Source organism: Sulfuriroseicoccus oceanibius, from assembly GCF_010681825.2.
Taxonomy (GTDB): domain Bacteria; phylum Verrucomicrobiota; class Verrucomicrobiia; order Verrucomicrobiales; family SLCJ01; genus Sulfuriroseicoccus; species Sulfuriroseicoccus oceanibius.
On record NZ_CP066776.1, the window covers coordinates 346,028 to 576,713 of the forward strand.

At 59.0% G+C, this 230,686-nt stretch carries 175 protein-coding genes and 2 tRNA genes (2 of these 177 cut by a window edge); 99 read left to right on the forward strand and 78 right to left on the reverse strand.

Features of this window, described 5'->3' with window-relative positions:
* Nucleotides 1-644, reverse strand: partial view of a dihydropteroate synthase gene (folP, locus tag G3M56_RS01385; protein ID WP_235203521.1) — the 5' portion only. 226 nt of this gene lie to the left of the window's left edge; 644 of the gene's 870 nt are visible here — the first part of the coding sequence; the start codon lies at nucleotides 642-644; its stop codon lies beyond the left edge, outside the window.
* Nucleotides 645-657: 13 nt separating this feature from the next.
* Nucleotides 658-1,473 (reverse strand): histidinol-phosphatase, encoded by an 816-nt coding sequence (locus G3M56_RS01390; RefSeq protein WP_235203522.1) that lies wholly within the window; start codon nucleotides 1,471-1,473, stop codon nucleotides 658-660.
* Between the two features lie 246 nt (nucleotides 1,474-1,719).
* On the opposite strand from G3M56_RS01390, the gene G3M56_RS01395 reads away from it, so the two are divergent.
* Entirely contained in the window at nucleotides 1,720-2,793 is a 1,074-nt protein-coding gene (locus G3M56_RS01395) for a phosphate acyltransferase (RefSeq protein ID WP_164363966.1), read from the forward strand.
* 109 nt (nucleotides 2,794-2,902) lie between these two features.
* On the opposite strand, the gene rnc is transcribed toward G3M56_RS01395, so the two are convergent.
* Nucleotides 2,903-3,619, reverse strand: a complete 717-nt coding sequence (gene rnc / locus G3M56_RS01400) for a ribonuclease III (RefSeq protein WP_164363964.1) — start codon at nucleotides 3,617-3,619, stop codon at nucleotides 2,903-2,905.
* A gap of 101 nt (nucleotides 3,620-3,720) precedes the next feature.
* Nucleotides 3,721-3,795, reverse strand: a tRNA-His gene (locus G3M56_RS01405).
* Between the two features lie 240 nt (nucleotides 3,796-4,035).
* On the opposite strand from G3M56_RS01405, the gene G3M56_RS01410 reads away from it, so the two are divergent.
* The gene (locus G3M56_RS01410; protein ID WP_164363962.1) at nucleotides 4,036-4,809 is read left to right on the forward strand and encodes a sensor histidine kinase; all 774 of its coding nucleotides are present in this window, start codon (nucleotides 4,036-4,038) and stop codon (nucleotides 4,807-4,809) included.
* A 90-nt stretch (nucleotides 4,810-4,899) separates the two neighbouring features.
* Here G3M56_RS01410 and hemL read toward each other — a convergent pair whose 3' ends face one another.
* Nucleotides 4,900-6,207, reverse strand: a complete 1,308-nt coding sequence (hemL, locus tag G3M56_RS01415; RefSeq protein ID WP_164363960.1) for a glutamate-1-semialdehyde 2,1-aminomutase — start codon at nucleotides 6,205-6,207, stop codon at nucleotides 4,900-4,902.
* Between the two features lie 37 nt (nucleotides 6,208-6,244).
* Between hemL and G3M56_RS01420 the strand changes: the two genes are divergently transcribed.
* The 3 genes from G3M56_RS01420 (at nucleotide 6,245) to G3M56_RS01430 (ending at nucleotide 7,352) form a co-directional block, all read left to right on the forward strand.
* Nucleotides 6,245-6,442: a hypothetical protein gene (locus G3M56_RS01420; protein ID WP_164363958.1), complete on the forward strand. Its 198-nt coding sequence runs from the start codon at nucleotides 6,245-6,247 to the stop codon at nucleotides 6,440-6,442.
* Between the two features lie 35 nt (nucleotides 6,443-6,477).
* Nucleotides 6,478-7,212, forward strand: a complete 735-nt coding sequence (locus G3M56_RS01425) for a hypothetical protein (protein ID WP_164363956.1) — start codon at nucleotides 6,478-6,480, stop codon at nucleotides 7,210-7,212.
* Between the two features lie 66 nt (nucleotides 7,213-7,278).
* Nucleotides 7,279-7,352, forward strand: a tRNA-Cys gene (locus G3M56_RS01430).
* Nucleotides 7,353-8,910: 1,558 nt separating this feature from the next.
* On the opposite strand, the gene G3M56_RS01435 is transcribed toward G3M56_RS01430, so the two are convergent.
* Nucleotides 8,911-9,333: a hypothetical protein gene (locus G3M56_RS01435; protein ID WP_164363954.1), complete on the reverse strand. Its 423-nt coding sequence runs from the start codon at nucleotides 9,331-9,333 to the stop codon at nucleotides 8,911-8,913.
* A gap of 258 nt (nucleotides 9,334-9,591) precedes the next feature.
* Complete coding sequence (locus tag G3M56_RS01440; RefSeq protein WP_164363952.1) at nucleotides 9,592-10,566, reverse strand: transposase; 975 nt, start codon at nucleotides 10,564-10,566, stop codon at nucleotides 9,592-9,594.
* A 343-nt stretch (nucleotides 10,567-10,909) separates the two neighbouring features.
* Here G3M56_RS01440 and G3M56_RS01445 point away from each other — a divergent pair, with 343 nt between their 5' ends.
* The 4 genes from G3M56_RS01445 to G3M56_RS01460 all read left to right on the forward strand — a co-directional run bounded on the left by G3M56_RS01445 (nucleotide 10,910) and on the right by G3M56_RS01460 (nucleotide 15,160).
* Nucleotides 10,910-11,575: a TetR/AcrR family transcriptional regulator gene (locus G3M56_RS01445; protein ID WP_164363950.1), complete on the forward strand. Its 666-nt coding sequence runs from the start codon at nucleotides 10,910-10,912 to the stop codon at nucleotides 11,573-11,575.
* A gap of 6 nt (nucleotides 11,576-11,581) precedes the next feature.
* Nucleotides 11,582-12,898 carry an ABC1 kinase family protein gene (locus G3M56_RS01450; protein WP_164363947.1) on the forward strand — a complete coding sequence of 439 codons (1,317 nt, stop codon included), beginning with the start codon at nucleotides 11,582-11,584 and terminating at the stop codon, nucleotides 12,896-12,898.
* A 36-nt stretch (nucleotides 12,899-12,934) separates the two neighbouring features.
* Nucleotides 12,935-13,615 (forward strand): SDR family NAD(P)-dependent oxidoreductase, encoded by a 681-nt coding sequence (locus G3M56_RS01455; protein ID WP_164363945.1) that lies wholly within the window; start codon nucleotides 12,935-12,937, stop codon nucleotides 13,613-13,615.
* A gap of 102 nt (nucleotides 13,616-13,717) precedes the next feature.
* Entirely contained in the window at nucleotides 13,718-15,160 is a 1,443-nt protein-coding gene (locus G3M56_RS01460) for an SLC13 family permease (RefSeq protein WP_235203523.1), read from the forward strand.
* A 24-nt stretch (nucleotides 15,161-15,184) separates the two neighbouring features.
* On the opposite strand, the gene G3M56_RS01465 is transcribed toward G3M56_RS01460, so the two are convergent.
* From G3M56_RS01465 to G3M56_RS01480, 4 genes are all read right to left on the reverse strand, one after another.
* Complete coding sequence (locus G3M56_RS01465) at nucleotides 15,185-15,418, reverse strand: YgdI/YgdR family lipoprotein (protein WP_164363943.1); 234 nt, start codon at nucleotides 15,416-15,418, stop codon at nucleotides 15,185-15,187.
* Between the two features lie 143 nt (nucleotides 15,419-15,561).
* On the reverse strand, nucleotides 15,562-15,891 hold the full coding sequence (locus tag G3M56_RS01470) for an HU family DNA-binding protein (protein WP_164363941.1): 330 nt from the start codon (nucleotides 15,889-15,891) through the stop codon (nucleotides 15,562-15,564).
* Between the two features lie 50 nt (nucleotides 15,892-15,941).
* Nucleotides 15,942-16,862, reverse strand: a complete 921-nt coding sequence (rnhC, locus tag G3M56_RS01475) for a ribonuclease HIII (RefSeq protein WP_164363939.1) — start codon at nucleotides 16,860-16,862, stop codon at nucleotides 15,942-15,944.
* A 53-nt stretch (nucleotides 16,863-16,915) separates the two neighbouring features.
* Nucleotides 16,916-19,147 (reverse strand): transglycosylase domain-containing protein, encoded by a 2,232-nt coding sequence (locus G3M56_RS01480; RefSeq protein ID WP_164363937.1) that lies wholly within the window; start codon nucleotides 19,145-19,147, stop codon nucleotides 16,916-16,918.
* Between the two features lie 196 nt (nucleotides 19,148-19,343).
* Between G3M56_RS01480 and nadC the strand changes: the two genes are divergently transcribed.
* The 3 genes from nadC to G3M56_RS01495 all read left to right on the forward strand — a co-directional run bounded on the left by nadC (nucleotide 19,344) and on the right by G3M56_RS01495 (nucleotide 21,714).
* Nucleotides 19,344-20,201, forward strand: a complete 858-nt coding sequence (nadC, locus tag G3M56_RS01485; protein WP_164363936.1) for a carboxylating nicotinate-nucleotide diphosphorylase — start codon at nucleotides 19,344-19,346, stop codon at nucleotides 20,199-20,201.
* A gap of 247 nt (nucleotides 20,202-20,448) precedes the next feature.
* Nucleotides 20,449-20,913, forward strand: a complete 465-nt coding sequence (locus tag G3M56_RS01490) for a SecDF P1 head subdomain-containing protein (RefSeq protein ID WP_164363934.1) — start codon at nucleotides 20,449-20,451, stop codon at nucleotides 20,911-20,913.
* Between the two features lie 33 nt (nucleotides 20,914-20,946).
* Complete coding sequence (locus tag G3M56_RS01495; protein WP_164363932.1) at nucleotides 20,947-21,714, forward strand: biotin--[acetyl-CoA-carboxylase] ligase; 768 nt, start codon at nucleotides 20,947-20,949, stop codon at nucleotides 21,712-21,714.
* 25 nt (nucleotides 21,715-21,739) lie between these two features.
* Here G3M56_RS01495 and G3M56_RS01500 read toward each other — a convergent pair whose 3' ends face one another.
* Nucleotides 21,740-22,687 (reverse strand): ion transporter, encoded by a 948-nt coding sequence (locus G3M56_RS01500; RefSeq protein ID WP_164363930.1) that lies wholly within the window; start codon nucleotides 22,685-22,687, stop codon nucleotides 21,740-21,742.
* Between the two features lie 62 nt (nucleotides 22,688-22,749).
* On the opposite strand from G3M56_RS01500, the gene G3M56_RS01505 reads away from it, so the two are divergent.
* The 4 genes from G3M56_RS01505 to G3M56_RS01520 all read left to right on the forward strand — a co-directional run bounded on the left by G3M56_RS01505 (nucleotide 22,750) and on the right by G3M56_RS01520 (nucleotide 30,195).
* A complete protein-coding gene (locus G3M56_RS01505; protein WP_164363928.1) occupies nucleotides 22,750-23,652 on the forward strand; it encodes an NAD-dependent epimerase/dehydratase family protein in 903 nt (300 codons plus the stop codon).
* A 53-nt stretch (nucleotides 23,653-23,705) separates the two neighbouring features.
* Complete coding sequence (locus G3M56_RS01510) at nucleotides 23,706-24,713, forward strand: hypothetical protein (protein WP_164363926.1); 1,008 nt, start codon at nucleotides 23,706-23,708, stop codon at nucleotides 24,711-24,713.
* Between the two features lie 77 nt (nucleotides 24,714-24,790).
* Nucleotides 24,791-26,515, forward strand: a complete 1,725-nt coding sequence (locus G3M56_RS01515; RefSeq protein WP_164363923.1) for an ABC transporter ATP-binding protein — start codon at nucleotides 24,791-24,793, stop codon at nucleotides 26,513-26,515.
* A 1,004-nt stretch (nucleotides 26,516-27,519) separates the two neighbouring features.
* Nucleotides 27,520-30,195: a DEAD/DEAH box helicase gene (locus tag G3M56_RS01520; protein WP_164363921.1), complete on the forward strand. Its 2,676-nt coding sequence runs from the start codon at nucleotides 27,520-27,522 to the stop codon at nucleotides 30,193-30,195.
* A gap of 41 nt (nucleotides 30,196-30,236) precedes the next feature.
* Here G3M56_RS01520 and rpe read toward each other — a convergent pair whose 3' ends face one another.
* Complete coding sequence (gene rpe, locus G3M56_RS01525) at nucleotides 30,237-30,917, reverse strand: ribulose-phosphate 3-epimerase (RefSeq protein ID WP_164363919.1); 681 nt, start codon at nucleotides 30,915-30,917, stop codon at nucleotides 30,237-30,239.
* Nucleotides 30,918-31,010: 93 nt separating this feature from the next.
* Here rpe and tadA point away from each other — a divergent pair, with 93 nt between their 5' ends.
* Nucleotides 31,011-31,571, forward strand: a complete 561-nt coding sequence (gene tadA, locus G3M56_RS01530; protein ID WP_164363917.1) for a tRNA adenosine(34) deaminase TadA — start codon at nucleotides 31,011-31,013, stop codon at nucleotides 31,569-31,571.
* A gap of 19 nt (nucleotides 31,572-31,590) precedes the next feature.
* Here tadA and G3M56_RS01535 read toward each other — a convergent pair whose 3' ends face one another.
* Both G3M56_RS01535 and G3M56_RS01540 read right to left on the reverse strand, forming a co-directional pair.
* Nucleotides 31,591-32,100 carry a bifunctional nuclease family protein gene (locus tag G3M56_RS01535; RefSeq protein WP_164363915.1) on the reverse strand — a complete coding sequence of 170 codons (510 nt, stop codon included), beginning with the start codon at nucleotides 32,098-32,100 and terminating at the stop codon, nucleotides 31,591-31,593.
* A gap of 9 nt (nucleotides 32,101-32,109) precedes the next feature.
* The gene (locus G3M56_RS01540) at nucleotides 32,110-32,619 is read right to left on the reverse strand and encodes a gamma carbonic anhydrase family protein (protein ID WP_164363913.1); all 510 of its coding nucleotides are present in this window, start codon (nucleotides 32,617-32,619) and stop codon (nucleotides 32,110-32,112) included.
* Nucleotides 32,620-32,724: 105 nt separating this feature from the next.
* On the opposite strand from G3M56_RS01540, the gene G3M56_RS01545 reads away from it, so the two are divergent.
* The 3 genes from G3M56_RS01545 (at nucleotide 32,725) to G3M56_RS01555 (ending at nucleotide 34,478) form a co-directional block, all read left to right on the forward strand.
* A complete protein-coding gene (locus tag G3M56_RS01545) occupies nucleotides 32,725-33,000 on the forward strand; it encodes an HU family DNA-binding protein (RefSeq protein WP_164363911.1) in 276 nt (91 codons plus the stop codon).
* 224 nt (nucleotides 33,001-33,224) lie between these two features.
* A complete protein-coding gene (locus G3M56_RS01550; RefSeq protein ID WP_164363909.1) occupies nucleotides 33,225-33,752 on the forward strand; it encodes a YbjN domain-containing protein in 528 nt (175 codons plus the stop codon).
* A gap of 69 nt (nucleotides 33,753-33,821) precedes the next feature.
* On the forward strand, nucleotides 33,822-34,478 hold the full coding sequence (locus tag G3M56_RS01555; protein ID WP_164363907.1) for a PH domain-containing protein: 657 nt from the start codon (nucleotides 33,822-33,824) through the stop codon (nucleotides 34,476-34,478).
* A 104-nt stretch (nucleotides 34,479-34,582) separates the two neighbouring features.
* Here the strand turns inward: G3M56_RS01555 and G3M56_RS01560 are convergent, their stop codons facing one another.
* The 16 genes from G3M56_RS01560 to G3M56_RS01635 form a co-directional block, all read right to left on the reverse strand.
* On the reverse strand, nucleotides 34,583-35,335 hold the full coding sequence (locus G3M56_RS01560) for an AraC family transcriptional regulator (RefSeq protein WP_164363905.1): 753 nt from the start codon (nucleotides 35,333-35,335) through the stop codon (nucleotides 34,583-34,585).
* Between the two features lie 475 nt (nucleotides 35,336-35,810).
* Nucleotides 35,811-36,572, reverse strand: a complete 762-nt coding sequence (locus G3M56_RS01565) for an HAD family hydrolase (RefSeq protein WP_164363903.1) — start codon at nucleotides 36,570-36,572, stop codon at nucleotides 35,811-35,813.
* Between the two features lie 161 nt (nucleotides 36,573-36,733).
* On the reverse strand, nucleotides 36,734-37,795 hold the full coding sequence (locus tag G3M56_RS01570) for a nucleoid-associated protein (RefSeq protein ID WP_164363901.1): 1,062 nt from the start codon (nucleotides 37,793-37,795) through the stop codon (nucleotides 36,734-36,736).
* 327 nt (nucleotides 37,796-38,122) lie between these two features.
* Nucleotides 38,123-39,313, reverse strand: coding sequence for an SHD1 domain-containing protein (locus G3M56_RS01575; protein WP_164363899.1), 1,191 nt, complete (start codon nucleotides 39,311-39,313; stop codon nucleotides 38,123-38,125).
* 144 nt (nucleotides 39,314-39,457) lie between these two features.
* The gene (locus G3M56_RS01580; protein ID WP_164363897.1) at nucleotides 39,458-41,260 is read right to left on the reverse strand and encodes a DUF3592 domain-containing protein; all 1,803 of its coding nucleotides are present in this window, start codon (nucleotides 41,258-41,260) and stop codon (nucleotides 39,458-39,460) included.
* A complete protein-coding gene (locus G3M56_RS01585; protein ID WP_164363895.1) occupies nucleotides 41,257-42,882 on the reverse strand; it encodes a metallophosphoesterase family protein in 1,626 nt (541 codons plus the stop codon). Before G3M56_RS01585 ends, G3M56_RS01580 begins: the two co-directional genes overlap by 4 nt.
* A gap of 39 nt (nucleotides 42,883-42,921) precedes the next feature.
* On the reverse strand, nucleotides 42,922-43,476 hold the full coding sequence (locus G3M56_RS01590; protein WP_164363893.1) for a cob(I)yrinic acid a,c-diamide adenosyltransferase: 555 nt from the start codon (nucleotides 43,474-43,476) through the stop codon (nucleotides 42,922-42,924).
* Between the two features lie 79 nt (nucleotides 43,477-43,555).
* On the reverse strand, nucleotides 43,556-44,122 hold the full coding sequence (gene frr, locus G3M56_RS01595) for a ribosome recycling factor (RefSeq protein WP_164363873.1): 567 nt from the start codon (nucleotides 44,120-44,122) through the stop codon (nucleotides 43,556-43,558).
* A gap of 60 nt (nucleotides 44,123-44,182) precedes the next feature.
* Nucleotides 44,183-44,932 carry a UMP kinase gene (gene pyrH / locus G3M56_RS01600; protein ID WP_164363871.1) on the reverse strand — a complete coding sequence of 250 codons (750 nt, stop codon included), beginning with the start codon at nucleotides 44,930-44,932 and terminating at the stop codon, nucleotides 44,183-44,185.
* A gap of 76 nt (nucleotides 44,933-45,008) precedes the next feature.
* Nucleotides 45,009-45,959 carry a methionyl-tRNA formyltransferase gene (gene fmt, locus G3M56_RS01605; RefSeq protein WP_164363869.1) on the reverse strand — a complete coding sequence of 317 codons (951 nt, stop codon included), beginning with the start codon at nucleotides 45,957-45,959 and terminating at the stop codon, nucleotides 45,009-45,011.
* A 69-nt stretch (nucleotides 45,960-46,028) separates the two neighbouring features.
* Nucleotides 46,029-48,188 carry a family 20 glycosylhydrolase gene (locus G3M56_RS01610; RefSeq protein WP_164363868.1) on the reverse strand — a complete coding sequence of 720 codons (2,160 nt, stop codon included), beginning with the start codon at nucleotides 48,186-48,188 and terminating at the stop codon, nucleotides 46,029-46,031.
* Between the two features lie 21 nt (nucleotides 48,189-48,209).
* Complete coding sequence (locus G3M56_RS01615) at nucleotides 48,210-49,658, reverse strand: GDSL-type esterase/lipase family protein (protein WP_164363866.1); 1,449 nt, start codon at nucleotides 49,656-49,658, stop codon at nucleotides 48,210-48,212.
* Nucleotides 49,659-49,685: 27 nt separating this feature from the next.
* Nucleotides 49,686-51,788, reverse strand: a complete 2,103-nt coding sequence (locus G3M56_RS01620; RefSeq protein ID WP_164363865.1) for a family 20 glycosylhydrolase — start codon at nucleotides 51,786-51,788, stop codon at nucleotides 49,686-49,688.
* Nucleotides 51,789-51,971: 183 nt separating this feature from the next.
* The gene (locus G3M56_RS01625) at nucleotides 51,972-53,471 is read right to left on the reverse strand and encodes a hypothetical protein (RefSeq protein WP_164363864.1); all 1,500 of its coding nucleotides are present in this window, start codon (nucleotides 53,469-53,471) and stop codon (nucleotides 51,972-51,974) included.
* A 201-nt stretch (nucleotides 53,472-53,672) separates the two neighbouring features.
* Nucleotides 53,673-55,790, reverse strand: coding sequence for a family 20 glycosylhydrolase (locus G3M56_RS01630; RefSeq protein ID WP_164363862.1), 2,118 nt, complete (start codon nucleotides 55,788-55,790; stop codon nucleotides 53,673-53,675).
* A gap of 135 nt (nucleotides 55,791-55,925) precedes the next feature.
* The gene (locus G3M56_RS01635) at nucleotides 55,926-57,632 is read right to left on the reverse strand and encodes a sialidase family protein (protein ID WP_164363861.1); all 1,707 of its coding nucleotides are present in this window, start codon (nucleotides 57,630-57,632) and stop codon (nucleotides 55,926-55,928) included.
* Between the two features lie 208 nt (nucleotides 57,633-57,840).
* On the opposite strand from G3M56_RS01635, the gene G3M56_RS01640 reads away from it, so the two are divergent.
* The 3 genes from G3M56_RS01640 (at nucleotide 57,841) to G3M56_RS01650 (ending at nucleotide 59,361) form a co-directional block, all read left to right on the forward strand.
* The gene (locus G3M56_RS01640) at nucleotides 57,841-58,311 is read left to right on the forward strand and encodes a CD225/dispanin family protein (protein ID WP_235203525.1); all 471 of its coding nucleotides are present in this window, start codon (nucleotides 57,841-57,843) and stop codon (nucleotides 58,309-58,311) included.
* A 78-nt stretch (nucleotides 58,312-58,389) separates the two neighbouring features.
* Entirely contained in the window at nucleotides 58,390-58,896 is a 507-nt protein-coding gene (locus G3M56_RS01645) for a CD225/dispanin family protein (protein ID WP_235203526.1), read from the forward strand.
* A gap of 75 nt (nucleotides 58,897-58,971) precedes the next feature.
* Nucleotides 58,972-59,361: a DUF2752 domain-containing protein gene (locus G3M56_RS01650; RefSeq protein WP_164363859.1), complete on the forward strand. Its 390-nt coding sequence runs from the start codon at nucleotides 58,972-58,974 to the stop codon at nucleotides 59,359-59,361.
* Nucleotides 59,362-59,426: 65 nt separating this feature from the next.
* Here the strand turns inward: G3M56_RS01650 and G3M56_RS01655 are convergent, their stop codons facing one another.
* The gene (locus G3M56_RS01655) at nucleotides 59,427-60,686 is read right to left on the reverse strand and encodes a S16 family serine protease (RefSeq protein ID WP_164363858.1); all 1,260 of its coding nucleotides are present in this window, start codon (nucleotides 60,684-60,686) and stop codon (nucleotides 59,427-59,429) included.
* A 133-nt stretch (nucleotides 60,687-60,819) separates the two neighbouring features.
* On the opposite strand from G3M56_RS01655, the gene G3M56_RS01660 reads away from it, so the two are divergent.
* From G3M56_RS01660 to G3M56_RS01675, 4 genes are all read left to right on the forward strand, one after another.
* Nucleotides 60,820-62,622: an ArnT family glycosyltransferase gene (locus G3M56_RS01660; RefSeq protein WP_164363856.1), complete on the forward strand. Its 1,803-nt coding sequence runs from the start codon at nucleotides 60,820-60,822 to the stop codon at nucleotides 62,620-62,622.
* Between the two features lie 114 nt (nucleotides 62,623-62,736).
* Entirely contained in the window at nucleotides 62,737-63,627 is an 891-nt protein-coding gene (rfbD, locus tag G3M56_RS01665; protein ID WP_164363855.1) for a dTDP-4-dehydrorhamnose reductase, read from the forward strand.
* Nucleotides 63,628-63,689: 62 nt separating this feature from the next.
* Nucleotides 63,690-64,028 carry a hypothetical protein gene (locus tag G3M56_RS01670; protein WP_164363853.1) on the forward strand — a complete coding sequence of 113 codons (339 nt, stop codon included), beginning with the start codon at nucleotides 63,690-63,692 and terminating at the stop codon, nucleotides 64,026-64,028.
* Nucleotides 64,029-64,326: 298 nt separating this feature from the next.
* Nucleotides 64,327-65,406 (forward strand): GYF domain-containing protein, encoded by a 1,080-nt coding sequence (locus G3M56_RS01675; RefSeq protein ID WP_164363852.1) that lies wholly within the window; start codon nucleotides 64,327-64,329, stop codon nucleotides 65,404-65,406.
* A 212-nt stretch (nucleotides 65,407-65,618) separates the two neighbouring features.
* On the opposite strand, the gene G3M56_RS01680 is transcribed toward G3M56_RS01675, so the two are convergent.
* Both G3M56_RS01680 and G3M56_RS01685 read right to left on the reverse strand, forming a co-directional pair.
* Nucleotides 65,619-67,019 (reverse strand): sigma-54-dependent transcriptional regulator, encoded by a 1,401-nt coding sequence (locus G3M56_RS01680; protein ID WP_164363851.1) that lies wholly within the window; start codon nucleotides 67,017-67,019, stop codon nucleotides 65,619-65,621.
* A 13-nt stretch (nucleotides 67,020-67,032) separates the two neighbouring features.
* Complete coding sequence (locus G3M56_RS01685) at nucleotides 67,033-68,277, reverse strand: two-component system sensor histidine kinase NtrB (protein WP_164363850.1); 1,245 nt, start codon at nucleotides 68,275-68,277, stop codon at nucleotides 67,033-67,035.
* Nucleotides 68,278-68,405: 128 nt separating this feature from the next.
* Here G3M56_RS01685 and cutA point away from each other — a divergent pair, with 128 nt between their 5' ends.
* Nucleotides 68,406-68,762 carry a divalent-cation tolerance protein CutA gene (cutA, locus tag G3M56_RS01690; protein WP_164363849.1) on the forward strand — a complete coding sequence of 119 codons (357 nt, stop codon included), beginning with the start codon at nucleotides 68,406-68,408 and terminating at the stop codon, nucleotides 68,760-68,762.
* Between the two features lie 22 nt (nucleotides 68,763-68,784).
* On the opposite strand, the gene G3M56_RS01695 is transcribed toward cutA, so the two are convergent.
* The 3 genes from G3M56_RS01695 to G3M56_RS01705 all read right to left on the reverse strand — a co-directional run bounded on the left by G3M56_RS01695 (nucleotide 68,785) and on the right by G3M56_RS01705 (nucleotide 72,099).
* Entirely contained in the window at nucleotides 68,785-69,156 is a 372-nt protein-coding gene (locus G3M56_RS01695; RefSeq protein ID WP_235203527.1) for an FKBP-type peptidyl-prolyl cis-trans isomerase, read from the reverse strand.
* A gap of 440 nt (nucleotides 69,157-69,596) precedes the next feature.
* Nucleotides 69,597-70,784 carry a S8 family serine peptidase gene (locus G3M56_RS01700; protein WP_164363847.1) on the reverse strand — a complete coding sequence of 396 codons (1,188 nt, stop codon included), beginning with the start codon at nucleotides 70,782-70,784 and terminating at the stop codon, nucleotides 69,597-69,599.
* A 157-nt stretch (nucleotides 70,785-70,941) separates the two neighbouring features.
* Nucleotides 70,942-72,099 (reverse strand): helix-turn-helix domain-containing protein, encoded by a 1,158-nt coding sequence (locus G3M56_RS01705; protein ID WP_164363846.1) that lies wholly within the window; start codon nucleotides 72,097-72,099, stop codon nucleotides 70,942-70,944.
* Between the two features lie 684 nt (nucleotides 72,100-72,783).
* Here G3M56_RS01705 and G3M56_RS01710 point away from each other — a divergent pair.
* The 3 genes from G3M56_RS01710 (at nucleotide 72,784) to G3M56_RS01720 (ending at nucleotide 78,724) form a co-directional block, all read left to right on the forward strand.
* The gene (locus tag G3M56_RS01710) at nucleotides 72,784-74,235 is read left to right on the forward strand and encodes an efflux transporter outer membrane subunit (protein ID WP_164363845.1); all 1,452 of its coding nucleotides are present in this window, start codon (nucleotides 72,784-72,786) and stop codon (nucleotides 74,233-74,235) included.
* Between the two features lie 102 nt (nucleotides 74,236-74,337).
* The gene (locus tag G3M56_RS01715) at nucleotides 74,338-75,567 is read left to right on the forward strand and encodes an efflux RND transporter periplasmic adaptor subunit (protein WP_164363844.1); all 1,230 of its coding nucleotides are present in this window, start codon (nucleotides 74,338-74,340) and stop codon (nucleotides 75,565-75,567) included.
* Between the two features lie 46 nt (nucleotides 75,568-75,613).
* Nucleotides 75,614-78,724, forward strand: a complete 3,111-nt coding sequence (locus tag G3M56_RS01720; protein ID WP_164363843.1) for an efflux RND transporter permease subunit — start codon at nucleotides 75,614-75,616, stop codon at nucleotides 78,722-78,724.
* A gap of 332 nt (nucleotides 78,725-79,056) precedes the next feature.
* Here G3M56_RS01720 and G3M56_RS01725 read toward each other — a convergent pair whose 3' ends face one another.
* On the reverse strand, nucleotides 79,057-79,971 hold the full coding sequence (locus tag G3M56_RS01725; protein WP_164363841.1) for a LysR family transcriptional regulator: 915 nt from the start codon (nucleotides 79,969-79,971) through the stop codon (nucleotides 79,057-79,059).
* A gap of 72 nt (nucleotides 79,972-80,043) precedes the next feature.
* On the opposite strand from G3M56_RS01725, the gene G3M56_RS01730 reads away from it, so the two are divergent.
* Together G3M56_RS01730 and G3M56_RS01735 are read left to right on the forward strand one after the other, a co-directional pair.
* Nucleotides 80,044-80,991, forward strand: coding sequence for a metallophosphoesterase (locus G3M56_RS01730; RefSeq protein WP_164363840.1), 948 nt, complete (start codon nucleotides 80,044-80,046; stop codon nucleotides 80,989-80,991).
* Nucleotides 80,988-81,905 carry a hypothetical protein gene (locus G3M56_RS01735; protein WP_235203528.1) on the forward strand — a complete coding sequence of 306 codons (918 nt, stop codon included), beginning with the start codon at nucleotides 80,988-80,990 and terminating at the stop codon, nucleotides 81,903-81,905. Before G3M56_RS01730 ends, G3M56_RS01735 begins: the two co-directional genes overlap by 4 nt.
* 61 nt (nucleotides 81,906-81,966) lie before the next feature.
* On the opposite strand, the gene ispF is transcribed toward G3M56_RS01735, so the two are convergent.
* From ispF to G3M56_RS01760, 5 genes are all read right to left on the reverse strand, one after another.
* Nucleotides 81,967-82,470, reverse strand: a complete 504-nt coding sequence (gene ispF, locus G3M56_RS01740; protein WP_164363837.1) for a 2-C-methyl-D-erythritol 2,4-cyclodiphosphate synthase — start codon at nucleotides 82,468-82,470, stop codon at nucleotides 81,967-81,969.
* A gap of 17 nt (nucleotides 82,471-82,487) precedes the next feature.
* The gene (locus G3M56_RS01745) at nucleotides 82,488-83,267 is read right to left on the reverse strand and encodes an inositol monophosphatase family protein (RefSeq protein WP_164363836.1); all 780 of its coding nucleotides are present in this window, start codon (nucleotides 83,265-83,267) and stop codon (nucleotides 82,488-82,490) included.
* A 95-nt stretch (nucleotides 83,268-83,362) separates the two neighbouring features.
* Complete coding sequence (locus G3M56_RS01750) at nucleotides 83,363-83,701, reverse strand: YceK/YidQ family lipoprotein (protein ID WP_164363835.1); 339 nt, start codon at nucleotides 83,699-83,701, stop codon at nucleotides 83,363-83,365.
* 507 nt (nucleotides 83,702-84,208) lie between these two features.
* A complete protein-coding gene (locus G3M56_RS01755) occupies nucleotides 84,209-84,583 on the reverse strand; it encodes an Hsp20/alpha crystallin family protein (protein WP_164363834.1) in 375 nt (124 codons plus the stop codon).
* Between the two features lie 77 nt (nucleotides 84,584-84,660).
* Nucleotides 84,661-85,047 (reverse strand): Hsp20/alpha crystallin family protein, encoded by a 387-nt coding sequence (locus G3M56_RS01760; RefSeq protein ID WP_164363833.1) that lies wholly within the window; start codon nucleotides 85,045-85,047, stop codon nucleotides 84,661-84,663.
* 349 nt (nucleotides 85,048-85,396) lie between these two features.
* Here G3M56_RS01760 and G3M56_RS01765 point away from each other — a divergent pair, with 349 nt between their 5' ends.
* Nucleotides 85,397-86,698 (forward strand): Glu/Leu/Phe/Val family dehydrogenase, encoded by a 1,302-nt coding sequence (locus G3M56_RS01765; protein WP_164363832.1) that lies wholly within the window; start codon nucleotides 85,397-85,399, stop codon nucleotides 86,696-86,698.
* 10 nt (nucleotides 86,699-86,708) lie between these two features.
* The gene (locus G3M56_RS01770; RefSeq protein ID WP_235203529.1) at nucleotides 86,709-87,917 is read left to right on the forward strand and encodes a cation:proton antiporter; all 1,209 of its coding nucleotides are present in this window, start codon (nucleotides 86,709-86,711) and stop codon (nucleotides 87,915-87,917) included.
* On the opposite strand, the gene G3M56_RS01775 is transcribed toward G3M56_RS01770, so the two are convergent.
* Both G3M56_RS01775 and G3M56_RS01780 read right to left on the reverse strand, forming a co-directional pair.
* A complete protein-coding gene (locus G3M56_RS01775) occupies nucleotides 87,908-88,432 on the reverse strand; it encodes a peroxiredoxin-like family protein (RefSeq protein WP_164363831.1) in 525 nt (174 codons plus the stop codon). The genes G3M56_RS01770 and G3M56_RS01775 overlap by 10 nt on opposite strands.
* Nucleotides 88,433-88,728: 296 nt before the next feature.
* Nucleotides 88,729-89,088, reverse strand: coding sequence for a hypothetical protein (locus G3M56_RS01780; protein WP_164363830.1), 360 nt, complete (start codon nucleotides 89,086-89,088; stop codon nucleotides 88,729-88,731).
* A 192-nt stretch (nucleotides 89,089-89,280) separates the two neighbouring features.
* Between G3M56_RS01780 and G3M56_RS01785 the strand changes: the two genes are divergently transcribed.
* The gene (locus G3M56_RS01785; RefSeq protein WP_164363829.1) at nucleotides 89,281-90,234 is read left to right on the forward strand and encodes a helix-turn-helix domain-containing protein; all 954 of its coding nucleotides are present in this window, start codon (nucleotides 89,281-89,283) and stop codon (nucleotides 90,232-90,234) included.
* Between the two features lie 868 nt (nucleotides 90,235-91,102).
* Here the strand turns inward: G3M56_RS01785 and G3M56_RS01790 are convergent.
* The 5 genes from G3M56_RS01790 to G3M56_RS01810 all read right to left on the reverse strand — a co-directional run bounded on the left by G3M56_RS01790 (nucleotide 91,103) and on the right by G3M56_RS01810 (nucleotide 96,369).
* The gene (locus G3M56_RS01790; protein ID WP_235203327.1) at nucleotides 91,103-92,311 is read right to left on the reverse strand and encodes an IS256 family transposase; all 1,209 of its coding nucleotides are present in this window, start codon (nucleotides 92,309-92,311) and stop codon (nucleotides 91,103-91,105) included.
* A gap of 232 nt (nucleotides 92,312-92,543) precedes the next feature.
* A complete protein-coding gene (tsaB, locus tag G3M56_RS01795; RefSeq protein ID WP_164365674.1) occupies nucleotides 92,544-93,185 on the reverse strand; it encodes a tRNA (adenosine(37)-N6)-threonylcarbamoyltransferase complex dimerization subunit type 1 TsaB in 642 nt (213 codons plus the stop codon).
* On the reverse strand, nucleotides 93,178-93,645 hold the full coding sequence (gene tsaE / locus G3M56_RS01800; RefSeq protein ID WP_164365673.1) for a tRNA (adenosine(37)-N6)-threonylcarbamoyltransferase complex ATPase subunit type 1 TsaE: 468 nt from the start codon (nucleotides 93,643-93,645) through the stop codon (nucleotides 93,178-93,180). The genes tsaB and tsaE overlap by 8 nt, the downstream gene beginning before the upstream one ends.
* A gap of 102 nt (nucleotides 93,646-93,747) precedes the next feature.
* Nucleotides 93,748-94,662 carry a thiamine-phosphate kinase gene (gene thiL, locus G3M56_RS01805; protein ID WP_164365672.1) on the reverse strand — a complete coding sequence of 305 codons (915 nt, stop codon included), beginning with the start codon at nucleotides 94,660-94,662 and terminating at the stop codon, nucleotides 93,748-93,750.
* A 3-nt stretch (nucleotides 94,663-94,665) separates the two neighbouring features.
* Nucleotides 94,666-96,369: a glutamine--tRNA ligase/YqeY domain fusion protein gene (locus G3M56_RS01810; RefSeq protein WP_164365671.1), complete on the reverse strand. Its 1,704-nt coding sequence runs from the start codon at nucleotides 96,367-96,369 to the stop codon at nucleotides 94,666-94,668.
* A 112-nt stretch (nucleotides 96,370-96,481) separates the two neighbouring features.
* On the opposite strand from G3M56_RS01810, the gene msrA reads away from it, so the two are divergent.
* Complete coding sequence (msrA, locus tag G3M56_RS01815; RefSeq protein ID WP_235203530.1) at nucleotides 96,482-97,129, forward strand: peptide-methionine (S)-S-oxide reductase MsrA; 648 nt, start codon at nucleotides 96,482-96,484, stop codon at nucleotides 97,127-97,129.
* Between the two features lie 114 nt (nucleotides 97,130-97,243).
* On the opposite strand, the gene G3M56_RS01820 is transcribed toward msrA, so the two are convergent.
* Nucleotides 97,244-100,390 carry an alpha-mannosidase gene (locus G3M56_RS01820; RefSeq protein ID WP_164365670.1) on the reverse strand — a complete coding sequence of 1,049 codons (3,147 nt, stop codon included), beginning with the start codon at nucleotides 100,388-100,390 and terminating at the stop codon, nucleotides 97,244-97,246.
* A gap of 135 nt (nucleotides 100,391-100,525) precedes the next feature.
* Between G3M56_RS01820 and G3M56_RS01825 the strand changes: the two genes are divergently transcribed.
* The 5 genes from G3M56_RS01825 (at nucleotide 100,526) to G3M56_RS01845 (ending at nucleotide 105,186) form a co-directional block, all read left to right on the forward strand.
* Nucleotides 100,526-101,029, forward strand: a complete 504-nt coding sequence (locus G3M56_RS01825) for a peptidylprolyl isomerase (protein WP_164365669.1) — start codon at nucleotides 100,526-100,528, stop codon at nucleotides 101,027-101,029.
* Nucleotides 101,030-101,221: 192 nt separating this feature from the next.
* Nucleotides 101,222-101,659, forward strand: a complete 438-nt coding sequence (locus tag G3M56_RS01830) for a hypothetical protein (protein ID WP_164365668.1) — start codon at nucleotides 101,222-101,224, stop codon at nucleotides 101,657-101,659.
* Nucleotides 101,660-101,719: 60 nt separating this feature from the next.
* Nucleotides 101,720-102,325: a nitroreductase family protein gene (locus tag G3M56_RS01835; protein WP_164365667.1), complete on the forward strand. Its 606-nt coding sequence runs from the start codon at nucleotides 101,720-101,722 to the stop codon at nucleotides 102,323-102,325.
* A gap of 870 nt (nucleotides 102,326-103,195) precedes the next feature.
* A complete protein-coding gene (locus G3M56_RS01840; protein ID WP_164365666.1) occupies nucleotides 103,196-103,507 on the forward strand; it encodes a DUF3817 domain-containing protein in 312 nt (103 codons plus the stop codon).
* A gap of 287 nt (nucleotides 103,508-103,794) precedes the next feature.
* Nucleotides 103,795-105,186, forward strand: a complete 1,392-nt coding sequence (locus G3M56_RS01845) for an ROK family protein (protein WP_164365665.1) — start codon at nucleotides 103,795-103,797, stop codon at nucleotides 105,184-105,186.
* A 397-nt stretch (nucleotides 105,187-105,583) separates the two neighbouring features.
* Here G3M56_RS01845 and G3M56_RS01850 read toward each other — a convergent pair whose 3' ends face one another.
* Nucleotides 105,584-106,759, reverse strand: coding sequence for an acyltransferase family protein (locus tag G3M56_RS01850; RefSeq protein ID WP_164365664.1), 1,176 nt, complete (start codon nucleotides 106,757-106,759; stop codon nucleotides 105,584-105,586).
* Nucleotides 106,760-107,151: 392 nt separating this feature from the next.
* On the opposite strand from G3M56_RS01850, the gene G3M56_RS01855 reads away from it, so the two are divergent.
* The 6 genes from G3M56_RS01855 to G3M56_RS01880 all read left to right on the forward strand — a co-directional run bounded on the left by G3M56_RS01855 (nucleotide 107,152) and on the right by G3M56_RS01880 (nucleotide 115,048).
* The gene (locus G3M56_RS01855; protein ID WP_164365663.1) at nucleotides 107,152-107,763 is read left to right on the forward strand and encodes a DUF6580 family putative transport protein; all 612 of its coding nucleotides are present in this window, start codon (nucleotides 107,152-107,154) and stop codon (nucleotides 107,761-107,763) included.
* 163 nt (nucleotides 107,764-107,926) lie between these two features.
* Nucleotides 107,927-109,036, forward strand: a complete 1,110-nt coding sequence (gene pdhA, locus G3M56_RS01860; protein WP_164365662.1) for a pyruvate dehydrogenase (acetyl-transferring) E1 component subunit alpha — start codon at nucleotides 107,927-107,929, stop codon at nucleotides 109,034-109,036.
* Between the two features lie 81 nt (nucleotides 109,037-109,117).
* Nucleotides 109,118-110,119 carry an alpha-ketoacid dehydrogenase subunit beta gene (locus tag G3M56_RS01865; RefSeq protein WP_164365661.1) on the forward strand — a complete coding sequence of 334 codons (1,002 nt, stop codon included), beginning with the start codon at nucleotides 109,118-109,120 and terminating at the stop codon, nucleotides 110,117-110,119.
* Between the two features lie 53 nt (nucleotides 110,120-110,172).
* Entirely contained in the window at nucleotides 110,173-111,495 is a 1,323-nt protein-coding gene (locus G3M56_RS01870) for a dihydrolipoamide acetyltransferase family protein (RefSeq protein WP_164365660.1), read from the forward strand.
* A 74-nt stretch (nucleotides 111,496-111,569) separates the two neighbouring features.
* Nucleotides 111,570-112,958, forward strand: coding sequence for a dihydrolipoyl dehydrogenase (gene lpdA / locus G3M56_RS01875; RefSeq protein ID WP_164365659.1), 1,389 nt, complete (start codon nucleotides 111,570-111,572; stop codon nucleotides 112,956-112,958).
* An 863-nt stretch (nucleotides 112,959-113,821) separates the two neighbouring features.
* Nucleotides 113,822-115,048: a hypothetical protein gene (locus G3M56_RS01880; protein WP_164365658.1), complete on the forward strand. Its 1,227-nt coding sequence runs from the start codon at nucleotides 113,822-113,824 to the stop codon at nucleotides 115,046-115,048.
* A gap of 249 nt (nucleotides 115,049-115,297) precedes the next feature.
* Here the strand turns inward: G3M56_RS01880 and G3M56_RS01885 are convergent, their stop codons facing one another.
* Nucleotides 115,298-116,134, reverse strand: coding sequence for an inositol monophosphatase family protein (locus tag G3M56_RS01885; protein WP_164365657.1), 837 nt, complete (start codon nucleotides 116,132-116,134; stop codon nucleotides 115,298-115,300).
* Between the two features lie 126 nt (nucleotides 116,135-116,260).
* The gene (locus tag G3M56_RS01890) at nucleotides 116,261-117,571 is read right to left on the reverse strand and encodes a DEAD/DEAH box helicase (RefSeq protein ID WP_164365656.1); all 1,311 of its coding nucleotides are present in this window, start codon (nucleotides 117,569-117,571) and stop codon (nucleotides 116,261-116,263) included.
* 1,870 nt (nucleotides 117,572-119,441) lie between these two features.
* On the opposite strand from G3M56_RS01890, the gene G3M56_RS01895 reads away from it, so the two are divergent.
* From G3M56_RS01895 to G3M56_RS01905, 3 genes are all read left to right on the forward strand, one after another.
* A complete protein-coding gene (locus G3M56_RS01895; RefSeq protein ID WP_164365655.1) occupies nucleotides 119,442-120,458 on the forward strand; it encodes an aminoglycoside phosphotransferase family protein in 1,017 nt (338 codons plus the stop codon).
* 208 nt (nucleotides 120,459-120,666) lie between these two features.
* Nucleotides 120,667-120,999, forward strand: coding sequence for a thioredoxin (gene trxA / locus G3M56_RS01900; protein ID WP_164365654.1), 333 nt, complete (start codon nucleotides 120,667-120,669; stop codon nucleotides 120,997-120,999).
* A 967-nt stretch (nucleotides 121,000-121,966) separates the two neighbouring features.
* Entirely contained in the window at nucleotides 121,967-123,175 is a 1,209-nt protein-coding gene (locus tag G3M56_RS01905) for an IS256 family transposase (protein WP_235203327.1), read from the forward strand.
* 600 nt (nucleotides 123,176-123,775) lie between these two features.
* On the opposite strand, the gene rfbB is transcribed toward G3M56_RS01905, so the two are convergent.
* Complete coding sequence (rfbB, locus tag G3M56_RS01910) at nucleotides 123,776-124,843, reverse strand: dTDP-glucose 4,6-dehydratase (protein WP_164365725.1); 1,068 nt, start codon at nucleotides 124,841-124,843, stop codon at nucleotides 123,776-123,778.
* 120 nt (nucleotides 124,844-124,963) lie between these two features.
* Here rfbB and G3M56_RS01915 point away from each other — a divergent pair, with 120 nt between their 5' ends.
* Together G3M56_RS01915 and carB are read left to right on the forward strand one after the other, a co-directional pair.
* Nucleotides 124,964-125,716: a sugar phosphate nucleotidyltransferase gene (locus tag G3M56_RS01915; RefSeq protein WP_164365726.1), complete on the forward strand. Its 753-nt coding sequence runs from the start codon at nucleotides 124,964-124,966 to the stop codon at nucleotides 125,714-125,716.
* Nucleotides 125,717-127,055: 1,339 nt separating this feature from the next.
* Complete coding sequence (gene carB, locus G3M56_RS01920) at nucleotides 127,056-130,256, forward strand: carbamoyl-phosphate synthase large subunit (RefSeq protein ID WP_164365727.1); 3,201 nt, start codon at nucleotides 127,056-127,058, stop codon at nucleotides 130,254-130,256.
* A gap of 455 nt (nucleotides 130,257-130,711) precedes the next feature.
* Here carB and G3M56_RS01925 read toward each other — a convergent pair whose 3' ends face one another.
* Complete coding sequence (locus G3M56_RS01925; RefSeq protein WP_235203327.1) at nucleotides 130,712-131,920, reverse strand: IS256 family transposase; 1,209 nt, start codon at nucleotides 131,918-131,920, stop codon at nucleotides 130,712-130,714.
* Between the two features lie 87 nt (nucleotides 131,921-132,007).
* On the opposite strand from G3M56_RS01925, the gene G3M56_RS01930 reads away from it, so the two are divergent.
* The 7 genes from G3M56_RS01930 (at nucleotide 132,008) to G3M56_RS01960 (ending at nucleotide 140,118) form a co-directional block, all read left to right on the forward strand.
* Nucleotides 132,008-132,319 carry a hypothetical protein gene (locus G3M56_RS01930; protein ID WP_235203531.1) on the forward strand — a complete coding sequence of 104 codons (312 nt, stop codon included), beginning with the start codon at nucleotides 132,008-132,010 and terminating at the stop codon, nucleotides 132,317-132,319.
* A 673-nt stretch (nucleotides 132,320-132,992) separates the two neighbouring features.
* Nucleotides 132,993-134,066: a transporter gene (locus tag G3M56_RS01935; protein WP_164365222.1), complete on the forward strand. Its 1,074-nt coding sequence runs from the start codon at nucleotides 132,993-132,995 to the stop codon at nucleotides 134,064-134,066.
* A gap of 810 nt (nucleotides 134,067-134,876) precedes the next feature.
* Nucleotides 134,877-137,966, forward strand: a complete 3,090-nt coding sequence (locus G3M56_RS01940; protein ID WP_164365221.1) for a DUF3427 domain-containing protein — start codon at nucleotides 134,877-134,879, stop codon at nucleotides 137,964-137,966.
* A gap of 207 nt (nucleotides 137,967-138,173) precedes the next feature.
* Complete coding sequence (locus G3M56_RS01945; protein WP_164365220.1) at nucleotides 138,174-138,662, forward strand: RDD family protein; 489 nt, start codon at nucleotides 138,174-138,176, stop codon at nucleotides 138,660-138,662.
* 30 nt (nucleotides 138,663-138,692) lie between these two features.
* Nucleotides 138,693-139,022 carry a TfoX/Sxy family protein gene (locus G3M56_RS01950; protein WP_164365219.1) on the forward strand — a complete coding sequence of 110 codons (330 nt, stop codon included), beginning with the start codon at nucleotides 138,693-138,695 and terminating at the stop codon, nucleotides 139,020-139,022.
* Nucleotides 139,022-139,639 (forward strand): LysE family translocator, encoded by a 618-nt coding sequence (locus G3M56_RS01955; protein WP_164365218.1) that lies wholly within the window; start codon nucleotides 139,022-139,024, stop codon nucleotides 139,637-139,639. Before G3M56_RS01950 ends, G3M56_RS01955 begins: the two co-directional genes overlap by 1 nt.
* A complete protein-coding gene (locus G3M56_RS01960) occupies nucleotides 139,636-140,118 on the forward strand; it encodes a hypothetical protein (RefSeq protein ID WP_235203532.1) in 483 nt (160 codons plus the stop codon). The genes G3M56_RS01955 and G3M56_RS01960 overlap by 4 nt, the downstream gene beginning before the upstream one ends.
* 914 nt (nucleotides 140,119-141,032) lie before the next feature.
* Here G3M56_RS01960 and mnmG read toward each other — a convergent pair.
* Nucleotides 141,033-142,904 carry a tRNA uridine-5-carboxymethylaminomethyl(34) synthesis enzyme MnmG gene (gene mnmG / locus G3M56_RS01965; RefSeq protein ID WP_164365217.1) on the reverse strand — a complete coding sequence of 624 codons (1,872 nt, stop codon included), beginning with the start codon at nucleotides 142,902-142,904 and terminating at the stop codon, nucleotides 141,033-141,035.
* Between the two features lie 316 nt (nucleotides 142,905-143,220).
* Here mnmG and cdaA point away from each other — a divergent pair, with 316 nt between their 5' ends.
* Both cdaA and bioD read left to right on the forward strand, forming a co-directional pair.
* Complete coding sequence (cdaA, locus tag G3M56_RS01970) at nucleotides 143,221-144,018, forward strand: diadenylate cyclase CdaA (RefSeq protein ID WP_164365216.1); 798 nt, start codon at nucleotides 143,221-143,223, stop codon at nucleotides 144,016-144,018.
* Between the two features lie 232 nt (nucleotides 144,019-144,250).
* A complete protein-coding gene (bioD, locus tag G3M56_RS01975; protein ID WP_235203533.1) occupies nucleotides 144,251-144,901 on the forward strand; it encodes a dethiobiotin synthase in 651 nt (216 codons plus the stop codon).
* A 597-nt stretch (nucleotides 144,902-145,498) separates the two neighbouring features.
* Here the strand turns inward: bioD and G3M56_RS01980 are convergent.
* The 3 genes from G3M56_RS01980 to G3M56_RS01990 all read right to left on the reverse strand — a co-directional run bounded on the left by G3M56_RS01980 (nucleotide 145,499) and on the right by G3M56_RS01990 (nucleotide 147,294).
* Nucleotides 145,499-145,744: a DNA-binding protein gene (locus tag G3M56_RS01980; RefSeq protein WP_164365215.1), complete on the reverse strand. Its 246-nt coding sequence runs from the start codon at nucleotides 145,742-145,744 to the stop codon at nucleotides 145,499-145,501.
* 160 nt (nucleotides 145,745-145,904) lie between these two features.
* Nucleotides 145,905-146,870, reverse strand: coding sequence for a tryptophan--tRNA ligase (trpS, locus tag G3M56_RS01985; protein WP_164365214.1), 966 nt, complete (start codon nucleotides 146,868-146,870; stop codon nucleotides 145,905-145,907).
* A 109-nt stretch (nucleotides 146,871-146,979) separates the two neighbouring features.
* Nucleotides 146,980-147,294: a hypothetical protein gene (locus tag G3M56_RS01990; protein WP_164365213.1), complete on the reverse strand. Its 315-nt coding sequence runs from the start codon at nucleotides 147,292-147,294 to the stop codon at nucleotides 146,980-146,982.
* A 219-nt stretch (nucleotides 147,295-147,513) separates the two neighbouring features.
* Here G3M56_RS01990 and mutS point away from each other — a divergent pair, with 219 nt between their 5' ends.
* The 5 genes from mutS (at nucleotide 147,514) to G3M56_RS02015 (ending at nucleotide 157,900) form a co-directional block, all read left to right on the forward strand.
* A complete protein-coding gene (mutS, locus tag G3M56_RS01995; protein ID WP_235203534.1) occupies nucleotides 147,514-149,991 on the forward strand; it encodes a DNA mismatch repair protein MutS in 2,478 nt (825 codons plus the stop codon).
* A gap of 1,924 nt (nucleotides 149,992-151,915) precedes the next feature.
* Entirely contained in the window at nucleotides 151,916-153,508 is a 1,593-nt protein-coding gene (locus tag G3M56_RS02000) for a carbohydrate porin (RefSeq protein ID WP_164365212.1), read from the forward strand.
* 934 nt (nucleotides 153,509-154,442) lie between these two features.
* Complete coding sequence (locus G3M56_RS02005) at nucleotides 154,443-155,366, forward strand: YceI family protein (protein WP_235203535.1); 924 nt, start codon at nucleotides 154,443-154,445, stop codon at nucleotides 155,364-155,366.
* A 20-nt stretch (nucleotides 155,367-155,386) separates the two neighbouring features.
* The gene (locus G3M56_RS02010) at nucleotides 155,387-155,986 is read left to right on the forward strand and encodes an NAD(P)H-dependent oxidoreductase (protein ID WP_164365210.1); all 600 of its coding nucleotides are present in this window, start codon (nucleotides 155,387-155,389) and stop codon (nucleotides 155,984-155,986) included.
* Between the two features lie 3 nt (nucleotides 155,987-155,989).
* The gene (locus G3M56_RS02015; protein ID WP_164365209.1) at nucleotides 155,990-157,900 is read left to right on the forward strand and encodes a monovalent cation:proton antiporter-2 (CPA2) family protein; all 1,911 of its coding nucleotides are present in this window, start codon (nucleotides 155,990-155,992) and stop codon (nucleotides 157,898-157,900) included.
* 964 nt (nucleotides 157,901-158,864) lie between these two features.
* On the opposite strand, the gene G3M56_RS02020 is transcribed toward G3M56_RS02015, so the two are convergent.
* The 3 genes from G3M56_RS02020 to G3M56_RS02030 all read right to left on the reverse strand — a co-directional run bounded on the left by G3M56_RS02020 (nucleotide 158,865) and on the right by G3M56_RS02030 (nucleotide 162,117).
* Entirely contained in the window at nucleotides 158,865-159,491 is a 627-nt protein-coding gene (locus G3M56_RS02020) for a PEP-CTERM sorting domain-containing protein (protein WP_164365208.1), read from the reverse strand.
* Between the two features lie 233 nt (nucleotides 159,492-159,724).
* On the reverse strand, nucleotides 159,725-161,047 hold the full coding sequence (locus tag G3M56_RS02025; RefSeq protein ID WP_164365207.1) for a 3-keto-disaccharide hydrolase: 1,323 nt from the start codon (nucleotides 161,045-161,047) through the stop codon (nucleotides 159,725-159,727).
* An 11-nt stretch (nucleotides 161,048-161,058) separates the two neighbouring features.
* A complete protein-coding gene (locus G3M56_RS02030) occupies nucleotides 161,059-162,117 on the reverse strand; it encodes a Gfo/Idh/MocA family protein (protein WP_164365206.1) in 1,059 nt (352 codons plus the stop codon).
* A gap of 298 nt (nucleotides 162,118-162,415) precedes the next feature.
* Between G3M56_RS02030 and G3M56_RS02035 the strand changes: the two genes are divergently transcribed.
* The 11 genes from G3M56_RS02035 (at nucleotide 162,416) to clpX (ending at nucleotide 175,817) form a co-directional block, all read left to right on the forward strand.
* Nucleotides 162,416-163,720 carry a Gfo/Idh/MocA family protein gene (locus G3M56_RS02035; RefSeq protein WP_164365205.1) on the forward strand — a complete coding sequence of 435 codons (1,305 nt, stop codon included), beginning with the start codon at nucleotides 162,416-162,418 and terminating at the stop codon, nucleotides 163,718-163,720.
* Nucleotides 163,721-163,725: 5 nt separating this feature from the next.
* Nucleotides 163,726-164,862, forward strand: coding sequence for a formylglycine-generating enzyme family protein (locus tag G3M56_RS02040; RefSeq protein ID WP_235203536.1), 1,137 nt, complete (start codon nucleotides 163,726-163,728; stop codon nucleotides 164,860-164,862).
* Nucleotides 164,863-164,888: 26 nt separating this feature from the next.
* Nucleotides 164,889-165,890, forward strand: a complete 1,002-nt coding sequence (locus tag G3M56_RS02045) for an FAD:protein FMN transferase (RefSeq protein ID WP_164365204.1) — start codon at nucleotides 164,889-164,891, stop codon at nucleotides 165,888-165,890.
* A 451-nt stretch (nucleotides 165,891-166,341) separates the two neighbouring features.
* Complete coding sequence (locus G3M56_RS02050) at nucleotides 166,342-167,454, forward strand: sulfotransferase family protein (RefSeq protein WP_164365203.1); 1,113 nt, start codon at nucleotides 166,342-166,344, stop codon at nucleotides 167,452-167,454.
* Nucleotides 167,451-168,791, forward strand: a complete 1,341-nt coding sequence (locus G3M56_RS02055; RefSeq protein WP_268840010.1) for a cytochrome P450 — start codon at nucleotides 167,451-167,453, stop codon at nucleotides 168,789-168,791. Before G3M56_RS02050 ends, G3M56_RS02055 begins: the two co-directional genes overlap by 4 nt.
* An 82-nt stretch (nucleotides 168,792-168,873) precedes the next feature.
* Complete coding sequence (locus G3M56_RS02060; protein ID WP_164365201.1) at nucleotides 168,874-169,446, forward strand: DUF1287 domain-containing protein; 573 nt, start codon at nucleotides 168,874-168,876, stop codon at nucleotides 169,444-169,446.
* 405 nt (nucleotides 169,447-169,851) lie between these two features.
* Nucleotides 169,852-170,223: a hypothetical protein gene (locus G3M56_RS02065; protein WP_164365200.1), complete on the forward strand. Its 372-nt coding sequence runs from the start codon at nucleotides 169,852-169,854 to the stop codon at nucleotides 170,221-170,223.
* A 2-nt stretch (nucleotides 170,224-170,225) separates the two neighbouring features.
* Nucleotides 170,226-171,254 (forward strand): tRNA lysidine(34) synthetase TilS, encoded by a 1,029-nt coding sequence (tilS, locus tag G3M56_RS02070; protein WP_235203537.1) that lies wholly within the window; start codon nucleotides 170,226-170,228, stop codon nucleotides 171,252-171,254.
* Nucleotides 171,255-172,017: 763 nt separating this feature from the next.
* Complete coding sequence (gene tig / locus G3M56_RS02075; protein WP_164365198.1) at nucleotides 172,018-173,346, forward strand: trigger factor; 1,329 nt, start codon at nucleotides 172,018-172,020, stop codon at nucleotides 173,344-173,346.
* 359 nt (nucleotides 173,347-173,705) lie between these two features.
* Complete coding sequence (locus tag G3M56_RS02080; protein ID WP_164365224.1) at nucleotides 173,706-174,335, forward strand: ATP-dependent Clp protease proteolytic subunit; 630 nt, start codon at nucleotides 173,706-173,708, stop codon at nucleotides 174,333-174,335.
* Between the two features lie 129 nt (nucleotides 174,336-174,464).
* Nucleotides 174,465-175,817 carry an ATP-dependent Clp protease ATP-binding subunit ClpX gene (gene clpX / locus G3M56_RS02085; protein ID WP_164365197.1) on the forward strand — a complete coding sequence of 451 codons (1,353 nt, stop codon included), beginning with the start codon at nucleotides 174,465-174,467 and terminating at the stop codon, nucleotides 175,815-175,817.
* 107 nt (nucleotides 175,818-175,924) lie between these two features.
* Here the strand turns inward: clpX and G3M56_RS02090 are convergent, their stop codons facing one another.
* Nucleotides 175,925-177,388 carry an SDR family oxidoreductase gene (locus G3M56_RS02090; RefSeq protein WP_164365196.1) on the reverse strand — a complete coding sequence of 488 codons (1,464 nt, stop codon included), beginning with the start codon at nucleotides 177,386-177,388 and terminating at the stop codon, nucleotides 175,925-175,927.
* A 354-nt stretch (nucleotides 177,389-177,742) separates the two neighbouring features.
* Here G3M56_RS02090 and dnaK point away from each other — a divergent pair, with 354 nt between their 5' ends.
* From dnaK to groL, 3 genes are all read left to right on the forward strand, one after another.
* Complete coding sequence (gene dnaK / locus G3M56_RS02095) at nucleotides 177,743-179,695, forward strand: molecular chaperone DnaK (RefSeq protein ID WP_164365195.1); 1,953 nt, start codon at nucleotides 177,743-177,745, stop codon at nucleotides 179,693-179,695.
* A gap of 116 nt (nucleotides 179,696-179,811) precedes the next feature.
* Nucleotides 179,812-180,105 (forward strand): co-chaperone GroES, encoded by a 294-nt coding sequence (locus G3M56_RS02100; RefSeq protein WP_164365194.1) that lies wholly within the window; start codon nucleotides 179,812-179,814, stop codon nucleotides 180,103-180,105.
* Nucleotides 180,106-180,249: 144 nt separating this feature from the next.
* Nucleotides 180,250-181,899 (forward strand): chaperonin GroEL, encoded by a 1,650-nt coding sequence (gene groL, locus G3M56_RS02105; RefSeq protein WP_164365193.1) that lies wholly within the window; start codon nucleotides 180,250-180,252, stop codon nucleotides 181,897-181,899.
* Nucleotides 181,900-183,429: 1,530 nt separating this feature from the next.
* Here groL and G3M56_RS02110 read toward each other — a convergent pair.
* The gene (locus G3M56_RS02110) at nucleotides 183,430-184,386 is read right to left on the reverse strand and encodes a PLP-dependent cysteine synthase family protein (RefSeq protein WP_164365192.1); all 957 of its coding nucleotides are present in this window, start codon (nucleotides 184,384-184,386) and stop codon (nucleotides 183,430-183,432) included.
* A gap of 201 nt (nucleotides 184,387-184,587) precedes the next feature.
* Here G3M56_RS02110 and G3M56_RS02115 point away from each other — a divergent pair, with 201 nt between their 5' ends.
* A complete protein-coding gene (locus G3M56_RS02115) occupies nucleotides 184,588-185,256 on the forward strand; it encodes a potassium channel family protein (protein WP_164365191.1) in 669 nt (222 codons plus the stop codon).
* Nucleotides 185,257-185,281: 25 nt separating this feature from the next.
* Here G3M56_RS02115 and G3M56_RS02120 read toward each other — a convergent pair whose 3' ends face one another.
* Both G3M56_RS02120 and G3M56_RS02125 read right to left on the reverse strand, forming a co-directional pair.
* Nucleotides 185,282-188,566, reverse strand: coding sequence for a matrixin family metalloprotease (locus G3M56_RS02120; RefSeq protein ID WP_164365190.1), 3,285 nt, complete (start codon nucleotides 188,564-188,566; stop codon nucleotides 185,282-185,284).
* A 219-nt stretch (nucleotides 188,567-188,785) separates the two neighbouring features.
* The gene (locus tag G3M56_RS02125) at nucleotides 188,786-189,427 is read right to left on the reverse strand and encodes a DUF4230 domain-containing protein (RefSeq protein WP_164365189.1); all 642 of its coding nucleotides are present in this window, start codon (nucleotides 189,425-189,427) and stop codon (nucleotides 188,786-188,788) included.
* Nucleotides 189,428-189,505: 78 nt separating this feature from the next.
* Between G3M56_RS02125 and G3M56_RS02130 the strand changes: the two genes are divergently transcribed.
* The 9 genes from G3M56_RS02130 to G3M56_RS02170 all read left to right on the forward strand — a co-directional run bounded on the left by G3M56_RS02130 (nucleotide 189,506) and on the right by G3M56_RS02170 (nucleotide 205,343).
* On the forward strand, nucleotides 189,506-192,181 hold the full coding sequence (locus tag G3M56_RS02130) for a DEAD/DEAH box helicase (protein WP_235203539.1): 2,676 nt from the start codon (nucleotides 189,506-189,508) through the stop codon (nucleotides 192,179-192,181).
* Between the two features lie 20 nt (nucleotides 192,182-192,201).
* Entirely contained in the window at nucleotides 192,202-192,933 is a 732-nt protein-coding gene (locus G3M56_RS02135) for an SWIM zinc finger family protein (RefSeq protein WP_164365187.1), read from the forward strand.
* Between the two features lie 562 nt (nucleotides 192,934-193,495).
* Entirely contained in the window at nucleotides 193,496-194,098 is a 603-nt protein-coding gene (locus tag G3M56_RS02140; RefSeq protein WP_164365186.1) for a transposase, read from the forward strand.
* A 158-nt stretch (nucleotides 194,099-194,256) separates the two neighbouring features.
* A complete protein-coding gene (xerA, locus tag G3M56_RS02145; protein WP_164365185.1) occupies nucleotides 194,257-195,147 on the forward strand; it encodes a site-specific tyrosine recombinase/integron integrase in 891 nt (296 codons plus the stop codon).
* Between the two features lie 359 nt (nucleotides 195,148-195,506).
* On the forward strand, nucleotides 195,507-196,343 hold the full coding sequence (locus G3M56_RS02150; RefSeq protein ID WP_164365184.1) for a type III pantothenate kinase: 837 nt from the start codon (nucleotides 195,507-195,509) through the stop codon (nucleotides 196,341-196,343).
* A gap of 10 nt (nucleotides 196,344-196,353) precedes the next feature.
* The gene (locus G3M56_RS02155; RefSeq protein ID WP_164365183.1) at nucleotides 196,354-197,313 is read left to right on the forward strand and encodes an ROK family protein; all 960 of its coding nucleotides are present in this window, start codon (nucleotides 196,354-196,356) and stop codon (nucleotides 197,311-197,313) included.
* A gap of 163 nt (nucleotides 197,314-197,476) precedes the next feature.
* Nucleotides 197,477-203,431: a DUF6288 domain-containing protein gene (locus G3M56_RS02160; RefSeq protein WP_164365182.1), complete on the forward strand. Its 5,955-nt coding sequence runs from the start codon at nucleotides 197,477-197,479 to the stop codon at nucleotides 203,429-203,431.
* Between the two features lie 106 nt (nucleotides 203,432-203,537).
* Nucleotides 203,538-204,554 (forward strand): class I SAM-dependent methyltransferase, encoded by a 1,017-nt coding sequence (locus G3M56_RS02165; protein ID WP_164365181.1) that lies wholly within the window; start codon nucleotides 203,538-203,540, stop codon nucleotides 204,552-204,554.
* Between the two features lie 81 nt (nucleotides 204,555-204,635).
* Nucleotides 204,636-205,343 (forward strand): pseudouridine synthase, encoded by a 708-nt coding sequence (locus G3M56_RS02170; RefSeq protein ID WP_164365180.1) that lies wholly within the window; start codon nucleotides 204,636-204,638, stop codon nucleotides 205,341-205,343.
* A 509-nt stretch (nucleotides 205,344-205,852) separates the two neighbouring features.
* On the opposite strand, the gene G3M56_RS02175 is transcribed toward G3M56_RS02170, so the two are convergent.
* Complete coding sequence (locus tag G3M56_RS02175; RefSeq protein ID WP_164365767.1) at nucleotides 205,853-206,803, reverse strand: IS110 family RNA-guided transposase; 951 nt, start codon at nucleotides 206,801-206,803, stop codon at nucleotides 205,853-205,855.
* Between the two features lie 216 nt (nucleotides 206,804-207,019).
* Here G3M56_RS02175 and G3M56_RS02180 point away from each other — a divergent pair, with 216 nt between their 5' ends.
* Nucleotides 207,020-207,757, forward strand: a complete 738-nt coding sequence (locus G3M56_RS02180; RefSeq protein WP_164365688.1) for a hypothetical protein — start codon at nucleotides 207,020-207,022, stop codon at nucleotides 207,755-207,757.
* 18 nt (nucleotides 207,758-207,775) lie between these two features.
* On the opposite strand, the gene G3M56_RS02185 is transcribed toward G3M56_RS02180, so the two are convergent.
* Together G3M56_RS02185 and G3M56_RS02190 are read right to left on the reverse strand one after the other, a co-directional pair.
* A complete protein-coding gene (locus G3M56_RS02185) occupies nucleotides 207,776-208,459 on the reverse strand; it encodes a type IV pilus assembly protein FimV (RefSeq protein WP_164365689.1) in 684 nt (227 codons plus the stop codon).
* 566 nt (nucleotides 208,460-209,025) lie between these two features.
* Complete coding sequence (locus tag G3M56_RS02190; RefSeq protein ID WP_164365690.1) at nucleotides 209,026-209,421, reverse strand: ACT domain-containing protein; 396 nt, start codon at nucleotides 209,419-209,421, stop codon at nucleotides 209,026-209,028.
* 174 nt (nucleotides 209,422-209,595) lie between these two features.
* Here G3M56_RS02190 and G3M56_RS02195 point away from each other — a divergent pair, with 174 nt between their 5' ends.
* Both G3M56_RS02195 and G3M56_RS02200 read left to right on the forward strand, forming a co-directional pair.
* The gene (locus G3M56_RS02195; protein ID WP_235203540.1) at nucleotides 209,596-210,702 is read left to right on the forward strand and encodes a carbohydrate-binding family 9-like protein; all 1,107 of its coding nucleotides are present in this window, start codon (nucleotides 209,596-209,598) and stop codon (nucleotides 210,700-210,702) included.
* A complete protein-coding gene (locus G3M56_RS02200) occupies nucleotides 210,702-212,732 on the forward strand; it encodes a sodium:solute symporter family protein (protein ID WP_164365691.1) in 2,031 nt (676 codons plus the stop codon). The genes G3M56_RS02195 and G3M56_RS02200 overlap by 1 nt, the downstream gene beginning before the upstream one ends.
* A gap of 865 nt (nucleotides 212,733-213,597) precedes the next feature.
* On the opposite strand, the gene G3M56_RS02205 is transcribed toward G3M56_RS02200, so the two are convergent.
* Entirely contained in the window at nucleotides 213,598-213,933 is a 336-nt protein-coding gene (locus tag G3M56_RS02205) for a putative signal transducing protein (RefSeq protein WP_164365692.1), read from the reverse strand.
* Nucleotides 213,934-214,034: 101 nt separating this feature from the next.
* Between G3M56_RS02205 and G3M56_RS02210 the strand changes: the two genes are divergently transcribed.
* Nucleotides 214,035-215,510, forward strand: a complete 1,476-nt coding sequence (locus G3M56_RS02210) for an aldehyde dehydrogenase (NADP(+)) (RefSeq protein WP_164365693.1) — start codon at nucleotides 214,035-214,037, stop codon at nucleotides 215,508-215,510.
* A 423-nt stretch (nucleotides 215,511-215,933) separates the two neighbouring features.
* Here the strand turns inward: G3M56_RS02210 and G3M56_RS02215 are convergent, their stop codons facing one another.
* Both G3M56_RS02215 and G3M56_RS02220 read right to left on the reverse strand, forming a co-directional pair.
* Nucleotides 215,934-216,455 carry a DUF456 domain-containing protein gene (locus G3M56_RS02215; protein WP_164365694.1) on the reverse strand — a complete coding sequence of 174 codons (522 nt, stop codon included), beginning with the start codon at nucleotides 216,453-216,455 and terminating at the stop codon, nucleotides 215,934-215,936.
* A 46-nt stretch (nucleotides 216,456-216,501) separates the two neighbouring features.
* Nucleotides 216,502-217,791 carry a valine--pyruvate transaminase gene (locus tag G3M56_RS02220; protein ID WP_235203542.1) on the reverse strand — a complete coding sequence of 430 codons (1,290 nt, stop codon included), beginning with the start codon at nucleotides 217,789-217,791 and terminating at the stop codon, nucleotides 216,502-216,504.
* 295 nt (nucleotides 217,792-218,086) lie between these two features.
* Between G3M56_RS02220 and G3M56_RS02225 the strand changes: the two genes are divergently transcribed.
* Nucleotides 218,087-218,584 (forward strand): redoxin domain-containing protein, encoded by a 498-nt coding sequence (locus tag G3M56_RS02225; RefSeq protein WP_164365695.1) that lies wholly within the window; start codon nucleotides 218,087-218,089, stop codon nucleotides 218,582-218,584.
* Between the two features lie 194 nt (nucleotides 218,585-218,778).
* On the opposite strand, the gene G3M56_RS02230 is transcribed toward G3M56_RS02225, so the two are convergent.
* From G3M56_RS02230 to G3M56_RS02250, 5 genes are all read right to left on the reverse strand, one after another.
* A complete protein-coding gene (locus G3M56_RS02230; RefSeq protein ID WP_164365696.1) occupies nucleotides 218,779-219,912 on the reverse strand; it encodes a HupE/UreJ family protein in 1,134 nt (377 codons plus the stop codon).
* 252 nt (nucleotides 219,913-220,164) lie between these two features.
* Nucleotides 220,165-221,115, reverse strand: a complete 951-nt coding sequence (locus G3M56_RS02235) for an IS110 family RNA-guided transposase (protein ID WP_164365767.1) — start codon at nucleotides 221,113-221,115, stop codon at nucleotides 220,165-220,167.
* A 284-nt stretch (nucleotides 221,116-221,399) separates the two neighbouring features.
* Nucleotides 221,400-222,230, reverse strand: a complete 831-nt coding sequence (truA, locus tag G3M56_RS02240) for a tRNA pseudouridine(38-40) synthase TruA (protein ID WP_164365543.1) — start codon at nucleotides 222,228-222,230, stop codon at nucleotides 221,400-221,402.
* Nucleotides 222,227-222,763, reverse strand: a complete 537-nt coding sequence (ruvX, locus tag G3M56_RS02245; protein ID WP_164365542.1) for a Holliday junction resolvase RuvX — start codon at nucleotides 222,761-222,763, stop codon at nucleotides 222,227-222,229. The genes truA and ruvX overlap by 4 nt, the downstream gene beginning before the upstream one ends.
* Before the next feature lie 30 nt (nucleotides 222,764-222,793).
* A complete protein-coding gene (locus G3M56_RS02250) occupies nucleotides 222,794-223,876 on the reverse strand; it encodes a mannose-1-phosphate guanylyltransferase (RefSeq protein WP_164365541.1) in 1,083 nt (360 codons plus the stop codon).
* A 142-nt stretch (nucleotides 223,877-224,018) separates the two neighbouring features.
* On the opposite strand from G3M56_RS02250, the gene G3M56_RS02255 reads away from it, so the two are divergent.
* The 3 genes from G3M56_RS02255 to G3M56_RS02265 all read left to right on the forward strand — a co-directional run.
* Nucleotides 224,019-224,327 (forward strand): hypothetical protein, encoded by a 309-nt coding sequence (locus G3M56_RS02255; protein ID WP_164365540.1) that lies wholly within the window; start codon nucleotides 224,019-224,021, stop codon nucleotides 224,325-224,327.
* 515 nt (nucleotides 224,328-224,842) lie between these two features.
* Nucleotides 224,843-226,102, forward strand: a complete 1,260-nt coding sequence (locus tag G3M56_RS02260) for an MFS transporter (protein WP_164365539.1) — start codon at nucleotides 224,843-224,845, stop codon at nucleotides 226,100-226,102.
* Between the two features lie 646 nt (nucleotides 226,103-226,748).
* Nucleotides 226,749-230,686 carry the 5' portion of a hypothetical protein gene (locus tag G3M56_RS02265; protein ID WP_164365538.1) on the forward strand. It continues 2,395 nt past the right edge of the window, so 3,938 of the gene's 6,333 nt are visible here — the first part of the coding sequence; it begins with the start codon at nucleotides 226,749-226,751; the stop codon falls past the right edge of the window.

The following is a 230,686-nucleotide window of genomic DNA, read 5'->3' on the forward strand; positions in this document are numbered from 1 at the left end:
AAGCGCTTGAGCAGTGTCAGGTTGTCCTCTCGCTGCTTGGCGAAATCGATCCCAGGGTCGAGCACGAGAGCACCGCGCGGCACTCCTGCCGCGACCGCCGACTCAATGCGCGCGGCAAAGAACGCATCCAGCGCTGCCATCACATCGTCGTACGCTCGATGGGTTTGGGCCACTTTCGGCGCCGCAGTGGTGTGCATGATGAGCAACGCCCGCCCGCCGGCTGCGCAAAGCCGCGCATTGGCATCGTCTTCCAGCCCACCGATATCGTTGAGCAAATCCCAGTCGAGATCGTTGATCGCCTCAACCACGTCTGGACGCCAGGTGTTGATCGCCACCAGCGGACGCTCGTCGACACCCATGGCAGCGGCAACCTCTTGCCACCGCACGAGGAACCCGCGCAGCCGCACGATCTCCTCCTCCACCGTGATGGGCTCGCGGTTGGTCCGGGCAGACTCCGCACCGACATCGATAATCCCCGCTCCATCAGCCACCATCCGCCGGGCCCGACGCACAGCCTCCTCGGGGTCGAGCGTCCCGTCGTTGCAGAACGAATCGTCGGTGACATTCAATATCCCCATCACCAACGGCCGCTCAAACGTGAGCTTACGGTCGCTGTGCGGAATGAGCAAAGAGGGAACAGACATCGCTCGGGATGGGTTAAGCAATTTCAATCAAGCTACGTTCACGTTTGGTGAACCGCGCCAAATGCCGGATCCCCGAACGTTTCGCCAACTCAAGTGCACGCTCAAAGTCGCGACCGATCTCGGACGGCGCATGGGCGTCTGATGAAATCACAATCGGCAACCCGGCCTCACCCGCGAGCTCGAGAAACCGCTGGTGCGGGTACTGCTCGGCGCACTCTTTGTGCCAACCCGCCGTATTGATCTCAAAACAGACATCGGCCTCGACCATCGCCTCGATCACCGGAACGAAGAACCGATCGAGATCACCGCCCGGCACATCGCCGAACTTTTTCACCAAATCCGGATGCCCCAGGATGTCGAAGCGCTTGCTGCGGATCATTGCCACATAGCAATCCCAGTACCGCTGCCACGTCTCCTCCGTCCCATTGGCGGAAATCCGGGACGCCAGACGCGGGTCGTCGATCGCCCATTCGCGGTCGATGTAATGCACGGAGCCTATCAGATAATCCCAGTCGGCATACGCGGCGAGCTGGTCGAGCCACGGTTCCTCACCCACGAGGAAGTCACATTCCATCCCGAGCTTCACCTTGAACTCAGCCGGAGCCACCTTCGCCACAGCATCCGCAGCCGCCCGAACCGACTCGATATAAAGGTCGAGTTTGTCCATCTCCATACGCCAGTCATCGTGGATCGTCGGCGACGGGTTGTGGTCGGAAGCTCCGTATTCCGCCAGCCCTCTCTCCACCGCCGCCAATGCGTAATCGGTTGGCGTACCTTCGGCGTGATGGCACAGGGTGTTGTGCGTGTGGTAGTCGGTGAGCTGCATCATGGATCGAACTTGCCCAACACCGCGCCCTCACGCAACCGCGGATCGCCTCACCTCCGCCCGGCGTCATCACCCCACCTCCGACGCGAATCCAACAATTACGTGCGATGAATCCAATTTTCAGCGTGGCAATCCCGTGCGAATCTGATTGAGTCTTTCTGCCTCACTTTGATAGTGACTCCGGCAAACCGAGTGGCACCCCTGCAATCCCCCCGCAAATTGGGGCCAAGCCATGACCGACTCACGACCATGACAGACTTCGCTTTTCCAAAGCCCAACCGATTCACCTCGCAGTTGTTCGACAAACTGAGCCGGCACCCGAAACGTGTCGTTTTCACCGAGGGCGAGGACATCCGTGTCATCCGCGTAGCTGCCGAATGTGTCCGTCGCGAGGTCATCGCACCCATTTTGCTCGGACGGATCTCCGAGATGAAGCGCATCGCCGATGAACACGGCGTCAGTCTGTCGATGGTCCGTTTGATCGAACCCGCCGAGTCCTCGGACTTCGGGCTTTTCTGCGACCGCTTCCGCCGCATGGAGCGCTACCGCAAAATTTACGCCTCGGAAAAAGACGCGTCCGGCTTCATGTCACGCCCGGCTTACTTCGGCGCCATGATGGTGCAATACGGTCAGGCAGACGCCCTGGTCGCAGGTAACCAGGTGGCTCCCATTTCGGTTTTCCGTCCGCTTTTGCAGATGATCAAACCGCTCGCCACCGTGCCAGCCGTCTACTCCACCATCGTCATGGTCGACGACCGCGAGTCCCTGCCAAAAGACCGCATTCTCTTCCTCTCCGACTGCGGGATCAACCCGGAGCCAACCGCGGAACATCTCGCCGCCATGTCCGTCGAGACCGCACGCCTTTGCCGCCACCTGGAAGGACGCAGCCCGCGCGTCGCCATGCTCAGCTACTCAAACAAAGGCTCCGCAGTCTCCACCAGCACCCGCAAAATGGAGGCTGCCACCGCATTGGCCCGCGAGCTCGCACGACGCGAATTGGTCGACCTTTCCATCGAAGGGGAAATCCAGGCCGATGTCGCATTGGTCCCAGCCGTGGCCGCCAATAAAGTCCCGAACTCCGTCCTCGGTGGCGCTGCCGATGTGCTCATCTTCCCGTCACTCGACGCCTCGCACATCGCCTACAAACTGCTGACACACTTTGCAGGGCTCAAACCCTACGGCCAAATCATCCAAGGCCTCACCCGCCCGGCCGCACAGGTTTCCCGCTCGGCCTCTGAGGAACAAATCCTCGGAACCGCAGCAGCCGTCGCCGTCGAGGCGATCGAATACCGCAAGCTCTATGGCGGTGACGACGAGGTTTGATTCTCACTCCAAACAAAGAAGGCGCCGTGCATCACGGCGCCTTTTTTTTGCTTTTGAGAGTGCTGGGTTCGTCGAAGTCCCCCGGAATCAATTACCCTATGAGCCGAGTCTAGCTGGCAGCTTCAGATGCCTGTTCCGACTCCCACACGCGCAGTTCGAGCGCGGATCTCGCGGCATCGGTCTCGGCAATCTTCTTGCTCGGCCCCTTGCCACTTCCCAGCGTCATGTCATTCCAACGCACTTCGGCTTCGAAGGTCTTGTCATGATCCGGGCCCGACTCCGCTACCGTCACATAGGAAGGCCCCGCGTTACCAATGCTTTGCAGCACCTCCTGCAGCTCCCCTTTCGGGTTGGTTTCCATCAATTGGTCTTCCTCATCGGAAATCGCATCCAACTCGGGGCGGCAAATGCTGACAATCACCTCGCGCACCGCATCCAGCGAGCTGTCGAGATAGACCGCTCCAATCAGAGCTTCGTAAGCATCCGCCAAAGTCGACGAGCGCTGACGGCCACCATTCGCTTCCTCACCTTTGCCCAACAACACAAAGTCACCGAGGGAAATACGATCGGCAAAAACACGCAATCCGGAACGCGATACCAGACGCGCTCGCAACTTGGTCAAACGCCCCTCGCGAAACTGCGGAAACCGACGATACAACTCCTCTGTCAGCACCAACTGAAGAACGGCGTCCCCCAAAAACTCCAGACGCTGGTTGTCGAAATGCGGCTTGATCGACTCATACGCAAGACTGGGATGCGTTAGAGCCTCTCCTAACAAGAGAGAGTTGCGGAACTTGTAGCCAAGTTGTTGTTCGAGCGTCTTCATTGTGTGGCAATCGTTGACTGCATTAACCCGACCAGGATCATCCTATCCAGAGAAAACTCTGAACATCCTGGGGGGCGAAGATCCACTCACCGGTAGAAAAATGGGGTGACTGACGGGGCTCGAACCCGCGACAACCGGAATCACAATCCGGGGCTCTACCACTGAGCTACAGTCACCATCGACATCAACACAACCAGAGCGGCCGGTCGAATCCGATTCAGGGAGTTGGAAAGTAGTCGTAGATTTAAGGATTTCCAGAAAAAAATGCAGCGTTTTCCACGCGCCACGCGAATGAAGAAATACAATCCCCCACCAATCCCTCATGATGAACAAGTTGCAAAAACGCACCGCGATCGAAAATTCGGCAAGGTTCAGCGCCCCCCAGCGTCCACGGCCAGCACCCGCCCCACCGCATCATGACCACCCTGACCGACACGTCGACTGAAACCTATATCCCTGCCCCCTCTCCGGCCCTGGGGACCGGCGAGGTACACGCCTACTATGAGTCGTTGCTCAAAGGACTGACCCAACGCGTCGACAACTATTCTTCATTGATCCAAGGCTACGGCAGTCTCGCATTGATGGACGACAACGTGGATCCCGAGCTCGCCACGAACATCGAGCGCATGAAGCAGGCCGGCGAGGAAACCTCCCGCCTCATGGGTCGCCTGCTCACCTTGGTCAATTGCCCCAGAGCAGTGCGCCAGGAAGTCCACCCCAATACCTTTTTCCCCACGCTGGAACGCGGCATCCGGCAACTAGGCGACAGCTACGGCACCGCAATCGCCATCTCAATCGCCCCCGGACTTCCGGCAATCAACGCGGACCCGTCCAGAATCTGGGAATGCCTCGCCGAATTGCTCCGCAACGCCTGCGAAGCATCCCAGGGAATGTCCGACAAAGCAGTCGCCTTCGACGTCGTCCAAGCGAAGGACTCGCGTGGGCGCCGCCTCGATGAAGTTCACGCCATCGTAACCAACTCGGGAGCGGACATCCCCGAGGACGTCATCAGAGACGTCTTCCTTCCCTTTCACTCGACCAAATCCTCGCAAGCGCCCGACCATTTCGGGTTGGGCTTGCCGGTTGCTGCAGCCTTGGCTCAAAGCATGGGCGGCCACATCGACTTGATGTCGGCGAACTCGACGACGAAAGCACGGCTCCGCCTGAAAACCTGCAGGCCGCACATGTAACGTGTGCGGATACCGCCTGGTTCCGCCAGGTTACCGCACCAGCCTCCCGGAATCCTCCGAGGAGGCTCATTTGCGTTTCCGCCGCTGGGACTACGAGAGTAGCGCCTTGCGCAGGCCCGCCTCCACGACTTCCAACGTGTGATCGATGTCCGCCTCGCTGTGGGCGCAGGAAATGAACCCGGTCTCGTACGCCGACGGAGCGAAGTACACCCCGTCCGCCAGAGTCGAATGGAAGAAGGTATTGAACACAGCCCCATCCGACGCCATGGAGTCCTGCAGGTTACGCACCGGCTTCTCGTTGAAGAACAAACAGAACATGGATCCGACACGGTGCAGCGTCAGCGGGCGACCGATGTCTGCAAGGATCCCGCGAAGCCCGGCTTCCAAACGCGCTCCGAGCTTCTCCAAGTGAGCGTAGCCATCGATACGCTCCATTTCGCGCAACTGGGCGAGCCCCGCGGCCATTGCCAATGGGTTTCCACTCAGTGTTCCCGCTTGGTAGACAGGCCCGAGAGGCGCGAGACAATCCATGATCTCAGCGCGCCCGCCGAAGGCACCAACCGGCAGCCCTCCACCGATCACCTTGCCCATCGCCGTCAGGTCCGGAGTGATACCGACCAACTCTTGCACACCACCCTTGGCGACGCGGAAGCCGGTCATCACCTCATCGAAAATCAACACCGTGCCGTTCTTGGTAGTCAGCTCACGCAGGAACGCGTGGAAGCCCTCGTCAGGCAGGATCAACCCCGCATTGGCAGGAATCGGCTCGAGGATCAGCGCTGCAATATCCTCTCCCTGCTCGGCAAAGACGCGCTCCAATGCTTCGCGATCGTTGAATGGGACGACGATCGTCTCGGCGGCAAAGCCCGCAGGCACGCCAGCAGAATCCGGAGTCCCCTGGGTCAGCGCACCCGATCCGGCCGCCACCAACAACGAATCAACATGCCCGTGGTAGCAGCCGTCGAACTTCACCACCTTCGAACGTCCGGTGTAGCCTCGGGCCAAGCGAATAGCCGACATCGTAGCTTCGGTGCCCGAATTCACCATGCGCACTTTTTCCACCGACGGCACCCAATCGCGGATCAGCTCGGCAATTTCGACCTCGTATGGGTTGGGAATCCCGAACGACACACCATTGGCAGCAGCCGTGCGCACGGCATCGACGACAACATCCGGAGCGTGACCAAGAATGGCAGGCCCCCAAGTGCCGACATAATCGAGCAATTCGCGTCCATCCACATCCCAAACGCGCGAGCCCTTGGCGCGATCAACAAAAAACGGGTTCCCTCCCACGCTGCGGAATGCACGCACAGGCGAGTTCACTCCGCCTGGGATCAGGGTCTTGGCTTGAGTGAACAAATCAGCGGACTTCGGGCCTTGGGTCGATGGCTGGGACATAATGAATAATCAGTAGGGTCTGCGTGTCGTATCCAACATGGCAAATTTCCGCGCAATTTCACCACCAATCCCGTACATCCACGGATTAATCCGCAACGGGAAGCCACGTCCGCGTCATCACAAGAAGATCCCGGCACGCCGGCTTGTCGAGCTCCCAGCCTTCACCATCCCACTGACCAACCGGGCGATCGCACGCCAACTCCAAGCATCTCCTCGCCGCCGCCGCTCGATTTGATAGGCTCACTCACAGCAACCACCCACCGCTCATCTATGAAGTTCGCCTCGTTTTTCCTCATCGCGCTCTCGCTGGCTCTCACCTTCTCCTCCAGCGCAAACGATCGCCGCTCAGACATCGAACGCTCGAAGCTAATGCGCGAACCCGGCGCCCTCTACCTCGAGGACCTCACGCCCAAGCCCAAGAACCGGATTGAGTTGATCATCCTCGAACCTGCCCAGGCCTACGGCGATACCAAGGCCCAACGCCAACTTGGCGTATTCCCCCGCAACCGTGTCGTCGAACTGATCGCGGTTTCCGAGTTCGCCTACAAAGTGCGCGGGCAAGCCCGCAACGGCCGCCTCGCCGGCTGGGTCTCGAAAAAGCTTGTCGGATCCAAGGACAAAGACCTGGAGACCAAACTTAATGCCGTGATCAAACGCCACCAACTGGTCGAAGAACTCATCGCCAAGCGCCAGATCGCCATCGGAATGACACCCGAGGAGGTCAGCCGCGTCCTCGGCACGCCGACCCGCAGGGAAAGCAAACTCACCACCAAGGGCCAGCAATCCGCCTGGGAATACATCACCTACGACACCATCACCCACTTCGAATACCTGCGCGATCCACGCACCGGCCAGACCTACAAACGGGCCGTCAGCACAGAGAAAGTGGAAACCGGCAAAGTCCGTGTCGAATTCACCGATGGCGTGGCCACCGCGATCTCCGAAACCGAGGACGACCCAGCCGCCGGCGGAGTCAAAATCATTCCCGTTCCATTTATCTGGTGATGAACCGTTGACATCCCGCATTTCGCGGTTATGTCTTTCTTCCCTGACCGGCAACACCCGGTCAACGGCGAGATAGCCAAGTGGTAAGGCACGGCTCTGCAAAAGCTGCATCGCGGGTTCGATTCCCGCTCTCGCCTCCAATTTTCTAACCCCCTGGTATCCAGGGGGTTATTTTGTTCCCAGAAACAACCAGACCGCCCCATGTCAGTCATATGTCAGTTGTTTCCGTCCACGCTCTGCAACGTTCGGTGAGGCCTGAGTAGATATTTTCCCTGTCGACATCCAACACACGGAGCACAGCGACCCACTGGACCACCGGATTGCACCCGGCAATCCCTCAGTCGCAGGACTACGCTGAAAGACCAGCCCCCGAAGAGCCGCGATCACTGCGCCCGGCTCCACCTGCAATCAAAAGCAGTGATTCTCACTGCACTCCAAGCATCCCACCACGGCCCACAGGCCTCCCATCGGCCGCCCACCGCTGGGCTGTCGACATCCACCACACGGAGCGCGGCGACCCACTGGACCACCGGATTGCACCCGGCAACCAAACCAAAGGAGCGCCGCGACCACTTCCCCCTAAAACATAACAACCTAAAACCATCCTCCCCCCCACTGCGCACGGAGTGATTCAGGACCCGCACAAATGCCACTGACTTTAGCCCCAGCGCCATCAAGCCCCCGCTGAAAGCGAGCCTCATAACAGCCTGGGGTCAGCGAGCCTAAGCGAGCGCCACCCCAGGTAGACCAGCGCCCCCAAACATCGGCCGAGCGTACGATTCCACCAAGGCGCAGCAGGCTCCCGATGGCCGCAGGAGAACACGACGACGCACCTCAAGTTAGTGCCATTCATGCCTGTCTTGGTTCTATCCTCAACACAGATACGCCCGCCGCACGCAGCGGCTGATGCAATGCCTCGCCGCGCAAGCGGCACCTTACCTCTGGTTTCCGGAGGAGGAAACCACACTAAGCATGCACGAAGTGGAGCGCAGTTAATGGTAGAACGTGTCCTCCTCCGGTCGGACGGTGAGGTTTCGAGCCGTCGTCATGTAAACGATAACGCCCGAAACCGCCCATCAGATCCCAGAAAATGCCTGTCCCGGTTTTATCGCTAACGCCGTGCTGCTGCAACCGCACTGGAGGCACAGCCAGCAACTCGAACCTGCCGAACCCATCGTAATCCCAGCGACCACAGCACACAGCTAACAGAAGAGAATCAACTACATCATAAATTTTGGTGAAACAGAGGACGGCTCTGCTGGGAAGCAACCGCTCCAAGGGATAGCCAGAACCAAGGGCGACAGACAAAAAGGTCGCTACACAAACCGGGGAGCACACCATCCGACTGCGGTCAGAGGGTGTGCTCCTATCTGCATCATAATCCAAAGCACACAGCACCGCGCAGCCGCGCACCTACTGTCTGGAGCCCTTGGGCATCCCTCAAAAAATCCACCCAAAACGCACCCAAGCCACCACTCAAATGGCCGCTCCCATCATAACCGCCATCCATCCCTACGATCAGAATGGAACCAAAACACGATCAGAGCATGGAAATTTCACGTGAATCGAACGACATCAATTAGGAAATACCGCTCGATATCAAAGTGGCGCGTAACACATACTTCCGAGCTTTTTCGCCGCTTTCATACCATCCGACACGCCGCCAACCGGCGAATCGGACTCACTTGACACCTGCAGTCAATTCTCTCTCCTTAAAGTTGCAGGTAAACGAAACTCCTGATCGTCCTCGGTCCCCTCTATCCCGTCCTCCCCCCTTGACAACACATTCACACCCGTCTCATTGACCGACACCTTAAGCGCCCTTCCCCAACCGTCTTCGATCAGTTCCTCCTTATTACCCAACCTTACGAAACGTACTCCCCCTTCGCACTGAATAGCAAGATACTCACCGGTCACCAGAACATCATTTGATTCCACGTATTTCGTTCGAACAATATTAGCACTCCCCCGGGTAGCCCCAATTGCCTTGTAGCGCTCCCGTTCTTGAGCCATCGCCTCTTGATGCCCAGCGTCGCCACAACTCGAGCCGACACAAACAACCACTCCCAAAAGAGCCCCTGCCAGCGCCAGCTTGCTATTCAAATACTGATTCAATTTCACAGCCAGCATACACTACATTATCTTCTTTCCCGTTTTCATCGCAACTGACACGACACTCCGAACCAATCGACTCTAGATGATTATTAACAATCGCCATATACTTTGAACAACTATGCAAAGTTCCTAGATGGGTCGAGATATTCTGGAAATCCCTCGCATTATACTGGCGACTCTTATTCGGGAAAATCCTCCTCGAGAATACAACACTTCCAAACTGAGCCGGCAAGTAAAACCGTAAAACCGGGACACGCATCATTTCTAACCGTCGCTGAAGTACATCAGCACCGCAGGGCGCCGGCCGCAGAACCATTTGCGCCCCACTCGCACAGCCGCTTTGGCCAGCAGACTCAAATTCGCGGCAACCAAATGCCACGCCCCGCCAAAGCGCTCGACGCTCGCCACCCAGTTCGCCGCATCCAGCTCCAGCCGCTCAAGGATTGGCGCAATTCCCGGGTCGATCGCTCCCCGTTTGTCGCTGCGGATCCGACGCCCGGTCACATCCACCAGCGCGAGATACTCCTCAAGGCTCACGCCCCACGTCCCGTGTTCGTGATCCAGCGCCACCGAACCGATCGGCGCCAGCCACTCCGCCCCGGCAATCGCCTGGCGCGCACAGTTCAACTCCGCCCGCTGCTCCTCGGTCGGCTGCTCCGCCCTGCCCGCGGCCGCCACCACCTCGCGGGCCACCTCGGCCTGAGCCCGCACCGCCACACTGGTGAACGCACTTTGCTCCGGAGTCGCCGCCACCCGCGCCCGGACCGGGTTCAAATCCACATACACCAAACAAGCCGCCACCGCCCCCTCGTCGTCGAGCCGCTGTGACTTGAAACGCCCCTGCCAGAACACACCGGTCACGCCATCTTCCTTGTTAGACGCGCGGGCAATCGGCTCCTTCACGTACTTCATCACCCACCCCAGATCCGACAACCGAGAACGCCACAGCGCCACCTTTTCCTTGTTAGACAAAATCCCGGCCAACTCCTCGTCACTCGGCCCGACCGCATCTCCGGCGTCGTTGCGGGTGTGCGGGTAAAGCCGCAACCAGCGGTCGACCACCTCGCGGTCCGTCCACTCCCTCGCCCGACTGACCTTGGTTTGCAGCACGACGTGGAAGTGGTTTTCCATCACCGCATAGCCGTAGACAGCGATGGCAAAGGAGTCAGCCGCCGCTTCCAACCGATCGACCACCCACTGCCGCCGGTGGCTGAAATCCTGCCCAGACGTGGCATCCACGCCGCACAGATACGCCCGCCGCACGCAGCGGCTGATGCAATGGTAGAACGTGTCCTCGTCCGGTCGGACGGTGAGGTTTCGAGCCGTCGTAATGTAACCGATAACGCCCGAAACCGCTCCTCAGATCCCAGAAGATGCCTGTCCTAGTTTACTTAATACTTAACAAGCGACTTCCGAGCTCATTCGGAAGTCGCTTTTTTTGTGTCCCTGCCCTGAGCCGCAGACAGGCAGATCCGTGTCGTCGCCCGCTCACCCAGACGTAATGGAATATCCCTCCGTCGTCCCGCCTCTCCATAATGGTGCATTGCGCCACCATAGGTTTCACCGACACCCCCACGACGTCATGAGCAAGACCACGAAAGCAAAAAAGGCAGCCAAGGATCCGAAGTCAGAGATCGACCATCAGTACTGGCACCTGCTGCTGACTGAAGGCAAACGCCCCGCCAGCGTCTATGCCTTCACCCAGCAAATCGGTATTGATGAGGCAGAGTTCTACAACCACGCAGCCAGCTTCGACGCGTTGGAGGCTGCCTATTGGGAACAACTGGTCACAGAAACCATCGACGTGCTCGAGTCCGACGAGGACTACGCCAGCTACGACAGCGAACAAAAACTGCTCGCGTTCTTCTACACGTTCTTCGCCCACGCCCAAAAGAACCGCTCGCGCCTCGTCAGCTTCTTCCCGCGGCCGGGAGCGAACAAAACCATCGCCCTCATGCGGCGTAAGTTCCTCGATTGGGCAAAGTCCGTGATCGAGCAGGGCGTCGAGGAAGGCAGCGTGGCCGACCGCAAGAAACTCACCGAGAAATACCCTCAGCTCTTGTTCGAGCAGTTCCGAGGCATCATCGAGTTCCATCGCAAGGACCAGTCCCACGAGTTCCAGGATACCGATGCCCTGATCGAGAAGAGCGTCCGCTTCGGCGCCGACGTCGCACGCGCCGGCACGCTCGACTCCGCCTTCGACCTCGGGCGCTTTTTGCTCCGCCGCTTCACTGTCCCTCGTTCTTAACCGGCCATGAAAGAACAAACCAAGATTCCCAAGAACAAGGTGAGCCGTGCGGGGAAGCTCGCACGCACCGGACTGCAGGTCGGCGTCAATTACCTCAAGCACAGGGCAAAAGAGTCCCTCACCGGCGACTCTGACAAATCCGCCTTCCACGAGACCACCGCCCGCCAAACCTACGAGACGTTCAGCGAACTCAAGGGCGGCCCGCTCAAGCTGGCGCAAATGCTCAGCCTCGACCGTAACCTCATCCCCGCAGCGTACGCCGATCAGTTCTCCCAAGCCCACTACAGCGCTCCACCGCTGACCTATCCGTTGGTGGTAAACACATTCGGCAAGGAGCTCGGGAAGCGGCCCAATGAACTCTTCGACACCTTCTCCAACAAGGCGATGTCCGGAGCATCCATTGGCCAGGTTCACAAAGCCGAACTCGACGGCAAGAGCTACGCAGTGAAAGTGCAATACCCAGGCGTGGCAGACAGCTTGAAGTCGGACCTCGCCATCGTGAAACCGATCGCGATGCGGCTCTTCCAGCTCGACTCCAAAGCGCTGGATCCCTACATCCGCGAAGTGCAGGAACGCCTGCTGGAGGAAACCAACTACGAACTCGAACTCGAGCGCTCGCAGGATCTTGCCGACCGCTCGGCCCATCTCGCGCATACCCGGTTCCCCGCCTATTTCCCAGACCTCAGCAGCCGACGCATCCTTACCATGGAATGGGTGGAGGGCGAACAACTCGACGTCTACGCCAAGTCCGCCGCTCCGCAGGAGGAAAAGCAGCGCATCGCCCAGGCCATGTGGGATTTCTACCACCATCAGATCCACGAGCTGCGTTTGTTCCACGCCGACCCACACCCTGGTAACTTCAAAGTCCACAACGGTGAGCTCTGGGTGCTCGACTTCGGTTGCACCAAGGCACTCGACGACACCTTCTACAGCGACTACTTCTCGCTGATGAACCCAGAGGTGTTAGGTGACGACGCGCTCTTCCGCGATGCGCTTCACAAGATCGGCCTGCTGCTCGACACCGACAAACCGGAAGACAAAGACAAGCTGACCGCCGTGTTCCGCGAATCCGTCGAGCTACTCTCGCGGCCGTTCATGAGCGATGCCTTCAACTTTGGAGACCAAAGCTACTTTGACGAGCTTGCGGCCTTCGGCGAGCGCACACGCCTCGACCAAGAGCTCAACAAATTGAGCACGTCCCGAGGAAATGCACACGCACTCTACCTCAACCGCACCTACTTCGGCCTCTACAACCTGATCGGCAGCCTCGGCTCCACCATCAAGGCCACGCTGCCGAACTATGCGCCAACCCGTGCCGCGTGATCGTACCACCATGGTAGACCACAACCTCTCCACCCCATGAGCAAAACCATTCTCATCGTCGGCGGGTCCCACGGCATCACCGAAGCCCTGTGCGATCAGTTGTCCGCTGCCGGCCACCACGTTCTCACCGCCAACCGCTCAGGCTCCGGCGACAACCACCAGAGCTACGACGCCACCAGTGGCGATTCGCTGGACGTGCCCGACCAACTGGACGGACTCGTTTACGCTCCGGGTTCGATTACGCTCAAGCCCTTCCACCGCCTGACCCAGGACGACATGCTCGACGAGTTCAAACTCAACGCACTCGGTGCGGCATCGGCCGTCCAGCAATGCCTGCCCGCACTGAAGAAGTCGCCGGCAGCCTCGGTCGTACTTTTCTCGACGGTCGCGGTTCAGACCGGGCTTCCGTTCCATGCGTCGATCGCCATGGCGAAAGGCGCTGTCGAAGGGCTTACCCGCTCACTAGCGGCGGAACTGGCTCCCAAGATCCGCGTCAATGCCATCGCCCCGTCCCTGACCGACACGCCATTGGCTGAAAACCTCGTGAACTCAGAGGCAAAGCGCAAGGCATCCGCCGAGCGCCACCCGCTTGCCGCCATCGGCAATCCGGAGGATGTCGCGGCACTCGCCAAACTCTTGCTCTCAGAGGAATCCAAATTCATCACAGGCCAAGTCCTTCACGTCGATGGCGGACTCGGACGACTGCGCCCGCTCTAGGGGAATCAACACGCGGAGCCACACCACCGCAAACCCTCTATCCCACTGAGGATCAGGCACAATTGCCGATCGTGCTTGTCTCATGGCGCCAGATTTGAGTGGATGGACCTTGCTATGGTCAAGGACACCGAGAGCGGAAGTCACAAGCAAGTTGCAGCCGGCGGCAGCCGTTGGCGCAGTGGCTGGTTCATCGCACTAGCCGTCATTTCGTTTCTCGTTCTACGCAGCGAACATGTGTTATCCGTTCCGGCAGATTTTGAGAACCCGGAGATGATACGCACCGGCCTGGCGATTTTGGCGGCAATCGCAGTTCTCTGGTTGAGCGAGGCGCTCCCTCTGGCAGCAACCGCTGTGATGGTCCCCGTACTGGCGGCACTCACAGGCGTGATGGATGTCGCCAGCGGCTTTGCCAACTTCGCCCACCCGCTCATTTTCCTCTTCCTCGGAGGATTCGCACTGGCCGCAGGTCTAGCCCGCCACTCGCTCGACCGCTGGCTCGCTCAAGGAGCCCTGAGGCTTGGCAAAGGGCACTTTTACCGCACCGCCGCGATCCTCTTCGGGATTGCCGCGGTGCTTTCCATGTGGATCTCCAATACCGCCGCCACCGCGATGTTGGTCCCCGTTGCCCTCGGCATCCGCGCCACGCTCATCGCCGCCGACGGCCAGGAAGCAGCCACGCGGACCACGCCGTTCCTGCTGCTGGGACTTGCGTATTCAGCCAGCATCGGCGGACTGGGCACGGTAATTGGCACCCCGCCGAACGCCATCGCCGCCGCCAAGCTCGGGCTCTCATTCACCGATTGGCTGGCGATCGGCCTGCCATGCGTCGCGTTGCTGCTCCCCGCCCTCTTTCTGATGCTTCTGGTGGTGCTCCATCCGGGAAAAGTCGGCGCCATCAAAATCGTCCACGAGAACCTGAAAATGACCGGCCAGGCGTGGGGCATGCTGGTACTGTTTGTCGCGGTCTTAACTTGTTGGTTGTTCAGCCGACAGCTCGCTGACTTCTTCGGCGTCACCAAGCATTTCGACTCCCTCATCGCTGTGGCCGCCATTGGTGCCATGGCCGCCACGCGTCTCGTCGGCTGGCGCGATATTGAAAAAACCACCGACTGGGGAGTGCTGTTGCTCTTCGGGGGCGGCCTCACATTGAGCAAAATCCTCTCCACCACCCAGGCCAGCCTCTACCTCGCCAACAGTGTCCGCGATGTGACCGCGGGCTGGCCATTAATTGCCTTTGTCGGAGTGCTCGTGTTGTTCGTCATCTTCCTCACCGAGCTCTCCAGCAACACCGCTACCACCGCGCTTTTGGCTCCGATCTTCGCCTCGGTGGCCATTGATATGGGCGTGGAACCCGCGCGTCTGGTTCTACCGCTGGCGGTCGCCTCATCCTGTGCGTTCATGCTTCCGGTAGCGACCCCACCAAATGCCATCGTCTTCTCCTCCGGACTGATTCAGCAGAAGCAAATGATGCGCGCCGGGGTCGTGCTCAACCTCGTCTTCGCCGCGCTGCTCACCCTGCTCAGCTCATGGCTCTTCGGCCGTTGAGCCACACCGAGCCCCACCTGTGGCTCAACGCGGGTAAAACCGCGCCACCTCCGAGGCATCCACCATCCGGTCCTTCTTCTCACCACAGCGGAAGCGGTAATAGCCCGTCTTCTCGTGCATCGTCGGCTCATCGATCGAGTACAACTCACGCCCGTCCTCAAGCACGATCACGTGCGGCGTGGATTGGCATGCGCACAGCCCCCACACAGCGCAGGTGAACAAAGAGAGCAGACAAAAGCGAATCAGACGAACGGACATGGGGCGCCGACCATAAGGAAGTCATCTCACCCGTGACAAGCCCGATTCTAGCATCAGCTCGAATTTCATCATGGATATAAAAAAGGCCGCCTCCAAGGATCTGAATCCCCGGAGGCGGCCTGAAATTTGTCAGCCTCAATGGCTTAGTCGATGACTGGCTGCGCCCCTTCGACGCGCTCTTTCATCTCCTTACCAGGCTTGAACTTCACCACCGAGCGCGGTGGGATCACCACATCGGTACCTGGCTGGTTCGGGTTACGGCCGATTTTCTTCTTCGTCCGGCGGACTTGGAAGGTGCCGAAATTGCGCATCACGACCTGATTGCCGAGCGCGAGATGATTGGTGATGTCATCCATGGTGTACTGGATCACATCGAAAACTTTCTGCTGGGTGAGACCGGTACGGTTAGCGATCTCGACGACCAAATCACGCTTGGTGATGGTCTTGGACTTGATGGAATTTTCGTCAGACATTCAGGTGAAATAAATGAATTCGATTGGCGCCCCTTCCTTACTCTCTGAGCTCAGTTCGTCAACTGAGAAGCCGTCCGAAAATGCAATTTCGCCACACTTTCAAGAATCTGAGAACCTTCACGCTCAACCAGTTGCCGACCAACCGTCAAAACCTTGGGACCGGCTCCACGAGGCATCATCACACGCTGATCCGTGCTCGCTCGATCCATCCATCGGACGAAATGATCGCGCGCCAGGATCGACGCAGCAGCCACAGCCACATCACTTTCCGCCTTCGTTTTCTGCTCCAATTCGATAGCAATCTTCTGTCTACCTAACGCCTGTTTAAGTACCCTTGGATTGGCAAACTGATCGGACAACGCACGCGGACAATCGGGACGCTTTTGATGCAAATTTGCGATCACCGTGGCGTGCCCCCAGGCGAGCATTTGGTTCAAATTGCCGAACTTCGCGTAGAGGCGGTTGTAGGTTTCCGGCCGCAGTTCCAGCACGTCGTATGCGATGCCTGGGGTTTCGCGGATCTTTTTCGCCAGATCGCGGATCTTGCGGTCGGACTTGATCGCTTTCGAGTCCTGCACCCCGGCGGCAATCAACCCGGCCGCCATCGATTCATCCGTATACACGCCAGCCACCACCAGCGGCCCGAAAAAGTCGCCTTTGCCCGACTCGTCGATGCCAAAATGCGGCGCGTTCATTTCCGGGTTGTGCACCGCTTCATAGCCGATCACCGCCTTGCCCGTGATCTCCGGCTCGAGCACGAACTCGAGGAATTCGCGCGTTCCCTTGCCTTGGATCAGCACCTTTGGCCCCTTCTCGTACACGGTCACATTCACATTCTCCGACTTCTTCGCCGCCGAATAGATCGAGTACGGCTTGGCGGAGAATGTGAAGCCCTTGCGCTCAAGGATCCCGCGGAGTTTCTCCGCCTGATCGAGCGTAAGCGGTTCGGTATGACTGGTCGGTCCTGACATGAGGGCAAGCCATAGCACATCCCACCGTCCCGCGCGAGGACGGCGGGCGCAGATTAGCGGCTGAATGTGCGCTCCAACCACGAGCGCTGGTTGTCATGCTTGTGACCGCACGCACGTGCCGGCTTCAAATCCTTTGGCATCCTCGTGTTGGTCTCGAGCCCCGCCTGGCGGCAGAACTTGGTCGCAAGCAGACCGCTCTCACGGCACAGCGACACACTCACAAGATCGCGGCCAAAGCCAAGTTCGCCCATCGGGTAACCATTCTTCTGAGCCGTCAGCATGACCTGGGTCCAAACCGGCAACGCCAAGCGCGATCCATAGCCCCCCCCGATCGTGCGCTGGTTCTGGTCGAGCCCGACCCACACCCCGGCAGTCAACGATTCGGTAAACCCAACAAACCACGCATCGCGGTAATCATTGGTCGTTCCGGTCTTGCCGCCCGCCGGCGCGCGGAAGCCCAAACTCCGCGCCCCAACTCCCGTACCACCTGCCATCATCGCCTTCTCCAGAACACGGCCGGTCAGCTGCGCCGCTCCGGGAGCAATCACCGACGATCCCATCACCCCGGAATTGTAGACAATCCGCCCATCGCGCGTGCGGATCTGGCTGATCACAAACGGCCGGTTCTTCATGCCTCCGTTCGGGAAAACCGTGTAGGCGCTGGTGATATCCTTGAGCGTCGATTCAAAACTACCAAGGAAGATGGACGGGCCATTCGGCAGGTCATAGCCAAGCCCCACCGCATCGGCGGTGTACTTCACATCTTTCAGCCCGGCATAGTTGCCTACGCGCACGGTCATTGTGTTGCGCGACTTGATCAACCCGACCTCCGCCGGCTGGATCCCCATGTACTTGCCATCCGAGTTCGACGGCCGCCACGATCGCGGTGCCCCCTGAATCTCGCCCGGACGGATCGGCCCGTCGTCCACCCGCTGATACTGAAGCATGCCTTTGCTGAAGGCAGTGGCATAAACCATCGGCTTGAAGATCGATCCGACCTGTCGCTTAGCTTGAATGGCGCGGTTGTACGAGCTGTCCCGCAAGTCCCGCCCACCGACGATGGCACGGATCCCTCCGGTTTTGTTGTCGATCACCACCACCGCACCTTGCAGGTAGCGCGGCGCGGTCCGCACACCATTGCGCACCGCGGAATGAAAGTCCGCCTTCTTCTGGTGACGATAGCCCGGCAACGCTTCGATGCTCTCCAAGTGACTATTAAGCGATGTCAGCGCAGCACTCTGCAGGTCCGTGTCCAACGTCGTGAAAATCTGCAATCCACCTTCCACAGCGAGCTCGTCGTCCAAGAGCAAATCGAGCTCACGCCGCACGATATCCAGCGCGTACGTGTCGTTGATGATCCGACGCTCCGGCGGGCGGATGTGGACCGGCGCCTTCTTCGCGGCCTCGGCTTCCGCCACAGTCAGCGCCCCCGTGTCGACCATGCGGTCCAACACCTGACGCATCTGGTCCTTCGCCGCGTCCAGATTGCGGAACGGCGAAAACGGCGTAGGCCCACGGATAATCCCAGCCAACATCGCAGCTTCCGACGTGGTCAAATCCCTGGCCGGCTTCTCAAAATAGACCTCACTCGCCCGCTGGATGCCGTAGATCCCACTGCCGTAGTAGATCAAATTCACGTACGCCTCGAGCAGCTGATCTTTGGAATACATCGCCTCAAGCCGCCGCGTAATCATCACCTCCAACAACTTGCGGTGGTAGGTCTTGTCCTTGAGCCCAAACCGGTTGCGCGCCAACTGCATCGACAAGGTGCTCGCCCCCTGGACGTTGCTCATCTCCTTCACGTTGCGGATCGCCGCACGTACGACGCCAAAGTAGTCCACCCCGCCGTGCTCGTAGAACCGACTGTCCTCCCGCGCCAACAGGGCATCGATGAACACAGGAGAAACCTCGCCAAGCGGGACGGTCTCGCGGTTCTCTCCATGCAGAGAGCCGATCTCACGCCCTTTGACATCGAGGATCCGAGAGCGCTCGGGCATCCTCGAAATGTCCGACAAGTCATAGGATGCAGCCATCCGGGCGTAGACGAACAACACCACCGCCAAGCCGAGAAAGCCCAGGATTCCGGAAAGCAGCGCAAGCCGCAGGAAGCGTTGTTTGAACGAGCCCTTTTTCCGGCGTGCGGCCGGGCGCTTGCGGCGCGCACGTTTGGCGGGAGCCTTACGTTTCGCTGCCTTCTTTTTGGCACCACCACGCGAACTGGCCGCCTTCTTCTTGGTGGTAGATTTTTTGCGCGTCGTGCGTTTGCGAGGTCCGGGGGCAGCCATGTCGCGCATAGGGAAGCGGATATGCGGGGTGCGGTCAATCGGATACCCGCTCGCGGAAAATTCGACGATGGGATTTTTGGCAATGAGAGAAAGTCGCACGCCCCCCACAGAGGCAGGGTTCCTATCCAGCCTATTTCTGCCAGTCCGCCATGCCAATGAGTTGATCACGCGTCAGGACGCGGCTTAAATTGCTCCCATGTCCGCCATTCCCAACCTCGAAGATCACGTGCGCGCCGCGCTGGAAGAAGACCTGGGCACGCCCGGTGACCTCACCGCCCAGTATTTCCTCGATCCGGAATGCGAAATGACCGTCGACCTCTGCGCCCGCGAACCCGGTGTACTCGCCGGCACGGAGCCCGCCGTGGAAGCACTACGCCAAGTCGACCCGTCGCTCAATGTGGAGCTGCTACTCAACGACGGCGCACCTCTCGAGCGCGGGTCAATCGTGATGCGGATATCCGGCAAAGCCGCCAGCATCGTCACCGCCGAGCGCACCGCCCTCAACTACCTGCAACGCCTCTCCGGCGTCGCCACCGCCACCAAGCGCTACGTCGATGCCGTAGCAGGGACCGGCGTGAAGATCCTCGACACCCGCAAAACCACCCCGGGCTGGCGCTACCTGGAAAAAGCCGCCGTCATCGCAGGCGGCGCGGTAAACCACCGCATGGGCCTCTACGACATGGTGATGGTCAAAGACAACCACATGCTCGCCCAACGCGGCATCGCCGCCATGCAGGAAGCCATCGACCGCCTCCACGCCGACCACCCGGCCGTCGCAGTGGAAATCGAAGTCGATACCCTCGAACAACTCGAAGAAGTTCTCCACCTCACCGACGTCCAACGCGTTCTACTCGACAACATGCCACCCAAGGTGCTGCGCCAGGCCGTCGCCATGCGCGAGGCCTCCGGGTCATCGGTCGAGTTCGAAGCCAGCGGCGGGATCACATTGGACACCATCCGCGCCGTCGCAGAAACCGGAGTCGATTTCATCTCCGTCGGTGCCCTCACCCATTCCGCCGTCTCCCTCGACCTCGGCCTGGACGGCAAAGGCTAACCTGCACCACACTCCCGCGAAGCGCTGGTGGGTCGGCATTCCAGCCGTCAGTTTGGCCCCAAAGGAGCGCAGCGACCTTGCCGATTACCTCACGCAAAGCCCCAAAGATCCCGAAGGCCTCTCAGCTCCGGTGGCGGTGAATGGAGCGACGTTCGCCGCAGGTCGCATTTTTCGGCAGATTGCAGGATAGAAGTTATTTTGGACTTCACCATTCCAAACAATCCCCAACACCAGTAATACACACCGCATGAAAACAATCCCAATGATCGCCGCTACATGGTTGGCATTCGCTGTATCGGCAGTGGCAGGAGTTCTTGAGTTCCGAACCGTTGCTCAGCCGGGCGAGGATTTCGCAATCGAACTTCCGCTGGGAGAAGAAAGTTTGAAGCTACGTGCCCCCGAGGATCTCAACGAAGCCGACCTGAAAATGGCCAGCGGTGGATTCGTTCCGGATGAGGGGAACATCCTTCATCTGGACTTCAACGAGAAGGGCGCACCGAAACTCTTTAAAATCACCAAGGAAAACCTCGGCAAGCGGCTCGCAATTATTGTGAATGGCAAGGTGTTGATGGCGCCGAATGTGATGGAGCCGATAGCCGGCGGTAGCGGCCAGGTTCCCGGCTGGGAAAGCGCCAAGGAAGCGGAGGAGGTCGCCGCTACTCTCAACGAGGCGTCAGCCAAAGTCAGCAAAGACGCGCCGCGACCAAACTGACTCGTCCTGCGCTCTCAATCACCCCTCCCCCTCATGATTCTCAATCCGGATCTGATCGAAACACAACTCGCCGCGTCGCCGGAATGCGACGTGCGCGTGATGGCGGAAACCGCATCGACCAATTCGACCCTGCTCGACTGGGGCCGCCGCGGCATGAAGGCCCCTGTGGCCTTGTTCGCCGAATCACAAACCGCGGGGCGCGGGCGCCGTGGCCGCAGTTGGCAGGCGGAACCTGGCACCGCATTGACGGGGTCGCTGATGCTGCATCCCGACGCCCCACCGGAACGCTGGCGCCTGCTGACCCTGGCCGCCGGCATTGCGCTGGCCGATGCCATGCCTGCCGCCGTCCGGGTAAAATGGCCGAACGATCTCTACGCCGACGACCGCAAGCTCGGCGGAATTTTGGTCGAGACACAGATCAGCTCACCGACTTCGGGTTTCGTCGTCGTGGGCTTTGGCCTCAACATCAACCAATCCACATTCGGCGGTGAAATCGCGGATCGCGCGGTTTCCCTGCGCCAGCTCACCGGCGACGCCCACGACATCAACCAAATCGCCGGCAATGCGGTGGCCAGCCTGCTCAAAACACTGCCCTTGGCGTGGCAGGATCCCCGCCACATTCTCGAGCGCTTCGAGCAACTCGACTGCGTCAGCGGCCGCACCATCACCGCCATGACCCGCGAACAAAGCGAACCAGTCCACGGCGTGGCAACCGGCATCGACGGCGGAGGCCGACTCATCGTGCGCCTCCCCGGCGGCGGCTTCCACCCGCTCGAAGACGCGTGGGAAATCCGCTGGTAGCCGCAAATCTCAGCGTCAAGGCAAGCTACTGGGGGGCCCCATCATCCACATGGGGCTCCGGCAGCTTTTTCCCGCAACGGGCGCAGTATCGGTGGTCAATCATCACGCCGTGGAAGCCGCAACGCGGACAATCCGGCGCAGAGGCATCCAGAATCCCGGCACTGCTAAATCCAGCGGTGCCAGTCTCCTCCGGTGGTGCGCCACCGATCCCGGACCGGCGGGCCACTTCCACCCCGATGATCCCCGTCGGCACCGCAAGCACCGCCCAGCCTGTGATCATCGCGATCGACGCCACAAACTGCCCAAACCAAGTCTCCGGGCTGATATCGCCATAACCCACCGTGGTAATCGTCACGACCGCCCAGTAAACCGATCTCGGGATGCTTGTGAAGCCATGCTCAGGCCCTTCGATCAAATACATCACCGTGCCGATCACCATCACCAAAGCGGTAATGGTAAAGAGAAACACCATGATCTTGGGGCGCCCCGCCTTAAGCGCAGTAAGAAAAAGGTCCGCCTCCCGCAGGTGCCTCGCCATTTTCAACACACGGAACATGCGCAGTAGTCGCAGCACCCGGATCACCAACAAATACTGACCGCCAGGGAGGAAGAACTGAAGGTAGGTCGGGATGGTGGAGAGCAAATCGACGATCCCGAAAAAGCTAAAGGCATAGCTCTTCCAATTGCGCGCGCTGATCAGGCGCAAGATGTACTCGATGGTGAATCCAATGGTGAAGACCCACTCAAGTGTGCGCAGTTGCTGGTGGATCACCGCATCGATCTGCGGCGTGCTCTCGAGCATCACTGCGCCGACGCTCCCGATGATGCAGAACAAAAGTGCGACGTCGAATGCCTTGCCTGCCGGTGTGTTCGAGTGGAAAATGACCGTATAGAGGCGGTTGCGCCAGTCGGCACGGCGTCGCTTCCTTTTGCGTTGCGTTGGATCGTCTATTGGGGCGGTCGGCTCACTCATGGCGGGTTGTCTCAAGCTAGGCAATTCGTCGGTTGTTAAAAAGCATCAAAGCAGACTTTTCCATGGATTCAGGATTACCAGGCGGGCAAAAACCACGAGTCATTGTCATTGCAGGATGCGGTTACCTTGGCAGTGAACTGGCGCGTCAATTTGCCCACTTGGGCGACCGCGTGATCGGTCTGGTGAAATCTCTCGATGGAACCACCGCTCCAGACGGCGTCGAACTTCAAGCCTGTGACCTGACCGACCGCGCATCGCTAGACGCCGTGGCAAAGCACCTCGAGACCAAGGTGGATGTCGTCGTCCATTGTGCCAGCACCCGCGGCGGAGATGCCGAAGCCTACCACAACCTGTACGCCCGCGGCAGCGAACACCTGATGGCCGCCCTCCAACCGAAACGATTCGTCTTCACCAGCTCGACTTCGGTCTACGGCCAGACCGACGGCTCGGAAGTCGACGAACTCAGCGTCACCGTGCCACTGCGCCCGACCGGCGACGTCCTGCTCGAAGGCGAGGGCCTGGCAGTCAGATCCGGTGGTATCGCGGTGCGCCTAGCGGGAATCTACGGGCCCGGCCGCTCGGTCGTGCTCAAGCGCTTCTTTGATGGCACCGCCACCATCGACGAAGGCGTCGAACGCATCCTCAACCAGATCCACCGCGACGACGCGGCCGCCGCCATTGTCCATCTGGTCAACTATAACGCGTCCGGTGTCTTCAACGTCTCCGATGACTCGCAAATCACCCAACGCGCACTCTACTCACTGCTGTCGTTACACTTCGACCGCCCGATGCCGGACGAAGCCCCACGCAGCCTGGGCAAACGCCGCGGCTGGACGAACAAAGCGGTAAGTAACAGAAAACTTCGCTCAACAGGCTGGCATCCAAAATACGCCACGTTTATGAATGCGGTGGAATACGATGTGCACTTCGTGCCATCCATCCTTGCGCAAACCAGCGGAAATTAGTCAATCTCCCGCTAACCGCGCCACTCATCATCCGCTTCGCCCCGGCCTCGTTCATGTCCTCCTCCGCACCTCCATCGTCCGCCACCGTGTCCACATCCGGGCACGATGAGCCGCGCTTGCGTTGGTGGATGGCAGCCAACTACCTCAACCTGGACGCCCCACTGGTGGCGATTGTTTGGCTCGCGCTCTTTGCCGCATGCCGCGATGTCTTCGTTCCATTCGAAGCCTACAAGGTACTCGCGCTCGCTGTGTGGTGCGTTTACACGCTCGATCATTTGTTCGACACCAAACGCAAGCCATCGGTTGAGGCCATGACCGGGCGTCACCGGTTCCACCGTCTGTGGAGGATCCCACTGACAGGTGCCCTGGCCGTGGCCATGGTCGTCGGCTCCAACCTGGCGCTCACCCAGTTGCCCGGCCAACTGGTCACCGGTGGGCTGCTCGTCGCCGGGGTGGTGGTGCTTTACCTCATCCACGCCCGCGCCATCGCAGCCACCAACGGTGCCGTCCTGCCCAAAGAACTTCTCTGCGGTGCGATCTTCGCCATCGGCGTGTCGCTACCCGCCACTGTCTACGCCGGCACGTTCACCAACATCGGTGCCGCCGGTTTGCTCGCGCCCATTATTGCAATGGTCCAGATCCTGAAGGAACCGGACGTGCTCTTCTTCGCCGCTCTGTGCGCACTCAACTGCATCGCCATCGCAGTCTGGGAATGGCAACCGGACCGAGTCAACGACCGCGCCGCCATCACACGGTTCTTCCCGGACATCCGCGAGATCTTGCCGCGTTTCATCATCATTCTTTTTGGCGGAGCCCTGGCATTCCCGCTGACCAGCATCCTGTTTGATCAAAACTATCCGGAATACTACTCCGTGTTCTTCAGCTGCATCGCGGCCTCGGCGGGACTGATTGGGATCATCCACTGGCAGCGTCACCGTTTCAAACCGGACGTCCTGCGCGTGCTGGCCGACGTCGCGCTGCTCACCCCGATCGCTGCGATCCCGTTCATCCCGCGCTCGATCTGGAGCCTGCTTAAGATTGTCTTCGGCTTCGGCTGGTAATTTTCAGCACTCGGTAGCACCCCACATTTCCGCCTTCCTCCGGTGGCAATTCGGCGCCGTCGCACGTACCGTGGGCCATGTCATCTGTTGTTCGTGTATTCGCCTACCTCAAACGCTACCCGACACTCGCCTCGGGCCAGCTGCTGTGCGCCGTGTTGATGACTCTGGCGCTGATCATCTTCCCGGAAGTCACCGGTCACGTCACCCGTGACATCATCCCGAACAAAAAGTTCGATGAATTCATCCCTTGGGTCCTGCTCGCCCTGAGTGGGTTCTTCCTGCGCGAGCTTCTCAATGGTCTGCGCATCATCTTGAACAACGTGTTCGAGCAAAAGGTCATCTACGATGTCCGCTCGGACCTCTACAAAAAGATCCAGCGCCTGCCACTCAACTGGTTCGACAGCCGCCGCACCGGCGACATCATGACCCGCGTCATCGAGGACGTCACCGCCATGGAGCGCGTGCTCATCGACGGCGTCGAACAAGGGCTCGTCGCCGTGCTGCAGATCCTCATCATCGGCACCATGCTCTACCTGAACGACGCCACCGTCGCCATGTGGGCCACCATCCCCGTGCCGCTGCTCGCCCTCTCCGCCTGGCTTTACACCCGCAACGCACGCCACCGCTACAAAGCCCAGCGCGAAGCCACCAGCGACATGAACGCCCTGCTGCACGACAACCTCTCCGGCGTGCGACAGATCAAGGCTTACACGTCGGAAGAAGCGGAACACAAACGCTTCAATGAGTTCTCCAACCGCTTGCGCAAAGCCACACTCAAAGTGATGCGCTACTGGGCCATGTACTCGCCCGGCACGTCGTTCATTGCCATGACCGGCTATGTACTGGTGCTTGCCTTTGGTGGCTGGCGCGTGATGCAGGGGCAAATGGAGCACGACCAGTTCCTCAAATTCTTCCTCTACATTTCGCTCTTCTACGAGCCGGTTGGACGCCTGCACCAGCTCAACCAAATGGCGCTTTCCGCCCGTGCCGCAGCCGACCGCGTGTTCGAGATCCTCGACACCGAGGACGAGCCGAACGCCACCACCGGCGACCACCTGCCCCGTCCGGTCAAAGCGCATGTCCGCTTTGAGGACGTCAGCTTTTCCTACGGCGACACCCCGACCCTGAGTCACATCGACCTCGACGCCCAACCTGGAGAAACCATCGCACTGGTCGGCCCGACCGGTGCCGGCAAGTCGACCATTGTCTCGCTGCTCACCCGCTTCTACGAATGCAGCGCCGGCCGCATCACCGTCGACGGCAAGGACATCTCCGGCTTGGCCAAGTCCGACCTCCGCTCACACATCGGCTACGTCACCCAGGAGCCATTCCTCTTCAACGGCACCGTCCGCGAAAACCTCGTGCTGGCCGACCGCACCGCCTCCGATGAGGAAATCTGGGCCGCTCTCGATGCCTCGAACGCCGGACACTTCGTGCGCAAGCTCCCGGAAGGCCTCGACACCAATGTCGGCGAACGTGGGGTCAAACTCTCCGGCGGAGAAAAACAACGCCTCTCCATCGCCCGCGCCCTGCTCAAGGACCCACCGATCCTTCTCCTCGACGAAGCCACGTCCGCCGTCGACAACGAAACCGAGCGCCTCATCCAACAAGCTCTCGATCGACTGCTCGAACAGCGCACGTCATTCGTCATCGCCCACCGACTCTCGACCGTCCGCAACGCCACCCGCATCTATGTCCTCGACGGAGGTAGCGTCGTTGAAACCGGCACCCACGACGAACTCATGGCATTCAACGGCCTTTACGCCGAACTCGCCAGCCGCGACTTCGCCGAGGAAGAGTAAGGCGCGCGGCGCTGGCACTGGAGCGCTGAGCTTCACCCATGCACGCGCGGCGCTGGAGGGACGGCATTCCTGCCGTCGATGGGAAATCTCACGCAAAGCCCCAAAGATCCCAAAGACCGACCAGCTCCGGCGAAGGGAAAGGCCGGTTCGGTCACCGCAGATCGCATTTTCTTCCGAGGATTGGCAGGATGGCGAGGATTAGAAGTGGGTCCCGGTAAGTCACTCAGAATGACGGGAACCACTCTCTACCACAGGAGTGTGGCAGCTCCATCTCAACACACTCTGCCACCATTCCCCGCTGGACCAACGACACTCCTGTCGTTGCGCGTAAAACTCCGTCGCGATTCCAGCGTGCAATCCATGCACGCGCAGCGCTGGGGGGACGGCATTCCTGCCGTCGATGGGAAATCTCACGCAAAGCCCCAAAGATCCCAAAGGACGACCAGCTCCGGCGAAGGGAAAGGCCGGTTCGGTCACCGCAGATCGCATTTTCTTCCGTGGATTGGCAGGATGGCCAGGATTAGAAGTGGGTCCCGGTGACTCACTCAGAATGACGGGAACCGCTCTCTACCACAGGAGTGTGGTAGCTCCGTCTCAACACACTCTCCCTCCATTCCCCGCTGGACCAACGACACTCCTGTCGTTGCGCGTAAAACTCCGTCGCGATTCCAGCGTGCAATCCATGCACGCGCAGCGCTGGGGGGACGGCATTCCTGCCGTCGATGGGAAATCTCACGCAAAGCCCCAGAGATCCCAAAGACCGACAAGTTCCGGCGAAGGGAAAGGGCGGTTCGGTCACCGCAGATCGCATTTTCTTCCGCGGATTGGCAGGGTGAGGAGGATTTGAAGTGGCTCGCGGTGAGTCACTCAGAATGACGGGAACCACTCTCTACCACAGGAGTGTGGCAGCTCCATCTCAACACACTCTACCACCATTCCCCGCTGGACCAACGACACTCCTGTCGTTGCGCGTAAAACTCCGTCGCGATTCCAGCGTGCAATCCATGCACGCTCAGCGCTGGGGGGACGGCATTCCTGCCGTCGATCCCTCGACTCCGCCTCGCTCACGGTTGAAGAACCAAGTCCCCCTCTCGCTTACACTTGCAGCTCCGGCACATCTGCCCTCTGTTGGGGGCGTGGCTGATCCGGTGAAACTCGAACCTCTGAAGGGCGCGTCCAACGACGACGTACTCAACGCATTCCTCAACTGGCTGGTGGAAACCGGCGTCGATCCCTACGACCACCAGGAAGAGGCCATCCTCGAGCTGTTCGACGACAAAAACGTCATCCTCAACACTCCCACTGGATCCGGCAAATCGCTGGTCGCGCTTGCCGTTCATTACCGCGGACTGTGCCTGGGGCGCCGCTCGTTCTACACCGTCCCGATCAAAGCCCTCGCGAACGAGAAGTTCCTCTCATTGTGCCGCACCTTCGGCCCTGAAAATGTCGGCATGATCACCGGCGACGCCACCGTCAACCGCGACGCTCCGATCATCTGCTGCACCGCGGAGATCCTCGCCAACATCGCCCTGCGCGAAGGCGAAAATGCCCAGGTCGACGACGTGATCATCGACGAATTCCACTATTACTCCGACCACTCCCGCGGAGTCGCATGGCAGATCCCGCTGCTGGCCTTGCCTCAATCGCGCTTTCTTTTGATGTCCGCCACGCTCGGCGAGACCAAGTTCTTCGAAGATGAACTGACCACCCTCACCGGAGCCGAGACCGTCTTGGTCAAATCCGACCAGCGCCCAGTGCCGCTCGAGTTCATCTACAGCGAAACCCCACTGGCAGAAATGGTCGAAAGCCTGGTGCAAAACGACAAAGCACCGGTCTATCTCGTCCATTTCGCCCAGCGAGCATGCGCCGAAACCGCACAAAGCCTGACCTCGGTCAACTTTTGCTCGAAGGAAGAAAAGCGCGAGATCGCCGAAGCACTGCACGAGGCGAATTTCCGCAGCCCGTATGGCAAAGAGGTGAGCAAACTGCTGCGCCACGGCATTGGCATCCACCACGCCGGGTTGCTGCCAAAATACCGCGTGCTGGTGGAAAAGCTCACCCAGCGTGGGTTGCTCAAAGTCATCTGCGGTACCGACACCCTGGGCGTCGGGGTGAACGTGCCCATCCGCACAGTCGTCTTCACCCAGCTTTGTAAGTTCGACGGGCAGGGCACGAAGATCCTCACGGTGCGCGATTTCAAACAAGTCGCCGGCCGCGCCGGACGCCGCGGGTTCGACAACATAGGCTACGTCGTCGCCCAGGCACCGGAACACGTGATCGAGAACAAAAAGCTCGAAGCCAAAGCCGCCGCCAGCACGAAAAAGCGCAAGCTCATCAAGAAGAAGCCACCGGAGAAGGGCTACGTGGCATGGGACGAGTCCACGTTCCGCAAACTCATCAGCTCGCCGTCGGAGAAGCTGGTCTCACGCTTCAAGGTCAGCCACAGCATGCTGCTCAATGTGATGGCACGGAAGGACAAGGACGGCTGCGCCGAACTGAAACGGGTGATCGCCGCGAGCCACGAGACCGATCAAGCCAAGCGCAAGCACCGACGCCAGGCATTTGCCATGTTCCGCGGGCTAGTGCGGGGTGGGGTCCTCACCATCATTCCGGAGGAGGAACGCACATCGGATGTGAAAGTGCGCCTCCACGTCGACCTGCCTGATGATTTCTCGATGAACCAGGCACTCGGGCTTTACCTGCTCGACGTGATCCCACAGCTCGACCGCGAATCCCCAACCTACGTGCTGCATTTGTTGTCGCTGGTCGAAGCGATTCTCGAAAACCCGATGGCGGTGCTGGTCGCCCAGCAAAACAAAGAAAAGACCCGCCTCATCAACGACCTCAAGGAAGAAGGCGTCGGCTATGACGAGCGGATGGAACTGCTCGAACAAGTCGAATGGCCGAAACCCGACAAGGACTTCATTTTCGACTCGTTCAACCGCTTCATTGAAACCCAGCCGTGGATCGAAGCCGAAAGCATCCGCCCGAAATCGATCGTGCGCGAAATGTTCGAGGAGTACATGAGCTTTGAGGACTACGTCAAAGAGTACGGCCTCGAACGCTCGGAAGCCGTGCTCCTGCGCCACCTCTCGGATGTCTACAAAGTGCTCGAGCAAACCGTGCCCCCCGGGTTGAAAACGGACGAGGTTCTCGAAGCCCAGGAATACCTCGGCGACCTGCTGCGCGGCGTGGACTCCAGCCTCCTCGACGAGTGGGAGCGCATGCACCACCCGGAACAAGCTCTGGAAGAAAAAGCCGAGGCCAAACCTGAAAAGGAAGTCCCGATCAGCCGCAGCAAAAAGGCATTCACCCGTGCCGTGCGCCACGCCATCTTCACCGTGGTCAAAGAACTCTCACACGACCGCGTGACCTCGGCTCTCACATTGATCGAGCCCGACGACGGAGACGGCGAAAAGTGGTCGGTGCCACGCTTGGATGCCATCCTCGACGACTACTACGACGGTCACGAGTTCATCCGCCTCGACCCGGAAGCGCGCAATGCCAAGCATGCCCACATTTCCGAACTGCCAAACGCACGCCGCTGGCGCGTCGACCAGGTATTGATCGACTCCGACGAACACAACGACTGGGTGCTGGTGGTCGAAGTCGACCTCGACGCCTCGGACGCCAAAGGCGAACCGGTTCTGACACTCAAATCACTCGGACCGATCGCCTGATACTGATTGAACGGTTACGCCAAGGTGACCGTTCATTTGGATCAAGCCTGGCAGGCTGCGGCGTTCTCGCGGATTTCGTCGATCGCCGCGCCCATCTCCGGAGCGCAGAAGGTCGACGAGCCGGCGACCAGCACGTTGGCGCCCGCCTTGGCAGCGATGGCTCCGGTACGCGCGTTGATGCCACCATCGACTTCGATGTGGAAGTCTAATTCACGGGCCGCACGCCACGCCGCGGCCTGCTCGACCTTCGGCATCGTTTCCTCCATGAACGACTGCCCACCAAAGCCCGGCACCACGGTCATGACCAGCAGGAGGTCGATCAGCTCGAGGTACGGCTCGACTTCGCTGATCGGAGTGGCCGGGTTCAGTGCCAATCCAGCCAACACACCCACGTCGCGGATGCGCTTGAGCGTGTCCGCCACGTCGTGATCCGCCTCGACATGCACGGTCACCAAATCCGCACCGGACGCAATGAAGCGCGGCAAATAGTGATCCGGACGCGAGATCATCAAATGCACGTCGAGAAAGACATCGGTCGCTTTGTCCACGGTCTCGACCATCGCCGGACCAAAGGAGATGTTGTCGACAAAATGTCCATCCATCACGTCGAGGTGCATCCAATCGGCTCCGCAACGCACGGCGCGCTGGGTTTCCTCGGTGACTTTTCCAAAATCCGCCGCGAGCAGCGACGGGGCGATGATAATTTGATCGGAGCGGTTCATGATGGTCGTGTCTGCTTCCGTTCATTAGCACGTAGCCCGAACTTGGCGAACCGAAATCAGGGGTTATCGTAGGCCCCGACTGATTTTCCCATCATGAGCCAAGACGAACCGCCAATCATCGACCTCCAAAGCGACGACTACTTCATGGGCGAAGCCATCCGCGAAGCCCTGAAAGCCTACCGTCGTGGCGAAGTGCCGGTCGGTGCGGTGCTCGTTCACGAAGGGCGCATCATCGGCCGCGCGTTCAACCAGGTCGAAACCTTGAAGGACGCCACCGCCCACGCGGAAATGCTCGTCCTCACCCAAGCCCAGGAAGCCATCGGGGACTGGCGCTTGGAAGACTGCACGCTCTACGTCACCAAAGAACCATGCCCGATGTGCGCCGGCGCGATCGTTCATTGCCGCCCATCCCGCGTGGTCTACGGCATCAGCGACCCGAAAGGCGGCGCCGCCGGTGGATGGATCAACCTCTTGCAAACAGAGACTCTCAACCACCAATGCGAGATCACCCGAGGCGTGCGCGAGGAGGAATCCCTCTCCATCATCCAACAATTCTTCCGCGAAGCCCGCGCCAAAGCCAAAGAGCGCGCCCGCGAACGCAAAGCGCGTGAAGCTGCAGATGAACCAGAGGACGTCGACCTCTGGTCCGAATAACCCTAAGCGGACGAAGCACTCACTCCGCGTCCAGGCCGCCGATTTCATTTTCACCGTCCTCCGGCCTCGGCACCAACCCTTGGTCGGCGAGCTTCTCCAGTAGCTCAGTCACGTCCTCCGCGCCGTCCCACACCGACTGCACAACAAACAACGGCGCTTTCTGGCGCAACGCCACCGCAATCGCATCACTAGGACGCGCGTCGAGCTCGACCACTTTGCGCTCCTGTACTTCGTTCTCCTCGGACAAAATCAACCGGGCGTAGAACACATCGTTCTTGAAGTCGTTCACCACCACACGCTCGACTTTTCCGCCAAACGCCAGCAACAAGGCACCGATCAAATCATGGGTCTGAGGACGAATCGCCGGCACGCCACCAAGCGCCCCCGCAATCGCCGCGCCAACCACAGGATCGACGTGGATCACGAAAACTTTCTCGTCATCCCCTAAAAAAACCGCACAGCCCCCGCTCGTCGGAACCACCGCTTTTACTTCTACCGGCACCACTGCCTTGTCGCCTGAACTGGTCATAACCTGCTGCTAGTTTACCTTGTAGTCCTTTTGGTACTCGACGTAGTTGAGCGCCCCTTGCTTGAGCGCTTCCTGTTCTTCCACGCTGAGTTGGCGGATCACCTTGGCCGGAGCCCCGAGCACCAGTGACCCCGGAGGGATCTTTGTGTTCATCGTAACCAATGCCCCCGCGCCGACAATCGAACGCGCACCGACCACCGCGCCGTCCATCACAATCGAACCCATACCTATAAGACACTCGTCTTCAACGACACACGCATGAAGCATCGCTTTGTGACCAACTGTCACGTACTTGCCGATCACAGTCCCTTGGTTCTTCTCCAAATGGATCACACAACCATCCTGCACATTGGATCCCTCGCCCACTTCAATGCGGTTGATATCTCCTCGCAAAACCGCGTTATACCAAATGCTCGCATCTTTCCCCACCTTCACCGCGCCGATGATGTCCGCGCTTGGGGCAACAAATGCCGACTCGTGAATTTCGGGATCGCGCCCCGGTAATGAATGAATTGCCATCGTCTGACTGTGCCCACTCAGCCCTTTCAGAACAAGAAATTATCCGGCTTTTGACACGCAATTTCCCCTTTACAGTCAAGGCCCGAGCGGCATAATCGGAGGCCTATGAACAAATCTGAACTCGTTGAAGCAGTCCAAAGCGCACTTGGTGAAGACACTTCGAAGCGCGCCGCTGAAGATGCCGTTAAGGCTGTCCTCGACTCGATCGCTACCGGCGTCAAGAAAGACGGTGTGGTCCAGTTGATCGGCTTCGGAACCTTCAAGGTCTCCGAGCGTGCAGCTCGCGAAGGACGCAACCCTAAGACCGGTGAGAAAATGCAGATCGCCGCGTCGAAGTCGGTTCGCTTCTCCCCATCGTCGAACCTCAAGGCAAGCCTCTAATCCGGCTCTCCTTGTTTTAGATAATAACCTCCAAACATACCTACACTTTTAACAATCCGCGTTACCCCTGATCGGGTGCGCGGATTTTTTTGTCTACCGCAAGCCATCTAGCAGAAGTTAGGGAACCAGCTTGTGACGATTGAAGGGATCCGCGTTCCTCCACCGACCACGGTACCGCAGCCCCCGGTGTTGACCGGCGCCCGAATCACCACCAATATCCCGCCATGGCCGAAGATTCCCAATTGCTGCAACTTGTCACCTCCGCACTGACCAAAGCGGGCTGGTCGTTCGCCCGGGTGGACAACCCGGATCAGGAAGTACTGCGCATGGACTTCGACGCCCATCACACCCGCGTACCCATCACCATTCAGATCTTCGGCCCGATTGGCGCCGTCGCCGTGGTCGCCGAGGACAACCACAACACGCCACCGGAAGTCCGCGAAAAACTCGCCGAGTTGCTGATGCGCACCAACCTGCAACTCACCATCGGCGCGTTCGAAATGAACTGGGACAACCTGCGCACGTATTTCCGCATCACCAATGTCTTCAACACCGCAGCTGGCATGGACCAGGCTCTGCCCGGCATGGTCAGCGCGGCCGTGGCGGAACTCGACCGCATGACCCCGCAAATCGCCGAACTGATCAAAGCCAAAGACACGATCGATCAATTCGACATCGGCCGGCTGATGCGCCGCGAGGATTACCTCCCGGATCCCGAAAACACCAGCCCGTCGGGACTAGAACTGGAATAATATCAAGCGATCTGGTACTCCGAGGTGCCCGATCATTTGATAGAACCCAAAATCCCACCAGCTTCCCCCATGTCCGCTTCTGTTGTCGTCATTCGCGATGGCCGTGAACTCGGTCCATTCGACGAGGACGCACTGCGCGACAGGATCAAGCTGATGGTGATCGATCCGGAGGAACCCTGCCTCGACTGCGAAACCGGCGAGGAGTGGACCTGCGCGGAATGGCTCAATGCTCCGGTTGTCGACCCGGAGGACAGCTCGGACACCGCGTGGGATGACGCCGCCGAGGATCTGAGCGAACCATTGTGGGTCGGAAGTCCGTCACTGCTCGTCTACGCCTACCCGCTCACGCTCGCCGCCGCCCAGTGCGCCGGCGGCATTGCACTCCTGAGCTGGCGCTACGAGCTCTGGATCGGTGCGGCTCTGGTCGCACTGGGGCTCCTCACCGGCTCCATCACGCTGTGGCTGCGCTCCACCCGCGAATACCTCATCTCCGAGCGGCGGGTCGAAGTCCTCTCCGGCTGGCTCGCCAAGAGCTCACGCGAGGCACTCATCGCCGACATCCGCTCGATCAACGTGAAGAAGTCCGGACTCTCCGGTGCACTCGGTGTCGGCGATGTGGAATTCGGTACCGCCGGCAGCTCGGGCATCGAAGTCACCTTCCAAGGGGTGCCCAGCGCCTCTCGCGTGAAACAACTCGTGCGCGAAATCCAGGACGAACAGGCCTAGCCGCTCCGTGCACCGCCGGGAGCCCTCCCCCCCGGCTACCAAGCACAAAAAAAGCCGCGGCGTCTCCGCCACGGCTTTCTTTTTAAATCAATTGGTCCGCTCGATCAGTGGCTGTGGTGCTCGTGATCCTGACGGTAGGCGCGCGGTGTCAGGCCGGTGGTCTGACGGAACTGACGCGTGAACGCACTCTGGTCCGCGTAGCCGCACGAGCTCGCGATATCAGCAATCGACTGCTCGGAGTTGGTCAGCAAGTAACACGCGTGATCCACACGGGTCTTGTTGATGAACTGGCTTGGCGACAGCTGGAAAATCTTACGGATACGCTGGTCGAACTGATACGAGGACAATCCAGCCATGCGTGCCAACTCAGGCACTTTCAGCGCGCTGCTGAAGTTCGCCTGAACGTGCGAAATCACTTCGGAAAGCGCACGGAAATCTTCACCACTCTCGTTCGGAGCGTGCAGATCCTTCGCCAAACCAATCAGGCCGATGATCTTGTCGTCATCCGAATAGATCGGTCGGCGCTGCAGCAACGACCAACCTTCGCGGTGGTTGCGGTACAGGTGCTTGGTCAGACGGTCGGTGATGTGCTCGCCCTTGGTCAGCACCAGGCGGTCTTCATTGGCGAAGCCTTCACCAAGCGATTTCGGGAACAACTGCAAAACGGTCAGACCAATCAGGTCGTCTTTGTTCTCCACCCCAAGGCGGTCCGCCAAGGTCTGGTTCACCACCACGTAGCGGCCGAGAGCGTCCTTCACGAAGAACACGGTGTCCGTGAGGGTGTCAAAGATCTCTTCGCAAACCAGTGGCTGTCGTAGCTTGGAGAAAAATTCGGCCTGGATGGTTGCTGGAGTCATTGATCGAGGAATGCTTTGTGATCTTGGAACGCTTTTAGTCGCCATAGTGCTTTAGGGTTCGAAACAACCGGGCAGGAGCCCCTACCCGATGAATCATCGTGCATGATTCCCAGCTGTCACCGAGATATGCGGCGCATATCCACGCGGCTCCATTAGGAAAATATGCACAGTCGAGAAACGCAGGCGACCTGCGTTACGCGCCAGCGCTGGCGCGGGTTGCGCGGATTTCCCTACTACCGGAAAGCCCGCCCATATCCGCTCAACGCGAGACAACTACATAACTAACACAAAATAAGGAACCAAGACATAAAACACATGAATCGCAATTCCTCCTTTAAATAGAAGGCTCCGCCGCCAGCCTCGTGTTCACGATCTCCCCATCATCGCCCACTTGCCGCACGACGCGCAACGTTTCCGAAACGCCCAAAAAAAACGGGGACTCGAAAATCGCACCAATTGCGCAGCTCAATTGGTGCTATCGGAAAACGCCGAACAACTGACGCAACATCGCGAAGCGGTTCCCCCATTCTCCGTGATAAGGCTGTTTTGGTGTGAGAAGCTTCCAGCCCCTCTCCTCACCCGTGGCGCGGAACGACTCCGACGGGTTCACTTGAAACCCCTCTTCCGCCAGCTCCAGCAGCGGGATATCGTTCTTACTGTCGGAGAAGGACAACGCGCCAGGCTGCGCGACAATGTTGTCTCCGGTCACACCGGCCGGGAGAATATCCGCCATGGCGTCGATCTTGGCGTGGCGCTTGTTGTTCGGCCCCACAATTTCCGCCAGCGACTTCATCCGCTCGGGAATGACCACGCGGGTGGCATAGCAACGCTCGAAGCCCAGTTCTTCTGCGATCGGCTCGGCGTAGATCTGCGGGCTCGCCGTATTGAGGATCAGCACATAGCCCTCCGCCTTCAAGCGGTCGATCTCCTCGATAATCTCTCCGTAGGCGTGCTTGCGAAACTCCTTCGTCGCAAAATCACGCGCCAATTGGTCAAGGCGCTCACGCTTCATCCCCGCCAGATAGCCCAGGAAAATCCGCTTCATCCCACGGGCTCTCAAAACCCGCATCGCCGCCAATGGTAAACACGCCAGAAACGGAACCAACAACAGTCGCCGCCAACCCTCCCGCTGCAGCACGTAGTTGCAGAACAACAACTGCGTGTCGTGCGGAATGATGGTGTGATCAAGGTCGAAGTACGCGTAGCGCTTCCCTGCGGAGGACGGAGTATCAGCCATTGCTCCAACCATGCACCGCACCCACCGCCGATGCAAATCCCTCGCAGCACCGGAGCGGACGCCCCCTCACCTCGGCACCACGGGACAATCAGGGCACAAAAATGCCGCCTCCGCTGGAGCTGGTCTCCAACAAAGGCGGCAATCTGATTGGCGCAGCGGTATTACACCGGCTTCTCGCGATCGTAGTAGATCTTCACATACTGCAGGCCGCGTTCTTCATCGAAACCCTTCTCAAAGAACTCGTCCTTCTTCTTGAGGAATGGTGCTGAGAAACGGATATCCGCTCCGCTGTCGAGCTTGAGCCGGCTCTTGAGCTTCTTCTCCACCTTCTTGGCCTCGTCTTTGACCACAGCAAACTTCTCGTCAAGCTTGCTACCGACTTCCTCCTCGAAGTTCTTTTTGAACTCGGAGAACTGCTGGCGCACTTCCGGCTTGTCGAATGTCTTCTCCTGGAACTCGTTCAAATCGAACTCATCCACCTCCGAGATCTGACTCACCGCCTTGGTCGCCACTTCGCGGCGCTGCTCTGGGTCGGTGTCCTCTGGCAAGCCCTTCTCCGCGAAGGCCACGCACAGCTCGGAGTAACGCTTGGTCAGGAATGACGCATCCTTCACCGCCTGAACACCGAGGAAATCGCGCACCCAGAAGTGGGTCGAGCCCCCGCTCTTGTCGAACACATAAACCGCATAGCCTTCTTCTTTGTCGCGGTTCACGATCAGGCAGCCTTTGTCCAACTTCTCAGGATAGATCCCGTCGAGAGTCTTAAGCTTCAGGTCATCGCCATCAAAAGCGATCTGCAAGAAAGGAACCAGACTCTCGGACTTGATGATACAGACGGCCTGGGTCGGCTCGCCATCCACCAACACGCCGTCCAAATACGAAACGCAAAGATCGCCCGACTTGATCTGTGGGTGCTTCGACTGCGCGTACAGGTGCTTGGCGATCATCGCGCCGTTGTCCACCAGGGTGTGCGGGTCGGAGAACACACCATCGACGTAGGAGTACACTTCGTTGCTGCTCAGGTCCGAGTGATGGAAAAACTGCTGCCGCTCAAGCGACTTGAACGATTTCAGGAACGTGGCGGTGAGCAGCTCGGACTCATCCTCGTCGAACTCACAAAGTTGCTTCGACGTCTGTAGAGGTTCATCCCTCAACGGGTTACCCACTTTGGCGAGCGCCATTCCGACCAAATGAGCCTGTGAAAATGCAAGAGCGTATGACATGCCTGCTCTCTAGCTCAGGTCGGGGTTCCGAACAAGCACCAGTCCATCGCCACTCCACTCAACCACGCAATTTGATGCCAGCCATCAACTTGCGCTTGCCTCGGAAACGCCCCCACAAAAACACCACAACCACCTCACCACAAACGAACTACACACACACCAAAAGACCACGCAACGCGTCCAATTTTGGCGCAGAACCGCGAGCGGACGCGTCATCTCCGCATGCTCAACACCCGCGTATTTGAGATCAACCGCGCCGGGATCCCGCCCGCAAAACAAAAAAACCACCCCGGCTGAGTAGCCTGGGTGGCGCAGAATTGTGCTGGATTAGTTGAAGCTCACTTTGATCCCCTTGCGGCGCCAACCGTCGCTGATGTCTTCCTCCATTTCGTCGAAGCTGCGGCCATCAAGCAGCACGGCGAGCGCTTCCTCGCCCTTCTTTCCTTGGCGCAGCGCCTTGAGGAATTCCTTCAGACGCGCGGCATCCCCGTCGCCGTCCAAATGGATGAAATACGTAGTCAGCAAACAGGCAAACCCGTAGTTGAAGTTCGCATTGCCTCCAGTGAACTGACTGTAAGGCATCAGCATGAACTGCTTCAGATCAGGAGCGTTGATCTCTTCCCCCAACCTGCGCCCCGCCTTACCATCCGACCCGAATTCCGTGATGTACTCTGCCACCTTCTTAATGTTGTTGGTGAGGCGAAAGCGCCCATTGCGGTAAGGCGTAGCGGTGGTGTACTCGGCGATTCCCTCGGAGAACCATCCACGGGCCCCGCTTTCGTAGTACTCGAATGGAGTCAGCTGGTGGGTCAGTTCGTGGATAAGTGTTCCACTGCTCTTGTCCCGGTCACGAGTGTACGAGCTGCCAAATTTCTTCACTCCAATGCTCTCCAGAGGGACCATCACCGTGTTCTTTGCGCCCATATAGACACCCGCGCTGGACGGTGGCCCGCCGGCCTTGATGTAGCTCTCTTTGGTCTCGAACAACAAAATGTCGAACTTGCCGCCATTGGCCCGGGTCGCTCCGGTCATCGCCAAAGGCATGGACTCGCAGTACACACAGGTCGCCTCGAACATTTCGGCAAAACTCGACACCACCGACTTCTTCAACCCCACGTCCGAGATGTAGCGGTAGCGCGGGCTCTCATAGACAAACCGGCGGCCGTCTTTGTCCTCTTCGATAATTTCAATATCCGCGTCCCCCTCGACCTCGGCTTCGCTCGGCCATGGCACGTTCCAATTCAGCTTCGCGCCTTCGGGCACCCCGCCACCGGACGGAGCATCATTCTTTGCCGGTGCCTCCCAGCTCTTGGCAAACTCCTGATCCGCCTCTGAAAGCTTCGCAAAAGGCACATTGGCCTGGCGGCCGTTTTGCAACTTCAGCACCACCCCCTCACCGGTCACCTCCAAAAGCTCTGCCTCAAGTTTCCGCCCTTGGACGTCAGTCCACGTCCTGGCTTCCGCCCAACCAATAGTTATGAGCGCGAGCGCGCCAATCACTGCCTTACCTGTGTTCATAGCGTTTTGTTGTTGTGGTACAACGGACGAGCCGTGCGAAAAACTAGGGAAGTTTGCCATCGAGGTCAATCACCGCAAGTCCAGCGTCGCGGACAGCACATTTCCGCCTCATATTGAACCAGTTTCGCCAAAATCAGGGCAAATCTACGCCCTGACCTCGCGCTCGATCTGCTTCGCCAACCGACTGGCGAGATGATGCTCTTTGAGCCAACCCAATGCGTTGGCATTCCCCTCCGACGACCGGATCGCGAGATGATAGCGGGGCTCGCCGTTCACCTCCGTGTTCGAATCAGGCTCCACCGACTGCAATGCCGCTGCGGAAATCACCTTCTGGCGCCGAATCCCCAGCAACTGCCCAATCTTCGTCAGCGTGCCGGCTCTTGGATCCACAACCAATGCCGATCGTGCCGAGATCATCCCAATTCCCACGATCCCGACCAACGACGCACCGGCGCAGAACAAATAGCCAAACGCACCGGCATCATCATTCGCAATCCCGGCTCCGACCACCATCATCACCACCGCGAATGCCACCATCCAAAACCCAAATTTCCGCAACTCCTTGCCCGTGCGCATGTACGTCACCGTGCCATCCATAGACGCCACCCGGCGCACCCCGAGCCGCTCCAAATCCTCATCAGCCAACGCGGCACCGCTTTCCGCTGCGGAGTCTCCCGCCACACCATCCGAAACTGCCGCCTCAACCGGATGCGCCGCATCACCGAACACCGGCACATCAAAGGATGCCTTGAACTTCTCCAACGCCGTCTTCGGCTTCCCTTGCAACCGCACCCGCCAGTGGGTGTCGGTGTTCGCCTTGAACTTAATCATCGCCCCACCCTCGATCGTCGTATCCTCGTACCCGGTTGGAGCCACCAGCCTCACCGGCAATTCGGTTCCCCGCACTCCGCGCGTCGGGTCCAGACCGCCCTCAAAATGCGAATACGCCACCTGCGTCGACGTGCTCGATTGATTGCCTCGCTGTGATGTCACCACGCGCTCGACCACCAGACCCAGCTCCAAGTCATCCTCCCGATACTGTAACTTGGGCGAACTGCCCACAATTGTTCCGACAACCTGCCCGCCCTTCTCAAACGGCATCAACTCAGGATCGAAACGAAACTCCAGCTGCCCCAACATCCGCCCACGACGCCACAACCTGAATACCCCAACCAACAAACCGATTCCAATCAAAGGAAAGAGCAAGACCATCCACGCCATATTTGGCTTTGATCCAAGCTCATCCAGCATGGCGATGAATACCGTCCACGAGATCCCATTCCAAAACGCGGCAAATCCTAGCAACACCGCGAACTCCCAGCGCTCGTTCGCCTTCACCACGCCGGCATTCCAGTCGTCGCGCAACAGCCATGGCTGGTCCGGGTTTTGCGCCAACTTCGCCTTGCGCTTCTTTGCCCGCGCCGCACCGATCAGCCCTGACGTCCCCAGCCCGCCACCGATCAACGCAAACACCCCGCCAAACATGAAATAGAACATCAACGCACGCGGACGCAGTTCTCGTTTCAAAAGCGCGTCCCCTGGGTTCTCCGGATCCACATAACACGGGACAGTCTCTCCGGCGCGGAGCGCGCCATCGAGCTCACGATAGGTGCGTTGCTGCCAGTCGCCGAAGTTGTCGCCACCAGTGGTCAATCCCACCCGGTCGTTGGTGTACTCGCGACCATCCCATCGGTACGAATATTCGGCCACCACCTCGTAGCTCACCGAGTCGTCACCATGATGTGTTTCAAGCTCCACCCGCTGCAACGTGGCCTGGGTCTCAGGCCAATCCGCCGCCGCCAATCCAATCCACAAGGACTTCACCCCAAGCCCCATTACGAAGAGCCCCGCGAGCAAAAACGGCAAGCCGAACAAAAACAGGCAACCAAAGCCAGATTTGTTACTATTTCTGGCAGACGAAGGTTCGGTGCTGGTTCTCTTGATCATGGACTCTCGATTTCTACCTCACGCCCGCTCACCGGGATCTTGTGCTTTGCGAGCGCAAGTTGGCGGGACTCGTCGTAGAATTCGATCGTAAAGTTATGCAATCGGCGCATTTTCGGGGCGCCGCCATCCTGGCAGTTCCAAACCCGCACCCGGTCAATAGGGGTCATCTGTCCAAGATCGACTTCCCACCACGGGCCGGGCTGCTTCGGCTCGGTCGATGTGGTCGACCCCTCATCGAAATATCCATTGGTATTGCCATCCACCGCATGGCTGGCGTCGCCGCCCGCATGGGTCGAACTCTGGCTAGCCTGGCGCTGGAAGGCAACATTAGTACCATTGGAAATCACTTCCACCTCGGCCAGCGACAACGTCCCCGAGCGCGGCAACGAAATGCGGACGTATCGGGCGGTGGTCAGTTCACCCACACCCGCTGCATCCATCACAGCCACTCCAGATTCGGACTCCGAATCGCCGGACTTCGCCTGATGCAGGCTGATTCCCACCCCAAGCGCGGCGAGTGCGCCTAACGCCCCTATAGCAATCTTAGATTTCCCGCCTTTGCGGCTGCGCTCACGGGTCTCCTCACGGCTCGGTTGCCGTTTCACCGGAGGCTTCGGCACCACCACCACCTGTGGCGGCAGATCAACCGCGACGCGGCCCGTGGAACTCGTCAGCGCGGGCTTTTTCACTGTTTTTGGGGCTACAACAGTCGCCACGCCGCCACCGGCATCGATCGATTCCCCATAAGATTCGACCGAATCGCCTGACTCGTCTTCGTTCTCGTCATCCAACCGCGTCGCCGCAATGGAAACCGCCGCAGTTACCCCGCGCACCACCTTGCGCGGCTGTGATTCGTCAAAGCACGCCACCTCTTCCGGCTGGCTCACCTGGCGGTCGAGATAACGCAAAAAGTACGGTTTGGCATCGAGCCCCACCGCACGATAAGCCGCACGACAGGCCTCAGGATCAAACTCCACAAAGCGATGGCTGATCGAGTGGTCCGTCGTGTCGTAAATGCAATAACTTGCGACCACCTCCTCACCCCGCGGATCCCCCACCGATCCTGGGTTGACGATATACCGGTAGTCCGCATTGCGAACAAAGGTCCCCGGCTCGTGCTGCGTGATATCCCCTTCCGGGGACAACGCGTAAATCCCAGGGGCGTGCGTATGCCCGACAAAGATCAACCCGTGATCACAGGCATCAAAACACGCCTTCGCATCCTCTTTGCTGTTGAGATAATGAAAGCGCCCCGGCTCGTCCATGTGGGCGTGGACCAGGTGCGCATCCAGCCCGTCCAAATGGACGTCCAATGGCAACGACGACAGATACTCCTTTTGCTCGTCGGTCAGCTCGTCGATCGTCCATTCGATCACGCCCCGCGCCGTCGGGTTGAAAACCGACGCATTAAACAAGCCGCACGCCACCGCATCGTGGTTGCCCATCACCACAGCCTCGGAGCGGCGCCGCACATCATCCACGATCTCACGTGGATTCGGCCCGTAACCTACCAAATCCCCCAAACAAAGAAAGCGCGTGGCTCCGGCCTCCATTGCATTCTCCACCACAGCGTACCAGGCGGGTAAATTGGCGTGAATGTCAGAGACTATGGCGTAACGCATGCGGGGGGAATGGGGGGGATTAAAGGTTGCGGAATATCGTTATTCGGTGACTTCAGCCCATCGGGCAAACAACCAAAGAACGTCTGACAAGCGGTTGAGGAAACGCACAACTTCATGATTAAAGTCGGACGCTGCTTCCGCCTCGGCCAAATCGATCACATCACGCTCCGCCCGGCGGCAGACAGTACGGGCGTGATCCAAGTGGGCACCGGCGAGCGATCCCTTTTCACCCGGCATCACCCATCCTTTGAAGGTCAGCTCTTTCTCTTTCTCGATCATGTCGACCAGGGAATCCAGGTCGCCAATCATCTCGTTATCAACGAGCTTATGCCCCGCTTTCTTGAACTTTTCCAGATCCTTCGGATCGGTCGCGAGTTCCCCCATCACCGTCACCAGCATGCGCTGGATCGCGTGAATGTGCTCGGCAAGCTCGATCAAATCCTCCTGCTGGGCATGAATGCGTGCCGGCCCGAGCGCCCCATTGAGCTCATCCACCGCGCCATACGCCGCCACTCGGATGTCGGTCTTCGGGATGCGCCGGCCAAACATCAAATCAGTGAACCCATCGTCGCCGCGCTTGGTAGCAATAGACATAAGCTTATGTTAGTTAAATGTGTAAAAAACAACCGCTGCCAACAAGAGCGGGCAGCGGTTGCTGAAAATCAGAGTTGGCTTAGACGGTGAGGATTTCCTCTTCCTTGTGACCAACGATGGTGTCGATCTCGCCGACGTACTTGTCGGTGATCTTCTGGATCTCGGCTTCCATGTCGTGGCGTTCGTCTTCGCTGATCGCCTTGTCTTTCTCGAGCTTCTTGGCCGAGTCGATGGCGTCGCGGCGAGCGGAGCGCACACGGACGCGTGCTTCTTCCGCCTTACCCTTGATCACTTTGACCAGCTCCTTACGGCGCTCACCGGTAAGCTCAGGAATTGGCAAACGAATGATCTTGCCGTCACGCGATGGGTTGATACCCAGGTTCGACTCACGGATCGCGCGCTCGATGTCAGCGGCAGTCGATGGGTCGAATGGCGACACGTTGATGGTGCGGTTGTCCGGAGTGGTGATGGTCGCCAGACCATTGAGCTTCATGGTCGACCCGTAGGACTGGACTTCCACGTTGAGACCTTCAACAAGACCCGGGGAGGCCTTGCCGGTGCGGATACCTGCGAATTCCTGGGTCATGAATTCGACGCTCTTGCTCATCGCCTCGTCGGCGGTCTTTGTAACTAGATCAGGTGTCATGATAAATAGATTGAGTCTTTAGTGAATGAATGGAGCGGATGCCTCCCTTGCGGTCAAGCACTAGCCAGCGTGGACCAATGTCCCGATATCTGCCCCGAGCAAAGCGCGCTTGAGGTTGCCCGGCTCGTTCATGTCGAAGACCATGATCGGCTTGTTGTTGTCCATGCAAAGGCTGAATGCGGTGCTGTCCATCACCTTGAGGCGACGCGAAATGGCTTCGTGGAAGCTGATGTCGTCGAAGCGCACAGCGTCCGGGTTCTTGGCCGGATCGGAATCGTACACACCATCGACCTTCGTGGCCTTGAGGATGACATCCGCATTGATCTCACTGGCACGCAGTGCGGCGGTGGTGTCGGTCGAGAAGAACGGGTTGCCGGTGCCGGCACCGAAGATCACGACGCGGCCCTTTTCCAAGTGACCAATGGCCACGCGGCGGATGAATGGCTCGGCCACGTTCTTCATTTCAATGGCGGTCTGCACGCGCACTTCCACGCCCATTTCCTCGAGCATGCTCTGCAGTGCGAGCGAGTTCATCACAGTGGCGAGCATGCCCATGTAGTCGGCCGTAGCGCGCTCCATGCCGCGGTTGCTGGCGCTGATGCCGCGCCAGAAGTTGCCGCCGCCCACGACGATGGCGATCTGCACTCCCTCTTTGAGAGCCTCTACGATTTGGGAGGCCATCTTGCCGACGATCTCCGGCGAGATGTTGTCTTGGCTGCCGTCCTCGCGGAGGGCTTCACCACTCAACTTCAGGACAACCCGCCGTGGCTTCTTATGCCCGGCGCCGGTAGGATCGGTCGATTCGCTCATTAAAGCCCTAGAAAGCACGAAGGAGCGGCGATTGCAAAGCCAAATCCCGATCTGACTCGGTATAATTACCCTGACCTCAGCTCCCGACACGGTCTCCAATGGTGATCGCATGCCCGCGGACGAAGTCGCGCACTTCCATTCGGCGCTTCCCTTCGGGCTGGATTTGCGTCACCTCAAGCGCACTACCGCCACCGCAGGCGATGGTGATTGATTCCCCATCCGCAGCCACAATGGCACCGGCGGCCGCTGCCGGATCGGGCGACTCCACCACCACGGTCGGCGGGAAGATTTTCATGTTCATCGAGCGTCCGCCGCTGTGCAGTTGGGTCGTCGTCCCCGGCCATGGGTGGAACGCACGCACCGTGCGCTCGATGCGCTCAGCCGTTTCACTCCAGTCGAGCACACCGTCCTTGCGCAGCAGCTTGCCGAGGTACGTCACCAGCTCGCGCTGCTGTGGCTCGCGGGTCGCGGTGCCCTTCTGAAACGCAGTCACCCCGCGGTCGAGCGCGGTCGCCGCAATGTCCGCCAATCGATCGTGCAGCTCGCCCCCCGTCTCCTGCTCACCAATCGGCGTCGACTCCTTGAGAATGATGTCGCCGGCATCCAATGCCTTCACCACATGCATCAGCGTCACCCCGGATTCTGCATCGCCTTCGCGGATGGCCGCCTGAATCGGCGACGCCCCACGGTGACGCGGCAGCAACGACCCGTGCAAGTTCACACAGGCAATCTTCGGCAACTCAATCAGCGCCTCCGGCAACAGTTGCCCGTACGCCATCACCACGAACAAATCGCACTCCAACGCCTCCAGCTCCGGAATGATCTCACGCACCTTTTCCGGCTGCAGTACCGGAATGCCATGTGCCACCGCTACCTCTTTGATCTTCGGCGGTGTCAGCACCTGCTTGCGCCCGACCGGACGGTCCGGCTGCGTCACCAGCCCGACGACCTCTACGTCGTCACGGTCGATGAGCAGTTGGAGTGAAGGAATCGCAATGTCGCCGGTGCCAAGAAAGAGTGCGCGCATGGGATTAGATAATCGCGAATCCCGCTGGCAGCAAGAGCACAGCCACGAGGCAAGTCCACCTATCCCCTACTACGCCTGCGGCTCCACGGCATAGCGCAGGCCGTCGACTTCGCGGTAGTGGATGCCGTCCCAGCGCACGGGCACACAATTGAAAAACCATTTCCGTTGGCCATCGTCGCCCTGCCACCATCCGAAAGGAACTCGCACGAGGACTTTGTTCCAGCCTTGCTTCAGCGCGACTTGCACCGGAGGACGGAAAAAGTACCCCTCCTCGGTCAGCGGAGCTTCTTCAATGCGGCCTTTGCCCCAGCCACCCCATGGCAGACTTTCAAAGCTCCAGCGTGGAGGAGCGATGCGCTCGTCGTTGATCCACAGGTCGCCACCAGAGAAATCCCACTCCCCCTGCCGCGGTGCACGCGCACTGCGGTATCCCCCCGAGTGCCCCCACATCCCGCCGATCCCAAACATCACCCCCACCTGCTGGGGCTCGGGACTGAAAATGTAGCTCAGAGCATAACAGGTGCCCCCAGCATCCCCTACGCGGTGGCTCATGGTCGCCGGCCAGTAGTCCGGGTTCGCCTGCTTGCGGTGCAAATTGAAAACCGAATAGAAGTGGCGCAGGTGGATCGCACTGCCCCACGCGGGCTCATCCTCCCAGCGCAGCGTACGCCCGCCCTGCTGGTAACTCTCTTTGATCACGCGCTCCGGCTCGAACGACGTGTCGTTTCGTCCCCTGTGGTCAAATGGTCCGATCAGTTTCCACGGAATGTGACTTTGTTTGACATAGGCGAAGGGCACCTCCTGGAAGTACAAATCACGATGCGCCGTCAGTCGGCCCTCGAACTCCGCAAACGCCGCATGGGCTGCGCTTCCCGGCTGAGGCAGCTTGGCAAACAAGTCCGCCCGTTCCTCTGCGGCACCGCGCCACAGGCGCTCGGCAAAGGTGAGCATGCACGGATAAAACGGGTACTGGATCAACAAACGGTCCTCCCCACTGAGCGCACCGTCCGTCCAGACACAAGTGATCGCGCCTAGCGCGCTGCGGTTGCTCTCTCGCACGTCGCATGGCTGTTGAAAAAAGTATTGGTACACGCCTGACTGCGCATCGATCCAATCCATGTAAAAGCCGGTCGTGTCGATATGCCGCATCGAGGGGTCCACTTTCTGGCCGGTGTGGTCTCCCCAATGCATCTTCACCACCTGGCGGTCCGGCAGGTGGCCCGGATCCCACACCACCACGTCCTTCCCCCTCCGGCGCGCGTGCGCCACCATCCGCGGCATGAACTCCTTCATGCGGATGCGCACCTCGTCCGATCCCAAGTGCAGGTACCGAGAGGGAAAAAGCGAAGCCACTTCATCGATCACCTCTCGCAGCACCGCCACCCCGGCCTCGCTCTGCATGTCGAACCCCATCGCCCGCTTGAACGCCTCACTATGCCCGGGCATGTCGATCTCCGGGATCACCGTAACGCCGCGCCGGGCACAATACGCGATCAATTCCCGCATCTCCTCCTGGGTGTAATACCTGCCGGGCTGACGCGTCTTCCAATGGAACTCGGCAGCAGTCAACTGCGGGTACTTTTTAATCTCCAGCCGCCACGCCGCGTCCTCGGTGAGGTGCAAATGCAGCGTGTTGATCTTGTAACCGGCCAACCGATCCACCTGACGCTTGATAAACCCGGGCGAGAGATAGTTCCTCCCGACGTCCAACATCACTCCGCGGATCCCGAAGGCCGGCCAATCACGTACCGCGCATCCGGCAACCATCCACCTCCCGTCGGACTGGTAAATCAACTGCCGCAAGGTCTGCACCCCATTGAACCACCCACGGAAATGCGAGGCCACAATCACGACACCGTCGTGGTCGAACTCAAGCGCGTATGCCTCCCGCTCGAGATGCGCCCCTTCCACCCTACCGGCGGCAAAGCGCACGACAAACCCTGTCTCACCGGTGACGTCCGCCTTCGTCAGCCCAAACTCGGTCACCACCCGCTCCACCGCGGTTCCCAGCCAGTCACGCGCCCGCTCCGGAATCCCGGCCCCAAAGGCCACCGCTACTCCGGCAACCTCACGGTCCGCATGTTGCCAATCCACCTCAACCGGGTACGGGATCAACGCCCGCTTGGCCGTCCCAGCCGGGGGCGTCGGCAACGACCACCCCGAGTCCGAGGCCTGAGCAATCACCACACCTGCCCAGAGAAACAGAAAAACCAACACTCGGCACGTCATCCCATCAAACCCTCGAAATAACTACTGCAACAGCTGCTCAAGTGTCGGCTCCATCGCTTCCGCCCACACCCGATAGCCCGCCGCATTCGGATGCACAGCATCCTGGAACAAGGCCTTGTTCACCTCGCCGGACGGATCACAAAAACGATCCCACAAATTGAGCACGGTGATCTTGCTCTGCGCGTCCAGCCCCTCGATGAGGCCATTCAGCTTCTGGATTTTCGGGTTCATCTCCGCCTGAAGGCGAGGCAGCACGCCAATCAACACGATCTCGGTATCCGGGGATCGCTGATGGATCGCGGTGCAGATCGCCTCGACGCCCTCAAATATCTCCTCCGGTGTGTTCGCTCGCGCATTCTGAGTACCGGTCAAGTTGTTGGTGCCAGCCATCACCACAGCGACCTTTGGTTTCAACCCGTCAAACTCACCATTCTCGATCCGCCACAGCATGTTCTGCGTGCGATCCCAACCGAAGCCCAGATTGATCGTGTTGCGAGGCTGGTAGAATTCACCCCAAACCTGCGCTCCACGCGCGATGCGCGATTTCGGCTCGCCGCCAAACATATGGGTGATCGAATCGCCGATGAAGACCAACTCAGGATTGCCCTCGGCGGCCAGCGCCTTCACCTCATCGTGCCGCTGGTACCAATCGTAGAAATCATTCTCGAGCTTTGGAACCGGTACCACCGCAGAGTTCAACGCCGCCCCCGGTGCCTTGGAAACCTCCAACAACCGCTGCAACGTCGGCTCCATCGCATCCGCCCAGATTTCATACCCCGCCGCGTGCGGGTGCAGTAAATCAGGCATCACCGACTTCGGCAAATTGCCCTCCGCATCGAGAAACTTCGGCGCAAGATCCAGGAAGTGAACCTTGTCCAACTCGCCATAGCTTTGGATCAATGCGTTGATCTCATCGTTGCGCACACGCATCGGATCATCCGCCGTGGCACCGCGGGGGAAAACCGCGAGCAACAACACTTCCGTGTCAGGGCTCTTGGCGTGGATGCGGCCAATGATCGCCCGCACGCCATCCGCCACCTTCTGTGCCGTCCAGTTCTTTTGGTGCCCCGTGTTGTTGGTGCCGATCATCAACACCGCGACCTTCGGCTTGAAATGATCCATCTCGCCCTGATCCAGACGCCACAGCACATGCTGGGTCTGATCTCCAGAGTAGCCAATGTTGAACGCATTGCGATCTCCGTAATACTTCTGCCAAACCTTCGCTCCGTGACGCTCCCACATCTGGGTAATCGAGTCGCCGACAAAGAGAATGTCGCATTTGGCGGTCTTCGCAGCCTGCAGCTTCTGCGCGTGGCGGTGTTTCCACCACCTGATCTGGTTGCGGTGTGCCGGGGTGGTCGCCTCGTGCGTCTGGGCCACCACTTCCACCGCCGCCACGCTCTCATTCGCGACGACTGCAGGCACGACGCCCCCCATCAACAAAACTGCGGATAATAATCGACTAATCATAGAATCTGAAAATTGAAGAGCTGACTGCTAACGGCTTGGCGATGACGAGAATTTCAACCCATCCACCTCTGTAATGTTGCCTGCGGCATCGACGTGGATCGGCTTGAACGCGAAGCACCACTTGTACGATCGCGCAGCCTTCACCAGCACCGGGTTCCAGCCCTTTTTGAGACGGATCTTCGTCGGTGGACGCGCACTGTAGATCTCATTGGTCAGAGCATGCTCCATCCCCTGCGCCGTGCTTTCCCATACCGGAGGATCCACCCGCTCGCCATTGATCCAAATGTTACATGCTGGGTTGCCGTCCCAATCCCCTTGGGCGGGAATCGTCTCCTTCCCCTTGTAGCCGGATGCCGCAACTGTGTTGAACCCGATCCAAGCGTCCACTTCCTGGTCCACCGGGCTGAAGACGAACGTATTCGCCCAGACCACGTCCTTGCCTTTCGGGAAGCTCTTCAGATGGCTCGGAAACTTAAAGAAATGGCGCAAGTGCAGCGCCGCTCCCTGCACTGGTGCGCTCCACGCATAACCGTCATAACGATCGCGGATCTCGCCGCGCTCCAATGCCTCGACCTCGCCATCAGCCACCGGTCCGAGCAGGCGCCAGTCGACATTGTGCGTGCGCAGCGCCAGAAACGGCTTCCCTTTTTGGAAGCGCTCGCGCTGTTCGATCAGTCGCTCTTCAAAATGAGCGTAACGCTTGAACTCCGACGTACCGCGCGGTGGGATCTTACACCAGTACTCCGGCTGATCCTTGGGAACGCCACGCCAAACCGCTTCCGAATACCCGACCACGGCGGAAAGCACCGGGCTGTTGAGCAACGCCTGCTTCTCGTCGTCGACCTTGGTGTCCGGCCAATAACAAAGGATACCGCCCAGATTCGTCTCATCACCGTGCGGCACGCTGCACGGTTGTTGGAAATGCACGCGGGTCGCGAAGTTGAGCGCCTGCAGGTAGTTCAGGTAATTGGCGCGCGAATCGATATGGCGCAGTTTGGGCAGAGGCTTCGAGCTCGCCCACGTCTGCTGGATCTGCTTGGTGTCGCCCTTGATGTGCATCCCATGCACCCAGCCGATCACGTCACGCCCATTGCGCTGGATCACCTCATGCAGTGCCGGCAGGTAGTCCGCGTTCACCCGCTCCTCCGGCTTCGACGCCTCATCCGTCCCCACGTGGATGTAGGGCATCTTCTCTTTCGGCACCAACGAACACAGCTCGTCAAAAAGCCGCACCATCGCCTCCTTGGCTTTGGGGTCTTTCATCGTCTTGATCCCCAGCGCCTTGCGGAACGCATCGCTGTGACCCGGCGTGTCAAACTCCGGAATCACTGTGATGTTCCTCGCCCAGCAGTAGTCCACCAGATCCTTGAACTCCTGCTGCGTGTAATACTTGCCCGGCTTGCGCGTGAAGGTATCGATCCGCTGCAGCTCAGGATAAATCTTACTCTCCAGACGCCAGCCATGGTACTCGGTGACGTGGAAGTGAAAGGTGTTGATCTTGTACGCGGCAAACGTGTCGATCTGCATCTTCAGCTGCTCGAGCGACTGGAAATTACGCCCCACGTCGTGCATGAACCCGCGGATCTTAAATGCGGGATAATCGTAAACCTTGCATGCAGCCACCGTCGTCTGCCCCTCCCGGTTCACCATCAGCTGACGCAATGTCTGCAGACCGTAGTACATGCCCGCCACGTCGTTCGCTGTAATCGACACCCCGCGGTCCTCCACCACCAGTCGGTAGGCTTCACGAGACTGCCCGCGCCATTGGTTCGGCACCGCCACATTCCCAAAGCGAAACATCAACAACTGCTCCGCATCCTCCGATGCCTCAACTCCATTGCGCTCCAGCAACTCCGCCACCTCATCCTTCAGCCTCGCAAATTTCAGTGCATCACCAACCTGCTCGGGAAAAACCACTTTCACTCTATCCACCGAAACCGCACGCCGTCCCCACTCCACCTGCCGCGGCATCGGCAACAACGCCGGAGCGTCCCGCGACACGCCCTCATCAGAGGCGGAAACCCGCGAGACACCCGCAAAACTCAACGCCAGCGCCAAGGCACTGAGGACAGTCAATCGAAGCAACGCACGCACACGCGGGCACCAGCAGGTCTCAGGAAAATAGGTCATCGGAATCACGGGTGGAGTGAAGGGTCAGTCTCCGCACACAAGTGCAGTAATTATTGCACTGAGTTCATACGTTAACCTTTCACCCATTCCTCAACCTTTTAACCGGTAGTATAGGTAAACCAGCACCGGACCTCGAGCTTCCGACAATACCCTTTATCCTTATCCTCTTCCTTATCGCAATCCTCACTCTGCCCCAGCCGCTGTTGGCGTGAGTTGGTCACGATAAACGGGAAACTTCAGCTCCACTGGAGCCGAAGGTTTGCGAACCACCGCAATCGTCACCTTTGTGTTCGGAGGGATCGCCATTTCAAATTCCTTGTTGATATGGAACTTCGTTCGTCTTCCCCATGAGCTCCACCCCGAGCCTCCAGTGCGCTCCCGGAACGGCCGGCTATAGGTTTCGTCATTCCAAAAGACCTTCACTTCCCAATTTTTGGATCTTCCTCCTAAGAACGACGAGTCCACACTACCCTCACAATTGAAGGTCAATCGATCGGCACCAGACGGCACAGAAACACCAGACAGTTCCGCCAAACTAAGACCCAATTCACTGGCAACAATGGAGGTATCCCCCAACTCTCCTTTACTGTCGGTGTGGCACGTCGCCAATGGGATACAATCCTCAAGCGCATAGGGGAAGTCGCTGCTTGGCTGGAACACACAGACGAACTCAATGGCATCCACAGTCGGGTCGAGCGAGAAGTCGTACATGGACGACGGTGATGTCCCTCCGAATCCTATGTTATAAAAGCTCGATTTGTAACGATGCCCCATTGGAGTCTGGGCATAGATAGCAGCCAGGTGATATCCACCTTCAATCTGCCGCCCTTCGCGGAGCATGTGGTGATCAATCGTGAACTCCGGACGCAACATCAGTCCATAGTTCGGATCCTCCTTCACCGAGACCCTATTAAGAGTCGCTGTGAAATCCTCGTCAAAACTCTGAACGTGAGGGAGTGCTTTTCTCGAAGGCATCTGAGCCGTCACCCCATGGAGTGGATTCGCGATCTCAAACTCCTGCGGCTCAGCGGATCCAATCCTGGCCCGGCACACAATCGTCGCTCCAGTCTCGGGAAAACCAGGGAACACGACCACGCTACGCATTTCTGGATCCTCTGAACAAGGAATGGGGCCCAATGTTGGCCGCCAATGACCAGCCCCATCTTGATACTCTACGTAAATATCAGGCTGCTTTGGAATTGGATAGGGAACCGGCCAAAACTCATCACCCTCTACCTCACCATGGTGAATGAGCGCCGAGTCACGATCACGCATTCCCGAATTGACAATCCAAGGCGTCGGCGGAGTAACGCCGTTCCGCTGCCACTTCAGCTCCAGTAGCAGTCGCTTACTCGGATCTCTGAAGATGACGCTCGTAAGCTGCTCACCGACCAGCTGAATCTCAAACTCCATCCCGGCCATCCCGATGCAACTCCCCGAATCAGCCGTCCTAGCGAACCAACCACCGGAAAAAGGCAAAACCTCACCGTCCGTAATTTCACCGAGTCCCGACTGAATCACCTCAATCCGATCCCCACCACCAAAGTCCAACACCGTTTCCGCATCCTTGAATTGAGATGTGTACTGCATCAGCGACCGCAACGCGCCGCCAAACAAATACAACCCAATCACCAACAGCACCAAGCCGCTGGCAACTACACTAAAAGTGAACTTCTTACTCATATGCTGGATCGCAGATTCCCCAAAGCGAACGCCTCGTCATTCTAACCTTGAAGCGACACCATGATGAACTGCAGCGGATCAGGCAATGCTTTTCATTCCCCTCCCTTCCCGGTAACCAGCACATCTACCCACCACAAAAAAACGGGGTGCCCCCGCGTGGAGGGCACCCCGTGAACTGAACGTCGCTGATGAAAGGATCGCTTACTCAGGCTTGGCGGCCGAGTACTTCAAGCCCTCGACCTCGCGGTAGATCGGGCCATCCTTTTCCACTGGAACGAAGGTGAAGACCCACTTCCAGGTTGGAGCGGACTTGATGAGCACCGTGTTCCAGCCCTTCTTGAGCTTGATCTTGGCAGGCTCGCGGCTGGTGTACACTTCATCGATCAGCGCGATCTCCTTGGCGGCCTTGCCTTTGTTCTGCCACTTCGGCGGGGCGATGCGCTCGCCGTTCAACCAAATATCGCAGGCTGGGTTGGCTCCCCACTCGCCCTGCTGGGCGACGCCGGCACGAGGGTCCGATGTGGAGATCGTGTTGAAGTTGATCCAGGCATCGACCTCCTGGTCTTTCGGGCTGTAGACGTGGGTGTTGGCCCAGACGATGTTGCGGCCTTTCGGGAACGAGCTGAGATGGCTCTTGAAGCCGAAGAAGTGCTTCACATGGATGGCACCACCGTAGACCGGCTTGGTCCAGTTGAGCGGCTTGCCATCGACCTCGTAGCGGTCTTTGACAATGCCCTGCTCCAGCTCAGGCGAGAGTCCATCTTCCACCGGTCCGAGCAAGCGCCATTCGATGTCGTGGCCCTTGACCATGAGGAATGGAACGTCGGTGTGGAAGCGATCGCGGATCTCGGCGAGGCGGTCTTCAAAGTCGGCGTACGCGTCGTACTCAGGAGTTCCCTTTGGCGGGATCTTGGCCCAGTACTCCGGACGATCCTTTTCCACGCCTTTCCAAACGGCTTCCGAGTACGCCACCATGGCGGAAACAACCGGACTGTTGGTCAGGCTGCGCTTCTCGTCATCGGTGAGCGTGTCCGGCCAATAAGCCAGAATACCGCCGAGCTGGATGTCGTCGCCGTGCGGCTGACGGCATGGCTGCTGGAAGAACATACGCTGCGCGAAGTCCATCGCCTCGAGGTGGTTGATGTAATTGGCGCGAGAGTCGATGTGCTGGGCACCGCCCCATGGACGCGATTGCGCCCACGTTTGGGCAATCTGCTTGGCGCCTTTGAAGGTCATCCCCTTGCACCAACCGATCACCTCACGGCCGTTGTCCTGCACCGCCTTGTGAAGCGTTGGCAGGTAGTCGGCATTGACGTACTCGTCCCGGTGGCGCACTTCATCGGTACCGATGTGGATGTAAGGCATGCGCTCTTTCGGTGCGAGCGTGCACACTTCATCGACCAACTTGCAGATCGCCTCGATCGCACGTGGGTCTTTCATGTTCGGGATCTCCAAGCCGTGGCGGAATGCCTCCGAGTGCCCCGGCGTGTCGAACTCAGGGATGATGATGATTCCACGCGCCCAGCAGTAGTCCACCATGTCCTTGAACTCTTCCTGCGTGTAGTACTTGCCGTGCCAGCGGCCGAACGCTTTGTCCGACTGCAACTCAGGATAAATCTTGCTCTCCAAGCGCCAGCCATAGTGGTCGGTGAGGTGCCAATGGAACACATTGAGCTTGTGCTTCGCCATCACGTCGATCTGCATCTTGAGCTGGTCGATCGTCTGGAAGTTGCGCCCGACGTCGTGCATCAGACCGCGGATCTTGAACGCCGGATAATCCTGCACCTTGCACGCAGCCACCGTCGTCTCGCCATTCTGATGCACCATCAGCTGACGCAAGGTCTGCAAACCCGCATACAAGCCGGACACGTCATTGGCCGTGATCGAAACCCCGCGAGGCTCCGACACCAACTGGTAGGCTTCACGCTCCTGGCCCTGCCACTGGTTCGGCACATCGACCTTCCCCAATCGGAACATCAACGCCTGCTCCGCCTCATTGGAATGCGTCACTCCATTGCTCTTGAGCAACTCGGTCACCTCCTCTTTGAGCTGGGCAAAACGCAACGCATCGTCCACCTGGCCCGGAAATGTGACCTTGAGCGACTTCACAGGCACCGCCTGGTTCGCCCATTCCACCTGCTGCGGCATCGGCAACAACGCCGGCTTCTCGCGAGACACACCCTCATCCGAGGCGTGCAATGATGGTACCGCTACCAATGCGGCTGCCAACGCCCCCTGGCACACGCTGCGCAACGAGCGAACCGCACCGCGGATCCGCCCAGAGCCAGCCCCTGATGCTGAAGTATTCTGTGTTTTCATAGTTCGATTAGAGTCTGATTAAACGCAGGCTCCTGCGTCATCCAATTACGTTATCAACGTGCAACTACGCCGGTTTCCAAGATCTCTGCCATAAGATCTGATGGTATCAAAAAAGCACCATTACTCTCGCCGCAGTCACTTCACTTGAGCGCGCGTGCTAAGAATAGACGCCCCCTGAAGATCCGTCGCTTCGGCTGGGTTGTAAAAGTGCACATAGCTCACGCCGTTGACCGGAGCGTGATTACCGCGCAGTCGAATGTTCGTCTGACGTCCGTCGACGGTAAGCGTCGCCACTCCATTGCGGCTGGCATCGCGCCACGTGATGGCAATCTCATGCACTTGGCCCGGCTTGAGCAAGCGCTTGCCATCCGGAGTCACCCCATTGCCGTCCACTTTCAGCACGTAGTTGGCGAACTGATCCACCGTCGGGTCGCAGGCATTGAACCAGCGGTCACACAACGCGATCTGCAATCCAGAACCACCCTCTTCCAACCGCACCTTAGCCGTCAGACGCCCGGTATCTCCGGCTGGAAAGTTCCACACCGCGCCTTGGTTCGGATTGGTCAGCCGCTCGTCATCCACCCGCAGCAAACGCAATGCACCATCCGCCACTTGCGCGCCCGGCGTGCGGTTGTACGCGCAATGCCCGACGTACTGCTGGATGTACTGGTGGGTCGTCCAATCCTTGGTGCCGTCAGCCGCCAGATCCGAGCTCCGCTCTTTTTCGTAGAGCCAGCGCAGATCCATGATCATGAGACGGCGGTGCATCGCATGCTGGCCACAGGAAAAGAGCACACGGTTGGCATCGAGTTGCACCACCTCGGCCTGATGCTTGCCGCGGTCCTGCTTGCCCTTGAACGTGCCATAATCCCCGCGCCCACGGTGCTCATCGAGGATCAGTTCCCTGAAACCAATCCACGTCTTGCCCTCATCCTCGGAAATCGCAGCGTGAATCGTGTCGCGGTTGGTGAACGCATCCTCACCGCGCCCGGTGGCGCCTTCCACTTCCGGCAGCGGGATGGTGTTCGACCACAGGAAAAGAATCCGCCCGTCTTCCAGACGGTGGAAGGTTGGCATTGTGATCACTCCCCAGAAGCGCGATGGCTGGGCAGCGCTCCACGTTTTTCCATGGTCGCTGGAGAAGGTCTCGTAATGCTGGTCCTGGGCGGTACGCGCCACCATCCACAGCTTGCCGTTCTTCAGCTCAATCACCGTCCCTTCGACCATCCCGTGGTTCCAACGCGTCCCCTTATGCACGCCACCCGGCTTGTGCGGCGGCGAATTCACCGCATTCGAGCGCTTCCACGTCACACCCTGGTCATCGGAGTACCAAGTGTAGCAGCCCCCTCCATGACCTGGGATCACGATCCGCTGGTTGTTTTTTACCCACAGAGGATTGCGCAAGATCCCACCAGGCCGTGCCGCATTGCCGTCTTTGTCCCGCACCAGCTTCCACGTTCCATCGATGCCTCCCTCGGTGACGTAAACTCCATCGTTGTTGTTCTTTCCGCGATACAACGGCTCGAAGCGGATGTACTCGCCTGTGTTCGGATTGCGGGCAATGGCTGGCGACTCCTTGGCCAGGCACGTCGCCCCGGGATAGCCCGCCGGCAGCGGCACCGACTTCCACGTCTCGCCATTGTCTAGCGACTGCAGCATCGCCTTCCCGCCCTTGCCAGGATAGTGACGGATCTCATCGGCCGACAACCGGATCAATCCACGTCCCGCATCCGCTGGCGGCGTCGCCACCACCCGAGGTGGATCAATTGCAGCCGCAGCCAATGACAATCCCAAACCGGCATAAGAAGCCGCCAAAACACAAAGAGAACGAACCAAATTCATCACGAAATCATTACGAAACAACCGCAGAGGCGGCCTATTGATAACGGGAAATACCCCGCGCAGTCTCTCAAGATTGCGCCGGTCTGGTTCTAATACCAGCATCATGCCAGCCATCCACAGCACCAAAGAATCTCTTGTAGCAGATCACTGCGGCTGCTAATCCTCCAGCCGTCGCCGCTGCAAGGCGATGCCAATCCGATATCAACCTATGCAGTGGTACTACACAGAAAACGGCACCCAACAAGGACCAGTCAGCGGTGAACAAATGACCGCACTCATCCAGAGCGGACGCCTTACCTCCCAATCCCTCGTCTGGCGCGAAGGCATGGCCAACTGGCTCCCCGTCGCCCAAGTGCCCGAGCTTTCCGCCCTCGCTCAGTCCGGACCACCAGCGACATCCCATTCTCCCTACCAGCCACCAGCATCCACGCCAACCCATCCAGGCATGCCTATCGGACCCGAGATTCCTACCTATCTCTGGCAGTCCATCGTCGTCACCCTGCTCTGCTGCCTGCCAACCGGCATCGTCGCCATTGTTTACGCCTCCAAGGTCAACAGCCTGCGTCTCAACGGCGACCAAGCAGGTGCTCAGGAAGCCTCGAACAATGCCAAAAACTGGTGCCTTATAAGCCTGATCGTGGGCATTGGAGCCATCATTCTGTCCATGCTCGCCAACTAGTCCGGTGGTTGCTCACAGCCCCCTCATTTCCCCACCCTCAGCGCCCGCAACACGGCGGTGACAATCCAAGATCAACCTATGCAGTGGTACTACACAGAAAACGGCACCCAACAAGGACCCGTCAGCGGTGAGCAGATGACCGCACTCATCCAGAGCGGACGCATCAATTCACAATCCCTCGTCTGGCGAGAAGGCATGGCCAACTGGCTCCCCGTCGCCCAAGTGCCCGAGCTTTCCGCCCACGCCCAGTCCGGACCACCAGCCACGCCGCAGTCGCCTTATCAGACACCGACTTCGGCCCCACCACAGGGGATGCACGTGGGTGCGGATATCCCGAACTACCTCTGGCAGTCGATTGTCGTTACATTGATGTGCTGCTTGCCTGCCGGTGTGGTCGCCATTGTCTACGCCACCAAAGTCGACCGCTTGCGCTTTGCCGGTGACCAGGCCGGTGCCCAAGCCGCCTCACAATCCGCCAAAACCTGGTGCTGGGTGAGCTTCGGCGTGGGACTCGCCGGCCTCGTGCTCTACTTCGGCTTCGTGTTCCTCGCTGTCTTAAGCGAGGGCCGCAGTACCGGCTACTAATACGCAATGCCCGTGGCCCCACCGCCCCTGCCGTCGGCACATCCCCCGCGCCGCTGGAAGCTGTCCCCCCTCAGGTTGGCCATTGCCTCCGGTTGCGCCACAGTGGTCGGACTGATCCTGTGGCTGCTGCTGACCGGAGGCACCGAGGCCATGCCCCTGCGCTGCTTTTTCAACGACTGGACGGGACTTCACTGTCCCGGCTGTGGGCTCTCCCGCGCTACACTCGCGCTCTCCGAAGGGCGGGTGGCCGATGCGATGAAATTCAACGCCATGGGCATCGTGCTGCTGCCCGTTGCCCTCCTCGCGCTGTGCATTGAGACCATCGGATGGGTCTTTCAAGCCAACCCACCGGTCCGCCTGCTCCTGCGGCCACGACTTTCCACCGCGATCGCCATCATGGTCATCGCCTTCGCGGTGCTGCGCAACCTGCCATGGAGCCCATTCACCTGGCTCGCACCATCGTAGCGCGCCAGGCTCAGCCTGGCATTCCTCAGGCAGCTGGAGCGACGCTGCCCCCCTCCGGCATCACCTCACATCATGAGATCCCGGATCTCCGGCCGGCTCAGGAGACTCTTGCGCTCGGAATCCACCTGATCCCCCGCACGCCTGCACTCGTTTAGATAGCGACGCACCGACGCTCGCTCCTTGGTCTCCACAATGTGCGGGATCTTCGACAACAGTTGGATGTAACGAGCCACCGCATTCTCATAGCGCTTCACGTCCGGATGCAGCTTGGTACGGATCTGCCCAAGGTTCTTCCGCGCGCGCAGGTACACATTGTCCAAAGTGTTAGGCGAGATCAGTTCGGACCACGCCGCGCCGCGCTGGTTTGAGCTGGCCGCATCAAAGGTCGCATTGAGTTCGGCGATCGCATTGTCCAACCGCGTGAGCGACCCGATCAGACTATAGCTCCGCGGCAATTTCCCCTGCGTGTAAAGTTGGATCGCTCTGGCACTCATGTGGTTGGGCATTTTCTCCAACACACCGGCCAGTTTGCGCTTCGACTCCGGCGTCTTGAGCACCGCTCCGCCTTCTGCCTTCGCTTTCGTGAGCAACTCCTCCAGCGCACTCATCGCCGCCGCCACGCCGTCCGGCCGCTCTTGCTTCGCCACCGCCAACGCATCGTCGAGCGTTGCCACGGAGACCACCTGAACCTGCATCAACAAACGCATGTCCCCATCGACAATCATGTCCCCCAACTCGTTCTCGTTGTCCTTGGGAAAACAAAGCACGCCGCACTCCTTTTTCGCAGCCGCACGAATCTTCGCCGGCAGACCTCCGATCGGCCGCACTTCACCGTCCGATGTGATGTCCCCGGTCACCGCACAATCCTTGCGGAACGCATCTCCGGTGATCAACGATTCAAACAACATCGCCACCGCCAACGACGCCGACGGCCCGTCCTTCGGCGTAAACTTATCCGCAAAACTGATCTCCAATGTCTGCCCTGTCGGAGCCGCCGGATGCCTCACTAACACCGCACGCCGCGCCGACTCCAGCCCGGTCGACATCATATCCCCCACCTCCTGATTGAACTTTATCGAAATTGGATCGCCTGAATGCCCGGGCACCGCCGTGATGATCAAATCGCAAGCCTCTCCACCGAGCTGCCCCCCACCCATGTCTGCCACCAGCAATGCAGTCAACTTGTTGAGGTTCTGCTTCAGCCCGGCCTGAGCCTCCCCGGACTCGGCGGAAAGCGCTGCGGAGGACTGGGCGTGCACGACAGGGGAAGCCGTGGCCACCAGCCCGGCCAGAACCACGGTAGAGACAAAACGTTGGGGCGTCATGTCCTCTAACATGCAAACAACCCGAGATTCCAAACAAGCCGAAAGATCAGGAAACGCAGAGTCCCAGACGATCCGGATGACAACCAAACTCACCACTTTACCGCACGGGGGATCGGCTGCATCGTGTGGCACTATGGCCGATACTCCATCGCACTCATCGCCCACCTCATTCTGGCTGCGCCCGCTCGGGACCAATTTGATCCTAATCGTGCTCGCGGTGCTGACCCTCGTCCCCGCCATTTCCAACCTGCCACTGATGGACCGCGACGAACCCAAGTTCGCCCAGGCCACGCAGGAAATGATCGATCGAGATGACTGGTTGGTCCCATGGTTCAACGACGAATACCGCTTCGACAAACCACCTCTCTCGTACTGGTGGATGCGCCTCCATTACACCTTCCTCGGCAAGACCGAACTCGCCGCACGCCTGCACTCGGTCGAAGCCTCGCTGCTCTCCGCCATGGTCATCGCGGCGCTCGGACGCTTTCTCTTCGGCCCGCGCGCCGGATTGCTCGCCGGTGTCGGCTGGCTCACCACCTTGCAAATCCTCGTCCACTCACGCCTCTGCGTCGCGGACATGCCGATGATCCTCGCCGTCTGCGTCACCGGCTACGCGCTGGCCAGACTGCTGCTCGCCCCTGAAGACGACCCAATCGCCAACAAACGATGGAACCGCTGGTGGTGGCTGCTCGTCGGTGCTGCTGTGTTCGGCTTCCTCGCCAAAGGCCCGATCCCACTGGTCACCGCTGGCCTCGGCCTCGCTCTCACCCGCTTCGTCTTCGGCAAAGGCCGACCACTCCCATGGCGACGCCTCCAACCGATCAGCTTCAGCGTGCTCTACCTCGTCGGCATCGGCCTTTGGGGCATTCCCGCCCTGCTCGAAACCCAGGGCCTCTTCTGGGACAAAGGCATGGGCGAACACGTCGTCAAACGCGGCACGGAATCGTTCAACGGCCGCATCTCCGTCCCCGGTTTCTACTTCGTCACCGCCTTCCTCAGCCTGCTCCCATGGTGCACGCTGATTCCGGCAGCACTCAAGCGCGACACCCCGGAGGAAGGCCGCCTCACCGGCCGCTCGGCCAAGAGCGCATTCCTGCTCGGCTGGCTGGCTGCCCCATATTTGGTCTTCACCTTCTACTCCACCCAGCTGCCACACTACGTGATGCCTGGCTTCCCGGCCTTCTTCCTGCTGCTCTTCCGCAGCGGCTCGGTTCCGGTTCCAAGCACCCGCTTTGAGAAAAACTGGGCCATCGCCGTGACCGCCGTGATCGCTCTCTTGGCCGGTGGTGTGCTGTGGCTGGCCAACTGGGCTCCATTCGAAGGGCAAACCGCAGGGATCTCCCAACTGATCACAGTCGCCGGCATTCTGTTGGCGGTCGCCGCCGTCGCCTGCTTCTTCGCCCAGCGCGGCTGGGTCATTGCCACCGCCATCGCCGTGATTGGCACCAGCGCCCTGGCCTGGCAGATGTCGGAACAAATCCGAGCCATCCATCCGACCATGCTCGCCATGGAAAAACTCAAAATGGCTCCGGAAGGCACCACGTATGTCGCTGCCGAGTTCAAAGAACCATCGCTCGTCTTCTACACCGACAAGGGATGGAAGATGAAGTCGAAGAACGAGGACGCCGTCAAATTCCTCCGCGGCAGCCGCATTACCGGCACCAAAAATCCACGCCCACGCGGCGGCGTCATGCTCCTGCGCGAATGGACCGCCAATGGCGTGATCAAACAACTCCAGGGCGGCAAAACCATCGACGAACTCGAACCATCGTCAGACCGCCGCGCCGAAACCTTGTCGCTCGTCCGCGCCCGACTACCTCTCCACGAGATGAAGCTCTACGTCGTCACCGGCTACAACGCAGCCAAGACCAGCTGGGCCGAAGTTCTCGTCTGTGTCCCCGTCGAGCCTCGCGCCGAAGCCAAGAACGAAGGATAGCTCCGCATTTTTGGTTGCGCAGGCCACCGGCTGCCGACAGATTCGCCTCTAGGGAAGGAACGCTGATCGACTACCCCACACCTCACCGGAATCATCAGACAGCACGTGTCATTCATGGCGGAAACAAAACACATCATCGTGGTAGGAGCCCACGGCCGGATTGGATCGGCCTTGGTTCGCCGCTATTCCGCCAACCCTGATTACCAGGTCACCGGCATCGGTCGCGATTCCCTCGACCTGAGCAACCCTGCGTCGATCGACCACGCCCTCGCTGGTCTCGACTTCGATTTGCTCATCAACGCCGCGGCTCTGACCAACGTCGACTATTGCGAACAACATCCCGGGGAAGCTCAAAGCGCCAACTGCAGCGGCCCCAAGCAGCTCGCTGAAATCTGCGCCGAGCGCGGTGCGCGCATGATCCACATCTCGACCGATTACGTCTTCGGCGGCGACACCCCGGGCATGCGCTCGGAAGACGATGCCACCGCTCCCACCGGCGTCTACGGCCAAAGCAAACTCGATGGCGAACACGCCGTGCTCGAGGTGCTCGGCACCGCTGGCCTCGTCGTTCGCACGTCCTGGGTCTTCGGCCCGGACCGCCCTAGTTTCCCAGACATGATCCTCCAGCGTGCGCAGGAAAACGACGTGCTGGAAGCCATCGGCGACAAATGGTCGTGCCCATGTTATAGCGAAGACTTCGCCGAATATCTGGAGCTGCTGTTCCAACAGAAAGACGCCCACGGTGTGTTCCACCTGTGCAACTCGGGCGCCTGCAGCTGGAGCGAGTACGCCCAACAAGTCGTCGACATCGCAACCGACCTCGGCATCGCATTGCGCTGCCACTCGGTCACCCCGACCAAACTTGCGGATATGGACCGCTTTGTCGCACCTCGCCCAGTCCATACCGCAATGGCGACCGTAAAGTTTCATGCCGCCACCGGATGTGCCCCCCGCGATTGGCAATCCGCACTACGCGATTACCTCACGGCCAAAGTCTCTGACTAAGGCCACGTGAATGATCCCGATCGATATCTTGGCTGACGGTCCCACCCCTGACCCTGCCCGCCATGATGTCATCATTTGTTCGATCACTCACCCTGTCGTCGCTTTCCGTTGTTTGCGCCGCTCTCTGTTCCTGCGAAGCCCCTGAATTCAGCGGCCGCAGCAACCAGCCTTACGGCACCACCGTCTACACGCCACCTCCGTCGACGACCAGCAGCGCGTACAACCCGAGCCCCGCGGACTACCAATCCGACGGATCCAGCCACTTCATGGGCTCCCGTTCCGCGCCAACCAGTACCCCTTCGGCTCCAGATCCAGCCCCCACACCAACCGACGCCAACGGCATCCCAACCGATGTCCCCACCAGCTCGGAACCCGAACTGATCGACCTCGATAATATCTAATACCATTTGAACGGTCACCTTGCCGTACCCGATGGAGGCTAGGCTTGCGAAGTCCCTCAACAACGACAATTTCGGTCGGCACGAGGCAACCTTGAGTGATCGAGTTCGTCGCGAAGCGACAGCTTACCGGTTAGCCGGAGGGTTCAACCTCCGGATAGAAGTTCAAGAATATGGCGTCCCATCGGGACGGTTTATCCAGCGGGAAGCCTAACTCGGATCAATATCAGAGCGAATCTTCGATCACCGTCCCGCTCACTGAGCCTCGCAATCGCTCATAGGATGGCTATAGTCCCGCCCTATGAGCGAATGGTTCTACACCAGCAACGGACAATCCAACGGACCCGTTTCTTTCGAAACCCTGAAAAACCTGGCGGCCAGCGGCCACTTCACCAATTCGGAAAACCTGGTCTGGACCAAGGGCATGGACGAGTGGTCCCGCGCCGACCAGATCCCGGGGCTGCAACCATCCAGCACGCCACCACCACTCCCTGATGGCACCGGCTCCACGCCGTCGAACCCATACGCCGCCCCATCCACCGTCGGCTACTATGCTCCAGTCGGCCCCGCTCCCGACCGCGCGGACATCACCCCGGGAAGCTCTCCCATCGAACCCACCATGGCTCTCGCTGCAGGCTGGCGCGCACTGCGTAACAACGCCGGACCCGTCACGTTGTTCTGGATCGCCTTCGTCGCGGCCTCCATGGCAATCAACCTGATCTGCAACAGCATCTTCCCGCCGGTGTACGTCGATGTCTCAGGCTTTGACCTACCCTCCGAATTCTCACAAGCTCTCGCAACACAGCCTCAGGCCCACCCGGTCACGCAGGTGATCTCTTTCGTGGCCAACGGCATCCTGATGCTCTTCTTCTGCCGCTTCATGCTCAACGTGGTAACGCGTCAGGATCTCAGCGCCGGAAGCATCCTCGCCGAGAAATCCAAGGCGTGGAAAAATATCGCAGGCGGTATCCTTCTCTACGTCATTCTCATCGCTAGCGCCGTACCAGGCGGAGCCTTGGCGTTCGCCGGATTCACACTCGCCATGCAGGATTCTCCATTAGGTGTGCCATTGATCTTGGCCGGATCTTTGCTAGCGGTCTGCCTCTACATGTACTTCTTCGCCCGTTTGCTGTTCTACACCTACAGCATTGTCGACCGCAATTGTGGCCCGGTGGCGGCCCTCAAAGACAGCTGGAACATCACCCGCAACAACTTCTGGCGCCTCGCTCTGATCGGCCTCATCTATTTCGGACTCTTCTGCGCAAGCGGCCTCACCCTCTTCATCGGCCTCATCATTGTCATTCCATTGATGAGCCTCGTTGCGGCGGTCGCCTACCGCTGGCTGCGCGTTGGCGCTCATGCGGCAACCGACGTCCTCTAGCAGCAACCGCTCATACCAGCCCGGGACAACGTCACAGGGGGCGAAGACAACGACAACTCCGGTCGTCAGGATGCACGCCTAGGTGATCGAATCCGTCGCGAAGCGACAGCTTAGTGGTTAGCCGGAGGTTTCAACCTCCGGATAGGAGCGCAAGGATGAGGCGTCCCGTAGGGACGGTTTACAGGACTCCGGTAAACCCCACCTCCTCCCGCTCACAGATCCTTCAACTTGCGCTGCAACGTGCGGCGCGAAATCCCCAACAACTTGGCGGCTTCGGTGCGGTTGTCTTTACAACGCGCCAAAGCACGGCTGATCAACCGACGCTCCATCGCTTCCAGGTTGAACATGTCATCGCCCGAGTCCCCGGCGTCGAGAATGTCCGGCACGTCACGGCTCGGCGGCTGAGGAGTGGCATCCCGCGCCCCCTGCAACCGCAACGAACGACCACCGGTCAGCGCATCAGGCAAATCCCGAGGTTCAATTTGATCCCCCGTTGCCAACACCACCGCATGCTCCATCGCCGTGCGTAACTCACGCACGTTGCCTGGCCAGCCGTAGTCCAACAAACACTGACGCGCCGCATCCGACAGCGGCCGCACTTCCCGATTGTTCTCACGCGAGAACTCCTCAAGAAACGTTGTCGCCATCATCAAGATGTCCTCACGCCTCGCGCGCAGCGGTGGCATAGTTAGATGCACCACATTGAGTCGGAAATACAGATCCTCGCGGAACTCGCCCTTTTCCACCATTGCCTGCAGGTCGCGGTTGGTCGCAGCCACCACGCGCACATCGACCTTGATCGATTCATTGCCGCCCACGCGCTCGATCGTCCGCTCACCGAGCACCCGCAGCAACTTCACTTGGGTGGACTCATCGATCTCACCGATCTCATCGAGGAACAATGTCCCGCCCTGGGCCTGCTCGATGCGCCCGATCCGCCGTGTCGATGCCCCGGTGAACGCGCCTTTCTCATGGCCAAACAACTCGCTCTCCAACAACTGCGGAGACAATGCCGCGCAATGCACGATCACCAAACCGTCCTGCTTGCGCCCGCTGAGCTCATGCAGCGCGTGCGCCGCCAGCTCCTTGCCCGTGCCGCTCTCGCCCTCGACCAACACCGTGGCACGCGTCGGCGCCACTTGTTCGATCCGCTCCATCACCCCTGCCATCGGCGCAGACCGGCCAAGCAAACGCTTGAACGAGCGCTCCTGACGTTGCTTCGCCTTGAGCACGCGGTTCTCCTTCTCCAGCGATCGCCCACGGAGCGCCCGCTTCAGCAACATCTCAAGCTCGTCAATATTGAGCGGCTTGGTGATGAAGTCATACGCCCCCTGGCGCATCGCATCCACCGCAAGATCCACCGATCCATAGGCCGTCATCACAATGCAAATCGGAGGCTCGGGCAGTGCCAACACCTTGCCCAACAAATCCATCCCACTCTCACCCGCCAACCGCAGGTCGGTCAGAACGATATCCACTTGCTCGGACTTCAGCACTTCCATCGCCCCCGCGATGTCCGCCGCCACATAGACGTCGAAGCTATCCTCAAGCGACATCCGCAGTCCATCGCGGGTGTTCTTTTCGTCGTCGACTACCAATACGGTCACATCCATAAGCTAGAAAATTTCAATCATGTTCGATCGAGACATCAACATCAATCGCGCGGCGGCGAGACTCATGCTGCATCGGTTCTTCGGCAGCAGTCCCCTCCGAGCTCTCAAGATAGCGCATCCGCGGCTGTGCCAGAGGTAAGTTCAGCACCACGTTCATGCCACGATCCCGCTGGCTATCCAATGTGATGTCCCCGCCATGGTCGCGCACGATCCTGCGGACGATCATCAACCCAAGTCCAGTCCCCCCGGCCTTGGTTGTAAAGTACGGCTGGAAAATCTTGCCCATGTTCTCGCTAGGAATCCCTGGCCCATTGTCACGAATGGCAATCGACACCGCGACATCATCGGTCGAAGTCGCCACCCGCACTTTGCGCACCGGTGCCACTGTCTGAGAAGTCGCCTGCATCGCATTTCGCAACACATTGTACAATGCCTGCGTGATCTGGTTGGGATCCACTTCCAATCCCGGCAGCCCGGCTTCCAAATCACAACTGATCTCACAATCATTCGCGTCAAACTCAGGTCGCAGGAAGTGCACTGCGTCCTCTACCAACCGGTTGATGTCACACCACTCCCGCTGCGGACTCGTCGGCCGCACTGCGTGTAAAAACTGATCAATGATGAAGTCGAGCCGCTTGATCTCATCCTGTGCCGTCTTTACCAACCCACCCAACTCCTCGCGCAGCTCGGCTGGCAATTTGCGCATCTTCCTCTCGAGCAACTGCAAGTGGATCGTCAACGAATTCAATGGGTTACCCAACTCATGCGCCACCCCCGCTGCCAACAAGGTCATCATCGACTCACGGTCGCTCTCCAGCTTGCGCTCTTCCACCTGGCGATCGCGCGTCACATCCCGCACCAACATCACATAACCAACCAACTCCGACTCATCCTCACCGCCCCCGATCGGAGCCAGATAGAAGTTCAGAAACCGATGATCCGGATACGTTACTTCCAAATCACGGCTCACCACCCGCCGCTCATCTACCAAGGTCGCCCAATCCAACCCGTGGATCCTCCCAGCCACAGACTGCCCCAACGCCTGATCCTCGAGCATCCCAAACAATGTGCACGCCGAGTCATTCAAATACGTGATCGTTCCCTCCAAATCCAATACCAACACCCCCTCCTGCATCGCCTGGAACACACTCTCCATAAACCCACGCTCACGCAGCAAACGAAGCAACGTGTCCTGCACCTGGGCCGGATCCAAACGGTCCACCCGCTCGATCAATTTATCAAAGAATCCCGTCTTCATGATTCGTTGCTGCGCACTGTCACCTCCGTGCGACGATTTGTCACGCCCCGATGCTCCACACCTCACAATTTTGAGACACGGTGACTTGCTCCTGTGATCCAAGCCCGATTCTTGCTACCAAAGAAGACATGAGCGCGTCAGACTTCCCACCGCCACTCCTCGCTGTGACCACATTCCCCAGCGATCATATCGCAAGGGAAATCGCCAGTGTACTCATCGATCAAAAACTAGCCGCCTGCGTCAACCTCCTACCAGGCGCAACCTCCATCTACCGCTGGCAGGACCAGGTACACGCCGATGACGAAATCGTCGCGCTGATAAAAACCACCAGCGCCGTGTTCTCAGAGCTCAAGCTCCTACTCAACGACCTCCACCCCTACGACTCACCCGAACTCATCGCCATCAATATCGAAGATGGCCTCCCTGATTACCTCGGCTGGATCGTAGACGAAACAAGCGCCGACAGGAAACCCGCCGACGCTTGATCTAAAGAAGCTCTGGTAGCGCTTAGTTGATGCCGAACAACTCGACATCAAACACCAGCATACCCGCAGGATAACCCGGAGGCGGGTTCTCGCCGTATGCCAGCTTGGCAGGGATCCAGAAGCGACGCTTCTCCCCCACGGTCATCAACTGCAAGCCCTCGGTCCACCCACCGATCACTCCGCTCAATGGGAAGCTGATCGTCTGGCCACGCTCAACCGAGCTGTCGAAAAGCCGACCGTCTGTCGTCCATCCCGAATAGTGGACAGTCACGGTGTCCGTTGCTTTTGGGTGCTCGCTTCCAGTCCCTGGAGTAAGCACTTTCGAGGCCAGTCCGGATGCGGTCACATCCGCATCACTTGGCACGCCGCCGACGTCTGTTGGAGTTTCAATCATAGGCTTTCTGTTGTGGGGCATACCTGGGGCCTCTGCAAGTAAAACCATTCCTCCATCCAATCACGCCGCCCACCATTCACGATCCTTCAGGTCATTTGCAAACAAGACACCGACATTCCCTTTCAGCGACTCGCCAAATTGACCAAATCACCACCCCGATTACAGAAATCCACGCGCGTTCAAAAAAAGTACAAAGTTTTAGCCCCGACTCCGGATATACAAACGTAAAACCATTTGGACTCCCCCGATCCAAACAACGTTCAACATCAAAACGTCCAAGTCCATGAGTCTCAAAGTTCAATTCGCGCCCCTGATCGCCATCGCTCTCAACATCGCCTTGTGGAGCGCCATTGTTTGGTACCTGATTAAATAACACCAAAGGACCACCCCGCTTCTCCTAGCAAGGGAGCCACTCTCGGCAACAACGAGTGCCACACCGCTCACTGAGCATCGCCGGCTTCCACGGCAAGCTGCGACTCCACCCGTTCCCGGGCTTCTTTCAATGTGAGCCCCTCTTTTTCCGCAACCGCTGCGATCATGCCACTCACTACTCCAGCGGCCATTGAGGTCCCCGCGGAAAGGTAAGTGGAACTCTCGTAATCGAAGCGCACCAGCCCCGGCGCTCCGACATCCACGAACTCGCCGCGGTTCGCATAATCGGCGTAGCGCCCGTCCGGCTCCACCGACGTCACCGCAAGCACTTCCGGGTAAGCGGCAGGATAAACCTCGGCAGTTACAGGCTCGTTGCCTGCCGCGCCAACGAAGATCACTCCGAGTTCATCTCCGACGGCTACCACATCTTGTAACAACCCACTCTGAGCGTCCGAACCGAGGCTCAGGTTAACCACGGCGGCTCCTTGTTCGATGGCGTCCGCCACTCCCTGCGCCACCTGATAACTACTGGTAGTCGCAGCGCCACCATAAATATCCACCGGCAAAATCTTCACCGAGGATTCGGCGGACTCACCCAACACCGAAGAAAGCCCGACCATCATCGACGCCGCAACCGCATCCCCATGAGTCGGTTGACCGGCCACAGCCGCCACACCATCAACACCAAGCACAAATCCCTCCGCACCACGCAGCGGAGCTGAGACCGACGTGTCCACCAAACCAATCACCAGTGGCGAATCACTATCAATAGGCTTCAGCTGCTTGTCGGAGAACACCCCACCCGCTTCCGTTCCAGTCAGTGCAATCGCCGGCGGCGGAGTAACAACGTAGTTCGATTCAATCCGCGTCACCCCGCGGTCCCCGGCCATCGCTTGCCGGGCCTCACGGGCAAGATCTGCCGAACCAAAACGCAACCGATACGCCCCGACCGCAGGCATTTCCCCAACCACGTCCGCCCCATAATGAGCCGCAATCTGCGCGCCACTCACCCCGTCAGGCAAGATCACCACAAGCTCGTCCGCAATAACCCGACGGCTCTCGTCTGACGGAACCTCACTCCCCACCAGCACCCTACCGCTCGCAGCGCGCACGCGCCCGGACCAAACCAATGGTCTCGGGCTTACGTTCACTTCATTCATCTCGCGTGGCGCCGGCTCGGCTTGCGCACTGTCCGCCACTGGCCGCTGCCGCAGCCACAAGACCGCCAACACCGAAACCAGGCAAGCAGCTCCCAAGATAAGAAGTTGTCGCACACCCATCATCACTCACTCAAATTCAATCGACTGCGCAAAAAAAAACAACCACCCACACTCTCCGATCGACGATATCCGAAGTCGACAAAAAAAGCGGGCTCCACTCGGGAGCCCGCTCATCATAAATCGTAAAAAACCATCAGGCGTGAGCCGTGCGGTATGCGCCCGGCGTCTTCTTGAACTCACGCTTGAAGAACACCATGAACGGCCGCGGATCATCAAAGCCAACCGCACGCGCCACTTTCGCCACCGGAAGATCAGTGCGGGTCAGCAACTCACGCGCCTTCTCTGCGCGGATGCGGCGAATGTCCTGCGCCGGCGAAACTCCGGTCAGTTCGCGGTAACGCTTCTCAAGCGTCGGACGCGACATATCCACGCGGCCCAGAAGTTCTTCCACGGTGATGCCTTCGCACGCGCGCTCTTGGATGATCTGACGGATGCGCTCAATGCTGCGGTCGATTGGATCGTCACCGAGCGTCGATGCCCGCGCATGCAGACCGGAAACCGGAACGCGCACCACCTGCTTCTCAGGGGCGTCGCCTTCCATCATCTGCTCAAGCATTTCCATGCCATGCCGCGCGATCTCTTTGCTGTCCTGCACCAATGCAGACAACGGAGGATCACAAAACTGAGTCTTGATCGTGTCGCTCGGTGCCAGAATCCCAGCTTCGCCAGGAATCGACAGCCCGATCTCTTTGCAGAAATTGCACAGGAACACCGCGTCATCGGAACGCATCGTCAGCAAGCCAAATGGACGGCGCAACGAACGGAACTGCTTCTCCAACTTCACATAGCCCACAGAACCTGGCTCGAAATCGGTGTGCACATTGGCCGGCAATTCAATCGCGTTGAATCCCTTCATCCCATAAGAGGCACACAACCGCTTCATCAATCGCACCATACGTCCGCCCTCACGCGCTCCCTGTGGTACCGCCAACACGATATCCTGGAACGAAAGATGCTGGAAGTGACGCAATGCCAGACGCCCCATCGACAAAATGTCCGAGCTCACCGTGGTGAACGGGTCATTGTGCCACTCAGGGTGCAATTTCACCGTAGGAATCCCCATCGCAAGGATCAGGTCCGCTCGTGGATCCCCCTCGTCCATCGCCATCAAAATGCCGTCCGGACGCCATTGCGCCGGGAAGAAAAGCTCGGAATTGCCACGTGTGAGCGGGAAATCCCGGAACTCACAACGCTGGCGGATACCAGCTACTGAGAAAACGCCCTCGATAAAACGGCTGGAGGTTTCACACCATTCTTTGTGCAGGAGGGCGACGCGCTTTCGTTCGATCATCGGTTCGGGTGCAGGGGTTGGAATTTAATGGGCGATCCGGTTCGGGGGGGGAGAGATGGATCGAGACCATCAGCAAGAGACTTTGCCGAATAGACCGGGATTCAAGCAAAGCGTCCTCCGCATGGTCAACGCCTATCTTATAAAAATTATAGTGAGTGGGAATATTTCTAGAAAAAGAGAATCAGCCTTGAGCCGAGCGGCAAGATTAGCCGCGAATCACTGGAAATCAAATGGTTCCATCCCAAGGGATACGCCATAAGATGCATACATGAGACTCTCAAATTTACGGAAAATTTAAAAGCATACCGACAATTTTCATTCTAACTTCCCATTCCGTTCTAGAAAATAGAGCCATCGGGAGGCACGGAAACGTACGTTTGATTCAATTCAACCGCAGGAGCCACCCCAAATTCATAGCTGTATCGAACGACTGACACAACTGCCGCTCGTTCAACTGGTACGCTCCGGCTTCACCGACGGCAGCTCCCCGCAGAAAGAGGAACTTGGCACACGCCCCTCAAACAAGCCCCGAAGCCCAAGGCATCTCCATTCCTCCGGTAGATCGGCGACTCGCCCCAAACCCGCTCCGATTTCACCTCTAATAGATTAGGGGCAACCCTCGCTAACCTCTGCCATCAGAATAGAATGGACAAATCTAGCGATCCTTCGGATTGTGACACGACTATGTCCAGCCGGATCCGAATTCCATCCATCGCCGGTGCCATGGCCGCTCCATTGGCAGCACTCGCTCTCAACAGCTGTATGATCGTGGGTGAGAACTACGCACCACCCGAGCTGGTGACACCGGATACCTGGCACCAAAGCCTCGCCAGCGACCTGCGATCCAGCACCTCGTCGCTTGAGAAGTGGTGGACCAAGCTCAACGATCCGACTCTGGACGAGCTGATCGAAAAGTCCGCCGATGCGAACCCGAGCGTGAAAATCGCGTTGGAGCGGGTGGTGGAAGCACGTGCCGCCCGTCGGGTCGCCCGTAGCGCGCTGTTCCCATCAGTCGATGGGGAAGGGGGAGTGAGCCGCAGTAAGAGCAGTGCGAATACCGAGCCCCGATCACCCTTCGGTGGTCAGGAGTTCGACCAGTGGACCGCGGGCGCAAACGCCGGATGGGAACTCGACTTCTTTGGCGGTGTCCGCCGCGCGGTGGAATCCGCAGACGCTTCGGCTGAGGCCATCGAAGAGGCCTACCGCGACACCATGGTGACCTTGTACGCGGAAGTCGCTCAAAGTTATATCGATATTCGCACATTCGAGCGTCGGCTGGAGTTGGCCCAGAACAACATCGAGGTCCAAAGGTCTTCGCTCGGGATCGCCGAAGAGCGTTTCGGTGCCGGACTCGTCCCCGAGTTGGACGTCAGTCAGGCCCGCTCCATCCTCGCCAGCACCCGTGCCGCGATCCCATTCCTGCGCGAGCAACGCACCTTGGCCATCAACCGCCTCGCCGCTCTGCTGGGTACTTATCCAAACGAAGCGGAGAAACTGATCGCCAAATCACGTGGTATCCCTTCGCCCGGAGCGAACGCCGGCATCGGCTTGCCCGCCGACCTGCTGCGCTCGCGACCGGATGTTCGCCAGGCAGAGCGCGAACTCGCAGCCCAGACCGCCCGCATTGGTGTGGCCGAGGCAGATCTCTATCCACGTTTTGCGCTGGGTGGAACGTTCGCCTTCCAGTCGGCAAATGGATCGAACCTCTTGGATTCGGACTCCAGCACCTACTCGTTCGGACCCTCATTCCGCTGGAACCTGTTCAACGCGGGCCGTGTCCGCAATCTGGTGAAAATTGAGGAATCACGCACCAAACAAGCGCTCTACGCTTACGAAAACGCCGTGCTCAAAGGCGTGGAGGATGTCGAAAACAATCTCGCATCCACCTACCACGAGCGCGATCGCTATCGTGCCCTCGTGAACGCAGTCGATGCCGCCCAACAAACCGTGGATCTGGTAACCACCAGCTACACCGAAGGTCTGGTGGACTTCCAAAATGTACTCGACGCCCAGCGCACCATTCTCACGCGTCAGGATGAGGCCGCCGTCAGCAAGGGCCGCATCGCCAGTGCCTACGTCCGCCTGTACAAGGCACTCGGTGGAGGCACCAAAATGAGCAAAGAGATAACAAAATAGGCCGCCCCCTCGGTCTACTTTTTTCGCTGTGTGACGAGGTCTGCAGTGGCTGAGGCGTCCTGTCGTTCGTAACCAATGACAACGTCTCGATCCACCACGCTCATGACCCGACAACACATCATAGTCTCACTCGCCGCTGTGGCGGCGGTTTTCACCATCTGCGGCTGCGGCGGGAAAAACGAATACGCGCCACCACCGACCGCTCCACCGGTGACGGTAACCACCCCGGAGATTCGTGACGAAGTGGTCTATCGCACGTTCCCTGCGACCACGGCGGGTGTGGCGGAAGTGGATATCCGGGCCAGGGTGCGCGGAGTGCTTGAGGAGCGCACCTTCCAAGAGGGTGCTGTCGTTAAAGAAGGGGAGCGGTTGTTCCTCATCGAGCAGGACCAATACGAGGCCGCGGTGCAAGCGGCCACTGCCGATGTCAGCCGCGCCAAGGCCGCCTTGGATCTGGCCAAGACGAACCTCGGGCGCCTCCAGCGCGCCGGTGCACGTGCCGTCTCCGAGCTCGACATCGAGACCGCCCAAGCCCAGGTCGCCGAAGCGCAGGCCGTACTCAACCAAGCCGAAGCCAAACTCGATACCGCCAAGCTCGACCTCTCCTACACCGACATCAAAGCACCAGTCTCCGGCCGTATGTCGCGCGCATTGGTGGATATCGGAAACCTCGTTGGCAACAACGAAGCCACTCTGCTGACGACCATCATCAATGACGAGGAGATCCGCGTCTTCTTCGAGGTACCCGAGCGCCAAATGCTTGAGTTCTACCGTTACCGGGCCAACAAGGCCGCCGAGGGCATCAACAACAAAGACGTCATTGAAAAAGTCCGCCTCGAACTCGCCGACGGTACCATTTATGGCGAACTGGGTGAGATCGATTTCATTGACAACCGGGTCGACGAAAGCTCACGCACCGCCAGTATCCGAGCGATCTTCCCGAACCCTGAGTACAAACTGGCATCGGGGCTTTTCGCCACCATCGGCTATCCCGAGAAAATCAAAGACGCGGTGCTCATTCCAGCGCTCGCGGTGATGCAGGACCTGGAAGGGGACTTCGTCTGGGTCGTGGATGAAAGCGACACCGTGCGGCTGCGCCGGGTAGAGACAGGAGCCGTGGTCACCGTGAAGTCGGATGACCCGAACGTACCGAATCGACGTGAGGTGATTATTCAAAAAGGGCTGGGCAAGGACGACCGCGTCATCGTCGCCGGATTGCAACGGGCGCGCGACGGCTCGCAAGTCACACCAACGATGGCGGAAAACAACGCGGTGAAACCAGAGCAACCCGCCGAGCTCAAACTCCAGAAAGAGCAGGCCACCCAGCAATAAAGGCAACAGTGGATGAGCCCATCATCCCGGAACCCCTCGCTCGGATATGTTTAGCAAATTCTTCATCGACCGCCCGGTCTTCGCCTCGGTGGTCTCGATCGTCATCGTGGTGCTTGGGGCGGTGGCTCTGGTTGCGCTACCCGTTGCCCGCTACCCGGATCTGGCACCGCCCACGATCCAGGTCTCATGCACCTACGCCGGGGCCGACGCACGCACCGTGTCCGATACCGTCGCCGCCACCATCGAAAAGGAAGTCAACGGGGTGGAGGGCATGATCTATATGTCCAGCGTGTGCGCCAACGATGGTAGCATGAACCTTACGGTCACCTTTGAATCAGGCACAGACCTGGACATCGCCAACGTCCTGGTCCAGAACCGCGTCGCAGTCGCCCAATCGCGCCTGCCGGAAGAAGTCAAACGTACCGGGGTCACCGTCAAAAAGCGCTCGACCGACACCGTGCTCTACGCCGGCCTGATCTCGCCAGACGGCACCTATGATGATGCTTTTCTGAGCAACTACGCCAACTTGAACATCCGCGACGAAATCTACCGCGTGCCCGGGGTGGGGGACGTCACCGTCTACGGCACCGGCGAGTTCTCCATGCGCATCTGGCTCAACCCGGATCAACTGCGCGCCCGTAAACTCGCCGCCTCCGACGTCATCTCCGCGGTCCGCGAACAAAACATCCAGGTCGCCGCAGGAAAAATCGGCGCGGCCCCATCACCGGAAGGCACCGCATCCGAATACGTGCTCAGCACCACAGGCCGCCTCAGCGAGGTCAGTGAATTCGAAAACATCGTCGTCGCCACCACCGAGGGCGGACGCACCGTGCGCCTGCGCGACGTCGCCCGCGTCGAACTCGGCTCCAACGTCTACAATTTCTCATCCCGCCTCACCGGAGCCGACTCCGCTACCATCGCCATCTTCCAGATCCCGGGCTCGAACGTGATCGAAGTCGCCGATGGCGTGAAAGAAACACTCGCCCGGTTGAAGAAAGATTTCCCAGCAGGCGTCGACTACCACATCGTCTATGACTCCACCGACGTCATCAACGCGTCGATCAAGGAGGTCATCACCACACTCATCGCCACGTTGATCCTGGTGGTGCTCACGGTCTACATTTTCCTCCAGAACGCACGCGCCACCCTGATCCCGGCCGTCGCTATTCCGGTGTCATTGATCGGCACGTTTTTCGTCCTGCTCCTGCTCGGCTTCTCTCTCAACCAGCTCACCCTCTTCGGACTGGTGCTGGTCATCGGCATCGTCGTGGACGACGCCATCATCGTGGTCGAAAACACCTTCGTCCATCTGGAGAAAGGGCTAACAGGGAGGGAAGCCGCAACCGCCGCCATGAAAGAAGTCTCCGGCCCGGTGGTCGCCACTACCTTGGTGCTTCTTTCGGTTTTCGTGCCCATGACCATGATGGAAGGCATCACCGGCACCATGTTCAAACAATTTGCCGTGACTATCTCGGTGGCGACTGTCTTCAGCTCGATCTGCGCGCTCACCCTGAGTCCGGCCCTTTGCGGGATCCTGCTGAAAAAGCCACCGGGCGAAGCGAAAGGCCTCTACAAAGCCTTCAACTCCACACTCGCCGGTGCCAACAAAGGCTATGTCGCCATCGTACGCCGCACCTTGAAGCTGGTCGCGTTGGCGGTGATTCTATTCATCGGCGGCACGGTGCTCGCTGTGATGGGATTGGGCGGACTGCCCACCGGCTTCGTGCCTCAGGAGGATGAAGGCTACTGCATGATTAACATTCAGCTGCCCGACGGCGCCTCGGTCCAGCGAACCGACGAAGTCACCCGCCACGCGGAAGAACTGCTCTCCCAAATCGACGGGGTCAAAGACTACCTCGTCGTTAATGGGTACTCGATCGTCGACAGCGCCGTCGCCCCGAATACCGCGTTCATTCTGGTCACCTTCGATCCCTGGGATGATCGCAAAACTCCCGCGCTCCATCAGGATGCGCTGATCCCGAAGATCAACCAAAGCCTCGCCTCGATCCAGGAAGCCTCCGCATTCGCATTCCCAATGCCGTCTCTGCCTGGGGTCGGCATGTCCGGTGGATTCACCTTCATGCTCCAGGACCGCCAGGGCGCGGGGCTTGAGCAACTGCAAGCCGTCGCCGGTCAACTCAGTCAGGAAGCCACCGCACAATCTGGAATCGCCGGTGCCCGCTCCACCTTCCGTTCGTCGGTGCCGCAGTTATTCATCGACATCGACCGCGAGGCGGTAAAGCGCACCGGAACCTCAATGACCTCGGTTTTCGACACTTTGCAGATCTATCTCGGGTCTGCCTACATCAATGACTTCACGTTGTTTGGCCGCGTCTACCGTGTGACTGCCCAGGCCGATGGTGTGTTCCGCTCGGTTCCCAATGACGTCAACAAACTGCAACTCCGCGGCTCCAATGGTCAGATGATCCCTCTGGGGGCCGTGGCGGAAGTACGGGAAATCCTCGGACCACAAACCATCACCCGTTTCAACATGTACCCGGCCGCCCGTATCATGGGCAACCCAGCACCAGGCTTCAGTTCGGGACAAGCCATGGCCATCATGGAAGACATGGCCGACAAGAACCTGCCACCATCAATGGGCTACAGCTGGTCGGAGCTCTCATTCCAAGAGAAACAAGCCGCCGGTGGAATGGGCGCGATCTTCCTCTTCTCCATCCTGATGGTCTACCTGGTGCTCGCCGCCCAATACGAAAGCTGGACGCTCCCGATCTCGGTCTGTCTGGCGGTTCCCGTGGCCTTGCTCGGGTTGATTGCCGCCATCATTGCCCGCGGCATGGACAACAACGTCTACACTCAGATCGGCATCGTCTTGTTGATTGGACTTTCCGCCAAAACCGCCATCCTCCTCACCGAGTTCGCAGCGGTCAAGCGAGCCGAAGGCATGAGCATTTTCGACGCCGCCTGTGAAGCGGTCAAACTGCGCTTCCGTGCCGTACTCATGACCGCCCTCTCGTTTGTTCTTGGCGTCATCCCACTGGTCATCGCCTCCGGCGCCGGCGCGGAATCACGCCAGATCCTCGGCACCGCCGTGCTCGGCGGCATGCTCGCCGCCACCATCCTCGGCATGGCCATCGTCCCGATGCTCTATTACGTGGTCCAATCGATCACTGAGAAACTGACCAGCAAAGGGAAATAGCCCGATCTAAACGGTCACCACCTGCCGGATCGCTAAAAATTCCGCATATCGGAAGATCAGGGTGCATCCACCCACAAATGGCAGGCGTAGAGCACTTCGCCGCCGGCCTCCTCTGCAATCCCCCAATCAAGGATTTCCCCAGGATGTGCCAACGGCCCACCGGAAGCCCGCCTGCCCAACACAGGTTCCGGACTTCCACCCGAAGTTGCATCTAGCAACTCAACAAAGGAGGCCACGGACTCAACATCCGCGGCCTCTTATTTGTTACAGAGAACGAGTAGCCCGCTCAAAACCGACTGCAGAAAAGTTACAGCAATCGCGATTGCCATCACCTATTGAGGAAAGTTCAGCGAAAGGGCGTCAGCCATCCGGGTGACCGATACCGATCGAATTCCCCGCGTTTCCAGCGAGCGGGAGTTCCAGGCTAACACAAGCTGACGCCGGTACGGCTTCTTGGTTGGAAGCGCGAACGATTCGACAGACGCGCGGCTCAACCGATCGGCAAAAGCGGTGTGGGCGATCTCCGGCAAAATACCACAAGCGGTGCCCGACGAAATCAACGACGCCACCTGAATCAAGCTCGTGCATTCCACCGTCCGCCCGGAGGCTTTGACCTTGCCCGCATTGAGCAGATCGTGGGTAGCTTTCGCAAGCTGCCCCCCTGATGCCAGAATCGCCATCGGCAGCCGTTGCGGGCTCTTTCCCCTAGGGACGAAGAGCTTGTAACCAAATCCCGCCAATGCGACGTGGTGGATCGTTTTCGGGCAGTTCTTCAGCGCATCGTCCCGCACCACGAGAAAGTCGAGCTTGCCGGTGCGCAGTTGCTCGACTCCCTCAGCGCTTCGAACATTCGAGAGCTTCCAGTCAAACCGTGGCCCGAGAATCTCACTCCACTCGCCGAGGGACGGCGCAAGCAGCCATTCGACCACACTCGCCCCAGCTCCGACAGTCAGCGTCCGGCGGATGTCGTGAGCTTTGGCGGCGAATGCCTCCAAGGCCGAAAACTGCGAGCGAATGATTACCGCCAACTCCTCACCAGCCTCGGTAATCTCCAACCCATGACCAACGCGACGGGTCAGCTGTGCCCCGAAGAACTCTTCGAGCTCACGGATCTGGCGGCTGAACAAACTCTGCCGGGACGGGTCACGATCAGCGGCATCCGCGATACTCCCGGCTTCTGCAACGCGCAGAAAGTTATGCAGCCGGTCGATCGACAATCCATGACGGGAGAGAAGGGAGTCAAACACAACTTTATAGTCATATACCCTGCTATCCCAATCAATGCATAGTCACACTCATTTCCCTACCTTGGGGACGTGATGAGAAAACAACACTACGACGTAATTGGAGACATCCACGGAGCCTACCGTCAGCTCAAACAAATGCTCACCCACCTGGGCTATGTCAGACCCAACGGCCGCTGGACACACCCCGCAGGCCGCAAGCTTGCCTTCCTGGGTGACTTCATCGACCCGAAATACGACGGCGACCACGACGTCCCAGCCGTCCTCGAAACGGTGAAGTGCCTGTGCGACGACGGCATTGCCGTGGCCGTGATGGGGAACCACGAGTACAACGCGGTCTGCTATGCCACCAAAGGGCATGACGGCGAATGGCTGCGCCCGCACAACGAACGCAATGCCCGCCAGGTACGCATGACCCTCGATCGCTTTGACGGCGGCTTTGAGAGCGCCGCCTGGCAGGGCTGGGTCGATTGGTTCCGGACCCTGCCAATGGCGCTCGACTTGGGCGGCATGCGGATGGTCCACGCCTGCTGGCATGAGGAAATGCTCGGCCGTCTGAACGGGCAGACGCTCGAAGACCATGAGTTCCTAGTTCGCTCGGCCACCAGAGGGCACGACGACTATGAGGCGGTGGAGGTGGTTCTCAAAGGAATTGAGCTGCCTATCGCCAACGGTGCCAGCTACGTCGACCACACCGGCACCGAGCGCTTCAACTTCCGCGTCAAATGGTTCGACACCGAGCCCGCTGGCCGCACCTGCCGTGACTTGGCGTTCCCATCGGGCGTCTTCGACGTGCCGGACGAGCCCATCACCGACGACATGCTCGGCGATGTCATCGGCTACGACAGCGCTGCTGTGCCGGTCTTCATCGGCCACTACTTCAAACCGACCGACAGCGCACTGAGCCCGGATTCGACCAACCTCGCCTGCCTCGACCACAGCGTCGCCAAAGGTGGACCGCTGATCTGCTACCGCTGGTCAGGGGAAACAACCCTCAAACCGGAGAACTACGTAGCGGCATGAGCATGAGCCAAGACAATCTAAAACGGGTGATGCGGTTCCTCGATGAGCGGATGGAATTCGAGAACCTGCCGCCCGGGACTGACAAGCACACCGCGCTGATGCTGAAGCTTGCAGCACTTGAGCGGGCGATCGACGCCATCCGCCTGCACCACGAGGTTCAGGGGAGGGGGAACTTAACCTGCCCCCCATCCCCCGGCTGCTTGGAGGTTCGCTCACGCAGCCCAATCAGCTTCGATGAGTTTCTCCTCTGCCACTGGAACGAACCGGAGAAACCCAACTCACCGCGCGGGCATGGCCGCTTTCACCTCGCCTTCCCTCTGCTCAAGTTCATCTTCAAAAACCGCGACAAAAGGTGGAGCGTCCACTCGATGACCCGTGCATTCATCCGGGAAAACCACGAGCGCTGGACTCCCTTCGACCTGGCGCGGACCTCCACCGGCGCAGTACGACTGGAGACCAACATCAAAATGGCGGCACATCACCTCCGCCGCTACGGCCTCCTACTCTTCACAAAGGACGAGGCATTCAAGCGCTGGCGATTGTCGGTGCTGGGTATCGTCGTCGCGGACCGCATCCCCGACGAGATCATGTGGTTCGACAAACAGGGCAATGACTCGTGGGAGTGGAACTTCCTCGGCAACGCCATCTGGGTTATCGCCGATGTCCAGAATGTCCCCGACATCATCGAGAGCCTGGAACGCTACGCCAAACTTGAGGTCGAAGGCTTCTGGGATGAGCGGCAGGCATTCCTCACCACGACCATGAAAACCATCGACCAGTATCAACGCCTTCCCCAGATGCCTCGGCAACAGCGGAACAGGTACATCAATGAGGTCCGGGCTATGTTCTACAAACTCGCGCTCTCAAAAGAGTCGGTTGAGCTCGCTCAAGTGCTTTGCAGGGGGGCGAAATAGAGCCCCCTCGGCAAAGCACCACGGGAAAGTCGGTGAGTTACGACTACTTTCACGATACAAATCACCCCAACACTGAAGCACTCGCCATGGCGGCGATCCCTTCGCTGCGGCCGACAAAGCCCATCTTCTCGTTGGTTGTCGCCTTGATGCCGATACGCTCGGCGGGAAGTCCGAGCACCTCGCCGATCTTCTCTTTCATCGCATCGACATGAGGGAGCACCTTCGGTTTCTCCGCGATCAACGTGCTGTCGATGTTTACGATCACCGCATCGCGAGCCGCCAACTCCTCTGCCACCTTGCGCAGAATTTCCAAACTGCTAATCCCTTCAATTGTCGGATCCGACGGTGGGAAAAAGTGCCCGATGTCCGGCAGACCGACGGTACCCAGCAAGGCGTCGGCAATCGCGTGACACAGCACGTCGGCATCGGAATGTCCGAGCAGACCGACGTCGCTAGGGATCTCGACACCACCGAGGATGCACTTGCGGCCCTCGGCGAACTGATGAACGTCATAACCGATGCCCGTGCGGTAATGCGGACCTGGAGGAAGTGTGTTGGCTGCCATAATGCGTGTGATAGTGCTTAGAGGTGGTACTTCTCCAACGGAAGCTTGCCATTGGAAGAACAAATCGAGAATTTCTCACCGCGATCGTCGCGCGGAGTGACGTGCGTGGTGCCTCCCGCGGCATCCACCAGCAACAAACCAGCCGCAATGTCCCACGTGCTGATCTGTTCTTCGATATAAGCATCGAGGCGGCCGCAGGCAATGTACGCCATGGCCAGTGCCGCGCTGCCCATCATCCGGGTTTTGCGCACTTGGTGAGAGATTTCCTTGAAGCGCTCGAAGCCCTCGTCGATCGACTCCTTGCTCTTGGAGAAGCCGACGGTCACGATCGAATCGCTCAGCTCATCGCGCTCGCTGACTCGGATCTCTTTGCCATTGCAGGTCGGCATACCGCCCTTGGTCACGACGAACATTTCGTCCAAATTCGGATCGTAGATCACGCCGATCAACGTGTCGCCCTGGTAGCGCAGAGCAATCGAGACACAGAAGTGAGGGATGCCATAAAAGAAGTTCACCGTCCCGTCGATCGGATCCACGATCCATTGAAAGGGACTGCCCGCATCGCCATCGACGCCTTCCTCACCGAGCAACGCATGCCCCGGAAACGCGGCCAGCAAGCGCTTGGTGATCAACTCCTGGCTCTCACGGTCAAGCGCCAGCTTGATGTCGTACGCCAGCTTTGAGTCGACCTCCAAGTCCGAGCCAAAGTGTTTGCACAACAGTTCACCCGCTTCACGTGCGGCGGACTGGGCAACGTCTAGAAATGCGTTCAGGTCGGTCGTCGGGATCTCGCTCATGATGACAAAGGCTCCCTCACTGGTAACACGCACCACCACAATTGCGAACCAGGAAGGGGAGGGATCTCGATCCGCACACCTTCGTACCATCCACGTCAGTCGTCAGGCAGTTCCCTGGTACTCTGAGGTCTAGGTTCGCCTACGCGCCGGATGTGGATCAGATCGTAAGGAAGCATTACCGTATCCGTCAGCAACGAGAATGGAAGATCCGCGACATAAAGAGGAATCCACCATGGCTTGAAGAGAAAATCAAACGAGTCAGGCCCCGTCGGTTGGTAGCAAACGGCAGCAAGAGCAATAAAGCTGACGTCCACCGCCGTCGCAGAATAGGGATACGCATACCCACGATCGTACTTCGACGTAGACGCGCAACTCGCGTTGAAAACGAGTGCCGCTGCCGCGCCAACAATTCTGAACAATACCTTCGGTTTCACAGCATTAAGATTTCACAGCATTTCATCGTAGCAGTACCCACTGCGCTCCCAGAGGAATCCCCGCTAATCCGCGTCATCCGCGGATCCCCCCATCCTGAATCATCCTAGGCATCTGCGGACTCCCTTCCGGCGAGAACATCTGGATGGGAGCCGCAGTGATTCAATCAAGCGCGAGCTTGGTGAACTGGCGTCATCTCCTGCGAATGGCGCTCCAGCTGCTTCTCCGCCGGCTCGTCGACATTCGTGTACCAGCCCCTTCCTGAAAAGCAGCTCGAAAGAAGGGTACAAGACAGACACAGGGCGAACAGTTTTGTTGTTTTCATAACACTCCAACTCTCAACACATCGATAATGTTAGAAACATCCCACCCCGCGCATCTGCGGACGAAACCACACAACCGTTCAAACGGGTCCGTTCCGCCACGGCAAAGGGCCGCTGCCCGGAAATGCTCCGGACAGCGGCCCCACTGGTCACCATGAGAAAAATTCGCCTGCGATCGAGCGCGGCTTAGCTGATCTCGATCTTGCGTGGTTTGGTCTCTTCACGCAGCGGGATGCGCAGCGCGAGGATACCATTCTCCAACGCGGCCGATACCCGGTCCGTGTCGAGCTGATCCGACACCCGCAGGTTGAGGACATAACGAGTGTCGTCGATCTCGCGATGGACGAACATCTGGTCGCCCGGTGCTTCGAAGCGACGGCTGGCCTCGACCGACAGCACGCCCTTGTCGAAGTTCACCGAGACATCCTCCTTTGCCACTCCGGGCAAGGCGATCCCGACCTCCAACGCATCGTCGAGACGCTTTGTGTTGTAAGGTGGGCGCACGGTTGGAAGTGCTGCGGCGGTTTCCTGTTCAGGCTTGGTAAGAGTGCATGTGCTCATTGTAGTAAATAGATTGGTTAGATTGATGTCAGTTCTCCCTGTGTGGGCATTTGAAATTGTTCGTCCCCAGTCGATGCTCAGTTGATCTCGATCTGGCGTGCCTTGGCTTCCTCGGCCCGTGGCAGGGTGACGGTAAGAATGCCGGCATCGAGTGCTGCGGTGATCGCGCTCTGGTCGACCGTGCGGCTCAGACGAAACGTGCGGCTGCGACGGTCATCGCCGCAGTACTGGTCAATCGTGAGCACGCCGTCCTCGACATTGATCGAGAGGTCGTCGCGGGTTGCGCCCGGCAACTCAAGCCGGATCATGTAGGCATCGTGCCCTTCCAGCACATCGGCGGCCGGTTCGTGCGTGCCGATGCTCTGACCGGCAAAAAGGCGGTCGAAATCGCGAAAGGCGGATTCGAACAAGGCGTCGAATGGAGATGCGTTTGCTGGTGCTGTTGGAATTCTGGTCAGTTTCATAGGTGGGTTTGGTTGATGTGATCGAGTCCGGTCGGTTCATGAGTTCGCTGACCGGCTGGCATCTTCGTTTGCACAGACCGTGCCAGCGCCTCCCAGAACTCCCCAACACACTTAAACCAAAGGCATTATCAAGATACCCGACAGCAACACCAACCCGGTTGGCACACCCGGAATCTGCCAATGTGACGCAAAACGCGTCAAAATGACGTGACAGATTGACGCGCCCCATCAGCAGCGAATACCAGCAGCGGTGATTGGGGGAGGCGAACCAGACAGCACTGCTGCCACTTCCAGTCGATTCGTCCGTTGCCTGGCATCGGCTAACGAGCGCCCGTCGTAATCGATGGACATGGCAGATTCCTCCTCACCCTTTGAACGCGCACTCACCCGACTCGATGCCGCCCTTGAGCTGAGCCACATCCACACCGAAGCGCTCAACCGCTTGAAGTTTCCCAAGTCACTGATCGAGGTCTCCATTCCCGTTCGCATGGACGACGGCGGTCTCCAGATCTTCAAAGGCTACCGGGTACACCACGATGATAGCCGTGGTCCATGCAAGGGAGGCATCCGCTACCACCCCGAGGTGGAAATCGAAGAAGTGAAAGCGCTCGCCTTCTGGATGACCTGCAAAACCGCCGTGGTCGGCGTGCCCTTTGGGGGCGCCAAGGGCGGAATTTGTGTCGATCCGAAAGAGCTGTCTGCCACCGAATTGGAGCGCTTGAGCCGAGGGTTCATTCAGCGGGTAGCTGACTTCATTGGGCCCGAGACCGATGTGCCGGCACCTGATGTTTACACCAACGCGATGGTGATGGGGTGGATGATGGACGAGTATTCCAAGATCGTACGTCAACGCACGCCGGCGGTGATCACGGGCAAGCCGATCCCACTCGGGGGCAGCGAAGGCCGAGAGGAAGCGACCGGAGCGGGCGCCTACTACGCGCTGCGCACATTGGCGGAAGACGAGGGCTGGGATCCATCGCAGATGACCATCGCGGTGCAGGGGTTCGGCAACGCGGCGCGTCCGTTTGCCAAGATGGCGGCGAGCGACGGCTACAAGGTGGTGGCGGTTTCCGACTCACGCGGCGGCATCTTTCGCGAGGACGGGTTCGATGTGGAAAGCCTGGCCAAGCGCAAACTTGAGTCGCGCAAGCTTGAGGCCATTTACTGCGACGGCGGCGTATGCGAAATGGTCGATGCCAAGAACGTGACGAATGAGGAGCTGTTGGAGCTCGATGTCGACATCCTGGTTCCCGCCGCACTCGGCGATGTGATCAATGAAGACAACGCTTCCAAGATCCGCGCCAAGCACATCATTGAACTGGCAAATGGCCCGATCGACCCAGCCGCCGACCGCATCCTCCACGACGCAGGCATCGAGGTGATCCCCGACATCCTCGTCAACGCTGGCGGCGTCACTGTCTCGTATTTCGAATGGGTGCAAAACCGCGCCGGTTACTATTGGACCCGCGAACGCGTGCTCAAGGAGCTCGAGGAAATCATGGTGCGTGAAACCCGCGCCGTGCGCGCACTGCGCAAAGATCACCAAATCTCCACCCGCACCGCCGCTTACGTCCACGCCCTCAACCGCATCGGCGATGCCCTCGCCGCCCAGGGCACCAAAGACTACTTCGCCGAACAAGCCGAGCGCTGAGCCAGCACCCGTGAAAGAGCCCGCCTATCTCTTCCTGATGCTCGGGGCTACGTTCCTGCTGGGACTGGCCGCCGACGCCATGGGCCGGCGCACGTCGCTGCCACGGGTCACGTTGCTGATCATTCTTGGCTTTTTGGTCGGACCAGCCTGCCTCGACCTGCTTCCGCCGGTGCAGGATGCCTTGTTCACGCTTTCCGCCAACATCGCACTGACGATGGTCGGCTTTCTGCTCGGCGAGCGGATGGGGAGTCTGCTTGCAGAAGGCGGAGCTCGGGAAATGCTCATCATTTCCATCACCGTGGCGTTGCTCACGGCGGCGATCGTTGGGGCGGGACTGTGGCTGGTCGGTGTACCTGTGGTATTGGCATTGCTGTTGGCAGGGATTGCCACCGCGACCGACCCGGTAGCCACGGTCGACGTCATTGATGCGGTGGGTGCCAAGGGGCGGTTCAGCAAGTTGCTGCTGGCGATTGTGGCAGTCGATGACGCGTGGGGGCTCTTGCTTTTCAGCCTGCTGTTGTCGGCGGCGGGGATCCTGTCGGGAAATGCCGGTGATGCTTGGGCCCCGTTGTGGGAGGGGCTGTGGGAAATTGCGGGCGCCCTCGGCCTGGGTGGAATTCTGGGTGTCTTGATGGCCTATGTCACCGGGCGGATTTCGCCCGGGGATCCTACACGCCTGGAAGCAATCGGCTTCGTCTTCCTCCTCTGCGGTGGCTCGCTGATGCTCGAGGTCTCGTTTGTGCTGGCCGCTATGACAATGGGTATGGTGGTGTCCCTGCGGGCGAAGCACCACGAGCATCCATTCCACGAAATCAAACGGCTCGAGCTTCCGTTCATGATTCTGTTCTTCCTACTGGCGGGCGCACACTTCGAGCTCCGCTCGCTCGCCACGGTTGGCATAGCCGGAGCTTGTTTCATCGGCTTACGCGTCCTCGGGCGAATCGCCGGCGGATGGGTGGGAGGAAAGCTCGCCGCCTCGCCGGCGTCCATCCGGCGCTGGATCGGATGGACGCTCATGCCGCAGGCGGGGGTCTCCATTGGCATGGCATTGCTGGCGGCAGAGAAATTCCCGCACCACTCCGACGCCCTTATGCAAATGACAATCGGCGCCACCGTGCTGTTCGAACTCGCCGGCCCCGCCCTGACCCGAGTGGCCCTGCTCCGCGCAGGAGACCAGGCGTCCATCGTTGATCGTCCTTCAGAGCCCCATCAACAATGAGTGCCGCGAATAGGGTAGTCGTTCTCCTGCACCCACTCGACGGTATCCAGCAATTCAGCGAGGTCCGCACGGTTGAAGGGCGTATTGGAGAGCTCGATCAGGTGCAATCTGCCATCGCTGTTCAGGGCGAATGTTGCAGGCTCGGGGAACGGCCGATCGGTTTCCTCCGGGCTACGAGGGTCCGAGACGTAGAGTCCCAGTTCCTGCATTTGTGGCACCGTCAGCCCGTAAGCGACGGGAAATTGGAGCCCGTGCGTGGAGACCATTTTCTCGGCTTTCTCCAGAGGGTCCCCCGAGATGGCGACTAGTTCCGCATTCGCGTTGGCAAAGCCCGTGCGCAGTTCTTCAAGGCGCTTGAGATACTTGTGGCACAACGGGCAATGCAGACCGCGGTAAATGATAACGATTTGCCACAGTCCGGGCCGGCTGGTTTTTCCCAATGTCACCTCGTCTCCACCCACCAAGGGCAGAGTCAAGATGGGCAACGTTCCTCCGGAGATCAGTTTTTGGCTCATAGGCAGGCTGGCAGGTTACACGCTGCCATGCCTTACGAGCCCACCCCGCACAGAGGTTGGCTTAATCTCAGGAATTCACGGCTCTGGGTTATACCATTTGAACGGTCAAATTGGCGGAATGGCGGAGAGCTTTTTCGAGTGAGGCAGGGCGCGAACCGCGATGCTAGCGGGCTACCTGAGCTGTGAGTAACGCAGCATCACTCAAAAAGATCCCGCCAAGATCACTTTCTTCACACTATCTACCACCAATCCCATCCCATCCCATCGGTTCCGACAAGGTGACCGTCTACATGGTATTATTCGCCCGCCAAAAGCTCGCGCGGCGAGTCGTCGCTGAGCAAGATCACTTCGTACGCGTCCGGGGCTGCATCCTCGATGCACCGGCGAATTCGCAGAGGCCCGTGAGTCAGGACGAAAGCATTCATGTCCTCGATCTCCACAAACCAATCCTCGTCGTCCAGATGGCGCACGATCATGTCGTCCTCAATCCGATGGTCGGATCCATCGGCATACCATGACGACGCATTGCCACCAAATGCAGGAACGCATTCAGGGCGCATCGCATACCGACGGTCGATACGTACATAGTGATCACGCACGGCATCCTCACATGGCTTGCCGGGGGACAGATGGGCTCTGGAAATGTGGTACTTCATACGATCGGGTAAAATCCCAGTCAGGAGCATACTGAGCCATCTCCCGCTCGTATTGGTAAGGGCATCGCGTGTCCGGTCGGACCGTCCCCAGTCATCATATCGCCGCCCAGAAAGCCAGCACACCGCACCGCATGGGGATGGTTTGGAATGGAAACCACTGCTGGCACCTCCCATCCCCAGGAGCAGATTTTTATGAGTACACTCACCTCGGTCGAAACCTTTTATTCCTCACTCGGAGAGCTCATCCGAGCGTGGCGCAAACACCACAAAGTCAGCCAGGAAGCTCTGGCCGAGCGCATCGGCGTCTCCGCCAGGGAAATCCGCCGCTGGGAGTCACGTGGCAACAAACCGTCCATCCCCGGCGAAGAAAACCTGGAAGACCTGGCGGAAGCCACCCGCATTCCCTTCGGCGTGATCCTTTCACTCGCCGCCCGTTTGCCCATCCCAGTCTATTACTCAATGAGCCAGCGCCATTACTCGGCGGCACCGGATGGCCTCGATCGCGACTACTCCAACCTGCTGCCGCGCTCGGTGAGTGACGTCCACGCCAATGCGCCGGTGGCCAAGGTGTTGCCGATCGAGCGGGCCAAGCAAGTCGAACGGATCATGGAATACCACTACTCCGTGTATCCATCACAGCGCCAGATTGACCCAGGGCTGATCCTACAGGCAGCCACAGACCTGCCCCAGTTCAACATGATCCTCAACGACCCATGGGGGCACTTCGCCGGGTATGCTTCCACCCTGCTGATCTCGCAGGAATGCTGTCAGGCACTGGTGGAACGCAAGAAGCGGGTGGAAGATCTGACCGTGCGCGACATGCGCCGTCCGGACCAACCGAGCGTGATGTTTGTGTTCTCCGGTTATGCCGCCCACTGCACGATCACGATGGTGATGATGAAGCACTACTTCGAAGCGGCGCTTCACTGGTACCGCCGCACCGGCGACCGACCGATGGCAGCCTTCGCCGTTTCGCGCAACGGCTTGGAGTTGTTCCGTCATTTTGGATTCACCGAAGACTTCACGGATCCGGCGGAAAGGCGCGCGCTGGGCATGGAGATCACACCAACCTTCGGCCGCACCACGCTCAAATCCTTCGTCAACACAGCCTTCGGCGGCACCTTGCGCGGGATGGGCGTCGCGTGAAATGGGTGAGCTTCGGGTCTTTGCGTGGGCTTTCCCATTTGTGGAACCACGAAGAACTCGAAGTTCACGAAGGAATAGGGGAGCAACGAACGGACTGTCGTTGGTTCATCGATGAATACCCACTCCCCAATCCTCCCAATCCCGTAATCTGCGGAAGAAAAACGCGACTGGTGGTGACCGCTCGCCCACTCTCCGCCGCCGAAGCTAGCTGCCCTTTGGGATCTTTGGGTCTCTGCGTGAGACCACCCCAACGACGCCAGGAATGTCGTCCCTCCAGCGCTGCGCGTGTTCGAGAGCCGAACTGATGGCAGGGCTTTACGCGTCAACGACAGGAGTTTCGTTGGGCCATCGATGAATGCCCATTCCACCAGTTGCGATGGAGCTACCACACTCCTGTGGTAGTAAGAGGCTCACGTCGTTCCGAGCGCCCCCCACTCCCAAATCCTCCCTATCCCGTAATCTGCGGAAGAAAAACGCGACTGGCGGTGATCGCTCGCCCATTCTCCGCCGCCGGAGCTAGCCGCCCTTTGGGATCTTTGGGTCTCTGCGTGAGACTACCCCAACGACGGCTGGAATGCCGTCCTTCCAGCGCTGCGCGTGCATGGTTCGGCAGCTGAGCTGATGACGGCGCCTTCCGCGTCAACGACAGGAGTGTCGTTGGTCCATCGGGGGATGGTGTTCGTAAGGGGGGCGATGGAGCTACCACACTCCTGTGGTAGTAAGAGGCTCACGTCGTTCCGAGCGCCCCCCCACGCCCAAATCCTCCCTATCCCGTAATCTGCAGAAGAAAAACGCGACTGGCGGTGACCGCTCGCCCATTCTCGGTTATGTACGTCAAGTTCTGCAAAAAGGGTTTGATGGATGATGATCAGGCTGCGGACGTTTGATTTGAAGTAAGGCTGAGCTTTTGGGCTTCTTTGAGGTGATCCATGTTCAGGTAGCGGTGTTGATCGATCCACTGCTCATGGACTTGATGCGTGACAGCCCGGATTAAACGTTGGGCTGCAGCCTGGTTGGGGAAGGTTCGGATAATGTGCGTACGACGCTTAATCTCCTCATTGAGTCGCTCGAGCATATTCGTGCTTTTGAGATGCTTGTGATGCTCTCTGGGAAGTCGATAAAAGGTGAGCGTTTCTTCGATCTCACTTTCGACCCAGTCACAGAGCTTGTGGTATTTGCCTCCCCACTTCGCCAACCATGCCCGCAGATCCTGACGCGCTTCATTGATGTCTCGACGGTCATAGATCCAGCGCAGCTCGGTGCAGCAGTCGTCGTCATGCTTGCGAGGTAGATGATCAAGAGCGTTGCGAAGGAAGTGGACGTAGCAGCGTTGCCACAGCGCCTCGGGAAGCACTTCGCTGATAGCTCGTCGCAGGCCGGCATGGTTATCAGTCACGCAGAACTCAACACCCGTCAGTCCGCGTTGCTTGAGTTGAAGTAGGAAGTTCTTCCAGCTGCTTCCGCTTTCCCTTTGATCGAGCTCGGTAGCAAGGACCTCCCGTCGGCCATCCCAACTGATGCCAATGGCGATCAACACAGCCTGGCTGCGCACCACGCCGTTCTCTCGAACCTTTTCGTAGCGGGCATCCAGGATGAGGTAAGGATAAGCGTGGTTGAGCTTGCGTCGGGCAAAGTTCTCAAGCTCTTCGTCCAACGTTTTGTTCAGCCTGCTTACCACACTGGCGCTGACCCGGTGACCGCAGAGCTCCTCGGTGATCTGCGCGACTTTACGTGTCGAGACGCCCTGCACGTACATTTCGATCAGGGTGCTTACCAAAGCCTTCTCGCTGCGTTGATAGCGATCGAAGATCTCGGTGCTGAAGAGTCCGTCGCGATCTTGAGGGACGCGCAGCTCGATCCTTCCTACCCGTGTCAGGAGACTGCGTTGATAACTGCCGCTGCGATAACCTCGGCGTCTGTCGCTGCGTTCTGATTTTACCGCCTGGAGTGTCTCGTTCATTTCTTCTTCGAGCATCTCCTGCATCAATTTCTGAACCAAGGGCCTCAGAAAATCTTCCTGCTCGGCAAGAATACTTTTCAACTGCGGCGTTGTGGTCTTATCTGGTCGTGGGGTCATGGTGTGACGATTAGGGGTTCTTGTTTTGTTAAAAACCTAATCAATCATCATGACCCTTTTTGCAGAAGCTTTGGCACACTACCCCATTCTCCGCCGCCGGACCTCGCACGGCTTTGCGTCTTCGCGTCTCTGCGTGAGACTTCCCAAGTGCGACTCCGCCGTGCGGACGGGCTTCCCGAGCAGATGCTCGGCGCTCCAGCATAAATCTGGAGTCCTGCAGGAAAAGCCGCCGCTACTTCTTCGCCGTGGTGACGAATGGGGCGCCGAGGTACACCGGCTCCACTGCGAGATCAGTCGGGTAGGCGGACTCGTTGGCAAGAAAGCGGGAAACGAGCGTCGTCACCTCGGGCAACGCAGGGTGAATCCCTTCCGCCAATGGCTTGGGATCGAGGGTCAACAACGGTCCCGACCAGTCGAGCCTCCGCTCATCGAGCTGCTCGACCGGGAACATCTCGGTGCCGCCGACGGTCGCGCCCTCTTTTACTTCCCAATGGAATGCCGATCCCCGACGGGCATCGCCGATGACGTGAAAATCATTCACCGCCGGATCGCCCAGACCGAGCACCGAGGGCACGCCAATGACAGGACAGCTACGTGCGGCGGCGATCCCATTGGCCGCCGCAATTCCGATCCGGATCCCAGTGTACGAACCCGGCCCGGTCGCAACTACGATGCGGTCGAGAGGTGCGGTGCCCAGCGCCTCCAACAACGCCCCCAATGGAGCGAAGATCTGCGAGTTGTGCGAGCGCTCGGATTGGAACTCATGTTGCGCCACCACCTCCAGAGCCGCCGGATCCGCGGCATTCACCAGCGCGACGCAGCCGCGCGTGGTCGAGGTATCGATCACCAATAGCATGCGGGATGGGTTAGTCATGGTCGGTAAAAGCTTCGGGTGCGGTGTCCAAGCGCTGGATCTCACGGGTGGAATCATCGACGGGGCGCAGTTCGAACCATTGTGTGTTCGGTGGCATCATCGATGGAAATTTGTTCGCCCACTCGACGATCACCACACCACCTTCATCAAGATAATCATCCCACCCGAGGTCGAGCAGCTCGTGCTCGGAGTTGATGCGGTAGAAATCGAAGTGGGACACACGCGGGGTGGTGTCGCGGTAGACATTCACCAGCGAAAAGGTCGGGCTGGATGCGTGTTGATCAGAACCCAGCGCAGCGATCAACCCGGCGGAAAAGTGGGTCTTGCCAGCACCCAGCGTGCCGATCAACGCCACCACATCGCCATCCTTCAAGGTCGCAGCCAACTCCGCAGCCGCCGCACGCGTTGCGTCAATGCTGGCGAGACTCAGAGGCTCATTGGGATTGGGAAGAAAGCTCATGGGAGAACAACGTGAACCACGATGAGCACGAAGCTCACGAAGGTGGCGATTCCGGATCCATCATGTTCATCATGTGAATCCTGTCAAAATGCAGAGCTCACATTAATCCGAAAAGTGGTCGAATCCACCGTGGAGTGGGGTGGCGTCTGCGGATCCAAGTTCGACCAGCCGGCCGATCCGGGTGAGGGGAGTATCTGGGAACGCGGAGCGCCAGTTGATCAGCAAGGCGCGCACGTGATCTTCGGGCACCGCTACCAGCAACTCGAAATCCTCACCGTCGTTGAGCGCATCGGTCGGCGTGGAGTCGCCGCGCAAGGGCAGGGCGGTTGGGTCCACGTGCGCGTCGCAGCCGGATGCCCTCGCCAAACGTGGCAGGTCCTTTGCCAAGCCATCGGAAAGATCCATCATCGCCGTCGCTCCATTGGCGGCGAGCCATTGCCCCTCCGCCAGACGCGGGATGAAATCGAGATGGTGCCCGGCAATCGATCCACCAAGCACCCCGGTCACAAACAACGCATCGCCAGGCTCACCGCCGGCACGCGTCGTCACATGGTCGCGATCGACATCCCCGGTGAGTGCAATGTTGACCATCAACGCATCACGATGCGGTGGCGGAGCCGACGTGGTTTCTCCGCCGACAATCTGCACACCAAAGCGCTCGCCCACCGCACGCAGACCGTCGTACAGCGCATCGACCTGCGCCAGCGTCGTGGTGGGAGGCAACATCAAAGTCACCAAGGCATGGCGCGGCGTGCCGCCCATCGCCCCGATGTCCGAGATCGCGCGCGCAAGTGCCTTGTGACCAACACGCCGGAAATCCTCATCCAACGTGAAGTGCACGCCACCGACCACGCAGTCGGTCTTGAGCAGCGTCAGCCGATCACTGCCGGTGTCGCACACCGCGCAGTCATCACCGGGGCCGACAATCACATCACCGCCCACCGGAGCCGCGGCGAAGCGCTCGAGCAGGTACTGCTCGCCGAGTTCACCAACGGTCGGGGACGGATGATCTGACATGGTTTATTTTCCTTTCGCTTTCGCCCACGAGTCGCGCAGACCCACGGTGCGGTTGAAGATCGGGTGGTCCGGCGTGCTGTCGTGACGGTCTGCCACGAAGTAGCCAACGCGCTCGAACTGAACGCGGGTCTCCGGCTTGGCGGCCCACGCCAACGCCGGCTCAAGCTTGGCGTGCACCACGTCGAGCGACTCCAGGTTCAGGTTCTCGGTGAAGTCATCGACGTCGGCTTCCGGGTTCTCCACGGTGAACAAACGGTCGTACAAACGCACCGGCGCATCGACACAGCGGTCGGCTGAGACCCAATGGATCACGCCCTTCACCTTGCGGCCTTCTGGGTTCTTGCCGAGCGTGTCGTGGTCGACGGTGCAGAGCAATTCGATCGGATTTCCCGCTTCATCGCGCACGACTTCCTCGCACTTGATCACGTAAGCGTAGCGCAGACGCACCTCGCGGCCCGGAGCCAGACGGAAGAACTTCCGCGGTGGGTTCTCGTCGTCGAGGAAGTCCTCGCGCTCGATGAAGAGCGAGCGCCCGAATGGAATCGCACGGTCACCGGCTTCTGGATCTTCAGGGTTCAAAATGGCGCGCAGCTCGTCGAATCGGTCTTCGTCCCAGTTGGTGAGTGTCACCTTCAATGGATCGAGCACCGCCATGTAGCGTGGCGAGGTTTTGTTCAAGTGGTCGCGGATCGCGTGCTCGAACAACGCAATGTCGCTGGTCGAGTTGAACTTGGTCAGCCCCACGGTGCGGCAGAACGAACGGATCGCCTCAGGCGGCACGCCGCGACGGCGCAGACCCGAGATGGTCGGCATGCGCGGATCGTCCCATCCGGTCACGCATTCCTCTGCAACCAGGCGCAGCAGCTTGCGCTTCGACATCACCGTGTAGTTCACATTGAGACGCGAGAACTCGATCTGGCGCGGCTTCGATGGCACCGGGCAGTTTTCGATCACCCACTCGTACAACGGACGGTGGTCTTCGAACTCGAGCGTGCACAGCGAGTGCGTGATGTGCTCGAACGCATCCTCAAGCGGGTGCGCGAAATCGTACATCGGGTAGATGCACCAGGCGTCGCCTGTGTTGTGGTGCGCGTGGTGCATGATGCGGTAGATCACCGGGTCGCGCAGGTTCAGGTTCTGCGAGGCCAGGTCGATCTTGGCGCGGAGCACCGCTTCGCCTTCCTTGAACTCACCGGCGCGCATCTTCTCAAAGAGCTCGCGGTTGGCCTCAGGCGAGCTGTCGCGGTCTGGGCTTGGCGTACCGGGCTGGGTGAGGGTGCCGCGGTTTTGGCGGATCTCCTCAGGCGACTGGCGGTCAACGTAGGCCAGGCCGTTGTCGATCAAGTGCATGGCGCACTCGTAAAAGCGCTCGAAGTAGTTCGAGGCGAAGAACAAATTGTCGCCCCAGTCGAAGCCGAGCCACTTCACATCTTCCTGGATCGAGCGCACGTATTCGTCCGACTCCTTGGCCGGGTTAGTGTCATCGAAGCGCAAATGGCAGCGGGCGCCGGTGGCTGCGTTTTCCTCGGCGAGTCCGAAGTTGAGGCAGATCGACTTGGCGTGGCCAATGTGGAGGTAGCCGTTTGGCTCGGGCGGGAAACGGGTCACGGTCGTTTCGTGCACGCCGTTGGCGAGGTCGTCGCGGATGATCTCGCGGATGAAATCGAGCTTTTCCGGGGCGTCGGACTCTGGAGAGGTGGTGCTCATAGCGTTCGGGTGGTCGGATAAATTGGAATAGCGGACGATTAGAAGTCGTCGTATCGGCAATACCTACTACGAAGATGTAGGGGCGTCACCCAAGATCACTCAAGCATCCATCATGAAAAGGACAAAAATCCACTGGAGCATCGTCGGCGCTCTCGCGTTACTCTTCTCCGCAGTCTGCTGCCAATCGAAAGATTCCAACCAAAACACCAACCGTATGCCAGATCGAGAAATCACCACCCCAGGCGAAGGCCACGAACAAATCAGCCTCGGCGCCGGATGCTTCTGGTGCGTCGAAGCCGTGCTCAAGCAAGTCGACGGCGTGCTCGGCGTCACCTCCGGCTACCAGGGCGGCCACACGGAAAACCCAACCTACCAGGAAATCTGTACCGGCACCACCAACCACGCCGAAGTCGTCCACGTCGTCTACGATCCGGAGAAACTCACCACCGACCAACTGCTCGACTGGTTCTGGCGCCTCCACGACCCAACCCAGCTCAACCGCCAGGGCAACGACATCGGTACCCAGTACCGCTCGGTCATCTTCTACTACACAGACGACCAGAAAGCCGTGGCCGAAGCGTCGATGAAGGCAGCCCAGGCGCACTTCGACCAACCGATCGTCACCCAGATCGTCAAAGCCCCTGAATTCTACCCAGCCGAAGTCTCCCACCAGGACTACTACGAGCTGAACAAAAACAAGAACCCATACTGCCGCGCCGTCATCACTCCGAAGCTCGAGAAACTCGGACTCGAGAAGTGAGACGGGGCTGCAGATCGCCAGGATCTTGGCGGCTCAGTTTTCAGTACACCTCGCTGCCAAGCCCGAGCAATCGGTCCTATAGGGCATATAGGACCGATTATTGATTCATCTCCACTACCGCACGCGCAGCGTGTGGATCTCGAATGGCTTGGTCTTGAAGTGCACCGGCGCGCCGTTGTGAGGCTGGGCCTCGCCAGTTGGGTTCTCGAGCAGGTTCGTAACTTGGGCGGTCTCCCCGAGCATGGAAACCGTCAAGCCCACAGGGCCACGGGTGCGCAACGCCTCGTATCCTCGGATCACCACGCCATTGCCATCCTCTGCCAGCTTGAGCGTATCGATGACAAAGCCCTCGCGGTCGCAGCTCACAAACGAGTGCTGTGATGGCAAGCTGGCACCGCCGCCCTGCGCATCCGCCTCGATCAACGGCACATTCAGATCCGCCGCCTGCTCGATCACCGACGCCAGTCCAGCCTCGTGCGGGAAGAGCGCATAGCAGAACGAATGCTTACCAAGATCCGCATCCGGATCCGGAGCCACCGCACCCTTGAGCAAGGTGATGCGCATCCGGTTGCCTTCCACCGTGTGGCCGTACTTCGATTCGTTGAGCAACGCCACCCCATAGTCGGGTTCCGACACGTCGAGCCAGCGGTGGGCACAGGTCTCGAACATGGCAGCATCCCACGATGTGTTGCGGTGGGTTGGGCGCTCGACATGGCCAAACTGCGTCTCATACGAAGCAACCGAACTGCGGATGTCCACAGGGAAGACCGCACGCAACAAACGGTGTCGCTCGTTCCAATCAACGTCCGTGTTGAAATCAATCCGGGCCGATCCCGCACGCAATGTGATCCGTTGATCGATTGAGCTGCCATTGCCAAACTCATGACGCACACGCACGGTGGCGGCCATTGGCGATGCCTCGACCAGCTCGTGGGTCACCGCGTCGGCGAGCACCTCGGCGCTGTCGTCGGCGTGACTTTCGATGTCCCAGGCATTCCAGAAGTTAGGCAGGTCGCGGTAAATGGTGAGCTGGTTCGCGGATTCGCCCTCCGCCACGACTTCGCGCTCGGCGACCAGGTCATAGACGCTGGTGAGTTGTCCGTTTTGGTTCACGGTGACGCGCAGCAGTCCGTTCTCCAGCGTGATCACGCCGTCATTCTCCTCGTGCACCTTGACCTCCGCCACGCCTTCCGGTAATCCGGCAGCCCGCTCGACCACCGCATACCCGCAGGAAGGCACATCGACCCACGTTTCGCTGCCGTCGGCAAGACGCACGACACCACGACGACCCTGACCCAATGTGTTGAACAATACAGGAGCGGCACCTGCGCCGGTATCCATGGCATCGGCAAGCGCGGCGGCCGCCGCATCGCGGATCGGCTCCACCAGCTCACGAATGGTCGCGTAATCGCGATCCGCATCACGGTAGACCCACTGGATGGACGATCCCGGAAGGATATCGTGGAACTGATTCAAAAGCAGCAGCTTCCACGCACGGTCCAGACGGCGCAGGACCACGTCGTCCGCTTTGTGGGGCGGGCAACTGTCCACATCGTACACCGCACGCTCCGGTTCTTCCTCCGGCAGGTCGAGGGTGACATTACCGAGCACCGTACGCTGCAGCGCGACGAGCATTTCCGTATCCTGAAGGAGGAACTCACACTTGCGGTTGTTGCGCTTGGTTTCAGCCTGTGAGGTGAGCGTGCCACGATGGAGTTCGAGGTAGAGCTCGCCGGTCCAGACGGGCAATTCGACGTCCTGTACCTCGGCCTTTGCCTTGGAGAAGAACGAACGCACCGTATCGAACTCGACCCGTGGCATGCCCTGCAAGTCCTTGAGCCTTTCGATCCGGCCGATCTGATCAAGAGTCGGGCCGCCTCCACCGTCACCGAAGCCAAACGGAATCAATGCTCTGGTCGCGATGTCCTTCTGCGCAAAGTTCGTCGCCGACGAACGCAACTCCGTGGCGGAAATCTGCCCGTTGTAGGTATCACCCGGAGGGAAGTGTGAGAAGATGCGCGTGCCGTCGATCCCCTCCCACCAGAATGTGTGGTGCGGAAACTTATTGGTGTCGTTCCAGCTGATCTTCTGAGTCAGGAACTCATCGATCTCCGCCTTGACCAAAATCTGAGGCAACGCCGCCGCGTAACCAAACACGTCAGGCAACCAGAGGTCGCGCGTCTCCACTCCAAATTCGTTCTTGAAGAACTCCTTGCCGTAAAGCAACTGGCGCACCAACGACTCCCCCGAAGACAAGTTGCAGTCGGCCTCGATCCACATCGAGCCCATCACCTCCCACTGGCCACGGGCCACGGCCTTCTTGATACCCTCCCAGATCTCCGGGTAATGCGCCTTCATCCACGCATACTGAATCGGCTGCGACGCACTGAACTTGAACTCAGGGAAGCGCTCCATGTAGTCGAGCATCGTGGCAAAGGTGCGCGCACACTTGCGCACCGTCTCGCGCAACGGCCAGCACCACGCCGTGTCAATGTGCGCATGCCCCACCGCCGACAGCGTATGCGTGCGGCTTGCGTTGGTCTGCTTCAAGGCCGGCGCAATCGCAGCCAGTGCCCGCGGAATCCCCGAGGCATCGTCCGGCAATAAATAACGACACGCCTCGTTGAGCCGATGCTTTAGCTCACCCCTCCGGTCCGAATCCGCAGGCAACGCCTCCATCAACTCACTCAACAAACGAAACTCTAAATCCAACCGACGGGCGTCTTCGTTCACCAATGCCAACTCCGCCCGCTTGAGGGCAAACAACGGCTTGCCCATGTAATCCGGCATCAGTTTCTCTGCCTCATCCTCACCCCGTTGCCAGAACCACTGCGCCTGAGGGTTGGCAGCCGCCTCCACCAAGATCTCGATCGGCGAGCCATCAGCAACGCCCAGCCTCACCGCCTGACGGTTCCGGTTGACCGCCGTGATCGGCACCCCGTCGCGGAAGACCAACCCTTCGCGACCAAAACCCTCGCCCGCCTCGAAACTCAGGTCGATCAAGGCTTCCACTTCGCGCCCCACCCAGTCCTCCGGTGGCGTGATCGTAAACTTGAACCACGTCGTCTCCCAGCGCGCACCCCATGCATCACCCACCGCCGCCGGTTTGAATGGCGCATGCAACACCTTGGAAATCGGCTCCGGCTCTCCGTGAATATCATAGCGCTCGACGCTCATCGTCAATCGCTTCGAATGGATGTGGGGTTGGATAAACCTGGCTGGCGCCAGCTCGATCCGCTTCTCAATCGGTTGGTAAGGCATGCTTGCTAAGAGGAGTTGAATTATTGGAGCTCTCGAAACGATCACGAACGCACGCGCCTTACCAGATAAAAGACACACTCGGCAATATTTCGGAATCCCATTGCCACAGCTCCCGATCGGGGTAACCGTTTCCCCATGGCAGACGACATCCGTATCATCCTTAAAACCAACCGTGGTGACATTCACGCAACCATCTTCGCTAGCGAAGTGCCAGTCACCGCCTCGAACTTCCTCAACCTCGCCAGCCGCGGGTACTACGATGGCATCACCTTCCACCGCGTGATCCCTGACTTCATGATCCAAGGCGGCGACCCAACCGGAACCGGTATGGGCGGCCCTGGCTACAAGTTCGCCGACGAGTGCAAACCAAACCTGCGCCACAGCAAGCCTGGTATCTTCTCGATGGCAAACGCCGGACCAAACACCAACGGCTCACAGTTCTTCGTCACCCACGTGCCAACCGATTGGCTCGACGGCAAGCACACTGTCTTCGGTGAAACCACCGACGGCCAGGACGTCGTCCACGCCGTGCGTCAGGGCGACCAGATCACCGGCATCGAGATCCTCGACAGCACCGACACTCTCTTCGAAGAAAACAAAAACTACATCGACCAGTGGAACGCTGTGTTGAATAAGTAATCGTTTTCTAACCGATTATTCACAACGCGCCGTCTTTGGGGGATCACACCCTCAGGCGGCGCGTTTTTTTTTGTCTCGCAGAGCAACCGGCATCACTCGGCAACTGCGTCACACCGATAATGCCACACCAAACTCTGAGTCTTTACGTAACCAGCACGATCTGATCAGATACCGCCGTTCGAGAACCAATCTATGCCCCCCTTCAAATCCACCGTGATACGTCACCCCAGAGAACTCATTATTTTCGGAGCTCTTAGTTATGTTTTCGGTGCCCTGCTCGCAGCATTGGATCAATCTCAGCAAGCATTCATCCGCGATGACTGCTTCTACATCGGCACCTTGGCCCTCGTCTCGGGATTGATTCTATGGGGAAGCGTGAAATTCAGGGTACTGAAGGCGGGCAAGTGGATCGTTCGAGGGCTGTTCGTGGTCATCGCTGTGGGCTGGGCTCTGGCCTCCTACGAGCTGATCGTCTCGGATATTCATCCGGCGATAAGGTTGCTCATGCTCGCTGTGTTCGGATTTTTCCTGGCGGGTTCTTGGCTTCTCACCTGGTGGCCAACACTCACCATTCCTGAGTTCGCTCAAGCCCCCAAACAAATCCCCTCATCCGCGGCACCCAATCGATGACAATCGGCGTATCTCGTCGGGAATAATGTGGCCGTAAGCCGCTCTCACCTGCCCGATATTATGAACACCATCGAAAACATCGAATCCCGCCGATCCATCAAACACTACGACCCCGAGCACGTCATGCCGGAGGCCGACCTGCAGGAACTGTTGCGCCTGACGAAACTCGCGCCGTCTTCGTTCAACATGCAGAACTACCGCATCCTCGTGGTGCGCGATCCCGAGCTGCGCAAACAAATCCGCGCCGCCGCATGGGACCAGGCTCACGTTACCGATGCCAGCGTTCTCTTCATCCTCTGCGCCGACGCCACAGCCCACGAGGCGGACCCAGCCACTTACTGGGGCCACGCTCCACAGGAAGTGCAGGACATGCTCGGGCCAATGATCAAGCCATTCTACGAAGGCAAAGACCAGCTCATCCGCGACGAAGCTATCCGTTCATCCGCATTGGCCGGAATGACCCTGATGCTCGCCGCCCGCGACCTGGGCTACGATTCCTGCCCGATGATTGGCTTCGACGCCGACGCCGTGGCCAAGCTCATCAAGCTTCCAGACAACTACATCCTCAGTTTCATGATCCCGGTCGGCAAACAAGCCAAGCCCGCCTGGGACCGCGGCGCCCGCCTGCCAGACGAAGAAGTCGTCGCCTACGACACCTTCGCCTAACGCACGGCAGTCTCTCTGACGTTCTCTCACAACGCACGCCTCCTCCACAGGGGGGGGCGTGCGTTTTTTGTTTAAGCCGCCGCACGCACGCCACCCGCCTGTCCTTATCTTTATCCCTATCCAAATCCTAATCGGATTCACTGCGGTCGATGCTGGATTGTTCGAAATCCGAAATGATGACGGCGCGTTACCACCAACGACAGGAGTGTCGTCGCCCCATCGATGAATGCCCGCTCCACCGGTTGCGATGGACCTATCCCGCGGCCGCGGGATAGCGAGCGGTTCACGCCACACCAAACAATCCCCGCACACCCACTCCCCAATCCCCCCCATCCTGAAATCTGTGGAAAAACGACGCGACTAGCGATGACCGCTCGCCCATTCTCCGCCGCCGGAGCTAGCAGTCCTTTGGGATCTTCGGGTCTTTGCGTGAGCCTCCCCCATCGACGACAGGAATGTCGTCCCACCAGCGCTGCGCGTGCTTGGTTCGCGACCCTGATCTTTATCCCTATCCAAATCCTAATCGAATTCACTGCGGTCGATGCTGAATCGTTCGAACGCGGAAATGATGACGGTGCGTTACCATCAACGACAGGAGTGTCGTTGCCCCATCGATGAACGCCCGCTCCATCGGTTGCGATGGACCTACCACACTCCTGTGGTAGCGAGCGGTTCACGCCACACCCAACACCGCCCGCACACCCACTCCCAAATCCTCCCCATCCCGAAATCTGTGGAAAAAAGCGCGACCTGCGGTAACCGACATCTCCCTTCACCCACCGCCGGAGCTAAAACCCCTCCGCGTGAGATCCCCCCACGCCGCCACCGATTTCGCTGGATTCCTCCCGCGTGCTCGCCAGATTGCCGGCGATGAAAGCCATGCCTGTCCATATCTTCCGCATCATTGGTCACTGGGAAGCTGTTTCGTTCATCTTGCTGATGGGAATCGCGATGCCTCTCAAACGCATCTGGGACATGCCGTTGGCGGTCACCTACGTCGGCTGGGCGCACGGTGTCTTGTTCGTGCTCTACGCGATCGCGCTCTACTTCGCGATGGAGGCCAAACAGTGGTCGATCGGCAAAGCGTTCATGCTCTTCGTGGCGGCTCTGGTTCCATTCGGCCCTTACATCGCCGACCGCTGGATCAAGCCGGAAGACGAAAAGCTCGCCGCCGGAAACTAGTCCGCCCCCCTTTCATACAGCGCTCCCCATTTCCGGCCGGTTTACTCTAAAAACCAGCATTTTCGCAACGACTGCTGAATAGATTCGGCGCAATCTTGCGGAAATTCGGCTGACATTGGCACAAGCCAGCCACGAGATGTGGCAGTTAGGCCGAGTTGCACCAACTTCGTTGCGGTTATTCAGCGTTTTCCCGAAGGAAATTGGCTGGATTTCATCACTTCCCGAACTAGTGTGCCTCTCGTGCGCGTGTTCGCACACTCTCCCTCACCCAGTGAGACCTCCCGATTATGAATATTGAGCCAAAGATCAAGCCGGTATTGGACCCTGAATTCGTTCCCGCTGAGTTGTGGAACCAGGCATTCGAAGAGAAAGTCGCCGCCACCGAGGGTGCGCACGATGTGAAACTTGCCCTCGCTCGCAACAACGGCGTGTGCTTCCACTTCAGCGCTCGCATCCTTCCTCACGAAGGCGAGAACGCCGCTCTCAACCTCAAGTACGTTGAGCGACTGGTGAAGTTCATGCTCTGGGCCAAGGGCGGAAGCCGCATCTTCGTCGCCGGTGACGACAAGCTCGCCGCTGAGTTGGCAGAAATTTACTCCGAAAAGGGTGCCCGCGCATTCGACTGGGAGATCATCGGTGAAGGTATGTTCGACGAACACATCACCGTCCAAGCCTGCGCTGAAGCAGACCTTCCTGAAGAGAAGGAAAGCACCGCTCCACTCGGCCGCCACATGGACGGCTGCCGCATCGGTTTCGACCTCGGTGGATCCGACCGCAAGGCCGCTGCTGTGATCGACGGTGAAGTCGTTTTCTCGGAAGAAATCCCATGGGATCCATACTTCCAGACCGACCCAAGCTACCAGTACGACGGCATCGTCGACTCGCTCAAGCGCGCTGCTGAGCACCTGCCACGCGTCGACGCCATCGGCGGATCGGCTGCAGGTATCTACATTAACAACGACGTCCGCGTGGCATCGCTCTTCCGCGGTATCACCGACAAGGAAGTCTTCAACAAGGTCGTGCGTCCGATGTTCAAGGAAATCGGCGCCAAGGAGTTCCCTGGTGTGCCATTCGACGTCATCAACGACGGTGAAGTGACCGCTCTCGCTGGCTCGATCTCGATGAACAGTAACGGCGTTCTCGGCGTGGCTCTTGGCACATCGCAGGCTGTCGGTTACGTCGATGCCAAGGGCAATGTCACCATGGGCATCAACGAGCTCGCATTCGCCCCAGTCGACTACCGCGAGAACGGCCCGGTCGACGAATGGTCCGGCGACGAAGGCTGCGGCGTGCAGTACTTCTCCCAGCAGGGTGTGGCACGTCTCGCTCCACTCGCAGGCTTCGACTTCGGCGACATGCCATTCCCAGAGCAGCTCGTCAAAGTGCAAGAGGCCATGGCAGAAGGTGACGAGCGCGCCAGCAAGATCTACGAATCGCTTGGTGTCTGCTTCGGTTACTCGATCGCTCACTACGCACGTTTCTACGACATCCAGACCCTCATCATCATGGGCCGCGTGACCTCCGGTGCAGGTGGCGAGCTCCTCATCGAAAAGGCTCAGGAAGTCCTCAAGGCCGAGTTCCCAGAACTCGCCGAGAAGATCACCATGACCGTTCCAGACGAGAAGATGAAGCGCCACGGCCAGGCCGTCGCCGCTGCATCGCTCCCTGCGATCGGCTAATTGGCTCTGTTGAGTTGATTTTCAGAACCACCCGTACCCTCACCGGTGCGGGTGGTTTTTTTTGTACCCGAAAAGAACTCACGCAGAGACCACGCTATCACTAAGCCGCGGAGCGGTTTCAGCTCCGGCGGTGGAGAAGGGGGGCAGCTTTCCACGGATTTCAGGATTAGCGGGATTGGAAAGAGGGGGCGCCGATCTCGACCACAGGAGTGTGGTCGCTCCATCGCAACTGGTGGAAGGGGCATTCATCGATGGGGCAACGACACTCCTGTCGTTGGGGGGAACGCTCCGTCATCAGTTCGGAACCCGAACCAGGCACGCGCAGCACTGGGCGGACGGCACTCCTACCGTCGAGCGAGCGACTCCGCCCCATCCATCCGCGCCCATCTCCCCCGCGCTACTTCCTCTTGCCACGCCAGCGCATCGTCGGGCGCTCGATGAGCTGGTAGGCCACGGCACAGGCGGCCAATGTCAGCACGACCGTAAACGCCAGCGGTAGCAGGTTGAACGGCCAGTCGCCCTTTTCAAAACCGAACAAAGGAATGGTCACATTGTACGTCACCCAGTACAGCGCCGCGCCGTGGAAAAGATAGATCGAGTAGCACATACCGCCGATCGTCGCGACCAGCGGCTGCGACAACAATGCCTTCAGCCAGCGCCCACGCATGACAGCAGTGAATGCCACCAAGAGCAGGATCGGCAGCCAACGGTCCATCGCAGGGATCTTCAGCGCGAATGGGATCCACAACCACGCGGCGGTGCCGACCACATCCCACCACCAGCGGGCGGATGGGCTCTCACTCCAACGCGAAACGTAGAGGTCACTCAGCAGAATCCCGATGAGGAAAAACTGAATCTGCCCGAGGATCGAATGCTTCCACAACTGGCTCGGGAAATAGAACATGCCCTCACCGACCAACGCGTGGATTCCAAACACACCGGCCAACAACACCAAGCGCCGAACCACCGCCGACTTCAACTTGAACACACTGCACAAGAACGGCGCCAACAGATAGAATTGAATCTCAATCTCCAGCGTCCAAGACACAAAGAGCAATGGGTTGAGCCCGCCATCATAAAAGAGACTATGCGAGTACAGCATGCCCGCAGCCCAGTGAGGGAGCCCGTCGCTCCATGGGTTGCCATTCATGGCGCAGTGCACAATCAGGCCGGAGGTGAGCGCGATGATGTACGGCACCCCGATGCGCACTGAGCGCCGCAGGTAGTAGTTCTTCATGTCGACCGGCTTGCGGCCCTTGAGGTGGTGCGCGGCAAAGGGCAATCCCAATACGAAGCCACTGATCACAAAGAAAACCTGCACCCCGAACCATCCCTGGCCGACGGCAAACCCAAGCCAGTCCCAACCCGGTGTCCACGTGATGCCACTCGGGATGGCCTCTTTGAAAAAGAGAATGTGCGCGTGGAAGAGTACCACCGCCATGATCGCAATGAAGCGCAACCCGTCGACTTCCGGCATGTAGTTGCCCGAGCTGGTGACCCTGGCAAAGCGGGCCATCAATTGCTGCCACTTCGACTGCGGCTGCGGATCATCCTGTGCACTGGTGCTGGTCATGAGAGAACCGCCACCCTCACCCCCGATGACGATCTGTCCAGCAGCAATTTACCGCAGAAGGGGAGGGCGGGGCCTCTCCCAGGTTTTCCACAGATTTCAGGATTGGCTGGATTTTGCTGGCGCCGACCTCTTTGGGATCTTTGGGCCTTTGCGTGAGAATCCATTGGCCGAGTCTTCGAGCCCTTCGTGGTTTCACTCTTCTCCTCCGCTCGAAGAGCGCTTCAATCCACGACCTAGAGCTTACCGCTCACCTCCCCATCCTCGGCTTGCGCTGGGAGGAGGCTGCGATTAGGTTCGCAATCCGGCGCGCGCGTCTGGATCGGGCAGCGTATCGATCATCGGGCGCATGGGTGATTCCAGCCGCGCCGCGAGCACCGAACCAGATCCCAACTATGAGCTCCTCGACCTCTTCCGACCAGCGGGCCGCCCTGATTGCCTCCGTGGCGTTGTTTTTCTCCATCATCGCGCTGCGATTGGTGTTTGCGACCACTGGCAGTTCGCTGATGGGCTACTCGCCGATGATCGCAATGGTGCTGTGCGCGGCCTACTTTTTCCGCAAGCCGGTGCAATGGCTGGTTCCCGCCGCGGCCTACCTCATTTCAGACATCTGGATCACCGTCGGCATCTACGAGCACTCGTTCTCAATCGTCACACCACTGGTGTTTGTGGCCTTCTACATTGGACTGGTCGCATTCTCACGCCGCATGGGCAATCGCATGACCCGCCTGCTGCCAGCCCTTTTCGCCACAGCCACCGGAGCGCTCGCATTCTACCTCATCGCCAACACCCTCTCGTGGGTGGGCAACCCGGTCTACGACAAGTCGCTCGCTGGCTGGATCCAAGCCCAAACCACAGGCGACCCGGCATTCGCGCCGACCTGGACCTTCTTCCGTGCCTCGCTGGTGGGGAATTTGCTCTTCACCGCCGCGTTCATCCCGCTGGCACACCGCAAGTCACAGCGCGTGCAAGCCGCCGATCCGGTCTGCTCAGTGAACCAGCACTAGCCGGTTGCCCGACTGAGAAATCTGCACGAAACAGCCGACCACCCATCACACAAATTATCGCTGGCATTACCGACCCAGCCCCCTATTGGTTATAGAACCCCGGAACTCCCCGGCTGGCTGCGGCCAGTCCGCCTTTCGAAATCGACATACCACGCATCACACCATGCCTGCCCAGAATAAAACCAACGCAGATAAGAAGAGCGCATGCTCCAAGGCGGTTGATTACTCCCAGGCGGAGATCAACAAGCAGCTCACCCCGGAGGATAAGGTCGAACTTTACCGCCAGATGGTGCGGATCCGTAAGTTCGAGCAGATCTCCCTCAAGTACTACAACCAAGGCGTGATGGGTGGCTTCCTCCACCTCTACATCGGCCAGGAAGCCGTTGCTGTGGGCACCTGCTCGCTCAAGGGCGACCACGACCACTACATCACCACCTACCGCGACCACGGTCACGCGTTGGCACTGGGCATGAACATGAACGAGTGCATGGCCGAGCTCTTCGGTAAGGCTACTGGTTGCTCGAAAGGCAAGGGCGGATCGATGCACTTCTTCGCACCGGACAAGAACTACTGGGGTGGTCACGGTATCGTCGGCGGCCAGACACCACTGGGCGCAGGTCTCGCCTACGGCGTGAAGTACCTCGGCCACAAGGGCAGCTGCCTCTGCTACATGGGTGACGGTGCCATCAACCAGGGTGCCTACCACGAGGCTCTCAACCTCGCCGGTCTGTGGGACCTTCCTGTCATCTTCATCATCGAGAACAACGGCTACTCGATGGGTACCAGCCAGAAGCGCTCGTCGGCACACCCTGAAGAAGGTCTCGCCGCTCGTGCGGAAGGCTACGGTATCGAGTGGGATGTCATCAACGGTGAGAACATCTACGAAGTGCGCGCAAAAACCTGGGAAGCCATGGAGCGTGCCCACAACGAGTCGCGCCCAACCGTCCTCGAGATCGACACCTACCGTTACTACGGTCACTCGGTGGCAGACGCCAACGCCAAGAAGTACCGCAGCAAGGAAGAAATCGAGCGCTACCAGCGCGAGCACGACCCACTCAAGATCTGGCAGAACATCCTCATCGAGGAAGGCCACCTCACCGAAGACGAGGCCAAGCAGATCGACAAAGAAGCCAAGGAAGAAGCCCTCGCATCGGCCAAGTTCGCCGAGGAGAGCCCATATCCTGAAGTGGCCGACATCATGGACGACATCTACTACGAGGTCGACCGCGGCACCGACAAAGCCAAGCACGGCAAGTACTTCTTCAACGACTAATCCCACCGGCATCCGCCCGCTCCGGACCAGCCGCATCCCACGGCACCGGAGTGACCCATCCATTTCCAACCTATTTCGCAAATGCCACTCATTACCTACCGTCAGGCCCTGAACGAAGCCCTTGCCGAAGAGATCGAACGCGATGAAAACGTGGTGCTCATCGGTGAAGAGGTGGCCGAATACAACGGCGCCTACAAAGTGACCGAAGGCCTGTGGGCCAAATATGGCGACAAGCGCGTCGTCGACGCTCCAATCTCCGAAGCCGGCTTCATCGGCATGGGCGTTGGTGCATCGATGCTCGGAGTCCGCCCTGTCATGGAGCTCATGTTCTGGTCGTTCGCCTACGTCGCAATGGACCAGATGATCAACAACGCAGCCACCGTCCGCTACATGTCCGGCGGCCTGATCAACTGCCCGATCGTGGTGCGCGGCCCGGCCAACGGCGGCACCAACGTGGGTGCCACCCACTCGCACACCCCTGAGAACCTTTTCGCCAGCATGCCTGGTCTCAAGGTTGTGGTTCCTGCCACCGCCTACGACGCCAAGGGTCTGATGAAAGCCGCCATCCGTGACGACGACCCTGTCTACGTCATGGAGAACACCTTGCTCTACGGCGAGAAGTGGGAAGTCCCAACCAACGACGAACTCGAAGAGGGTGAGTTGGTCATCCCTCTCGGCGTGGCCGACCTCAAGCGCGAGGGCACCGACCTCTCGATCATCGCCCACGGCCGCTGCGTCATCGAATCGCTCAAGGCCGCCGAAGTGCTCAAGCACGATCACGGCCTCGATGTGGAAGTGCTCGACCTGCGCTCGATCCGCCCACTCGACGAAGACGCGATCCTCGCCACCGTCCGCAAGACCAACAACGTGCTCCTCGTCGACGAAAACCGCCCATTCTGCGGCGTCTCGTCGATGATCGCCACCATCATCCAGGAGAAAGCATTCGACGATCTCGATGGCCCGATCATGCGCGTCAACACCATCGACGCCCCAGCCATCTACAGCCCGGGTGTTGAACCACACCAGCTGCCAAACGTCGACCGCATCGTCGCCAAGGTGTTGGATATGCAGATTAGCAAATAACCCAAGCAGCCCGGGATCCCCCCGGGCCCACTCACTGATTCCCACTAGTTACCATGCCAACCGTTATCAAAATGCCAAAGCTCTCGGACACCATGACCGAGGGAACGCTGCTTAAATGGAACATTCAAAAGGGCGACTCGGTCGAAATGGGCCAGATCATCGCCGAAGTCGAAACCGACAAGGCGACCATGGAAATGGAAGCGTTTGACGACGGCATCGTGCACGAGCTCTACGCTGCCGCCGGCGACAAGGTCGCAGTCGGTGCCCGCATGGCGGTCCTGCTGGCTGACGGCGAAGACGCCTCGGCTGCCGACAACCTGAGCGACGACGCCCCGGCGGAAGCACCTGCCGCCGCAGAAGAAGCTGCTCCGGCAACGAGCGCCGCCGCACCTGCCGCTGCTCCTACCTCGGCTCCGGCCGCTGCTGCTCCAGCACCTGCCATCGCCGACGCCGACGTGAAGATCAAGATCTCGCCGCTCGCTCGCAAGATCGCCAAGGCCGAAGGCGTGGCTCTCGCCGCACTCCAAGGCCGCGGAACCGGCCCTGGCGGCCGCGTCACCAAAGCCGACGTCCTCAAGGCCATCGAAGAAGGTGCCACCGCAGCTCCTGCTGCAGCACCAGCTGCTGGCGCTGCTCCTGCCGCTACCAGCGCGCTTCCAACCATCCTCCCGACCGTCGGCGAGGAAGACGAGGTGGTGCCGCTTTCGACCATGCGCAAGATCATCGCCGATCGTTTGCTCGCGTCGAAGACCCAGCTCCCGCACTTCTACCTCCGCGTAGAGATCGATGCCGCTCCAATGATGGAGTTGCGCAAGCAGATCAACGCATCGGAAGCCCAGCGCGAGAATGGCAACAAGTTCTCGGTCAACGACTTCGTTCTCAAGGCCGTAGTCGGCGCAGCCCAGGCTGTCGGCGACATCAACGCCTCGTTCAACGGTGACTCGATCGTCAAGTTCGCCAAGGTCGGCCTCTCGGTCGCCGTGGCAGTGGACGACGGCCTCGTCACTCCTGTGATCAAGGACGCCGCCAACAAGTCGCTGGTCGAAATCTCGAAGGCAGTCAAGGACCTCGCCGTCCGCGCTCGCGACAAGAAGCTCAAGCCAGACGAGTTCGACGGCGGAACCATCACCGTTTCCAACCTCGGCGCCTGGGGCATCGATCACTTCGACGCCATCGTCAACCCACCACAGGCCGCGATCGTTTCGGTCGGCGCTATCAAGCAGAAGCCAGTCGTGGTCAATGGCGAACTCGCCGTGGGTACCCGCATGTGGATCGGCCTCTCCGCTGACCACCGCGTGGTCGACGGCGCGGTTGCCGCCACCTACCTGCAGGAAGTGGTCAAGCGCCTTGAGTCGCCTGCATTGATGCTCGTCTAATCCATCTATCCGGCCTACGGTTTCGCACCGTAGGTCGGTTTGCTTTTTACCAACTCTCATAAACTAACCAAGTCATGTCATACGATCTTATTGTTATTGGCGGCGGCCCTGCCGGATACGTGGGTGCCATTCGCGCAGCACAACTCGGTAAGAAGGTTGCCGTGGTGGAAATGGACCGCGCTGGCGGCACCTGCCTTAACTGGGGCTGCATTCCTACCAAAGCTCTCCTCAAGAACGCCGAGCTCTACCACACCCTGACCCACCGTGCCGATGAGTTCGGCATCAAGATCGAAGGTCTCTCCTACGACTGGGAAAAGGTGATCAGCCGCTCGCGCGGTGTGTCCGACAAGCTCGCCGGTGGTATCGAGTTCCTCTTCAAGAAGAACAAAGTCGACTACATCCGCGGCAAAGGCAGCATCGTCGGCAACGGCACCATCGAAGTCGAGGACTCCGAAGGCAAGAAGCAGACCGTCACCGCACGCCACATCCTCGTGGCCACCGGATGTAAGTCGCGCGAACTGCCACCACTTCCATTCAACGGCACCACAGTGATCGGCTCGAAGGAAGCTCTTACACTCAAGAAGCAGCCGAAAGAGATCGTGATCATCGGCGCCGGCGCAATCGGCGTTGAGTTCGCCTACTTCTTCAACGCCTACGGCACCAAGGTGACCATCGTTGAGATGCTCGACCAGTTGTTGCCAGTCGAAGACACCGACGTCTCGAAAGCTCTCGGTCGCTCGTTCAAGAAGCACAAGATCGGTCTCAAGCTCGGTCACAAGACCGTCGAAGCCAAAGCCGACGAAAACGGCGTCGAGCTCACGCTCGAGAACGTCAAGAACGGCAAGCAGACCACCCTCAAGGCAGACGTTGCTCTCGTCGCTATCGGCGTTCAGCCGGTGCTTCCTGGCGGTGCAGACAAGCTTGAGCTCGACCGTGGATACATCAAGGTCAACGACCGCTACGAGACCTCGATCAAGAACGTCTACGCAGTGGGCGACATCATCGGGCCACCATGGCTTGCACACACCGCATCGTACGAAGCCATTCAGTGCGTTGAAGGTCTCTACAAGGAAGGTCACACACCAAAGCGTGTCGGTCTCTTCCCTGGCTGCACCTACTGCCACCCACAGGTTGCGAGCATCGGTCTCACCGAGCGCGCCGCCAAGGAAAAGGGCATTGCCTACAAGGTGGGTCAGTTCCCATTCCAGGCCATGGGTAAAGCCCAGGCTGTGGGCGAGACCGAAGGCTTCGTCAAACTCATCGTTGGTGAGGAGCACGGCGAAATCCTCGGTGCTCACATCATCGGCGAAAACGCAACCGAACTCATCGCTGAGATCGGCCTCGGTATGGAGCTGGAAGTGACCGTCGACGAAATCGAGTCGACCATCCACGCCCACCCAACGCTCGCGGAAGCCATCCACGAAGCGACCAGCGACGTCCACAACATGGCAATCCACATCTAAGTGGATGATGTCATAGCGGCACCCAGCCGCTAGCACTCACAAAGCCCCCGGCGCCCACCCGCGCCGGGGGCTTTTTCGTGGTCGGAGGACGGCAGATCCTCACGCAGAGACCACGCTATCGCTAAGACGCAGAGCGGGTTCAGCTCCGGCAGCGGGGAGGAGGAGGTCGGTCATCGGTGGTCGCAGTTTTTTTTCCACAGATTGGCAGGATGAATGGGATTTTGGAGTGGGTTGGTGTGAATCGCTCAGAATCACGTACACCACACGCCGATCATTCCCCGATGGACCAACGACACTCCTGTCGTTGACGCCAACAGCTTCATCATCCGTTCGGCAGTCGAGCCGGCCTACATCGACCGCCGCGAACCCGATAAAGATTTGGATAAGGACCGGTGAGCCATGCACGCGCAGCGCTGTAGGGACGGCATTCCTGCCGTCGATGGGGAAGCTCACGCAAAGACCCAAAGATCCCAAAGGGGGTCTGCTCCGGCGACGAGGGAGAGAGCGTCGGTCACAACCGGTCGCTATTTTTTCCGCAGATTACAGGATTGAGGGGATTTGAAGTGAGTTGCTTTGTATCGCTCAGAATGACGTGAACCACTCCCAACCACAGGAGTGTGGTTGCTCCATCACAACACGCAAGACCGACCATTCCCCGATGGACCAACGGCACTCCTGCCGTTGCCCCTCAGCCCCTCAGCCCCGTCGCCAGCTTCTTCGTGAACTTCGTGCTCTCTGTGGTTCCAAAAAACCAATGAGCCCCCCACCTGCGAATCCTGCCCTCGGGATCTACTTCCTACTTTCCAAAACGCCTGCAACTTTGTAGCTGCAAGGAACACCCGATTTCCCGGTATTGTTGCACTATGAAACTCCTCGCCTACTGCCTGTCTCTCCTTTTGCTCTTCTGTGCACCGCTGGGCGCATCAACCGAACCTGAGCTAGGGATCCAAGAACAGGTGGAGGAAACTCTGGGGATCTCCGCCGATGACCCACGCTTGCCGGGCGTCACCTTGGCTGAAGGAGTCTCGCAGCTCACGGGCGTCGCCGTGTCCCCGCTGCTCGGCGTGTCCGCGATCGGCGCATGGACCTACTGGACGACCGATGCCGAGGTTCGCGACCAGCTTCCCTGGTTATGTCGTCCGTGGTTCTGGGGCACCGGGATCGGCGTCCTCGCGCTGCTTTTCCTCGCCCAATGGATCCCTGAACCGTTCAAGACTCCGGTCAAGTTCCTCGAAACGATGGAGGACAAGTTCAGCGCCATCATCGCTGGCTCGACCTTTGTGCCGTTTATCGTGCACCAATATTCCCTCTCCGCGGGGATGAAGGAGGAGGCGACGGTTGAAATGCCGATGGCGATGCTCGGCACCCAGTTCGCCAGCGAGGTTTCCGTGCACTGGTTCTTGCTACCTCTGGCATTCCTCGCCTTCGGGATCATTTGGATCGTCAGCCACGCGTTCACGATTCTCATCGCCCTTTGCCCGTTTCCCTTCATCGACTCGATCCTGAAAATCGCACGGGTGGGTTTCCTCGCGAGTCTTGGTGTGCTTTATGCCATCAGCCCAGTGCTCGCTGCGATCGTGTCCCTGCTTGTCCTGATCATTTGCGCCTTCATCGCGCCATGGGCATTCCGCGTGACTGTGTTTGGCTCGGCGATCGGGTGGGACTTCCTCAAGAGCCTCATCTTCAAACACCAGTTTGAGGGCAGCCATGCCCGTGCCTTCCTCGCGCGTAGTTTCCCTGGTGGGTTCAAGACGCGTTGCTACGGAAAACTGACGTATTGCCCGGAAAGTGAAGGCCTGATCTTCTCGCGGCGCTGGATGTTCATTGGGCCAGAGAAAAAGCTTAACCTGGATAAAGACGCTGAGTTTCTCGTCGAAAAGGGGCTCATTTCTCCAAGCCTGGTGTCGCGGGCACCGGGAGATGCACGACACCAGACCCTCGTCCATTTCATGCCGCGCTACCGTCATTGCTCCGAAGAACTCGCAGACCATTTCCGCATTGGCTGGCGCGACCAACCGCTCGTCCGCGGGATCCGGGGAGCCCGCCAATGGTTTGCCAATCAGTTCAATCGGAAGAAGATCACTTTTTAGGTGAGCTAAAACACACCTTCGGCGCGAGTGATGTTACCACTCTGTGACCTGCGGATGAATCCGCAGGTCACAGGTAAAGCGATCGCTTCGCGATAGAGCCGATCCGAGCGTCGCGGAGCGACAGCTTACCGGCTAGCCGGAGGTTTCAACCTCCGGTGGGGTCCTGTGAAAGCGAGTCGTCCCGAAGGGACGGTTTACACGCGTCGTTCTGACCGAGCTAAACGGCAACGAGCGTGGCGAGAGCGCACTTTAATCAATCGCGATCGCGCGCAACAATGGCGCTGCGGCTTCGATGAGTTGGTCATGGACCAAACCATTGGTCGCGACCACCGCCTGGCTCTCGAAGATTTCGTAATCGCCGCCAGCGAGGTCGGTCACGCGGCCTCCAGCTTCTTGAACGATGAGCGTACCGCCTGCGGTGTCCCAGGGTTTCAGTGCCATTTCGTAGTAGCCAGTGAAGCGACCATCCGCAACGAGGCAGAAGTCGAGCGCTGCGGCTCCGAGACGGCGCACGCCGCCCGCAGTGCGCAGCATGTTGCCCAATGCGTCGCACAATGGCTCGGCGCGCTTGGCGCGGTCGTAGGGGAACCCGGTCACCACGATCCCTTTGGCCAGTGGAGATTTCTCATTCACAGAAATCGGGCGTCCATTACAGGTGGCACCTTGGCCCTTCGCCGCGCGGTAGCGAAGGTGAAGACTCGGAGCGGACACAATGGCCCCGACCTGCACGCCCTCGTGGAGCAGACCGATGGAAATTGCCCACATCGGCAAGCCGTTGGCGAAGTTGACCGTGCCATCAATCGGATCGAGCACCCAGCGGAAGCCATCGCTACGGGTGGCTTCGTCTGCATCCTGAGACCCTTCCTCGGCGACAATGCCATCGGTGGGGAAGTGCTCGCGGATAAATTCCACCAACCGCTTCTCGCTGGCGAGGTCAGCATGCGTGACCAGATCGAAGTCGTTGAGCTTGCTGTCAATTTCCAGCTCCCCCTGTTGCAGCTCCACCAGATAGCTTTCCAGCTCCGGCAGCATCGATTCGATGCGATCAAGACGAGTGGTGACTTGTTGAACGAGTTCGGGCGTCATGGTGTGGGAGAATTAAGAGAATCTAACGTTGGTCGCGTCGGTGATGCCTAACTGGCAAACGTCACAAATAAAACAATCCATCTGTGAGCATCCGTGCGCATCTGTGGCTAACACATCCGCAGCCACCTATCGGCGGCGTTTCTTCGGCGCGGACTTGCGGGCGACCTTCTTCGCCGGCGCTTTGCGCTTCACCGGCTTGCGGCGGTTCTTCGCCTTTTCCTTCTCCTCCGCGCGCTTCACGTCGCGTGGATCCGCGCTGCGCTTTGGCTTGCTACGGCGCGGCCCGAGATGGTGCTCGGGGGGGAACTGATCAAAGTCGAATCCAGCCACCTCATCACGTGGCAACGTCCGCTCGATAAACCGCTCAAGACGACGCAGCCCATCGCGGTCGCGGTGGGTCACAAACGTGATCGCACGGCCATTCTCACCAGCGCGTCCGGTACGACCGATGCGATGAACGTAGTCGTCGTTCTTGCGAGGAAAGTCATAGTTGATCACATGCGTCACGCCATCGACGTCGATGCCGCGGGCCGCCACGTCGGTGGCCACGAGCACGCGGATCTTACCCGAGCGGAAATCATCAAGCGCCCGGCTGCGCTGGTTCTGGCTGCGGTCGCCATGGAGCACAGCCACCGAGACTCCCGACTTCGCGAGACGCTTGCCGAGATCCTCCGCGTCCTGCTTCATGCTGGCGAAAACGAGTACGGTGTAGAAATTGTGGTCCTCAAGCAAATGCTCCAAAAGCGCCTGCTTCAGGTGCGGCTCCACGTTCACCACCGATTGATCGACAGTATCGGCCGGAGTCGCCTGCTTGCCGATTTCAATGATCGACGGCTCCTTGAGGAAATGACCGGTGATCTCACGCACCGGCTTGGCCAAGGTGGCGGAGAAAAGCAATGTCTGGCGTTTGCGTGGGAAGCCGCGCGTCACTTCCTTCACCTGTGGCAGGAAGCCCATGTCGAGCATGCGGTCGACCTCGTCGAGGACGAGGAACTCAAGCGCGCCGAACTTTCCGTGACCGTCAGCGATCAGATCGCTGAGACGCCCCGGCGTTGCGATGATGATGTCGGCGCCCTTGTCGAGCGCCTCGATCTGCGGGCTCTCGCCCACCCCCCCCACGACCGCTCCGATGCTCAAGTCCGTATGCGCGGAATACTTGCGCACGTTCTCGTCGATCTGCATCGCCAGCTCGCGGGTAGGTGCAATGATAAGCGCACGAGTACCTTCGGCGCGTGGCGTCTCTTTGAGCAAGCGATGGATCATCGGCAGCGTGAAGGCCGCAGTCTTGCCGGTGCCCGTCTGCGCGATGCCCAGCACGTCCTTGCCCGCCAGCACACGGGGAATCGCACTGCGCTGAATCGGGGTAGGGTGGGTATAGCCTGCGTCGTCGATGGCGCGGAGCACATCCGGGTGAAGGCGGAGATCGGAAAACTTCATGACCGCCCAACGTCCGCTGCAATTGCCCGTGAGTAAAGAGGGGAGATGAGGGTTCTGGTTTTCCGTTTCCGCGTTTTCAGCGACCCGAAATGGCTCACTTGGAGGCGCGGAGGGCTCAATACACCGTCGCGAGGTGAAGGGTGCGTCGGCAACCGCGGGTCGCGTTGTTTTTCCACAGATTACGGGATGGGTAGGATTTGATGGCGAATGGATGAAGGCGCCCCCCCATCGTCGGCAGGAATGCCGACCCTCCAGTGCTGCGCATGCATGGTTCGCCAGCCTTTATCTTTATCCCTATCCAAATCCTTATCGGATCCTCTGCAGTCGATTCAGGGCGGCTCAAGCGGTAGTCGGATGACGAAGCCTTACGCGTCAACGACAAGAGTGTCGTTGGTCCATCGGGGAATGGCAGCTGCGCGTGTTGCGATGGACCTACCACACTCCTGTGGTAGATGTGCGGTTTCCGTCATTCCGAGCGATTCACCCACCCCCACTTCGAATCCTCCCAATCCTGTAATCTGCGGAAAGAATGCGACCCACAGGTGATCGACGTCACCCTTCCCCCGCCGCCGGATCTAGTCGCTCTTCGGGATCTTTGGGTCTTTGCGTGAGCCTCCCCCATCGACGACAGGAATGTCGTCCCACCAGCGCTGCGCGTGCATGGTTCGCCAGCCCTTATCTTTATCCCTATCCAAATCCTTATCGGATCCTCTGCAGTCGATTCAGGGCGGCTCAAGCGGTAGTCGGATGACGAAGCCTTACGCGTCAACGACACGAGTGTCGTTGGTCCATCGGGGAATGGCAGCTGCGCGTGTTGCGATGGACCTACCACACTCCTGTGGTAGATGTGCGGTTTCCGTCATTCCGAGCGATTCACCCACCCCCACTTCGAATCCTCCCAATCCTGTAATCTGCGGAAAAATACCCCCGCGGCTGGCGGCGACCGTTTCCCCCCATTCCCCGCCGCCGGAGCTGACCGTCCTTCGGGATCTTTGGGTCTTTGCGTGAGCTTTCCCCATCGTCGGCAGGAATGCCGACCCACCAGTGCTGCGCATGCATGGTTCGCCAGCCTTTATCTTTATCCCTATCCAAATCCTTATCGGATCCTCTGCAGTCGATTCAGGGTGGCTCCAGCGGTAGTCGGATGACGAAGCCTTACGCGTCAACGACACGAGTGTCGTTGGTCCATCGGGGAATGGCAGCTGCGCGTGTTGCGATGGACCTACCACACTCCTGTGGTAGATGTGCGGTTTCCGTCATTCCGAGCGATTCACCCACCCCCACTTCGAATCCTCCCAATCCTGTAATCTGCGGAAAAATACCCCCGCGGCTGGCGGCGACCGTTTCCCCCATTCCCCGCCGCCGGAGCTGACCGTCCTTCGGGATCTTTGGGTCTTTGCGTGAGCCTCCCCCATCGACGGCAGGATTGCCGTCCCTCCAGCGCTGCGCAGGCATAGTGCGGAGCTCGTTATCCAAATCTTTCTCGGATTCACTGCGGGCGATGCAGGATGGATCGAGCGCCGGACGGACAGCGGGGCCTTACGCGTCAACGACAGGAGTGTCGTTGGTCCACCAGGGAATGGTCATTGTTCGTGTTGCGATGGAGCTACCACACTCCTGTGGTTGATGTGCGGTTTCCGTCATTCCGAGCGATTCACCCACACCAACTTCGAATCCTCCCAATCCTGTAATCTGCGGAAGAAAAACGCGACCCGCGGTTACCGACGCCCCCTTCCTCTTGCGCCGGTGCATTAAGCCCTCTGCGTCTCTGCGTGAGCCCCCCCATCGAGCCTGATCCGCAGCGCAGAGTGCTCGATGGGGACTTCTGATTGGCGTCGGGCAAATCCGTGGCATAATGCGGGCTTTCACCATGCCGTCTGTCGTTCCTCATTTTCGCGTCACCCCTGCAGCAGCTGCCGAAGCATTTTTTGGCGGCGCGCATCGCGATCAAATCACGATCGAAGCAGTGGCTGGTGGCGGTTCATTGCGGAGCTATTTCCGCATCACCGACGGCCAGACTCTGGACCCACAAGTGCTGTGCCTTTATGACCCGTCGCAGCCGGAGAATGCCAAGTTCACGAGCCTGACTGCCGAGCTCGAGGCATTGGGTGTGCGAGTTCCCGCGATCGCCCGCCACGAGCCGGAGGACGGCTGGTACGTGATGGAAGACCTCGGGCGCATCAGCTTGTGGGATGTGGCAATTGGCGGAGCCAAAGACGACATCCTCAAAGCCTACACGACCACACTCGAGGCGGTGGCCGTGCTGCACGCAGTGGACGAATCCACGGTGCCGGAGACGCTGGCCGACCAGATGGAGCTTGAATTCAACCACGCGCTCTACAAGTGGGAGCAAGGGTACTTTTTCGAACACTTTGCCGGCACGCATCTCAAAATGGCAGCGCACGAGGTGATGCTGGCCGCACAGTCTCCAGCCCTGGCGGAAGTGGCGTCGCTACTGGATGCCGAGCGTCCGCGTTGTCTGGTGCACCGCGATTTCCAATCGCAGAATGTGATCGTCAACGACGGTGGCGTTGCGTTGATCGACTACCAGGGCGTGCGGCTTGGCTTGCCCGAGTACGATGTGGCGTCGTTGGTGTACGACCCGTATGTCGATCTCTCGGCAGATACGATCGATCAGTTGGTCGACGCGTACTACGCGCACCGCGGAATGGATAGAGACGCACGGCGCAAGGTTTTCACTGCCTGTGCGATCCAGCGGTTGATGCAGGCCCTGGGCGCGTACGGCAATTTGTCCCACAACCTGGGGAAAACGCAGTATCTCAACTACATACCACGCGCGGTGGAAAACCTGCAGCAGGTGGTGGCCGGACATCCGGTCGAGGCCGCATTGGCTCCGGTTTTCGCCAGCTACGAGGAAAGCCGGTAGCCAGCTGCGCGGATCGCTGAAACTGCAGAGGCCGCCATCTACGACCGGACTTACTCTGTCCGATAATTCGCGGAATAAAGATCGCGGCCGACGGCATCCATGACGTGACGAAGTGGAGCCTCGCGCTGCGCTTTGGAAAAATTCGAAACCAAACCTACAGGTACCGACGCTTGACGCGGCACCCCAATCCAACCAACTTATCTCCGTTATGTCGAACGAACACACAATTACAGGTACCGAAGCCAATTTCGCTTCTGAAGTCGTTGAATCCGATGTCCCGGTTCTCGTGGACTTCTGGGCAGAGTGGTGCGGACCATGCAAAATGATCTCGCCTGTCCTCGACCAGATCGCTACCGACGTGGCGGGCAAGGCCAAGGTGGTGAAGGTGAACGTTGATGAGAACCGCGCACTCGCCGGTCAGTTCAACGTGACCTCGATCCCAATGATGCTCTTCTTCAAGGACGGCGAAGTGAAGGACACCGTGGTCGGTGCCGGCACTCCTAAAGACGCCCTCCAGCAGAAGCTTGAGGCATTGGCATAATTGCCGAAGCGATACGCTTTCGATGCGGCCGCCGCTCCCTTCCCGGGGCGGCGGCCGTTTTTTGTGTCGGGGGGAGGCTCACGCAGAGACCACGCTATCGCTAAGACGCAGAGCGAGTTCAGCTCCGGCGGCGGGGAAGGGGGCAGCGGTCACCGATGGTCGCATTTTTCTTCCGCAGATTTCAGGATTGGGAGGACTTTATGTAGGGTGCTGTGAGCCGCTCTCTACCACAGGAGTGTGGCAGCTCCATCGCAACCCTTACGAACACCATTCCCCGATGGACCAACGACACTCCTGTCGTTGATGCGGAATGTCCCGTCATCATCTCAGCTGCCGAACCATGCACGCGCAGCGCTGGGGGGACGGCATTCCTGCCGTCGATGGGGTAGTCTCACGCAGAGACCCAAAGATCCCAAAGGGCGGCCAGCTCCGGCGGCGGGGAAGGGGGCAGCGGTCATCGGTGGTCGCGTTTTTCTTCCGCAGATTTCAGGATTGGGAGGATTTTATGTGGAGTGCTGTGAGCCGCTCTCTACCACAGGAGTGTGGCAGCTCCATCGCAACCCTTACGAACACCATCCCCCGATGGACCAACGACACTCCTGTCGTTGATGCGGAAGGCCCCGTCATCAGTTTAGCTGCCGAACCATGCACGCGCAGCGCTGGGGGGACGGCATTCCTGCCGTCGATGGGGTAGTCTCACGCAGAGACCCAAAGATCCCAAAGGGCGGCCAGCTCCGGCGGCAGGGAAGGGGGCAGCGGTCACCGATGGTCGGGGTTTTCTTCCGCAGATTTTAGGATTGGGAGGATTTTATGTGGAGTGCTGTGAGCCGCTCTCTACCACAGGAGTGTGGCAGCTCCATCGCAACCCTTACGAACACCATTCCGGTAGTGTGCCAAAGATTCTGCAAAAAGGGTCATGATGATTGATTAGGTTTTTAACAAAACAAGAACCCCTAATCGTCACACCATGACCCCACGACCAGATAAGACCACAACGCCGCAGTTGAAAAGTATTCTTGCCGAGCAGGAAGATTTTCTGAGGCCCTTGGTTCAGAAATTGATGCAGGAGATGCTCGAAGAAGAAATGAACGAGACACTCCAGGCGGTAAAGTCAGAACGCAGCGACAGACGCCGAGGTTATCGCAGCGGCAGTTATCAACGCAGTCTCCTGACACGGGTAGGAAGGATCGAGCTGCGCGTCCCTCAAGATCGCGACGGACTCTTCAGCACCGAGATCTTCGATCGCTATCAACGCAGCGAGAAGGCTTTGGTAAGCACCCTGATCGAAATGTACGTGCAGGGCGTCTCGACACGTAAAGTCGCGCAGATCACCGAAGAGCTCTGTGGTCACCGAGTTAGCGCCAGTGTGGTAAGCAGGCTGAACAAAACGTTGGACGAAGAGCTTGAGAACTTTGCCCGACGCAAGCTCAACCACGCTTATCCTTACCTCATCCTGGATGCCCGCTACGAAAAGGTTCGAGAGAACGGCGTGGTGCGCAGCCAGGCTGTGTTGATCGCCATTGGCATCAGTTGGGATGGCCGACGGGAGGTCCTTGCGACCGAGCTCGATCAAAGGGAAAGCGGAAGCAGCTGGAAGAACTTCCTACTTCAACTCAAGCAACGCGGACTGACGGGTGTTGAGTTCTGCGTGACTGATAACCATGCCGGCCTGCGACGAGCTATCAGCGAAGTGCTTCCCGAGGCGCTGTGGCAACGCTGCTACGTCCACTTCCTTCGCAACGCTCTTGATCATCTACCTCGCAAGCATGACGACGACTGCTGCACCGAGCTGCGCTGGATCTATGACCGTCGAGACATCAATGAAGCGCGTCAGGATCTGCGGGCATGGTTGGCGAAGTGGGGAGGCAAATACCACAAGCTCTGTGACTGGGTCGAAAGTGAGATCGAAGAAACGCTCACCTTTTATCGACTTCCCAGAGAGCATCACAAGCATCTCAAAAGCACGAATATGCTCGAGCGACTCAATGAGGAGATTAAGCGTCGTACGCACATTATCCGAACCTTCCCCAACCAGGCTGCAGCCCAACGTTTAATCCGGGCTGTCACGCATCAAGTCCATGAGCAGTGGATCGATCAACACCGCTACCTGAACATGGATCACCTCAAAGAAGCCCAAAAGCTCAGCCTTACTTCAAATCAAACGTCCGCAGCCTGATCATCATCCATCAAACCCTTTTTGCAGAACTTGACGTACATAACCCACCATTCCCCGATGGACCTACGACACTCCTGTCGTTGATGCGGAAGGCCCCGTCATCAGCTCAACGGCCGAACCAGGCACGCGCGGCGCTGGGGGGACGGCATTCCTGCCGTCTATGGGGTAGTCTCACGCAGAGACCCAAAGATCCCAAAGGGCGGCCAGCTCCGTTGGCGGAGAAGCGGGGGCAGCGGTCATCGGTGGTCGCGTTTTTCTTCCGCAGATTTCAGGATTGGGAGGACTTTATGTGGAGTGCTGTGAGCCGCTCTCTACCACAGGAGTGTGGCAGCTCCATCGCACCCCTTACGAACACCATCCCCCGATGGACCAACGACACTCCTGTCGTTGATGCGGAAGGCGCCGTCATCAGCTCAACGGCCGAACCAGGCATGCGCAGCGCTGGTGGGACGGCATTCCTGCCGTCGAGCTCACGGCTCCGTCCTCATCCTCTTCGTGAACTTCGCGTTCTTCGCGGTTCCTGCCCCCCCCCAAACACAAAACAGGCCGCCTGCGTCATCACAGGCGGCCTGAGTAATAATGGATCGAATCCCTTCGCGCTCAGCCTTGGCCGAGACGCTCACCGCGGTAGCTGCCATTTTCGATCGCAGCGATCCACTCGGTGTTGTCGAGGTACCACTGGATGGTCTTTTCCATCCCGGTGGCGAAGGTTTCCTGAGGCTCCCATCCGAGCTCGTTTTCGATCTTCGAGCAATCGATCGCATAGCGCCAATCGTGGCCCGGGCGGTCGGTGACGAACGTGATCAGCTCCTCGGTCGCGTGCTCGTAGCCCTTCTCGTTGAGAATGCGCAACAGCGTGTGCACCACGTCCAGGTTCTTCATCTCGCACTTGCCGCCGATGTTGTAGGTCTCGCCGAGACGTCCCTTGGTCAGCGCGCAGAAGAGCCCGCGGCCGTGGTCTTCGACATAAAGCCAGTCGCGGATGTTGCTACCATCACCGTAGACCGGCAACTTCTCGCCGCGGATGATCTTCTGGATCATCAAAGGAATGAGTTTCTCAGGGAACTGGAAAGGTCCGTAGTTGTTTGAGCAGTTGGTCGTTACCACAGGCAACCCGTAGGTGTGGTGGTATGCGCGGACGAGGAAGTCGCTGCCTGCCTTCGATGCCGAGTACGGGCTGTTAGGCGCATACGGTGTGGTTTCGGAGAACGCAGGATCCTCGTTGCTCAGCGTGCCATACACTTCGTCGGTGGAGACGTGGAGGAATCGGAAGCTGTCTTTTTTGTCACCTTCCAACCCTTCGTAATAAGCCTTCACCGCCTGCAACAGACGGAATGTTCCTACGAAGTTGGTCTGGATGAAATCCTCCGGCCCGTCGATCGAGCGGTCGACATGCGACTCCGCCGCCAGGTGCATCACCCCGTCGATCTCGTAGGTCTTAAGCAACTCGAGCATCTTGGCTTCGTCCATGATGTCGGCCTGCACAAAGACGTGGCGCTTGTCGCCATCAAGGTCGGCCAGGCTTGAGAGGTTGCCCGCGTAAGTCAGCTTGTCCACGTTGACCACGGTGCCAACGGCCACGCCGGTCTCTGCCTCCGCCTTTTGCAGGAGGAAGTGAACGAGGTTAGATCCGATGAATCCGGCACCGCCGGTCACAAGAATATTCATGGCGCTACCCTACGGATTCCTTTGATAAATGCAATGTTTTGAAAGATCCCGCATCACTCGGACGTCCGCGCCCACGATTCGGGAATGACATCGCAACGGATCCACGTTATCCCATTGCCCATGTTGCGCACCGCATTCGTCCTCGGAGCAGGCCTCGGCACACGCCTCCGCCCACTCACCAACAACCGGCCAAAACCTCTGGTCCCGGTGAACGGAAAACCACTCATCACCTTCGCCTTCGACCACTTGATCGCGGAGCTCAGTGTCGAACGCTTCATCGTCAACACCCACCACTGCCCGGAGGCCTACCAGGACGCCTTCCCCGACAAATCCTACCGCGGACGCCAGATCCTGCTGCGCCACGAGCCTACGCTGCTCGACAGCGGCGGCGGCATCTCCAATATCCGCGACCTGCTCGGCCCTCAGGACGACTCGCTCGCCATCTACAATGGCGACATCCTCGCCGACTTCCCATTGGCCGATGCCTTCCGCGCCCATGCTAAGTCCGGTGGCACCACACTCGTCGTCCGCACCGATGGCGAATCGCGCAACCTCACCATCGATGCCAACAGCCACGACCTGGTCGACGCCCGCCACATTCTAAAAGGGGAGGGTAGGGTGCTCCCGGCCGATGCCTTGGCCACTCAGTTCACCGGCGTCTATTTCATGGACGCCGCCGCCCTCGCCGCCCTGCCTGCGCCAGGCAATGGCTTCTCAATCGTCGACACATGGCTCGACCAGATCCGCCAGGGCGCCCCGCCTCACACCCACATCGCCGACAGCGGCGATTGGTTCGACCTCGGCACCCTCGACGCTCTCGATGCCGCCAGCACGTTCCTCCAGCACGGCCGCTTCCCTCGCTACGGGGGCTAGGCTCACGCAGAGACGCGGAGACGCAGAGCGAGTTCAGCTCCGGCGGAGGGGAAGGGGACAGCGGTCGCCGGTGGTCGCAGTTTTTTTCCACAGATTGGCAGGATGGGGAGGATTTCATGTGGGCTGCTGTGAATCGCTCGCAAGACGTCAACCACACGGCGACCATTCCCCGATGGACCAACGGCACTCCTGCCGTTGACGCCTAAGGCCCCGTCATCAGTTCAGCTGCCAAACCATGCACGCGCAGCGCTGGGGGGGACGACATTCCTGTCGTCGATAGGGTAGGCTCACGCAAAGACCCGAAGATCCCGAAGAGCGGTCAGCTCCGACGGAGGGGCAGGGGACATCGGTCACCGCCGGTCGCGTTTTTTCCACAGATTGGCAAGATGAATGGGATTTTTGGAGGGTTGTGGTGAACCGCTCAGAATGACCTGAACATCACGCCAACCATTCCTCGCTGGACCAACGGCACTCCTGCCGTTGCTCGTGACGCTCCGCCATCCGTTCGACGCTCGAGCCGGCATACACCGAGCGCCGCAAATCCGATAGAGATTTGGATAAGGATCGACGAGCCATGCACGCGCAGCGCTGGGGGGACGGCATTCCTGCCGTCGATAGGGTAGGCTCACGCAAAGACCCGAAGATCCCGAAGAGCGGCCAGCTCCGGCGGAGGGGCAGGGGACATCGGTCACCGCCGGTCGCGTTTTTTTCCACAGATTGGCAAGATGAATGGGATTTTTGGAGGGTTGTGGTGAACCGCTCAGAATGACCTGAACATCACGCCAACCATTCCTCGCTGGACCAACGGCACTCCTGCCGTTGCTCGTGACGCTCCGCCATCCGTTCGACGCTCGAGCCGGCCTACATCGACCGCCGCAGATCCGATAGAGATTTGGATAAGGATAAGGACCGGTGAACCATGCACGCGCAGCGCTGGGGGGGACGACATTCTTGTCGTCGATAGGGTAGGCTCACGCAAAGACCCGAAGATCCCGAAGAGCGGCCAGCTCCGGCGGAGGGAAAGGGGGAACGGCCACCACCAGTCGCGAGTGAACGAACGATTAAAGCGCCCTCCTTATCTTTATCCTTATCCAAATCTTTATCGGAGCGTAGCGATCATCGACTCGGATACCGATACCGATACCGATACCGATATCGATATCGACAGACATCACCCCACGCGATTCGGCCGCTCATCTAATTCACACAAGCAAACAATCTACACCTTGAAAATATTCAGGCGCAGTGGGGGATAAAACGGCCGTGTAGAAACGTGCATCATTCCCTTTGCTTTTCCGTGCGGGCTTTCTACCTTGCTCGAACGTCAGACTTCAGGGTTATGCCAAAGGACACCAGCATTAAGAAAATTCTCGTGATCGGCTCCGGCCCGATCGTCATTGGTCAGGGATGCGAATTCGATTACTCCGGAGTGCAAGCGTGTAAAGCGCTGGCCGAAGAGGGGTATGAGGTGATGCTCGTCAACTCCAACCCGGCGACCATCATGACCGACCCTGAGTTCGCGGCCCGCACGTTCATCGAGCCGATCACTCCAGAGGTGGTGGAAAAGATCATCGCTCGTGAGAAGCCAGACGCGCTGCTTCCGACTCTCGGTGGCCAGACCGCTCTCAACACATCGATGACCCTCTTCAAGAACGGCGTCCTCGATAAATACAACGTGCGCATGATCGGCGCCAACGCCGACGCCATCGACAAGGGCGAAGACCGCGACCGCTTCAAGCAGGCGATGCTCAAGATCGGTCTCGACGTGGCACGCTCGGACGTCGCCCACACCATGGAAGAGGCACACGAAGTGGCCGCTAAAATTGGTAACTTCCCGATCATCATCCGCCCGGCATTCACCCTCGGCGGCAGCGGCGGCGGCATCGCCTACAACCGCGAAGAGTTCGAAGAGATCGTCGCCCGTGGCCTCGACCTCTCGCCTGTCGACGAAGTGCTCGTCGAAGAATCCCTGCTCGGCTGGAAAGAGTACGAGTTCGAGGTGATGCGCGACTGCAAGGACAACTGCGTGGTCATCTGCTCGATCGAAAACCTCGACCCAATGGGTGTCCACACCGGTGACTCCATCACCGTGGCTCCTGCCCAGACCCTGACCGACCGCGAGTACCAGATCCTCCGCGACCAGTCGTTCGCCGTGATTCGCGAGATCGGCGTTGAGACCGGTGGCTCGAACATTCAGTTCTCGGTCAACCCGGAAGACGGCCGCGTGATCGTCATCGAGATGAACCCACGTGTGAGCCGCTCGTCGGCACTGGCCTCGAAGGCCACAGGCTTCCCGATCGCCAAGATCGCCGCCAAGCTCGCCGTCGGATACACCCTCGACGAACTGCCAAACGACATCACCCGCGAGACCCCGGCCTCATTCGAGCCGACCATCGACTACGTCGTCACCAAGCTGCCACGCTTCACCTTCGAGAAGTTCAAGGAAGCCGACAGCACACTCACCACCCAGATGAAGAGTGTCGGTGAGGCCATGGCCATCGGCCGTACCTTCAAGGAGTCGCTCCAGAAGGCACTGCGCTCGCTCGAAACCGGACGCGCCGGTCTCCTCGGCGACGGCAAGGACTTCCCGACCGATGACAAGCAGCTCATCACCAGCCACCTGACCCGCCCGAACGCGGAGCGTATCTTCTGGCTTGCCGCTGCCTTCCAGGCTGGCTTCACGCAGGAAGAGATTTTCGACCTCACCGCGATCGACCCATGGTTCCTCCAGCACATCGAGGAACTGGTGGAAGCCCAGGCAAACCTGGCCGACTTCCCATTGCTCAAAGCCAAGAAGTGGGGCTTCTCGGACCGCCAGATCGCCCGCGCCAAGGGCATCAGCGAACTCGACGTCCGCGCCGAGCGCAAAGCCCAGGGCATCGTTCCAACGTACCGTCTGGTCGACACCTGCGCCGCTGAGTTCGAAGCCTACACCCCATACTTCTACTCGACCTACGGCACCGAAAACGAAGCCCGTAGCAGCGACAAGAAGAAGATCATGATCCTCGGCGGCGGACCAAACCGCATCGGCCAGGGCATCGAGTTCGACTACTGCTGCGTCCACGCCGCCTTCGCGCTGAAGGAGCTCGGCTACGAGACCATCATGGTCAACTCCAACCCAGAGACCGTCTCGACCGACTACGATACTTCGGACAAGCTCTTCTTCGAGCCACTGACCTTCGAAGACGTGCTCAACATCTACGAGCAGGAGCAGTGCGACGGCGTGATCGTCCAGTTCGGTGGCCAGACCCCACTCAACCTGGCAGCCGACCTCGAAGCCGCTGGCGTGCCAATCATCGGTACCTCGCCAAAGAGCATCGAACTCGCCGAAGACCGTAAGTTCTTCTCCGCACTTCTCGACAAACTCAACCTCAAGCAGGCCGAAGCCGGCACCGCTGTGAACGAGGACGAAGCCGTCGAACACGCCAACCGCATCGGGTACCCAGTGCTCGTGCGCCCGTCGTTCGTTCTCGGTGGCCGCGCCATGATGATCGTCTACTCGGACGCAGAACTGCGCGAGTACATGAACAAAGCCGTCGACGCCAGCCCTGAGCGCCCGGTCCTCATCGACCGCTTCCTCGACGGTGCGGTGGAAGTCGACGTCGACTGCATCTCCGACGGCGAGACCACCGTGGTCGGCGCCATCATGCAGCACGTGGAAGAAGCCGGTATCCACTCCGGTGACTCCGCCTGCGTCATCCCGGCCTACTCGCTCAGCGACGCCATCAAGGACGAGATCACCCGCGCCAGCATCGACATGGCACGCGAACTCAACGTCCGCGGCTTGATGAACATTCAGTTCGCCGTCAAGGACGAGGAACTCTACGTCATTGAAGTGAACCCACGTGCCTCGCGTACCGTGCCATTCGTTTCGAAGACCATCGGCAAGCCACTCGCCAAGCTCGCAGCCCGCGTCATGGTGGGTGAAAAGCTCGCCGACCTCGGCCTCACCGAAATGATCATCCCACCTCACTTCGCCGTGAAGGAGGCTGTCTTCCCATTCTCCCGCTTCCCAGGCATCGACATCATCCTCGGACCTGAAATGAAGGCCACCGGTGAGGTCATGGGCATCGACAAAGATTGGGAAACCGCATACGCCAAGAGCCAAATGGCCTCGGGCAACCCACTCCCAACCGAAGGCAAGGTCTTCGTCTCGGTCCGCGACCGCGACAAGCCGGCTGTGATCGAAATCGCCCGCGAGTTCGCCGACCTCGGCTTCGAGGTGGTCTCGACCCACGGCACCGCCAAGGCTCTCGAGGAAGCAGGTGTTCCTGTCACCCCGATCTTCAAGATCGCCGAAGGCCGACCAAACATCCTCGACGCCATCAAGAACGAGGAAATCGCCTTCATCGTGAACACCCCAAGCTCACAGGAATCCCGTGCCGATGAGCGCAGCATCCGTGCCGCCGCCATCCAGTACCACGTTTCCCACGCCACCAACCTCAGCGCCTCCCGCGCTGCGATCGGTGCCATCCGCAAGATCCGCGAAGCCGGCATCGGCGTGCAGAGCATCCAGGAATACCACCAGACCCTGGCCTAAGCCGCCCGTGTGAATCCTCCAGACAGGATTCACATGATGGACACAATTCAAGCCCACCAGTGCGACGCGAACATCGCTGAGCGCTGGTGGGTTTTTCTTTGGCCTGCGCGATGCGGTGCATGGTGTGCTTCACCCGCTTGATTTCCACCGATTCCTCGCCAGCGTAGCCCACGCACGAAAGCACATCGGACCGCCGATCCTCCATAAAGGCCGCCAACCGCTCACGCGAAGCGCGCATGGATCCCATCACTACGATCTACCCGCTACTTCCCACCAAACTTTGACCACCGCCCGTCCATCTGCCCAAACCACCATCGCGTGGAGCCTCAGGCTCGTCGCATTGGCTTTGGCGTTGGTCATGGGTGGCGCCCACTGGGGCGTCTGGCAAGCCTTTGCCTGGGGCGGAATGTGGTTATGTACGTCAAGTTCTGCAAAAAGGGTTTGATGGATGATGATCAGGCTGCGGACGTTTGATTTGAAGTAAGGCTGAGCTTTTGGGCTTCTTTGAGGTGATCCATGTTCAGGTAGCGGTGTTGATCGATCCACTGCTCATGGACTTGATGCGTGACAGCCCGGATTAAACGTTGGGCTGCAGCCTGGTTGGGGAAGGTTCGGATAATGTGCGTACGACGCTTAATCTCCTCATTGAGTCGCTCGAGCATATTCGTGCTTTTGAGATGCTTGTGATGCTCTCTGGGAAGTCGATAAAAGGTGAGCGTTTCTTCGATCTCACTTTCGACCCAGTCACAGAGCTTGTGGTATTTGCCTCCCCACTTCGCCAACCATGCCCGCAGATCCTGACGCGCTTCATTGATGTCTCGACGGTCATAGATCCAGCGCAGCTCGGTGCAGCAGTCGTCGTCATGCTTGCGAGGTAGATGATCAAGAGCGTTGCGAAGGAAGTGGACGTAGCAGCGTTGCCACAGCGCCTCGGGAAGCACTTCGCTGATAGCTCGTCGCAGGCCGGCATGGTTATCAGTCACGCAGAACTCAACACCCGTCAGTCCGCGTTGCTTGAGTTGAAGTAGGAAGTTCTTCCAGCTGCTTCCGCTTTCCCTTTGATCGAGCTCGGTAGCAAGGACCTCCCGTCGGCCATCCCAACTGATGCCAATGGCGATCAACACAGCCTGGCTGCGCACCACGCCGTTCTCTCGAACCTTTTCGTAGCGGGCATCCAGGATGAGGTAAGGATAAGCGTGGTTGAGCTTGCGTCGGGCAAAGTTCTCAAGCTCTTCGTCCAACGTTTTGTTCAGCCTGCTTACCACACTGGCGCTGACCCGGTGACCGCAGAGCTCCTCGGTGATCTGCGCGACTTTACGTGTCGAGACGCCCTGCACGTACATTTCGATCAGGGTGCTTACCAAAGCCTTCTCGCTGCGTTGATAGCGATCGAAGATCTCGGTGCTGAAGAGTCCGTCGCGATCTTGAGGGACGCGCAGCTCGATCCTTCCTACCCGTGTCAGGAGACTGCGTTGATAACTGCCGCTGCGATAACCTCGGCGTCTGTCGCTGCGTTCTGATTTTACCGCCTGGAGTGTCTCGTTCATTTCTTCTTCGAGCATCTCCTGCATCAATTTCTGAACCAAGGGCCTCAGAAAATCTTCCTGCTCGGCAAGAATACTTTTCAACTGCGGCGTTGTGGTCTTATCTGGTCGTGGGGTCATGGTGTGACGATTAGGGGTTCTTGTTTTGTTAAAAACCTAATCAATCATCATGACCCTTTTTGCAGAAGCTTTGGCACACTACCCGGAATGTTGGTCAACCGCAGCCAGCAAATGAGCATCAGCGACGCCGTGGAGTCCACCTTCTCCGGTCTCGAGCCCTGCTCTCATTGTTGCGCCCTCGCCGCCGCAAAGGCCGACGCCGAACCCACATCCGGAGACGCTCCAAAGCGCTCGCGCACCCTTGACCTCACCCTCAAAACGGAGGCCCTGACCGCGTCCCCGCTAGGGCTACCGTCTCTCTCAACCCACGGTGCCACCATCGCGTCGCACCGTCTCCGTGACGACCACCAGCTCGTCTGGCTGCTCGATCAGTCGATCGACCACCCGCCCCGCGCCTAATCCCGGCAAGCGCACGCCGATCAAGTCTGCCCGCGCAGCGCTGCGGGGACGGCATTCCTACCGTCATCGGTTGGCTCCGTCCTTCGTGGCCCATCGATCATCTCCACTCGGGGTCTTCCACAAATCCCGGGAAGGATCCTCACGCAAAGACCCAAAGCTCCCAAAGGGCGATCTGGTCTTGCGATAGGGAAGGGCACACCGATCACGTCTGCCCGGTTGCGTTCACGCAATCGGAGCACGACCACGAGCGGCGCACCATGCCCGCGCAGCGCTGGAGAGACGGCATTCCTAGCGTCATCGGTTGGTTCCTTCCTTCGTGGCCCATCGATCAACTCCACTCGGGGTCTTTCACAGATCCTGGGAAGGATCCTCACGCAAAGACCCAAAGCTCCCAAAGGGCGATCTGGTCTTGCGATAGGGAAGGGCGCGTCTATCACGTCGGCCCGGTTGCGTTCACGGAATCGGAGCTCGACCACGAGCGCCGCGCCATGCCCACCGACCATTCCCCGCGGGGCAACGACACTCCTGTCGTTGCCCCGCGGCTCCGTCTGCCCACCGCGGCAGCCGGTCCCACCTCAATTCAAAACCCACCGCCGGGGCAATCCCCCGGCACCCAATCCACGCGGGCACTGCCCGCACGAAAATCACTACCAGCATCAAGCTACACACCACTATGAAACTTACCATCACGGCAGCAGCCGCACTCACCCTCGTTCCAGCCATTGCCGGCACGCCATCCGCCAAGTCCACCACCTGCGCCTGCGCGTCGGTCGCTCAGCCGGACCCACTGGCCCACGCCCCGGCCGGCATCATGCCAGACCACGCGCACGCCAAGGGCGAGTGGATGGTGGGCTACCACCTCATGCGCATGGAAATGGGCGGCCACCGGCAGGGCACCAACGACCTCACCACGGCGCAAGTCTTCGAACTCGGCTTCCAGGCCGCCGCGGAATCGATGACCATGGACATGCACATGCTCGAACTCATGTACGCCCCCACCGATTGGCTCACGCTGATGGTGATGGCGAACTACATCCAAAACGACATGACCATGAGCATGCGCGGCAGCCATGGCGGACACGGCATGATGGGTGCCATGCCCGCGATGCAGCCATCCCAGCACAGCCACACCACCGAAGGCTGGGGCGACACCAGCCTCACCGCCATCATCCCATTGCTGCCCGCCTCGGAGCGCACGTCGCTGACCGCCGGGCTCGGCATCTCCGCCCCCACCGGCGATGTCGGGATCATGAGCAATGGCATGTTCACCCACTACGACATGCAGCTCGGATCCGGCACCTGGGACTTGCTGCCTAGCCTCACTTGGAAACACAACCTCAACCGCTTCCAACTCGGCGCCCAGATCGACGCCACCCTCCGCCTCGAAGACGCCAACGACAGCGGCTACCGCAAAGGCCACCGCATCGGCAGCGTCACCTGGGTCGGTGCCCGCGTCACCGACTGGCTCGCCGTCCACACCACGCTCAGCGCATCCACCGAAGGCGAAATCGAGGGCCACTACAACGGCCCACACCGCCACAGCGCCCCGAATGACTTCCAAGCCAACTACGGCGGCGATCTCATCGAAGCCGGTGGCGGCGCCACCATCCTCACCCCATGCCAATGGGGACTGCTCGGCAACCACACCCTCGGCATCCGCGCCACCACACCGGTCTACCAAGACCTAAATGGCATCGGCATGACCACCGACTGGACGCTCAACGTCTCATGGCAAAAGAGCTTCTAAACCTGATCGCCAGAAACCCCTGCGAGGACCTTTCGCAAAGCGCTGGGGCATTCCTGCCTACATCCTAACCAAAAGCAGCGCAGCGACCACATCCCTCCTCGCCCCACCGCCAATTCCCTCCCAAAGGCGGCGGAAAACCCAACCATGCCCGGAGTGCGGAGCGCCACATGCGCCCGCACCCCGGGCATTTTGCGTGCCACCAACCGGGCAGACCCACGGGAACATCGCAGCCGGACGCAACCGGCCAGAACGAGATCCCTGCGAAAAGGAGAGGGTCGAAACCAACTCGTAATCGTTTTCGCAGCCAACTGACCGAAAATAATAGGTTTTGCAGTTTTGTAACGATTTCCGCACCGAGAGAGGGGATACCCTCCTCAGCCGCTACCAATCGGGACTGTTCAAGCGGCGGGATCTGAGGTCGTGCCCCGCCACCGCATCGCTGAAAGCGATTCTCATACCAGCCTGGAGTCAGCGATCCTCAGGCGAGCGCCACCCGAGGTAAATCCGCCCCCCCCATCCCCGGCCGAGCGCACGATACCGCCAAAGCGCAGCACTCTCCCGATGGCCGATCCCGTCACGCCTCGGTGGCCTAAATAAGTGGTATGTCACAATTTCCGACAGACCACCTGCCACGCCACGATCAGCTCCATATCACACGCCCCAAACGTCAGGCGCCATCCCCGACCGCCCATCGAGATCTATGGACTACTAGCAGCATCGCCTCTGACCATGCTGTCCGCTCATAGATTTACGTCACTTTATAAATCTGAAGGTTGAGTCCGGCTTCTTTTTGAAATCTAATCTGCAGCCATGAGCGACCTGCAGTTAGGCATATACGAACGCCCTCTTGATATTGAACTAGAGGAACTGCTGCGCAATCAGCCTGAACTCAAGGCCACGCTCCGAAAGATTGACGACGAGGCTGCGCCACATCTCTACGCTCAGTTTGTCGGGCAACTTGTACAACAAGCTCTCCGCATCGAAAGCGCTGACCGCAGAATCACCCTGGTCAACCGACTGGTCGAGCTACTCTCAGAAACTGAAGGTCTAGACTTCCTAGCAAGGAAGCAATTGCTAGATCGCCAAGAGTCTCTCCTACTAGAGGTCACATCAACGCCAGAATCACTACCTCGCCCGGCGCTTCCCGTTTACACAAGCTCCCTTCATACGGGCCAAGGTTCAGATCCACCGTTGGAACATGAACTGAGAGCGGAAATTAAGACTGCCGACTCAGTAGATATTCTAGTGTCATTCATCAAGTGGTCCGGTCTCCGATTACTTCTTCCGGCATTCAAATCGCTAAGTGAACGTGGGATTCCAGTACGTATTATTTCGACGAGTTACATGGGAGCTAGTGATCCCAACGCTCTGGAGTGGCTCGCAAAGCAGCCTAACGTCAGCGTCAAAGTCTCGTTCGATACTACAGCCACACGCCTCCACGCCAAGGCTTACCACTTTGTCAGAAAGACGGGTTATTCCTCAGCCTTTATAGGATCGGCGAACATGTCTCACTCTGCAATGACCAGCGGTTTGGAGTGGACTATGAAAGTGACTCAGCAAGACATGGCACATGTACTTGAGCGCTTTTCAGCTGAGTTCGCTACCTACTGGGAAAGCCCTGAATTCGAGCGCTACACTGAGAATGACTTCTCGCGATTTAGACAGGCGATTCATCGCCATCGAACACATGACAACGGGATCCCAACATTCTTTGCTGAGATTCATCCGAAGCCGTTTCAGCAACGAATCTTAGAAGCATTGAATGCAGCCCGCTCGCGCGGTCTAAAGCGTAATCTAATCGTTGCTGCGACAGGTACAGGAAAGACCGTCATCTCCGCACTCGACTATCAATCTCGAGTCCAAGCCTCTAAGGCTCAACCAAAGCTACTCTTTGTAGCTCATCGAAAAGAGATTCTCGAGCAAGCACTTGGCTGTTTCCGCACGGTTCTTCGAGACCAAAACTTCGGTGAACTTCTCGTCGATAGCTACCAACCCACTGAGTGGCAACACGTCTTCGCTTCAGTCCAATCCCTAAATAGCAACAAGCCGTGGGCTCGATTAGGTCCAGATCACTTTGATCATATCATTGTCGACGAGGTGCACCACGGCCCAGCAAGCAGTTACCGCGCAATTTTCGATGACCTAAAGTCCACCATTTTGCTTGGACTCACCGCGACGCCTGAACGCATGGACGGAGCTTCTGTGCTCGATGACTTTGGCGGTGAATTCGCTGCAGAAATCAGATTACCCGAGGCTCTTGAGGAAAAACTGCTGTGCCCGTTCCACTACTTTGGAGTCACTGATAATGTCGATCTGAGTGGTGACCACCTATGGAGAAACGGCCGCTACGATCAAACCGCTCTCGACAATGTGCTTACGGGCGACCACCTCGAAGCCAGGGAGCGTCTGGACATGATCCTCGCCGCACTGGAGCGCTACCATCCCGAATATCGCGCTGCGCGCGCGGTTGGTTTCTGTGCTAGCAAAAATCATGCACACTACATGGCAGATAGCTTTAAGAAGGCGGGCATTTCTGCAGCCACTATCCTTGGGGACACGCCTCGAGACGAACGGAAGAACCTCATGCGTCAGTTCCGTGACGGTAAGGTGACTTTCCTCTTCACAGTCGATGTCCTCAGTGAAGGGGTTGACGTTCCAGAGATCGACCTCGTTTTATTCCTCCGCCCAACCGAGAGCCTCACTGTATTCCTCCAACAACTTGGTCGAGGCCTTCGCCATGCCCCCGAAAAGGAGTGCCTTACCGTACTTGATTTTGTGGGTCATACACACCGCAACTACCGACTCGAAACCAAGTTTACCGCTCTGCTTTCACGACGTCGTCAACGTCTCGACAAAGAAATCGAAGACGACTTTCCTCATCTAGCACCAGGCTGCAGCATCCAACTCGAGCGGGTGGCTCGAGAGCGTATCCTCCATAAAATAAAATCCGTCTTATCCAACCTCAACCACTTCGTCCCTGAGGTCATCAAGACATGGGAACAGACATCTACAAAGCCTTTGACCTTCGGGAACTTCCTAGCCGAAACGGATCTCTCACCAATCGATGTTCTTAAACGCAAAACGTGGTCCGAATGGAAGGCAAGCGCAGGCCTCATTCCAAAGCCCGAGGATCCCTATATTACTCAAGGTCGCAAAGCTCTTAGCCGCATTGCGCTGAGATCCGATCCGACTCTGCTTACACTCATCGAATCGCAGGAATCTCGCAGCAGGCAATCTGACGAAAAATTGGAAACCGCCCTTCATTACCTCTTCTGGGGACGCAGCGGCAAGGAATTAGGCATGCAGTCGCTAGATGAATCACGAACTCGTTGGCTCAAGAATCAGTCGTTAGTCGCAGATGCGAAGGAAATCGCGGCTTGGCGTAGATCAACAACCCCTCACGTCATGCGCGAGTGTCCACTTCCGTACCAACATTCTCTCAAGCTCCATGCCGCCTACGGCTCAGCTGAGATCAAAGCTGCTTTTGAGCTCTCATCACTGGAGAAATCTGGCCCAGCGGGGCAGGGTGTGATCCACGTAAAGAAGCAGAAAACATACATTCACCTCGTTACATTCCGGAAGGAAGAGAACGATTTTTCACCTTCCACTCGTTACCAAGATTACCCGATTAGTCCGACCAAACTACACTGGGAAAGCCAATCGACGGTCACTCAATCTAGCCCAACTGGACAGAACTACATCCACTTCAAAGAGCGGGGTTACACGATCCTATTTTTTGCTCGTCTGGAGAAAAAAACCGATGGTGAAACCTCTCCGTTCGTTTTCTTGGGGCCCGCCAGATCACTCATCTCGTTCAAGAACGACCGCCCCATTTCTATGACTTGGGAGCTCGAATACCCAATACCAGCCTCTCTCTTCGAAGAAGCTAGAGCTATTTAGGAAGATAAGCAGACCTTCCCAGCCGGCTCCGCCTACAATCGAGAGCGGTGATGCTCACCGCACTCCCAAACACAACTTCGTGAGCTTCGTTTCTTCGTGGTTCAAGTGATCCCTCCGTGCTCTCAGCGTCCTCCGGGGATCCAATTTCAGCCCGCAGACAGCGGTTAGCTTGAAAACTAGCAGCCGGTTTGCTCCACTGATCAACGCATGCCCGACGCCGAGAAACCAAAATGTTCCACGTGGAACCCATATCACGCACCTGCCGCGTCGCCGAATGAGGAGGTGGTGGATGCATTTCATCAAGCCTCATTCAACCAAGCCGGCATGACTGGGCGCTTTGCTCATTTTCTCCTCGATGGCATGCTGTGGCTCATACTCAACGCCGTGGTCCACGCCAACGCCGAGAGCTTAGGGATCGATCTTTTCAAAAGCGGACCAATGGGCTTTCTGCTCACGCTGATCGTTTTCTTCCTCTACTTCGCCGGGCTCGAATTCTGCGTGGGCCGCACCATCGGCCAAGCCTACACCCGAAGCAGGGTGGTGAATCACGAGGGCAAGCGCATCACCTTGCGCCAAGCGTTGCTCCGTACGTCGATCCGGCTGATCCCTTTGGATCAGCTCTCCATCTTCGCCGACCAAAAATCCACATGGCACGATTTGGCATCCAAGACAAAAGTGGTGACCAAACGCCATTGATACCCACCTCCACTTCGCTTCGCCCTGCCCATGGCCTATGACCTCCAACTCGCCGACCGCGTCCAGTACCTGCTGGGCGATCGCCCCGACCTCACCGTACGCAAGATGTTTGGCGGTATCGCGTTCCAGCTGGGCGACCACATGGCCTGTGGGGTGCTAGGAGGGGAGTTGATCGTCCGATGCCCGAAAGAGGGCACAGAAGGCCTTCTGGAGGCTCCAGGGACGCGTCCGTTCGACTTTACCGGCAAAGCGATACGCGGCTTTGTGATGGTCGAGGTGGACTCCTTGGACGACGAAGCTCTTGCTGCGTGGGTGCTGCGCGGGATGGAGTACGCGGAATCCCTGCCACCGAAGAAGTAATGCTCACTCCCACCTCAGCGCTGACCTTCTTTGCCGCGTGTATCGTGCTGGCTCTGACCCCAGGACCGGACAATTTGTTCGTCCTCAGCCACTCGGTCACCCATGGCGCCCGCGCCGGGTGGAAAATCATCGCAGGGCTTTGCTGCGGCGTGTTGGTCCACACCCTCGCTGTCGCTCTCGGCGTGACCGCGCTTCTCAAGGCCTCGCCAGCAGCCATGAGCGTCCTGCAATGGGGAGGCGCCGCGTATTTGGCCTATCTAGCGGTAGCTGAAATCCGATCGGCACAGGCGAACCACGACACCTCCGGCAGCCAACCGAAAGCCGTATCCAACCTGTGGCTCCGCGGGTTTGTGATGAACGTCACCAACCCGAAAGTGGCGCTGTTCTTCCTCGCGTTCCTACCGCAATTCGTCGATCCCTCCGAATCCATCCCGCTTCAGATCACCCAACTGGGCATCCTTTTCGCTCTCAGCACATTGTTGGTCTTCGGATCGATCGCCTCTTTGGCCGGATCGATCGCGAAGCGATTGCTGGCTCATCCGAGCACACGCAAGGTGATGCACTATCTCTCGGCCGCTGTATTCCTCGGCATCGCCGTCCATCTCGTCGCCTCATGACCCGTTTGAATCTCCCGCTGATCGCATCCGCTCTGTGCCTGATGGTTCTCGCCAGCTGCCAATCTCCGAAAACACTGCGCCCGTTCACTACCGACGGCTGCTCGATGTTTCCAGATCGCTCACCCGACGGAAAGTACGATTGGAAGGACTGCTGCCTAATCCACGATGTGGCTTACTGGCAGGGTGGAACCCGAAAGCAGAGAGAGGCCGCAGACCAGGCGCTCCATGATGACGTTCTTGCTGCCACAGGTGACGCTGCGTTGGCGGCCACCATGTTCCGCGGGGTTCGATTAGGCGGCAGCCCATACTTCCCGACCGGCTACCGCTGGGGCTATGGCTGGAGCTACAGACGCGGATACAAACCGCTCAATCTGTGGGAGAAAGCGCAGGTAAAAGCCAGACTGCATGACTACCTGGAGGATCGGCCGGACAAACGAAAAGTACTTGAGCCCGCGAACCCGCAATTGTTCGCAGAATAATCGCTGAAGCAAAGCCCCGACGATCCCAAAGGAATCACCGGGTGATGGCACACAAAGACGGGGCAAGCAAGGGTGGCCCCACCCTCGGATTCACCGCGTCTTCGCATCCAGCCCTCAATTTGAAACCACGGAGGACTCAGAGAACACAGAGGGACTGTTTGAACCACGAAGATCCTAAGTTCACGAAGGAAGATTTGGGAGTGCAGCGAGAATCACTGCTTTCAATTCAAGGCGGAGCCGGTCTCAGTTGCCCCCAAATGTGCATGATCCCGCCGCTCCAACTCGGATCAATCGCCACAAGAATCACAAGGCGTCACGAGAAGGAGGGTAGGGGAACGCCCCTGAGCTCTCTGCGTGAGCCCTTCAAGTCGACGGCAGGAATGCAGTCCCCCAGCACTGCGCGTCCGTGGTTCGGGCGCTGAACGAATGACGGAGCTTTCCGGGCAACGACAAAAGTGTCGTTGGTCCATCTGGGAAGAGTGTTCGTAAGGGTTGCGATGGAGCACCCACACTCCTGTGGTTGAGGGGGGGCCACGCCACCACCCAGCAAGGTCAGCATTCCCCACCTCCCAAGTCCTCCCAATCCTGTAATCTGCGGAAAAAAAGCGACCAGTGGTGACCGACGCCCCCTTCCTCTCCGTCGGAACTAACCGCCCTTCCGGATCTCTGGGTCTCTGCGTGAGGCTACAATTTCTCACCCGTGAGAAAATTCCTAATCGTGACCGAGCGAGCCGAAAATGCGTGCCAACGTGAGTCGAAAAGCCCCCGTTTTACCGAAAAGTGTCGCACGCGGTTCATTTTCAACAACCACAGTCAAAACCGATTGAGAAAGAAGATCAGTTCCAAGCCAAGCCTGGGTGCTCCAGAAGCGCACCTACAAACACATAACCCACTAGCAATAAACCACTTACCAACTAACCAATCCGCCTGTTTTTCTCCAACCAGACAGACAAAAGTGAGATATCGGCAGGTGTGATTCCGCTGATTCGCCCAGCCTGTCCCAGAGTGCGTGGTCGCACCTCTGTAAGCCGCTGTCGCGCCTCTTGTTTGAGGCCATGAATCGCGAAATAGTCGAGGTCGGCTGGAAGCTCTCGGGATTCTTGTCGTTTCACCCGCTGGACCGCATCTTCCTGCCGCTGGATGTAGCCAGAATATTTGACCTCGGTTTGCACCAGGGCGTGCATCCGCGGATCAATCTGCGCCTTCAATTCATCAGGCAGACCGTCGAAAGTGCTCTCAGGTCGGCGCAACCACTGCGCGGCTGAGTGCTGACCAATACGGAATTTGTCCAACAATTCGACACCAGCAGCGAGCTCCTTGCGCTTCCACGCGGTGTGTTTAACCCGTTCGCGATCGATCAACCCGGCCTCTGCTGCTCGGTCGGTGAGACGCAAATCGGCATTATCCTGACGCAGTAGCAGGCGGTATTCGGCGCGGGAAGTGAACATCCGATAGGGCTCGATCACTCCCTTGGTGACCAAATCATCGACCATCACTCCGAGATAGGCCTCATTTCGGTTGAGCACGAGGGCTGGTTTTCCGGCCACTTTCAAAGCGGCATTCGCTCCTGCGATAAGCCCCTGACCGGCCGCTTCCTCGTATCCGGACGTCCCGTTGATTTGTCCGGCGAAGTAAAGTCCGCTGATGCGCTTGGTTTCCAGCGTCGGGAAAAGCTGGGTTGGAGGGCAGTAATCGTACTCCACCGCATAGCCCGGACGCAGGATCTGGGCATTTTCCAAGCCCGGGATCGAGCGAATGAATGCGTACTGGACCTCGTAGGGGAGGGAGGTGCTGACCCCATTGACATAGTACTCCTGGGTGTGGCGGCCCTCCGGCTCAAGGAAGACCTGGTGCCCCGGCTTCTCTGCGAAGCGGACGACCTTGTCCTCGATCGACGGGCAGTAGCGCGGCCCGACACCCTCGATCTTGCCTGAATACATCGGGCTTTTATCGAGGTTGTCGCGGATCAGATCGTGTGTTCCCTCATTGGTGTAGGTGATCCAGCACGGCTGTTGTTCCACGTGGAACACATGGTTCTCGTCGTAATGGTTGAGCGTGAAGAGCGACCGATCCTTCTCAATACGCCATGGAACGTACGAGAATGGCTGCGGCGGCGCGTCTCCGACCTGCTTCTCGCACTTGGTGAAGTCAATCGAGCGACCGAGCAATCGGCAGGGAGTGCCGGTTTTAAAGCGATCAATCTCAAACCCGAGATGGGCCAACGAGTCCGAGAGGGTCGAAATCCCATCGCCCATCCGGCCTCCACTTTGGTTCTTCATCCCCACGTGCAACAGCCCACGCATGTAGGTTCCCGAGCTGATCACCACGGATTTTGTGGCAAAGATCATGCCGAAGGTCGTATGCACACCCTTGATCGCATCGTTCTCAACCAGGATCTCCGCAACATTCCCCTGATGGATGTCGAGGTTCGGAGTCGACTCCAACACGTACTTCATCCGGAATTGATAGGCCTTTTTGTCGGCCTGGGCACGAGGTGCGCGGGCACTGGGCCCTTTGGTCGCATTCAGCATGCGGAACTGAATGCCGGTGGCATCCGTGTTTAGTCCCATCTCACCGCCCAACGCATCGATCTCACGAACCATATGGCCTTTGCCGAGACCACCAATTGCAGGGTTACACGCCATCTGTGCAACGGTATCGAGGTTCTGGGTCAGCAAGGCGACACGGGCACCGACACGCGCGGCAGCCAATGCGGCTTCAGCACCAGCGTGGCCGGCACCGACCACCAGTACGTCGTAGTCTACGGGATAGCGGAAATCTGACATCGGATGAATATGGGTAGGGGAGTGAACTCCCGGGTTTCCGCCCGTGGGCGGGCGTTACCATAGATGCATCCCAGCGCCGTGACAACCAGCCGCAAGAAGCAAGATCGATACCGACTTCCAGACCTCTCGACTTCCCGATCCCGCGGTCGCGGGACTGCGCTTGAGGCGCAGCTTCCCGGCGTTCAGCCCGTTGTTGAGTGTTCCACGTGGAACACAGCCGCTCTCCCGTTGGGAAATCCTCGTTGGGTACAATGATTCACTGGAAACAGCGGCGGGGATCCCTTACAAACAAAGGAGCTTCCACCATTCCTCCACCATGTCTATTTGGCAATACATCCAGGACTACTGGCGCGCGCCGGTTGAGATCCTGATCCTCACCATTCTCCTGTACCAAGTGTTCCTCAACTTCAGGGCCACCCGTGCGGCGAGAATCTTGACGGGATTGCTGACGCTGCTGGTGGTCTTGACCTTTTTGTCCCAGGTGCTCGATCTCAAAGTGATCGGTAGTTTGATCAGCAGCTTCTACCTGATCCTCTCGGTCGCCTTGGTCGTGATCTTCCAGCCGGAGCTGCGTCGCGCACTGGCGAAATTGGGAAGCCACCGCTTTTTCGATCTCAACACATCCGAGAGCGATTTCATCGAAATCATGGTCGAATCGGTGAAGACCCTTTCCAACAAGCGCTTCGGTGCCCTCTTTGCATTTGAACGCCAGATCGACCTGGATCCCCACTTGGAAACAGGGGTCGAATTGGATGCCAAGATTTCGCCCGAGCTGATTGCCACGATCTTTCATCCGCGCACTGCGTTGCACGACGGCGGGGTCGTTCTGAATCAGGACCGGATTCGGGGAGCCGGATGTGTGTTTCCACTGTCGCAAAGGGAAATGACCAACCGATCGATCGGTCTGCGTCACCGAGCTGGGCTGGGGATCTCCGAAGAAACCGATGCTATTGCCGTGGTCGTGTCCGAGGAGACCGGCAATGTCTCGCTCTGCCACGGCGGCAAGATCGAGCAGAATATCAAAGTCACCGAGCTGGCCGACCGCCTGCGCCAACTCTTGAACGAACAAACCGCGAACGACAATGAAAGCGATCAAGAATCTTCTGTTTCGTAACTGGAGGCCGAAGCTGGTCTGTTTGTTGCTCGCAATCGGGATTTGGCTGGTGGTCTCACGCCACCGCAGCACCACGGGGCGCAGCGGCTTTGGTCCACCTTACATGGTGACCCCGGAGGCACCGCCACAGACCGAACAACAGCAACCAATGCAGCCTTGATTTGAATCCGTAGGCGCCCTGATCTGCGCCTGACGGTTCCTCTGCGTTGCCGCTTGCGCATCAACCGATCTGATGGCAGCGGTTGGCATGCGCTATTTCATCACCGGAACTGGAACCGACGTCGGTAAGACCTTTGTGGCATCGAAGCTGATCGCTGCAGCCAACCGCGAGGGAATTGCGACCGTGGGCTTCAAGCCGATCTCTTGCGGCGGACTGGAAGACGTGGTGGCACTCCGTGATGCGGGGCCGATGGACGGCCCCGACTTGGATCTGATCAACCCACTGCGCTACAACACGCCCGCCGCGCCCTACACCGCGGCTCTGTACGAAAACAAGCCATTCGAGCTAGAGCCGATTCTGGAGGCGTACAACGAGCTGACCTCCAAGTATGAAGGTGTTCTGGTCGAAGGGGCAGGGGGATGGGAGGTGCCGATCACTCGCGATTACCGCATTGGTGATCTCGCGAAAGAGTTCGGGCTGCCTGTGATTGTGGTAGTCAACAACCGTCTCGGCGCACTGAACGAAACAATTCTCACCGTGGAGGCCATTCGGCGCCGCGGACTGGAATGCGCTGGACTGGTTCTAAACCATTTGGAAGAAGAGCGTGACATGCCATCCGTGACCAACGAATCGGCGCTGGAAGACATTCTCGAAGTACCGATTTTGCTCGACGTCCTACACGGTGTCGACGAGCTCGATCTGCCATGGCAGATGACGAGCTAATAGCCCCGCAAGCAGCTCACTACTAGTGAATTACACAGAAATCACCTTACTACACTTGGAGTGAGATAATCGCCACCAATGCCTAGGTTTCCGGCCTTTGCTTCTGATACTCACGCAGAGCCGCAGAGAGGCAAAGGAAGGCGAGGGCAAACCCACCGGTGCGCCAGAAAGCACAGAGCACATCGTTGGAGATTGTGATGAGTGCTGCGCGGAAATGACCGCCACGACCACGAGCGGCGATGGACCAACCTCACTCATGAGGTTGATCCTTTGATCCGGCGCAGCCGCACTTATCAATCCCTCCCCCCACGGACGCGAAGCCGCAGAGACTCAACAGGCTCCACGCTTTCCTCTTGTTTGTGGCTTCTCGTGGTTTCCGTGACCCGGCTCCGCCTGAAATCGAAGGCAGTGATGCTCACTGCACTCCCAAATGCACCTTCGAGCCCAACCTATATTCGAGGTTCAGAGTTGGATGCAGTGATTCCCACTGCTAGCCGAGGCAAAAAAAATCCGCCCAGCCGGAGGGAGTCCAGCGGGGCGGGAAAACAGGCGATCACCCGCAGACTGGGCCGCAGGTGTCATTAGTCCATGATTCCGTTAAGCGGATTCGTTTTCGGTGCGAATGGTTTCCAGAGCGGCGATGAACTCATCCAATGCCTCGGTAGGAACAAGGATGGTGTCACGACGACCTTTGACATCCTCCGTGATCTTCACGAAGCGGCCGCGCTGGTTTTCCTTCAAATCGAGGAAGTAGGTTTTACGGTCGGTAAAAATCTTTTCTGTGTGAAGCGGTTCGTGATCGCGACGGCCTCCTCCTGACTGATTATCGTAGTAATCGTTCATTCCTGTATTCTATCCTGATGTATTTTCCTGCCTGTTTGGTCATGGTCGATCACGCACCAACGGGTGGTCCGCGCGACTCACGAAGTCATGTATTCACTGCAAGCGCTTTGTAAGCAAGCACAAAGCGCAGGATAACCCGAATCCCAATTAACAGAGTGGGTTATGCCAAGCCGACCGCACCGCGCACGCGGTCCAGCACGATACGCGCTTTGGCGCGTGCCTTGGTGGCACCTGCTTGCAGCACATCCTCTACCAGCTGTGGATTCTGCTCGAGCTCCTCGCGACGGGCACGGGCCTCTTCGAAGTGGTCCCAGTAGGCGTCGAACAGACGCTGCTTGAAGTCACCGTAACCAAAACCGCCCGCTTTGTAGTCGGCGATCATCTGATTGTAGTCGGCCTCGGTTGCAAAAAGTTTATACAGATCAAGTACGATCGAGCCCTCGGTCGGCTTTGGATCTTCCACTGGTGTGGAGTCTGTCGGGATACGCATCACGAGCTTACGCAACGCTTTCTTCCCGCCAAAGAGCGGCAGCGTATTGTTGTAGCTCTTGCTCATCTTTTGTCCGTCGAGCCCGGGCACCACGGCAGTCGACTCCTGAATGAATGGCTCTGGCATCTTGAGGATATCGTCGCCGAACTTTTCGTTGATCTTACCCGCCAAATCGCGTGTCACTTCCAAGTGCTGCTTTTGGTCTTTGCCAACCGGGACCAAATCGCTGTCGTAGAGCAAGATGTCTGCCGCCATGAGTACCGGGTAGGCGAAGAGCGCGTGGTTCGGAGAGAAGCCTTTGGCGAGCTTGTCTTTATAGGAGTGGCAGCGCTCGAGCAGGCCCATCGGACAAACGGTGCTCAGAATCCACGCCAACTCGTTCACTTCCGGTACATCCGACTGGCGGAAGAAAACCGCCTTCTCAGGATCCAAACCGCATGCCAGGAAATCCAGTGCCGCGTCCCTGACGTTGGCGCGCAACACATCAGGCTCGCTGACCGAGGTCAGCGAGTGGTAGTCGGCGATGAAATAGTACGGCTCGCCTTTGTGCTGCAGGTCGAGCATCGGCACCATGGCGCCGAAGTAGTTGCCAATATGAAGTTTCCCTGATGGTTGGATTCCTGAGAGAATGCGCATTTGGGAATGAAAGCGCATCACCGCAGCGATGCAACGCCAACCTTCGGCGATGGACGTGATTCATGCGCCCGTCGCCAGCGGAGGGAGTGATCCGTGCCTTCGCTCTGCCTCAATGGGCTTCCCGGTGCTTCTTCCAAGGGTGCAGGTAGTCGTGACGGCCGTGCCAGTCAGGGATGTCATAGGCATTGAACCCGACTCCAGCGAGGTAAATGGCGGGCACCATCAAGGCGGCCACCCCAAAGGTAGCAGGAGTGAGCAGTGCCGTGACCAGGATCATCAGCATATTGCCCAGCGTCAGGATCACCGTACCTTGGAGGTAGTGGTGTTTATAGAGGTGACCGAGGCCGGGGATGATGCTGAGGATGGCGGCAATCTTGTTGCGGTCGAGATCCAGTGACTCGTATTTTTCGATTCTTTTATTCATGGGGCGTTGTGGCTTAAGCATTTCCGAACATTCCATCGTATCACTTCGCTGCAGAAATGACGAGGGACAATAGGATCGGCTGGATCACAGCCCTGGCCGGCAAGGGGACAAGCACTTGTCCCTGAGGGCGGGGATTCAGCGGATCGGGCGGACAACGCCGAGGGAAAAGTTCCGGCCATTTTCCATTGGTGATTCGGGCACTTTGGCTATCGTTCGCCCATGGCAAAAAAGAAGGCGGGCGAAAAACTCACGCCGATGATGCAGCAGTATCACGGCATCAAGAAGAAGCTTCCGGACGACGTGTTGTTGTTCTTCCGGTTGGGTGACTTCTATGAACTGTTTTTTGAAGATGCCAAAGAGGCCGCAAGCATTCTCAATGTGGCCCTGACCCGCCGCAACGACGTCCCAATGTGCGGTGTCCCACATCACGCCGCCGAAGGTTACATCGGCAAATTGGTCAAATCCGGCAAACGCGTCGCCATCGCCGAACAAACGACCGATCCCCAGCCCGGAAAAATCGTTGAACGCGAGGTGCGCCAAGTCATTTCCGCAGGCACCATCGACAACCTCAACCTTCTCGACGCCAACCGCCCGAACTACCTCGCCGCGGTCTGCCAATCCGGCAAAGCCTACGGTCTGGCACATCTCGACCACTCGACTGGTGAGTTCCGCCTGACTCAGTTCAACGACCGCGAATCTCTGGTCGACGAGCTCAACCGCATCGCCCCTGCGGAAACCCTGTATCCCGATGACCAGGAGGACGAGTGGTCCGCCTACCCGGGCGCGATCGCTGGCGATGGATACACCTTCCTCGAAGCGACCGCCAAAGACCTGCTGTGCGAGCACTTCAACACGCAGTCGCTCGATGGATTTGGCTGCGCGCAAATGCCAGCCGCCGTGGGGGCCGCCGGTGCCATCCTGCACTACGTCAAATACCTGCTCCACCGCACCACCGACCACATCAAGAAGCTGACCTCGTACACGCAGACCGATTTCGTACAAATCGATGCCGCGTCACAGCGCAACCTGGATCTGGTCGAATCACGCTCTGGAAACAAACATACGCTGCTGCATGCGTTGAACCGAACCTCCACACCGATGGGGTCGCGCCTGCTCCGCCACTGGATCCTCCACCCAATCGACGACATAGACCGTTTGATGGAGCGCCAGGACTTCATTGCCGCGTTGATCGAGCAACCATTCATCCACGAACAGGTCCGCACCACGCTCAAACAAATCCGCGACATCGAACGCTCGACCGGACGCCTGGCCCAGGGAAGCGGCAACGCGCGTGATCTCCTCAGCTTGGCAACCTCGCTCGACCGGATCCCCGAGCTCAAAGACCACCTCACCGCCATCAACACCGCGCACGAACCGAAGATTCTCGAGGAACTCTCGCCAAGGCTGCGCGATCTCAGCGAGCTTTCCAACCACATCACCTCGGCGCTGGTGGAAGAGCCTCCAGCGTCACTTAAGGACGGTGGGTTGTTTGCCGATGGGTTCCACGAGGAACTCGACACCCTGCGCGCCGCATCACGCGAAGGAAAGCAGTGGCTGGCCGAACTTCAGGAAGCCGAGGCCGAGCGCACTGGGATCAAATCGCTGAAGGTGAAATACAATGCGGTCTTTGGTTACTTCATTGAAATCACCAAGGCTAACCTCGCCAATGTACCGGACGACTATGTCCGCAAACAAACCACCGCCAACGCCGAGCGCTTCATCACCGAAGAGCTGAAGCTGATGGAGGACAAGATCCTCGGTGCGGACGAGCGAGCCAAGACTTTGGAGTACACGCTCTTTATCGAACTGCGCGGCAGTGTGCTCGCCCACATGGACGAGATCCAGGACACGGCAGCAGCTCTCGCGATTGTCGACGTACTCTCCGGATTGGCGGAAACCGCCCGCGCATTCGACTATCGACGCCCGCACCTCACCAACGATGACACGTTGACCATCAACGGGGGACGACACCCGGTGCTCGACCAAACATTGGTCGATGAAAAGTTCGTGCCGAACGACACCCTGCTCGACCGCGACGACAACCTGGTGGTGCTCATCACCGGACCTAACATGGCTGGTAAATCGACCTACATCCGCCAGGTCGCGCTGCTCACGCTGATGGCTCAGATCGGGTCGTTCATCCCGGCTGATGAGGCCACCATTGGTCTGGTCGACCGCATCTTCACCCGCGTGGGTGCCAGCGACGACTTGGCCCGCGGGCAGTCCACATTCATGGTCGAGATGAACGAGACCTCGCTCATCATCAACAACGCGACCTCACGCAGCCTTGTCATTCTGGACGAAATCGGCCGCGGAACCGCTACTTTCGACGGCTTGTCCATTGCCTGGGCGGTTGCAGAACACCTGCATGATATCATTGGTGCCCGCACCTTGTTTGCCACTCACTACCATGAGCTTACGCGTCTTTCGCAGTCGCGCAAAGCGGTGCAGAACTGCAGCGTTGCCGTGCGCGAATGGAACGACCGTATTATCTTCCTGCGCAAGATTGTCCAAGGATCCGCCAACCGCTCCTATGGTATTCAGGTGGCACGTTTGGCTGGTCTTCCACCAGAGATCATCCACCGCGCCAAAGACATTCTAGCCCATTTGGAAACGCAGTCGGCCACTCCTAAAGCCCGCAAGACAGCGAAGCCGGAAGAGAAGAACATGCCGTCGCTGGGGCTTTTCGAGGAGTGATGTCACGGAGCTCCCATGAGGGCTCACGCAGCGTTGGTCGGACGGCATACTTGCCGTCGATGGGTAGGCTCACGCAGAGACCCGAAGATCCCAAAGGGCCGTCAGCTCCGGCGCGAGGGGAAGGGGGCGTCGGTCACTACCGATCGCGTTTCTTTCCGCAGAATCGGAGCCTGCGGAGACCGCCGATAGGCATTACAGGATGGGATGGATTTGGGGGGGGCTGAGCTGCGTCGCTCAGGATGACGGAAGCCGTACATCTATCCGCGGCCCCGCGATAGCTCCATCGCAAAACACACGAATACCATTCCCCGATGGACCAACGACACTCCTGTCGTTGCGCGGCAAGCTCCGTGATGAGCTCTGCGCTCGAAGCAACCAGCATCGCCCGCAGAGGATCCGATAAGGGCTGGCGAACCATGACCGCGCAGCGCTGGTCGGACGGCATACTTGCCGTCGAGTGCTCGACTCCGTCACGATCTTCTTCGTGAACTTCGCGCTCTTCGTGGTTTCCACCTCAAAGAAACCTCACGCAAAGACCCGAAGATCCCAAAGGACGTTCAGCTCCGGCGGCGGGGAAGGGGGCGTCGGTCACTACCGATCGCATTTTCTTCCGCAGAATCGGAGCCTGCGGAGACCGCCGATAGGCATTACAGGATGACTGGGATTTGGGAATGAGGATGCGCGCATCGCTCTGAATGACGTGAGCCACACGCTGATCCCGCCGTCTCGAGATCGCTCGATCGCAACACACTCATCGACCATTCCTCGATGGAGCTACGGCACTCCTGCCGTAGAGGGGGACGCTCCGTCGTATGCCAGGCTGCAGACCGCCCTGCAGCCTCTCTAAGGGTCGCGCTACGACATGCGGAACGTTGAGGCAGCCTCGGTGTCGTTGACCCGCAGGACGCAACACTGGAGCACGTCGAGCTTTCTCTCGGCCCCCCTTTTTTGAGCGCGTGCTTTTGAAGGTTTGCGGCGATTTTCGGGCGGTTTCGTTTTGCCCCCAATTTGAGCACGTCGTTTTTGGGCTTCCCGCACCCCGCCGGTCGCTCTGCGCCCGGTGCGATTCCACCGAAACGCCCGGTTTTCGTGCTTTTGGGCCGGGCCGCTTATAGATAATAAACTAAAAACTTTCTCCTCTCTTCTTCTTATAGGGTGGGAATAACTCCAACAACCACTCTGAGCCTTGGTTCCATCGGATGTTCCACGGATCAGAGAACGACCAACAAGTCGGGATAAATCACCCAGCAGGTTGGGCCTAGAGCTCGGATTGCGGATTTTCGGGTAGGTTATTCTAGGCTACTCCCCAATAACTCACCCCGATTTCACAAGTTATTCACAAGGTGTAAAAACAAAGGTGTCGTAAAGGTTGGTCGCCTATCGGGGAAATGCCGATGACCCCATGAAGCGAGGAGTTCCAATTCAGGCGGAATTCCTGGAGGCATGGGTCGTGGATTGCCGAGATTTGGGATGCCCGTCATTCCTGGGGTACTGAAGCGGGTTCTTTTTCCGTTGTTTCATGCCGATTCCGTGCCTGTTTATCCGATCGGATCCGGACGTTGCGTTACCGCTCATCCCTTGTTTTTCCTTGGTTTGCCGCGTTTCCGTTCGGTTCTCTTATAGATAATAGACAAAAAACTTTCTCTTCTCTTCTTCTTATAGGGTGGGAGTAACTCCAACAAGTCGCGTGAGCCTCGGTTCCACAAGCTGTTCCACGGCATCGGCTGTAGAGAAGAAGTCGGAATAAACCACCCAGCAGGTTGGGGCATGACATGAAATCCCCGATCCGGGGCGTGGTTATTCGAGGTCATTCCCCAATAACTCACCCTGATTTCACAAGTTATTCACAATACCGGGTGAGTTATGGGTATTATAAGGCGCCGACCGTTGACACAGGTTTACTATTTTCGCTAGAAAGTCCTCTATGTTCAGATCATCCCGCCCATTGATGTCGGTGCTTACGAGCGGAGTCATGTTTGGAGCTGTGTTGCCGGCGGCGGTGGCGCAGGAAAATTTGGATCCGCCACAGGGGCAGGCGATTCAAGAGATGGCGAGGATTCGTGATGAGATTGATCAGATGCGAGCGGACTATGAGGCGAGGATCAAGAGCTTGGAGCAAAAGCTGGTGCAGATGGAGAAGCAGGTGGCGAACCAACAAGCTCAGCCTGCGGCTAAGTCAGCAGCGATTGGGGGCGCGAAAGGTGGGCTCACTGCCGATGAAGTGGCTGCGCCGCACACACCAGAGGAGCGCGAGGCATTGGCTGATAGTGTGGAGTTCGCGGATTTCACGAGGGGATTCAAATTCCATGGATATTTCCGCTCGGGCTATGGGGTGAACGAAGATGGCGAGGTGATGGAGGCGTTCAGGGCGCCTGGAGCGCAGGCGAAGTACAGGCTGGGTAACGAAACCGAGACCTATTTGGAGACAGGGTTCGACTATCACTTTCCGAATTTTGACCTGCATGAAGGCGAGGAGGTGTTGGTGTCGTTCCGTCCTGCGTATGTGGTTTCCAATGCTCTGGGGAACTCGGAGACCGAGATCACGCTACGTGAGGCATACGGCAAGATGACCGGGTTGGTACCCGCGATCCCAGAGGCCAGCTTGTGGGCGGGGCTGAGGTTTTATGATCGTAAGGACGTTCACATGAACGACTTCTACTACCTGGATATGAGCGGATTCGGGGGCGGCATTGAAGGGATCGACCTGGGTTCCGGCAAGCTTTCGGTGGCGTGGATCGGAGGATCGATCGACGCCCTGACATCGAACGGATCGCAGCGGTCGGAAACCGTGAACAGCAAAAACAACCTGGATATCCGCTGGTCGGATATCGATGTGCTGAACGGAAAGGGCTTTGTCTGGCTCAATGTGGCTCATTCGGGCGAGCAAATTTTGCCAGACGGGGTGAATGTGATCATTGATTCATCAACGGGAGCGGCTGGAGCACTGGGCTATGAGTACCCTGATTTCTTCGGTGGTTACAGCCGGACCATGGTGCAGTACGGGGTGGGGTCGGCATTCAACTTCCGCTCGTCGTCGTCCAACTTTGCGGGAGCCGACGCTGGATTCACCGCAGAAGATCCTCTGTTAGTGGATCTGGGGGAGGCATGGCATTTCCGATTTGTGCAGGATGTGGTGATCGAGCCATTCGAGCGGTTTGGGTTGCAGGGCACCTTCATCTGGGACGAGGCGAACGGCGGGATCATGGAGGATCCGCGTCAGACCTGGATCTCTGCCGGGGTGCGTCCGGTTTATTATTTCAACGATCACTTTAGTCTCGCCTGGGAAACCGGGATGGACTACGTGAGCGCCGATTTGCGTCCATCGGGATCGCTGTACAAGACGACATTGGCGGCGCAGTTGTCACCTGCTCCGGAGTACTTCTCGCGTCCTGTGTTGCGTGCCTTTGTGACGTGGGCCACGTGGGACGAGGATTTGAAGGGGTTTGTGGCACCAAGGACACAGGCTCTGTCACGTGATGGCGTTTCGGTCGGGGTTCAGGTGGAAGCTTGGTGGTAGGAAACTGCTCAGTTTGAATCAGCGGCGGGTGCCTGGTTTGCGGGTGTCCGCCGCTTTTTTGTGGCTTCGGTTGTGGGCGTCTTTCATGGGGCACCACGATGAAGGGATTGACGGAGCCTCTCGATCGACGGCAGGAATGCCGTCCCCTCCAGCGCAGTGCGTGCGTGGTGCGGGCGCTGAACGAATGACGGAGCTTTCCGGGCAACGACAAAAGTGTCGTTGGTCCATCGCGGAAGGGGGGGGGGATGCGATGGAGCAACCACACTCCTGTGGTTGAGGGGGGGCTCACGTCACCACCCGGCAATGTCAGCATTCCCCACCTCCCAAATGCTATGCTCTTTATCCTGTAGTGCCTATCGGCGGCTTCCACAGGCTCCGATTCTGCGGAAAGAAGCGCGACCATTGAGGACCGATGCTCCTTTCCCCACCGCCGGAGTGTGCCCCTCTTTGGGATCTTTGGGGCTTTGCGTGAGGTTTACCAACGACGGCAGGAATGCCGTCCCACCAGCGCTGCGCGTGCCTGGTTCTGGCGCCGAGCTGATGACGGAGTTGTTCGCGTCAACGACAGGAGTGTCGTTGGTCCATCGGGGAAGTGTGTTTGAGGGGGGGAGATGCAGCTATCCAGCGGCTGCGGGATGGATGTGCGGTTTCCGTCATTCTGAGCGATTCGCCCCAACCCACTTCAAATCCTACCCGTCCTGTAATGCCTAACGGCTGTCTCCGCAGGCTCCGATTCTGCGGAAAATAACGCGACCCGTGGTTGCCGCCGCCCCCTTCGCCTCCGCCGGAGCTGACCGTTCTTCGGGATCTTTGGGGCTTTGCGTGAGGTTTCCCAACCGACGGCTGGAATGCCGTTCGCTCAGCGCTGTGCGTGAGGCGGGATGGAGTGATTTCTTCCTGTGCGCCTATCTGGGATCGGTTAACGTATTGCGTGATGATGAACCAATTGATTGCTACAGACGCCTTACACGAGCTCATGGAGAAGCCGGGGGAAACGATGCATTTGATCGACGTTCGCTTGCCGGCGGACTATGCTGCGGCGCATCTTCCCGGAGCGGTGAATGCTTGTGTGTTCGAGATGGGATTTGGCGACAACATAAAGCAGGCGGTTCCGGATGTTAGCGATTTGGTGGTGGTTTATGGGGCGCATGCATCGAGTTATGAATCGCGGGTGGCGTTGGAGAAGCTTCTGCGTCTGGGGTTCACCAATGTGCATGAGTACCGGGTGGGATTGGCGGGGTGGCCGGGTGAAGTGGTACGCGACCAGGAAGCACCTGCAGTCGATGACGAGGATGCGCCACAGGTAAGGGACGGACGCCATTTGGTCGACTTGGAGCAAAGCGAAGTGCATTGGGTAGGACGCAATTTGCTCAACCATCATGAAGGGTCGATCCGGCTGCAGAATGGGTTTGTTCATATCAGTGACGGTCAACTAGTAGGTGGCGAGTTCATGATCGACATGACGAGCATGCGCTGTTCCGACTTGGCGGGGGATGCGATGCATGACGTGTTGATTGCGCATTTGGAGAGCGACGACTTTTTCGACGTCGAGAAGTTTCCGACGGCTGCGTTTTGTATTGAGACCGTTGAGCGCCTGCCCGTGACGGCTCCGGGGCGTCCTGATTTGCGGATCACCGGAGATTTGAGGATCAGGGATGTGGATGTGCCGATTGAGTTTGATGCGGTCACCGGAGTGACGGCGGACGGAGTGATGGCAGCCCAGGCGTCGCTCAAGATTGACCGGACATTGTGGGGTGTGTTGTATGGATCCGGATCGTTTTTTGCCAATCTGGGGATGCACTTGGTCAACGATCTGGTGGCGATTGATCTCAAAGTGGTGATTGCGAACGACGGTTAACCCCAGCGGGACAGCGAGCGATGCGTGTATTGATTTTGTTTGCTCATCCGGCCTACGAGAGGTCTCGGATCAATCGTCGGCTGGTGGATGCAGTGACGGGCTTGGATGGCGTGACAGTGCACGATTTGTACGAGGCGTACCCGGACTTCGCGATCGACGTCGAAGCGGAGCAGAAGTTGTTGCTAGAGCATGACGTGATTATTTTTCACCACCCGCTTTTTTGGTACTCGTCACCGGCATTGCTCAAAGAGTGGCAGGATTTGGTTCTGACCCACGGATGGGCCTATGGTGCCGAGGGCACCGCTTTGATGGGCAAGCTCTTCATGCAGACCATCACCACGGGGGCGGGCGTTGAAAAATACTGTGCGGAGAACCACTGCGCGGTGCGCTCGATGCTGCTGCCTTTCGAGATGACAGCGCAATTGTGTAACTTGCGGGTGATTGCACCATTTGCGGTATTCGGAACGTTCAACCTGGATCCTGAGAAGGACATGCTGGCCATTGGCGAGGAGTATCGCCGCGTGGTGACGGCGCTGCGGGATGAATCCTTGGACTTGGATGCGGCGGCGGCAGCCGAAGTCACGAATGCAGCGCACTGCACCTGCGACCTAACCCGATGAGCCATGCACTTTGAGTCATTTTTCATTCAAGCCATGATCTATCTGGCGGCTGCTGTGATAGCCGTTCCGGTAGGCAAGAAGTTGGGGATTGGCTCCGTTTTGGGGTACTTGGTGGCCGGGGCGGTGATCGGCCCATCGGTGTTGGGCTTGATCGGTGGTGAGAATGGCGAGGACGTGCTGCACTTTGCCGAGTTCGGTGTGGTGATGATGTTGTTTTTGATCGGCTTGGAGTTGCGGCCGCTCGCGTTGTGGAAGATGCGGCGCAACCTACTGGGCACCGGGATGACCCAAGTCGTGGTGACGACGCTGGCGATCGGGGCGCTGGCGATGTGGGGGCTGGGTGAAAGTTGGCGTGCCGCTCTGTGCCTTGGGCTAGTGCTCGCGTTGTCGTCGACGGCAATCGCTATTCAGACGCTGACGGAGAAAGGGCTGATCCGTACCCGCGGTGGGCGCCACAGTTTCTCGGTACTGCTTTTTCAAGACATCGCGGTGATCCCAATGATCGCCGTGATGCCGATGCTGGCCGACCCCGCATTGCGTGGCTCGGTTGAGAATCACAGCAGCACGTGGACCGCGCATTTGCCGCCCTGGGGAGTGACGTTGGTCGTCCTGCTGGTGGTTGGTGGCATTGTGTGGGTTGGCCGCTTCGCAGCGACTCATGTGCTGCGGGTGATTGCCAAGACCCGGTCACGCGAGACGTTTGTGGCGTCGGCTTTGTTGTTGGTGGTGGCGATTACGGTGTTGATGACCAAGATTGGCTTATCGCCTGCGCTGGGGACGTTTATCGCCGGGGTGGCGCTGTCTGACAACGAATACCGTCACGAGTTGGAGAGTGATCTGGAGCCTGTGAAGGGCTTGCTACTCGCATTGTTCTTTATGGCGATCGGGGCGGGGATCGATTTTGCCCTGATTGCGGGCCAGCCGTTGCGGATCATTGCAATGACGGCCGTCCTCGTAGCCGTGAAGGGCCTGGTATTGTGGGGGATCGGGCGGGTGTCCAAGTTGTCGTTGGATCATCGATCTGTGTTCACTCTGGCCTTGGCGCAGGGCGGTGAGTTTGCCTTTGTGTTGTTTGCGGTCGCGGCTCCTCTGGGGATCATCTCGGCGCAATTGAAGGCTGAGATGACGGCGGTCGTGGTGCTGTCGATGGCGCTGACGCCGATCCTGTTCTTGGCAGCGGAGCGCTTGTTGTTTCCTCGGTTTGTCGGGTCGGGTGGAGATGAAAGGGAGCCCGATGAGATCGACGAGCATAACCCCGTGATCATTGCGGGCTTCGGGCGTTTTGGAAACTTGGTGGGGCGGTTTCTGCGGGCGCAGGACGTCCATGCCACCGTGCTTGATGTGGACTCGGATCACATTGAGTTGCTGCGCAAGCTCGGCTTCAAGACCTACTATGGCGATGCCTCGCGGCTGGAGTTGCTTGAGGCCGCGGGTGCGGAATCAGCCAAGATCCTGGTGGTGGCGATCGGTGATGAATCCAAGGCGACGGAGATCGTGCAGATTGCGAAGAGGCATTTCCCGCATCTGACGGTGTTGGCGCGCGCTGGATCGCGGATGCATGTGTACGAGCTGCTGGAAGCCGGGGTGGATCATTTCTTCCTCGAGCAACAGGGAAGCGCGATTGATTGCGCCGAGCGGTTGGCGGTTCTGCTAGGCAACCGGGCGTACTCGATGCATCGGGCGGCGACTCAGTTCAAAGCGCACGACAACGCAATGATGACCGATCTCTTCGAGCACCGGAAGGACATGAAATCGTACATCACCAAAGCGCGGAAGCAGATCCACGATATCGAAGCGCGGTTCCGCAGTGACCGGCAGTCGATGGATGCATTCACCGACAAAGCCTGGGAAAGCCGCTCGCTGATCGAGGAGTTTGGTGATGGGCGCGTCGGGAGGGAGCCTGAGGGGAAATAGAAGGGGATCGGATTCACTGCGGTCGATGCCGGATCGTTCGAGCGCTGATCGGATGACGGAGCCTGCCGCGTCAACGACAGGAGTGTCGTTGGTCCATTTGGGGAATGGTGGGCGAGCATGTTGCGATGGAGCTACCACACTCCTGTGGTAGAGAGTGGTTCACATCATTCTGATCGATTTATCGCGACCCATGTCGAATCCTCCTCATCCTGCCAATCTGTGGGAAAAACGCGATCTGCGTTGACCGCCGCGCCCTTCTCCTCCGCCGGAACTAGTCGCCCTTCGGGATCTTTGGGGCTTTGCGTGAGTCTACCCCATCGACGGCAGGAATGCCGTCCCACCAGCGCTGCGCGTGCGTAGCGCGGAGCTTGTTGTCGTTATTTCTATCAAAATCCTGTTCGGATCTACTGCGGTCGATGCTGGATCGTTCGGGGGCTGAACGGATGACGGAGCCTGCCGCGTCAACGACAGGAGTGTCGTTGCTCCAGCGGTGAATGGTGGGCGAGCGTGTGGCGATGGAGCTACCACACTCCTGTGGTAGAGGGTGGTTCACGTCATTCTGCCAATCTATGGGAAAAACGCGATCTGCGTTGACCGCCGCGCCCTTCTCCTCCGCCGGAACTAGTCGCCCTTCGGGATCTTTGGGGCTCTGCGTGAGCCTACCTATCATCGACGGCAGGAATGCCGTCCCACCAGCGCTGCGCGTGCGTAGCGCGGAGCTTCTTATCGTTATCTCTATCAAAATCCTGTTCGGATTTACTGCGGTCGATGCTGGATCGTTCGGGGGCTAAACGGATGACGGAGCTTTACGAGCAACGACAGGAGTGTCGTTGGTCCAGCGTGGAATGGTGTTTTTGCGGGATGCGGTGGAGCGGTACTTGAATTCATCTCGGACAGGATAGACACAAAAAAGCCGCACCCCGTGAGGGATGCGGCTTTTCACAGAAACTGGAAATGTTTCGGATTAGCGACGGCGGCGGAGAGCCAGACCGAGCATGCCAAGGGTGCCAAGCAACGCGGCCGATGGCTCTGGTACAGCTTGGGCGCTGACGTCGCCGAAACGGATGTCGTCGCCACCAAGGCGGAGGTAGTTGTTGGTGCCGTTTACGACCATGATTTCAACTGTGTTGAACTGGGCGTCGGATTTGAACGCAGCAGTGGTGAGGTCCAATGAGCTGAGAGGAACCGAGATGGTTGCGTTGTCAACCACGGTCGTACCAGTGGTTGGGTTGGAATCCAAAAAGTTAATGTAGATGAAGCCGTTGCCGAAGTCGTTGTTCATCGCTGCCGAGAGACCGAAGGCATTGACGTAGGTCGGGAGCGTGATCCATGTGGCGCCAGAGTTGATGGTGGAGCCGTTGTAGTTCTCCAGGAACGGGATGGTTTCGCCTGGCAGCACGATTTGTCCGCTTCGGAGGTAGGTGTTGAAGGTAACGCCCGATCCCGGATCGCTGGTGACTTCGGTAAACGGCTGGTTAGAGGTGATGACTTGGGTGAAAGTAGTGAAGCCGTTGTCGTAGTCGATCTGGGTGGCGGCGTGGCTGAAGCCGATCATGGCGGCTGCAGCAAGGAGGATTGCTTTGAACTTCATGGATTGAGGTTGGTTTGTTTTTGCTGGCACGTGCTGAACGTGAGCGGGTTAGCTAACAGTGTTTCACCGAGTCCTCAATCTTGAATTTATCTAACTTTTAGAATCAACTATCGCTTTTTAAATTGTGCCTTATTTCATCTGTGTTCTGCGGGATTAAACAAATGTTCGGTTCTGTTTTATTTCTTTATGCGGATCTCGCAGCTCTGGCTTTCGAGGGTGATCCGGTGACCGCGCTAATGTTCCTTCACCATCAGGTTCCGGAACTCGAGTGAGCTGCCGTGGTGTTGGAGGGCGATGGGGCCGCGTTCTGGGACGCCGGGGAGGTGGGCGTGGTCGATGACGGTTTTGCCGTTGAGGATGACGGTGAGGTGTTCGCCCTTGATGGTGATTTCAAAGCGGTTCCACTCGCCGATCGGGCGGTCTGCTTTTTCGCGGGGTGTGACGGCGGCGCGAATGGCTTGGGGCAGTGAGGCATCGGTTCGGTAGCCGTAGACTTCGCCGGACCCGCAGGGCCAGTTCCATAGATTGACCTGACTTTTGCTACTTCCGCGGAGGTAGATGCCGCTGTCGTATTCCTCGACTTCCTGCATCAGCGGCTGTCCGGAGGCATCTTGCTTTGGCGCACCGGTGGCTGGATCCAGCACGGGGCGCGGCAGTTTCCCCTGACTTTCGCCGGTCCAGCGCCAATCGCAGATCAGCGTGAAGTCGCCGTATTCCTTCTGGCTCCAGAGGTTTTTGTCGGCGGCGGTGGACTGTCCGTCGTACTGGAGCACGCCGTTGTGGGCTTTCCAGTTACCGGCGTGGCCATCGGGCATTATCCAGCCGGTCATGTCGATGCCGTTGAAGATGGGGACAAAGCCCTGACGGAGGTCGGCAGACTCATCGGCTGTGACGTTGGTGCTTGGCAGCTCGGTGAGTTTCAGGTTGCGGAACTCAATGGTGGACCCTTCCGATTCGAGGCAGATGAAGCCGTAGCGGGGCGTGATCTGCGTTCCGCCTGAGACCTCCTTGCCGTTCACCGCCAGCTTTAGCGCCCCGTCATTGGCGGTGATTTTGTAATGGGTCCATTCGCCGCGGGGACTTGCGCGGTTTTCGCTCGGGAGGCAGCGGTTCCAGCCTTTTGGGTGTGGGTGGAGTGGCACCATCGTGGCACCGAAGATGGGAAAAACATCGCCGTGGGAGGTCAGCGTGTCGGATTCGTTCAGTCCGTCGAGCACCTGGACTTCGATCGAGCTGGTGAATGGCGAACCAACCGCAGGGAGGGCATCGGCCCAGAGGAAGATGCCGGCGTTGGCTACCTTTTGGCTGGCGGGGGCGGTGTGGCGGTATTCGAGCTCAAGGATGAAGTTCTCGTAGGGCTTCGCGGTGCGCAGGATGCCGTGGGGCTCGCCGCTGCAATGGATTACGCCGTCCTTCACCGACCACGTCGACTCCGCCGTGTTGACGTTCACCCATCCGTCGAGCGATTTGTCGCTGACGAGCGGGACGGCCTCGCGGGCCATGGTGGTGGATACCAGGACGAGGGAGGCGATTGGTGCGGCGAGGCGGAGGAGCATGGCGCGTAGAGTTAAAGATCGATGGTTTTGCCGGTACGGAACGAAAGATCAGCGGCGGCGACGATGCGCATTGAGTTCAGCGCGTCTTCCATGTGGTCGCTGAGGTCGACATCTTGCTCGATGGCATTGTGGAAATACTCCTGTTCGCGCAGGCAGAGACCGTCGTGGTCGGGCTCGCCATCCGTGGTGATCCAGCTGTCTTCGCGGGCGAATTGCTGGTTGGCATCGAGCTCACTGAAATGGCGGCGGAGGACGGTGGTTTTTGTGTGCCCCTCCACGTCGTCGGACGCGGCGGATTTGGCTTCAATGGTGACGCTGCCATTTGGGCCGACGACATCTTTTACGAAGAACGCTGCTTGGCTCATCATCGGCCCCCAACCGGCTTCGTACCACCCGACGGACCCGTCCTCGAACGTGACCTGGAGTTGGCCGTAGTTGATCTTATCGGCTGGCAGGTCGGGGGACAATCGGGCACCGATGCCTGACACTCGCACCGGACGTGAGCGGGTCATTTGGCACATGACGTCGACGTAGTGGACGCCGCAATCGACGACCGGGCTGATGGATGCGAGCAGGTTCTTGTGGGTTTCCCACGTGGCGCCTGACGACTGCTGGTTGAGGTTCATGCGCATGACCAGCGGCTTGCCGAGATCGTGTGCGAGTTCGATGAACTTTTGCCAGCTTGGGTGGTGGCGCAGGATGTAGCCGATGACGAGTTTGCGGTTGGCTGCTTTTGCGGCGGCGACGATTTGCTCTGCTTCGGCGACGGATTCGGCCAGCGGCTTTTCGATGAATACGTGGCAGCCAGCCTCAAGCGCGGCCAGTGCGTATTGGCAATGCGTGTCCGGGTAGGTCGAGATGGAAACCGCGTCGGGCCGGGTCTCGGCGAGCGCCGCGTGGAAGTCGTCGAAGAGCGGATACCCTCCGCCGAGCTCGTCGTTCAGTGATTCTCTGGATGCTGCCGAGCGGGTGCAGATGCCGACGATTTCAAACTCGGGAAGGTGGTGGTAGGCGAGGGCGTGGGCGCGGCCCATGTTGCCTGCGCCGACGCAGAGGATACGGTGTGCCATGAGAGGTGGATGGGATTGGTTTCGGCCAAGGGTAGCGCAGAGTGGGGGCGCGTGGAAAGCGCGGTGGCTGGTGATCCGATGCAACCGAACGGATCGCGGTTTGGGGTTCTTTCAGAGGCGCTTGGGCGAGTGAGGGACGGCCGTCGGGAGGATGTTGCGCGTTGGCCTTCAGCGAGGGATTGGTGGAGTCGGAGCTTGAGTTTGAGCCAATCCGGGACTGGCAGGTAAGTCGTTGATTGAAAGGAGCACTTGATCCCGCTCTTACTAGGGCGACTCTAATTGCACGCCCCAGATGGATATGAGTACCGATCTTACTACCTCTCCTCACGCGATGCCGCGGCGTCACTTCCTCAAATTGGCAGGTGCCGGTGCGCTGGCTCTGGCTGCGCCTGCTATTGTGCGTGCCCAGGCATCGGACGACCGCGTGCTGAAGATTGGTGTGGTGGGCTGCGGCGGACGCGGGACGGGTGCGGTTTTCAACGCGCTCAAGGCGGACCCGAAGGTGGTTCTGTGGGCGGTCGCGGATGTGTTTCCCGAGCAGGTGGAGGCATCGCTCGAGCGGGTGAACCAGCGGTATGCCGAGCGTGTGCAAGTGGATGCGGCGCGCAAGTTCATTGGGCTCGACAGCTACCTCAAGATGGCGGATTCCGATGTGGATGTCGTGTTGCTGGCGTCGCCTCCTGGGTTCCGGCCCAAGCACATGGAGGCGATGGTCGAGGCGGGGAAGCATTTGTTCGTGGAGAAGCCGGTGGCGGTGGATGTGGCGGGCGTGAAGTCGGTTTTGGAGTCGGCCAAGCGGGCGAAGGCGAAGGGATTGTCCGTGCAGCACGGTTTGTGCTGGCGTTTTGACGCGCCGGTGCAGGAAGGGTATGGCAAAGTGATCGCCGGTGATTTTGGCCGTGTGGTTTCGGTCTATGGGACGTTTTTGTCGACTCCTCCGAAAGTGCATCAGCCGGTGGACGCCCGCCCAGATGGGATGGGCGATGTGGAATGGCAAATCCGCAACTGGATGGCGTACGACTGGCTCTCCGGTGGATGTTTGGTCGAGCAGGGCATCCATACGGCGGACAAGCTGTCGTGGGCGATGAACAACGCACTCCCCGTGGCGGCTGTGGCAACGGGTGGCCGCACCGCTGCCGACGATCCGGGCAATACCTTCGACAACTACAGCGTGAGCTATGAGTTCGAGGGGCAGCGTTTTGGCCAGGTGGTTTCGCGCCAGTGGAACGGAACCTATGGCGAGATCACGGACCGTGTTTTTTGCACTGATGCCACGTTCGTCGCGCCAAACCGCGTGATGGCAATGGATCCACAAGGCAAACGTATCTGGCGGGCCAAGGCGAAGCGCACCAACATGTACGATGAGACGCACGTTGATTTGTTTTCCGCGCTGCGTGAGGGCCGTCAGATCGACCACGGCGAGTACGTGGCGAATATGACCATGATGGCATTAATGGGGCGCGAGGCGGCACGCACTGGCCAGCGCATCACGTGGGAGCAGATGTGGAACTCGGAGCAAAAACTGGGACCGGAAAAGCTGGACCTCGATGCCAGCTTCGCTCCGCAGCCGGTGGCAGTGCCAGGAACCTACGAACTGGGATAAGGACGATGGAGAAGCGACGGGGCTATCAATTGCACATGGGACTGGCCGCGGCTTTGCTGTTGGCCGGGTGCGGCGAGCCGGAGCGTGCGGCTCAAGCTGCGAAGGAGAACGTGGCCACTCCGCCGATGCGCGCAGTGGACGAAATTGTCTGCACTCCGCCTGCTCTTGCGGTTCCTGAGACCAATGATGCTCCGGATGAAGCGGAGATGAAGCGTTATACCGTACCGGTGCCGGCGGCTGGAAAGCGGCGCTTTCTCACCATGGTGCCGATCCCATCGGGGAAGTTTGTGATGGGGTCACCGCAGGATGAGGTCGGACGCAATGAGGATGAATCGCCACAGCGCGAGGTCACGCTCGATGCCTTTTGGATGAGCGAATCCGAGGTCACCTGGGCGCTGTACCAGAAGTTCATGGACAACGGAAAAGCGCGCCATAAGGATGGATCGCTGAAACGTAAGCCGTCCGCAGATTCGAAGCCGGAGGAGCTGGTGAGCCAGCCGACGCCGCCGTACTCGCCGATGCACTTTTCCATGGGGACAGGTGGGTATTCTGGAACGTATCCGGCGATCGGGATGACCCAGCATGCGGCGAGTAAGTTTTGCGAATGGCTGAGCGCGCAGACCGGTGAGTTCTACCGCTTGCCGACCGAGGCGGAGTGGGAATACGCATGCCGAGCGGGCAGCACGAGTGCGTGGTCGTTTGGTGATGATCCGGAGCTGCTCGATGAGTACGCCTGGCATGCCGGCAACAGCGACTACGAGTACCAGCCGGTGAAGCAGAAGAAGCCCAACGCATGGGGGCTCTACGATATGCACGGCAATGTGGCGGAGTGGTGCCTCGATGCCTACACGGCGGATGGTTACCCAGCGGAAGCGGCGACCAATCCGTGGAATGTAGCGACGCAGCGGTACCCGAGAGTCGTGCGCGGCGGGCATTGGGATTCGGAGCCGGAGGAAACGCGTAGCGCCGCCAGACTCGCATCGGATCCCGTTTGGAAAGTGCAGGACCCGCAGATTCCGAAGTCGATCTGGTACCACACCGACGCGCCGTGGCTCGGCTTCCGCGTGGTGCGCCCGCTGAACCCGCCGAAGACGCAGGCCGAGCGGGAGAAGTATTGGAACACAGGACCGGGCGAATGGTAGGCCGGCGTACAGTGGCCGATAGATCGATGAAAATTGTTTCGCTAGCTCTGGTCTGGTGGGTCGCGCTGATCGCTGTGGCGTACGCTGCAGAACCGGTGGTGGCTGAGTGCCCGCTGATGGGGACGCTTTTCAAGGTGGTGGTTTACCCGCCGGAAGGAGCGCAGCGTGAGAAGGTGGAGGCCGCGATTGATCAGGCGTTCGCGATTGCTACGCAGATCGACGACGTGGCGTCGGATTATAAATCAAGTAGTGAGCTGCGAGGGTTGAATATACGACATGGGGGACGTCTGTCGGTTACGTTTGCGCCCATCGTGCGTGAAGCAGAGCGCCTGATGAAGGTGACTGATGGAGCGTACGATCCAGGTTTGGGCCGACTGACCGTACTGTGGCGGGAGTCGGTAAAGACGCGTGAACTTCCTGATCCTGATGCGCTGGCTCATGCTTTGCATCACAGCGGATTGGATGGCGTAAGGGGGTGGCATAACAAGACGTCCCTCTTTTCACTGGACAAGAACGATGGGGCGTTACCACATTTGGATTTGGGCGGGATGGCCAAAGGCTACGCGGCCGATCGAATGTTCGACCACCTCAAGGCAGCTGGGTACCCGCGGTCCGCCATTGTGGCCGGCGGCGATGTGCGGGTGGGCGTGGCACCACCAGGACGAATGGGCTGGCCGGTAACCATCCGGACCGCGCGTCCGGACCAAGATGACCTTACGATTTTGGCGGTGAATGCGGGTGTTTCGACATCTGGCGCGCTGTATCAAAATGTGGTCATCGATGGGGTGACTTACTCGCATATTCTCGACCCCAAGACAGGGCTGGGTCTGACGCAGCCGATCGCCGCCACGGTGATTGCAGCGAATGCGACGCTCAGTGATGCGTTGGCGACCGCGGCCTGCGTTGCGGGGGCGGAGGCGGCTGCGGCCAAGATCGAGGACTGGGGCGCGATCAGTGTGCGGGTCGTGACTGATGAAGGAGTGACCATCCCTGATGCCGATGAGTTTTACTGGGAGGATGCGAAGTAGCGGCCACAGATGGGCACGGATTTGCACAGATGATGGTGGGGGCGGAATCGGTGGGGATGGCCACAAAAAGCCACGAAAACGGGGATGGTGGGGCGGTTACCTCTGGTTGTGGTTGTTTTTCCACTGATTTCAGGATTGATGGGATTTGGTGTGGGGTGCGGTGAACCGCTCGGAATGACGTGAGCCGCACGCCGATCCCGCTCCGCCCACAGGAGTGTGGTCGATCCATCGCAACACGGACAGCAGCCATTTATCGATGGGGCAACGACACTTTTGTCGTTGATGCGAGGAGCTCCGTCATCCGTTCGGCGTTCGAACCATCCCTCGTCGAGCGCAGCGCATTCGATAAGGATTTGGATAGGGATAAAGATAACGACCATCGATTCGGCGTGCGCACTCGGGAGATGAGGAGGCTTGCTAATGATTGGCGATTGTTATCCACTGCTTCGCTGTGAAGCTGAAGCATCGGTGGTCTGTAACGCATAACTTTCTCAATGGTCTGACTGCCAAGATGTGGTGGCGGTTGTTGCTGGAAAACCGGTTTGCGGTGAGTCCGGCGTATTGGCACCGTGCGGCGATGGTGTCGGGTTTGAGTGTGATGAACTCGCTAGCCGCACGCAAAGAACGCAGGTTGTTCGGTGAGGCGGTTGAGGCCACGGAGATCACGCAGCCGCCGGTTTTCATCATCGGTCACTGGCGCAGTGGCACCACGCATTTGCACAACCTGATGGCTCAGGATGATGATGGGTTCGCATTTCCCAATACCTACCAGGTGGTGAACCCGGAAACCTTTCTCGTCACCGAGGAGGTGAACACAAAACGGTTTGCCCGTTTGTTGCCTGAGAAGCGGTTGATGGACAACATGGAGCTGTCGTTTCAGTCACCGCAGGAGGACGAGTTTGCGCCCTGTCTCACGACGCTGCTCTCACCGTATCTTGGGATTTGTTTTCCGCGCAACTTCGAGCATTACGAGCGTTACCTGACCTTTGACGGGGTTGCTGAGCACGAGATCGCTCATTGGCAGGAGTCGATGCGGCGTTTTGTCAAAAAGCTGACCTTGAAGTACCAGCGTCCGATCTTGCTCAAGACACCTGCCCACACGGCTAGGATCCGATTGTTGCTAGAGACCTTTCCGGGAGCGCGCTTCGTCCACATTCATCGCAACCCGTACGATGTGTTTCAATCGACGCTGCATTACTACGACACGGCGGTTTGGTATTCGTATTTGCAGAAGCCGGATCGATCCCAGGTGCGCGATATCATTATCAACCGCTACCGGGCGCTCTACGAGGCGTATGATGCGCAGGTTGGAATGATCCCCGAGGGGCGGTTCCTCGAGGTGGCGTATGCGGATCTCGAGCGGGATCCGATCGGGGTGATGCAGGGGATATACGAGTCGTTGGGGTTGGATGGGTTTGAGACCGCCGAGCCTAAGATGCGTCGATATTTGGACACGTTGAAGGGATACAAAAAGAACCGCTACACCGGATTGGATGAGGCGGATCGGGCGCGGGTTGCCGCGGCGTGGGGGAGAAACCTGGAGCGCTGGGGGTACGCGGAATGAGGCGCGTGGTTGCAAGCAACCGGCGCGCGCCAGGTCCCCGCGGTGGGGTGGTGCTTGGGAACTTGAAGGAATTCATCGCCGATCCATTGGGGCTGCTGGAGCGGGCGGTTCGCGAGTATGGTGATGTCGTGCGGTTCCGGCTGGGACCGATGGTCGAGCATTTGGTCAACCACCCGGACCACGTGGCGCACGTGCTGCAATCCCATCAGGCGAACTACGACAAGGATACACGCAGTAGCAGTCACCTGCGCCGCATCTGTGGTGACAGTTTGCTCACGACCAACGGCGCAGAATGGAGACGGCGGCGTGATCTGATCCGCCCCGCATTTCGCAAGGGATGTGTGCAGGAGTTCACTACGCTCATGGTGGATTCGTGCGGAACGTTGCTAGACGGCTGGGAGCGTGAGGCGGAGCGGCAACGGGATGCTGCATCGGAGATGACTCGTTTGACCTACACGATCGTGGCGCGGGCGTTGTTCTCTACCGACGTGAGAGTCGGCGCGTCGGAGATGGAGCCGGTTATGCGTTCGTTGATGGACATTAGCTTTGAGCGCCTGCGCCGTGTGGTGAACCTGCCATCATGGGTGCCTACTGCGGAGAACCGTCGCTTCCGCACGGCGCTCGCTGAGATGGACCGGATGGTCTATGAGCTGATCGATTCGCACCGTCAGAGTGATCGGTACGATGATTTGCTATCGATGCTGTTGCGCGTGGCGGACGACGCCAGCGGTCAACGCATGACGCTGCGTGATGTGCGCAATGAAACGATTACTTTGCTGATCGCGGGGCATGAAACCACGGCCAACGCGTTGAGCTGGACGCTGCATTTGCTAGCGACTCATCCGGAGATTCAGGAGGATGTGCGCGATGAAGTAGCGAGTGTGTTAGGTGGGCGCCCGCCGGTGGTCGATGACCTGGCGCGGCTTGAGTTGCTGACGCGCGTAGTGCACGAATCGATGAGGCTTTTCCCTCCGATTTGGATCATCGAGCGGCGGGCGATTGCAGACGATGAGATTGCTGGGTTTCACATTCCGCGGGGCTCCGGAGTGGTGGTGAGTCCGTGGACGATGCACGGTCATCCGGGATTCTGGGAGCAACCGGACGTGTTTGATCCGTCGAGGTTTGAGAGCGGGCACAACCCGGCGTTCATGCCCTTTGGCGGTGGTCAGCGGTTCTGCGTGGGCAATGAGTTTGCGATGATCGAGGCGAAGGTGATTTTGGCGATGGTGCTCCAGCGCTTCCGGGTGCGGCCTGTCGACGGCGCGGTGATCCGTCCGTTTGCCGGCATCACACTTCCGCCCGCGCACGGGATGCCGTTGAGGTTTGATCCGTTGTGAGCGGCTGGTGTTTGGATGCGGTGTTAGTTCGCGTTCTCTGGGGTCTTGCGTTGCACTGCGTATTCACGGCATGCTGTGGCCCATGAATAAGTTTTTGCCTCTCATTTGCTTTGTTTGCTGTGTTTCGATCTCGTTGGCCGACCAGGGAGCGAAGGTGGTGGAGGCCGCGCGGGCGCAGGTGGGCAAGACGCTGAGCTATGACCCCGCTTATCGTATGCTGGATTACCCGAATGGTGACGTGCCGATGGAGACTGGGGTTTGCACGGATGTGGTGATCCGCGCACTGCGTGCCGGTTTGGAGAGAGACCTGCAAAAGCGCGTCCACGAGGACATGAAGAAGAATTTTTCGAGCTACCCGAAAATCTGGGGGCTCAAGCGGCCGGATAAGAATATCGACCATCGGCGCGTGCCGAATTTGATGACCTACTTCAAACGGATGGGCTATGCGCTGCCGGTGACCAAGAATGCGGCAGACTACCTGCCGGGGGATCTGGTGACGTGCACCGTGCCGCCGCATCTTCCTCACATCATGATTGTTAGTAATCGGAAGAACTCCGAGGGTGTGCCGCTGATTATTCATAATATCGGAGGCGGCGCGCGGGAGGAGGACCGGTTGTTTGAGTTTCCGCTTACGGGGCATTACCGGCTGAAGTGAGCCACAGATGGGCGCGGATGGTCACAGATGGGGGCTGGGATCCTCAGAGCAATCGATGGTGATGACGGGAAGTTCACCTTAGGACTTGGTGGTTTGAAACCACGAAGGACGCGAAGAGCACGAAGGTGTGGGAGTGCGGCGAGAATCGCTGCTTTCGATTGGAGGCGGAGCCGGGTGTGGGGCGACGAAGATCCGTGAGATACCAGAATATCTGGGGCGGCTGTCTTTGCCGGAGTTCATTTGCTGTTTGAGTGGGTGTTCGCGACCGTGGGCACTCTCGGCGCAGCCGAATATCTTCGCCATCCTGCCAATCTGTGGACAGACCATCCATGATTATCCCGCGACATCCTCATCATCTGCGGACGGATCTTGCTACCGGGCTCGGTTGGGCGCATTGATAGACGCATGAACGCCTGGCTACAGCTCTCTGACCATTCGAAGACGGAAATGGATCTTCCCGATGCGAATGCATTTCTTCGATTTTTGGATGATCTCGACCTTGAGGAGCTGGATGAGGCGGGGCGCGAGGCTTGGAAGGATCGCCAGACCTTTTGCCCATGGGGCATTGGAGTGAACATGGGGACCAGCAATGGCATTCATGTTTACCGGGCGGACCCGCATAGCGATTGCTTTGATGTGCTGCATGCGAAGTCGAAGTCGAAGAAGTTTCTCGGGGCGATTCCGACTGAGGTGGAAGATTCGGACTTCTACGAACACGTCACCCGTGACCGGGTAGCGGAGTTGGTGCGGATGTATTACGCGTCACTTGAGAATTAAGCATGACGGTGGTGGAGTCAGCGCGCGCCGCATTTGAGCGGTGCGGGATTTTCCAGTCGTCGCCGGGGCCGCTGGTGGTTGCCGTCTCTGGAGGTGTGGATTCGATGGTTTTGCTGTCGGTGGCGGTGGACCTGCTGGGCTCCGAGCTCGTGGTGGCGGCAAGTTTTGACCATCAGTTGCGAGCCGAGAGTGCCGGCGATTTGGCGATGGTCGGGGTGTATGCGGCGAAACTGGGGTGTCGTTTTGAATCGGGGCGTGGCGATGTGGCTGCGGCGGTAGCGGCGGGAGGCGGATCGGTCGAGCAAGTGGCGCGGCGGATGCGCTATGAGTGGCTGGCCGATGTGGCGCGTGCTCGTGGGGCTGCGGTGGTCGTGGTCGGTCATCATGCCGACGACCAGGCGGAGACGGTGCTCTTTAATTTGTTGCGGGGTGGGGGGCTGGCGGCTGCCGGCGGGATGGCGGAAACCAGCACCGTACCGGGGGCGGAGGACGTGAGTTTATTGCGGCCGTTGTTGTCGGTGCGCCGTGACGATTTGGTGGCATTCGCTGCTGTGCATGGCGTGCCGTTTTGTGACGACGCATCGAACCAATCGCTGGATTTCACGCGCAACCGGATCCGGCATGAGGCTCTGCCTCTGTTGTCGGAATTGATGGAGCGAGACGTGGTGCCGGCGCTGATACGGCATGCGGAGATTGCCCGTGCCGACGAGGCGTTTTTGGAATCGTTGGCTGAGCGTGAGCTGGAACGTTTACGGCGTGACGCTCCGGAGGATGCTGTGGAGGGATCGCTGGCACTGATGGTGGTTGGGCTGCGGGAGTTGGACCTGGCGTTGCGGGCGCGTGTGGCGTTGCGGTGGCTGGCTGCATGCGGGGTGCCGGATGTATCGCGTCGCGACGTGTTGGCTGTGGATGAGGTGGCAATGGCCACGGACCGTCCGGCCAAGGTGAATGTGAAGGCGGGGCTGTGCGTGCGTCGGCGGGCGGGGATGTTGTTCATCGCGCCCCAGAAGAGCGGTGATCGGAGTTGCTGATAGGACAGGCTCACGCAAAGACCCGAAGACCCAAAGCGAAGATGTGGTGGTATGGGAGTGCGGCGAGGATCGCTGCTTTTGATTGGAGGCGGAGCCGGTTGGGATGGCCACGAAAATGCACAAAAGCCACGAAAAGAGGATGGGGGATTGGTCGGAGGTTAAGCCTGGCCTGCGGGTGGCTGTGATTGGTGGATTTGCGCCGCACGCTTGGCCAGATCTGTGGTGTGGCGGGTTCCCCAGAGTGTGGTCGCCTGAAGCTCCTGTCACACTGGGCTGGTTTGCGATCTCCTGTCACGAGATGGAGCTAGTGGTTTGCGCCCCTTGCGGATGCCGTGGTCGCGGGACAGCGCGCTGCTGGAATCCTCATCGATATCGATATCCAAATCGGAGTTGCAGATAGGACAGGCTCACGCAAAGACCCGAAGACCCAAAGAGGGGATGCGGTGGTGTGGGAGTGCGCCGAGGATCGCGGCTTTTGATTAGAGGCGGAGGCGGTTGGGATAGCAACGAAGAGGCATAAAAGCCACGAAGAGAGGATGGGGGATTGGGCGGAGATCGGGTGCGGCTTGATGTGGGCGGAGAAGGTGCGGTGTGATTGCGTGGTTTTGGCGGAAATTCCCCATTGTGGAGCCGTCGTTTCATTCTCACCATCTGCGGTTGCGCGGGCGGGATTTCTCTTCTAGGTTCACGTCCCTCTGCCACAACGTGTGGCTGAGATATAACTCTCTCACGGCGTGAAATTTGCGCCAGGACATGATTTCCCATGAACATCCAGGTAGATAAAAAACCAAATTGTGAGGCGGAAGTGCGCGTAGAAGTGACCGCCGAAGAAGTGAAGAACAAGCGTTCGACCATCACTGCCGGTTACAAGCAGCACGCCAAGATCCCAGGCTTCCGTCCTGGCAAGGCTCCTGATGCCGTGGTTGCCAAGCGGTTCAAGGGCGAGATCGAAGGTCAGCTCCGCGACGACCTTCTCCGTGGTGGTCTCGACGAGGCAGTGAGCGAGAACAAGCTCAACGTGCTCAACGTGACCCAGATCAACGACGACCAGTTCAACGAAGACGGATCCTTCAGCTATGTGGCTACCGTGACCCTCGAGCCTGAGTTCGAGCTTCCTGACTACAAGAACATCACTGTTGAAGTCGCCAAGGAAGAGATCACCGACGAGCGCATCGCCGAGGAACTCGACAACCTGGCCGAGCGTTTCGCTGAGTACGCTGACGTGGAAGACCGTGCGGTTGCCATGGGCGACATCGCGATCATCAACTACACCGCGACTCTCGACGGCAAGCCACTCAAGGAAGCCGAGCCAAAGGTGACCGATTTCATTGCAGGTCGCGAAGACCACTGGATCAAGATGGACGAAGAGTCGTTCATGCCAGGTTTCTGCGGTCAGCTCATCGACCTGGAAAAGGGCGGCAAGAACGAGAAGGTGGAAATCACCGTTGCCGACGACTTCCCACTTGAGAGCCTCCGCGGCAAGGAAGTGATCTACAGCGTGGAAATCACCGGCATCAAGGAGCAGAAGCTTCCTGAGATCAACGACGAGTTCGCAGCCAAGCTGATGCCTGAGAAGACCCTCGAGGACATCAAGGCACTGATCCGCGAAAACTTGGAAGACCAGGCCGAGCAGGCACGCAACAGCGCGATCGTCGACCAGGTGGTTGCCAAGCTCGACGAAGCCGTTGAGACCGAGCTTCCAGAAGACGTCGTGGCACGTGAGACCCAGCGTCGTGTGGACGAAATGGTTCGCCGCGGCCAGACCCAGGGAATGGACGCCGACGCGATTGCCGCTCAGCAGGAAGAGATTCTTGAGGCAGCAACCACACAGGCGAAGGTCGGCGTGAAGTCGTCGTTCATCCTCGAGAAGATCGCTGAAGCTGAGAAGATCGAAGTCAGCGACAACGACCTGATGCAGGCAGTGGCTGCTGAAGCCCAGCGTTCCGGCAAGCAGGTCAAGAAGCTGGTCAAAGAGATCCAGAAGAACAACCAGGTGGGCACCATTCGCCACCAGATTCTCATCGGCAAGGTGATCGACTTCCTCAAGAAGAACGTCACCGTGAACGATGCGCCAGCAGACGCTGACGCCTAAGTTTGAATCAATTTGGCGCGCGGCCTGAATCCGCGCGGCCTATGGTCACCGGTTGTCCTTTCGGGCAACCGGTGATTGCGTATTGTGGCGGCACGATCGGAGACTCTGCCGGGCAGGCGGGCCACCGATGACTCGAAGTTGGCAAAAAACCTCAACGAATCCTCGCTTGGTAAACGCCCCATCTCGTGCGCAGGATGGGATCCCGGTTTTCAGAGCCAATCCGCCGCGGATGGCGTATCAGAAAGAATCCATCCTTTACACCAGCGAAGAACTCACCCATTTAATCCACCATGTCAGAAATCATCAATTCTCCGTCGTCCGGCGCGGCTCCTGCCGGATCCCTCCTCCTCCCGCCGCACATGCGCGAGATCGGCAGCCGTGCCGCCCAGGTGCAGGGTGTCAGCGTGATTGAGAAGGAAGGTGGCAGCTTGATCCAGTTCGACTTGTTGTCGCGCTTGCTCAAGGACCGCATCATTTTCATCGGCGAGCAGATCTCCGATCCTCTTGCCAACTATGTCATCGCTCAGATGCTTTATTTGCAGATGCAGGATCCGTCGAAGGACATCAGCATCTACATCAACTCGCCGGGTGGATCGGTGACCGCAGGTCTCGCGATCTACGACACGATGCAGTTCATCTCGTGTGATGTGAACACGTACTGCATGGGCATGGCGGCGAGCATGGGCTCGGTGTTGCTTACCGCTGGTACCAAGGGCAAGCGCTTCGCATTGCCGAACTCGCATATCATGATCCACCAGGTTTCCGGTGGTGCCCAGGGTACCGCCAGCGACGTCGAGCGGACCGTTGAGTTCATGTACTCGCTCAAGAAGCGTCTCAACGCGATCCTTGCCAAGCACACAGGCAAGACCATCGAAGAAATCGAGCGCGACTCCGATCGTGACAACTACATGACCGCCGAGGAAGGCGCGGCCTACGGGCTCGTCGACCAGGTGTTGGTCAACAAAGAAGACGCTGACGAGAAGAAGTAAGCGTTCTCAAGACTCAAACCAATTGGGACGCCACGCCTGCGGGAGGGCGTGGCGATCCCCGGAGCCACTGGCACTGATGCCGCGGCTTCACAGCCCCAACCCCATCCCGACGATTGATCAGAAAGAATTATGGCGCGTCCATCCAATCTCACCATGTGCAGCTTCTGTGGCAAGAGCCAGTCGGAAGTCCGCAAGCTCATTGCTGGTCCAGGTGTTTACATCTGCGACGAGTGCATTGACGTTTGCGGTTCCATTCTGGAGAAGGAGCTGAAGGAAGCAGGCCAGGAGTTTGAAGATCCAGGCTTTGAATTGCCGGCACCAGCGGCGATCAAGGCGGAGCTCGACAAGCACGTGATCGGTCAGGACGCACCGAAGCGTGTGCTTTCGGTGGCGGTACACAACCATTACAAGCGTATCTTCGGCCGCAAGGACTCGTTGATCGACGAAGTGGAAGGATCCGCTGAGTTCTCGGATGTTGAGTTAGAGAAGAGCAACGTGATGCTGCTCGGCTCGACTGGCTCGGGTAAGACCTTGCTCGCCCGCACTCTGGCGCGCACGCTCGACGTGCCATTCTGCATTGTCGACGCCACCACTCTGACCGAAGCCGGTTACGTGGGCGAAGACGTGGAGAACATCATCCTGCGCTTGCTCCAGGCCGCCGATTACGACGTGGCCAAGGCCGAGCGCGGCATCATCTACGTCGACGAGATCGACAAGATCGGCCGCAAGACCCAGAACGTTTCGATCACCCGTGACGTGTCCGGCGAAGGCGTGCAGCAGGCATTGCTCAAGATCCTCGAGGGAACCGTGTGCAACGTGCCACCACAAGGCGGCCGCAAGCACCCACAGCAGGAGTACATCCAGGTGAACACAGAGAACATTCTCTTCATCTGCGGTGGTGCCTTCGTTGGTCTCGAAGAAATCATCCAGAGCCGACTCGGCCACAATGTGCTCGGCTTCGGAGCGGAGAAGAGCAAGCGAGCCCAGGAACTGACTCCGGCTGAGTTGCTCAGCAAAGTACAGCCTGAGGACATGCTGCAGTTCGGCCTGATCCCTGAATTCATCGGTCGTATCCCGGTTACCACCACCTTGCACCCGCTCAGCAGCGAGGACTTGGTCCGCATTCTCACCGAGCCGAAAAATGCGATGGTGAAGCAGTACCGCAAGTTGTTGGCGATGGAGGGTGTCGACCTCAAGATCACCGAGAGCGGACTCAAGGCCTTGGCTGAAGAAGCCATCAAGCGCGGCACCGGTGCCCGTGCGCTCCGTTCCATCCTTGAGACCCTGATGCTCGACGTCATGTACGACGTGCCTGGCCACGACGAGATGGGCACCATCATCATCGATGAAGATGTGGTGGAAGGAAAAGCCGAGCCGGTTTTCGAGAAGTCCGCCAAGAAGTCGTCGGTAAAGCCGAAGGCGAAACAGGAGGACGAGGCATCGGAAGGCGATGCGGGCGAGGATGACGGTGAAGCCGCGTAGTCCCTTAGTTAGTTGTTAAAGAAGCGCCCTGGGGTCGAGTGACCGCAGGGCGCTTTTTTTATAGAGCTATCAAATAGGTCCTATAAGTCCTATGGGACCTATGGTGGTTACACCTCTCTCCCCGGCCAGCCTGCTGCCAAGCGCTTCAGCATCTGGGGAAACAGGATGACGTGGAATGGATACGAGCCTGCCCAGTAGAGGCGGCCGAAGAGACCACGCGGGCGGAAGGTGGCGCGTTGGTGGAGGGTGTCGTCGACAAGTTCGAACTCAAGCCACGCTTCGCCGGGGAGCTTCATTTCGGCGAACAAAATGAGACGGCCGTTGGGGCGGTCGCTGACGATGACGCGCCAGAAGTCGAGGGCGTCTCCGGTGCGTAGTTCTGTGGGGTGGCGTCTGCCGCGGCGCACGCCGATGCCGCCGACGAGAAGGTCGAGGAACCCGCGCAGCCTCCACGCCCAGTCCAGGCTGGGCCAGCCGTGGCGTCCGCCGAGCGACCAGATGGCGTTGATCACATGTTCGCGCGGGGCGGTGATGGGAACGGATCGTCGATCGTGGAACACACCGTGCTGCGGGACGTTGATGTTGCGGATGTGGCGGGTGTCGATCTGACCGGATGCCAGTGAGCTATACCAGGCGGATGGCACGCGGTCCTGGGCGATGCGCGAGAGGGCGGCCTCAATGGCCTCGTGGTAGGTGAGCAGGGGTTGAGGAATCAGTTCGGTAATGCGCTTTTCGCTGCAGGTGGTTTCCAGATGGAGTGAATCCACCAGTGCGCTGGCCAAGGCGAAGTTGGTGGCCGTGATGAAGTAGAGCCAGTACGACGAGAGCTTCGGGTTGAAGAAGGGAACGGGCACGATCCAGCGGTGGAGCCCACGGACATCGGCGTAGCCTTCGAGCATGGACTGATAGGTCATCACTTCCGGGCCGCCGATATCGAACCGCTCACCGAGCGTGTGCTCGTGGAGCTTCGGGTCGATCACATTGAGCAGGTAATGGATCACATTGCGGATGGCGATGGGCTGGCAGTTGGTACGCGCCCACTTTGGCGTGATCATGAACGGCAGCTTTTCCACCAGGTCTCGGATGATCTCGAACGATGCGCTGCCCGAGCCGACGATGATCGACGCCTGAAGAGTCGTGAGCGGGACGCGGCCATTTGCGAGGATCTCGAGCACATTCGATCGCGATGACAGATGCTGTGAGAGTTTGGTCCCTTGCGGGATGATGCCGCTGAGGTAAACGATTTGTTGGCACGGCGTCTGGCCGATCCAGTCGGCGAACGCAGTGGCGCATTGCGCCTCCTTTTCCGAGAATCCTTTGCCGGTTCCCATCGAGTGGAGCAGGTAGTAGGCGGCGTCGATGGAGCCAACCGATTCCGGAGCGGGGATTGTGTCGGGCACGAGGAAGTCGGCTTCGATAATTTCCAGCTGATCGCCCCAGCCGATGAACTGATCGCTGGGAAAGCGCTGCGGATTCCTCACCTGGGCAACCACGTGGTGACCGGCTTCGAGCAGTGTGGGGATGAGCCGGAGACCGATGTAGCCGTTAGCGCCTGTGACGAGAACTTTCATGGGGTGTCTACGATACGAGGCACAGGCTGCGATAGGTCTTATAAGTCGAATAGGACCTATGGAGCGAGTGCCGTAATGGCACTTAGGACAACTTGTCGCATTCGTTGTGCGTCATTTTGGCGCCTTTGTGCCGTGCGTGCCATGTGGTCACACGACTGTGGAAGGAGTGGTGTCTGTGCAATCCCTTTAAAAATAGAGGTTTGTGGGAGTTGGCACGGATTTTTCGAAATTGGCACTGTCTGTGCAAAGAGAAATGCCGAGCGTGCCATCAGCGTGCCAGGTCCCAAGATGTGGGCGGTACGCGGCGCAGCGAATCAACCAGAAGAAATCCAACCAGAAAGGAACCTGAATATTATGGCAAAGATTCTCGGAATCGACCTTGGTACCACCAACTCGTGCATGGCCGTCATGGAAGGCAGCGAGGGTACCGTCCTCGAAAACTCGGAAGGCGCACGCACCACTCCAAGTGTGGTGGCATTCGCCAAGTCGGGTGAGCGTCTCGTTGGCCAGGCGGCAAAGCGCCAGGCTGTGACCAACCCGAAGAACACCATCTTCTCCGCCAAGCGCCTCATCGGCCGCAAGTTCTCCGAACTCAGCGCCGACGACAAGAACGTCCCGTACGAGATCGTTGAGGCAAGCAATGGCGACGCCCACATCAAAGTGGAAGTCGGTGGCGAAGAGAAAGTCTACAGCCCACAGGAAATCTCCGCGATGATCCTCGGCAAGCTGAAGTCCGACGCTGAGTCGAAGCTCGGTGAAACCATCAGCGAAGCCGTGATCACCGTGCCAGCGTACTTCAACGACGCCCAGCGTAACGCTACCAAGGCCGCTGGTGAGATTGCCGGCCTCAAGGTGCGCCGCATCATCAACGAGCCAACCGCAGCCTCGCTTGCGTACGGTCTCGACAAGAAGTCGGACGAGAAGATCGCCGTGTACGACCTCGGTGGTGGTACTTTCGATATCTCCGTGCTTGAGATCGGTGACGGTGTGTTCGAAGTGCTTGCAACCGACGGTGACACCCAGCTCGGTGGTGATGACTGGGACACCCGCATCATCAACTGGATCGTTGACGAGTTCAAAAAGGACAGCGGCATCGACCTCAATGGCCAGCCGGACGCAATCCAGCGAATCAAAGAGGAAGCCGAGAAAGCCAAGATCGCGCTTTCTTCCTCGACCAACTACGATTTGAACCTGCCGTTCATCACTGCAGACGCTACCGGGCCAAAGCACATCCAGCAGTCGCTGACCCGTGCCAAGCTTGAGCAGCTTTGCGCTGATCTCTTCGACCGCACCAAGAAGCCAGTGCTTGATTGCATCAAGGAAGCTGAGCTCAACGTGTCGGAAATCGACGAGCTCGTTCTCGTCGGTGGCATGACCCGTATGCCGCGCGTGTTCGACATCGCCCGTGAACTGGCTGGCAAGGACCCACACAAGGGTGTGAACCCGGACGAAGTGGTGGCCATCGGTGCTGCGATTCAGGGCGGCGTGCTCCAGGGCGACGTCAAGGACGTGCTCCTTCTCGACGTGACCCCATTGACCCTCGCGATCGAAACCGCGGGCGGCGTGGCGACTCCAATGATCGAGCGCAACACCACCATCCCTGCCAAGAAGTCGCAGGTCTTCTCGACCTACGCTGACAACCAGCCGGGCGTGGAAATCGTGGTCCTTCAGGGTGAGCGCCCAATGGCTGCTGACAACAAGACGCTCGGTACCTTCAAGCTCGAGGGCATCGACCCAGCGCCACGTGGCGTGCCACAGATCGAAGTGACCTTCGACATCGACGCCAACGGCATCCTCCACGTTTCCGCCAAGGACAAGAACACCGGCAAGGAGAACAAGATCTCGATCGCCGGATCCAGCGGACTCAGCGACGACGAAATCGAAAAGGCCAAGCGCGATGCGGAAGCTCACGCTGAAGAAGACAAGAAGCGCAAGGAGAGCGCCGAGACCCGCAACAACGCGGATCAGATGGTCTTCCAGGTGGAGAAGCAGCTTGAGGAAGCCGGTGAGCAATTGCCAGCCGAGCTCAAGTCCGACATCCAGGGCAAGGTCGACGCGGTGAAGGAAGCTCTTAAGGGCGACGACAACGACGCGATCAAGAAGGCCTCCGACGAACTGCAGGCAGCTCTTGGTGAGTTGGCCCAGGCCGCACAAGGTGCCGCAGGCGCCGCTGGCATGGACCCGGCCGCCGCTGCAGCAGCCGCAGCCGCCCAGCAGGGTGGTGCCGCACCATCCGGCGATGCCGGTGGCGAGCGCCAGGCCAAGGGCAAAGTTGTCGATGCTGAAGTCGTGGAAGACGACAAGTAAGCACTAGCTATCCATCATCCCTTTCCCACCGGCGTGTTCTTATGAGCACGCCGGTGGCTTACCACTCAACTACGGCAACGTAGTCAAAAACAACCATACCAATAAGATAACCTATTATGGCTAACAGCATCCAACCACTCGGACAGCGCGTTCTCGTGAAGCGCATCCAAGCTGAAGAACGTACCGCAGGCGGCATCGTGCTTCCTGACTCGGCTCAAGAGAAGCCACAAGAGGCATCCGTCGTTGCACTCGGAACTGGTGGCAAAGACGACAACGGCAACCCAATTGAGTTCGCTGTGAAAGTTGGCGATACCGTGTTGATCTCGAAATACGGCGGTACCGAAGTGAAGGTCGGCGGCGAAGACATGCTGATCCTCTCGGAGAACGACATCCTCGGCATCGTCGGATAACACGCTTCGCGCAGTGATTCGGGACTAGGGATCGGGGATTAGGAAAATTCAGCACTGCTGGTGCAGTGATCCATTCAATCCTCTGCGGTCCCAACCGCACACTTTATAAATCTAATATCAATTAACCAGTAACTAATAACTAGTATGGCTAAACAACTTAAGTTTGACGAATCAGCCCGCCAGGGTCTCCTCCGCGGTGTGGAAACACTCGCACGTGCCGTGAAGGCAACACTTGGACCATCCGGTCGCAACGTGATTCTCGACAAGAAGTTCGGTTCCCCAACCATCACCAAGGACGGTGTGTCGGTTGCCAAGGAGATCGAGCTCGAAGATCCGTACGAGAACATGGGTGCCCAGCTCATCCGTGAAGTCTCGAGCAAGACATCGGACGTGGCCGGTGACGGAACCACCACCGCAACCGTGCTTGCAGAAGCTATCTACAAGGAAGGTCTGCGCAACGTGACCGCAGGTGCCAACCCAATCTCGCTCCAGCGCGGTATCCTCAAGGCATCGGAAGCTATCGTTGCTCGCCTTGCTGAGATCTCGAAGCAGGTTTCCGACACCAAGGAAGTGGCACAGGTTGCTACCGTGTCCGCCAACTGGGACGCTGAGATCGGTAACATCATTGCTGAAGCCATGGACAAGGTCGGCAAGGACGGCACCATCACCGTGGAAGAAGCGAAGGGCATCGAGACCACACTCGACGTGGTGGAAGGGATGCAGTTCGACAAGGGTTACCTCAGCCCATACATGGTGACCAACCCAGAGAGCATGGAAGCTTCGCTCGAGAATGCTTACATCCTCATCCACGAGAAGAAGATCTCGAACCTCAAGGACATGCTTCCGCTGCTTGAGAAGGTTGCCCAGTCGGGTCGCCCATTCCTCATCATCGCTGAAGACATCGAAGGTGAAGCACTTGCTACCCTCGTGGTGAACAAGATCCGCGGCACCCTGAACGTGGCTGCTGTGAAGGCTCCAGGCTTCGGCGACCGCCGCAAGGCCATGCTCGAAGACATCGCCATCCTCACCGGTGGCCGCGTCATCACCGAAGACCTCGGCATCAAGCTCGAGAACGTCACCCTCGAAGACCTCGGAAGCGCCAAGCGCGTCGTCATCACCAAGGAAGACACCACCATCGTTGAAGGTGCTGGCAAGTCCGACGACATTACCGGCCGCGTGAACCTCATCCGCCGTCAGATCGAAGAAACCACCTCCGACTACGACAAGGAGAAGCTCCAGGAGCGCCTTGCCAAGCTCGCTGGCGGTGTGGCAGTCATCAACGTGGGTGCTGCAACCGAGACCGAGATGAAGGAGAAGAAGGACCGTGTCGACGACGCCCTGCACGCGACCCGCGCCGCAGTGGAAGAGGGCATCGTTGCTGGTGGTGGTACCGCACTCATCCGTGCACAGGCAGCTCTCGACGAGATGACCGACCTCCCAATGGACGAGCAGATTGGTGTCGACATCGTGCGCCGCGCTGTGGAAGCACCACTTCGTCAGCTTGCTGCAAACGCAGGCCGCGAAGGCGCACTCATCGTCTCGAAGGTGAAGTCCGCTGCTGGTAACGAAGGTTACAACGTGGCAACCGACACCTACGAAGACCTCGTGACCGCCGGTGTGGTGGACCCAACCAAGGTGACCCGCAGCGCTCTCCAGAACGCAGCGTCGATCTCCGGTCTCCTCCTCACCACCGAGTGCCTTATCACCGACGTGCCAGAGCCGGAAGCGGCTGGTGGCGCCGACGCAGGCATGGGTGGTATGGGCGGAATGGGTGGCATGGGCGGCATGATGTAATCATCTGACCGACCATGACCCGGTTGATCGGGGCAGCTGCTCTGATCAGACATTCCCGGATCATTTGATTCTCCCGGTTCGCATCACGCGGGCCGGGAGAATTTTTTTGTGGAGAGCTGCGGAGAGCAGGGTGGAGCGGAGAGGCAACGACAGGAGTGTCGTTGGTCCATCGGGGAATGGTCGGTCTTGCGTGTTGTGATGGAGCAACCACACTCCTGTGGTTGGGAGTGGTTCATGTCATTGTGAGCGATACAAAGCAACTCACTTCAAATCTCCTCAATCCTGTAATCTGCGGAAAAAATAGCGACCGGCGGTGACCGACGCTCCCTTCTTCGTCGCCGGAGCAGACCGTCCTTTGGGATCTTTGGGTCTTTGCGTGAGGCTCCTTTAGGTGGAACCACGAAGAGCGCGAAGTTCACGAAGTAGATGAGGACTCCGCCCTCATAGTCGGCAGGAATGCCGACCCACCAGCGTTGCGCGTGCCTGGTCGAGGGGCGAGCCGATGACGGAGCTTTGCGAGCAACGACAGGAGTGTCGTTGGTCCATTGGGGAATGGTCGGTCTTGTGTGTTGTGATGGAGCAACCACACTCCTGTGGTTGGGAGTGGTTCATGTCATTGTGAGCGATACAAACCAACCCACTTCAAATCCCCTCAATCCTGCAATCTGCGGAAAAAATGGCGACCGGCGGTGACCGGCGCTCCCTTCTTCATCGCCGGAGCAGACCGTCCTTTGGGATCTTTGGGTCTTTGCGTGAGGCTCCTTGAGGTGAAACCACGAAGAGCGCGAAGTTCACGAAGTAGATGAGGACTCCGCCCTCATAGTCGGCAGGAATGCCGACCCACCAGCGCAGCGCATGCCTGGTCGAGGGGCGAGCCGATGACGGAGCTTTGCGAGCAACGACAGGAGTGTCGTTGGTCCATTGGGGAGTGGTCGGTCTTGCGTGTTGTGATGGAGCAACCACACTCCTGTGGTTGGGAGTGGTTCACGTCATTCTGAGCGATACAAACCAACTCACTTCAAATCCCTTCAATCCTGTAATCTGCGGAAAAAATAGCGACCGGTTGTGACCGACGCTCTCTTCTTCATCGCCGGAGCAGACCGTCCTTTGGGATCTTTGGGTCTTTGCGTGAGGCTCCTTTAGGTGGAACCACGAAGAGCGCGAAGTTCACGAAGTAGATGAGGACTCCGCCCTCATAGTCGGCAGGAATGCCGACCCACCAGCGCTGCGCATGCCTGGTCGAGGGGCGAGCCGATGACGGAGCTTTGCGAGCAACGACACGAGAGTCGTTGGTCCATTGGGGAATGGTCGGTCTTGCGTGTTGTGATGGAGCAACCACACTCCTGTGGTTGGGAGTGGTTCACGTCATTCTGAGCGATACAAACCAACTCACTTCAAATCCCTTCAATCCTGTAATCTGCGGAAAAAAATAGCGACCGATTGTGACCGACGCTCTCTCCCTCGTCGCCGGAGCAGCCCCCCTTTGGGATCTTTGGGGCTTTGCGTGAGATTCCCCGAACAACGGCGGCATCACGCTTTGCCTACGCCTTCAAAGACCTTGTGGGAGAAGTAACGTTCCATGCGGTCGGGGAAGACGGTGATGATGGTGGCGTTGTCGTCAAGATCCCGAGCGGCTGCTAGAGCGGCGCCCAGATTGAGCCCGGACGAAGGACCGACGGGGAAGCCCATTTTCCACAACTGATGGGTGAGCTCCATGCAGCGGTTGTCGTCGACAGTGAGTTCGATCAAATCTTGTGCTTCGTCGGTTTGGCGCCAGTCGGCAAACAACTGCGAGCATCCGTCGATCACGCCAGGTACGTCTTTGGAAAAGCGCAGCGAACAGCACTCGACATTGGAGGTGAACTCGCCCTCGGCGCAGCGAGGAATGGCCGCTACTGGAAGGGTTTTGCAGCCGGCCTGGGTGAACCCACGGTGCAGGCCGACGAGTGTGCCACCGGTTCCGATCCCAGAGACGACAGCGTCGATGTTGGCATCCGGAAGTTGAGCCATGACCTCGTGAGCGGTGAAGAGTTGGTGTGCTTCGGCATTGTCCGGGTTTTCGAACTGACGGGCGAGGAAGGCATCATTCTCCGCGGCGAACTCGGCGGCGGTGCGGATGACTTCGGGCATGCCGCCGCTGACCTTGCGCACTTCGCCACCGTAGGCTTGGATCATCAACGCGCGTTCGTTGGTGGCGGTATCCGGGATGAAGGCGAGGAAGCGCAGGCCCATTTGGGCGGCGGAAAGGGCTAGGGCGATGGAGGTGGACCCGGAGGATGCTTCTACCACCAGTGTGCCGGGGCCGACCTCATTGCGGCGCCAGGCTTTTTCCAGAATGTGGCGGGCGATGCGGTCTTTGGTCGAGCCGGATGGGTTGAGGTATTCGAGTTTGCACCAGATCTTCGGGGCGTCGGCAGCAATGCGTACGGGGACGAGCGGGGTGGGCGCGATGCGGTGGAGGTAGCGGTGATCTGGGAGTGGGTTCATAACGATTCGGTGGGTAGCCCCGTAACGAGTGGTGACGAGACATCCTTAGCGTCAGCGGCGGTGACTCTTTTCACAAATTCTTCATCGGCAGTAAGATGAGCGGACGCATCATTGCAATTTGAGGCAGCTCTTGGCTAGGATGATCGGGTGAATCGTTGGATTCGCTCTGTGATCGATCATTTGTTTTAGCCTGATTGCGCCATGTTTTTCATCAAAGGATTCGGACGCCTGCTTATTGTGTTGTTGGTTTACCTTTTGGTGAGTCCCTTCATCCCGATTGGTTCTGTTTCGGGGATAATGGTCCACGGCTGGCTCTCGTTGGTGTTATTGTTTGCGGCGCGGGCGGTCCAGCGTCAGCGCAACCAGCGTGGAGTGGCGTACACATTGTTAGCGCCTACTTTGGTGATCTACTGGTTGGGGATTTTCAATGTGTTGAGTTTCTCGCGTGAGGTGGCGCTGGCGTTGTTTGTGTTGTTCTACGCCTTGTTGATCTACGCGTTTTGTTCGCAGTTGGTGCAGATCCGGAGGGTGACCAAGGAAGTGATCGCAGGTGCCTTATGCCTTTATGTGATCATTGGTCTCTTTTGGGGGGCAATGTATAATCTAACGTATGCTCTGGACTCGGAATCTTTTGCCGGGAATCTGTTGGAATCGGCCGGTGATCAGACCATTCACTGCTTCAACTATTTCAGCATGGTGACCCTGACGACCTTGGGTTACGGGGACATCACACCACAGACCCAGGGGGCGGCGGCCTTGTGCCAGATGGAGGCCGTGGTTGGCCAGTTCTTTACCGCAGTGCTGGTGGCGTGGTTGGTGGGAATGTACCGCCGCACCGAGGAGGATGAGGCTGATGTATCATCCTCCTGACGAGTGATGTTCCCTGGTTGCTGGCTTATGGAGTCACGGTGCGGACGATCTGCAATCGCAGGAAACGAGGGCCCGAGCCCACGGGGATCGACGCAGTGACTTCGCGCATACCATTCGCGTCGGTGTCGCCGTAGTTCAGAACGACTCCACTGGTTGTCCACGATTCAGATTCCAAGGTATCTGAAGTTTCCACCTGATAGGAGATGTCCGCCAGACCGGTGAGTTGCTTGAAGCGTAGTTGCATTTCGGGACCATTGCCGGTGGTGACCATTTCCACGGTGGGAGCCTGGGTCATGCTAGTCGGATCGGTTCCCAAGGCATATTCGAGCAGGTTCTTCACGCCGTCGCGGTCGTAGTCGTCTGAGTCGCCGGTGAGGGGGGCTGCGGGTGGGAAGGTAGCAAAGCGCCACTCGTCCACGGGCAGGTCGGTGATGGTGACCGACGCGGCGGATGGTGATCCGATTTCGTAGGTGGAGTCGGTACTGAGAGTGAGGGTCAGGGTTTCGGTGCCTTCCGCCAGGCTATCGCGGATTGGGGCGATATCGACGGTGGTTTTTGTGTTACCTGAGGCGATGGTCGCGGTACCGGCCAAGGTGGTGATGTCGCTGCCGTTGGTGGCGGTGCCGGAAAGCGCGTAGGCCACGGCGAGGTCGGACCCGACCGTTTCGCTTGCGGTGATTTCAATCTGGCCGTGGTTGGCGAGATCGAGCTCGCTGGCTTCATTGTCAGTGGCAGTGGCGGTCAGGGTTGGAAGGCTAGGGATACAGCTGGTGTAGCCGCCGCTGATGGTGACGTCATCGATCCACCATCCTTGTTCGGATTTGTTGCGGTCGGTGGAGAGGAGCCAACGCACCTGGACCGGCTTACCTTGTGCCGAGATCGGGAATGTGGCGGTCACCTGTTGGTAGCCATTGGAAAAACCGGACCACGCCTGGCGTCCCGCGATGGATGCGGACGATGGGTTTCTGATGGCATCTACATAGCCGCCTTGGGTGAATGTACCTCCGGCTGTGACCCAGTCCTGCCACGCGCCACCATCGATCGAGATTTCGAGAACTCCTCCGTCGTACTCCGGTTCGAAAGCGAATTGATGGCTGAACTGAAGCGTCGCCGATTGGTCGGCCGGCAATAGAATGCTTGGAAGCGTCACCGTGGCGTCCGTGTCTCCCGAGCTGTCGCTGCAGAAGAGCGCTTTGGTACCTGTGTTGGGCGACGTGCCGGTGACGGCCCACTGGGTCGCTCCCGTGGTGGCCGCGGACCAGCCTGCTGGCAGCGAGCCGACACTGAGGGTTTCGAAGCCTTCGTTGATCAGCTCGGAGGGAGTACCAATGGTGAACGATTGGCGCAGCTCGGCTGGCGATCCATTTGAGGCGGATGCGGTGATGACGATCTCTGGTGTGCTTCCATTATCGCCCTGATGGCGGAACTGAAGGTACGCAGTGGCGGAGCCACCGGGGGCCAGGTCTCCAAGGGTGTCTGATGAAGTGACGCGCACCAGGTTGGTGGCTGCTTCCAGGGTGACTGCGGTGTCGGTAGCTGTGAGCGATCCTGTGTTGGTGAGGTCGACAGAGATGGTGATGAGTTCGCCCTGATCAACGGTTTGGTTAGCGGGTGCGCAACTCTCCGAGATTAGTTGGTAGTTGCTCAGCCCGAGGCTCGGAGCAATGGCTTCGATATCGACGGAGAGTTGGTAGACTTGAGGGGAGTCGGATCCATCGCCGAGGACTTGTACGTAGTAGTCCGCGCCCACTGATGATGCATTGAAAGTGACAGACTCCGTGGATCCGGTGGCGCCATCGTTCACCGAATGAAGAACGGTCGAGCCGTCCGCTGCGAATACTTTGAACTGCAGATCCTGCTGCAACGCAGCTTCAAAGAGAGTCTCCTCCGGCTCGGTGGGGCCGACCATGTAGCTCTCACTAGCCGGGACGATCTGCACGGTCGCACTGCCGGTGGAACCTGCGGTGAAGCGGTAGGTGTCTACGTCGGATGCATTGGCGATGCTGGCGTTCTGCGAGGTGAATGCATTGCCGGACGATACCGATCCGATGTCCGTGGCGCGGGCGGTGGATTCGTTATCCGTGCCTGAAGCGTGGCGTTCGTACGAGTCGCCATAGGATGACTGAATGGTGAGGACATCGTCGAACTGAGGGCCGGCAAATGCGGACGTCGCCAAGGCTTCCATCAGCTTGGTTTTATCACGCGGGAAGATGTGTCCAAACCCGAGACCGTGGCCGAGTTCATGGGCGATCACATTGCGGGTGAACTGACTATTGACGTTGCCGTTGAAGATCAAGCCATCGCCGGTGTCGATGACCATGTCGCCATAATCCGGGTACCAGTTATAGGCGAGGGTGCCGGCGTCGCCGTCGATGTACTTGCCGCCGATACGGATGTCACCGCGCACGCCGAGCTGGCCGGCGCCTTCACTGGTATAGATCTGGATGGCGCCATCGTCGTTTGGTTCGTAGACGAAGCGGACACCTGACTCTTCGCTCCACTCGGCGAAGGCGTCCACGAACATTGGGAACCAAGGTTGGTCCTCCGGTTTGCTGGACGAGGGATGGGTGCCATAGGTTTCGTTCAGCTTGGCGATCAGATTGCTGGTGCTGTCCGGGTCAAATGTCTCTCGATTGGGAATGATGGTGCCATCCGGGATAATGCTCCACGTGAGAGTGATGACGGTGCCCTGCGGGCCGGCCGGGCCATCGGTTGCGTTGTTGAGCCAGCGATCTTCGATGGTGGCGGTTGAGTCGAGCGCGGTTTGCGGGTCGCTGGAAATCGCGGCCGAGCGCACATCGTGAAAGAGTTGTCGTTTGATTGCCGGGGTGGCCTCGTGCCAGCAAAGCGATGGCAAGTAGCGGGTGGGCGCAACCTGTGTGAAGTCGGCGTAGTCGATCAGCTCCTGTTGGAGGTCGACGGGGATGGAAATGAACCTGTCGTGAGGAATTGCGGAGGCCAGAATGGTGGCTGCCTTCTCACTAATCTCGTGGTGGTCGATGAGGTGGGCGAATGCATCAGCACCCCAAGTCTGGCGGTTTGCTGCTTGTCGTGCGGAGCGTTGGTCAGCCACCGCGTGCGCAGCCTCACTGGAGGCTCCGCAGCCACAGGAGCAGCCCGAGTGATCTGGGGCGGAGTTGGCTTCCCAGATGTTAGTTTCTTCCTCGGCTAGCGTTTGTTGTAGAGGTTCGGAGGATGGCCCGCTTGGATCAGAGGCCGTCACCGTGGTGGCTTCGTGTTTGTCGCAACCGATCAGCAGCGCTGACGAAACGACAGTCATCAATACCTTTTCAAACGCTCGACTTTTCATGGTGGGGGATGTCTAGCGAACCATAATAAGCCTATGACGATCAACGGTTAAGCTGTCGTCAAATTTTACCGTAAGGGACAATTTTATAAAACTGGAGATCCCTTTAGTTGCTAGATCTACCCCATTAGCATGTCTTGTATTTCCCCTAAAGTGCCGGGGCGCCCATTGTACTGAAATTATAGCAACCGCTCGGGCAATGATTGCTATAGATGTAGCCTGTTAGTGGGCTACGCGCCGCACTTCGATAGGAGTGCGGCGGGTGCGATCGATGACCGGTTCGATCGCGTTGCGCAGTTGCTCTATCAGATTGCGGTCGGCTTCTTCGAGCAGTCCGCTGTTAAGAGCAGTGGCATCCGCGCGCTTTTTGAGCTCCTTCATAGCGCGGTTGCGGTCTTCGTTGTTGAGGCGGTTCCAGAAACCGTTTTCATCCTCGATGATCCGCATGTCACTCGGTTCATTCGAGAGGATGACCGGGTCGGACAATGTGGCGGTGAGAGGCTGGCCGTTGTCAGGCAGCATCAACTGTAGAGGAGAATCGAGCACATAGCCGGCTTTGGCGGTGAACACAGCTTCTACTTCCAGTTCCTTGGTGCTTCCCATCCAGGTGTGCTTGAAGTGATAGCTCTGGGTGAACTTTTTGCTCGCCAGTGCCAGTTCGGTGATCTCCTTCGAGGGTTCGAGGACGATGGTGTTTTCTTCGACGACGGTTGGTGTGAGTCCGAGCACGTTGGCTGCGGCTTTGGCGATGCGCTCCGCCTGCTTGGCCGGCCCCTCATAAATCAGGAACCAGGCGATTGCTCCAAGTACGGCCGCCAATAGGCAGGCGCCGATCCAGGGTTTCAGGCTGTGCGTTTTGCTCATACAGGCGCGGAGCGTAGAGGGCTCGGTAGTTTTGATCAAGGATGGTTTGAGATCGGGCCTATCCGTCCTTCGATTCCGGTGGACAATCCGCGGCGGGCGGGGATGATGCGCGGTATGTTTGCTGCGGATCTTCACGTGTTGCCCAATGGTCGCTTGATGGTGACGGCGGATGTCGTGCGGTCTGTGGGCCTGCCGCTGAAGGTGGCGAAGGCATTTGAGAAGTCGTCGGTGGATGGGTTGCTGGCATTGGCGACGGAGGCGGTGGGCGATGATCCGTTGCCTCCTTCGCTGGGTTACTGGCGGGCGTTCACGCGTGAGTTCCTGACGGTCTTTTGCCAGCATTCGACCGCTAGCGGGGAGGCGCTTCCCGAGCCGCGTGATTTTGACCAACGGGCATTGGCGGTGCCTCCGGGGCCTGGGGCGGAGTATGTGTCGGCGTGGTTGCTCTCAGAGCACTGGCGTGGGCTGGTCGCTCACGTGGCGGCTCATGGTGACGAGATGGACCAATGGTTGCGCCGTGTGCACCCGCTGTGGCGGATGGTCGGTCGGGTGACATTCCATCTGGCGGAGAATAAGCGGAACACGGACTATCCGTTCGCGTTTCTAGCGACCTATACGCACAAGGTTTCGGATAGCGGGCAATTGCAGTATTTGCCGCTGGGTAAAGCGTTGAAGCAATATGCCGGCGAGAAAAATGCCGTGGCGCTGAAGTCGTTGATGGCTCCGGTCCGAGCGGCTGCGGCGCAGAGCGAGTACGCGCGCCAGTTACTGGAATCGAAGAAAGTCTTCAGCGCGCTGGCGTGGAAGCCGGCGCAGGCTTTGCGGTTCATCAACGAGATTGATGCCTTCGAGCAGGCGGGCGTGATCGTGAAGGTGCCGGATTGGTGGAAGGGAAAACGACCATCGAAGGCGGTGGTGCAAATGACCATCGGCGAAGAGACGAAGTCATCGGTGGGAACGCAGGCATTGCTTTCGTTCCGGGCCGGGCTGGCCGTGGATGGCGAGCCGATCTCCGACGAGGAATGGCAGCGCATCCTCGAGTCGTCGGAAAATTTGGTCCAGATCAAGGGACGGTGGGTGGAAGTCGACCGCGAAAAGCTCGGGCAAATGTTAGCGCACTGGGGGCGCGCGGAAGCGGCGGCAGCCAGCGGCGTGAGTTTTGCCGAGGCGATGCGCTTGTTGGCCGGTTTCCGAGATCCGGCAATGGTCGGGTTGCTCGATGGCGCGCCCGAGGGAGGAGGCGACTGGTTGGAGGTGGCGGCCGGCGGGCGGTTGCGCGACCTTTTGGCTGCGATGCGCGCGCCGGACGAGGGCAAGCCGGTGGCTGCGGTGAAGGCGGAGTTGCGTCACTACCAGCGATCCGGGTTCCAGTGGTTGCAGTTGCTGAGTAGTCTAGGATTGGGGGCATGTTTGGCCGATGACATGGGCCTGGGCAAGACCTTGCAGGTGATCGCGCTGTTAGCGGGGAACCGTCGCAAGCAGCAGGCCCCGAGCTTGCTGGTGGTTCCGGCGTCGCTGGTGGGCAACTGGAAAGCGGAGTTTGAGAAGTTTGCGCCTACGATGAAGGTGTTCTACGCGCACCCATCACAGGTCGATCGGTCATTGCTCGACGACGTGGTGGCTTCGTCTGCCAACTGTCATGCAGTGGTTACGACTTACTCCATGCTCGGGCGTTTGCAGGGGTTCCAGGAAGTTGTTTGGGACACCTTGGTGCTTGATGAGGCGCAGGCGATCAAGAACCCGCGCACCGCCCAGACCCGCGACGTGAAGAAGATTTCGGCGCGGGCGAAGATCGCGCTGACGGGAACTCCGGTGGAGAACTCGGTGGCGGATCTGTGGTCGTTGTTCGATTTCCTCAACCCGGGGCTGCTGGGTACGGCGTCGCGTTTCAACGAGGCGCTCAAAGAGCAAGACGCCTACGCCAAAGTGCGGACGCTGGTGAGCCCGTACATTCTGCGTCGTTTGAAGACCGACAAGTCCGTGATCAGCGATCTGCCGGACAAGACCGAGATGCGCACCGACTGCGGTCTGACCAAGGGGCAGGCGGCTTTGTACAAGAAGTCGGTGGAGGCGCTGAAGAAGGAACTTGAGGACGACCAGCTCGAAGAGTTCCAGCGCGCGGGCCTGGTGCTGACCTATCTGATGCGCTTCAAACAAATCTGCAACCACCCGGCTCTGTGGACTGGCAGCGGCAACTATGGCGCCAAGGACAGTGGCAAGTTTGCGCGTCTGGCGGCGATTGCCTCCGAGGTGGCATCGCGTGGTGAGAAGATGTTGGTGTTCACTCAATTCCGCGAGATGACCGGAGCTTTGGCTGAGTTTTTGGCGGGTGAGTTCGGGCGTCCGGGCTTGGTATTGCACGGTGGCACGGCGGTGAAGCGCAGGCAGCAAATGGTCGACCAGTTCCAGTCCGACACGGGGCCGCCGTTCTTTGTGATCTCTCTCAAGGCGGGGGGCACCGGGTTGAACCTGACCGCCGCCTCCCATGTGGTGCACTTTGACCGCTGGTGGAACCCAGCGGTGGAGGATCAGGCGACAGATCGTGCATTCCGCATCGGTCAGAAGCGCAATGTGTTGGTGCATAAGTTCGTCGTGCGCGGAACGATAGAGGAGAAGATCGATGCGTTGATCGCCGACAAGCGGGAGATTGCCGATGAGCTGCTAGGCGAAGGAGCTGAGAAGCTGCTGACCAGGATGAGCGATGACGAATTGGTAGAGCTGGTGGCATTGAACATCGACCGCGCAGTGATTTGAAACGTTAGGGAGAAACGAGCATGTCCTGGGAGTACAACAACGAATCGGCCGCGCAACGCAAAGCGCGCATCGCCCGCGAGGTGGAGAACCGGCGTGCCAAGGGCGAGCCATTCGAGCCCATCGTGTGCGAGGTGAAGCGAGGTATTCCGGCCAAGACGTTCTGGGGAGTGGCGTGGGGCGAGAACCTGGAGTCGTACAGCGACTACGAGCACCGCCTACCGCGGGGGCGGACGTATCTGCGCGGGGGGAATGTGTTCGACCTCGAGATCAACGAGGGCAACGTATTCGCCTATGTCACGGGTGGGGAGATCTACGAAGTGACCATCGATATCGAGCCGATGTTTGACGAGCCGTGGGCGGAGTTGAAGCAACGGATCGCCGGTAAGGTCACGAACGTGGTGGATCTGATGGCGGGTGATTTGGGCGCGGGTGTGATGGAAGCGGTAACTGACCGCGAGCTCGGGTTGTTTCCGTCGCCGTCTGAGATCCGGTTTTCGTGTAGCTGTCCCGACTGGGCCGACATGTGCAAGCACGTGGCGTCGGTGATGTATGCGGTGGGCGTGCGGTTGGACCAGCAGCCCGAGCTTTTGTTCAAGCTGCGTGGTGTCGACCACCACGAGCTGATCGACCATGCGTCGACGGACGCGGACTTATCGACCGACTCCGACGAAGCCGGGATCCTGGAAGCCGGCGAACTGAGCGAGTTGTTCGGGATCGATCTCGGTGATCCGGAAAGTGCGGTCGGGGAGTGAGTTTGGTGGTTTGCTAGTGGCGGGGTTTGAGGCGCTGTGGGACAACGACAGGAGTGTCGTTGGTCCATCGCGGAATGGTGGATGAGCGTGTTGCGATGGAGCGACCACACTCCTGTGGTCGAGGTGAGGCGAGCGAGGACGGGAGGGACTTGGGACTGCGGAGCTGTCCGGCAACGACAGGAGTGTCGTTGGTCCATCGGGGAATGGTGGATGAGCGGGTTGCGATGGAGTGACCACACTCCTGTGGTCGAGGAGAGGCGAGCGAGGACGGGAGTATCTTGGAAATGCGGAGCTGTCCGGCAACGACAGGAGTGTCGTTGGTCCATCAGGGAATGGTGGATGAGCGGGTTGCGATGGAGTGACCACACTCCTGTGGTCGAGGAGAGGCGAGCGAGGGCGGGAGGAACTTGGGACTGCGGAGCTGTCCGGCAATGACAGGAGTGTCGTTGGTCCATCGCGGAATGGTGGATGAGCGTGTTGCGATGGAGTGACCACACTCCTGTGGTCGAACCGTGGGAATGTAGTATTGCGATTTGTGTCCGTTTTATGTTAGGTTTGCTGAATGTCTGACTTCTTGGATTGGAAGGTCGATATCAACCGCCATGGGCGAGATATTCCTCATTGGCAACAGGGAGAGGCGATTCAGTTTGTGACGTTTCGATTGGCGGATTCTATGCCTCAGCGTGTTTTGCGTCGCTGGTGTGATCAGCGGAAGCTTTGGATGGAGAAGAATCCCGAGCCGTGGGACGAGGCAACACGAAGGACCTATCATTCACTGTTTACTCAAGAGATGGAGCGGTATTTGGATGCAGGTATGGGTTCGTGCTTGCTCAGAGAGAGGGAGAATCGAGACGTGCTAGAGGTTGTTTTCAGAAGAGATGACCAGAGACGGGCGATTTTCTATTCATGGGTGATCATGCCTAATCATGTGCGCGTGCTGTTTTCTCCTTTAGGGGACATGGGGCGACTGCTCAAGACGTGGAAGGGCGTCTCGGCGAGACGAATCGGACGAGGCGGCATTTGGCAGAAGCATTACCGGGATACGATTATCCGCGACAGAGGGCATTTCGCCTGTGTGGTGAAGTATATTCGAAGGAATCCTGAGAACCTGAACCCAAATGATTTCAGCTTATGGGAGAGTGATCGGGCTCGAGAGGTCTCATAGAGTGGGTGATTGTTTCGGAGCTGAGAGGCAACGACAGGAGTGTCGTTGGTCCAGCGGGCGAATGGTGGGTGAGCGGGTTGCGATGGAGCGATCCTGCGGACGCGGGATCGGGTTCCCGCTTGCCTCGGGGTGTGGGATGGCTTTTGATCGGGGCGCTTATGACCAGCGAAGACGCCATTGATGAATTTATCCTGTACCTCGCGACGGAGCGTGGGTTGTCGGATAATTACCAGTTGCTGGTGCGGCGGAATTTGGAGGCGCTGGCGCGGTGGCTGGATGTGCGCGGGAAGCAACTGACGGAGGCGACGACGGACGAGTTGGCGGCCTATTTATCGGTGCGCAAGGATGATGGGCTGGAGGCGTCGTCGCTGCGGATTGTGTGCGTTTGCATGAAGGTGTGCTTCCGCTTTTTGCACGGGCGCAAGATGATGGCCGAGGATCCGGCGGAGGCCTTGTTGTCGCCGCGGCCGGTGCGGAATCTGCCCGAGACTCTGAACAGTCAAGACGTGCGCCGGTTGATCGAGTCGATCAAAGGGGCGAAGCCGCTGGATCTGCGCGACCGTATGATCACGGAACTGCTGTATGGCTCCGGCTTGCGGGTTTCGGAGCTGTTGCATGCGCGGATCGAAGATCTGGACATGGACAAGGGCGTGCTGCGGGTGACGGGCAAGGGGAACAAAACGAGGCTGGTGCCGGTGGGGAGTGCGGCACGCGAGGCGATGGAGCGCTATCTCGCTACCGGTAGACCGGATCTGGTGCGCCCGAAAACTCAGTCGCACCTTGTGCTGTCGCAGCGAGGCGGACAGCTGACGCCACATCGGATCCGGCAGATTTTACGTGAGCGGGCGGAGGCGGCTGGGCTCGATCAAAATGTGTACCCGCATTTGCTTCGCCATAGCTTTGCGACGCATCTGCTGGAGAATGGCGCGGACTTGCGCGTGATCCAGGAGTTGCTAGGTCACGCGGATATCAGCACGACTCAGATTTACACTCACGTGGATCAAAAACACCTCAAAGGCGTTCACAAGAAGTTCCACCCCCGCGGCTAACCGGAGTCCCGGTCGGGAGGATACGCGGAGTGAGGGGCGGGGACTTCGTTCGTTGAAGGGCCGCGTCGGAGTGAGTTTGGTGTGGGTGATCTGAGTGTGACCGGATCCCGGTTGGGAGGATACGCAGACGGTGGGTGAGGCTGCTGCGCAGGAGGCTTTAGTGTTAGGATCTGCCATCGGCACAAAGCATACGAACCGTGGGACGCGTGTCCCATGCTGGTATGAGATGTGCGTTCCGCACCGTCATTGAGTGAGGCAAGCCGTGGCGGCTTCCGATTCCAGCGCTGCCCGATTTCTCTAACTTTGCGATCATTTGGCTCGCCAAGTGACGGATTGGCTATGCTAGCTTTCGATTTCAAATGAGCGAGTCATCCAATCCAGATCCGGTCCGGGCGCCGCGGGTGTTGGCGATCGATTTGTCGAACCAACAGATCAAGTTATCCGGAGGCGGGGAGGGTGTGGGGCGGTGTCCGACGCCGAAGCAGGATCCGGCGGCGATGCGCGGGCTGGTGGAGAGCTGGTTGTTTGAGACGCGCTATGATGCGGTGGCGGTGGCATCGGTGGTGCCGGACTTGAAACAAGTGGTCGAGCGCGTGGTGAAGATCCACGGATTGCCATTGATTGAGGCCAACCACGAGACGGCGTCGGCGCTGGGGATGATGGATTTTTCCCACTATGCGGGTGTGGCGACCTTGGGAGATGACCGAGTGGCCAATATCATTGCGGCCTGCGATGGTGCGGAGAACGAAGCCGTGGTTGCGTTCGATTTGGGTACGGCGACGACAGTGGATGTCGCGGTTTTTACGGATGAGGGATACCGCTATCTGGGTGGATCGATTGCTCCCGGGGTGAATGCGCTGGGCACCTACCTTGGGACGATGACCTCGCAGTTGCCGACGGTGGATCCGGCGGAGATTGACGATGCGGAGACACCGGCGATCGGGACGAGCACGCGTGGTGCGATCAGTGCGGCATTGCTTTATGGCTACCCCGGCATGATAGCCGGAATCCTCGAGGCGACGCTGGCGGAGCTGGCGACGGATAATGTGCGCGTGGTGGTCACCGGAGGGGCGGCCGATCTTTTTTGTTGGGACGCGTGGCCTGAGGCTGAGCGGGATCCAAGTCTGACCGTGCGCGGAGTGGAGTTGCTTGGGATGGCTGGAATTCGGATGGACGCCGTATCCGTGAACGATTAGGCTGAGATTTATGCTTGCGATTGGAGTCGATTTTGGTGGGACCTCGGTAAAGGTCGGACTGTGCGATGGGGCCGAGGTGCTCGAAAAGATGCCGCGAATCCCAACCAAGGATTTTGGGTGTCGTGACGATCTGGTGGCTGCGATTGTTGGGCAGATCAAGGACCTGCAGGCGAGGCACGAGGGGGTTGTCGGGGTTGGCGCCGGTGTGCCGGGCAATGTGGACTACAAGCGTGGCCGCATTCACCAACTGACCAATGTGGAAGGCTGGGTGGATGTGCCGTTGCGCGAGCTTTTGGAGAAGAAGACCGGGCTGGTGGCGGCCGTGGACAATGACGCCAACTGCATGGCATATGCCGAATGGCGCGTCGGTGCCGGACGTGGGGCCAACGATATGGTGGCGATTACCATGGGAACCGGGATCGGCGGGGGCTTGGTGCTCGATGGTAAGTTTTTCCGCGGTGCTGCGTGTGTGGCGGGTGAGGTTGGTCAGATGTCGTTGGATTATCGAGGCCGCGTCGGTGTGTATGGAAACAAAGGGTGCACCGAGAAATACATCGGCAACCAGCAGCTCAAGGAGTTTGCGTACAGTCGCTACCAGACCAAGGCGAGGCGTGACGGCAAACCGGGGCCGAGTGAGGCGGACTGTGAGCCGCGACGCGTGGCAGAAGCGGCCAATGCCGGCGACCCTGTGGCGATTGAGATTTGGGAAGAGGTGGCGGAGATGCTGGCCACGACATTGTGCAATGTCTGTTGGCTGGTGAACCCGAGCCGGATTGTGATTGGCGGCGGAGTGGCTGGTGCCGGGGAGTTGTTGTTCAGTCCGCTGCGGGCTCACATGAAAGAGCAGCTCTCCGATACGCATTATCGGTCGATGCGGATTGTGCCGGCGAAGTTTGGCAATGACGCGGGCATGATTGGTGCGGCAATGCAGGCAGCGGACCGGTGGGAAGAGAAGCAGGCGAAGGCATGATTTGCCTTCATTTGGATTTTTGTAAGAGATTGTCGCTTAGCTCCCTGTGATTGGTAATACAGGTTAACATTTCTCTAAAATATGATTGTTCTCATCTAATGTTTCGGATGAAACATGCGTTGCTGAATGGTTTCCCGCCCCTCAGTGTACAACGCAGCATTCGATGAAATCCCTCCGCACCTTTGTCTCTGTAGTTTCTGCATTTTGTTTAGCCTGTAGTGGCTTGGTTCAGGCAGATCAGTCCTCACTTGGCCCGATTGGCGGGAAGTTCCAGCATCAGGATGGAACGAATTATTTGAAGGTGGAGCGAGTGACCTCCGGTGGACCTGGTGATTTGGCCGGACTGCAGGTGGGCGATTTCATCTATGCGGTGAATGGCGAGGATCTTGGGGTGTTGTCGCCCAACTCGGTGGACGGCTGGAAGGGCTCGGTGATTGATTTTTCCGAGGCAATCGAACGGGCGGAATCAGGGAATGGTACGTTGCCGGTGACGGTGCTGCGTCCGGGAGTGGGCAAGGTGGATTTGACCATTCAGTTGAATGCCGCGGGGGCATTTGGTCCTGCTTATCCGCTTGGGAGTCCGAAGTACGATGTGGGGTATCAGTGGGCGTGTGAGCAGTTGCATGCGCAGGTGACTGCGGCGGCGAACGTTGGGGTGAACTACAACACAGGACTTAATGGATTGATCCTGCTTTCCCATCCGAACTGGAACGACACGACGGGTGACAAGCCGTACCGCACGTCGATCGACCGCTTGAAGGATGCGGCGGTGACCTACCTGAATGAGATTATTGTAGACCCTGTGGAGTCGACCAACCTCGACGGCACGCCAAATGACGGGTCGGCGGAGGACAGCGATCCGAATGACCAGAACCACGTTGGAGTCGGGCTGGAGAACTGGCAGATTTCGACGGCCGCGATGTTCCTGGCCGAGTATCGCTTGAAGACCGGTGACACGGCGGTGGATGCGACCTTGCAGCGTGCGGCGGATGCGCTGGCCAACCGCGTGCAGGAATATGAGCAGCCGCCCTATGACGCACAGGTCGGAGTTACCAAGGTCGGCCTGATGGGGCACGGTGGAGTCACTGGCGACTACCCTCACGTGAGTTATGCGGGAATTAATATTGTGAACGCTCACGCATTGTCCGCGCTGGCGATGCTCAAGGGGGCTGGAGCGAACGTGGATCATTCGCAGTTCATGAACTGCTGGCAGCGGATGAAAGAGTGCACCAACGTGAGCGGCGGTGCGGACGATGGAAACGTCGGTTATGCCTGGAGGCAAGGGGGATACGACTCGACCGGACGTACGGCTGGGGCGGTTTTCGGGATGAAAAACTACGGTGGTATCAGTGCCGACGACCAGACCTTTGTGGATCGTCAGGAGGACTATCTGTTGCGTCAGTGGCAGCGCTTCCAGCACTGCCATGCTTACACCGTGGGCGGTGTGGTTTTGTATCAGTTCGCGATGCCGTACATGAGTGACCGCGAGCAGCGTTTCCTGATGGAGAACATGAAGTACTTCTACCAGCTGCACCGCAATGCATCGGGTACGTTGGATTACTTCGGCGGGCGTGAGAACAATGGCGGCGATGGATATCTCAACCTCAACAGCGTGGCGATTATCAACTACGCCATGGCTTACGCGGTGCAAAGCGGCAACTTGGAGAGCTTCCCCAAGCCGAACACAAACCGTCTGCACGCCGATTTCAAGGCGCCGACGCTGACTTGGCCGACTGTCGATGCGCGGGCCGGTGCGGTGAATGGTAACTCGGCGACGTTCAACGTGGACATTACCGACTATGTGGGATCGGTGCTGAATGCCGAGGATTACACGGCGACGTGGACCCATGTTTCCGGCCCGGCTACGGCCACATTTTCCGATGCCGCCATGGCATCGACAACGGTGAACTTCCCGACATCCGGGACATACCGCATTCAGCTTCAGGTCGAAGCGAATGGGTACACATTGACCGAACCAATCGACCTCGAAGTTTCGACGCTGACTCCGCCGGATGGCTACGTCATGGGCAGCGCGAACTACCGCGTGTACACGAATATCGGAGGGCTGGCACTGAGCGATCTGACGAGCAATGCAAAGTATCCGGATTCGCCGGATATTGCGACTACCGTGACCTCGCTTGAGGGGACGCATGGGGGCGATAACTATGGGTCGCGGATCCAAGGGTACATCGTGCCGCCGGTGACAGGGGATTACACTTTCCACATTGCGGGGGATGATGCGAGCCAGTTCAAGTTTGGTAGCTCTGAGGCCACTGCGACGGTCATCTGCTCGTCGAGTGATTGGACCGACCGATACCAGTGGAATAAATACGGCTCGCAAACATCCGCAACCCAGTCTCTGACCGCGGGCGTGCCGTACTTCTTCGAGGTCTTGCACAAAGAGGGTGGTGGCGGCGACCACGTGGCGGTGGCTTGGACCCAGCCGGGTGCCTCGACCCCCGAGGTGATTCCGGGGCGCAATCTGGCGGTTCCTGAGAGTACCGGACTGACGATTATTTCCCAGCCGGAGGATCAATCGGCCGCTGCTGGTGGCGATGTGACCTTCAATGTGGTGGCCGAGGGTGCTGGTCCATTCCTTTACGAGTGGACCTTGAATGGCACCTCCTACTGGCCGGTGAGCAGCGACTCTTCACTGACATTGACCAACATTGGTGCGGGATCCGCCGGGGTCTATCGCTGCCGCGTATTGAACCCGGAAGGTACGGTGGTGAGTGATGCCGCGACCTTGACGGTGACCGGTGTGGGAACGCTGACTCAGGGGGGCTTGTGGCGTGAGGTTTACGAAGGCATCGGGGGGGGGAGCATCACCGACCTGACGACGAACCAGGCATTCCCTAAGTTCCCGAGCTCCGGGGGTGTGATCACGGAAGCTGCCGCACCAAGTGAAGTGGGCGGTAACTACGGCCAGCGTTGGACTGGTTGGGTGAAGCCGGATGTGACGGGTGATTATACCTTCTACATTGCCTCGGATGACTCATCGGAGCTGTGGCTTTCCACAGACGAGAGTGCAGAGAACAAAGAAAAGATCGCATACAAGTACGGCTATACTTCGGAGAAGAACTGGAGTGGTGGCGGGGTGTCCGCTGCAATTCCTCTGGTGGCGGGTAACCGCTACTACATCGAAGTGCGCCACAAAGAGGGCGGAGGCGCCGACCACTGCGCGGTGACATGGCGGAAGCCGGGGGATCCTGCCCCGACCAATGGCGTGGGTTCTATTCCCGGTCAGTATCTTGAGTACCTCACCGGCGGTGTACATGAGGCTGTGGTCGAGCTCCAGCTCAACCGCGTACTGCCACAGGCAGAGACCGTGCGGATCCGCCCGGGTGTCGGTCTGGCGCTTGAGTGCTCGGTGAACTCCGTGTTGCGCAACTCGGCGACCGTCGCGTGGACGCAGGAAGCAGGTCCTGGCACCGTGACATTTGATGCGCCGGGTGAGTTGGCAACGGGTGCCACGTTCTCTGCTGAGGGGACCTATGTGGTGCGTTGTACCGTCGACAACGGCGGCATCCCCGTGAGCCAGGAGGTTTCCGTGGTGGTGAGTTCCGAGCCGGTGCAAACTTGGCAGAGTGTCAGTGTGGCCGAGCCTACAGCTGGTAGTGGCACCGTCAATGCGGACGGGTCCATCACGGTTGTCGGCAGCGGCAATGATATCTACTTCCGCGAGGACGAGTGTCATTTGTTCTCCCAGAACCTGACCGGCGACTTCGACGTGCGCGCTCGATTGGCAAGCAAGTCCTTGACCACTAGATTCGGTCAGCACGCGGCGCTGATGGCGCGGGAATCCGCCGCATCGGGCGCACGCCATGCATCGTTGAGCCATGAGCGCGACACCAAGGTCGCGTTCCAATACCGGACCGAGCTCAGTGGTAATACTACGTGGAAATCGACTCCGGCTTCCTTGCCTCCGGTTTGGTTGCGTCTGGTGCGCAGTGGGGGCGATCCAACAACCGGTACAGCGGGCCAGACCTTCACCGGGTATTATTCTACCGACAGTGGAGCTACGTGGAGTCAGGCATATTCAGTGACATACACGAATCCAATGCCCGAGACCTTGATGGTAGGGTTTGCGGTGTCGTCCAATGGATCCTCGCTGAACGAAGCGGTTTTCGACAACATCAGTGGCTTCCAGTTGGCAAGGGATTTTGGCCCTGAAGTGGAGGCGGGCGACGCGCTATCGTTGGGTGCTGGAGATTTGGCAACGCTGGCGGGAACGGCTACCGACGATGGGCAACCGCTCACGCCGGGCACCGTGACCACGACTTGGACGCAGTTCTCTGGTCCTGGTGATGTGACCTTCGGGGATGCGGCGGTCGTTGGCACCACGGCATCGTTCAGCATGCCGGGTACCTATGAGTTGCGCCTCTTGGCGACCGATGGCGTGACCACCACGTTCGATGACGTGACCGTGACGGTTGCTCCGGATTGGAGCACCCCGCCGACTCTCGCCGATGTTACGTTCTCCGTGGCGGAGGATGCGGCGATCGGTGCGGAAGTGGGAACCGTGAGCGGATCTGACAGCGACATCGGAGATACGCTGACCTATGCGATCACCGCGGGCAATGCGGGCGGTGCATTTGCTCTGGACGCCTCCTCCGGCGTGCTGACCGTGGCGTCGGCCTTGGATCATGAGACCACTCCATCGTATGCGTTGACCGTCAGTGTGACGGATGCGGATGAGAATGTGACTACCGCCGCGGTGACGGTCAATGTGACCAATGCCTATGAATCGCCAACTGCTGCCAACGATGCGCTGGCTCTTCAGGCCGGAAGCAATGGAGGGGCGGTGAACATCATCGACAACGATGCGGTGGACGGTGCTCAATCGCTGGAAATGCTCGGCTTCGTGACCACGCCTGTGGCTTACGATGCGGGGACCACCGGAACACCGCCAAGCCCAGCCAGTGCCGCTGGCGGCGGATGGACGCAGATTGAGACCGAGGATGGAAACCCTGCGACTGGATCCGTCACTGCGGTGGCATCCGCCGATGACAATGGCAGCGGATTGGATGCCTGGTTGGTCACCGACAACACAACAGCCGGCAGCCAGTGGGCCCAGTACCGCAAGGCGCCATCCGATGCCGAGATTGCCTTGGGCAACACGAATGGCTGGATGTTGGAAACCAAGCTGCGCTTTGTCGATGACTTCAATGCCGAAGGCTCGACCCAGGTCGAGTATGGCAATGGCTCGAAGCGCTTCCTGGTTTTCTACGACCTCGATGACAACGACGACCTGACCGCGAAGTTGTTTGGCACGGGGGGAGGAACCTACACGCTGACCAGTGGAGGAACCGGTACCCAGAACTTCCACGACATTGTGGTGCTCTATGATCCGGCAACCCAGACCGCATCGTTTGTGGTCGACGGTGTGCGCTTCGACGGTGGCTCGTGGAGCGGTCAGGGTAGTGGTGCCAAGGGCGTGGAGTGGGGCAACGAGTCGTCCGGCGGCCAGGGCAGCGCTGCGTTCCACACGGTGAAGTGGAGCTATTTCGACATGCCGATCACATTGGGAAGTGGAGCGGTCGTTAGCTACAACTCGGGTGAGGTGAACTTCGACCCGAATGGCGGCTACGATTCGCTGCCGCTCGGTGAAGAGTTGGTCGAAACCGTGCGCTACGCCATCACCGACGGTGCCGGGCAGGTCGCAGTCGGATCGCTCAACGTCACCATCACCGGTGAGAACCCGGATGCGGATGCCGACACACTCAATGATGCGTGGGAGGTCGTTCACTTCGGCAACACAGGGGTCGTGGTGGGGACAGATGACCACGATGGCGATGGCCAGAATACGTATTCCGAGATGGTCTTCGGGGGCAACCCGAACGCACCGGATGCGCCGCCGGTGCAGGGACGCATCGTCGACTCTGCGGGTACGTCTGTGTTTGAGTTCAAGTTCCGCCGACCGAAGAACCACAGCGATCTGGGTGTGACGTACCAAGTGCAGTCGTCAACCAGCTTGCTGGGTGGGGATTGGGTTGATGACAACACGGCAGTGGCCTCGGTGATCGATGACGGATCCAACGAATGGATCGTGATCGAGCTGCCGGTGGCGACGGACCAGCGTAGGTTTTACCGCGTGGATGCGGTGACCGCGCCGTAAGCCTCTATTACATTTCCCTCAACACAGCGACCGCTTGACCGGAGAGCATCCGGGCAGGCGGTCATTTTTTGTGGAGCGTGCGTGCTGGTGGGGCTATGGGTGGTTCGTGAGCAACCCTGTAGCAGATACCCTGATGCTGGCCTTTTCCGCCGAGGGCGGGCTGGCGGTTCCCGAGCGTGCCTTGGTGATTGGAGCCGAGCCTGTTGGCCGGATGATCACTTGGCCTGATGTGGTCGGCTGGCAGCCGTTGAAGACAAAAGCCGAGGCGTGGAAGCGTGCTGGGTTCGAGTTGATCGAAGACCTGGGCGACGAACGCTGGCCGCTGGTAGTGGTATTGCCGGGTAAATCGAAGGATGAAACCCTCGCGTGGTTTGCCCTGGCTCGCGACCATTTGGCACCTGGCGGGACGCTCGTCGTCGCCATGCCCAACACAGCTGGAGCCGGACGGTTTGAAAAGACGCTGCGCCAGGCGACTCGCGAAACGCGTGCCATTACGAAAAACAAATGCCGCACGTTCATCGCCACGGATGATGGCTCGTGGGACGAGTCGGTTATCGATCAATGGCGTGCTGACGGCCTGCGACGCACGCTTCCCGGCACCGACTATGTCGTGGATCCAGGGGTTTTCAGCGCCAAGGGAGTGGATCCAGGCTCCGCGTTTTTGATGGAGCATTTGCCTCACACGATCCGCGGCAAGGTGGCGGATCTGGGAGCGGGATGGGGTTATCTCTCGGCTGAGGTACTCAAGCGCTTCCCCGATGTGAACCGCGTCGATTTGTTCGAAGTCGATTCACGGGCACTCGACTGTGCCAGGGCGAATGTGGCACCCGTCGCAGATGGGCGCGACGTGCGTTTCCTGTGGCAGGACGTGACGCTCGGAATCAAAGGACGTTACGACACGATCGTGATGAACCCGCCATTTCATACAGGCCAAACCAAGGACCTCAGCCTCGGGCTCGCGTTCCTCAAGGTGGCTGCCGATTCCTTGGTCAAGCGGGGCAAGTTGTTCATTGTGGCCAACCGCCAGCTGCCATATGAAGCAGCGCTCAACGAGACACGCCTGCCGTGGTCTATCGTCGCCGAGAACCCGACCTACAAGATTTTGCTCATGGAGAACAAGTAGGTCGGCGAGCCGGATCGCGATTCTTTATCCGCCTCCGAAAATACCATCCTGCCAATCCTGAAATCTGTGGGAAAGTAAGCGATGAAGCTCGTCAAACTACTCGCCAACCTCGGCTACGGATCGCGCAAGGAAGTCCAACGAATGATCCGCGACGGACTGGTCACCGATGGTGATGGCACCACGCTAGCCGTGAAGTCGCCTGTACCCGACGAGGTGCGCGTGGCCGGCGAGCCGCTCGATCCACCGGCTCCGTTGTTCATTGTCCTTAACAAACCGGTGGGCTACACCTGCAGCACGGACGACCTCGGTGAAACGGTCTACGACCTTTTGCCTCCGCGCTATGAGTTCCGCAACCCGATCCTCAGTTCGGTCGGGCGTCTCGACAAAGATACCAGCGGAATGCTCCTGATGACTGACGACGGCAAACTGCTGCACAAGATCAGTCACCCTAAAAACGCTTGTGGGAAGACCTATCACGCCCTCCTTGATCGTCCGTTGAAGGGGACGGAGAGGGCCACCTTCAGGGCTGGCACTTTGATGTTGGAGTCTGAAAACAAGCCGTTGTTGCCGGCGGAGCTCGAGGTGCTGGGAGAGAAGGAAGTGCGCATCACCCTTCATGAGGGGCGCTACCACCAGGTGCGCCGCATGTTCGCCGCCGTGGGCAACCACGTCACAGACCTGAAGCGCGTGGCAATTGGAGGATTCACCTTGCCCGAGGATCTTGCCGAAGGCGATTGGCGTCCGGTGACCGATGCCGAGCGCGACGCGATATTTGGAGGAGTTTGCTAGGGTTCGGCGTTCAGTTTGTCAGTTCCTTGGCTGCCCGCTGAATGGCTTACTTGAGAAGGATCTCTCAAGGGAGGCGAGGAGTGGTAGTTGTGTTCATGAAATGAACCCGGATCAAATCCCAATGGCTTTAGCCTTGGGGGGCTAGGCACGTCATCCAAAGTCCCACCCTGAAGGGGAGGGAGGGCGTGAATGCTGGGAATAACGTTGTCTGTATTTTGTAGCTCGTTAGATTGAGCTGTGGCTCAATTCGATTAGTAAAGCGTATGACATACAAGTTTATATCGTTTCTTGTGGGGCTCGCCATCACCGCTGGATCGCTGTTATCTCAAGCGGATCAGAATGGCGATGAGTTAGTCATGGCGGAGAGAATCGAGAAGGAGGAGGGGGGGGATAGTCGTCGCAGATTTGAAGACGCACGGGAGCAGCTCAAAAAGGACTACAACACACCGATTGATTTCTGGGGCAAGGTTGTCGACCGAGAGGGTGCTCCGCTTTCAGCAACTCTGTTTCTAATTTTGTTTTATCGGCTCGAAATTGGGGTCGGAAAGAAGGCGGTTTACGAGTCTGACAAGCTTTCGGATCACGGCGGTGATGGCGACATGATGAGGTTTTCCTTTGGCGATCAGACGGCCATAAAATTCCTTCAAAATCGGGTTGTGGTTCGTGGCGCATAGAGCAGGCATGTAGAGGCTGCGCCGGAGTAAATGCCTTCCTCCGCGGACGTGCCTCTTGCCGCTATGAGTGCCGGTGTCTTTGTTGAATGGCGCAACTCCAACTAAAGCCGAAGCCTGGTTGTCGGTGATTGCGCCCAGTTCTGGCATTTCAGACAAGAAGACCGTGGATGCAGCCAGACCAAGTCCTTTGATCGACTCGATTTTGCGCTTCTTCTCACGCAGCACGGCGTCTTTCGCAATGAGTGTGTCGAGTTGCTTTTGGCAACGAGCAATCGCTCGCTCAAGGCTTTGGATTTGGGTCTTGAGCTCCTTCTTCACAAAGCTGTCGGTGACCTTTTGAAGGGCCGTTTTCTGAGCTGCAGCTTGGCGGGTGAAACGATCCTTAATCCTGGCGATCGCTGACATCTTCTCCTGCAGAGCTGTAGGTTTTACGCGGGATGCCGGGGTGATCGACTCTCCGAAGCGAGACAAGACCGTGGCATCCATCGCGTCAGTTTTCGCTGAGATTCCCATGGCCTCGGCAAATGCTCGTGCTCGCTTTGGATTAACCAGGCTGATGGGAATGTTTAGCTCCAATGCTTGAGCGAGGAGGCACTTTTCATAGCCACCGGTAGGCTCACAGATGATGTGGATTTCGTCCTGTTGTTTGGATAGCTTGAGGAGCTCCGATTTTACCTTTGATGGAGTGTTGGGAACGGTCCAGGAGCGCTTTGTTTTGGGGTGATAAAAGTCGAGTTTATCTTTGCTGACATCGACGCCGATATAGTGTTTGTTCTGAGTGTTCATCTGTATTTCAACCTTGGATCTACGAGCTCTCGGGCTCTTGCAACTCTACGAACTGCAGATGGATTTGAGGGAAACAGGCCTCCTTGCTGAAAGACGAGTTCAAGGACTCGAGGAGGAACGGAGTGACTGTTTCAGCGATCGAGGTGGGGGTGGCCACCCCCACCTTGATCAACCTCCGGTTTCGTATGAAACCGATGGAGCTAGGAATAGCTCAAATTGACCAACCAAGGAGTGGAGGCCAGGATGGTAGTGGATGAGTACGCGGGGCGTAAGGAGTATGTGACCCTTTCGGATCAAGACGGAAGGTTTGAGTTGTTGGGAAAAAAGGGTGCCAGAGTTCGCGTGAAAGTTTCTCTGTCAGGCTACGCTCCTACGACAGATGACAGGATTGGGACCAACGTATCGGCTCGGACCATCTATTATGCGCCGGAATCAAAACCGGCGCCTGCTTACGCCCCACCAACCAAGGACCATCCTCAGGTGTTTGTTTTGCGTAAGAGAAGCCCGGGAGCAAACCTCGGTTACGCCGAGTCCAGCCGAGTGCGCATCAAGAGATCAGGAGAGGCCAAAGAGATCGCCCTTGATGTGGAAGGTAAAAGGTTGGGGATCGACGTTCGGTGTTGGTCGGCAGCCCCAGTTCCCTTCTCTCACGATAAGTACGACTGGAGGGCGGAGATCCGGGTGGTGGAAGGGAAACTTCAACCGATCACAGAAGACGAACCGATAACCTCTCCCACAGAAGGCTACCTACCTGTTTTCTGCATCGAGTTGCCTAAGGATACGGAGGCGAACTGGCTGCGCAGTAGTCCTAGAGGAACCAGAGACTTTTGGGTGAAGTTTAACGACGGCACCTATGCCAAAGCAGAGATTGTAGTGAGGACCGGTCGAAAACACGAAGTGGATGTTGAGCTCTGGTACAATCTCGACGGGGACAATAATTTCGAGAGCGAGTGATTGCGGAAGGTGTCCCCCTCACACCTCATCATCGATCAGCAGTGTCTTCATCATGAGTTCGCCTTTCTTCCATGCGGCGGGCCATTGCTTCTCTGGGGCCTCGAAGAAGTAGAAGTAGAGCGTGTCGGTCTTCGGGTTGATGACGAAGAGGTGGTGCATGACGATGCCGCCCTCGGCGTCGGATACGCGCAGGCGGAGGCCGAGCGATTTGAACGGTCCGCGGGCCTTTTCCCACGATTCGAGGACTTTGCCTTTGGAGGCGGCGGTGCGGCGGTAGTCGGTCGCCCACTTGAGCGCGTCTTTACCCAAGGTTTCCTTGGCCTTGAGGAAGACATTCAATGAGAGGCCGGTGTCGAACGACGGGTTGTCGTCGTCGATTTCGCTTTTGGTGATGAAATAGGCGAGCGACTCGTCGCTGGGGTGGGCTTTGGTGTGCCAGCCCTCGGGCACGAGTATGGCGCCCTTGAGCTCCGGGATGCGCCACCATGAGAAGCCGGGGTGCTCGGGCAGTTCGAGTTCCTCCGTCGGAGCGGGGGACTCGGATGCCGGCGCGGGATCGGCCGGTGTGGGATCGGCCGGTGTGGGATCGGCCGGTGTGGTGGGTGCCTCGGGTTCGGTTGGCGGGTCGCTGGATACGGGTTCCTGGGCGTTCAAGGTGAACGCGGTGACCATCAGCAGGGCGCAGGTGGGAAAGAGATTCATCGCATCATCCCATTACGCCTGGTGGGGCGGTTGATGACGCGATGCTTATACCAAATGAACGGCCACCTTGGCGGAACCGATGGGAATTGGATTGGTGGGAGATGGTGTGAGGAGAGTGATCTTGGCGGGATCTTTTTGATTGATGCTGTGTTGCTCACCGCTCAGGTAGCCCGCTAGCATCGCAGTTCGCGCCTTGCCTCACTCGAAAAAGCTCTCCGCCATTCCGCCAATTTGACCATTCAATTGGTATTAGGGGATCGGTAATGATGCGGCGGTGGTTTGGGCCGCCCCTTTTGGGGCTCATTACCATTGGGCGTCGTAACCCACGCCTTCGGCATGGGCTACGTTGGGGGGCACCTCCGGTGCACGGATGTCGCGAACATCATTTGCTCCTTTTCCTGCGGGCTAGGAGCGATGGCAATCGAGCATTTGGGATTTTGCCTGAAAGGCATGGGCAACCCAGCTCATAGTGAGAGGAGCCTCCGGCGACTTCACCTTGGGGGCGGGGCGCCGGATTCACGAAGCACCCAGAATGGGTGCTGGATGGGGTGACGCAGCTGGGGGCGTCAGAGCGAGAGGATCACGTCCTTGAGAGCCTTGCGTGCGGCGGGTTGGTTGTCGGCAACGATGGACGCGAGGCATTGGGAGCCGACGTGGTCGATGATGCGGAGGCTGCGCAGGTTGATGTTGGACTCCTTGAGGCGTGCGGCGATCTGAGCGAGGGCGCCCGGTTTGTCCTCAAGTTTGATGATCAGGGCGTCCTCCGAGTGGGCGTCGAAGCCGGCGGCCTTGAGTGCGGCGAGCCCTTCGTTGTGCTGGTCGACACAGAGGGTGATGACCCCGCTTTCGACTACACCCTCGGCGTCAATTTCTTCAATGTTGATATCGGCGGCGGCGAGCGTGGCGGTGACATCGGCGACGGCGCCGGGCTGGTTGTTGACGAAAACGGTGATCTCTTGCATGGCCTGAATGGGATTGGCGGCTGATGGGTAGCCGAAGATCCAGCGTCGCACCAATGTGAGGTGGTGGGAAGTTAATTCAGGCGGGGCAGTGGAACTGAAAGATCGGCATGGAGGACGGGGTGGGGTGGATAAAGGATTGATTGCCGAGCCAATTCTAGCGCAGGCTCTGCACCGATGAATATTTTGCGACCCACAGGGATGGCGTTGATGGCGATGGGCTTGGCGCGTGCGGATGTGCCGATGCCTGATTATCGGTTGGACGTGCCAGTGCCGGCTGGTGAGTTGGCGCCGCAGGTTTACCGGGCGCAGAAGTCGGCGCAGCCGGTGGTTGTGGATGGCAAGGCGGACGATGGCGTGTGGCAAACCGCGGAGTGGACGGCGGACTACATCGACATCGAAGGTGAGAGCAAACCCAAGCCCTGGCACCGCACGCGCTGCAAAATGGCGTGGGACGATCGTTACTTTTACGTCTTTGCAGAGATGGATGAGCCGCACTTGTGGGCGACGTTGACCAAGCGCGACTCGATCATTTTCTACGATAACGACTTTGAGGTCTTCATCGACCCCGACCGCGACAACCACCAGTACGCAGAGCTCGAGGTGAATGCGTTGAATACAGTGTGGGATTTGGCTCTGGTGAAACCGTATCGAGACGGTGGTCCCGCAGTGCACGGCTGGGACATTGCCGGGTTGAAAACCGCAGTGGCCCTCGATGGTACGTTGAATGATCCATCGGACGAAGATAGGGGCTGGTCGGTGGAGATCGCTATTCCGCATCATGCGCTCAAGGAGCTGGCCAAGGGGAACTTCCCACCGCTGCCGGGCGATCGCTGGAAAGTAAACTTCTCGCGGGTGCAATGGAGCCTCGAGCCGGATGCCACTAATCCGCACGGCTACCGCAAACAAACCGATGCCAAGACCGGCAAGCCCAAGTCGGAGCACAACTGGGTGTGGTCGCCGCAGGGGATTGTGAACATGCACTACCCGGAACGCTGGGGAGTGGTGGAGTTCGCCGATGGTTCTGCTGATGAATTGGTTCAGATCACCGAGGATGAGCGGGTGGTCGATGTGTTGATGGCCCATTATTACCAGGCGCGCGCGGCGCAGGTGCCGGGAGTGAAGCCGAAGCCACTCGATCTGGAGCTGCCTCAAGGCTGGACGTTGCGGCCAATGAAGCGCTTTGGTTTTGGCTTTGTCATTGCCGCGGAGAAGGACGGCCAGATCATCGCTGTCGATCACCAAGGGCGCATCTCGCGTGGACCTCAAAGCCCTAAGAAATAATGCATTGGATCGACTGGGCATTTTTGGCGGGGATTGTGGTTTTGGTTTTAGGTGTCGGGGTCGGCGCCAAGCACTTCATGAACTCGGTGGCGGACTTCCTCGTCGCCGGGCGGACGGCGGGGCGCTACATGATGGCGGTGTCCGGGGCGATGGCTGCGATCGGAGCGATCAGCATTGTCTCGCAGTTTGAGATGAACCTGGAGGCCGGCTTTGCGCTGGCGTGGTGGGATGTGCTCAGCGGGGTGGTGATTTTGCTCATCGCTGCGAGTGGCTGGGTGCGTTACCGCTTCCGGCAGACGCGCTGTCTGACCTTGGCGGAGTTTTTGGAACGTCGGTACTCGCGTGGGTTCCGCATCTTTACTGGTGCGGTTGGGTTTGGCGCGGGCTTGTTGAACTTCGGGATCTTCCCGGCGGTTGGGACGCGGTTCTTCATCCACTTTCTGGGGATCCCTCCGAGCTATCAGTGGTTGGGAATTGAATGGCCGACCTATGCCGTGCTGATGGCGGGGTTGATTGGCGCGGCCTTGTTTCTTGTGTTGCAGGGCGGGCAGGTCAGTGTGCTGATCACGGACTTCCTGCAGGGGGTGTTTGCCAATGTGGTGTTCGTGGCGACGGCGGGCTTTTTGTTGGTAACGATCCCATGGACTGAGGTGGCGGATGTACTGACCCAAGTGCCGGCCGGGCATTCGAAGACCAACCCGTTCGACACCGGCGAAGTGAAGACCTTCAACTTCTGGTTCATGCTGATCGGGCTCTTCGGGCTGGTTTACAATGCAATGAGCTGGCAGGGCGAGCAGGCGTACAACGCGTCGGCGGAATCAGCGCACGAGACCAAGATGGCGCAGATCCTTGGACTGTGGCGGGAGTTGCCCAAGATGTTGCTCGTGTTTCTCGTTCCGATTCTGGTCTTTGTGGTGCTCAACCACAGCGCGCACAGCGACGTGCAGGCGGACGTTCAAGCCGGGTTGGCTGGGATTGAAAACCCGGCGGTCCGCAACCAAATGACCGTGCCGATGACCTTGTCGCGCTTGTTGCCGGCTGGCCTGCTCGGCGCGTTTGCGGCGATGATGCTGGCCGCGTTCATCAGCACGCATAATACCTATCTGCATTCGTGGGCGAGTATTCTGGTGCAGGATGTGGTGATTCCATTGCGCGGGAGGCCGCTGTCGCCCAAGGCGCACATTTGGCTTTTGCGCGGGGCGATTGTGGGGGTGGCGTTGTTCATCTACGCCTTCAGTTTGTTGTTCGTGCAGGTGCAGGAGATCATGCTCTACATGGCGCTGACCGGGGCGATTTTCGCCGGTTGGAGCGGTGCGGTGCTGATCGGTGGTCTGTATTGGAAACGAGGCACGACGCTGGCGGCGTGGACCTCCGGGATTGTTGGCGTGGTTTGGACGCTGGCGATGTTTGTTTTGACCCAGTTGCGGGATGCGATGTCGGGCAAGACCGAAGGCGTTTCGAGCTGGGGGATCTGGCTGGCCGAGAACCTACCGCACGGGGAATGGATTGCCGCCCATTTGCCGAACGGTCAGTGGGTGTGGGGCCTGAGTATGGCAATTTGCTCGGTCACCTATGTCGTTGTCTCGCTGGTGGTGCCGAATGAGTTCGATCTGCCGTACTTGTTGGGGCGGGCCGAGCGTGCGGGTGAGGTGCTGGACGAATCGACGCTTGAGCGGCGGGCCGAGCGCTCGCGGATCTGGCGCTGGTTGGGAATCTCCGAGAAGTTCTCGCGCGGTGACATCGCGATCGCGTTGATCACCTATGTTTGGAACGCATTGTGGGTTTTGGTTTTCGTGGGCGTCACCGGGTTTGTCGTGATCCACCGTCTGGTTACGGGGGCGTGGTTCGACTTCGGCTCGTTCTGGATCGAGTATTGGCACGTCGTGTTCTGGATCCGAATTGTGGTGGCGGCCATGCTCACGGTGTGGCTGGCTATTGGTGGCTTCGGCGACCTGGGCCGGATGATGGGGCGCCTGCGCAACCGCACGCAGGATGACGAAGACGATGGCTTCGTGCGGGACGGTGATTAGATAGAACCGCACTGACTAAAAGCGTCTTGGCGTGTCGGGATCGGCCATCGGGTGGGTGGTGCGCTTCGGCGGTGTCGTAGGCTTGGCCTAGACTGCGTCGGCGCGGAATATCCCAGGGTGTGGTCGCCTGAGGCTCCCGTCACCCTGGGCTGGTTTGCGTCTCGCTTTCAGCGAGGAATTGATGCGGCTTAAAACCAAATGAACGGTCACCTTGGCGTGTCCGATGGGATTGACTGAGAAGGATCAGAGATGAAGAAAGTGATCTTGGCGGGATCTCTTTGAGTGATGCAGGGGTGCCCACCGCTCAGGTAGCCCGCTAGCATTGCGGTTTGCGCCTTGCCTCACCCGAGAAAGCTCTCCGCCATTCCGCCGATTGGAACGTTCAGTTGGTATTGGTAGTCGAAGTCGTCGTGAAGCGACAGATTACCGGTTAGCCGGAGGTTTCAACCTCCGGATATCAGTGCTCGGATGCAGCGTCCCGTAGGGACGGTTTACAGGAGTCAGGGGGAGCAGCGAGGTAAACCGCACCTCCGGCGCGAATTGATTAGAGCGACCAGACCAGCGGATGAATCCGCTGGCTAACCGGTAAGTCATCGCTTCGCGATGGAGAGTGAGCTGGTTTGTCAGCGTCCGGCAATGGGTACTAAACGAACGGTCACCCAAGCGTAAACTATGAGGATCGAGCAACAGGGGGATCAATTCCGGCAGGTCATCCCTGGGTGATCATTTCGTGTGGTGCATCGTTGCCCACCGATTAGGTAGCGCGCTAGCATCGCGGGCGAAAAAGCTCTCCGCCAATTTGACCGTTCAATTGGTATGCATCGCGCTTTCAGCGCGGAATGAACGCCGCTGGGGCCAGATCCATCTAATTCCCGCCCACCACGTCGTCGATCAGCTTGCCGCAGCTCCAGCAGGACTGGAAGTTGGCGGGGTTGGGTTCGTGGCAATGGGGGCAATGGATTTCGTGGTCCGAGTTCACGGGTTCGGCTGCGAGGTGTTGTTGGATGATTTCCACGGCGCGTGGATAATCATCGTCGTTGATCACGCAGAGTGCGGGGAAGAACTCGGGGATCGGGATTTCCGACAGTCCGGACATGGTCAAATATTTGTTCCGGATCATGGTCGGGATGCCTTCCCCTTTGAGGATGGTCTCAAAATAACTGACACGTGTCAGGTCGGCTTCGCGGAACAACTCCTTCATCACTGGTGGGCGTTACGTCAGAGCGTAGGCAATGGCTTCACTTGATTCCAAGGAAATTTCCGCTGTGCTCCGGGCATTGGCTATGGTTCCATCGCCTCGAGATGATCACTGGATATTCATGGATTGGTGGGCGCCGTGGCGCGGGTGGTGGGGAATCCTGGCAGGCGCGGAACCCAGCCACAGGAGATTGTTTGGAGCCGATCTTTCACAGCGAACAATCCGTGGATGCGGCCGTGGCCTGCGCCGACGCGGCTTTCTCTGAGTATTCGGCGGTGTCGGATGCGTCGCGTGCTGTGTTCTTGCGTACGATTGCCACGCATTTGCGGGCGGCGGAGGTGGCTCTGGTCGAGCGGGTTGGGTTGGAGACGGCTTTGCCACCCGATCGAGTGCGGGGTGAGATGGCGCGTACCTGCCATCAGCTCGAGCTTTTTGCGTCGGCGATTGAGGATGGCAGCTGGCGCCAGCGGTCCGAGGATGCGGCCGAGCCCGGGCGTCAGCCGCAGCCCAAGCCGAGGTTGGTTTCCGAGCGGCGTCCGCTTGGCCCGGTGGCGGTCTTTTGTGCGTCCAACTTTCCGCTGGCGTATTCGGTGATCGGTGGGGACACGGCGTCGGCTTTGGCGGTTGGGTGTCCGGTGGTGGTGATGGCGCATTGGGCGCATCCCGGCACGGCGGGGATCGTGGCGCAGGCGGTGCGTGCTGCGGTGGACGAATGCGGAATGCCCGAAGGTGTGTTTTCGATGCTGTATGGACGCGGCAATGAGTTGGGTGGGCAATTGGTCGCGCATCCGGCAATCCGCGCGGTCGGGTTCACCGGATCGCGTCGAGGCGGACGGGCGTTGATGGATATCGCCGCCGCACGTGCGGAGCCGATTCCGGTGTATGCCGAGATGAGCGCGATCAACCCGATCTTTTTCCAACGGGGAGCGACGGGGGATGACGCAATGCTCGATGGATTGGTGGCGTCGCTGACTGGCGGAATCGGGCAGTTTTGCACCAACCCGGGGCTGCTGGTATGTCTCGCCGGGCGGGATGAGGAGGCGTTGACCGACGGGCTGAGGGCGCGGCTGAAAGATGCCGAACCCGGGGTGATGTTGCACCGGGGGATCTGGGAAAATTATGCGGAGGGCGTGGCGCGGATGGAGAAGCTGGCGCGTGACGTGGTTCGGCATCCGTTGTCGGACGGGCGCGGGTGTCAGCAGGTGTTTGCTTGTGATGCTGAGACGTTTCTAGCAGACAAGGCTCTGCACGAGGAGGTGTTCGGGCCGTCGACTTTGATCGTGGTGTGCCGGGACGAGGACGCGATGCTGGCGGTGGCGCGGGGATTGGAGGGACAACTCACCGCGAGCATTCATGGCGAGGCGACGGATTTTTCTCGTCGGTTGGTGGCGGTGCTCGAGACCAAGGCGGGGCGCTTGGTGTGGAATGGGTTTCCGACCGGTGTCGAAGTGTGCGCGAGTATGGTGCACGGCGGGCCCTATCCGGCGACCTCCGATGGACGCTCGACCGCCGTCGGTCCGTACGCGATGGACCGATTTACCCGCCGCGTTTGTTGGCAGGGAGAGGGGTGGTGGATTTGATATCGGAAATCCGCGGAGGCGGCGTTGTGTGTGGGGAGGGTAAACCGTCCCTACGGGACGAGAGCCATCTTGGGGGCGGATCCTGCGGTTGAAACCGCAGGCTAGCCGGTAAGTCGTCGCGTTGCGACGGGTTAGTGCAGGGCGTCAGATTCACCGTCTGCATCAGCATCGGAATCGGAATCGGTAGGCAGTGGCACTAAGTTAAGCTTCGGCGTCAATTCCGCGCTGAAAGTGCCTCTCATACCTGCCTGGGATCAGTGAGCCTTCGGCGAGCGCCACCCCAGGTAAATCCGTCTACCAATGGTCGGCCGCGCGTACGATGCCGCCAAGGCGCCGCTCCCTCCCGATGGCCGCCCCTAAAACGACAGGACACCTTGAGTTAGTCTCATCCTCATCAGACCTCTTGCCCCGTGCCATCAGCCCTCACAGCCAGAGGCAGTCGACGAGGAAGACGACGACCATAAGCAGGGCGCAGATGGCCTTGGCGACCATGCCGCCGATGGTGCCCCAGAAGGCACCGTGGGATGAGCGGGCGGAGTCTTTTAGTGACTGTTTCGCAATCAGGAGCTCGGCGACGAAGGCACCGATGAATGGTCCGAGCAAAAGCCCCGGAATGTTGAAGAACATGCCGACCACGCCACCGATGAGCGCGCCGATGATGCCCCATTTCGTGCTCCCGAACTGCTTAGCCCCTGCGGCCGACGCCATGCTTTCCAAGATGTAGGAAAGCGCCAGCAGGATGCCAAGAATGACGAATCCGGTGACGCCCGGACGTTGGTCTGCGTCTGCGATGAAGTAATGAATCACCGCGGTGACCATCAGGATCAGCGTGCCCGGAAGGATCGGAAGCACCGAGCCCACCAGACCGATCACCAACAACAGTCCGGTCAATGTCCAGACGCCAATGTCGCCGGCGATGTCGAGTACTTCAGGTGGGATCGTCATAGTGGACGACAAAGCGCCGCACGGAGCGGCGCTTTGTTTGGGTCAATTACTTGGTGACTGGCGCGTAGGCGGCGGCGACTTCCTCCGCGATGATGCGAAGACCTTCGCGCACGGTGGCTTCCGGCATGGCGAACGAGACGCGGATGCACTCGTGGCGGTGGCGCCATGGATCGTCGGCTTCCACCGGCAGGCCGAAGAAGAACGGCTCGCCCGGAACAACCAGCACGTCGCGCTTTTTCAACCGCTGGTACAACTCCTGCGAGCTGATTGGCAGGCCCTCGAACCAGAACCAGAGGAACAACGCCCCCTCGCTGACGTGGATGTGGTACGGCAGGTCATCGGCGAAGAACTCATCGGCGCAGGCCAGGGCGAAGTCCGACTGCTTCTTGTAGTGCGGTCGGATCACATCGTTGCTGAGCTTGAGCACGTCGCCGGTTTCGATCAACGGGCGCATGATGGCTTGGCCGACGTTGCCGTTGCTGAGTCCGATGATGGCGGTTTCCGAGCGGACCGAGGAAGCGATCTTCTGGTTGGCGATGACGAAGGCCGTACGGGTGCCCGGAAGGCCGATTTTGGAAAGGCTGAGGGTGAGGATGATGTGGTCGTCCCACACTGGGTTCGCCTCGTTGAACATGATGTTCGGGAATGGTGTGCCGTAGGCGCCGTCGATGATCAGCGGAATGCCTGCCTCTTTACACAGGGCTGACAGGTGCGCGATCTCCTCGTCGGTGACGACGTTTCCGGTTGGGTTGGTCGGGCGTGAGAGGCAGACCGCGGCGTGGCGTTGTGGGTCGAGGTTGAGGTTGTCGAAATCGATGCCGTACTTGAAGCGGTGAGGAGCCGGGTGGGTGATTTTCGGGTGCCGTGCTTCGAAGATATCGCCATTGGCGCCCTGGTTGGCGTAGCCGATGTACTCGGGCACGACTGGGAGCAGTATGCGCTTGCGGGTTCCGTCCGGCATGTCGCCGGCGAGCATGTTGAAGAGGAAGAAGAACGCGGTCTGGCCACCGGCGGTGACGGCGATGTTGTCGGCGCTGATATCCCAGCCGTATTCGCGTCCGAGCATGGCGGCGAGGGCTTCGAGGAACTTATCGTTGCCGCCCGGTGGGTCGTAGTTGCCGACCATGCGGTCGAACTGGTCGCCATTTTCGAGAATTTCCTGCATGCGCTGGCGCCATAGTGCATCGACCGCTGGGATGTGGGCGGGGTTGCCGCCACCGAGCATCTTCACGTTCTCACCGCCTTCGGCCATTGCCTTGCCTAGGTCGTCCATGAGGATCTCGATCCCACTGGTCGATGACAAACGGCTGCCCAATGCTGACTTCTCGATATTCATAGGCGGCCAACATCAGACCAATTTCGGACAATGAAAAGCGAAGAATTGGCATTGGTCGGAGATGAAGAGGTCGCTGTGATTTCCCGGGGATGGAGCGTGAGACGAGGGATCCCGGATGGTTAGCGCCCCGTCATCCGCAGCTGCGTTGGAAGTTTTTGGAACAAGGTGTCGCCGCAGGGACTCGGGACAGATGCGGAAGTTGTGGGTTTTGCTCGATTTTGAATCCGAAATCCGCACAAAGTAGCCGCAATGGGCAAATGACTGCCCGGAACCAACCTGAAAACTTACCAGAACTATGAGTGTGATTACCGCAGGAGCGATCGCCCCGGACTTTGAATTGGTGACCATGGGGGCGAACGGCCCTGAGTTGGTCTCGCTTTCCGCCACCCTGGCCAATGGGCCGGTGGTTTTGTTGTTTGTGCCGGCGGCGTTCACCGGCGTTTGCACGACCGAGCTTTGCGAGATTTCGGCGGACTACGCGGCTTATGAGTCGCTCGGGGCCACTGTGTTCGGCATCAGCGGCGACAGCCCATTCGCGCAAGCGGCGTGGGCGGAGAAAGAAGGCATCAAGCTGCCATTGCTCAGCGACTACGATCACGCGGTCGCACGTGCTTACGGCATCGCCTACGACAGCTTCCTGCCTGAGAAGAACCTGCCGCTCTCCGGTGTGGCGAAGCGCTCCGCGTTCGTCATCGGCGAAGACGGTGTGGTCGCTCACGCCGAGGTGCTCGAGTCGCCAGGCGACGTGCCTAACTTCGACGACGTGAAGAGCGCGCTCGAAGGGTTGGCCTAGTATTCAGCCAATGATTTGTGCGAATGCCCGGTTCTGCAGGTGATGCGGAGCCGGGCGTTTTTTGTGGGCGGGGTGGAAGTTGCTTGGTGCCACAGATGGGGGTCTTGCGGCTACGCCGGTGGGTGACGGATTGCCAAGGCGAGGCTTGGCGTTCCAGAGGGAGGCCGGGTCATTCGTTCCTGCGGGACGGGGGCTTAGAGGATTCGCTCGAAGAACCACCAGAGGGCGACGAGGGCGAGGAGGCCGTTGGCGACGGTGCGGGTGTGGGTGAAGGCATTGGTGTCGTGCCAGCGGATGGTGAGGACCCATGCGGCGGCGAGGATGGCGATTTGGGCGGTTTCGACACCGAGGTTGATCGAGATGAGGGCGGTGAGGAAGCCATCGCCGGGCTGCAGGTAGGCGGAGAGGGCAGATGCAAAGCCGAGTCCGTGGATGAGCCCGAAGCCGAAGATGATCAACATCCTCCGGGTGGTGGCTTCTTTGAGGAAGAAGTTTTCGATCGCGACTGCGGCGATGCTCAGGGCGATCAGCGGTTCCACCCAGTTGCCGGAAACCTTCACGACTCCGGCGGCGGCGAGGCCGAGGGTGATGGTGTGCGAGATGGTGAAGGCAATGGACTGGAGCGCAAGTGGCTTCCAACGTCGCTGCAGCAGGAAGATGCCGAGGATGAAGAGAATGTGGTCGAGCCCCGCGGGGACGACGTGGATCACGCCTTGGACGAAGGCATGCCAGGCGAGCGAGCGGCCGACGGGATCCGCATTGGCACCGGCGACTGTGATTTGGCCTCCGGGTTTGAGTACGGCGTAGCGCGAGGTGGCATCAGAGTCAGCGGCCTCGGCCAGGTGGGCGTCGTGGGCGGGGAGACGGATGACGAAGTCGGGATGCGGACCGGCTTGGCAGTGGATCGTGACTTCTTCCCGGATGCCCTTGAGCTGAGGGGTGAGCAGGACGTGGAAATACGCGCCGTCGTTGAGATGGACGGGAAATGCGGGCGGATCGTGGTCGAAGTCGGGGAAGCTGACCTCGACCGGAATGAGCTTGCCGCCGGCCTCCAGTGTCAGCAGCTCGGTGAGGTAGCGTTTGGCTTCGGCCTTGAGGGAGGCGTGTTCGTCCGGACTGAGGGCGACCAACCAATCGCGGGTGGGCTGGGGGATGTCGGGATCGTTGCGGGTTTCTGGGATTGCGTAGCCGGCATCGAAGAACGATTGCAGCGCCCAACCTTTGTCGGTCTCGACCTTTTCCACGTACAACTGCTGAACGACGTGGGCGCTGGAGGTGATGAGCGTAATGACGAAGCTAACGAGCGCGATGAGAAATGAGCGATACATCTGGTTGAGGAAAGGGGGGCACCTGGGCATGAGGCCTGAAACAACAGACAACAAAGCGCAGAGTCTTTGGATCTGAGTTTGGATTCTACAGTGAAAATTCAATCTGACAGGAGGCGGATGTCATGTCGATTTTCGCGCTGCGCGACAAGTGCCCTTTCCTGCACCCCGACAGGGTGCGTGCAGGGCCTGACCGTACGTTCACAGGGCTGAAGCCCTGTGCTTCGATCCAGCCTCCTTTCAGCAACTCTGTTTCTAATTTTGTTTTATCGGCTCGAAATTGGGGTCGGAAAGAAGGCGGTTTACGAGTCTGACAAGCTTTCGGATCACGGCGGTGATGGCGACATGATGAGGTTTTCCTTTGGCGATCAGACGGCCATAAAATTCCTTCAAAATCGGGTTGTGGTTCGTGGCGCATAGAGCAGGCATGTAGAGGCTGCGCCGGAGTAAATGCCTTCCTCCGCGGACGTGCCTCTTGCCGCTATGAGTGCCGGTGTCTTTGTTGAATGGCGCAACTCCAACTAAAGCCGAAGCCTGGTTGTCGGTGATTGCGCCCAGTTCTGGCATTTCAGACAAGAAGACCGTGGATGCAGCCAGACCAAGTCCTTTGATCGACTCGATTTTGCGCTTCTTCTCACGCAGCACGGCGTCTTTCGCAATGAGTGTGTCGAGTTGCTTTTGGCAACGAGCAATCGCTCGCTCAAGGCTTTGGATTTGGGTCTTGAGCTCCTTCTTCACAAAGCTGTCGGTGACCTTTTGAAGGGCCGTTTTCTGAGCTGCAGCTTGGCGGGTGAAACGATCCTTAATCCTGGCGATCGCTGACATCTTCTCCTGCAGAGCTGTAGGTTTTACGCGGGATGCCGGGGTGATCGACTCTCCGAAGCGAGACAAGACCGTGGCATCCATCGCGTCAGTTTTCGCTGAGATTCCCATGGCCTCGGCAAATGCTCGTGCTCGCTTTGGATTAACCAGGCTGATGGGAATGTTTAGCTCCAATGCTTGAGCGAGGAGGCACTTTTCATAGCCACCGGTAGGCTCACAGATGATGTGGATTTCGTCCTGTTGTTTGGATAGCTTGAGGAGCTCCGATTTTACCTTTGATGGAGTGTTGGGAACGGTCCAGGAGCGCTTTGTTTTGGGGTGATAAAAGTCGAGTTTATCTTTGCTGACATCGACGCCGATATAGTGTTTGTTCTGAGTGTTCATCTGTATTTCAACCTTGGATCTACGAGCTCTCGGGCTCTTGCAACTCTACGAACTGCAGATGGATTTGAGGGAAACAGGCCTCCTTGCTGAAAGACGAGTTCAAGGACTCGAGGAGGAACGGAGTGACTGTTTCAGCGATCGAGGTGGGGGTGGCCACCCCCACCTTGATCAACCTCCGGTTTCGTATGAAACCGATGGAGCTAGGAATAGCTCAAATTGACCAACCAAGGAGGGCATCGAGTTCTGGAGGATGCGCTATCTGCGACGATGCACGGGCGATTTGGTTAGGAATAATCGACCGAAACCAGGGTCAGGCCATCGGCTGGTGCGCAGAGTGGGGATTTTTCAACTCCGCCGGCGGCGTGTTGGGCGGCGAGGCGCTCGCGGTCGAGCATGGCTGTGAGCTCGGTGGTGGTGAGCTTGTGTTGGCCGCAGCGGACGATGGCGCCGGTCATCAGCCGCACCATTTTGTAGAGGAAGCCATTGCCGCGGAAGTCGAGCGTGATGCGTGTGCCGGGCAGATGGTCGAGCGCGGACTCGAGCGGTGTGATGGAGGTGACGTGGCGCACGTTGTCGCCGCTGCCGGGGACGCGGTCGGTGCCGTCGTTGCGGTTGGCGCAGAATGCGGAGAAATCGTGTTCGCCGGTGAGGATGCGGCAAGCCTCGTGCATCGCGGCCAGGTCGAGTGGCCCGCGCTGGTGCCAGGCCCGCAGGTGGTCAAAGGGGGGGAGCACATCGGCGACGACGATCTCGTAGCGGTAGTGCTTTCCAGTGGCGGAAAAGCGGGCGTGGAAATCCGTGTCGACCACCGCGGCATCGACGATGCGGATTTGCCGCGGCAGTTTTGTGTTCAGCGCCCGCAGCCAGGCACCGCCGTCCATGCGGTGCGTGGGCGGGAGGTCGAAATGAGCTACCTGGCCGAGAGCGTGGACTCCGGCATCGGTGCGTCCCGAGCCGTGGAGCGCGCTGGGTTTGCCGAGGATGGCGGCAATGGCGCGCTGGACGTGGTCCTGCACCGCGTCACCGGCAGGCTGGGATTGCCATCCGGAGAACCCGCTGCCCTCGTAGGCGATGGTCAGGCGGATTCTGCGCGGTGTCTGGTCGTGATCGATCAAAAGAAATTATCGTCGTCGTCGTCGTCTCCACCGAAGCCGAGCCAGTCGTCGTCGTCGTCGTCGAGCATGCCGGCGCGGAAGTCATCGTCGTTGTCGCTGCTGTCCTCGCGGTTGTCGAGCCAATCCTGAAGGATGACGGTCGCGGCGACTTGGTCGATGACCTGCTTGCTGTCCTTGGCTTTGCGGCCCGAGGCCTTGAGCTGGCTTTGGGCTTCGACAGTCGAGAGACGTTCGTCGATCTCCTCGATCTCCACACCATCTGGTAGCACGGCTTGCAACTTCTCGATGAAATTACGCACTTTGGCGGTCGCGTCGCCTTCGCTGCCATCCATGCGGAAGGGCATCCCGATCACCACCATGTCGACTTTGCGCTCGGCGACAAGGTCGGCGATGCGGTCTTCCGGGCGGTTTTTCGGATCGTCGTTGGCAATGGTTTCCACAGGGTGGGCCATCATGCCGAGGTCATCCGAGACCGCTACGCCGATGCGGGCGTCGCCATAGTCGATTCCGAGAGCTTTGATCGTGTCCTTCATACAGGTGGTGTGGTGGGATCAGTCGTGTCCTTAATGTAGAGCGCTTGGCAGCAATTCAATGAGCTTTTTGATGTCATCGGCGGAGTGCCGGTTGGCCACCAAAGTTGCCGTGCGGGTGCGCACTATGATGAGATCTTGGACGCCGACAAGTGAGATGTTGGTCGGGTCGGCATTTTCTGAAAATACGATATTATTGCGGCTATCGACGCTGGTAATTTCGATATTGCTGCGGTTGCCGTTGGCATCGGCTTCGAGGTAGGCCGCGACCGAGATCCAGCTGCCGACATCGTCCCAGTCGAAGGTGGCTTCGACGTTCATGACGCGGCTTGCTTTTTCCATCAATGCGAAGTCGATCGAGATCTTCGGCAGCGTGCGGAAACTCGATTCCAGGGTGTCGAGTGGGTTGGTGGCCTGGGCGGTTTCGTCGATGAATGCGGCGAGTTCCGGGCAATGCTCGGAGAGTTCGTTGCGGGCGGTTGCGACCGACCAGATGAACATGCCGGCATTCCAGACAAAGCCGCCGTCGGCGAGGAACTGCTCGGCAACTTCGGTGGTTGGTTTTTCGCGGAATCGGACGACGTCGCGCACGATGGCATCGCCTTCGGTGTTGGCGACGGTTTCTCCCACTTCGATGTAGCCGTAGCCCGGGCAGGCCCAGGTTGGCTTGATGCCGATGGTGAGGATCGCCGGTTCAGCGGCGGCGGTTGCCACGGCGGTGCCCAGAACCGATTGGAATGCGGCACGGTCGGCGATGCGTTGGTCCGATGGCAACACGGCCATCACTGCGTTCGGATCTTTGGCGGCAACCCAGCCGGTGGCAAATGCGATGGCCGGTGCGGTGTCGCGGCGCTCGGGTTCGGCGACGACGTTTTCGGCAGGCACTCCGCAGGCCGAGGCGATCTCGATGGCGGCCGGCTGTTGCACTGCGTTGGTCACGATGAGCACGCGCTCAGGTGGCACGATGCCGTCGAGTCGGCGGATGGTGTCTTCGAGTAGTGTGGTGTCGCCGAAGAGGTTGAGGAGCTGCTTCGGACGGTTGTTACGGCTCAATGGCCAAAAGCGCTGGCCGCTTCCACCCGCGAGGATCACTGCGTAGACGTTGGGAGTATTCATGGCGCGTAACTTGCGGAGGGATTTCGGCGTGGCAAGGGAAGCTACGGTGAAAATGAGCGACGTTTGAGTCGCGCGGGCCGGCGCAAGAATTCCGTGTTTTCCATTTCACCTGCGCATTGCAGCTGCGTATAGTGATCCAGCTATGGAAGAACCTATCAATACCTCAACCAATCCGGTTGCCACCAACGTGGCGGTTTCTGTCGGCCCAGCTGCGGTTGGTGCCGCTGTGGGATTGTTAGTCGCTGAGGCGCTGGACAAAAAGGCACGTCGCAACACGGCCGCCGGATTGTTGGCAGTTGGCGCACTGTCCGCCCTGCCAATGGTGGTGAGCATGGTAGCGAACAAGATCAACCATCCTGCAAACCGCCGTGGTAACGAGCGCACGCTCGCCGCTATACGCGAAGGCGCCGGTGTGTTTGACGAGGAAGGTTTCGAGTCGTTCGATTCCTAATCTGCTCGTCCGCTAGAAGTTATTTTCACCCCGCACGATGCGCTCCGGCGTGTCGTGCGGGGTCTTTTTTTGAGTTGGGCACGGGGGGCAAGGATGCTGCCAAGAACTTTCGTTTTAGCCGTACTCTGGTTTTGTCTCACGCAGAGGGGGACGGAGCTCTTCGGGCAACGACAGGAGTGTCGTTGGTCCATCGGGGAATGGTGGTCTCGCGTGTTGCGATGGAGCAACCACACTCCTGTGGTTGGGAGCGGTTCTCGTCATTCCTAGCGATTCACCACAACCTATCATCAATCCCTCCCCATCCTGTCATCTGTGGAAAAGAACATCGCGACCATCGGTGACCGACGTGCCCCATCCCCGCCGCCGGAGCTGCACCCGCTTTGCGTCTTCGCGTCTCTGCGTGAGCTTTCCCATCGGCGCCGCGCCGGCATTGTGCGGAGATCTGTTGGCGATGTTGAGGAATGATTTCCCCTCGTCCACATGACGCGGAGGGGTGGCACGGCTATGGTGGGGCTATGACATCGGCTCCATCTCAGATGCGTACGCAGCGCACGTTCACGCTCGATTTGTTGCGGGCGGTGCCTGCCGGTGTGTTGCTGACGGTGGTGACCACCTTTGCAATCCTGATTGCCAACCAGGCGTTTGCCGCGCCGGATTGGGCAAAGGGCGTGCTGCTGGCGGCCTCGCCGTTGGGGATGTTGCTGGGGGTGAGTGCGGTCACGTTTGTGAGGCGCTCCGGGCTGACGGTGAACCAAGGAGGGGCGGTGATCAACGCGGTGGAATGTGGCGGCTTTTTGTTGGCGGCAGCGAGCGGATGGGGCGATGGACCACCGGTTCTTTGGATGTTCGTGCTCGGTTTGAGTGTGGCGATGTTTTGTATGTCGGTGAGTTTGCCGTTGGTGGCGCAGATCTATCGGAGCCAGTATCCGGATGAGAAACGCGGGCGGTTGTTTTCGCTCGCTGCGATGGTGCGGGCCGGAGCGTCGATTGCCGGGGCCACGGTGGTGGGGAAGTTCTTGGCCGGGGATATGAACGCGTATCCGGTGGCATTGGTGTGTTTTGCCGTGGCGTCGCTGATGGTAGCTGCCTGTGTGCTGGGGATGGGGAAAGTGGAAATCCAGCAGGCCAAGCGCGCCAAGTTGTTGGATGCCTTCCGTCACGTGAAGGACGACAAGCCGTTTCTCAAATTGCTGACGTCGTGGATGATCCTCGGGTTCGGCAACCTGATGGCGATGGCGATGTTTGTCGAAGCCGTGGCCAACCCGAAGTACGGCTACGCTTACGATGCGGACAAGGTGACGTCGTTGACGACGGTGATTCCGCAGGTCGCGTTCATTCTCTTTGTTTACAGTTGGGGGCGCTTGTTTGACCGCTGGAATTTCTACGTCCTGCGGGCGGGGATCAACGTGGTGTTTATCGCGGGGGTGATCGTTTATTACTGCGTCGGTGGCTGGTGGGGGCTGTGCATCGGCATTGCGTTGCACGGGATTGCGCGATCGGGGGGGAATGTGGCGTGGTCGTTGTGGACGACGAAGTTTGCCGAGCCGGACCGGGTGGTGGACTACATGGCGGTGCATACCTTTGCGACAGGGATCCGCGGGACGCTGGCTCCCTTTGTCGCGCTGGCGGTGGCGGGTCAGTTTTCGCTGGCTACGGTGGGTGCAATTAGTGCCGGGATGATGACCATCGCGACCTTGATGATCGTGCCGGACATCAAGCTGGCGCACGCGCGGAGGAAGTCGCAAATGGTGGTGCCACCGAAGGTGGGGAGCTGACAGGGAAATATGCGATCGGTCGGGTAGCGGCTTTTTGGGGAGTGCAGTGAGAATCACTGCTTTTGATTGCAGGCGGAGCCGGTGGGTTTTCAACCACGAAGCGCACGAAGGGCGCTCGACGGCAGGAATGTCGTCCCCCCAGCGCTGCGCGTGCGTGGCTTGCACGCTGAGATCGTGACGGAGCTCTTCGAGCAACGACAGGAGTGTCGTTGGTCCATCGGGGAATGGTGGTTTTGCGGGGGGCAATGGAGCAACCACACTCCTGTGGTTGGGAGTGGTTCTCGCCATTCTGAGTGATTTGCATCACCCCACTCCAAAATCCGACCCATCCTGTCATCTGCGGAAGAAAACCGCGACCATAGGTGACCGACTTGCCCCATCCCCGCCGCCGGAGCTTTCCCCGCTTTGCGTCTCTGCGTGAGCTTTCCTCGAATTGCGGAGCAGTGCGATCAAACGAGTGAGGAATAACAACCGAAAGTGCTTCGGTTCTTGTCATGTGGGTGCGGCTGGGGGCACGATCATCGGGCTCGTGCTGCGGGGAGAAAAACTTCCAAGGATTCTGGAGGTGGTGTGTCACACCCATTGCCGGCGGCGCGTGGATGCGTTGCCGCTGCTGTGATTTTCCGATTCACCAACTCCCAAAGCTATGAAATCCGTCCGATCCGTTGCCTCGTCCTGTCTTGCTCTTTCCGCGCTTCTATCCGCTGCGCCGCCGTTGTTGGCGAATGAAGTTCCCGCAGTGGAATCCTACGTGCTGGCGACCGACCGCGAGGCGGAGTTGGCCAAGCTGGTGCCGGGGACGGTCGATTACTACCGGCTGCATTTGATCCATTTTGAGAACACCGGGCAGTGGGGAAAGCAGGAGGCAATGATCGCCGACATGCGGGCGCAGATGAAGCGGGGCGCGCTGAGCGGGATCGGCGAAAGCGAACTGCAAACGTTTGAGCTGCGCCGGGCGGTGATGCGGTTCCAGGACGATACCGCGGCGTCGGGGGCGTCGATCGCGCGCATCCTCGGGCTGAGCTTGAGCCATTCCCAGCCGCTGCGGGAGAACGAGCAATCGCTGCCGAGTGCGTTGCATGGTGGGGTTTTCGAGCGCCGCCAGTGGTTGCGCAGTGCGTTGAAGGCATCGGGTAACTCGCTCCGCAATGTCAGCGACCATCAATTGCCGTATCTGCTGAGCGAGCGGATCCAGCTTACGGCCGAGCAGCGTGAGCAGTTTTTGCGTCGCTACCAGAATGCGCAGTCTCCGGGCGTGGTGGACCTGGTGGTCGCGCATTTCACTGACAAGCGGACGGCGTCGTGGGGTGAGTTTGAGATTCACCAGTTCCTGACGCTGGAGCAGATGGATAAAGTGCGGAAGCGGGTGACGCGGCTGCGTGACGATTCGCGCTTCACTGCGGCCTATCTGTCCAAATTGATGCCGGGCGACGACGTCGAGCTGTGGGTGGATCGGGACGAGACGATGGCGTACCTTGAGCGGGTGTGGGCGTACGTTTCCACCCTGCCGGAGAACCAGAATGCGTTGCGCGGGCAGGTGCTCTACCGCTTGCTCGAGTGGGAGCGGATGACCGGGCGTGTGAACCGTGAGCACTTGCAGGAGTACCTGAAGCTGCCGCGGCCAGTGGCTTACCAGACCCGTGAACTGCGTCGTAACCGCCAGCCGATGACCTTTGGCAATGAGTTCACTCAGATTTCCGGCGTGCGCCAGATCCTGCCTCCGGTCGAGGAGGAACTCGTGCGCGAGCTGGTCATGGACCAACTGGTGGCGGATGGCAATGACGCCGCATTCCGTGGATTGATCCTGGAAAAGACACTCCAGCAGTGGCTGGCCGAGGCGATGATCGTGGCGGGCAAGGGCGAGCGGGACCGCTGGTCGCGGGTGCTCGGGCCGGATCAGTTCACCGCGCTGCGAGATCGAGTCGACATCGACTTTGCTCCGACCAACCCGGCGAGGTTTGCAGTGGACGAGCCGGTGTCGCTGGAAGTGATGACGAAAAATGCCGGCGCGATGGAGGTGAAGATTTACCAGATCAACACGCTGGCATTCCACGAGCAGAATGCGGGTGAGATCGATGGTACGCTGGACCTCGATGGCCTGGTGGCAAACCACAGCCGCGTGATCGAAACCGGTGACAATCCGTTTGTGCGCAAGCCGCTGCGGGTCGAGCTGCCCGAGATCGACGGGCGCGGGGTGTGGGTGGTTGAGATGATCGGCAATGGCCGCAGCAACCGTGCGATCGTGCGCCGTGGCGACTTACGGGTGGTCACCCAGCCGCATCCGCTGGGCCAGCAGGCATTGGTTTTAGACGAGTCCGGAAAACCTTTTGCCGGCGCGGAGGTGCGGCTCGGCGGGCATGTCTTCCCGGCCGATGAGAACGGGCTTTGTGTGTTGCCGTTTTCCGAGAACGAGGAGGCGCTGGATGTCGTCCTGCACGACCCGATGAGCGGGCTGGCGCGTCCGGCGAAGGTGGATGCCGTGCGGGAAGAGTATGTGTTGGACGTCAGTCACGTGGTGCCGAGGGAATCGCTGATTGCGGGCAAGGAAACGACGCTGGCTGTGCGGTGGACGGCGTTGCTCAATGGTCAGCCGGTGAACCCGGAGCAACTGGTGCGGCCGAAGCTCAGCTTGCGCTTGGTCGATGCCGATGGTGTGGCGTCGGTGAAGCGGGTGCCGGTGGAGTCGTTGCAGTTCTACCGCGACCTGACGATCGACTTTGTCGTGCCGGAGCGCTTGGTTTCGTTGGAGGTCGTGTTGAGCGCGGAGGTGGAGCAGGTGCGCACCGGGGAGATGGTGACGTTGGAGGCCCGGAGCCATCAGGAAGTGAACGACGGAGCCGCCACCGATGCCGAGGGCTTTGTTTATTGGTTGCCAACTGAGAAAGGGCTGGTGGCCGAGCTGCGCGGACGCAATGGCGAACTGCTCGCCGGACACGATGTGCGGGTGAGCGTGCGCGATGAGCAGTTCCAGGCGGTGGGCAATCAACTGATGCGCAGCGACGAACGCGGGCGGGTGATGCTCGGCGGTGTCCCGCGGTGGGCGGTGGTGGAAATCAGCGGGGCGGGGCGCGGTAAGGACATGGTTTCCTCGCGAGCGGTCCAGCGGTTTGTCCAATCCAACGACGACCGAGTGATGCTCGGCGTGGACGGGGTGACGCTCAAGGCGGGTGAGGCGCGGGCGGTGCCGATGACAGTGACCGCTGCGGATCTCGAGCAGCGGCGGGTGAGTCTGGTGGAAATCCGGCGCGGTGCGGTGGTGCGTGATGTGACCGACCAATTGACGCTGACTGATGGCGGCTTGGTGATTGGCAGCGGGCTTGCGGCGGGATCGTACGAGCTCCGCACTGAGAGCGATCAGTTCGCCGTGGAAGTGGTGGACGGCGACTGGCACGGGCTGTGGTTGTTGGGCGAACGCATCGCGGTGCGTGACCCGCACCAGACCCTGCCGCGCCTGACCCAGGCGGAGGTGGCCGGCGATGCGGTGAAGGTGCAAGTGGCCGATGCTTCGGACCGCACCCGGCTTTATGTGGTGGCGTCGCGCTACCGATCCGACCAGCTGCGGCGGCCAGGCATGGGGATTTTCCCGATGAATTTCGACCAATTGGTGACGTCGTTCCGCGGTGCGCCGACGACGGATCTGCTGGGTGGGCGCCGCATCAGTGACGAATACCGCTACGTGCTCGAGCGGCGGTTGGCGAAGCACTTCCCGGGCAACCTGTTGGGACGCCCTGAATTGATCCTCAATCCATGGGACGTGGACCAGGCATCGGCGAAGGACCGTAACTTCAAGCCGGGGGATGATCTGAAGAAGGGGGCGGCGAAACCTCTGATGTCCCGTCGACGAAACAAATTAGATAGGGGCCGAGTCAGCTATGATGCCTTTTCCAGCGAGGCTTCGGTGATCGCGCACCCGGTGTACGATTTCCTCGCCGACCAGCCGGGCTTCCTCATCAGCGTGCCGTTGGACGAGAATGGCGGGGCGTCGATCAATTTGAAGAACCTGCCGGAGGGGCGCGATGCCCTGCGGATCGTCGTGGTGGACGATGGCGTGGTGATCGACCGCAACCTGGTGACCGGCGATGCCGCCGAGCCCGCGCTGTGCGACCGCAGGACCCAGCCGGTGAAGGACGCCAGTCTGGCTCTGGCGTTGGAGGACTCGGTGACGGCGGTGCCCGCGGGTGGGACGCTCGAGTTGCAAAAACAAGAGGGCACACGGGTGGCGAGGATTGCCACGGTGGACGACTTGGCTGGGTTCTTTGACTCGGTCGGCGATCTGCCGGACTGGCGGAAGTTCAGCTTTGTCCGCAATTGGCAGAAGCTGGGCGATGACGATAAACGCGAGCGCTACGATGACTTCGCCTGCCATGGATTGCATCTCTTCCTGGCGAAGTACGATCCTGAGTTCTTCAACGCTGTGGTGAAGCCGGGCTTGGAAAGCAAGCTGGAGAAGTCGTTGGTGGACGAGTTCCTGCTGGGGCGTGATCTGACGGGGTATTTGGCACCGCAGGTTTACCAAACTCTCAACGCGCTTGAGTTGGCGTTGTTGGCGCGCGGGTTGCCGCAGGGCGCGGATCGCGACAGCGT

Bases quoted from the DNA above. Each gene is read 5' to 3' on its own strand.
- tsaB (WP_164365674.1), bottom strand. From the start codon at position 93,185: ATGACTAACCCATCCCGCATGCTATTGGTGATCGATACCTCGACCACG.
- G3M56_RS01730 (WP_164363840.1), top strand. From the start codon at position 80,044: ATGAGAAAACAACACTACGACGTAATTGGAGACATCCACGGAGCCTAC.
- G3M56_RS02150 (WP_164365184.1), top strand. From the start codon at position 195,507: ATGAGCGAGTCATCCAATCCAGATCCGGTCCGGGCGCCGCGGGTGTTG.
- G3M56_RS01990 (WP_164365213.1), bottom strand. From the start codon at position 147,294: ATGAATAAAAGAATCGAAAAATACGAGTCACTGGATCTCGACCGCAAC.
- G3M56_RS01825 (WP_164365669.1), top strand. From the start codon at position 100,526: ATGGCAGACGACATCCGTATCATCCTTAAAACCAACCGTGGTGACATT.
- carB (WP_164365727.1), top strand. From the start codon at position 127,056: ATGCCAAAGGACACCAGCATTAAGAAAATTCTCGTGATCGGCTCCGGC.
- G3M56_RS02260 (WP_164365539.1), top strand. From the start codon at position 224,843: ATGACATCGGCTCCATCTCAGATGCGTACGCAGCGCACGTTCACGCTC.
- G3M56_RS02205 (WP_164365692.1), bottom strand. From the start codon at position 213,933: ATGAAGGAGTTGTTCCGCGAAGCCGACCTGACACGTGTCAGTTATTTT.
- pyrH (WP_164363871.1), bottom strand. From the start codon at position 44,932: ATGAGCGAATCGACCGATCCTACCGGCGCCGGGCATAAGAAGCCACGG.
- G3M56_RS01445 (WP_164363950.1), top strand. From the start codon at position 10,910: ATGAGCAAGACCACGAAAGCAAAAAAGGCAGCCAAGGATCCGAAGTCA.
- G3M56_RS01855 (WP_164365663.1), top strand. From the start codon at position 107,152: ATGAGCTCCTCGACCTCTTCCGACCAGCGGGCCGCCCTGATTGCCTCC.
- G3M56_RS01585 (WP_164363895.1), bottom strand. From the start codon at position 42,882: ATGCGTTACGCCATAGTCTCTGACATTCACGCCAATTTACCCGCCTGG.
- tig (WP_164365198.1), top strand. From the start codon at position 172,018: ATGAACATCCAGGTAGATAAAAAACCAAATTGTGAGGCGGAAGTGCGC.
- G3M56_RS01505 (WP_164363928.1), top strand. From the start codon at position 22,750: ATGGATTCAGGATTACCAGGCGGGCAAAAACCACGAGTCATTGTCATT.
- G3M56_RS01865 (WP_164365661.1), top strand. From the start codon at position 109,118: ATGCCACTCATTACCTACCGTCAGGCCCTGAACGAAGCCCTTGCCGAA.
- G3M56_RS01645 (WP_235203526.1), top strand. From the start codon at position 58,390: ATGCAGTGGTACTACACAGAAAACGGCACCCAACAAGGACCCGTCAGC.
- G3M56_RS02030 (WP_164365206.1), bottom strand. From the start codon at position 162,117: ATGGCACACCGTATCCTCTGCGTCGGCGCAGGCAACATGGGCCGCGCC.
- hemL (WP_164363960.1), bottom strand. From the start codon at position 6,207: ATGTCCCAGCCATCGACCCAAGGCCCGAAGTCCGCTGATTTGTTCACT.
- G3M56_RS01630 (WP_164363862.1), bottom strand. From the start codon at position 55,790: ATGAAAACACAGAATACTTCAGCATCAGGGGCTGGCTCTGGGCGGATC.
- G3M56_RS01550 (WP_164363909.1), top strand. From the start codon at position 33,225: ATGGCCGAAGATTCCCAATTGCTGCAACTTGTCACCTCCGCACTGACC.
- rfbB (WP_164365725.1), bottom strand. From the start codon at position 124,843: ATGAATATTCTTGTGACCGGCGGTGCCGGATTCATCGGATCTAACCTC.
- tadA (WP_164363917.1), top strand. From the start codon at position 31,011: ATGAGCCAAGACGAACCGCCAATCATCGACCTCCAAAGCGACGACTAC.
- G3M56_RS01780 (WP_164363830.1), bottom strand. From the start codon at position 89,088: ATGAAGTACCACATTTCCAGAGCCCATCTGTCCCCCGGCAAGCCATGT.
- G3M56_RS02185 (WP_164365689.1), bottom strand. From the start codon at position 208,459: ATGAATCTCTTTCCCACCTGCGCCCTGCTGATGGTCACCGCGTTCACC.
- G3M56_RS02065 (WP_164365200.1), top strand. From the start codon at position 169,852: ATGAACGCCTGGCTACAGCTCTCTGACCATTCGAAGACGGAAATGGAT.
- G3M56_RS01640 (WP_235203525.1), top strand. From the start codon at position 57,841: ATGCAGTGGTACTACACAGAAAACGGCACCCAACAAGGACCAGTCAGC.
- G3M56_RS02035 (WP_164365205.1), top strand. From the start codon at position 162,416: ATGAGTACCGATCTTACTACCTCTCCTCACGCGATGCCGCGGCGTCAC.
- G3M56_RS02225 (WP_164365695.1), top strand. From the start codon at position 218,087: ATGAGTGTGATTACCGCAGGAGCGATCGCCCCGGACTTTGAATTGGTG.
- G3M56_RS01955 (WP_164365218.1), top strand. From the start codon at position 139,022: ATGCTCACTCCCACCTCAGCGCTGACCTTCTTTGCCGCGTGTATCGTG.
- G3M56_RS01930 (WP_235203531.1), top strand. From the start codon at position 132,008: ATGTTGGTCAACCGCAGCCAGCAAATGAGCATCAGCGACGCCGTGGAG.
- G3M56_RS01790 (WP_235203327.1), bottom strand. From the start codon at position 92,311: ATGACCCCACGACCAGATAAGACCACAACGCCGCAGTTGAAAAGTATT.
- G3M56_RS01840 (WP_164365666.1), top strand. From the start codon at position 103,196: ATGAAAGCCATGCCTGTCCATATCTTCCGCATCATTGGTCACTGGGAA.
- G3M56_RS01620 (WP_164363865.1), bottom strand. From the start codon at position 51,788: ATGACCTATTTTCCTGAGACCTGCTGGTGCCCGCGTGTGCGTGCGTTG.
- trpS (WP_164365214.1), bottom strand. From the start codon at position 146,870: ATGCGCATTCTCTCAGGAATCCAACCATCAGGGAAACTTCATATTGGC.
- G3M56_RS02045 (WP_164365204.1), top strand. From the start codon at position 164,889: ATGAAAATTGTTTCGCTAGCTCTGGTCTGGTGGGTCGCGCTGATCGCT.
- tsaE (WP_164365673.1), bottom strand. From the start codon at position 93,645: ATGAGCTTTCTTCCCAATCCCAATGAGCCTCTGAGTCTCGCCAGCATT.
- G3M56_RS01555 (WP_164363907.1), top strand. From the start codon at position 33,822: ATGTCCGCTTCTGTTGTCGTCATTCGCGATGGCCGTGAACTCGGTCCA.
- G3M56_RS01745 (WP_164363836.1), bottom strand. From the start codon at position 83,267: ATGAGCGAGATCCCGACGACCGACCTGAACGCATTTCTAGACGTTGCC.
- G3M56_RS02125 (WP_164365189.1), bottom strand. From the start codon at position 189,427: ATGAGCAAAACGCACAGCCTGAAACCCTGGATCGGCGCCTGCCTATTG.
- G3M56_RS02115 (WP_164365191.1), top strand. From the start codon at position 184,588: ATGTTTTTCATCAAAGGATTCGGACGCCTGCTTATTGTGTTGTTGGTT.
- trxA (WP_164365654.1), top strand. From the start codon at position 120,667: ATGTCGAACGAACACACAATTACAGGTACCGAAGCCAATTTCGCTTCT.
- frr (WP_164363873.1), bottom strand. From the start codon at position 44,122: ATGACACCTGATCTAGTTACAAAGACCGCCGACGAGGCGATGAGCAAG.
- G3M56_RS01670 (WP_164363853.1), top strand. From the start codon at position 63,690: ATGATGTCATCATTTGTTCGATCACTCACCCTGTCGTCGCTTTCCGTT.
- mutS (WP_235203534.1), top strand. From the start codon at position 147,514: ATGGCAAAAAAGAAGGCGGGCGAAAAACTCACGCCGATGATGCAGCAG.
- G3M56_RS01425 (WP_164363956.1), top strand. From the start codon at position 6,478: ATGAAGTTCGCCTCGTTTTTCCTCATCGCGCTCTCGCTGGCTCTCACC.
- G3M56_RS01660 (WP_164363856.1), top strand. From the start codon at position 60,820: ATGGCCGATACTCCATCGCACTCATCGCCCACCTCATTCTGGCTGCGC.
- G3M56_RS01500 (WP_164363930.1), bottom strand. From the start codon at position 22,687: ATGAGTGAGCCGACCGCCCCAATAGACGATCCAACGCAACGCAAAAGG.
- G3M56_RS02100 (WP_164365194.1), top strand. From the start codon at position 179,812: ATGGCTAACAGCATCCAACCACTCGGACAGCGCGTTCTCGTGAAGCGC.
- G3M56_RS01945 (WP_164365220.1), top strand. From the start codon at position 138,174: ATGCCCGACGCCGAGAAACCAAAATGTTCCACGTGGAACCCATATCAC.
- clpX (WP_164365197.1), top strand. From the start codon at position 174,465: ATGGCGCGTCCATCCAATCTCACCATGTGCAGCTTCTGTGGCAAGAGC.
- G3M56_RS01695 (WP_235203527.1), bottom strand. From the start codon at position 69,156: ATGATTGAAACTCCAACAGACGTCGGCGGCGTGCCAAGTGATGCGGAT.
- G3M56_RS01680 (WP_164363851.1), bottom strand. From the start codon at position 67,019: ATGGATGTGACCGTATTGGTAGTCGACGACGAAAAGAACACCCGCGAT.
- G3M56_RS02215 (WP_164365694.1), bottom strand. From the start codon at position 216,455: ATGACGATCCCACCTGAAGTACTCGACATCGCCGGCGACATTGGCGTC.
- G3M56_RS01850 (WP_164365664.1), bottom strand. From the start codon at position 106,759: ATGACCAGCACCAGTGCACAGGATGATCCGCAGCCGCAGTCGAAGTGG.
- G3M56_RS02155 (WP_164365183.1), top strand. From the start codon at position 196,354: ATGCTTGCGATTGGAGTCGATTTTGGTGGGACCTCGGTAAAGGTCGGA.
- G3M56_RS02040 (WP_235203536.1), top strand. From the start codon at position 163,726: ATGGAGAAGCGACGGGGCTATCAATTGCACATGGGACTGGCCGCGGCT.
- ruvX (WP_164365542.1), bottom strand. From the start codon at position 222,763: ATGAAGGACACGATCAAAGCTCTCGGAATCGACTATGGCGACGCCCGC.
- G3M56_RS01845 (WP_164365665.1), top strand. From the start codon at position 103,795: ATGAATATTGAGCCAAAGATCAAGCCGGTATTGGACCCTGAATTCGTT.
- G3M56_RS01490 (WP_164363934.1), top strand. From the start codon at position 20,449: ATGAAAACAATCCCAATGATCGCCGCTACATGGTTGGCATTCGCTGTA.
- bioD (WP_235203533.1), top strand. From the start codon at position 144,251: ATGGCAGCGGTTGGCATGCGCTATTTCATCACCGGAACTGGAACCGAC.
- G3M56_RS01470 (WP_164363941.1), bottom strand. From the start codon at position 15,891: ATGTCTGACGAAAATTCCATCAAGTCCAAGACCATCACCAAGCGTGAT.
- G3M56_RS01685 (WP_164363850.1), bottom strand. From the start codon at position 68,277: ATGAAGACGGGATTCTTTGATAAATTGATCGAGCGGGTGGACCGTTTG.
- G3M56_RS01655 (WP_164363858.1), bottom strand. From the start codon at position 60,686: ATGACGCCCCAACGTTTTGTCTCTACCGTGGTTCTGGCCGGGCTGGTG.
- G3M56_RS01635 (WP_164363861.1), bottom strand. From the start codon at position 57,632: ATGAATTTGGTTCGTTCTCTTTGTGTTTTGGCGGCTTCTTATGCCGGT.
- msrA (WP_235203530.1), top strand. From the start codon at position 96,482: ATGAAAAGGACAAAAATCCACTGGAGCATCGTCGGCGCTCTCGCGTTA.
- G3M56_RS01455 (WP_164363945.1), top strand. From the start codon at position 12,935: ATGAGCAAAACCATTCTCATCGTCGGCGGGTCCCACGGCATCACCGAA.
- G3M56_RS02250 (WP_164365541.1), bottom strand. From the start codon at position 223,876: ATGAATACTCCCAACGTCTACGCAGTGATCCTCGCGGGTGGAAGCGGC.
- G3M56_RS01590 (WP_164363893.1), bottom strand. From the start codon at position 43,476: ATGTCTATTGCTACCAAGCGCGGCGACGATGGGTTCACTGATTTGATG.
- G3M56_RS02020 (WP_164365208.1), bottom strand. From the start codon at position 159,491: ATGAAGTTCAAAGCAATCCTCCTTGCTGCAGCCGCCATGATCGGCTTC.
- ispF (WP_164363837.1), bottom strand. From the start codon at position 82,470: ATGGCAGCCAACACACTTCCTCCAGGTCCGCATTACCGCACGGGCATC.
- G3M56_RS02230 (WP_164365696.1), bottom strand. From the start codon at position 219,912: ATGTATCGCTCATTTCTCATCGCGCTCGTTAGCTTCGTCATTACGCTC.
- xerA (WP_164365185.1), top strand. From the start codon at position 194,257: ATGACCAGCGAAGACGCCATTGATGAATTTATCCTGTACCTCGCGACG.
- G3M56_RS01560 (WP_164363905.1), bottom strand. From the start codon at position 35,335: ATGACTCCAGCAACCATCCAGGCCGAATTTTTCTCCAAGCTACGACAG.
- G3M56_RS01575 (WP_164363899.1), bottom strand. From the start codon at position 39,313: ATGAACACAGGTAAGGCAGTGATTGGCGCGCTCGCGCTCATAACTATT.
- G3M56_RS02120 (WP_164365190.1), bottom strand. From the start codon at position 188,566: ATGAAAAGTCGAGCGTTTGAAAAGGTATTGATGACTGTCGTTTCGTCA.
- tilS (WP_235203537.1), top strand. From the start codon at position 170,226: ATGACGGTGGTGGAGTCAGCGCGCGCCGCATTTGAGCGGTGCGGGATT.
- G3M56_RS01835 (WP_164365667.1), top strand. From the start codon at position 101,720: ATGAACACCATCGAAAACATCGAATCCCGCCGATCCATCAAACACTAC.
- G3M56_RS01545 (WP_164363911.1), top strand. From the start codon at position 32,725: ATGAACAAATCTGAACTCGTTGAAGCAGTCCAAAGCGCACTTGGTGAA.
- G3M56_RS02060 (WP_164365201.1), top strand. From the start codon at position 168,874: ATGAATAAGTTTTTGCCTCTCATTTGCTTTGTTTGCTGTGTTTCGATC.
- G3M56_RS01625 (WP_164363864.1), bottom strand. From the start codon at position 53,471: ATGAGTAAGAAGTTCACTTTTAGTGTAGTTGCCAGCGGCTTGGTGCTG.
- rnhC (WP_164363939.1), bottom strand. From the start codon at position 16,862: ATGTCAGGACCGACCAGTCATACCGAACCGCTTACGCTCGATCAGGCG.
- G3M56_RS01720 (WP_164363843.1), top strand. From the start codon at position 75,614: ATGTTTAGCAAATTCTTCATCGACCGCCCGGTCTTCGCCTCGGTGGTC.
- G3M56_RS02000 (WP_164365212.1), top strand. From the start codon at position 151,916: ATGTTCAGATCATCCCGCCCATTGATGTCGGTGCTTACGAGCGGAGTC.
- G3M56_RS01580 (WP_164363897.1), bottom strand. From the start codon at position 41,260: ATGATCAAGAGAACCAGCACCGAACCTTCGTCTGCCAGAAATAGTAAC.
- G3M56_RS01830 (WP_164365668.1), top strand. From the start codon at position 101,222: ATGCCCCCCTTCAAATCCACCGTGATACGTCACCCCAGAGAACTCATT.
- G3M56_RS01880 (WP_164365658.1), top strand. From the start codon at position 113,822: ATGAAACTCCTCGCCTACTGCCTGTCTCTCCTTTTGCTCTTCTGTGCA.
- G3M56_RS02110 (WP_164365192.1), bottom strand. From the start codon at position 184,386: ATGAACCCACTCCCAGATCACCGCTACCTCCACCGCATCGCGCCCACC.
- G3M56_RS01410 (WP_164363962.1), top strand. From the start codon at position 4,036: ATGACCACCCTGACCGACACGTCGACTGAAACCTATATCCCTGCCCCC.
- G3M56_RS01465 (WP_164363943.1), bottom strand. From the start codon at position 15,418: ATGTCCGTTCGTCTGATTCGCTTTTGTCTGCTCTCTTTGTTCACCTGC.
- G3M56_RS01925 (WP_235203327.1), bottom strand. From the start codon at position 131,920: ATGACCCCACGACCAGATAAGACCACAACGCCGCAGTTGAAAAGTATT.
- G3M56_RS01820 (WP_164365670.1), bottom strand. From the start codon at position 100,390: ATGCCTTACCAACCGATTGAGAAGCGGATCGAGCTGGCGCCAGCCAGG.
- G3M56_RS01570 (WP_164363901.1), bottom strand. From the start codon at position 37,795: ATGTCATACGCTCTTGCATTTTCACAGGCTCATTTGGTCGGAATGGCG.
- G3M56_RS01735 (WP_235203528.1), top strand. From the start codon at position 80,988: ATGAGCATGAGCCAAGACAATCTAAAACGGGTGATGCGGTTCCTCGAT.
- G3M56_RS01940 (WP_164365221.1), top strand. From the start codon at position 134,877: ATGAGCGACCTGCAGTTAGGCATATACGAACGCCCTCTTGATATTGAA.
- rpe (WP_164363919.1), bottom strand. From the start codon at position 30,917: ATGAACCGCTCCGATCAAATTATCATCGCCCCGTCGCTGCTCGCGGCG.
- G3M56_RS01615 (WP_164363866.1), bottom strand. From the start codon at position 49,658: ATGATTAGTCGATTATTATCCGCAGTTTTGTTGATGGGGGGCGTCGTG.
- dnaK (WP_164365195.1), top strand. From the start codon at position 177,743: ATGGCAAAGATTCTCGGAATCGACCTTGGTACCACCAACTCGTGCATG.
- G3M56_RS01905 (WP_235203327.1), top strand. From the start codon at position 121,967: ATGACCCCACGACCAGATAAGACCACAACGCCGCAGTTGAAAAGTATT.
- G3M56_RS01785 (WP_164363829.1), top strand. From the start codon at position 89,281: ATGAGTACACTCACCTCGGTCGAAACCTTTTATTCCTCACTCGGAGAG.
- G3M56_RS02140 (WP_164365186.1), top strand. From the start codon at position 193,496: ATGTCTGACTTCTTGGATTGGAAGGTCGATATCAACCGCCATGGGCGA.
- thiL (WP_164365672.1), bottom strand. From the start codon at position 94,662: ATGTCAGATCATCCGTCCCCGACCGTTGGTGAACTCGGCGAGCAGTAC.
- G3M56_RS01610 (WP_164363868.1), bottom strand. From the start codon at position 48,188: ATGACGTGCCGAGTGTTGGTTTTTCTGTTTCTCTGGGCAGGTGTGGTG.
- G3M56_RS01495 (WP_164363932.1), top strand. From the start codon at position 20,947: ATGATTCTCAATCCGGATCTGATCGAAACACAACTCGCCGCGTCGCCG.
- G3M56_RS01760 (WP_164363833.1), bottom strand. From the start codon at position 85,047: ATGAAACTGACCAGAATTCCAACAGCACCAGCAAACGCATCTCCATTC.
- G3M56_RS01420 (WP_164363958.1), top strand. From the start codon at position 6,245: ATGGCAAATTTCCGCGCAATTTCACCACCAATCCCGTACATCCACGGA.
- G3M56_RS02135 (WP_164365187.1), top strand. From the start codon at position 192,202: ATGTCCTGGGAGTACAACAACGAATCGGCCGCGCAACGCAAAGCGCGC.
- G3M56_RS01915 (WP_164365726.1), top strand. From the start codon at position 124,964: ATGTTGCGCACCGCATTCGTCCTCGGAGCAGGCCTCGGCACACGCCTC.
- G3M56_RS02235 (WP_164365767.1), bottom strand. From the start codon at position 221,115: ATGAACACTCAGAACAAACACTATATCGGCGTCGATGTCAGCAAAGAT.
- G3M56_RS02220 (WP_235203542.1), bottom strand. From the start codon at position 217,791: ATGAATATCGAGAAGTCAGCATTGGGCAGCCGTTTGTCATCGACCAGT.
- G3M56_RS02195 (WP_235203540.1), top strand. From the start codon at position 209,596: ATGAATATTTTGCGACCCACAGGGATGGCGTTGATGGCGATGGGCTTG.
- G3M56_RS01755 (WP_164363834.1), bottom strand. From the start codon at position 84,583: ATGAGCACATGCACTCTTACCAAGCCTGAACAGGAAACCGCCGCAGCA.
- G3M56_RS01565 (WP_164363903.1), bottom strand. From the start codon at position 36,572: ATGGCTGATACTCCGTCCTCCGCAGGGAAGCGCTACGCGTACTTCGAC.
- G3M56_RS01810 (WP_164365671.1), bottom strand. From the start codon at position 96,369: ATGAGCACCACCTCTCCAGAGTCCGACGCCCCGGAAAAGCTCGATTTC.
- G3M56_RS02080 (WP_164365224.1), top strand. From the start codon at position 173,706: ATGCGCGAGATCGGCAGCCGTGCCGCCCAGGTGCAGGGTGTCAGCGTG.
- G3M56_RS01960 (WP_235203532.1), top strand. From the start codon at position 139,636: ATGACCCGTTTGAATCTCCCGCTGATCGCATCCGCTCTGTGCCTGATG.
- G3M56_RS01890 (WP_164365656.1), bottom strand. From the start codon at position 117,571: ATGAAGTTTTCCGATCTCCGCCTTCACCCGGATGTGCTCCGCGCCATC.
- pdhA (WP_164365662.1), top strand. From the start codon at position 107,927: ATGCCTGCCCAGAATAAAACCAACGCAGATAAGAAGAGCGCATGCTCC.
- groL (WP_164365193.1), top strand. From the start codon at position 180,250: ATGGCTAAACAACTTAAGTTTGACGAATCAGCCCGCCAGGGTCTCCTC.
- G3M56_RS01540 (WP_164363913.1), bottom strand. From the start codon at position 32,619: ATGGCAATTCATTCATTACCGGGGCGCGATCCCGAAATTCACGAGTCG.
- lpdA (WP_164365659.1), top strand. From the start codon at position 111,570: ATGTCATACGATCTTATTGTTATTGGCGGCGGCCCTGCCGGATACGTG.
- G3M56_RS01935 (WP_164365222.1), top strand. From the start codon at position 132,993: ATGAAACTTACCATCACGGCAGCAGCCGCACTCACCCTCGTTCCAGCC.
- cutA (WP_164363849.1), top strand. From the start codon at position 68,406: ATGAGCGCGTCAGACTTCCCACCGCCACTCCTCGCTGTGACCACATTC.
- G3M56_RS01515 (WP_164363923.1), top strand. From the start codon at position 24,791: ATGTCATCTGTTGTTCGTGTATTCGCCTACCTCAAACGCTACCCGACA.
- G3M56_RS02255 (WP_164365540.1), top strand. From the start codon at position 224,019: ATGGAAGAACCTATCAATACCTCAACCAATCCGGTTGCCACCAACGTG.
- G3M56_RS02200 (WP_164365691.1), top strand. From the start codon at position 210,702: ATGCATTGGATCGACTGGGCATTTTTGGCGGGGATTGTGGTTTTGGTT.
- G3M56_RS02055 (WP_268840010.1), top strand. From the start codon at position 167,451: ATGAGGCGCGTGGTTGCAAGCAACCGGCGCGCGCCAGGTCCCCGCGGT.
- G3M56_RS02010 (WP_164365210.1), top strand. From the start codon at position 155,387: ATGCGTGTATTGATTTTGTTTGCTCATCCGGCCTACGAGAGGTCTCGG.
- G3M56_RS02005 (WP_235203535.1), top strand. From the start codon at position 154,443: ATGATGAACCAATTGATTGCTACAGACGCCTTACACGAGCTCATGGAG.
- G3M56_RS01510 (WP_164363926.1), top strand. From the start codon at position 23,706: ATGTCCTCCTCCGCACCTCCATCGTCCGCCACCGTGTCCACATCCGGG.
- G3M56_RS01705 (WP_164363846.1), bottom strand. From the start codon at position 72,099: ATGATCGAACGAAAGCGCGTCGCCCTCCTGCACAAAGAATGGTGTGAA.
- G3M56_RS01885 (WP_164365657.1), bottom strand. From the start codon at position 116,134: ATGACGCCCGAACTCGTTCAACAAGTCACCACTCGTCTTGATCGCATC.
- G3M56_RS02025 (WP_164365207.1), bottom strand. From the start codon at position 161,047: ATGCTCCTCCGCCTCGCCGCACCAATCGCCTCCCTCGTCCTGGTATCC.
- G3M56_RS01870 (WP_164365660.1), top strand. From the start codon at position 110,173: ATGCCAACCGTTATCAAAATGCCAAAGCTCTCGGACACCATGACCGAG.
- G3M56_RS01775 (WP_164363831.1), bottom strand. From the start codon at position 88,432: ATGAGCCAAAAACTGATCTCCGGAGGAACGTTGCCCATCTTGACTCTG.
- G3M56_RS01675 (WP_164363852.1), top strand. From the start codon at position 64,327: ATGAGCGAATGGTTCTACACCAGCAACGGACAATCCAACGGACCCGTT.
- G3M56_RS01710 (WP_164363845.1), top strand. From the start codon at position 72,784: ATGTCCAGCCGGATCCGAATTCCATCCATCGCCGGTGCCATGGCCGCT.
- G3M56_RS01480 (WP_164363937.1), bottom strand. From the start codon at position 19,147: ATGGCTGCCCCCGGACCTCGCAAACGCACGACGCGCAAAAAATCTACC.
- fmt (WP_164363869.1), bottom strand. From the start codon at position 45,959: ATGCGCGCACTCTTTCTTGGCACCGGCGACATTGCGATTCCTTCACTC.
- G3M56_RS02015 (WP_164365209.1), top strand. From the start codon at position 155,990: ATGCACTTTGAGTCATTTTTCATTCAAGCCATGATCTATCTGGCGGCT.
- rnc (WP_164363964.1), bottom strand. From the start codon at position 3,619: ATGAAGACGCTCGAACAACAACTTGGCTACAAGTTCCGCAACTCTCTC.
- G3M56_RS02175 (WP_164365767.1), bottom strand. From the start codon at position 206,803: ATGAACACTCAGAACAAACACTATATCGGCGTCGATGTCAGCAAAGAT.
- rfbD (WP_164363855.1), top strand. From the start codon at position 62,737: ATGGCGGAAACAAAACACATCATCGTGGTAGGAGCCCACGGCCGGATT.
- G3M56_RS01390 (WP_235203522.1), bottom strand. From the start codon at position 1,473: ATGATGCAGCTCACCGACTACCACACGCACAACACCCTGTGCCATCAC.
- G3M56_RS02210 (WP_164365693.1), top strand. From the start codon at position 214,035: ATGATCACTGGATATTCATGGATTGGTGGGCGCCGTGGCGCGGGTGGT.
- G3M56_RS01715 (WP_164363844.1), top strand. From the start codon at position 74,338: ATGACCCGACAACACATCATAGTCTCACTCGCCGCTGTGGCGGCGGTT.
- G3M56_RS01895 (WP_164365655.1), top strand. From the start codon at position 119,442: ATGCCGTCTGTCGTTCCTCATTTTCGCGTCACCCCTGCAGCAGCTGCC.
- G3M56_RS01520 (WP_164363921.1), top strand. From the start codon at position 27,520: ATGCACGCTCAGCGCTGGGGGGACGGCATTCCTGCCGTCGATCCCTCG.
- mnmG (WP_164365217.1), bottom strand. From the start codon at position 142,904: ATGTCAGATTTCCGCTATCCCGTAGACTACGACGTACTGGTGGTCGGT.
- G3M56_RS01450 (WP_164363947.1), top strand. From the start codon at position 11,582: ATGAAAGAACAAACCAAGATTCCCAAGAACAAGGTGAGCCGTGCGGGG.
- nadC (WP_164363936.1), top strand. From the start codon at position 19,344: ATGTCCGCCATTCCCAACCTCGAAGATCACGTGCGCGCCGCGCTGGAA.
- cdaA (WP_164365216.1), top strand. From the start codon at position 143,221: ATGTCTATTTGGCAATACATCCAGGACTACTGGCGCGCGCCGGTTGAG.
- G3M56_RS01765 (WP_164363832.1), top strand. From the start codon at position 85,397: ATGGCAGATTCCTCCTCACCCTTTGAACGCGCACTCACCCGACTCGAT.
- G3M56_RS01980 (WP_164365215.1), bottom strand. From the start codon at position 145,744: ATGAACGATTACTACGATAATCAGTCAGGAGGAGGCCGTCGCGATCAC.
- G3M56_RS01950 (WP_164365219.1), top strand. From the start codon at position 138,693: ATGGCCTATGACCTCCAACTCGCCGACCGCGTCCAGTACCTGCTGGGC.
- G3M56_RS02190 (WP_164365690.1), bottom strand. From the start codon at position 209,421: ATGCAAGAGATCACCGTTTTCGTCAACAACCAGCCCGGCGCCGTCGCC.
- G3M56_RS01395 (WP_164363966.1), top strand. From the start codon at position 1,720: ATGACAGACTTCGCTTTTCCAAAGCCCAACCGATTCACCTCGCAGTTG.
- G3M56_RS02170 (WP_164365180.1), top strand. From the start codon at position 204,636: ATGAAGCTCGTCAAACTACTCGCCAACCTCGGCTACGGATCGCGCAAG.
- G3M56_RS02090 (WP_164365196.1), bottom strand. From the start codon at position 177,388: ATGAAAGTTCTCGTCACAGGCGCTAACGGCTACATCGGTCTCCGGCTC.
- G3M56_RS02160 (WP_164365182.1), top strand. From the start codon at position 197,477: ATGAAATCCCTCCGCACCTTTGTCTCTGTAGTTTCTGCATTTTGTTTA.
- G3M56_RS01535 (WP_164363915.1), bottom strand. From the start codon at position 32,100: ATGACCAGTTCAGGCGACAAGGCAGTGGTGCCGGTAGAAGTAAAAGCG.
- G3M56_RS01460 (WP_235203523.1), top strand. From the start codon at position 13,718: ATGGACCTTGCTATGGTCAAGGACACCGAGAGCGGAAGTCACAAGCAA.